The sequence below is a fragment of the Pandoraea sp. LA3 genome (assembly GCF_022696215.1).
In the GTDB taxonomy this organism is placed as follows: domain Bacteria; phylum Pseudomonadota; class Gammaproteobacteria; order Burkholderiales; family Burkholderiaceae; genus Pandoraea; species Pandoraea capi.
Genome location: NZ_PTPY01000035.1, coordinates 172434 through 402464, shown reverse-complemented (window position 1 = coordinate 402464; position 230031 = coordinate 172434). Strand labels below are relative to the sequence as shown.

At 63.1% G+C, this 230031-nt stretch carries 204 protein-coding genes, 4 tRNA genes and 2 pseudogenes (2 of these 210 running past the window's edge); 72 read left to right on the top strand and 138 right to left on the bottom strand.

The genetic code is table 11. The features are described 5' to 3' along the window. The 4 genes in view from mnmH to C5N93_RS17155 are tightly spaced (at most 24 nt apart) and all read right to left on the bottom strand, a layout consistent with a single transcriptional unit that may run on beyond the window. Window positions 1-331, bottom strand: partial view of a tRNA 2-selenouridine(34) synthase MnmH gene (gene mnmH / locus C5N93_RS17170; protein ID WP_242560236.1) — the 5' end (the start) only. Its footprint begins 773 nt before the window's first position; 331 of the gene's 1104 nt are visible here — the first part of the coding sequence; the start codon lies at window positions 329-331; its stop codon lies beyond the left edge, outside the window. Then, window positions 328-1032, bottom strand: coding sequence for a hypothetical protein (locus C5N93_RS17165; protein ID WP_242560235.1), 705 nt, complete (start codon window positions 1030-1032; stop codon window positions 328-330). The genes mnmH and C5N93_RS17165 overlap by 4 nt, the downstream gene beginning before the upstream one ends. Window positions 1033-1056: 24 nt before the next feature. After that, window positions 1057-2559: a glycosyltransferase gene (locus C5N93_RS17160; protein WP_242560234.1), complete on the bottom strand. Its 1503-nt coding sequence runs from the start codon at window positions 2557-2559 to the stop codon at window positions 1057-1059. 20 nt (window positions 2560-2579) lie between these two features. Further along, the gene (locus tag C5N93_RS17155) at window positions 2580-3161 is read right to left on the bottom strand and encodes a cytochrome b (protein ID WP_150723010.1); all 582 of its coding nucleotides are present in this window, start codon (window positions 3159-3161) and stop codon (window positions 2580-2582) included. A gap of 339 nt (window positions 3162-3500) precedes the next feature. On the opposite strand from C5N93_RS17155, the gene C5N93_RS17150 reads away from it, so the two are divergent. Continuing rightward, complete coding sequence (locus C5N93_RS17150) at window positions 3501-4325, top strand: isocitrate lyase/phosphoenolpyruvate mutase family protein (protein WP_242560232.1); 825 nt, start codon at window positions 3501-3503, stop codon at window positions 4323-4325. 141 nt (window positions 4326-4466) lie between these two features. Further along, window positions 4467-5276 carry a class II aldolase/adducin family protein gene (locus tag C5N93_RS17145; protein WP_242560231.1) on the top strand — a complete coding sequence of 270 codons (810 nt, stop codon included), beginning with the start codon at window positions 4467-4469 and terminating at the stop codon, window positions 5274-5276. On the opposite strand, the gene C5N93_RS17140 is transcribed toward C5N93_RS17145, so the two are convergent. Continuing rightward, window positions 5277-6206: a LysR substrate-binding domain-containing protein gene (locus tag C5N93_RS17140; protein ID WP_242560230.1), complete on the bottom strand. Its 930-nt coding sequence runs from the start codon at window positions 6204-6206 to the stop codon at window positions 5277-5279. 151 nt (window positions 6207-6357) lie between these two features. Then, window positions 6358-7746, bottom strand: coding sequence for an MFS transporter (locus C5N93_RS17135; protein WP_150722924.1), 1389 nt, complete (start codon window positions 7744-7746; stop codon window positions 6358-6360). A gap of 556 nt (window positions 7747-8302) precedes the next feature. Here C5N93_RS17135 and C5N93_RS28465 point away from each other — a divergent pair. The 6 genes from C5N93_RS28465 to C5N93_RS17105 all read left to right on the top strand — a co-directional run bounded on the left by C5N93_RS28465 (window position 8303) and on the right by C5N93_RS17105 (window position 14504). Beyond that, window positions 8303-10111, top strand: coding sequence for a CPBP family glutamic-type intramembrane protease (locus tag C5N93_RS28465; RefSeq protein ID WP_242560229.1), 1809 nt, complete (start codon window positions 8303-8305; stop codon window positions 10109-10111). Between the two features lie 113 nt (window positions 10112-10224). Next, entirely contained in the window at window positions 10225-10896 is a 672-nt protein-coding gene (locus tag C5N93_RS17125; RefSeq protein ID WP_150722922.1) for a DUF1345 domain-containing protein, read from the top strand. A 273-nt stretch (window positions 10897-11169) separates the two neighbouring features. Then, the gene (locus C5N93_RS17120) at window positions 11170-12633 is read left to right on the top strand and encodes a cytochrome ubiquinol oxidase subunit I (protein WP_277990337.1); all 1464 of its coding nucleotides are present in this window, start codon (window positions 11170-11172) and stop codon (window positions 12631-12633) included. A gap of 102 nt (window positions 12634-12735) precedes the next feature. Then, window positions 12736-13734: a cytochrome d ubiquinol oxidase subunit II gene (gene cydB, locus C5N93_RS17115; RefSeq protein WP_150722920.1), complete on the top strand. Its 999-nt coding sequence runs from the start codon at window positions 12736-12738 to the stop codon at window positions 13732-13734. Next, entirely contained in the window at window positions 13718-13921 is a 204-nt protein-coding gene (locus C5N93_RS17110) for a hypothetical protein (RefSeq protein WP_242560228.1), read from the top strand. The genes cydB and C5N93_RS17110 overlap by 17 nt, the downstream gene beginning before the upstream one ends. A 10-nt stretch (window positions 13922-13931) precedes the next feature. After that, window positions 13932-14504: a YbhB/YbcL family Raf kinase inhibitor-like protein gene (locus C5N93_RS17105; RefSeq protein ID WP_150722918.1), complete on the top strand. Its 573-nt coding sequence runs from the start codon at window positions 13932-13934 to the stop codon at window positions 14502-14504. Window positions 14505-14708: 204 nt separating this feature from the next. On the opposite strand, the gene folE is transcribed toward C5N93_RS17105, so the two are convergent. The 6 genes from folE to C5N93_RS17075 all read right to left on the bottom strand — a co-directional run bounded on the left by folE (window position 14709) and on the right by C5N93_RS17075 (window position 18732). Continuing rightward, window positions 14709-15275, bottom strand: a complete 567-nt coding sequence (gene folE / locus C5N93_RS17100; RefSeq protein WP_150722917.1) for a GTP cyclohydrolase I FolE — start codon at window positions 15273-15275, stop codon at window positions 14709-14711. 199 nt (window positions 15276-15474) lie between these two features. Then, on the bottom strand, window positions 15475-15753 hold the full coding sequence (locus tag C5N93_RS17095) for a hypothetical protein (protein ID WP_242560227.1): 279 nt from the start codon (window positions 15751-15753) through the stop codon (window positions 15475-15477). Between the two features lie 115 nt (window positions 15754-15868). Next, window positions 15869-16015 carry a hypothetical protein gene (locus C5N93_RS17090; protein WP_242560226.1) on the bottom strand — a complete coding sequence of 49 codons (147 nt, stop codon included), beginning with the start codon at window positions 16013-16015 and terminating at the stop codon, window positions 15869-15871. A gap of 170 nt (window positions 16016-16185) precedes the next feature. After that, window positions 16186-16422: a hypothetical protein gene (locus C5N93_RS17085; RefSeq protein ID WP_242560225.1), complete on the bottom strand. Its 237-nt coding sequence runs from the start codon at window positions 16420-16422 to the stop codon at window positions 16186-16188. A gap of 160 nt (window positions 16423-16582) precedes the next feature. Beyond that, window positions 16583-17290: a response regulator transcription factor gene (locus C5N93_RS17080; RefSeq protein WP_242560224.1), complete on the bottom strand. Its 708-nt coding sequence runs from the start codon at window positions 17288-17290 to the stop codon at window positions 16583-16585. Window positions 17291-17394: 104 nt separating this feature from the next. Continuing rightward, a complete protein-coding gene (locus tag C5N93_RS17075; RefSeq protein ID WP_242560223.1) occupies window positions 17395-18732 on the bottom strand; it encodes a HAMP domain-containing sensor histidine kinase in 1338 nt (445 codons plus the stop codon). A gap of 269 nt (window positions 18733-19001) precedes the next feature. On the opposite strand from C5N93_RS17075, the gene C5N93_RS17070 reads away from it, so the two are divergent. Genes C5N93_RS17070 through C5N93_RS17055 form a run of 4 tightly spaced genes read left to right on the top strand, consistent with a single transcriptional unit; the run spans window position 19002 to window position 23740 of the window. Next, window positions 19002-19976 (top strand): HlyD family efflux transporter periplasmic adaptor subunit, encoded by a 975-nt coding sequence (locus C5N93_RS17070; RefSeq protein WP_242560222.1) that lies wholly within the window; start codon window positions 19002-19004, stop codon window positions 19974-19976. After that, window positions 19973-21007, top strand: coding sequence for an ABC transporter ATP-binding protein (locus C5N93_RS17065; protein WP_242560221.1), 1035 nt, complete (start codon window positions 19973-19975; stop codon window positions 21005-21007). Before C5N93_RS17070 ends, C5N93_RS17065 begins: the two co-directional genes overlap by 4 nt. Further along, entirely contained in the window at window positions 21004-22146 is a 1143-nt protein-coding gene (locus tag C5N93_RS17060) for an ABC transporter permease (protein ID WP_242560220.1), read from the top strand. Before C5N93_RS17065 ends, C5N93_RS17060 begins: the two co-directional genes overlap by 4 nt. Before the next feature lie 7 nt (window positions 22147-22153). Next, window positions 22154-23740 carry an efflux transporter outer membrane subunit gene (locus tag C5N93_RS17055; protein ID WP_347403311.1) on the top strand — a complete coding sequence of 529 codons (1587 nt, stop codon included), beginning with the start codon at window positions 22154-22156 and terminating at the stop codon, window positions 23738-23740. Here the strand turns inward: C5N93_RS17055 and C5N93_RS17050 are convergent. Beyond that, window positions 23712-24683 carry a LysR family transcriptional regulator gene (locus C5N93_RS17050; protein WP_242560219.1) on the bottom strand — a complete coding sequence of 324 codons (972 nt, stop codon included), beginning with the start codon at window positions 24681-24683 and terminating at the stop codon, window positions 23712-23714. The genes C5N93_RS17055 and C5N93_RS17050 overlap by 29 nt on opposite strands. A 146-nt stretch (window positions 24684-24829) precedes the next feature. On the opposite strand from C5N93_RS17050, the gene C5N93_RS17045 reads away from it, so the two are divergent. Then, entirely contained in the window at window positions 24830-25249 is a 420-nt protein-coding gene (locus C5N93_RS17045) for a VOC family protein (RefSeq protein ID WP_150722913.1), read from the top strand. A gap of 140 nt (window positions 25250-25389) precedes the next feature. After that, on the top strand, window positions 25390-26094 hold the full coding sequence (locus C5N93_RS17040) for a fumarylacetoacetate hydrolase family protein (protein ID WP_242560218.1): 705 nt from the start codon (window positions 25390-25392) through the stop codon (window positions 26092-26094). 892 nt (window positions 26095-26986) lie between these two features. Here C5N93_RS17040 and glpK read toward each other — a convergent pair. The 5 genes from glpK to C5N93_RS17015 all read right to left on the bottom strand — a co-directional run bounded on the left by glpK (window position 26987) and on the right by C5N93_RS17015 (window position 32150). Beyond that, the gene (gene glpK, locus C5N93_RS17035) at window positions 26987-28489 is read right to left on the bottom strand and encodes a glycerol kinase GlpK (RefSeq protein WP_242560217.1); all 1503 of its coding nucleotides are present in this window, start codon (window positions 28487-28489) and stop codon (window positions 26987-26989) included. A gap of 93 nt (window positions 28490-28582) precedes the next feature. Then, window positions 28583-30121, bottom strand: a complete 1539-nt coding sequence (gene glpD, locus C5N93_RS17030) for a glycerol-3-phosphate dehydrogenase (RefSeq protein WP_242560438.1) — start codon at window positions 30119-30121, stop codon at window positions 28583-28585. A gap of 273 nt (window positions 30122-30394) precedes the next feature. Continuing rightward, a complete protein-coding gene (locus C5N93_RS17025) occupies window positions 30395-31246 on the bottom strand; it encodes a DeoR family transcriptional regulator (protein WP_242560216.1) in 852 nt (283 codons plus the stop codon). Between the two features lie 187 nt (window positions 31247-31433). After that, window positions 31434-31940: a hypothetical protein gene (locus C5N93_RS17020; RefSeq protein WP_242560215.1), complete on the bottom strand. Its 507-nt coding sequence runs from the start codon at window positions 31938-31940 to the stop codon at window positions 31434-31436. A gap of 63 nt (window positions 31941-32003) precedes the next feature. Continuing rightward, complete coding sequence (locus C5N93_RS17015) at window positions 32004-32150, bottom strand: hypothetical protein (protein ID WP_174981405.1); 147 nt, start codon at window positions 32148-32150, stop codon at window positions 32004-32006. A gap of 355 nt (window positions 32151-32505) precedes the next feature. Between C5N93_RS17015 and C5N93_RS17010 the strand changes: the two genes are divergently transcribed. Further along, window positions 32506-33657, top strand: coding sequence for a glycerate kinase (locus C5N93_RS17010; RefSeq protein WP_242560214.1), 1152 nt, complete (start codon window positions 32506-32508; stop codon window positions 33655-33657). A gap of 31 nt (window positions 33658-33688) precedes the next feature. On the opposite strand, the gene C5N93_RS17005 is transcribed toward C5N93_RS17010, so the two are convergent. Beyond that, window positions 33689-34432 (bottom strand): LysR substrate-binding domain-containing protein, encoded by a 744-nt coding sequence (locus tag C5N93_RS17005; RefSeq protein ID WP_242560213.1) that lies wholly within the window; start codon window positions 34430-34432, stop codon window positions 33689-33691. On the opposite strand from C5N93_RS17005, the pseudogene C5N93_RS17000 reads away from it, so the two are divergent. Beyond that, a pseudogene (locus tag C5N93_RS17000) lies at window positions 34413-35261 on the top strand (MFS transporter); the annotation flags it as partial. The gene C5N93_RS17005 and the pseudogene C5N93_RS17000 sit on opposite strands and share 20 nt — an antisense overlap. Before the next feature lie 45 nt (window positions 35262-35306). Here C5N93_RS17000 and C5N93_RS16995 read toward each other — a convergent pair. The 5 genes from C5N93_RS16995 to prpB form a co-directional block, all read right to left on the bottom strand. Then, entirely contained in the window at window positions 35307-36782 is a 1476-nt protein-coding gene (locus C5N93_RS16995) for a bifunctional 2-methylcitrate dehydratase/aconitate hydratase (protein ID WP_242560211.1), read from the bottom strand. Window positions 36783-36815: 33 nt separating this feature from the next. After that, window positions 36816-38012: a 2-methylaconitate cis-trans isomerase PrpF gene (gene prpF, locus C5N93_RS16990; protein ID WP_242560210.1), complete on the bottom strand. Its 1197-nt coding sequence runs from the start codon at window positions 38010-38012 to the stop codon at window positions 36816-36818. Between the two features lie 11 nt (window positions 38013-38023). Continuing rightward, the gene (acnD, locus tag C5N93_RS16985) at window positions 38024-40621 is read right to left on the bottom strand and encodes a Fe/S-dependent 2-methylisocitrate dehydratase AcnD (protein WP_242560209.1); all 2598 of its coding nucleotides are present in this window, start codon (window positions 40619-40621) and stop codon (window positions 38024-38026) included. 123 nt (window positions 40622-40744) lie between these two features. Then, window positions 40745-41896 carry a 2-methylcitrate synthase gene (gene prpC, locus C5N93_RS16980; protein ID WP_150722903.1) on the bottom strand — a complete coding sequence of 384 codons (1152 nt, stop codon included), beginning with the start codon at window positions 41894-41896 and terminating at the stop codon, window positions 40745-40747. 27 nt (window positions 41897-41923) lie between these two features. Further along, window positions 41924-42814: a methylisocitrate lyase gene (prpB, locus tag C5N93_RS16975; protein WP_039397405.1), complete on the bottom strand. Its 891-nt coding sequence runs from the start codon at window positions 42812-42814 to the stop codon at window positions 41924-41926. Between the two features lie 401 nt (window positions 42815-43215). Here prpB and prpR point away from each other — a divergent pair, with 401 nt between their 5' ends. Next, entirely contained in the window at window positions 43216-45228 is a 2013-nt protein-coding gene (prpR, locus tag C5N93_RS16970) for a propionate catabolism operon regulatory protein PrpR (RefSeq protein ID WP_242560437.1), read from the top strand. Between the two features lie 42 nt (window positions 45229-45270). On the opposite strand, the gene C5N93_RS16965 is transcribed toward prpR, so the two are convergent. The 4 genes from C5N93_RS16965 to C5N93_RS16950 all read right to left on the bottom strand — a co-directional run bounded on the left by C5N93_RS16965 (window position 45271) and on the right by C5N93_RS16950 (window position 48839). After that, a complete protein-coding gene (locus C5N93_RS16965; RefSeq protein ID WP_170836322.1) occupies window positions 45271-45432 on the bottom strand; it encodes a hypothetical protein in 162 nt (53 codons plus the stop codon). A gap of 192 nt (window positions 45433-45624) precedes the next feature. Continuing rightward, window positions 45625-46428: a MetQ/NlpA family ABC transporter substrate-binding protein gene (locus tag C5N93_RS16960; RefSeq protein WP_150722901.1), complete on the bottom strand. Its 804-nt coding sequence runs from the start codon at window positions 46426-46428 to the stop codon at window positions 45625-45627. A 428-nt stretch (window positions 46429-46856) separates the two neighbouring features. After that, window positions 46857-47471, bottom strand: coding sequence for a hypothetical protein (locus C5N93_RS16955; protein WP_242560208.1), 615 nt, complete (start codon window positions 47469-47471; stop codon window positions 46857-46859). A gap of 420 nt (window positions 47472-47891) precedes the next feature. After that, entirely contained in the window at window positions 47892-48839 is a 948-nt protein-coding gene (locus C5N93_RS16950; protein WP_242560207.1) for a GlxA family transcriptional regulator, read from the bottom strand. A gap of 296 nt (window positions 48840-49135) precedes the next feature. On the opposite strand from C5N93_RS16950, the gene C5N93_RS16945 reads away from it, so the two are divergent. Together C5N93_RS16945 and C5N93_RS16940 are read left to right on the top strand one after the other, a co-directional pair. Further along, on the top strand, window positions 49136-49960 hold the full coding sequence (locus C5N93_RS16945) for an SDR family oxidoreductase (protein WP_242560206.1): 825 nt from the start codon (window positions 49136-49138) through the stop codon (window positions 49958-49960). A gap of 223 nt (window positions 49961-50183) precedes the next feature. Continuing rightward, entirely contained in the window at window positions 50184-51596 is a 1413-nt protein-coding gene (locus C5N93_RS16940) for a DEAD/DEAH box helicase (RefSeq protein ID WP_242560205.1), read from the top strand. An 88-nt stretch (window positions 51597-51684) separates the two neighbouring features. Here the strand turns inward: C5N93_RS16940 and C5N93_RS16935 are convergent, their stop codons facing one another. After that, window positions 51685-52275 carry a hypothetical protein gene (locus C5N93_RS16935; protein WP_242560204.1) on the bottom strand — a complete coding sequence of 197 codons (591 nt, stop codon included), beginning with the start codon at window positions 52273-52275 and terminating at the stop codon, window positions 51685-51687. Window positions 52276-52455: 180 nt separating this feature from the next. Beyond that, window positions 52456-53412 (bottom strand): LysR family transcriptional regulator, encoded by a 957-nt coding sequence (locus tag C5N93_RS16930; RefSeq protein WP_242560436.1) that lies wholly within the window; start codon window positions 53410-53412, stop codon window positions 52456-52458. Window positions 53413-53797: 385 nt separating this feature from the next. Here C5N93_RS16930 and C5N93_RS16925 point away from each other — a divergent pair, with 385 nt between their 5' ends. From C5N93_RS16925 to C5N93_RS16910, 4 genes are read left to right on the top strand one after another with little or no spacing between them, the layout of a single operon-like run. Beyond that, window positions 53798-55123 (top strand): MFS transporter, encoded by a 1326-nt coding sequence (locus tag C5N93_RS16925; RefSeq protein WP_150722897.1) that lies wholly within the window; start codon window positions 53798-53800, stop codon window positions 55121-55123. Further along, window positions 55120-55917 (top strand): SDR family oxidoreductase, encoded by a 798-nt coding sequence (locus tag C5N93_RS16920; RefSeq protein ID WP_242560203.1) that lies wholly within the window; start codon window positions 55120-55122, stop codon window positions 55915-55917. Before C5N93_RS16925 ends, C5N93_RS16920 begins: the two co-directional genes overlap by 4 nt. Before the next feature lie 39 nt (window positions 55918-55956). Beyond that, on the top strand, window positions 55957-57699 hold the full coding sequence (gene ilvD, locus C5N93_RS16915; protein ID WP_242560202.1) for a dihydroxy-acid dehydratase: 1743 nt from the start codon (window positions 55957-55959) through the stop codon (window positions 57697-57699). Then, complete coding sequence (locus tag C5N93_RS16910; protein WP_150722894.1) at window positions 57699-58589, top strand: NAD(P)-dependent oxidoreductase; 891 nt, start codon at window positions 57699-57701, stop codon at window positions 58587-58589. The genes ilvD and C5N93_RS16910 overlap by 1 nt, the downstream gene beginning before the upstream one ends. A gap of 128 nt (window positions 58590-58717) precedes the next feature. Here the strand turns inward: C5N93_RS16910 and C5N93_RS16905 are convergent, their stop codons facing one another. From C5N93_RS16905 to C5N93_RS16895, 3 genes are all read right to left on the bottom strand, one after another. Then, complete coding sequence (locus tag C5N93_RS16905) at window positions 58718-60331, bottom strand: ABC transporter substrate-binding protein (RefSeq protein ID WP_242560201.1); 1614 nt, start codon at window positions 60329-60331, stop codon at window positions 58718-58720. A 170-nt stretch (window positions 60332-60501) separates the two neighbouring features. Next, on the bottom strand, window positions 60502-61413 hold the full coding sequence (locus C5N93_RS16900; protein ID WP_242560200.1) for a hypothetical protein: 912 nt from the start codon (window positions 61411-61413) through the stop codon (window positions 60502-60504). A gap of 321 nt (window positions 61414-61734) precedes the next feature. Beyond that, the gene (locus C5N93_RS16895; protein ID WP_150722892.1) at window positions 61735-62649 is read right to left on the bottom strand and encodes an IclR family transcriptional regulator; all 915 of its coding nucleotides are present in this window, start codon (window positions 62647-62649) and stop codon (window positions 61735-61737) included. A gap of 376 nt (window positions 62650-63025) precedes the next feature. Here C5N93_RS16895 and C5N93_RS16890 point away from each other — a divergent pair, with 376 nt between their 5' ends. After that, window positions 63026-65404: a cytochrome P450/oxidoreductase gene (locus C5N93_RS16890; protein ID WP_242560199.1), complete on the top strand. Its 2379-nt coding sequence runs from the start codon at window positions 63026-63028 to the stop codon at window positions 65402-65404. Between the two features lie 116 nt (window positions 65405-65520). On the opposite strand, the gene C5N93_RS16885 is transcribed toward C5N93_RS16890, so the two are convergent. Together C5N93_RS16885 and C5N93_RS16880 are read right to left on the bottom strand one after the other, a co-directional pair. After that, complete coding sequence (locus C5N93_RS16885; protein WP_242560198.1) at window positions 65521-66735, bottom strand: multidrug effflux MFS transporter; 1215 nt, start codon at window positions 66733-66735, stop codon at window positions 65521-65523. A 202-nt stretch (window positions 66736-66937) separates the two neighbouring features. Beyond that, window positions 66938-68293: an MFS transporter gene (locus C5N93_RS16880; RefSeq protein ID WP_242560197.1), complete on the bottom strand. Its 1356-nt coding sequence runs from the start codon at window positions 68291-68293 to the stop codon at window positions 66938-66940. A gap of 666 nt (window positions 68294-68959) precedes the next feature. Between C5N93_RS16880 and C5N93_RS16875 the strand changes: the two genes are divergently transcribed. Further along, complete coding sequence (locus C5N93_RS16875) at window positions 68960-69637, top strand: hypothetical protein (protein ID WP_242560196.1); 678 nt, start codon at window positions 68960-68962, stop codon at window positions 69635-69637. A 39-nt stretch (window positions 69638-69676) separates the two neighbouring features. Here the strand turns inward: C5N93_RS16875 and C5N93_RS16870 are convergent, their stop codons facing one another. Then, window positions 69677-69943: a hypothetical protein gene (locus tag C5N93_RS16870; RefSeq protein WP_069344216.1), complete on the bottom strand. Its 267-nt coding sequence runs from the start codon at window positions 69941-69943 to the stop codon at window positions 69677-69679. 227 nt (window positions 69944-70170) lie between these two features. Then, window positions 70171-71733, bottom strand: a complete 1563-nt coding sequence (locus C5N93_RS16865) for an EAL domain-containing protein (RefSeq protein WP_242560195.1) — start codon at window positions 71731-71733, stop codon at window positions 70171-70173. Window positions 71734-71929: 196 nt separating this feature from the next. Between C5N93_RS16865 and C5N93_RS16860 the strand changes: the two genes are divergently transcribed. Next, a complete protein-coding gene (locus tag C5N93_RS16860; RefSeq protein ID WP_242560194.1) occupies window positions 71930-72247 on the top strand; it encodes a hypothetical protein in 318 nt (105 codons plus the stop codon). Here the strand turns inward: C5N93_RS16860 and C5N93_RS16855 are convergent. Then, window positions 72241-73167 carry a LysR family transcriptional regulator gene (locus tag C5N93_RS16855; protein WP_242560193.1) on the bottom strand — a complete coding sequence of 309 codons (927 nt, stop codon included), beginning with the start codon at window positions 73165-73167 and terminating at the stop codon, window positions 72241-72243. The two genes, C5N93_RS16860 and C5N93_RS16855, sit on opposite strands and share 7 nt — an antisense overlap. A gap of 208 nt (window positions 73168-73375) precedes the next feature. Here C5N93_RS16855 and C5N93_RS16850 point away from each other — a divergent pair, with 208 nt between their 5' ends. Then, a complete protein-coding gene (locus tag C5N93_RS16850; protein ID WP_242560192.1) occupies window positions 73376-74872 on the top strand; it encodes an acetyl-CoA hydrolase/transferase family protein in 1497 nt (498 codons plus the stop codon). Window positions 74873-75189: 317 nt separating this feature from the next. Here the strand turns inward: C5N93_RS16850 and C5N93_RS16845 are convergent, their stop codons facing one another. The 5 genes from C5N93_RS16845 to C5N93_RS16825 form a co-directional block, all read right to left on the bottom strand. Then, window positions 75190-76776, bottom strand: coding sequence for a methyl-accepting chemotaxis protein (locus C5N93_RS16845; protein ID WP_277990335.1), 1587 nt, complete (start codon window positions 76774-76776; stop codon window positions 75190-75192). Between the two features lie 232 nt (window positions 76777-77008). Beyond that, complete coding sequence (locus C5N93_RS16840) at window positions 77009-77365, bottom strand: GFA family protein (protein ID WP_242560191.1); 357 nt, start codon at window positions 77363-77365, stop codon at window positions 77009-77011. 262 nt (window positions 77366-77627) lie between these two features. Then, window positions 77628-79511, bottom strand: a complete 1884-nt coding sequence (locus tag C5N93_RS16835) for a methyl-accepting chemotaxis protein (RefSeq protein WP_242560190.1) — start codon at window positions 79509-79511, stop codon at window positions 77628-77630. 275 nt (window positions 79512-79786) lie between these two features. Beyond that, window positions 79787-80503, bottom strand: a complete 717-nt coding sequence (locus tag C5N93_RS16830; protein WP_242560189.1) for a GntR family transcriptional regulator — start codon at window positions 80501-80503, stop codon at window positions 79787-79789. Between the two features lie 19 nt (window positions 80504-80522). Beyond that, window positions 80523-81479 (bottom strand): asparaginase, encoded by a 957-nt coding sequence (locus C5N93_RS16825; protein ID WP_242560188.1) that lies wholly within the window; start codon window positions 81477-81479, stop codon window positions 80523-80525. Between C5N93_RS16825 and C5N93_RS16820 the strand changes: the two genes are divergently transcribed. Continuing rightward, window positions 81478-81621 (top strand): hypothetical protein, encoded by a 144-nt coding sequence (locus C5N93_RS16820; protein ID WP_242560187.1) that lies wholly within the window; start codon window positions 81478-81480, stop codon window positions 81619-81621. The two genes, C5N93_RS16825 and C5N93_RS16820, sit on opposite strands and share 2 nt — an antisense overlap. A gap of 106 nt (window positions 81622-81727) precedes the next feature. Continuing rightward, entirely contained in the window at window positions 81728-83083 is a 1356-nt protein-coding gene (locus C5N93_RS16815) for an MFS transporter (protein WP_242560186.1), read from the top strand. Window positions 83084-83160: 77 nt separating this feature from the next. Here C5N93_RS16815 and C5N93_RS16810 read toward each other — a convergent pair whose 3' ends face one another. Further along, window positions 83161-84051 carry a LysR family transcriptional regulator gene (locus C5N93_RS16810; RefSeq protein ID WP_242560185.1) on the bottom strand — a complete coding sequence of 297 codons (891 nt, stop codon included), beginning with the start codon at window positions 84049-84051 and terminating at the stop codon, window positions 83161-83163. 183 nt (window positions 84052-84234) lie between these two features. On the opposite strand from C5N93_RS16810, the gene C5N93_RS16805 reads away from it, so the two are divergent. After that, entirely contained in the window at window positions 84235-85332 is a 1098-nt protein-coding gene (locus C5N93_RS16805; protein ID WP_242560184.1) for an agmatine deiminase family protein, read from the top strand. A 21-nt stretch (window positions 85333-85353) separates the two neighbouring features. Here the strand turns inward: C5N93_RS16805 and C5N93_RS16800 are convergent, their stop codons facing one another. From C5N93_RS16800 to C5N93_RS16775, 6 genes are all read right to left on the bottom strand, one after another. Continuing rightward, window positions 85354-85695: a hypothetical protein gene (locus tag C5N93_RS16800; RefSeq protein WP_242560183.1), complete on the bottom strand. Its 342-nt coding sequence runs from the start codon at window positions 85693-85695 to the stop codon at window positions 85354-85356. A 16-nt stretch (window positions 85696-85711) separates the two neighbouring features. After that, window positions 85712-85787: transfer RNA gene (locus C5N93_RS16795), tRNA-Ile, on the bottom strand. 28 nt (window positions 85788-85815) lie between these two features. Beyond that, complete coding sequence (gene rpoD, locus C5N93_RS16790) at window positions 85816-88455, bottom strand: RNA polymerase sigma factor RpoD (protein WP_242560182.1); 2640 nt, start codon at window positions 88453-88455, stop codon at window positions 85816-85818. A gap of 63 nt (window positions 88456-88518) precedes the next feature. Then, a complete protein-coding gene (gene dnaG, locus C5N93_RS16785) occupies window positions 88519-90402 on the bottom strand; it encodes a DNA primase (protein ID WP_242560181.1) in 1884 nt (627 codons plus the stop codon). 69 nt (window positions 90403-90471) lie between these two features. Continuing rightward, the gene (locus C5N93_RS16780) at window positions 90472-90918 is read right to left on the bottom strand and encodes a GatB/YqeY domain-containing protein (protein ID WP_069344186.1); all 447 of its coding nucleotides are present in this window, start codon (window positions 90916-90918) and stop codon (window positions 90472-90474) included. A 450-nt stretch (window positions 90919-91368) separates the two neighbouring features. Then, entirely contained in the window at window positions 91369-92616 is a 1248-nt protein-coding gene (locus C5N93_RS16775; RefSeq protein ID WP_242560180.1) for an NAD(P)/FAD-dependent oxidoreductase, read from the bottom strand. Window positions 92617-92706: 90 nt separating this feature from the next. On the opposite strand from C5N93_RS16775, the gene tsaD reads away from it, so the two are divergent. After that, on the top strand, window positions 92707-93738 hold the full coding sequence (gene tsaD, locus C5N93_RS16770; protein WP_242560179.1) for a tRNA (adenosine(37)-N6)-threonylcarbamoyltransferase complex transferase subunit TsaD: 1032 nt from the start codon (window positions 92707-92709) through the stop codon (window positions 93736-93738). Between the two features lie 94 nt (window positions 93739-93832). Here the strand turns inward: tsaD and folE2 are convergent, their stop codons facing one another. The 4 genes from folE2 to C5N93_RS16750 all read right to left on the bottom strand — a co-directional run bounded on the left by folE2 (window position 93833) and on the right by C5N93_RS16750 (window position 98292). Continuing rightward, window positions 93833-94642: a GTP cyclohydrolase FolE2 gene (gene folE2 / locus C5N93_RS16765; RefSeq protein WP_242560178.1), complete on the bottom strand. Its 810-nt coding sequence runs from the start codon at window positions 94640-94642 to the stop codon at window positions 93833-93835. Between the two features lie 199 nt (window positions 94643-94841). Beyond that, entirely contained in the window at window positions 94842-96758 is a 1917-nt protein-coding gene (gene dxs / locus C5N93_RS16760; protein ID WP_242560177.1) for a 1-deoxy-D-xylulose-5-phosphate synthase, read from the bottom strand. Window positions 96759-97001: 243 nt separating this feature from the next. Then, a complete protein-coding gene (locus C5N93_RS16755; RefSeq protein WP_242560176.1) occupies window positions 97002-97898 on the bottom strand; it encodes a farnesyl diphosphate synthase in 897 nt (298 codons plus the stop codon). 124 nt (window positions 97899-98022) lie between these two features. Further along, a complete protein-coding gene (locus C5N93_RS16750) occupies window positions 98023-98292 on the bottom strand; it encodes an exodeoxyribonuclease VII small subunit (RefSeq protein ID WP_069344181.1) in 270 nt (89 codons plus the stop codon). A gap of 228 nt (window positions 98293-98520) precedes the next feature. Here C5N93_RS16750 and C5N93_RS16745 point away from each other — a divergent pair, with 228 nt between their 5' ends. From C5N93_RS16745 to C5N93_RS16735, 3 genes are all read left to right on the top strand, one after another. Further along, window positions 98521-99636 (top strand): aromatic ring-hydroxylating dioxygenase subunit alpha, encoded by a 1116-nt coding sequence (locus tag C5N93_RS16745; protein ID WP_242560175.1) that lies wholly within the window; start codon window positions 98521-98523, stop codon window positions 99634-99636. A 315-nt stretch (window positions 99637-99951) separates the two neighbouring features. After that, the gene (locus C5N93_RS16740; protein ID WP_069344179.1) at window positions 99952-100806 is read left to right on the top strand and encodes a DMT family transporter; all 855 of its coding nucleotides are present in this window, start codon (window positions 99952-99954) and stop codon (window positions 100804-100806) included. A gap of 43 nt (window positions 100807-100849) precedes the next feature. Beyond that, complete coding sequence (locus C5N93_RS16735; protein WP_242560174.1) at window positions 100850-101734, top strand: sulfurtransferase; 885 nt, start codon at window positions 100850-100852, stop codon at window positions 101732-101734. 313 nt (window positions 101735-102047) lie between these two features. On the opposite strand, the gene C5N93_RS16730 is transcribed toward C5N93_RS16735, so the two are convergent. The 4 genes from C5N93_RS16730 to polA all read right to left on the bottom strand — a co-directional run bounded on the left by C5N93_RS16730 (window position 102048) and on the right by polA (window position 108583). Beyond that, on the bottom strand, window positions 102048-102890 hold the full coding sequence (locus C5N93_RS16730; protein ID WP_150723227.1) for a ZIP family metal transporter: 843 nt from the start codon (window positions 102888-102890) through the stop codon (window positions 102048-102050). A gap of 130 nt (window positions 102891-103020) precedes the next feature. Next, a complete protein-coding gene (locus tag C5N93_RS16725) occupies window positions 103021-103896 on the bottom strand; it encodes a dienelactone hydrolase family protein (protein ID WP_069344176.1) in 876 nt (291 codons plus the stop codon). Between the two features lie 365 nt (window positions 103897-104261). Beyond that, window positions 104262-105638: an NAD(P)/FAD-dependent oxidoreductase gene (locus tag C5N93_RS16720; protein WP_242560435.1), complete on the bottom strand. Its 1377-nt coding sequence runs from the start codon at window positions 105636-105638 to the stop codon at window positions 104262-104264. A 206-nt stretch (window positions 105639-105844) separates the two neighbouring features. Beyond that, window positions 105845-108583 (bottom strand): DNA polymerase I, encoded by a 2739-nt coding sequence (polA, locus tag C5N93_RS16715; protein ID WP_242560172.1) that lies wholly within the window; start codon window positions 108581-108583, stop codon window positions 105845-105847. Here polA and C5N93_RS16710 point away from each other — a divergent pair, their 5' ends adjacent. Continuing rightward, a complete protein-coding gene (locus C5N93_RS16710) occupies window positions 108584-109318 on the top strand; it encodes a TIGR00730 family Rossman fold protein (RefSeq protein WP_046292526.1) in 735 nt (244 codons plus the stop codon). A gap of 131 nt (window positions 109319-109449) precedes the next feature. On the opposite strand, the gene C5N93_RS16705 is transcribed toward C5N93_RS16710, so the two are convergent. Continuing rightward, window positions 109450-110685, bottom strand: a complete 1236-nt coding sequence (locus tag C5N93_RS16705; protein ID WP_242560171.1) for a YeeE/YedE family protein — start codon at window positions 110683-110685, stop codon at window positions 109450-109452. Between the two features lie 358 nt (window positions 110686-111043). Here C5N93_RS16705 and C5N93_RS16700 point away from each other — a divergent pair, with 358 nt between their 5' ends. The 3 genes from C5N93_RS16700 (at window position 111044) to C5N93_RS16690 (ending at window position 113381) form a co-directional block, all read left to right on the top strand. Then, window positions 111044-111412, top strand: a complete 369-nt coding sequence (locus C5N93_RS16700) for a hypothetical protein (protein ID WP_242560170.1) — start codon at window positions 111044-111046, stop codon at window positions 111410-111412. 153 nt (window positions 111413-111565) lie between these two features. Continuing rightward, window positions 111566-112537, top strand: a complete 972-nt coding sequence (locus tag C5N93_RS16695; protein WP_242560169.1) for a homoserine kinase — start codon at window positions 111566-111568, stop codon at window positions 112535-112537. A gap of 31 nt (window positions 112538-112568) precedes the next feature. Next, a complete protein-coding gene (locus tag C5N93_RS16690; RefSeq protein ID WP_242560168.1) occupies window positions 112569-113381 on the top strand; it encodes a BPSS1780 family membrane protein in 813 nt (270 codons plus the stop codon). Window positions 113382-113510: 129 nt separating this feature from the next. Here C5N93_RS16690 and C5N93_RS16685 read toward each other — a convergent pair whose 3' ends face one another. After that, window positions 113511-115829 carry a UvrD-helicase domain-containing protein gene (locus C5N93_RS16685; protein WP_150723220.1) on the bottom strand — a complete coding sequence of 773 codons (2319 nt, stop codon included), beginning with the start codon at window positions 115827-115829 and terminating at the stop codon, window positions 113511-113513. A gap of 111 nt (window positions 115830-115940) precedes the next feature. Here C5N93_RS16685 and C5N93_RS16680 point away from each other — a divergent pair, with 111 nt between their 5' ends. Beyond that, the gene (locus tag C5N93_RS16680; protein ID WP_242560167.1) at window positions 115941-118802 is read left to right on the top strand and encodes a valine--tRNA ligase; all 2862 of its coding nucleotides are present in this window, start codon (window positions 115941-115943) and stop codon (window positions 118800-118802) included. 29 nt (window positions 118803-118831) lie between these two features. Beyond that, window positions 118832-119719 carry a UTP--glucose-1-phosphate uridylyltransferase GalU gene (gene galU / locus C5N93_RS16675; RefSeq protein ID WP_242560166.1) on the top strand — a complete coding sequence of 296 codons (888 nt, stop codon included), beginning with the start codon at window positions 118832-118834 and terminating at the stop codon, window positions 119717-119719. A gap of 127 nt (window positions 119720-119846) precedes the next feature. On the opposite strand, the gene C5N93_RS16670 is transcribed toward galU, so the two are convergent. Both C5N93_RS16670 and C5N93_RS16665 read right to left on the bottom strand, forming a co-directional pair. Beyond that, window positions 119847-120074 carry a sulfurtransferase TusA family protein gene (locus C5N93_RS16670; protein ID WP_069344249.1) on the bottom strand — a complete coding sequence of 76 codons (228 nt, stop codon included), beginning with the start codon at window positions 120072-120074 and terminating at the stop codon, window positions 119847-119849. A 120-nt stretch (window positions 120075-120194) separates the two neighbouring features. Continuing rightward, the gene (locus C5N93_RS16665; RefSeq protein ID WP_069344167.1) at window positions 120195-120725 is read right to left on the bottom strand and encodes an NUDIX domain-containing protein; all 531 of its coding nucleotides are present in this window, start codon (window positions 120723-120725) and stop codon (window positions 120195-120197) included. Window positions 120726-120961: 236 nt separating this feature from the next. Between C5N93_RS16665 and C5N93_RS16660 the strand changes: the two genes are divergently transcribed. Beyond that, on the top strand, window positions 120962-122269 hold the full coding sequence (locus tag C5N93_RS16660; RefSeq protein ID WP_242560434.1) for a chloride channel protein: 1308 nt from the start codon (window positions 120962-120964) through the stop codon (window positions 122267-122269). 58 nt (window positions 122270-122327) lie between these two features. Here the strand turns inward: C5N93_RS16660 and C5N93_RS16655 are convergent, their stop codons facing one another. The 5 genes from C5N93_RS16655 to alaS all read right to left on the bottom strand — a co-directional run bounded on the left by C5N93_RS16655 (window position 122328) and on the right by alaS (window position 129142). Further along, window positions 122328-123449, bottom strand: a complete 1122-nt coding sequence (locus tag C5N93_RS16655; RefSeq protein WP_277990334.1) for a low specificity L-threonine aldolase — start codon at window positions 123447-123449, stop codon at window positions 122328-122330. A 109-nt stretch (window positions 123450-123558) separates the two neighbouring features. Next, window positions 123559-123747, bottom strand: a complete 189-nt coding sequence (locus tag C5N93_RS16650; protein WP_069344166.1) for a 4-oxalocrotonate tautomerase — start codon at window positions 123745-123747, stop codon at window positions 123559-123561. 145 nt (window positions 123748-123892) lie between these two features. Further along, the gene (locus C5N93_RS16645) at window positions 123893-124663 is read right to left on the bottom strand and encodes a class II aldolase/adducin family protein (protein ID WP_242560165.1); all 771 of its coding nucleotides are present in this window, start codon (window positions 124661-124663) and stop codon (window positions 123893-123895) included. 150 nt (window positions 124664-124813) lie between these two features. Then, window positions 124814-126061: a YbfB/YjiJ family MFS transporter gene (locus tag C5N93_RS16640; RefSeq protein WP_242560164.1), complete on the bottom strand. Its 1248-nt coding sequence runs from the start codon at window positions 126059-126061 to the stop codon at window positions 124814-124816. Between the two features lie 456 nt (window positions 126062-126517). Continuing rightward, window positions 126518-129142 carry an alanine--tRNA ligase gene (alaS, locus tag C5N93_RS16635; protein ID WP_242560163.1) on the bottom strand — a complete coding sequence of 875 codons (2625 nt, stop codon included), beginning with the start codon at window positions 129140-129142 and terminating at the stop codon, window positions 126518-126520. 243 nt (window positions 129143-129385) lie between these two features. Between alaS and C5N93_RS16630 the strand changes: the two genes are divergently transcribed. Then, window positions 129386-130609: a CaiB/BaiF CoA-transferase family protein gene (locus tag C5N93_RS16630; protein ID WP_242560162.1), complete on the top strand. Its 1224-nt coding sequence runs from the start codon at window positions 129386-129388 to the stop codon at window positions 130607-130609. A 217-nt stretch (window positions 130610-130826) separates the two neighbouring features. Here the strand turns inward: C5N93_RS16630 and C5N93_RS16625 are convergent, their stop codons facing one another. The 14 genes from C5N93_RS16625 to C5N93_RS16560 all read right to left on the bottom strand — a co-directional run bounded on the left by C5N93_RS16625 (window position 130827) and on the right by C5N93_RS16560 (window position 146255). Beyond that, window positions 130827-131690: an isocitrate lyase/phosphoenolpyruvate mutase family protein gene (locus C5N93_RS16625; RefSeq protein ID WP_242560161.1), complete on the bottom strand. Its 864-nt coding sequence runs from the start codon at window positions 131688-131690 to the stop codon at window positions 130827-130829. Further along, a complete protein-coding gene (locus C5N93_RS16620) occupies window positions 131687-133156 on the bottom strand; it encodes an FAD-dependent oxidoreductase (RefSeq protein ID WP_242560160.1) in 1470 nt (489 codons plus the stop codon). Before C5N93_RS16620 ends, C5N93_RS16625 begins: the two co-directional genes overlap by 4 nt. Further along, window positions 133153-133770 carry an isochorismatase family cysteine hydrolase gene (locus tag C5N93_RS16615; protein WP_242560159.1) on the bottom strand — a complete coding sequence of 206 codons (618 nt, stop codon included), beginning with the start codon at window positions 133768-133770 and terminating at the stop codon, window positions 133153-133155. The genes C5N93_RS16620 and C5N93_RS16615 overlap by 4 nt, the downstream gene beginning before the upstream one ends. A gap of 22 nt (window positions 133771-133792) precedes the next feature. Next, the gene (locus C5N93_RS16610) at window positions 133793-135862 is read right to left on the bottom strand and encodes a hydantoinase/oxoprolinase family protein (protein ID WP_242560158.1); all 2070 of its coding nucleotides are present in this window, start codon (window positions 135860-135862) and stop codon (window positions 133793-133795) included. Beyond that, complete coding sequence (locus C5N93_RS16605) at window positions 135859-137562, bottom strand: hydantoinase B/oxoprolinase family protein (RefSeq protein WP_242560157.1); 1704 nt, start codon at window positions 137560-137562, stop codon at window positions 135859-135861. The genes C5N93_RS16610 and C5N93_RS16605 overlap by 4 nt, the downstream gene beginning before the upstream one ends. Further along, window positions 137556-138104, bottom strand: a complete 549-nt coding sequence (locus tag C5N93_RS16600; RefSeq protein WP_242560156.1) for a 3-isopropylmalate dehydratase — start codon at window positions 138102-138104, stop codon at window positions 137556-137558. The genes C5N93_RS16605 and C5N93_RS16600 overlap by 7 nt, the downstream gene beginning before the upstream one ends. Window positions 138105-138126: 22 nt before the next feature. Next, window positions 138127-139389: a 3-isopropylmalate dehydratase large subunit gene (locus tag C5N93_RS16595; RefSeq protein WP_242560155.1), complete on the bottom strand. Its 1263-nt coding sequence runs from the start codon at window positions 139387-139389 to the stop codon at window positions 138127-138129. A 10-nt stretch (window positions 139390-139399) separates the two neighbouring features. Further along, the gene (locus C5N93_RS16590) at window positions 139400-140110 is read right to left on the bottom strand and encodes an ABC transporter ATP-binding protein (protein WP_242560154.1); all 711 of its coding nucleotides are present in this window, start codon (window positions 140108-140110) and stop codon (window positions 139400-139402) included. Beyond that, on the bottom strand, window positions 140107-140892 hold the full coding sequence (locus C5N93_RS16585; protein WP_242560153.1) for an ABC transporter ATP-binding protein: 786 nt from the start codon (window positions 140890-140892) through the stop codon (window positions 140107-140109). Before C5N93_RS16585 ends, C5N93_RS16590 begins: the two co-directional genes overlap by 4 nt. Next, window positions 140885-141946: a branched-chain amino acid ABC transporter permease gene (locus C5N93_RS16580; protein WP_242560152.1), complete on the bottom strand. Its 1062-nt coding sequence runs from the start codon at window positions 141944-141946 to the stop codon at window positions 140885-140887. Before C5N93_RS16580 ends, C5N93_RS16585 begins: the two co-directional genes overlap by 8 nt. A gap of 21 nt (window positions 141947-141967) precedes the next feature. Beyond that, on the bottom strand, window positions 141968-142840 hold the full coding sequence (locus tag C5N93_RS16575) for a branched-chain amino acid ABC transporter permease (RefSeq protein ID WP_069344154.1): 873 nt from the start codon (window positions 142838-142840) through the stop codon (window positions 141968-141970). Window positions 142841-142844: 4 nt separating this feature from the next. Beyond that, window positions 142845-144056 (bottom strand): ABC transporter substrate-binding protein, encoded by a 1212-nt coding sequence (locus C5N93_RS16570; RefSeq protein ID WP_069344153.1) that lies wholly within the window; start codon window positions 144054-144056, stop codon window positions 142845-142847. Window positions 144057-144076: 20 nt separating this feature from the next. Continuing rightward, window positions 144077-144877 carry a GntR family transcriptional regulator gene (locus tag C5N93_RS16565; RefSeq protein ID WP_242560151.1) on the bottom strand — a complete coding sequence of 267 codons (801 nt, stop codon included), beginning with the start codon at window positions 144875-144877 and terminating at the stop codon, window positions 144077-144079. Between the two features lie 211 nt (window positions 144878-145088). Next, window positions 145089-146255, bottom strand: coding sequence for a porin (locus C5N93_RS16560; protein ID WP_242560150.1), 1167 nt, complete (start codon window positions 146253-146255; stop codon window positions 145089-145091). 695 nt (window positions 146256-146950) lie between these two features. Between C5N93_RS16560 and C5N93_RS16555 the strand changes: the two genes are divergently transcribed. After that, a tRNA-Arg gene (locus tag C5N93_RS16555) sits at window positions 146951-147025 on the top strand. A 164-nt stretch (window positions 147026-147189) separates the two neighbouring features. Beyond that, window positions 147190-148395: an integrase arm-type DNA-binding domain-containing protein gene (locus tag C5N93_RS16550; protein ID WP_242560149.1), complete on the top strand. Its 1206-nt coding sequence runs from the start codon at window positions 147190-147192 to the stop codon at window positions 148393-148395. 13 nt (window positions 148396-148408) lie between these two features. On the opposite strand, the gene C5N93_RS16545 is transcribed toward C5N93_RS16550, so the two are convergent. The 3 genes from C5N93_RS16545 to C5N93_RS16535 all read right to left on the bottom strand — a co-directional run bounded on the left by C5N93_RS16545 (window position 148409) and on the right by C5N93_RS16535 (window position 148957). Beyond that, window positions 148409-148496, bottom strand: a tRNA-Leu gene (locus C5N93_RS16545). A gap of 84 nt (window positions 148497-148580) precedes the next feature. After that, a tRNA-Arg gene (locus C5N93_RS16540) sits at window positions 148581-148655 on the bottom strand. 107 nt (window positions 148656-148762) lie between these two features. Beyond that, window positions 148763-148957: a hypothetical protein gene (locus C5N93_RS16535; protein ID WP_242560148.1), complete on the bottom strand. Its 195-nt coding sequence runs from the start codon at window positions 148955-148957 to the stop codon at window positions 148763-148765. 957 nt (window positions 148958-149914) lie between these two features. Here C5N93_RS16535 and C5N93_RS16530 point away from each other — a divergent pair. Further along, on the top strand, window positions 149915-150229 hold the full coding sequence (locus C5N93_RS16530) for a hypothetical protein (RefSeq protein ID WP_242560147.1): 315 nt from the start codon (window positions 149915-149917) through the stop codon (window positions 150227-150229). A 368-nt stretch (window positions 150230-150597) separates the two neighbouring features. Here the strand turns inward: C5N93_RS16530 and C5N93_RS16525 are convergent, their stop codons facing one another. The 32 genes and pseudogenes from C5N93_RS16525 to C5N93_RS16370 form a co-directional block, all read right to left on the bottom strand. Next, window positions 150598-151395 (bottom strand): hypothetical protein, encoded by a 798-nt coding sequence (locus C5N93_RS16525; RefSeq protein WP_242560146.1) that lies wholly within the window; start codon window positions 151393-151395, stop codon window positions 150598-150600. An 11-nt stretch (window positions 151396-151406) separates the two neighbouring features. Further along, window positions 151407-151898: a DUF2514 family protein gene (locus C5N93_RS16520; RefSeq protein ID WP_242560145.1), complete on the bottom strand. Its 492-nt coding sequence runs from the start codon at window positions 151896-151898 to the stop codon at window positions 151407-151409. Further along, window positions 151895-152383, bottom strand: coding sequence for a hypothetical protein (locus tag C5N93_RS16515; protein ID WP_242560144.1), 489 nt, complete (start codon window positions 152381-152383; stop codon window positions 151895-151897). Before C5N93_RS16515 ends, C5N93_RS16520 begins: the two co-directional genes overlap by 4 nt. Next, window positions 152370-152645 carry a hypothetical protein gene (locus tag C5N93_RS16510; protein ID WP_242560143.1) on the bottom strand — a complete coding sequence of 92 codons (276 nt, stop codon included), beginning with the start codon at window positions 152643-152645 and terminating at the stop codon, window positions 152370-152372. Before C5N93_RS16510 ends, C5N93_RS16515 begins: the two co-directional genes overlap by 14 nt. A 3-nt stretch (window positions 152646-152648) precedes the next feature. After that, window positions 152649-152951 carry a hypothetical protein gene (locus C5N93_RS16505; protein WP_242560142.1) on the bottom strand — a complete coding sequence of 101 codons (303 nt, stop codon included), beginning with the start codon at window positions 152949-152951 and terminating at the stop codon, window positions 152649-152651. Then, window positions 152951-155791: a transglycosylase SLT domain-containing protein gene (locus C5N93_RS16500; protein ID WP_242560433.1), complete on the bottom strand. Its 2841-nt coding sequence runs from the start codon at window positions 155789-155791 to the stop codon at window positions 152951-152953. Before C5N93_RS16500 ends, C5N93_RS16505 begins: the two co-directional genes overlap by 1 nt. Further along, window positions 155788-157329 (bottom strand): hypothetical protein, encoded by a 1542-nt coding sequence (locus C5N93_RS16495; protein ID WP_242560141.1) that lies wholly within the window; start codon window positions 157327-157329, stop codon window positions 155788-155790. The genes C5N93_RS16500 and C5N93_RS16495 overlap by 4 nt, the downstream gene beginning before the upstream one ends. Window positions 157330-157336: 7 nt before the next feature. Then, complete coding sequence (locus C5N93_RS16490) at window positions 157337-157621, bottom strand: hypothetical protein (protein ID WP_242560140.1); 285 nt, start codon at window positions 157619-157621, stop codon at window positions 157337-157339. Next, entirely contained in the window at window positions 157618-158046 is a 429-nt protein-coding gene (locus C5N93_RS16485) for a hypothetical protein (protein WP_242560139.1), read from the bottom strand. Before C5N93_RS16485 ends, C5N93_RS16490 begins: the two co-directional genes overlap by 4 nt. A gap of 7 nt (window positions 158047-158053) precedes the next feature. After that, window positions 158054-159046 carry a hypothetical protein gene (locus tag C5N93_RS16480; protein ID WP_242560138.1) on the bottom strand — a complete coding sequence of 331 codons (993 nt, stop codon included), beginning with the start codon at window positions 159044-159046 and terminating at the stop codon, window positions 158054-158056. A gap of 128 nt (window positions 159047-159174) precedes the next feature. Beyond that, window positions 159175-159489 carry a hypothetical protein gene (locus tag C5N93_RS16475; RefSeq protein ID WP_242560137.1) on the bottom strand — a complete coding sequence of 105 codons (315 nt, stop codon included), beginning with the start codon at window positions 159487-159489 and terminating at the stop codon, window positions 159175-159177. Next, complete coding sequence (locus tag C5N93_RS16470) at window positions 159479-159895, bottom strand: hypothetical protein (RefSeq protein WP_242560136.1); 417 nt, start codon at window positions 159893-159895, stop codon at window positions 159479-159481. The genes C5N93_RS16475 and C5N93_RS16470 overlap by 11 nt, the downstream gene beginning before the upstream one ends. Next, complete coding sequence (locus tag C5N93_RS16465; RefSeq protein WP_242560135.1) at window positions 159877-160194, bottom strand: hypothetical protein; 318 nt, start codon at window positions 160192-160194, stop codon at window positions 159877-159879. The genes C5N93_RS16470 and C5N93_RS16465 overlap by 19 nt, the downstream gene beginning before the upstream one ends. After that, window positions 160194-161657, bottom strand: coding sequence for a hypothetical protein (locus tag C5N93_RS16460; RefSeq protein ID WP_242560134.1), 1464 nt, complete (start codon window positions 161655-161657; stop codon window positions 160194-160196). The genes C5N93_RS16465 and C5N93_RS16460 overlap by 1 nt, the downstream gene beginning before the upstream one ends. A gap of 2 nt (window positions 161658-161659) precedes the next feature. After that, window positions 161660-162256, bottom strand: a complete 597-nt coding sequence (locus C5N93_RS16455) for a hypothetical protein (protein ID WP_242560133.1) — start codon at window positions 162254-162256, stop codon at window positions 161660-161662. 1 nt (window position 162257) lies between these two features. Beyond that, window positions 162258-162662: a hypothetical protein gene (locus C5N93_RS16450; RefSeq protein WP_242560132.1), complete on the bottom strand. Its 405-nt coding sequence runs from the start codon at window positions 162660-162662 to the stop codon at window positions 162258-162260. Then, complete coding sequence (locus C5N93_RS16445; protein ID WP_242560131.1) at window positions 162662-162952, bottom strand: hypothetical protein; 291 nt, start codon at window positions 162950-162952, stop codon at window positions 162662-162664. The genes C5N93_RS16450 and C5N93_RS16445 overlap by 1 nt, the downstream gene beginning before the upstream one ends. Next, on the bottom strand, window positions 162949-163239 hold the full coding sequence (locus C5N93_RS16440; RefSeq protein WP_242560130.1) for a hypothetical protein: 291 nt from the start codon (window positions 163237-163239) through the stop codon (window positions 162949-162951). The genes C5N93_RS16445 and C5N93_RS16440 overlap by 4 nt, the downstream gene beginning before the upstream one ends. Continuing rightward, window positions 163239-163433 carry a hypothetical protein gene (locus tag C5N93_RS16435; protein WP_242560129.1) on the bottom strand — a complete coding sequence of 65 codons (195 nt, stop codon included), beginning with the start codon at window positions 163431-163433 and terminating at the stop codon, window positions 163239-163241. Before C5N93_RS16435 ends, C5N93_RS16440 begins: the two co-directional genes overlap by 1 nt. 40 nt (window positions 163434-163473) lie before the next feature. Beyond that, window positions 163474-164351 (bottom strand): annotated as a pseudogene (locus C5N93_RS16430) (DUF5309 family protein). Window positions 164352-164441: 90 nt separating this feature from the next. Continuing rightward, complete coding sequence (locus C5N93_RS16425) at window positions 164442-165383, bottom strand: response regulator receiver protein (protein WP_242560128.1); 942 nt, start codon at window positions 165381-165383, stop codon at window positions 164442-164444. 11 nt (window positions 165384-165394) lie between these two features. Beyond that, entirely contained in the window at window positions 165395-167803 is a 2409-nt protein-coding gene (locus C5N93_RS16420; RefSeq protein ID WP_242560127.1) for a plasmid partitioning protein ParF, read from the bottom strand. Next, window positions 167800-169065 (bottom strand): PBSX family phage terminase large subunit, encoded by a 1266-nt coding sequence (locus C5N93_RS16415; RefSeq protein WP_242560126.1) that lies wholly within the window; start codon window positions 169063-169065, stop codon window positions 167800-167802. Before C5N93_RS16415 ends, C5N93_RS16420 begins: the two co-directional genes overlap by 4 nt. Before the next feature lie 38 nt (window positions 169066-169103). After that, on the bottom strand, window positions 169104-169385 hold the full coding sequence (locus tag C5N93_RS16410) for a hypothetical protein (protein WP_242560125.1): 282 nt from the start codon (window positions 169383-169385) through the stop codon (window positions 169104-169106). After that, window positions 169369-169659 (bottom strand): hypothetical protein, encoded by a 291-nt coding sequence (locus C5N93_RS16405; protein WP_242560124.1) that lies wholly within the window; start codon window positions 169657-169659, stop codon window positions 169369-169371. The genes C5N93_RS16410 and C5N93_RS16405 overlap by 17 nt, the downstream gene beginning before the upstream one ends. Beyond that, window positions 169656-170045: a terminase small subunit gene (locus C5N93_RS16400; RefSeq protein ID WP_242560123.1), complete on the bottom strand. Its 390-nt coding sequence runs from the start codon at window positions 170043-170045 to the stop codon at window positions 169656-169658. Before C5N93_RS16400 ends, C5N93_RS16405 begins: the two co-directional genes overlap by 4 nt. A 178-nt stretch (window positions 170046-170223) precedes the next feature. After that, a complete protein-coding gene (locus C5N93_RS16395) occupies window positions 170224-170649 on the bottom strand; it encodes a helix-turn-helix domain-containing protein (RefSeq protein ID WP_242560122.1) in 426 nt (141 codons plus the stop codon). Between the two features lie 20 nt (window positions 170650-170669). Next, window positions 170670-171071, bottom strand: coding sequence for a hypothetical protein (locus tag C5N93_RS16390; RefSeq protein WP_242560121.1), 402 nt, complete (start codon window positions 171069-171071; stop codon window positions 170670-170672). Next, window positions 171068-172870: a toprim domain-containing protein gene (locus tag C5N93_RS16385; protein WP_242560120.1), complete on the bottom strand. Its 1803-nt coding sequence runs from the start codon at window positions 172868-172870 to the stop codon at window positions 171068-171070. Before C5N93_RS16385 ends, C5N93_RS16390 begins: the two co-directional genes overlap by 4 nt. After that, window positions 172867-173943, bottom strand: coding sequence for a DUF1376 domain-containing protein (locus C5N93_RS16380; protein ID WP_242560119.1), 1077 nt, complete (start codon window positions 173941-173943; stop codon window positions 172867-172869). Before C5N93_RS16380 ends, C5N93_RS16385 begins: the two co-directional genes overlap by 4 nt. A gap of 6 nt (window positions 173944-173949) precedes the next feature. Continuing rightward, window positions 173950-174210 (bottom strand): hypothetical protein, encoded by a 261-nt coding sequence (locus C5N93_RS16375; RefSeq protein ID WP_242560118.1) that lies wholly within the window; start codon window positions 174208-174210, stop codon window positions 173950-173952. A gap of 210 nt (window positions 174211-174420) precedes the next feature. After that, complete coding sequence (locus C5N93_RS16370; RefSeq protein ID WP_242560117.1) at window positions 174421-174711, bottom strand: hypothetical protein; 291 nt, start codon at window positions 174709-174711, stop codon at window positions 174421-174423. A gap of 844 nt (window positions 174712-175555) precedes the next feature. Here C5N93_RS16370 and C5N93_RS16365 point away from each other — a divergent pair. Beyond that, complete coding sequence (locus C5N93_RS16365) at window positions 175556-175963, top strand: helix-turn-helix transcriptional regulator (RefSeq protein ID WP_242560116.1); 408 nt, start codon at window positions 175556-175558, stop codon at window positions 175961-175963. Window positions 175964-176091: 128 nt separating this feature from the next. Here the strand turns inward: C5N93_RS16365 and C5N93_RS16360 are convergent, their stop codons facing one another. The 4 genes from C5N93_RS16360 to C5N93_RS16345 all read right to left on the bottom strand — a co-directional run bounded on the left by C5N93_RS16360 (window position 176092) and on the right by C5N93_RS16345 (window position 178601). Beyond that, window positions 176092-176958: a hypothetical protein gene (locus tag C5N93_RS16360; protein ID WP_242560115.1), complete on the bottom strand. Its 867-nt coding sequence runs from the start codon at window positions 176956-176958 to the stop codon at window positions 176092-176094. 106 nt (window positions 176959-177064) lie between these two features. Continuing rightward, window positions 177065-177445: a hypothetical protein gene (locus tag C5N93_RS16355; RefSeq protein WP_242560114.1), complete on the bottom strand. Its 381-nt coding sequence runs from the start codon at window positions 177443-177445 to the stop codon at window positions 177065-177067. Then, window positions 177442-177795, bottom strand: coding sequence for a hypothetical protein (locus C5N93_RS16350; RefSeq protein WP_242560113.1), 354 nt, complete (start codon window positions 177793-177795; stop codon window positions 177442-177444). The genes C5N93_RS16355 and C5N93_RS16350 overlap by 4 nt, the downstream gene beginning before the upstream one ends. A gap of 290 nt (window positions 177796-178085) precedes the next feature. Continuing rightward, on the bottom strand, window positions 178086-178601 hold the full coding sequence (locus C5N93_RS16345) for an Arc family DNA-binding protein (protein ID WP_242560112.1): 516 nt from the start codon (window positions 178599-178601) through the stop codon (window positions 178086-178088). A 103-nt stretch (window positions 178602-178704) separates the two neighbouring features. Between C5N93_RS16345 and C5N93_RS16340 the strand changes: the two genes are divergently transcribed. Together C5N93_RS16340 and C5N93_RS16335 are read left to right on the top strand one after the other, a co-directional pair. Further along, window positions 178705-178872, top strand: a complete 168-nt coding sequence (locus tag C5N93_RS16340; RefSeq protein WP_242560111.1) for an Arc family DNA-binding protein — start codon at window positions 178705-178707, stop codon at window positions 178870-178872. A 71-nt stretch (window positions 178873-178943) separates the two neighbouring features. Beyond that, complete coding sequence (locus tag C5N93_RS16335; RefSeq protein ID WP_242560110.1) at window positions 178944-179636, top strand: phage antirepressor N-terminal domain-containing protein; 693 nt, start codon at window positions 178944-178946, stop codon at window positions 179634-179636. On the opposite strand, the gene C5N93_RS16330 is transcribed toward C5N93_RS16335, so the two are convergent. Together C5N93_RS16330 and C5N93_RS16325 are read right to left on the bottom strand one after the other, a co-directional pair. After that, a complete protein-coding gene (locus C5N93_RS16330) occupies window positions 179633-180340 on the bottom strand; it encodes a hypothetical protein (RefSeq protein WP_242560109.1) in 708 nt (235 codons plus the stop codon). The genes C5N93_RS16335 and C5N93_RS16330 overlap by 4 nt on opposite strands. A gap of 168 nt (window positions 180341-180508) precedes the next feature. After that, window positions 180509-180757 (bottom strand): hypothetical protein, encoded by a 249-nt coding sequence (locus C5N93_RS16325; protein ID WP_242560108.1) that lies wholly within the window; start codon window positions 180755-180757, stop codon window positions 180509-180511. A gap of 83 nt (window positions 180758-180840) precedes the next feature. On the opposite strand from C5N93_RS16325, the gene C5N93_RS16320 reads away from it, so the two are divergent. The 4 genes from C5N93_RS16320 to C5N93_RS16305 all read left to right on the top strand — a co-directional run bounded on the left by C5N93_RS16320 (window position 180841) and on the right by C5N93_RS16305 (window position 185820). Beyond that, on the top strand, window positions 180841-181242 hold the full coding sequence (locus tag C5N93_RS16320) for a DUF4258 domain-containing protein (RefSeq protein ID WP_347403310.1): 402 nt from the start codon (window positions 180841-180843) through the stop codon (window positions 181240-181242). Window positions 181243-181254: 12 nt separating this feature from the next. After that, complete coding sequence (locus tag C5N93_RS16315; RefSeq protein WP_242560107.1) at window positions 181255-181692, top strand: transcriptional regulator; 438 nt, start codon at window positions 181255-181257, stop codon at window positions 181690-181692. 1891 nt (window positions 181693-183583) lie between these two features. After that, entirely contained in the window at window positions 183584-184450 is an 867-nt protein-coding gene (locus C5N93_RS16310; protein ID WP_069344150.1) for a CsgG/HfaB family protein, read from the top strand. A gap of 365 nt (window positions 184451-184815) precedes the next feature. Further along, complete coding sequence (locus C5N93_RS16305) at window positions 184816-185820, top strand: hypothetical protein (RefSeq protein ID WP_242560106.1); 1005 nt, start codon at window positions 184816-184818, stop codon at window positions 185818-185820. Between the two features lie 149 nt (window positions 185821-185969). Here the strand turns inward: C5N93_RS16305 and C5N93_RS16300 are convergent, their stop codons facing one another. From C5N93_RS16300 to C5N93_RS16275, 6 genes are all read right to left on the bottom strand, one after another. Continuing rightward, the gene (locus C5N93_RS16300; RefSeq protein ID WP_150723210.1) at window positions 185970-186443 is read right to left on the bottom strand and encodes a WbuC family cupin fold metalloprotein; all 474 of its coding nucleotides are present in this window, start codon (window positions 186441-186443) and stop codon (window positions 185970-185972) included. A gap of 152 nt (window positions 186444-186595) precedes the next feature. Further along, window positions 186596-186808 carry a 30S ribosomal protein S21 gene (gene rpsU, locus C5N93_RS16295; protein WP_010806331.1) on the bottom strand — a complete coding sequence of 71 codons (213 nt, stop codon included), beginning with the start codon at window positions 186806-186808 and terminating at the stop codon, window positions 186596-186598. Window positions 186809-187296: 488 nt separating this feature from the next. After that, on the bottom strand, window positions 187297-188481 hold the full coding sequence (locus C5N93_RS16290; RefSeq protein ID WP_242560105.1) for a porin: 1185 nt from the start codon (window positions 188479-188481) through the stop codon (window positions 187297-187299). Window positions 188482-188969: 488 nt separating this feature from the next. Continuing rightward, window positions 188970-189623 carry a hypothetical protein gene (locus C5N93_RS16285; protein WP_242560104.1) on the bottom strand — a complete coding sequence of 218 codons (654 nt, stop codon included), beginning with the start codon at window positions 189621-189623 and terminating at the stop codon, window positions 188970-188972. Window positions 189624-189755: 132 nt separating this feature from the next. Further along, window positions 189756-190856, bottom strand: coding sequence for a mechanosensitive ion channel family protein (locus C5N93_RS16280; RefSeq protein ID WP_242560103.1), 1101 nt, complete (start codon window positions 190854-190856; stop codon window positions 189756-189758). 307 nt (window positions 190857-191163) lie between these two features. After that, complete coding sequence (locus tag C5N93_RS16275) at window positions 191164-191619, bottom strand: lipocalin-like domain-containing protein (RefSeq protein WP_242560431.1); 456 nt, start codon at window positions 191617-191619, stop codon at window positions 191164-191166. 247 nt (window positions 191620-191866) lie between these two features. Here C5N93_RS16275 and C5N93_RS16270 point away from each other — a divergent pair, with 247 nt between their 5' ends. After that, window positions 191867-192739: a LysR substrate-binding domain-containing protein gene (locus C5N93_RS16270; protein WP_242560102.1), complete on the top strand. Its 873-nt coding sequence runs from the start codon at window positions 191867-191869 to the stop codon at window positions 192737-192739. 5 nt (window positions 192740-192744) lie between these two features. Here the strand turns inward: C5N93_RS16270 and C5N93_RS16265 are convergent, their stop codons facing one another. After that, window positions 192745-193398, bottom strand: coding sequence for an arylsulfatase (locus C5N93_RS16265; protein WP_242560101.1), 654 nt, complete (start codon window positions 193396-193398; stop codon window positions 192745-192747). A 179-nt stretch (window positions 193399-193577) separates the two neighbouring features. After that, a complete protein-coding gene (locus C5N93_RS16260; protein WP_242560100.1) occupies window positions 193578-194450 on the bottom strand; it encodes a LysR family transcriptional regulator in 873 nt (290 codons plus the stop codon). A 124-nt stretch (window positions 194451-194574) separates the two neighbouring features. Between C5N93_RS16260 and C5N93_RS16255 the strand changes: the two genes are divergently transcribed. Further along, window positions 194575-195462, top strand: coding sequence for an NAD(P)-dependent oxidoreductase (locus tag C5N93_RS16255; RefSeq protein WP_242560099.1), 888 nt, complete (start codon window positions 194575-194577; stop codon window positions 195460-195462). 95 nt (window positions 195463-195557) lie between these two features. Continuing rightward, window positions 195558-196757, top strand: coding sequence for an enolase C-terminal domain-like protein (locus C5N93_RS16250; RefSeq protein WP_242560098.1), 1200 nt, complete (start codon window positions 195558-195560; stop codon window positions 196755-196757). Between the two features lie 64 nt (window positions 196758-196821). Here C5N93_RS16250 and C5N93_RS16245 read toward each other — a convergent pair whose 3' ends face one another. Both C5N93_RS16245 and C5N93_RS16240 read right to left on the bottom strand, forming a co-directional pair. Continuing rightward, window positions 196822-197289, bottom strand: coding sequence for an NUDIX hydrolase (locus C5N93_RS16245; protein WP_242560097.1), 468 nt, complete (start codon window positions 197287-197289; stop codon window positions 196822-196824). Window positions 197290-197410: 121 nt separating this feature from the next. Next, window positions 197411-198376, bottom strand: coding sequence for a LysR substrate-binding domain-containing protein (locus C5N93_RS16240; RefSeq protein ID WP_242560096.1), 966 nt, complete (start codon window positions 198374-198376; stop codon window positions 197411-197413). A 136-nt stretch (window positions 198377-198512) separates the two neighbouring features. On the opposite strand from C5N93_RS16240, the gene C5N93_RS16235 reads away from it, so the two are divergent. The 10 genes from C5N93_RS16235 to C5N93_RS16190 all read left to right on the top strand — a co-directional run bounded on the left by C5N93_RS16235 (window position 198513) and on the right by C5N93_RS16190 (window position 209200). After that, window positions 198513-200072, top strand: coding sequence for a sugar ABC transporter ATP-binding protein (locus C5N93_RS16235; RefSeq protein WP_242560095.1), 1560 nt, complete (start codon window positions 198513-198515; stop codon window positions 200070-200072). After that, window positions 200059-201009: an ABC transporter permease gene (locus C5N93_RS16230; protein ID WP_242560094.1), complete on the top strand. Its 951-nt coding sequence runs from the start codon at window positions 200059-200061 to the stop codon at window positions 201007-201009. The genes C5N93_RS16235 and C5N93_RS16230 overlap by 14 nt, the downstream gene beginning before the upstream one ends. Before the next feature lie 11 nt (window positions 201010-201020). After that, window positions 201021-202046 (top strand): ABC transporter permease, encoded by a 1026-nt coding sequence (locus tag C5N93_RS16225; RefSeq protein WP_242560093.1) that lies wholly within the window; start codon window positions 201021-201023, stop codon window positions 202044-202046. 57 nt (window positions 202047-202103) lie between these two features. Further along, window positions 202104-203060 carry a TMAO reductase system protein TorT gene (locus tag C5N93_RS16220; RefSeq protein ID WP_242560092.1) on the top strand — a complete coding sequence of 319 codons (957 nt, stop codon included), beginning with the start codon at window positions 202104-202106 and terminating at the stop codon, window positions 203058-203060. Between the two features lie 103 nt (window positions 203061-203163). Beyond that, a complete protein-coding gene (locus tag C5N93_RS16215) occupies window positions 203164-204039 on the top strand; it encodes a polysaccharide deacetylase family protein (protein ID WP_242560091.1) in 876 nt (291 codons plus the stop codon). A 48-nt stretch (window positions 204040-204087) separates the two neighbouring features. Then, window positions 204088-204903, top strand: coding sequence for an aspartate dehydrogenase (locus C5N93_RS16210; protein WP_242560090.1), 816 nt, complete (start codon window positions 204088-204090; stop codon window positions 204901-204903). A 43-nt stretch (window positions 204904-204946) separates the two neighbouring features. Continuing rightward, window positions 204947-205732: an SDR family oxidoreductase gene (locus tag C5N93_RS16205; RefSeq protein ID WP_242560089.1), complete on the top strand. Its 786-nt coding sequence runs from the start codon at window positions 204947-204949 to the stop codon at window positions 205730-205732. Between the two features lie 25 nt (window positions 205733-205757). After that, window positions 205758-206453 carry an RraA family protein gene (locus tag C5N93_RS16200; protein ID WP_242560088.1) on the top strand — a complete coding sequence of 232 codons (696 nt, stop codon included), beginning with the start codon at window positions 205758-205760 and terminating at the stop codon, window positions 206451-206453. Continuing rightward, the gene (locus C5N93_RS16195; protein ID WP_242560087.1) at window positions 206446-207945 is read left to right on the top strand and encodes an amidase; all 1500 of its coding nucleotides are present in this window, start codon (window positions 206446-206448) and stop codon (window positions 207943-207945) included. The genes C5N93_RS16200 and C5N93_RS16195 overlap by 8 nt, the downstream gene beginning before the upstream one ends. A gap of 112 nt (window positions 207946-208057) precedes the next feature. Then, window positions 208058-209200, top strand: a complete 1143-nt coding sequence (locus tag C5N93_RS16190) for a porin (protein ID WP_242560086.1) — start codon at window positions 208058-208060, stop codon at window positions 209198-209200. A 69-nt stretch (window positions 209201-209269) separates the two neighbouring features. Here the strand turns inward: C5N93_RS16190 and C5N93_RS16185 are convergent, their stop codons facing one another. Next, window positions 209270-210172 (bottom strand): LysR family transcriptional regulator, encoded by a 903-nt coding sequence (locus C5N93_RS16185; protein ID WP_242560085.1) that lies wholly within the window; start codon window positions 210170-210172, stop codon window positions 209270-209272. Between the two features lie 127 nt (window positions 210173-210299). Between C5N93_RS16185 and C5N93_RS16180 the strand changes: the two genes are divergently transcribed. The 3 genes from C5N93_RS16180 to C5N93_RS16170 are packed head-to-tail and all read left to right on the top strand — an operon-like array spanning window position 210300 to window position 212931. Next, on the top strand, window positions 210300-211583 hold the full coding sequence (locus C5N93_RS16180; RefSeq protein WP_242560084.1) for a CoA transferase: 1284 nt from the start codon (window positions 210300-210302) through the stop codon (window positions 211581-211583). Continuing rightward, window positions 211584-212012 carry a PaaI family thioesterase gene (locus tag C5N93_RS16175; protein ID WP_242560083.1) on the top strand — a complete coding sequence of 143 codons (429 nt, stop codon included), beginning with the start codon at window positions 211584-211586 and terminating at the stop codon, window positions 212010-212012. A 52-nt stretch (window positions 212013-212064) separates the two neighbouring features. Beyond that, window positions 212065-212931 carry a CoA ester lyase gene (locus tag C5N93_RS16170; protein WP_242560082.1) on the top strand — a complete coding sequence of 289 codons (867 nt, stop codon included), beginning with the start codon at window positions 212065-212067 and terminating at the stop codon, window positions 212929-212931. 9 nt (window positions 212932-212940) lie between these two features. On the opposite strand, the gene C5N93_RS16165 is transcribed toward C5N93_RS16170, so the two are convergent. The 3 genes from C5N93_RS16165 to C5N93_RS16155 form a co-directional block, all read right to left on the bottom strand. After that, complete coding sequence (locus tag C5N93_RS16165) at window positions 212941-213645, bottom strand: haloacid dehalogenase type II (RefSeq protein ID WP_069344136.1); 705 nt, start codon at window positions 213643-213645, stop codon at window positions 212941-212943. Window positions 213646-213770: 125 nt separating this feature from the next. After that, window positions 213771-215435, bottom strand: coding sequence for an MFS transporter (locus tag C5N93_RS16160; protein ID WP_242560430.1), 1665 nt, complete (start codon window positions 215433-215435; stop codon window positions 213771-213773). Between the two features lie 326 nt (window positions 215436-215761). After that, a complete protein-coding gene (locus C5N93_RS16155; RefSeq protein WP_242560081.1) occupies window positions 215762-217183 on the bottom strand; it encodes an MFS transporter in 1422 nt (473 codons plus the stop codon). Window positions 217184-217431: 248 nt separating this feature from the next. Between C5N93_RS16155 and C5N93_RS16150 the strand changes: the two genes are divergently transcribed. Continuing rightward, window positions 217432-218286, top strand: a complete 855-nt coding sequence (locus C5N93_RS16150; RefSeq protein WP_242560080.1) for a LysR family transcriptional regulator — start codon at window positions 217432-217434, stop codon at window positions 218284-218286. Window positions 218287-218312: 26 nt separating this feature from the next. Here the strand turns inward: C5N93_RS16150 and C5N93_RS16145 are convergent, their stop codons facing one another. Next, window positions 218313-218969: a GntR family transcriptional regulator gene (locus tag C5N93_RS16145; RefSeq protein WP_242560079.1), complete on the bottom strand. Its 657-nt coding sequence runs from the start codon at window positions 218967-218969 to the stop codon at window positions 218313-218315. 32 nt (window positions 218970-219001) lie between these two features. On the opposite strand from C5N93_RS16145, the gene C5N93_RS16140 reads away from it, so the two are divergent. Next, window positions 219002-220159, top strand: a complete 1158-nt coding sequence (locus C5N93_RS16140; protein WP_242560078.1) for a pyridoxal phosphate-dependent aminotransferase — start codon at window positions 219002-219004, stop codon at window positions 220157-220159. A gap of 65 nt (window positions 220160-220224) precedes the next feature. Here the strand turns inward: C5N93_RS16140 and C5N93_RS16135 are convergent, their stop codons facing one another. After that, a complete protein-coding gene (locus C5N93_RS16135) occupies window positions 220225-221106 on the bottom strand; it encodes a LysR family transcriptional regulator (protein WP_242560077.1) in 882 nt (293 codons plus the stop codon). Window positions 221107-221243: 137 nt separating this feature from the next. On the opposite strand from C5N93_RS16135, the gene C5N93_RS16130 reads away from it, so the two are divergent. Continuing rightward, window positions 221244-222431, top strand: a complete 1188-nt coding sequence (locus C5N93_RS16130; protein ID WP_242560076.1) for an MFS transporter — start codon at window positions 221244-221246, stop codon at window positions 222429-222431. A 994-nt stretch (window positions 222432-223425) separates the two neighbouring features. After that, window positions 223426-230031: the 5' portion of a DUF4347 domain-containing protein gene (locus C5N93_RS16125; protein WP_242560075.1), read on the top strand. Its footprint extends 2052 nt past the window's final position; 6606 of the gene's 8658 nt are visible here — the first part of the coding sequence; its start codon is at window positions 223426-223428; its stop codon lies beyond the right edge, outside the window.

The following is a 230031-nucleotide window of genomic DNA, read 5'->3' as shown; positions in this document are numbered from 1 at the left end:
CGATCATGTTCATCATCAGCGTCATCGACGCCGAGCGCATGCCCCCGCGCCAGCAATACACGAGCGGACGCCAGTTGCGCGGCCGGTCAGCAAACACCGTATCGAGATGATGCGCAATGTTGCGCGCGACCATGGCCGCGCCTTCACGCGAAGCGTCGAACGGCGAGACCTGCTTGTACATCGTGCCGACGACAATGCGTTCTTCGTTGCTGAGCACCGGGGCGTTGATGGCGCCGGGGATGTGATCGTCGGCGAATTCGAGCGGCGTACGAACGTCAATGATTTCGTCGAAGTCGCCAACGCTGGCGAGCGGCACGCGCAGATGATTCATCGTGCCTGCTTTGCCGAAGGTACGGCGGTTTGTTTGCTCGATGGCTCGGCGGCTTGTTCGGCGGCTTGTGCGGCCAACGGCCCGCAGTGGCTGCCATACGGCGTGCGGGAGGTGGGCTGGCTGCGCGCATCGTCGGCGAGACCGGCCCGCACCCTGGCGGCACGGTCGATGACGCGCGTCGCGGCTTCCGCGTCACCCGCCCCGCCTAGCGCCAGCGCGTAGTCGTCGAGCAACTCGGCGTAGGCGAACGGCACCTTGCGCGCCGCCTCCAGACGGTCGAGCGTACCGAGTGCACGACCGAAGTATTTGACCGAGACGTCGAACTGACGCTGCACCAATGCCAGCCGCGCCAGTTCGACGAGCGCCGGGTAGCGATAGCGCGCCGTCAGGATGTCGAGATCGTAGGCCTGACTCAACTCGCGCTCGGCTTCGGCGTAATAGCAGGTCACGCCGAGCGCCCGCCCGTAGTCGAAATGCACCGCCGCGCGTTGCGACGCCGGCCAGCCGGACTGGTCCGCGACCAGCACCGCCTGCCCGAAGGCGCGTCGCGCAGTATCCCAGTCGCCACGCACTTCGGCAGCGCCGCCCTGCGCGGCGTAGTCAGGGCCTGCCGGCTTCGGCGCCGGTGAAGTGCACCCTACGGCACCCAGAACGGCGCCAAGCGCACACACCATCGCCAACCACGTCAAGGATCGAATCATCGGGGAGAGAAAACTGCCGGGAAATCACCTGTCGCGGGGCACCTCCGCCCCGCGCTCGCCCGACAGGATACCGCGTCGCACCTGAACTCCCCAACGCTGACGTCCCGTGAGGAAGTGGCCCCAGCCCATCGCCGCCCCCGTGTGACGCATCAACTGGAACGAAAACGGCTCCAGCACGGCAGCCACGAAGGCCAGCCCGAGGCTCGTGCCGGTGCTGTGCCCGGTCCAGCGGCGATAGGCATGCACCGACCACAGATGAAAGCCAAGATCGATGACGATCTTGCCGAGAATGATCCCGGAGACCGGCAGCACGACCCCGTAATGCCCTTCGCAGACGAACGTCACCAGCAGCGCGAAGGCCGTCAGCCCGTAGATCGGCTGAAGCGTGTCGAACGCCTTGACCGGCAGCATCCAGCGACCGAGGTTGCCGTAGCGGCCGTTGCCGACCATGTCGCGATACCAGTATTGCGTCTGGAGGAAGCCCGCGAACCAGCGACGACGCTGACGCAGGAAGCTCGTCAGAGTGCCCGGGGCATCGGTAATCGCCTGTGCACCGCCCACGACACGCACTTCCCAATGCAGCGCATGCGCCACCGAGTAGCGGCGCAGACGATGGATCAGTTCGTAATCCTCGACCAGACAGGCCGGATCGAAGCCGCCCACGGCCAGCACCGCTTCGCGCCGGAAGCACGCGAACGCGCCGGAGATCAGCAACAGGCCGTCGGCGCGCATCCACGCAAAGCGCGAGATGAAGTTGCGGATGTACTCGTACGTCTGGAAGAACTGCAACACGCGCGCGCTCATGGTGTCGCCGCACACCGGCGTGAGCACCCCCGTGGCCGCCACGAGACGCGGGCGACGGGCAAACGCATCGTGCATGGCCGCACATGCGCCGGCGTCGAGCAGCGTATCGGCGTCGACCGTCATGACGATGTCGGTGTCCATACCGACGAGCGCGGCATTGAGCGCTTTCGCCTTGCCGCCGTGCGGCACGCGCAGCCAGCGCAGGTTCGGATAACGCGTGCTCGGTGCACTCAACCCGCCCACACCCGGATCGACGAGACCATAGTCGCCCGTGAGCAAGGCGACGGTGCCGTCGTGCGAACCGTCGTCGGCAATCACGATGGCGTCGGGGACATGGCGGCCCGCCATGAGCGCGCGCAACGTCACCGGCAGCGCCGCCGCTTCGTTGTGCGCCGCCACGACCACGCCGAGGGTGAGGCGCACCGCGGCCGCATCGGCAGCGTTGCCCCAGGTCTCGTCCGGGTCCGGGCGCATCAGGCGCCACGCCTGCCAGAAGACGAAGGCCAGCAGCACGGTGTCGTAGACGACATACGCCACGCCCGTGCCCCACGCGAACACGCCCTTGAGGAAGAACGCCTGCGCAAACAACAGGCACCACAGCACGGCAACGCCGGTGTGCACGAGCCAGCTCGCGAGCGGCGTCGGCGGCAGGGTGAAGCGCGGCGAGTGTTGTTCGCGCAACGCTTCCAGTCGGGAAACGCCCGTCTCGATAGTCGGTGTCATGTTTAGGCTCTGCTCCGTGCTCACGGCAGCATCCGGCCGATCACCGGGTGACGGTCGATCCATTGATGCTTGAGCGCACCGCCGATGTGCAGCGCCAGCAACGCATAGAGGGTGTAGGCGCAATACGTATGAACGTCGCCCAGCACGCCGTGCCAGTAGTCCTTGCTCGCGTCGCTCATGGCCATCAGGAAACCCATGCGCGGGAACGGTACCGAGCCGAACAGCACCAGCGGGTGCGTCGATGCGGCCACCCATGCCGAGTCATGTGCCCAGCCCGAGAGCGGCATCGCGAAGATCAGCACGTACAGCAGCCAATGCACCAGATGCGCTGCGGCACGCTCCCACGAAGCGAAAACGTGCGACAGCTCGGGCGGACGATGCGTAACGCGCCACAGAATGCGCAGAATCGCGAGACCGAGCACCGTGATACCGATGGACTTGTGCAGATCGATCCAGAAACGCACGTCGATCTTTTCGAGCGTGGCGTCGGACAGCAAGGCAATCGTCTGACCGATCGCGACGTTGCCGAGCATCAGCAGCGCGACCGCCCAATGCAGCAGCATGGCGACACGGGTGTACTTGGGATCTTCGTACAGGGCCACGCGGGGTTTGCCGGCAGACGCCGATGAGACTGAAGGAGGCTGAGAATTCACGTTGGACGTCCTGAAAATACGCTGGAAGATGATGGCATAACGCCGGTTGAAGCGCGCTTATTCCCGCGTTGCCGCAAAAAAGTTGTTACCAGGGATTACCGGCGCGGCACGGGACACCGCGTTCCCCCTTCTGTCGCCACGCTCGACAAAACCGTTCGTCGGTCGCCATTCGCCGGCATGCCTGCACGCGCATGGGGAATCTGCCTTGCGAGCGCGTCGCAAAACCGCGATGATCGGGAAATTCCGCGCGCAGCGCATCGCGAACTGCGCCCCCTCAGGAGACATGCCATGCCACGCAGCATCGCCGAAAAACGCGCCGCGTTTCGAGAGCTTCACCTCGCCGGTTGTTTCGTCATCCCCAATCCGTGGGACGCCGGTAGCGCCAAATACCTCGAACATGCCGGCTTTCAGGCGATCGCCTCCACCAGTTCCGGTTTCGCCTGGTCTACCGGGCACCCCGACAACGGCGTGACGCGCGACGGCGTTCTTGCGCATTTGCGCACCCTCGTCGAGGCCACCGACCTGCCGGTGAACGCCGACTTCGAAAGCGGCTTCGGCAGCACGCCCGACGACGTGGCGCAGAGCGTGAAGCTGGCGGTCGCCACCGGCGTGGCCGGTCTGTCCATCGAGGACTCGACGGGCAACGACAACGAACCGCTCTTCCCGCTCGACGAAGCCGTCGCGCGCATGAGGGCGGCGCGCCGCGCCATCGACGAGACCGGCGGCGATACGCTGCTCGTGGGCCGCGCGGAGAATTTCTTCGCCGGTGTGCCCGATCTCGACGACACGATCAAACGATTGCAAGCTTACGCCGAAGCGGGCGCCGACTGCCTCTACGCGCCGGGCATCCAGTCTGCCGAGCAGATCCGCGCCGTGGTGGCGGCCGTCGCACCGAAGCCCGTCAACGTGCTCGTCGGCGCCACGTCGCCCTTCACCCTGCAAACGCTGGCGAGTCTCGGGGTGCGCCGCGTGAGCGTCGGCGGTGCGCTCGCCCGCTCCGCATGGGGCGGCTTCATGCATGCGGCGCAGGCGCTGGCCGAAGGTCGATTCGACGGCTTCGACGGCGCCGCCAGCGGTGCAACGCTCAATGGTCTGTTCCGCAAGGGGGAATGAACGACCGGGGGCGATGGCAGTGATAGGTCCCTGACCAGTGACTTTTCGTCGATAGACGTTGCCGCACCCGTGCGGGGACAATTCCGGGAAAGCCGATGCCCGCACGGCGGGCACGGCGTCCCCATTCGACGGAGCGCCCCCATGAATTCCCCGCACGACGCCTTTGCCGCCTTTGCGATCCCCACGCCGCTGGGCGCACCGCTGCCCAAGCCGCAAGTATTCGATAACCTGGAAGACGAACGTGCCGACCGGAAACTGCGGCTTGCCGTGGCCTTTCGTATCTTCGCGCGCTTCGGGCTGGCCGAAGGCATCGCCGGGCATATCACCGTGCGCGACCCCGAGTTTCACGACCGTTTCTGGGTCAATCGCTACGCCCAGCACTTCTCGTCGATCCATCCCGACGATCTGATTCTGGTGGACGAAGCCGGCGGCCTGCATCACGGCGACGGTCCGGTCAATGCCGCCGCGATGGCCATCCATGCCGGCATTCACGCCACCCTGCCTCACGTGACGGCCGCCGCCCACACGCACACGACCCACGGCCGCGCCTTCTCCGCACGCAAGCGCCATCTCGCGCCGATCAATCAGGAAGCGTGCCTGTTCTTCGAAGACCACGTGTTGTTCCGTGGCGACGTGCTCGTTCTCGGTGCAGACGAAGGTCGTCGTATTGCCCAGACGATGGGGCATCAGCGTGCCGCCGTGCTGTTGAATCACGGGTTGCTCACCGTCGGCTCGTCCGTCGATGCCGCGGCCTACCGCTTTCTCGCGATGGAGCGATGCGCGCAGGTGCAGTTGCTGGCCGAAGCCGCCGGACCGCTCGAAGTGCTCTCCGACGCCGAAGCCCGCGAGGTCTTCCGTCTGCTCGGATCGGACTATGTGGCGTGGCTCGGCTATCAGGGCCTCTACGAGCAAGTGCTGCGCGAATGCCCTGACCTCCGGTCGGCCCGGTAATCAGGTCCGTTCGCTGACGCGTTCGCCGAGATACCCGTCGACAGCGCGGCGTAACCAGGCGTCGAACTGACGCAACGGTGTCCAGTCGCGACGCTGCGCCGGGTACGAGAAGTAGATGGTCTGGGGATTCGCGAGCGTATGCGCGTGGGCCTGCATCAAGGCGCCACTCGCGAGTTCGCGCTCGATGAGCACACGCGGCAGCAACGCCACGCCGAGTCCGGCGACTGCCGCGTTGATCGCCATGATGAACATGTCGTAACGCTGCGCACCGCGTTGGGGCCGGATCTCCGACGCGTGCGTCGCACCTTGCGACGCGAACCAGTCGTCCCACACGCGCGGGAGATCGCGCGGGCAGATCCACGACTGCCCGGCGACTTCGTCGAGCGTCAATGACGTGCGCCCCGCCAGCAGTCGAGGCGCGGCCACGAGCAAGAGCGAATCGTCGGTGACAAGCGCCGTGCCGGGCATGCCGGGCCATAGCCGCGTGCTGAAGTAGATCGCCGCATCGAATGCGGAATCGTCGAAGAACACGGGCTGATCGCGCCCGAGAATATGCAGACGCACGTCACGCGTGGTGGCATAGAAGTCTTCGAGCCGGGGAATGAGCCACTGCGCGGCGAACGTCACACCGACGGCAATTTCCAGCTCGGATTCACGGCCCTGCTGCACGACGTCGAGCGTGTCGCGGCGAATCTGATCGAGATGCACGCGAATGCGTTTCGCGTATTCGGCGCCAGCGGGCGTAAGCACGAGCCGCTGCCGGACACGCTCGAACAACGCGACCCCCAGGTGCTTTTCCAACTCCCCGACCCGCTTGCAGACGGCGCCGTGTGTGAGCGCGAGTTCTTGCGCGGCTGCCGCGAAATTCTGATGACGGGCACTGGCCTCGAAGGCCTGCAACGCCGAGAGACTGGGGACGCCCAGACGCATGGTGGCTCCTGCGGGAAAACGATGTTGCCCGACAGTCTATGCGATGCGTCTCGCACAAACCAAGGCCCGTCGTGCCTTCGCATCGACGGGCCTGAGATCCTGCATGCGAGCGCCAGCCCGCGACAATCGACGAACGACGCCTACTCCACGCTTATTCCACGTGCGCGACACCACCGGCGAGCACCGGCGCACCCGCCACTTCCTTGGGCAAGGCCCACGACATCCAGTGCGTGCGCAGCGCAACCACCAGCACGAAGGCGAGCGCCGCCAATGCGCCAAACGTGGCGAACCCCATCTGATAGCTGCCCGTCGACTCCTTGGCGATGCCCATGATCACGGGCAGATAGAAGCCGCCGATACCACCGGCTGCACCGATGATGCCCGACATCAGGCCCGTCTTGCCTTGCCAGCGTTGCGGCACGAGTTGGAACGTCGCCCCGTTGCCCAGACCGAAGCACAGGTAGATCAGCACGAGCAGCGCGATACCGGCGCCTTGCGGCGGCATCCATGCCGCGAAGACGAAGTCGATGACCGAGATGGCGGCGAGCAGCAACACGAGCGCGCGCACGCCGGAGATGCGGTCGGCCACCAGACCGCCGATGGGACGCACCAGCGCACCGAGGAACGCGAGCAGCGACATGAACAGACCGGCTTCGAGACGCGGCATGCCGTACAGCGAGATCAGCAGCGTGGTCACATACGACGACATGCCGACGAAGCCGCCGAACGTGATGCTGTAGACCAGCATGATGACCCACGTGTCACGCTCACCGAGCACACCGCGATAGTGACGCGGCAGCACGGCGATGGCGAGCAGTGCACCGAGCACCGGCAGCAGCAGCACGCCCGCCTTGCCTTCGCCGAAAGCGCCCGCATGCACGCACAACACCAGCGCGACGAGCCCGAACACCGTGATGAAGAAGCTCGAGAACGCACGCGGTGCGCTACCCGACTTCACGCCCTGATCCTTGGCCCAGAACACCAGCGCCAGCCCGGCGAGTGCGAGCAGCGGCAGCGCGGCACCGGCGGCGCGCGCCCAGCCGAAGTGTTCGGCCAGTCCCGGGAACATGAAACCGTCGAGCACGGCACCGACGTTACCCGCTGCGGCAAGGCCAAGCACAAGACCCTGCACCTTCGGCGGATAGTTGCTGCCCGCCATCGGCAAGGCCACGGCGAAGCTCGCACCGCCCACGCCGAGGAACACCCCCAGCACGAGCAGCAACGTGTACGACGGCGTGCCCGGCATCAGCAGCAGCACGACCGACGGAATGGCCGACAGTACGAGCCCCATCAATGCGATCTTGCGGCCGTCGTAGGCCTGATAGAGATTGCCCAGCGTGACGCGCAGGATCGCGGCGCCCAGCACCGGCACGGCCACGAGGAAGCCGGTCTGTGCGGGCGTCATCGCAATGTCCTTGCCGATGAACGGGGCCAGCGGTCCGAGCATCACCCAGACGGTGAAACCGGTGTCGAAGTAGAGAAAACACGCAACCAGCGCGCGCCAGTTGCCACTTTTCAACGATTGCGTGAGCGTGCTCATGGATACCCTCGTGTGCGGATGCCAAAAAAAAGCGTCCCGAAGCCGTCGGCCTGTGAACAGACCTGTAGCTTCGGGACGCCGTTGCCCCGAAATCCCCGCGCTTGCGGGGTCATGCATGCGGTGCAGAAAATTCGCTTGTCTTCGCTTACATTACTCAGCCGCCGTTGGCCTTATGCAAGGATTAGCAATTGGCGTGCCAAGTGGGTGTCATGTACGGAACAAAACACGGCAGATGTCCATTTCACGGGGCTTTTGCGGGAGTACGGCGCGCGGGAAATGCCGCGATGAGGGGCAAGCGGCGCGAGCGCTGGCCGCCCTCTCCATGACATCGCAACGGGCACAATGCCGCATCGCGATGCGGCGGCGCACCATTAACGTGCGCCGCACGCCGCATGACGGCAAGCAACAACGCGTCGCGATTTCCGAAGACTTGCTCCAGATGGCGCATCGTTTCCCGATAGCCGGCCCCGCTTCAGTTCAGGCATGCTGGGGTCGTTATGCCCTTCAGACAGACTGCGAGCGCAGTCGACGACAACGATATCCCGGGAAATCTCGCGTGTACCGCATCCTGCTCCAGCTCTCGATGGCCGTGCTCGGCCTTCTGCCCGTCTTTTCCACCGCCGCCCCGCCCAAGGGGACCTCGCTGCTGACGCAAGACGCGCTGTCGCAGCAAGTCGATGACGCGTCGCTCGCCAAGTATCGCGAGATCGTCGCGACGTTCGACGCGGCCGTGCGCGAGCACCCCGCCGATCCGAAACTGGCGCTCGCGCGTTGCCAGTTCATGCAGAACTATTCGTGGTCGGAGGATCTGCGCTGGGCCGGGCAAGCGCAAACGGACTTCTCCGCCTGCCGGCAAACGCTCACCGACAAGTTCGCCAACGTTCCGGAGGTCGCGCTATATCTACTGCAAAGCACGTACGGTAAAGCGCTCATCGAGCAAGGCTCGCCTCTGCTGGCGGCGTCGGCCAAGTGGTCGCCGCAGGACCGCGCCCGTTTGCATGCTGCGCTCGCCAATGCTTACGAGGCGACGCAAGACAAGCGCAACGCAGGCCAGCAAGCGGTGGAAGCCGCCATGCTGGCCCCCGATACCCCGGTGCTGTTGCTGGCCGTTCGCTATCTCGTGTCGAACGGAGAGAAGACGCAAGCGAAGCGTCTGTTGATGGCGGCCCCGGCGCCCAAGGTCCCCTGGCTCGCCAACGCCCGCATCAACACCGCGCATGACGTCTTGCCGGGCACCACGGCGCGCGACCTCCTGCTGCAAATGCAGCAGGCCGGTTTGAAGATCGATCCGTACACCAGCGCACGCGCCTGGCTTCAGGCCGGCGACCCCGCCCACGCACAACGTGCGCTCGCCGATACGCCGCCCAGCGCGTCGGAGTTGACGCAGAACCGCGCGCTACGTCTGTCGGTGGCGCTCGCCGCCGGCGACGGCAAAGCTGCGGCGGCGGCTATCGAATCGTCGCTCGAACACGACAAAGGCAACCGCTGGCCGCTCTCCCAGTCGTACGCCGTGCTGCTGACGATCGACCCGGCGGCGGCCCTGCATCCTGCCTTTGCGGGATTGGCGCTGACGTTGCTCGCCATCGGTCTGTGCATCGCGCTGGTGCCCGGCCTGCTGATGTTTCCGGTGCACTATGTCGGAACCGTGCGCGCCCGCAAAGGCCGTCCGACCCCGGCGATCTTCGACGGCATCGGCCTGCGGCATGCCTGGTATGGACTCGCCGTGTTCTGTCTCGCCAGTTGGGTGATCCCGGTGTTCATGCTCGGACAGGTGGCATCGGCCTATCCGGTCGCGGCGACGGGAGCGGCGCTGTTGCAGCCGAAGCTGGCCATCGCTCACTTCGTCACGCTTGGCGTCGTTTCGCTCGCACTCGCCCATACCGTCTGGAAGTTCGGCTGGCGCCAGTGGCCCGGCTACGGCACGTGGAAGGTTCGCTGGTTCATCTGGCCCGCCATTCTGCTCATGATCGCGGCGTTCAGCGCCTGGATGATGGCAAGGCATGGCGTGCCGGGGGCGGCGGACAAGCCGGTCTGGAATGAAATCATCGTGCTCAGCGCGCGGCAGGCCGGCGGCGCCGGACTCGCTTACCTGCTGATCGCCGTTGCCGTGCCGATCGTCGAAGAGTTCGTTTTCCGGGGCTGTCTGCTCGGCGGCCTGACCCGCCATATGAGTTTCGCGGCGGCCAACGTCTGGCAGGCCGTGATCTTCGCGTCCGTGCACTTCGATGCGAAACACTTCGTGTTCTTCGTCCTGTTCGGCCTCACGACCGGCTGGCTCGCGAAGAAGACACACGGACTGGCCGTACCCATCGCCATTCACGCCATCAACAACGCCATCTTCGTCTCGATGGTCCTGTCACGCTGAAACGCCGAACCTGATGACGCCCCGCTCACAGGCGACACCGTCACGAACCGGGGCATGGCACCGTTGAGGGATAATCGATCCACCCGTTGCCACGCCCCGCCCGGACATCGCTCATGAACGCCAAGCTTTTCCCGCATCTGGTCCGCTTCCACCCGCGGCTGCTCATCGCCATCGTGATTGGCGTCGTTGCAGGCCTGTTCGTGCAGGTCGTCGTCAAGGGAGAGTTCAGCACCGTCACCCGCGTGCTGATCGGCTGGAACGCCGGGGCGTGGTCGTATCTGGCGATGATCTGGTTCATGATGGTCACCGCCCCGAAACGCAGCATCGAGCGCTTCGCCGAGCAGGAGGACCAGAGCGCCGTCATCGTGCTGAGTGTCGTCAGTCTGTCGGCGATCGCCAGCGTGGCCGCCATCGTTCATATTCTCGCGAGCGCGAAGGCCGGGGGTGCATCGCACGCCTCTGAGCATGTTCTGTTTGCTGCCGCCACCCTCATCGCCGGCTGGTTTCTCGTCCCGACGATCTACACGCTGCATTACGCGCGACTGTACTTCACCGATACCGAGTCGCCGTATGCGCTCGCCTGGCCGGACCGGGATTGCGATCCGGACTACTGGGACTTCCTGTACTTCTCGTTCACCATCGCGGTCGCGTCGCAAACCGCCGACATCGCGCTCAAGTCGCGCCGCATGCGACGGGCCGCCCTCGCACAGGCCATCCTTTCGTTCTTCTTCAATCTGGCGGTGCTCGGTCTGTCGATCAACATCGGCGCCGGATTGCTCAGTTGAGCCGTGCGACGCACCAACGCGAGGGCCGACGCTGCGTCGTCACGTTTGACGACATGTGACATGACGCCGCACCACCCACAGACATAAATCCCAATAAAAACATACAAATAGCGAAGATTCGGTCGATGGCAGATCCCGCGTCAATGCGCCACATGTGACGACTTGTCACGCGTGCTGCGACGCAGCAACGCCTAATATGCATGCAAACAAGTGGTGAAATCATAAGATTATCACCATACAAGACAGGGTTTAATTGCATACATAGAGCGCAACATGACTGCCGTTCCGGATGCCCTCGACCTCGCACGCCTGCAATTCGCGTTCACGGTCTCGTTTCACATCATTTTCCCCGCCGTCTCCATCGGTCTGGCGAGTTTCATCGCCGTACTCGAAGGGCTCTGGCTCAAGACACGTCAGCAGCACTATCTCGATCTGTGCCGCTTCTGGTCGAAGGCGTTCGCCGTGTGCTTCGGCATGGGCGTGGTCTCCGGCGTGGTGATGGCCTATCAGTTCGGCACGAACTGGTCGGGCTTCTCCAGCTTCGCCGGCGCGGTCACGGGACCGCTGCTCACTTATGAAGTGATGACCGCGTTCTTCCTCGAAGCCGGGTTCCTCGGCATCATGCTGTTCGGCTGGCATCGCGTGAGTCCGCGCGCACACTTCGCCGCCACGCTCTGCGTGGCCATCGGCACGCTGATCTCGACGTTCTGGATTCTCGCGTCGAACAGCTGGATGCAGACGCCGCAGGGATACGAGATCGTCGACGGACGCGTGGTCGTACTGTCGTGGTGGGACGTGATCTTCAACCCCTCTTTCCCGTATCGACTCGCGCATATGAGCATTGCCGCGTTCGTGGTGGCTGCGCTCGTCGTGGCGGGCACCGGCGCGTGGCACCTGCTGCGCGGGCGTCGCGACCCGGCCGTCAAGACGATGTTCTCGATGGCGATGTGGCTGCTGCTCATCTTCGCGCCGCTGCAAGCTTTCGTCGGCGATCTGCACGGACTCAATACCCGAGAGCATCAACCGGCGAAGATCGCCGCCATCGAAGGCCTCTGGGAGACAAAGACCGGCGGCACGCCGCTCAACCTGTTCGGCTGGCCCGACATGAAGGCCGAGACCACGCGTTACGCGATCGAAGTGCCGCATCTGGGCAGCCTGATCCTCACGCATAGCTGGGACGGCGAGATTCGCGGCCTGAAGGAATTCCCGAAAGACGAGCGCCCCAACGTGCCGCTGGTGTTCTGGAGCTTCCGCATCATGGTCGGTCTGGGTCTGGCAATGATCGGCGCGGCGCTCACGGCGCTGTGGCTGCGCCGTCGCGGCACGCTCTACGCCTCGCGCAACTTCGCCCGCGTGATGCTGCTGCTCTCGCCGACCGGCTTCATTGCGCTGCTCGCCGGATGGGTCACGACCGAAGCGGGACGTCAGCCCTGGGTCGTGTACGGCGTGATGCGCACGGCGAACGCCATGTCGCCGGTGAGCGCCCAGCAGGTACAGGTGTCGCTGCTGGTGCTCGTGCTCGCCTACTTCCTCGTGTTCGGCACGGGCGTGTATTACCTGCTGAAAATTCTGCGCAGCGGGCCGGTCGGGGCTGACGTGACGCCGCCCCCGAACCGCGCGCCGGGCACCCCGGCAGGCGCATCGCATACCGATGACGTCCACCACGGGCCGCAGGCGATTCCGGCCATGTCGGGGCTGTCAGGACGCATCGACACCGACAGCGCGCACGCGACCTGATCGTCGTCGGTCGCAACGACACGCGCTCATACCGACACGCCCCGACACACTTCGAACCGCATCGGCACGCTTCGACACTTACCGGACATAGCGAGACTTCTCATGGATCTGACCCTGGCGTGGGCCGCCATCATCGCGCTCGGCCTTTTTCTCTACGTGGTGCTCGACGGTTTCGACCTCGGCATCGGCATCCTCTTCCCGTTCTTCCCCGACGCGCGTGAGCGCGACACGATGATGAACTCCGTCGCCCCCGTCTGGGATGGCAACGAGACGTGGCTCGTGCTCGGCGGCGCCGGTCTGCTCGCGGCGTTCCCGATGGTCTACTCGGTACTGCTCTCCGCGCTGTATCTGCCGCTCGTGCTCATGCTCGTGTGTCTGATCTTCCGCGGCGTGGCCTTCGAGATTCGCGGCAAGTCGCGTCGCACGCGGCAGTGGTGGGATCTCGCGTTCATCGGCGGATCGGCCGGGGCGACGTTCTTCCAGGGCGTGGCCCTCGGCGCCTACCTGTCGGGCATTCCCGTCGAGCACGGACAGTTTGCCGGCGATGCCTTCGCGTGGGTCACGGCGTTCAATCTGTTCACCGGTCTCGGATTGCTCGTCACGTATGCCCTGCTCGGCGCGTGCTGGCTGATCGGCAAGACCGAGGGCGATCTGCAACGTCGTCTGCGCGTGCTCGCGTGGCCGTTGACGATCGCCCTCGTCGCCACCATGGCCATCGTCTCGTTGTGGACGCCGCTGCGCTTGCCGCTCGTAGCAGAACGCTGGTTCGACGGCCAATGGTTCTGGCGCTGCCTGCCGGTGCCGTTCGTGGTCGCGGGGGCCACGCTGGCCATGCGTCGCGTGCTGCAACGCGCGCACGACGCCACGCCGTTCTGGCTCGCGATCGGTCTCGTGTTTCTCGGCTACAGCGGTCTGCTCATCAGCGCGTACCCGTACGCGATTCTGCCGGGCATCACGCTGTGGGACGCCGCCGCGCCGCACTCCAGTCTCTCGTTCACGATGTGGGGCGCGGCCTTCATCATTCCTGTGATCCTCGCCTACACGATGCTGGCGTACTGGGTCTTTCGCGGCAAGGTGGCACACGATGCGCACTATCACTGATCTCGTACGTCCCGGCGTGCGCCGTCAGCGCGAGCGCGACGGCACCCACACCCCTGACATGGCTCGCCCGGCATGGCAACTCATGTGGATTCGCTGGGGATGGTTCGTGGCGCTCTGGTGCGCGGGTGTGGCGGGCACGGCCCTGCTTGCACTACCATTCAAACTCATCATTGCAACTGCCAAATAGGAGGCAGCTTATGAATCGGCTTTCATCCCCGAACGTGACGCGCATTGCAGGGGCCGCGGCCATGGCCGTCACCCTGCTTGCCGGATTCGCCGGCACGGCACGTGCGGAAGGCATGAGCGTTTCATCCAGTGCATTCACCGACAGCGCCCTGCTGCCTGCGATTCACGCTGGCCTCGACGCCTGCGGCGGCGAGAACAAGAGCCCGCCGCTCGAATGGAAAAACCTGCCGCAGGGTACGCGCAGCGTGGTCATCAAGATGACCGATCCGGATGGCGCAAAGGGTGGCGGTGTCGTTCACTGGATTGCCTACAACATCCCTGCATCGATGACGTCGCTGCCCGCCGGCGCGGGCGAGAAAACCGGCCCGAACATCACGGTCGGCAAGAACATCACCGGTTCCGAGGCCTATCGCGGCGCCTGCCCGCCGGTCGGCGACACGCCGCATCACTACATCATCACGGTGACGGCGACCGATATCGCCCCGGGCGATCTGCCTGCTGGACTCGACGCCAACGGCCTCGCAGCCAGGCTCGCCGGTCATACGCTGAACGGCTCGACGATCGTGGCGCGCTACGGTCGCTGAGGTCGCTGATGGCGCTGTCGTCGCTGACGGCGTGACGTCGACGGGGAAACCTTGCCGGTCGCGCCCTCCACGCGAACGCGACGCATCAAAAGAAAACGCCAGCGGCATCCACCGCTGGCGTTTCTCGTTTCAGACCGTCGCGAATTAAACGTGTAGGTCGAACGCGTCAATCGAACGCGTAGAACGGCGCGAACCGCCGCGCGATCACTTGTCCCGGGCGAGGGCGAGGAATTCCGTGCGCAACGCCAGATTCGGCTGCAACTCGCCGAGCATCGACGACGTCACCGTTTCCTCACCGGCCGTGCGAATGCCACGGCTTTCCATGCACATGTGACGGCATGACACCACCACGCCGACCGCCTTCGGTTGCAGGTGCGTCATCAGCGCTTCGGCGACTTGCGTCGTCAACCGCTCCTGCACTTGCAGACGACGTGCGAAGCAATCGACCAGACGCGTGAGCTTCGACAGGCCGACGATCTTGCCGTTGGGCAGATAGCCGATCGTCGCCTTGCCGAAGAACGGTGCGAGGTGATGCTCGCAATGGCTGTAGACGGGAATACCGCGCACCACGATCAATTCGTTGTATTGCTCGGCGCCGTCTTCGAAGACCTTGAGCACCTCGGCCGGGTCCTGGTCATAGCCCGCCGTCCATTGACGCCATGCCTTCTGCACACGTGCCGGCGTTTCGTGCAGGCCGGGGCGGTTCGGATCTTCGCCGATGTGTTTGAGGAATCGCTTCCAGTCGTTTTCGTCGAACGTGTCGTGAGACATATCAATCAAGCTCCGTTGCATTGGATCCGGGGCGCTGCGCCAACACCGCTCGCGCCTCCCCGCGCCGCCGGACATGTGCGCACAATAACAGAGAGTCTCATCGCACGCATGAAGCCTTCTTGATCTTGTCTGGTCCATGATGAGGGCCGCGCCGTGATCCGGACACCACGGCTGCATCATGCCTGCGGCCTCACGCGGATCAGTCGCAGACACGGTAATGACGCCAGTGCCAGCCGTAGTAGCCGTTGTCAGGCTCGCGGCGGGCGATCCAGTGACACACGATCGGACGCGGCGCGACGACCACGACAGGCGGAGCCACAACGGCCGGAGGCGGGGCAACGACCACCGGCGTCGGCGCCACCACCACCGGGGCAGGCGCGGGTGTCACCACCACCTGCGCCGCAGCCGGCTGTGCGGGGGACATCAGGATAAATGCGGCGCACAGCGTGGTCGCGAACAAAAAAGAAGATTTCAACATAGTCGCGTATTCAAAGAGAGCGATGGCGGGAAAGCCTTAAAAAGCGAAATGAGTGAGTGAACGCACAACGAAGAAGGCAAAGGCAATGTGGTCGCAAACCGTTGCGACAAATGGTTTAGCGCCAATAGCCGTGATGCCAGTAGCCCCACGAGTCGTAGTGGGCAGGCACCCACTGCGCTGGGGCGGCCGGGGCGACGACACAACCGGTCAGACTTGCGGCGATTCCGAGCAGCAGCGCGATGAGAGAGAGTCGTTTCAACATGTTGGCGATCGGCCGACGGGGCATACCCCGGGGCAAGTCCTGTAGCAAATGAAGGGAAAAACATGAAGCGGGCGGCGTGAGTGCGGCCCAGAAGCGCAAGACGCCGCTAACGGCTTATCGAACGCGGCAAGACGGGAAAGCCCGCCGGCGTCTTACGATCCGCAGTCGTGTCAGGGCGGATGTAGCCGCAACGCGACCTCGTCATCGAAATCCGCAGCGCACAGCGACTGGCGATACGTTTCCAGCACCTTGCCGTCGAGCAGATCGATCACGTCATCATCGTCGTTGCGATGCTTGGCGACGGGTAGATGACTGCCCCGGCAGGCGGACAGCGCGAACGCGGCGATTCCGGCAGCCAGCAGACATCTCAGCCTGCGGTCGCCACGCCAACGGTCCTGTTTTGCCATGATGCCTCACTCGATATGTGCTTCGGTGGGACATATCGTAGAAGCGAAGAATGAGCGGGAAATGAGCGTGAGAATGCGTCGTATCAACACGACGCACAGCGCGCACGATGCGACGGCCGGATCGTAGCTTCGATGGCGGATCGACAGTAAGTATCCCTCGTCAGTCGGCGTTCTCGCCGCGCTGACCGGCGTCGCCCGCCTGCCCCACATTACCGAGCATCACCGTCCAGCCGAGGCCGCGCACGTTGCGAATCACCGATGCGCCGACCTTCTTGCGCACCGAGTGGATCAACGCGTCGACCGCGTTGCTTTCGACTTCCTTGCCCCAGCCGTACAAGCGGTCTTCGAGTTGCTCACGCGAGAGGATCGTGCCGGGCCGCTCGAGAAACGCCAGCATCAGCGAAAACTCCCGTGCGGACAGCACCGTGGTCACACCGTTGCACGTGAGCGTGCGTTTATCCAGATCGAGATTCAACGCGTCGTCGCCAAGCCGCGAAGACGCGTAGCCCGCTTTGCGGCGAATCACCGCGCGCATGCGCGCGAGCAACTCGGGAACCGCGAACGGTTTGAGCAGGTAGTCGTCCGCCCCAAGATCGAGGCCTGCCACACGCGACTCGAGATCGTCCTGCGCGGTCAGAATCAATACCGGCACTGCGACGCCTGCCGCCCGTACGGACCTGAGCAGATCCATGCCGCCCATGCCCGGCAAGCCCAGATCGAGCAGCACGACCATGTAATCGGCGTCAGCGACGGCATGTCTGCCGGCCACGCCATCGCGCACCCAATCGACGCTGTGCCCCGCGTCCTTCAAGGCGCGCAGCAGACTTTGGCCGATCTGGACATCGTCTTCGATGAGCAGCACTCTCATGTCTTTGACCTCATGAAACCGTGACGTCTTGTTTGCCTTATGAACGCTTGACCGCTTGACCGCTTGACCACCGTACGGCATCCGTGCGTCAGCCGGATCGTGCGTCATGCCCCAGCGGTGCGCTCGACCGGCAGGCTGACCGTCGCCACGATGCCGGATTGTCCGTCGCGGCGGTTGCGCAGGGTGACAGTGCCCTCGTAACGCATAACGATCGCCTTGACGATCGCCAGCCCGAGCCCGCTGCCCTCGCCGTCTGCGTTCACGCGAAAGAAGCGATCGAACACGCGCGGCAATACGCTTTCGTCGATTCCCGGGCCGCTGTCCATCACCACGATGTCCACACTCAGGCCGCGCACGCGAGTGGAGATGTCGACGCGCCCGCCGTTGGGCGTATATCGCACCGCATTGCAGACGAGATTGCGCACGACGGTATCGACGTCGAGCGCGACCGCCTGTACGCGAGCGTCGTCCATTTCGTCCGCGCCGATATCGATGCCACGCTGTATCGCTGTGGGCAGCACGTCGGCGACGGCCGTCACGACCGCCGCGCCCACGTCCACGCTCGTCATCGCACGCGTCATGGACTTGCCCACGGGCGGCGCGTCGGCGCGGGCGAGTCTCAGCAACTGCGTGATGAGGTTGCTGCTGCGCGAAATGCCGCCCTGCAACTCCCGGAAACGTTCGAGGCTGCCCGGTGCAATTTCGCCTTGCAGATTGTCAGCTTGCAGTTGTAGCGCGGTGAGCGGAGTGCGCAATTCGTGGGCGGCGTCGGCAATGAACTGACGCTCCGTCTCAATCGAATGAGCTAGCCGCTCGATCATCATGTTGATCGAACGAACGAACGGCAGCAGTTCGTTCGGCACGCCGGTGAGCGGCAAAGGTTGCAGATGGTTCACGTCGACGGCACGCGCGCGCGCGCCGAGCTGGTTCAGTCGTCGTAACGACCGACTCACGACGAGCAGCACGGCGACCCACACCAGCGGAATGAACAGCACGATCGGCCAAAGCGTGCGCGTTGCCGCGCGCTTTTCGATGGAGTCCCGCACCGAGATACGTTGCGCGATCTGAACGAGCTGATCGGGACGCCGCCGGGTATAGAGCCGCCACTTCTCGCCGTTGATCTCTCGCGTGGTGAAGCCAAGCGTTGCATCGCGCGGCAGCGTTATCGTCGGGTCACTGGCGAACGCCGGCGCGTCCTCACCGTTTTGCCAGACCGCGATCACGAGATCGTGCGTGTCCGGTCTGGTGAGCAGATGGAACGACAGCGAGCCGTCGCTGAAGTCGACACGCACCCGCGTCGCCAGCCATTCCATGCGCCGGTCGAGCAACGCCGACGTCCCCGTCACGGAGAAATGGTAGGAGCTGACACCCTGTATCACGGCGAAAAGGCTGACCACCACGCCGATGGCGATCACGAGCTGGTTGCGAAGCGATTTGAGCATGAATGAACTTGCGAGATGCCAATGCCGTGGGCTTTCCGGGGTCCCCCCGCTGACGTCGTAGCGGCATGAGCGGCCGGTCGGCGCGGTGCCGCAAGACGGCGGCGCCAACGCATGATGATAGTAACGAAGAATGAGCGAAGAATGAGCGCATAAAAAATTGAAAATCACTTGAGAATCAAGAGATTAGTGAGTGCCCTCAGTCCCGATTGCCTCCCGCTGCGCTTTTGCGCTAAGGTGGCGACGGACACCCGCAACGCACGAGGCGCGCCATGTCGGCACCCCGACGCATGTGCACCAACGCGATGACTCTTGCTGCCGTGGCGACATTCGCCCTGCTGGCAGGCTGCGGCGACGGCGGCCCCAAGCCGTGGCAGGGCTACGTCGAGGGCGAGTTCGTCTATGTCGCCTCCTCGCAGGCCGGCACCTTGCAGACGCTTTCCGTCGCGCGCGGCCAACAGGTCAAGACCGGGGATGCCCTTTTCGATCTCGAAGCCACCTTCGAGATCGCCGCACAGGCCCACGCCCGCGAGACGCTCGCGAGTGCCGAAGCCCAACTGCGCGATCTCGGCACCGGCAAGCGCCCCGACGAGATTGCCGTCTCGGCCGCGCAACTTCAGCAGGCGATTGCCGAGCGCGACAAGGCCGTCACCCAGTTCGACCGCGATCAGGCGCAATACGCCGCCGGTGGCATCTCGCGCGAGCAGCTCGACGCCAGCCGTGCCGGTGCCCGCAGCACCACAGCACGCGTTCAGGAGTTGCAAAGCAGTCTGGCCGTCGCCCGGCTGCCCGGACGCGAGGCGCAACGTCAGTCGCAGGCCGCGCAGGTCGACGTGGCGCGGGCATCGCTGGCGCAAGCCGACTGGCAGCTCGCGCAGAAGCACGCGGTAGCCAACGCGCCGGGGCGCGTGTACGACACGATGTATCGCGTGGGCGAGTGGGTCGCGGCAGGCAGTCCCGTCGTGCGGCTTCTGCCGCCCGCCAACATCAAGGTCCGGTTCTTCGTGCCGCAAGCCGCGCTCGGCGACCTGCATGCCGGTCAGACGGTGCATATCGCTTGCGACGGCTGCGGCGCGGGTGTCGACGCCCGTATCACCTACGTCGCCAATCAGGCGGAATACACGCCGCCCGTCATCTACAGCAACGACACGCGCGACAAGCTCGTCTACATGATCGAGGCGCATCCGGCGCCGGCCGACGCGATCAAGCTCAACCCCGGGCAGCCGGTGCAGGTGAGTCGTCAATGACCGGCCTCGCTGCCTCGACGCGCGACGGGACACCGACGTCCGGCGAAGGCGCCGACGGCGCGCGCAACGGGCATGACATCCACGATAACCACGACAGCCCCAACGAACTCGCCATCGACGTGCGTGGACTGAACAAGCACTTCGGTGACAAGCACGTCGTGAAGGACCTGTCGATGCAGGTCCGGCGCGGCGAGATCTTCGGCTTTCTCGGACCGAACGGCAGCGGCAAGACCACCTGCATTCGCATGATGTGCGGCCTGCTCACGCCCGACTCCGGCAGCGGCACGTGTCTGGGCTTCGACATCGTGCGCGAGAGTGCGCAGATCAAGCGGCACGTCGGCTACATGACGCAGCGCTTCTCCTATTGGGAAGACCTGACGATTCGCGAGAATCTCGATTTCGTCGCCCGCGTGTACGGCATGCCGAACCGCAAGGACACCGTCGAGCAGGCCATCGAACGGCTCGGCCTCAAAGCGCGCGCCAATCAACTCACGGGCTCGCTCTCGGGCGGATGGAAACAGCGGCTGGCGCTGGCGGCGTGCATGCTGCACGAGCCGCAGGTCCTGCTGCTCGACGAGCCGACCGCCGGGGTGGACCCGACCGCCCGTCGCGACTTCTGGGAGGAACTGCACGAGTTGGCCGCACGCGGCATTTCGGTACTGGTCAGCACCCATTACATGGACGAAGCCGAGCGCTGCCACAAGCTCGCCTACATCTCGTACGGCGAATTGCTGGCACAGGGCTCGGCGGCGGAAGTCATCGAAAGCCAGCACCTGTCGACGTGGACCGTGCATGGCGACGATCTCGTCGATCTCGCCCGGGAACTGCGCGAGCAACCCGTCGTGGCGCAAACGGTCGCGTTCGGCAGCGCCCTGCACGTGAGCGGCACGGATGCCGACGCGCTGGGCAAACTGCTTCGCGATCTGGCCGACACGCGCGGCCTTCGCGTAACGCCCATCGACACGAGTCTGGAAGACGTGTTCATCTATCTGATGAGCCACGCCAGGGACAACTTCGGAGACGGGACGTGAGCGCGCCGCTCGGGTTCTCCATCGCCCGCTGGTGGAGCATCGTCTGCAAGGAATTCCTGCAACTGCGGCGCGACCGGGTGACGTTCGCCATGATCGTCGCCGTGCCGCTCGTGCAACTGACGCTCTTCGGCTTCGCCATCAACACCGATCCGAAGCACATGCCCACGGCCGTGCTGATGCATGACGACAGCGAGTTCACCCGCAGCTTCGTCGCCGCGATGGAGCACTCCGAATACTTCCGCCTCACAGAAACGCTGTCGAGCGAAGAGGCGGGCCGCGCTGCGCTGGCACAGGGCCGCGTGCAGTTCGTGCTCAATATCCCGACCGATTTCACACGACGGTTGTTGCGTGGCGAGCGCCCCGCCCTGCTCGTCGAAGCCGATGCCACCGATCCGATGGCGATGGCCTCCGCGCTCGGTGCACTGCCCGCCATCGTACAGTCCGTCGCGCAGAAGGACCTGACCGGACCACTGGCCGGGCTGGCAGGCGGGCAGAGTGCGTTCGACGTGCAGGTGCACCGTCTGTACAACGCCGAGGGCATCACGCAGTACAACATCATTCCCGGCCTGATGGGCGTGATCCTCACCATGACGCTCGCGATGATGACCGGGCTGGCGATCGTGCGCGAACGTGAGCGCGGCACCATGGAGAATCTGCTCGCGACACCGGTGCTGCCCATCGAAGTGATGACGGGCAAGATCGTGCCGTACATCGCCATCGGTCTGATTCAGGCGAGCATCATCCTGATCGCGGCGCGCTTCGTGTTTCACGTGCCGTTCGAGGGCAGCGTGATCGCCATCTACCTGTCGGCGCTCGTCTTCATCGCCGCCAACCTGACGGTCGGTATCGCGCTCTCGTCGTTCGCGCAGAACCAGTTGCAGGCGATGCAGCTCACCGTGTTCTACTTTCTGCCGAACATGCTGCTGTCCGGCTTCATGTTCCCGTTTCGCGGCATGCCTGCGTGGGCGCAGGCGATCGGCAACGTGCTGCCGCTGACGTATTTCAACCGGCTCATTCGCGGCATTCTGCTCAAGGGCAACGGATGGGCGGACGCCTGGCACGATCTATGGCCGCTGCTCGTTTTCTGCGCCGTGCTCATGACGGTGGCCGTCAGATTCTATAAACGCACGCTCGACTGAACCGCCTATGCGAGCCGCCCGCCACGTGCTTTCTCGCCTCAGTTCCTGCCCCTCGGCGCTCGCCATGATGGGCGGGCTGATCGTGGCGTGCGCGCTTGCCGGTGTGCTGTCGGGCTGCGCCGTCGGCCCCGATTTCCGCACGCCAGACACCCCGGCCGTCGCGCGATACACCACCGGGGCGCAGCCCGAAACGACATCGGGTACGCCGGACCTTATGGCACCGCAAGGCCAGCGTCAGACGCTCACGACCAATGCCGACGTGCCCTCTGCCTGGTGGACGCGCTTCGGCTCGACCGAACTGAACGCGCTCGTCGCGCAGGCGCTCAGTGACAGTCCGACACTGCGACAGGCCGAAGCCAAGCTGCGGCAGGCGCAGGAGGACTATCGCGCGCAGGCGGGCGCGCGGCTCTTGCCATCGGCCGATCTGAAATTCTCGGGCACGCGCGAGCAGGTCGACCTCGCGTCGTTCGGCATAACTAGCGTGCCGAGCCCCGGGCCGTTCACGCTGTACAACGCCAGCGTGGACGTGTCGTACACGCTCGACGTCTTCGGCGGCAATCGCCGTGCGCTCGAAGGGCTGGCCGCGCAAATCGACTATCAGCGCTTCGAACTCGACGCGGCACGGCTCTCGCTCGCCGGCAATGTCGTCACCGCCGCGCTGCGTCAGGCCAGCGCTCGCGCGCAACTCGCCGCGCTCGAAGGCATGCTCGTTGCGCAACGCCAGCAGCTCGACATTACGCGCTCGCGTGAGCGCGTCGGAGGCGTGGCGACGCTCGACGTCCAGAATCAGGCTGCGCTGGTCGCGCAAACGGAAGCGCAATTACCGGGGCTTCGTTTGCAGATATCGCAATACGATCATCAGTTGGCACGCTGGGTCGGTCAGGCGCCCGGCGCCTTCACATCGCCCGCCATCGACATCACCTCACTGCAATTGCCGCAGACGGTACCGGTCTCGCTACCGTCGACGCTGGCTCAACGGCGGCCCGACATCCGGGCCGCGCAGGCACTGCTGCATAAAGCGAGTGCCGATGTCGGCGTGGCGACGGCGAACCTGTATCCGCAATTCACCCTGACGGGTAGCTTCGGCACCCAGCGCATGCGCACGGCCGATCTGGGCGATGGCATCAACATCTGGAACCTCGGCATGAACCTGCTGCAACCGCTCTTTCGCGGCGGCGAGCTACGTGCCCAGCGACGCTCGGCCATCGCCGCGTACGACGCCGCACTCGCTTCGTATCGGGACACGGTGCTGCTGGGTCTCGCGCAAGTGGCGGACGCGATGCGCGCCCTCGAAGCCGACGCGGACAAGCTCACCGCACAGGCCGACGCCGCGCAGCGCGCCGAGAACGCCTACCGAATCTCAAGCGAGCGTTACCGTGTCGGGGGCATCAGCCATCTGGCATTGCTGGACGCCCAGCGTCAGGCGCTCGATGCGCTCCGAGCGCGGCTGGACACGCAAGGCGCGCGGCTGGTGGACACCGCTGCGCTGTGGCAAGCGCTGGGAGGCGCGACGATGGCGTCGTCGCCAGGGAACGGCGATGTCACACCCGGCGCCGCCGACGACGTCAGCCCTGCGAATCCGCCTCGTCGCTAAGACATTTCATCAGCGTACCCACGGGCGCTCGCTTGAGCGCCGACTGACGCACCAGCACCCCAAGCTCGCGCGTGAGCGGCGCGCCTGACAGCGGCAGCACCTGCACGCCCGATGCCGCTTTAGCGGCTTTGGCGACATTGTCGGGCTCGTTGGCACCTCGGCCCCGCAGCGCGCCACGAACGGGCGCACCCGGCGCCTTCGCATCGACCGGCAGACCGATGAGCGTGGCCGGCACGATGGACCATCCGAGTCCCGCGCGCACCATGCGCAGAATCACTTCGGGCTCATCGAGCTCCACGCCTTCACGCACCCACAACCGGTGACGTCGCAAGTACCGGTCGACGAGATCGCCGCCGTAGGAACGCCGGTTGTAGCGCACGAACGGCAGCGCCAACGCCCAGTCGGCGACGTCTCCGCGCGTGCCCTTCGGCGCAATCGCAACGTACGGCTCGTGCATGAGCGTGAGCCACTTCATGTCGGCCGGCACCCCGATGCGCGGACGGATCATCACCGCCAGATCGAGCTCCTTGGCGTCGAGTTGCGCGAGCAGTTGCACCGACATGCCGGGCACGATGTTCAGATGCGGCATGGCGCCAAGCGCGGTCCAGCGCTGTACCGCACCGGGCAAGAGACCGAGCTGCACCGTGAGGATCGCACCGACGTGGATGGGCGCGAGCGCCGCCAGCCCGCCCTGCGCCCCGGCGTCTCCACGCATCGCCTGATAGCCCGCAATCACGCCTTGCGCCTGCGCCAGCAGACGCCGTCCGTCGTCAGAGAGCGACACGGCGCGCCCGGTGCGCTCGAACAGTTGCACGCCAAGGTCGTCTTCGAGACGCTGGATCTGGGCGCTCACGGCCGATTGCGTCAGCCCGAGACGCGTACCGGCCGCCGAGAACGACGCGGTTTCGGCAGCCGTGACGAAGGTTTTCAGGTAGCGGATCATGGATCGAAAATTTCTATGCTGAGCGGTCGAATTATTCGTTTCTGATTATTTTTATCGATGGATAGAATTTACAGCAAATCGACGCATCCATCGCGACACGCGCTGTGCACGACGTCGTTCAACCCCACATTGCACCGGAGTCCCCTATGGCCACGCCGCTTTTCCACCTCGCCTTTCCCGTCCACGATCTCGCTGCGGCCCGCCAGTTCTACGGTGACGTGATGGGCTGTGCCGAGGGCCGGAGCTCGGATCACTGGATCGACTTCGACTTCTTCGGCCATCAACTGGTCGCGCACCTGTCGCCGGACGACGCCGGCAAGCGCATCACCAACCCGGTCGACGGCGACGACGTCCCCGTCCCGCATTTCGGCGTTATCCTTGACATGCCTGCATGGCACGCGCTCGCCGACCGGCTGCGCGCGGCGGGCACGCGCTTCGTGATCGAGCCGCACATCCGTTTCGCCGGACAGGTCGGCGAACAGGCGACGCTGTTCTTCTACGACCCGTCGGGTAACGCGCTGGAGTTCAAGGCGTTCGCCGACATGTCGCAGGTGTTCGCCAAGTAACCGCGAGTCAGCGGCCAGGCCGTGGACCGGCGCGTCGGTCAGGCCATCCGAATTCCCGATGTCGTCACCGGGCTTGTCCCGGACGACGTCGGTTTGTGTTTGTTGTTGGTATTCGTCTCACATCGTTCGAGAGTCTTCTCATGAGCCAATTCGTTATTTCGGCCCCGCCCCAGGCGTCGGTCTCTGTGGCCGGCAGCGACGCCCGCTTCCCCGTGCGCCGCGTGTTTTGCGTCGGCCGTAACTACGCCGCACACGCCCGCGAGATGGGCAGCAACCCGGACCGTGAACCGCCGTTCTTCTTCATGAAGCCGGCCGACGCCGTCGTGCCCGCCGAGGGCACGCTGCCCTATCCGCCGCTCACGAGCGAGCTGCATCACGAGATCGAACTCGTTGTCGCCATCGGCGCCGAGGGCGAGAACGTGGATGCCGGCGATGCGCTGTCGCTGGTGTGGGGTTATGGCGTGGGCGTGGATCTGACGCGCCGTGACCTGCAACAGCAGGCCAAAGACACGCGTCGGCCGTGGGACTGGGGCAAGGCGTTCGACGCCTCGGCACCGTGCGGCCCGCTGCACGCCGTGGCCGACGTCGGTCATCCTAACGAGGGCCGCGTGTGGCTCGACGTAAACGGTGAGAACCGTCAGACCGGCGACCTCAACGAACTGATCTGGTCGGTGCCCGACCTGATCGCCGAGATCTCGCGCAGCGTGAAGCTCGCAGCCGGCGATCTGATCTTCACCGGCACGCCCGCCGGCGTCGGTCCGCTCGAACCGGGCGACAAGGTGAGCGCCGGCGTCGCCGGCGTGGGCGAGATCGCCTTCACCGTCGGCCAGAAACCGGCCGCCTGAGCGAGCCCCGTCAGGGGTTGCCTGACGTGACGGCAAGGATATCCACAGCAACTGTTGATAACCCTTTGCATAAGTCCCCTGCCGGCGGCGCAATCGCCCGCCGGCATTGACTGTCAAGTGCATTGCCTAATTTGCCGTCACGCGCGTCTTCACTCGCTTCTTCATGCGTCGCCTCACCATCGCTCATTGACGCAACGCCGTCGTCTCCCCGTGCACCGCTGCCCCGCGTGAAACATTTGCCGCGCGCGTGCCTTCCGGTCGTTCAATCCTGAAACGTTTTTCGCTGCACGGCGCAAATTTCGCCACCGTGCTCGTCGAACTTCTCTGACGATTCAATGGGTTGCGAGCATTGGCATGCTTCTCGCATTAATGAGGGGGCAAGCCGTCCGCCCCCGGGGAAGTCTCTTCGCCAGGCCGACCGCCTCGGGAATCACGCCATGCACGCCACATGGCCCCGGCACGCCCGATGCCTATCCCTCGCCGGGAGCGCCCCGGGTGCGGACGGATTTGCACCAGAGACCGACGGCGCGTGAAGCGTCAGATGTCAAAGACGCCGCGCCGGCCGGTCGGATCGGACAAGGGAATCGAATCAGGGAGAGGATCATGCAAATGCGCCGCACCGGGCCTTGCGCCCTAAGTCCCTGCGTCAGATCGCTCGCACCGGCGAGCCCGGCCAAGTCGGCCCGTCGTCATCCGCGCGAGCGGTGTGCAAGCTGGCGACACCGTCGGCACGAAGCCGCTGGTGATCGCCGTCATGTCGCGCCCGGTCGGGCGCTGCGCTGAAGCCACACTTCGGCGAGGCGACGCCGTCCGGTGACTTCAGCGCGTGACTGTCGCCGGCATGGCACGCGACAGCCGGTCGGCACGCTTTCTGCCAGCTATCAGATATCCATCAGCTATCTTCGGCCCACGCCTTCGCCGCGCGCACCGCACGTTGCCAACTGCCGACCGCACGCTCGACTTCCTGCCCGGACAGCTTGCGCGAGAAGCGCTGCTGCAACTGCCACTGGCGCTGCAACGTGTCGATGTCGGGCCAGTAGCCCACAGCCAGTCCCGCGAGATAGGCGGCACCGGCGGCCGTCGTCTCGATCACCTTCGGACGCACGACATCTGCCCCCAGCAAATCGGCCTGCCACTGCATGAGCAGATCGTTGGCTGCTGCGCCGCCGTCCACTCGCAATTCCGACACATGCAGACCGGCATCGGCTTCCATGGCGCGCAGCACGTCGAGTGTCTGGAAAGCGATGCTGTCGAGCGCGGCGCGGGCCACATGGGCCGCCGTGGTGCCGCGCGTGGCGCCGAACAGTGTGCCGCGCGCGTGCGGCTGCCAGTGGGGTGCGCCGAGTCCGGCAAACGCGGGCACGAGCACGACGCCGTCGGCATCGGGCACGCTCGTCGCCAGCGCTTCGACATCGCGCGAGTGACGAATGATGCCCAGTCCGTCGCGTAACCATTGCACGACCGCACCGCCGATGAAGATGCTGCCTTCGAGCGCGTAATCCACCCGGTTGCCGATCTTCCACGCGACCGTGGTGAGCAGGTTATGGCTCGACGCCTGCGGCTTGTCACCGGTGTTCATGACCATGAAACAGCCCGTGCCGTAGGTATTCTTCACCATGCCGGGCGAGAGGCACATCTGGCCGAACAACGCGGCCTGCTGATCACCCGCAATGCCGGCGATCGGCACCGGCGCAGAGAACAGCGGCGTGGCCGTATGCCCGTAGACTTCACTCGACGAGCGCACCTCCGGCAGCATGCTGCGCGGCACGTCGAGCAGCGCGAGGAGTTCGTCGTCCCATTCGAGCGAATGGATGTTGAAGAGCATGGTGCGCGAGGCGTTCGACACATCCGTCACATGCAGCTTGCCGCCCGTGAGATGCCACACCAGCCAGCTATCGACCGTACCGAAGGCGAGATGCCCCGCCTCGGCCGCCTCGCGCGCGCCGTCGATATGATCGAGAATCCAGCGGATCTTGCTGCCCGAGAAGTAGGAGTCGATGCGCAGACCGGTGCGGCTCGCGACCAGCGCTTCGTTGCCTTGCGCACGAAGCTGCTCGCAGAAGTCCGCCATACGACGGTCTTGCCACACGATGGCGTTGTACACCGGCTCGCCCGTGCGGCGATCCCAGACGATCGTGGTCTCGCGTTGATTCGTAATGCCGATGGCCGCGATGTCGTTGCCGCCGACGCCAGCGTGCGTCAACGCCTCGGCAGCGACACCGGCCTGCGTTGACCAGATCTCGCGCGGGTCGTGCTCGACCCAGCCGGGATGCGGATAGATCTGACGAAATTCCTTCTGGGCGGTCGCCACCACATGACCGTCGCGATCGAACAGTAGCGCTCGCGAACTCGTGGTGCCCTGATCGAACGCGAGGATGTACGCGCCTCCTGACATTGTCTTCGTCTCCTTGATGCGATGGCGGCCGCACTGGACGGCGGCCGCTCTTTGCTTTGTGTGGCGCTCAGGTCACCACTTGGGCCACCGCGCTCAGGCGGCCATGGCCAGATGCTGCTCGAACCATTGGGCCACGCTGGCCTCGCCTTCCTTACCGACGTGCAAGCCGAGTTTGGTCCGGCGCCACAACACGTCCTGCGCGGTGCGCGCCCATTCGTATTGCACCAGATAGCGCAGTTCGGCCTCGTACAGATCGCCGCAGATGCGCTGCCCCAGACCGTCGAGCGAATTCGCATCGCCCACGAGCACGTGCGTGCGTGTGCCATACGTGTGAGCGTAACGTTGTGCGAGCGACGCCGGCAGCCACGGCATCTGTGCACGCAGCGACGTCTCGAACACGCCGGCGTCCGGTTCGGCCATGTCGCCGCCCGGCAGCGATGCGCCGGCCGTCCAGTCGCCGTGCGTGAAGCCCAGCGCGCCATGAAGATGCGACATCGCCTCTTCCGCGAGACGACGATAGGTCGTGATCTTGCCGCCGAACACCGACAGCAGTGGTGCGCGCGTGCCGGGGGCATCGAGTTCGAGCTTGTAATCGCGCGTCACCGCCGACGGATTGGCGACGTCCTCCTCCATCAGCGGACGCACGCCCGCATACGTCCACACGACATCGGCCGGCGTAATCGCCTTCGTGAAGTACTCGCTGGCCGACTTGCAGAGGTAGTCGATCTCGTCGTCGTTGATCGCCACCGTTGCGGGGTCACCGAGATATTCGAGATCGGTCGTGCCGATGAGTGTGAAATCTCGCTCGTACGGAATCGCGAAAATGATGCGCTTGTCGGGATTCTGGAAGATGTACGCGTGGTCGTGATCGAACAGCTTGCGCGTCACGATGTGGCTGCCCTTGACGTTGCGGATACGATGCGTCGCCTCCTGACGCAGCACGTCGCCCAGCAGGTGACCGACCCACGGTCCGGCCGCGTTGACGATGGCGCGCGCACGCACGGTCTGACGCTCGCCCGCCGTCGTTTCGAGTTGCGCCGTCCAGGAGTGTTCGCCGCGCTCGGCGCCGGTCAGACGCGTGCGCGTGAGCACCGTTGCACCTCGCTCGGCGGCGTCCTGCGCGTTGAGCACCACGAGGCGTGCGTCCTGCACCCAGCCGTCGGAGTACACGAACCCGCGCGTCAGATCGCGACGCAGCGGCACGCCTGCCGGATGCTGACGCAGATCGATGCCGCGCGAACCGGGGAGAATCTCGCGTCGCGCGAGGTGATCGTAGAGGAACAGGCCCGCGCGAATCATCCAGGCCGGGCGCAGATTCGGCATGTGCGGCATGACGAAACGCAGCGGCCACATGATGTGGGGCGCGGCGCGCAGCAGCACTTCGCGCTCCTGCAACGCTTTGCGCACCAGCCCGAACTCGTAGTACTCGAGATAGCGCAGGCCCCCGTGGATCAGCTTGGTACTGGCCGACGACGTATGCGACGCCAGATCGTCCTGCTCGACGAGCAACACGCGCAGGCCGCGACCGGCGGCGTCGCGGGCGATGCCGGTACCGTTGATGCCGCCCCCCACGACCAGCAGGTCATACGGGGCAGCAGGCGCAGCGGCTGCGGAAGATGTCGTGGAGGCCAGTCCGTTCACGGCTGGGGATTGCGCGGGTGTCTGCACGTCGTCACTCCCAATATCGGGGGCAAATCAGGGAAAAGGTCGAACGGGTTCACGAAAGCTCGGAATGTTCGAAATGTTCGGAATGTTCGGAATTTTCGTGAACGCTCTGAAAATGTTCGTTTTCGAACATCAACATTCGAATTCTAACAGATCACGCCATATGAGTTTCGAATTCGCACATTTCAACGTCCCGATGTGGGAGTTCGCACATTCGTCATCGCACGCGTCCGGGCGGCGTCAGTCCGCCACGTGGACCAGCGTTCCGGCCTCGGCAATCACCGCCTCCATGCCTGCCGGGACCGGGCGGTCGGTGAACAACGCATCGACTTGCGAAAGATGGCCGAGCCGCACGAGCGCCGGACGTCCGAACTTGCTGTGATCGGCGGCGAGAAACACCGTCCGGGACTGCGCGATGATCGCTTCGGCCACCCGCACTTCGCGGTAGTCGAAATCGCGCAACGTCCCGTCGGCGTCGATGGCGGAGATGCCCACGATGCCGAAGTCGACCTTGAACTGACGAATGAAATCGAGCGTGGCCTCGCCCGTCACGCCCTGATCGCGTGCGCGCACCACGCCGCCGGTGATGATGACCTCGGCGTCGGCGTAGTTGCTCATCATCGCCGCCACGTGCAGGTTGTTGGTGATGACACGCAGACCACGATGGCGCGACAGCGCCCGCGCCACGGCTTCCGTGGTGGTGCCCAGATTGATGAAGAGTGACGCGTGATCGGGAATTTGCTCGGCGAGACGCACCGCGATGCGACGCTTTTCGTCGGCCAGTTGCGTCTGACGGGCGTCGTACGCGTCGTTCTCCGCGCCCCCGGGCAGGCCGACGCCCCCGTGGTAGCGCCGCACCCACTTGCGTTCGGCCAGGAAATTGATGTCGCGGCGGATGGTTTGGGGCGTGACGTCGAAGCGCGCCGCCAGTTCGTCGACGGTCAGGAAGCCATCGCGGCGAACCGCGTCGAAAAGCGATTGCTGGCGCGGGTTGAGCGACGCCTGTGTCGCGTCACCCGTCGCAGCAGGGCCATCGGGGATGTCGAGGGCATCGACAGGGTCGGCGGATTCGACAGATTCGGTAGAGGACATCGGCACGCACGCAGGTAATAGCCTTCGCGCCGCCCGACCGGCCGCGCGTTCGCCGTCATGATACTCCGCCGTTGTATGACGTCGCGGTGACAACAGCATGACAGCCGGGCCGACGCCGCCACCGCCCGATGACGCGACGGCGTCTGCGCGAGCCTGAATTAGTCCCTGCGAAGACGCCGGGAAGCCCTCAGAGGCACTGACGCACGGCGTCGGCCAGCGATTGCGGGCCCGTCGAGCCGAGGTAGAGCGACCCTTCGCTGCCCGGCTTGCGCGGGGCGAGGTCGAGAATGGCGAGAATGCCGTCGTCCTGAGACGAGAGTTCGAGCGTCTGTCCCACACCCGCCTTGACCCGCTGCAAACGGGCGTAAGGCAGTTGCTTCTTCCAGAGACGCGCGGTGCAGGCGCTCACGCGCGGGAAGGTCTTCTTCGACGATCCCTGCCAGACGGCGCCATTGGCGCGCGCATCGCTGATCGTGTCGCGATAGGCCGGCAACGTCTCGACTTTTACGTTTTCCGGTGCGACGTCGGCGACGCTGCCCACCGGCGGATCGTCAGGCTTGGCCGCGACCGGCGCGGTCTGCGCGCACCCGGCGAGCAGCACCGCCAGCGCCAGACTTGCGAGGCTCGCCGCCCGCACGACACCGCGCTGCGCAGCGCGCACCGTGCCGAAATTCGTGTTGATGCCCCGGTTCATGGCCCCGCTCCACACTTGCAAATCGTTGCCGCACGCGTCGCGTCAACTGGCAGCCGCCGGCTGTCACGGCAGGCCGGGCGATATCTTGACGTCATGCAGGATCTGGTCGAGGCGCGCCATCTCCGGCAGCCACGGGATGTCTTGATGCATCCGTGCCGGGCCGCCACGCGCGCCGTCTTGTTCGTTGATGTTGACCGGCTTGTTGTTCACTCACGCGCACGCCCGTTTCACGCGCCAGTTTCGCAAACGAATCTGCGAAACCTGCGGCCTGTCGGGTGACGCATTGCCGATTGGCGCTCATCTTACTCGTGTTATTCATAGCATGGCAATTCGCGCAATGCGCGCCGGCCCGAATCGCGTATATTGGCGGTTTCTGTCACACTGCGTCGCACCGCTTCGCGTCCCATCCAGCAGCGAAGCCAGCGTGCGACCCCGCCCGCCGGACTACGGACTCACCGTCCTGCCGGTACGCCATAAGCGATAACAACAAGCGGGCCGCGTCTTCACCTGCGGCGCACGTGAATCCTGCCAACCCGAATCACTTTTTGCGACTGTCCCGATTTCCATGTCCAGCAATGCGCAAGCCCCGATCATCGTTATTGCCCCCGATTCGTTCAAAGGTTCGCTGAGCGCGCCTGAAGTGGCGCAAGCCATCGCGTCCGGCATTGCCCGCGTGCTGCCGCAGGCCGATCTGCGTCTGCGCCCGATGGCCGACGGCGGCGAAGGCACGCTCGACGCCCTGCTCTCCGCCGGCGGACGTCGCGTGCCGTTGTCGGTGCGCGGCGCGGGCAACGCCTCGGTCACGGCCGAGTACGGCGTCATGCCCGACGGCACCGGCGTGCTGGAGAGTGCCAACGTCGTGAGCATCACCGACCCGGTCGGCATGCAGACACCCGTGGCCGAGCGCTCGACGATCGGTCTCGGCGAGTTGCTGCGCGCCCTGCTCGACACCGGCGCACGACGCGTGCTCATCGGTCTGGGCGGCAGCAGCACGAACGATGGCGGCGCCGGTCTGCTCGTCGGCCTCGGTGCGCGCCTGCTCAACGAAGCTGGCGAAGAGGTCCCGCCGGTGCCGGCCGCGCTGCATCGTGTGGCCTCGATCGATCTGAACGGACTCGACGCTCGCCTGAAAGACTGCGAACTGGTGGCGATGTCCGACGTCAACAATCCGCTGAACGGCACGCAAGGCGCGACGGCCATCTTCGGGCCGCAGAAGGGCGTGAGCGAAGCGCAGGTCGAACCGCTCGACCGCGCCATCGCCCACTTCGCCGGTCATGCGCATCGTGCGTTCAACGCCAGTGAAGCGGCCAGCCGTGCAGGCGCGGGCGCCGCAGGCGGTCTGGGTTTCGCCCTGCACCTGCTGGGCGCGCAATTCCGCTCCGGCGCGGAAGTGGTCGCGGAACGCGTCGGTCTGCCGCAAGCGGTGGAAGGCGCTGACTGGCTCATCACCGGCGAGGGCCGCAGCGACGGTCAAACGCTGTCGGGCAAGACCCCGATGATCGCCGCGCAGGTCGCCATCAAGGCGGGCGCGACGGCGTCGCTGCTCTCGGGCGCCATCGACCGCAGCGCGCTCGACAATCTCTCGCGCGTCTTCTCCGGCTGCTTCTCGCTGACGTTCGGACCGACCACGCTCGAGAAAGCCATCGCAGACGCCGCCGGCCTGCTGGCGGACAGCGCCGAACAGATGGCTCGCCTGCGTTATACGCACAAGGGCTGAGCGACGCACGTCGCGCCGCGCCCCTGGAGAGTCAGCCGAGTCCGGCGATCCTCTCCCGCAGGCGCGGTGCGGCGAAGTCGAGAAAGACACGTAACTTCAGGGGCAGCGGCGTCTGCCCCTTGTGCACGAGATTGACGGGAAGCGGCATGGCTTCGAAGTCTTTCAGCACGACGCGCAGGGCGTCGTCGCCGAGCGCCTGCGCGACCTGATACGACAACACGCGCACGAACCCCACGCCGAGCACGGCTGCCGAGATCGCAGCTTCGGCAGTATTCACCGCCAACCGGGAGCGAATCGGCACCGACTGCCCCGTTCTGCCCTCACCGAACTCCCACGCGCGACGCGACGCCAGCACTTCGAACGTAATGCAAGCGTGCCCCTCTAGGTCCCGGGGTCGCTGCGGTACGCCATGCGCCGCGAGATAACCGGGACTCGCGCAGATCACCCGGCGCACCGCGCCGATGCTCGTCGCCACCAGTGAACTGTCCGGCAAATCGCCGATGCGCAACGCGACATCCGCGTGTTCGTCCATCAGATGCACGACACGATCGGTCAGCATCAGACGCACGTCGATCTCCGGATACTGCGCGAGAAATTCCGCGACCACGGGCAGCACATGCAGACGACCGAACACGACCGGCGCCGTGAGTACCAGTTCACCCTTCGGTGTGACGTACTCGCCCGTCGCCGTCCGCTCGGCCTCGCCAATGTCTTCGAGAATCCGGCGGCACGCCGCCACGTAGGCGCTGCCCGCGGTGCCGTTCGCGGCCGACATGTCACGCCCGGAGCAACGCGGCCGATCCGTCGGCACAGTGGTGAGCGGCATCATGGTCGGCATTCTGCTCGGACGCACGATTGCCGGCGTCGTCGGCGAGACCTTCGGCTGGCGTGCCGTCTACGGCATGGAGGCAGCCTTCATGATCCCGGTGTGGTTCGCGGCGGCCGTGCTGTTGCCGAAAGGACGTCCGAGCACCGACCTCTCGTATGCCCGGCTGCTGGCCTCGCTGTGGCCGCTCGCCCGCGATCATCGCCCGCTTCGGGAGTCGATGATGATTCAGGCGCTGTTGTGGGCCTGCTTCAATGCGTTCTGGGTGAACCTCGCCGCGCTTCTCGCGAACGGGCCGTGGCATCTCGGCAGCGCGTGGGCGGGAGGCTTCGGCATCATCGGTGCGGCGGGTGCGTTCGCGGCGTCGCTTGGCGGACGCGCCACCGACAAGCTCGGCCCGCGCGGCATCGTCGGTGCGAGCATCGGCATCGTCACGCTGTCCTATCTGGTGCTCGGCGACGCAAACGTGTCGCTCGCGTTGCTCGTGATCGGTGTGATCGTGCTCGATATCGGCGTGCAGGCGGGCCTCGTCGCCAACCAGACGCGTGCGTTCGCCGTCGACCCGAAAGCGCAGGGACGCATCAACAGTCTCTACATGACGGCGACGTTCTTCGGCGGCGCGGTGGGCGCGACCGTCAGCGGCTGGCTGATGGCGCGCTTCGGATGGACGGGCGTCGTCGCACTGGGTGTCGTGCTGGGTGGAATCGCGTTGGCGCTGCACTGGGTGGGTGGACTGCGCCGCCCGGTGGTCGCGGGCGACAACGCATCCGCGATGTAATCGATCGGCATCCGGTGCCGCGCCTCGCGCCGGATGCCGTCGGCATCACACCATCAAATCCACGAACTGATGCACCGGCATCGTCTCCAGTCGTTGCCGGTCGAGCGCCACGTCGAGAATGCGGGTCTGCGCGCGGGCGGCGAAGCGGCGCGCCAGGTTCGTTCTGAACTTCTCCACGAGCAACGGCATGCCTTCGTCGCGACGCCGCTTGTGGCCGATCGGGTATTCGACGAGCACTTCGTCGAGCACGGTGCCGTCGTTCAGCGTGACGCTCAGCCCGTTGGCGATCGAGCGCTTGTCCGGATCGTGATAATCGCGCGTGAACTGCGGGTCTTCCTCGCAGACGATCTTCGCGCGCAACGCGTCGATACGCGGGTCGGCCGCGACATCGTCTTCGTAATCGGCCGCCGTCAAGCGTCCGAACAGCAGTGGCACGGCGACCATGTACTGAATGCAGTGATCGCGATCGGCCGGGTTGGCGAGCGGCCCCTGCTTGTCGATGATGCGAATCGCCGCCGCATGCGTGCGAATCTTCACCGAGCGGATGTCCTCGGCGCCGCACCCCATCGACGTCAGTTGCCGGTGCAGCATCATGGCGGCCTCGGCGGCCGTCTGCGCATGAAACTCGGCGGGGAACGAAATCTTGAACAGCACGTTCTCCATCACGTACGACCCATAAGGCCGCTGAAAGGCGAACGGCTTGCCTTTGAACAGCACGTCGTAAAAGCCCCACGTCTTCGCCGTCAGCACGGACGGATACCCCATCTCCCCCGTGCGCGCCATGAGGGCGAGACGCACCGCGCGGCTCGTCGCATCACCGGCGGCCCACGACTTGCGACTGCCGGTGTTCGGCGCATGACGATACGTGCGCAGACTCTGTCCATCGACGAACGCCAGCGAAAGCGCGTTGATCAACTCGTCGCGCGAGAGGCCCAGCATCTCGCCGACCACCGCCGTCGATGCGACCTTGACCAGCACCACGTGATCGAGCCCGACCTGATTGAACGAGTTCTCCAGCGCGAGGCATCCCTGAATCTCGTGCGCCTTGATCATCGCTGCGAGCACGTGACGCATCTTGAGCGGCGGCTGCCCCTGCGCCACCGCTGTGCGCGAGAGCCAGTCGGCCGTCATCAGGATGCCGCCGAGATTGTCGGACGGATGCCCCCACTCGGCGGCGAGCCACGTGTCGTTGAAGTCCAGCCAGCGGATCATCGCGCCCAGACTGAACGCGGCCTGCACCGGATCGAGCTGATACGGCGTGCCGGGCACCTTCGCCCCGTTCGGAACGACGGTGCCCGGCACGATGGGGCCCAGCAGTTTGGTGCACGCAGGATAAGAGAGCGCTTCGAAACCGCACCCGAGCGTGTCGATCAGGCAGTAACGCGCGGTATCGAAGGCGAGATCGCTGCGGATCTCGTAGGTCAGGACGTAGTCGACAATGTCGGTCAGCACGTTGTCGGGCGAGGGGCGCACGTTCGAAATGGGTGAATTTTTCGGAACGCTCGATTCATTTGCAGACATCGACTACCTCCTGTGACGGGGATCAGCGCCTCGTCAGAACGCGTCTCCCGGAATGCGGACCCAGCCTTCCATCAGCACACGGGCACTGCGGCTCATGATGGCCTTCGTGACCGTCCACTCGCCGCCCGCCTCGTTGGCCTCGGCACCCACGCGCAACGTGCCCGACGGGTGGCCGAAGCGCACGGCATTGCGTGCGCCGCCCCCGGCGGCCAGATTCACGAGCGTGCCCGGAATGGACGCGGCCGCGCCGATACACACCGCCGCCGTGCCCATCATCGCATGATGGAGCTTGCCCATCGACAGCGCGCGAACCAGCAGGTCCACGTCACCGGCATTCACGACCTTGCCGCTCGACGCCGTATAGCCCGCAGGCTTCGCCACGAACGCGACCTTCGGTGTGTGCTGGCGCGTTGCCGCCTCCGACACGTCCTTGATCAGCCCCATGCGAATGGCGCCGTGAGCGCGAATCGTCTCGAACATGGCGAGCGCTTTCGGATCGCTGTTGATGGCGTCCTGCAACTCGGTACCCTTGTAGCCGATGTCTTCGGCGTTCAGGAAGATCGTCGGAATGCCCGCATTGATGAGCGTCGCCTTGAACGTGCCCACGCCGGGGACTTCGAGGTCGTCGATCAGATGCCCGGTCGGGAACATCGCGCCGCCCCCGCCGTCACCCTCTTCCTCGGCGGCCGGATCGAGGAATTCGAGTTGCACTTCGGCGGCCGGGAACGTCACGCCGTCGAGTTCGAAGTCGCCCGTCTCCTGCACCGCACCGTTCGTCATCGGCACATGCGCGACGATGGTCTTGCCGATGTTGGCCTGCCAGATGCGCACGACGGCCACGCCATCGCGCGGCACCCGTGCCGGATCCACCAGCCCGCCGCTGATCGCGAACGGGCCGACGGCCGCCGACAGATTGCCGCAGTTGCCGCTCCAGTCGACGAACTTCTGATCGATCGAGACCTGCCCGAACAGATAGTCCACATCGTGGTCCGGCCGTTCGCTCTTCGCGATGATGACCGTCTTGCTGGTGCTCGACGTGGCCCCGCCCATGCCGTCGATCTGCTTGCCGTACGGGTCGGGGCTGCCGATCACACGCATGAGCAACGCGTCGCGCGCGGCGCCCGGCGTCTGCGCGGCGGCGGGCAGGTCCTGCAAGCGGAAGAACACGCCCTTGCTCGTGCCGCCACGCATATACGTGGCGGGAATGCGGATTTGTGGCTGATGTGCCATCACGTCTCCCCTCAGGCCGCGGCCTGCGACGATTCCAGAAAGTCTTGCGCGAAGCGCTGAAGCACCCCGCCCGCCTCGTAGATCGACACCTCTTCGGCCGTATCGAGACGGCAGGTGACCGGCACGTCGATACGCTCGCCGTTCTTGCGATGGATCACCAGCGTCAGATCGGCGCGCGGCGTGCGCTCGCCAACGACGTCGAACGTCTCACTGCCGTCGATGCCGAGCGTCTTGCGGTTCGTACCCGGCTTGAATTCGAGCGGCAACACGCCCATGCCGACCAGATTGGTCCGGTGGATACGCTCGAAGCCTTCGGCAACGATGGCTTCGGTACCGGCCAGACGCACGCCCTTGGCCGCCCAGTCGCGCGACGACCCCTGACCGTAGTCGGCCCCGGCAATCACGATGAGCGGCTGCTTGCGCGCCATGTACGTCTCGATCGCTTCCCACATGCGCGTGACCTTGCCTTCCGGTTCGATGCGCGCGAGCGAGCCCGCCTTCACCTGACCGTCGACCACGACCATCTCGTTCTTGAGCGTCGGGTTCGCGAACGTGGCGCGTTGCGCCGTGAGGTGATCGCCGCGGTGCGTGGCGTACGAGTTGAAGTCTTCTTCCGGCAGGCCCATCTTCGCCAGATACTCGCCTGCGGCGCTGTCGGCCATGATGGCGTTCGACGGCGAGAGGTGATCGGTCGTGATGTTGTCGCCCAGCACGGCCAGCGCGCGCATGCCGCGCAGCGTGCGCTCCCCGGCGAGTGCGCCTTCCCAGTAAGGCGGACGGCGGATGTACGTGCTCATCTCGCGCCAGTCGTACAGCGGCTCGGCCGATTCGCACTGCGCCACGGACGCCGCAAACATCGGCTCGTACACGCGACGGAACTGCTCCGGCTTCACGCTGTTCGCGATGATCGCATCGATCTCTTCGTCGCTCGGCCACAGATCGGCGAGCTTCACCGGCTTGCCGTCGGCATCGACACCCAGCACGTCCTTCTCGATATCGAAGCGGATCGTACCCGCAATGGCGTAAGCCACGACGAGCGGCGGCGAGGCGAGGAATGCCTGCTTCGCATACGGATGGATACGGCCGTCGAAATTGCGGTTGCCCGAGAGCACGGCGGTGGCATACAGATCGCGCTCGACGATTTCCTGCTGAATCACCGGATCGAGCGCGCCCGACATGCCGTTGCACGACGTGCAGGCATATGCGACCACGCCGAAACCGAGCGCCTCCAGCTCCGGCAGCAAACCGGCGGCTTCCAGATACAGCGTGACGGCCTTCGAGCCCGGGGCGAGCGAACTCTTGACCCACGGCTTGCGCACGAGGCCGGCGCGATTCGCGTTGCGCGCGAAGAGTCCTGCCGCAATCATGTTGCGCGGGTTATTGGTGTTCGTGCAGCTCGTAATGGCGGCAATGATGACTGCGCCGTCGGGCATCAGCCCCGGCTCGTTCTCGACCTTGCCGCTGATGCCGCGTGCCGCGAGTTCGCTCGTCGGCACGCGCTTGTGCGGATTCGACGGTCCCGCGATGTTGCGCACCACGCTCGACAGATCGAACGTGAGCACGCGCTCGTACTGGGCGTTCGTCAGGCTGTCGGCCCACAGGCCGGTCTGCTTCGCGTAGGTCTCGACCAGCGCGACGAGCGCGTCGTCGCGACCGGTGAGTTTCAGGTATTTGATGGTTTGGGCGTCGATGTAGAACATCGCCGCCGTCGCGCCGAACTCGGGCGCCATGTTCGAGATCGTCGCGCGGTCGCCCAGCGTGAGATTCGACGCGCCTTCGCCGTAGAACTCCAGATAGGCGGACACGACCTTTTCCTTGCGCAGGAACTCGGTGAGCGCCAGCACGATATCGGTCGCGGTAATGCCCGGCTGCGGCTTGCCCGTCAGTTCGACACCGACGATATCCGGCAGACGCATCCACGACGCGCGGCCGAGCATCACGCTCTCCGCTTCCAGCCCGCCCACGCCGATGGCGATCACGCCCAGCGCATCGACCATCGGGGTATGCGAGTCGGTGCCCACGAGCGTGTCGGGATACGCCACACCATCCGCCACCTGAATCACCGGGCTCATGCGCTCGAGGTTGATCTGGTGGAGGATGCCGTTGCCCGGCGGGATCACGTCGACGTTGCGAAACGCCTTCTTCGTCCAGTTGATGAAGTCGAAGCGGTCTTCGTTACGACGATCTTCGATCGCGCGGTTCTTCGCGAACGCGTCCGGATCGAAACCGCCGCATTCGACTGCCAGCGAGTGGTCGACCACGAGTTGCGTCGGCACCACCGGATTGACCAGTGCGGGGTCGCCGCCTTGCGCCGCAATGGCGTCGCGCAGCCCGGCGAGGTCGACGAGCGCGGTCTGCCCCAGAATGTCGTGACACACGACGCGTGCCGGGAACCACGGAAAATCGAGGTCGCGGCGTCGCTCGATCAGTTGTCGGAGCGAGTCGGTGAGCGCCGCCGGTTCGCAGCGGCGCACGAGGTTTTCGGCCAGCACGCGCGACGTGTACGGCAGGGAGTCGTACGCGCCGGGCGCAATGGCCTCGACAGCTGCTCGGGCGTCGAAATAGTCGAGCGACGTCCCCGGCAGGGATTTACGGTAGGCGGTGTTCATGTCGCGGTGTTATGGATTTGACGCGTATGGGGGACGGTAGGAACGGCAGACGCTGGATCGAGACGCCCCGGTGCCGATCGGCCCACAGAGAGCCCATCGGTGCCGAGGGTCGAGCGTCGGTACTCAGCGCTTCTCGATCGGCACGAACGTCTGGTCTTCCGGTCCCGTGTAGTTGGCGCTCGGACGAATGATCTTGTTGTCGATGCGTTGCTCGATGATGTGCGCGCTCCAGCCGGACGTGCGCGCGATCACGAACAGCGGCGTGAACATCGCGGTCGGCACGCCCATCATGTGATAGCTCACGGCGCTGAACCAGTCGAGGTTCGGGAACATCTTCTTGACGTCCCACATCACCGACTCGAGACGCTCGGCAATGTCGTACATCGCCGTGTTCTGCTGTTCCTTCGACAACTCGTGGGCGACTTCCTTGATGACCTTGTTGCGCGGATCGCTCACGGTGTAGACCGGGTGGCCGAAGCCGATGATCACTTCCTTGTTCTCGACGCGCTGACGGATGTCGGCCTCGGCTTCGTCCGGCGAGTTGTAGCGTTTCTGCACTTCGAAGGCGACTTCGTTCGCGCCGCCGTGCTTCGGACCGCGCAGCGCGCCGATGGCGCCGGTGATGGCCGAATGGATGTCCGAGCCCGTACCGGCGATCACGCGCGCGGTGAACGTCGACGCGTTGAATTCGTGCTCTGCGTAGAGAATCAGCGAGGTGTGCATCGCACGCACCCACAGGTCCGACGGCTTCTCGCCGTGCAGCAGATGCAGGAAGTGGCCGCCGATGCTGTCGTCGTCCGTCTCCACGTCGATACGCACGCCGTTCTGGCTGTAGTGATACCAGTACAGCAGCATCGAGCCGAGGCTCGCCATCAGACGATCGGCGATATCGCGCGCGCCGGGAATGTTGTGGTCGTCCTTCTCCGGCAGCACGGTGCCGAGCACCGACACGCCCGTGCGCATCACGTCCATCGGGTGAGCGGCGGCGGGCACGGCTTCGAGGGCGTCCTTGACGGCGGCGGGCAGACCGCGCAGCGACTTGAGCTTGGCCTTGTAGCCACGCAGCTCGGCCACCGTCGGCAGCTTGCCGTAGACCAGCAGATAGGCGATCTCTTCGAATTCCGAGGTTTGCGCCAGATCCAGAATGTCGTAGCCGCGATAGTGCAGATCGTTGCCCGAACGGCCCACGGTACACAGCGCGGTATTGCCTGCGGTCACACCCGACAGGGCGACGGATTTCTTCGGCTTGAAGCCGGTGGCAGTCGTCTCGCTCATGCTCATTCCTCCAGGATCAGGGGTTCGTTATTTCTGTTGGGCGAACAGCGCGTCAAGCTTCTGTTCGTAGGCGTGGTAGCCGATGCTCTCATAGAGTTCGGCACGGGTTTGCATCGTGTCGAGCACGGCCTTTTGCGTGCCGTCGCGACGAATGGTGTGATAGACGTTTTCCGCCGCCTTGTTCATCGCGCGAAACGCCGAGAGCGGATACAGCACCAGACCGACCTGCGCGCTCTTGAGCTCTTCCACGGTGAAAAGCGGCGTCGAGCCGAACTCGGTGATGTTCGCGAGCACGGGCACCTTCACGGCGTCGGAGAACTGGCGATACATCGGCAGTTCGGTCATCGCTTCGGGGAAGATCATGTCGGCGCCCGCTTCGACGCATGCGCAGGCACGGTCGATCGCGGCTTGCAGCCCTTCGACGGCGAGCGCGTCGGTGCGCGCCATGATCACGAAGTTCTCGTCGGTGCGCGCGTCCACGGCCGCCTTGATGCGGTCGACCATCTCCTGCTGCGTCACGATGGCTTTGCCCGGACGATGGCCGCAGCGCTTCGCGCCGACCTGATCTTCGATGTGCATCGCGCCCGCGCCGAACTTGATCAGCGATTGCACCGTGCGCGCGATGTTGAAGGCCGACGGACCGAAACCGGTGTCGACATCCACCAGCAACGGCAGGTCGCACACGTCGGTAATACGGCGCACGTCGGTGAGCACGTCGTCGAGCGTCGAGATGCCCAGATCGGGCAGGCCGAGCGAGCCGGCGGCGACACCGCCGCCCGAGAGATAGATCGCCTTGAAACCGGCCGCCTTGGCGAGCAAGGCGTGGTTGGCGTTGATCGCGCCGACAACCTGCAACGGTTGCTCGGTCTTGACGGCCTCGCGGAAGGCGGCGCCGGCCGAACGAATGGTTTGCGTCACTTGAGTCCCTCGGTCGTGTCTTGCACGATGCGCGGCATGACGTCGCAGCATCGCACGTGGGTTGAGTAGCGATTACGTCATAGCAACGGACGTGCCAGCCTGCGCCACGGCTGTGAACATGCGATGGCTCCGCAGGCGTAACGCCTTCATTTGTCGACGGAAATTCTTCGCCGGCATGACGTTTACGTCAAGGTAAATATGCCTCGATTGGCGGGCATCCCGTCTCAGAACGTTTCATTTTGAAACGAAAAATGAAACACATCGTCGCAACATGCTACGATGTGACGCCATCAATCTCTGCCACCTCGCACCCCGCCATGCCGAATTCGATCCCTCCGGACCTGCCTTCCCGTCTGCCGGTCGGCGCGTCGGGCGCCCTGAGCGCGGCGCGCGCAGGATCGATGCCCGCCATGCGAAAGCCGGTGATCTGGGCGGTCGGCATCAGCAAGCTCGGCGAGTTGTATCGCGACATCGTGCCGGACTACGCCGCGCAAGCCGAAGTGCATATCGTCGACAAGGGTTACGAGGCGGTCATCGAGGCACTGGAGCGGCTGCCCGCCGGGAGTGTCGACGGCATCGTCGCGGCAGGATCGAACGGTGACTTCCTGCGCGAGCGCCTGGCACTGCCCGTCGTGCTCGTGAAGGTCACCGGCTCGGACGTCATGCATGCGCTGGCCCGCGCGCGACGCGCGCTGCCGTCGACGTCGCCCGACTCGCGCATCGCGCTGGTGTCCTACGCGCGTCCGGCCGCCGAGTTCGAACGCTTCAAGAGCGCCTTTCATATCGACATCGCCCAGCACACTTACGTCGATGCGCAGAATGCCGAAGACCTCGTGCACCGCCTGCGCGACGAGGGCATGCAGGTCATCGTCGGCCCGGGGCTGGTCACGCAACTGACCGAGCGCGCCGGGCTGACCGGCATCTTTCTCTACTCGCAGGATTCGGTGCGCGCCGCGTTCGATACGGCGCTGGAAGTCGCGCGCCTCGGGCGCATCGAAGCGCAACGGCGCGAGCGTCTCGACACGGTGCTGCGACACTTGCACGAAGGCGTGGCCGCCGTCGACCTGAACGGACGCATCGAAGCGATCAACGCGTCGATGGCCGGCATGCTCCGCGTGACGGTGGCCGACGCGGTCGGGCGCCCGCTCGACGCCATCGCCCCCGCGCTCGACATCGCCCGCACGCTGGAGAGCGCGAGCGCCGAACTCGAAGCCATCGTGTCGATGGCGGGCAAGACGTGGGTCGTCAACCGCATTCCGCTGCTCGATCAGGGCACGCTCACGGGGGCGCTGCTTACCTGTCAGGATTCGCAGTCGTTTGCCCGGGTGGACCGGTCGCTGCGTTCGCGTCATCGCCCACGACACCTCGTGGCACGCTACCGTCTCGAGGATCTGATCGGCGACTCCGCCGCCATGACACAGGCCCGCGCACTGGCGCGCCGATATGCGCAGACCGACTCCACCGTGCTCGTGCACGGCGAGAGCGGCACGGGCAAGGAACTGCTGGCGCAAGGCATCCACAACGCGAGCCGCCGGCGCGACTATCCGTTCGTTGCCATCAACTGCGCGGCGTTTCCTGAAACGCTGCTCGAGAGCGAGTTGTTCGGTTATGAGGACGGTGCGTTCACGGGCGCGCGGCGCGGCGGGAAGGCGGGTCTGTTCGAGACCGCGCACAACGGCACCCTCTTTCTCGACGAGATCGGCGAGATGCCGATGCCGCTGCAAACGCGTCTGCTGCGTGTCTTGCAGGAGCGCGAAGTGCTTCGTCTGGGCGCCAACGAGCCGATCCCGTGCGACGTGCGCGTGATTGCGGCGACGCACCGCGATCTGCGCCAGCAAGTCGCCGCCGGTGAATTCCGCGAAGACCTCTACTACCGGCTGAACATTCTGCGCATGGTACTGCCGCCGCTGCGCGAACGTATGGACGACCTGCCCCGTCTCACGCCGCTCTTTCTGGAGCGCGCCCTCGCCCGCGCCGGCGCGCGCATGAGTGTCGACGCGTTACAGGCTTCTCTGCTGCCGCTGCTCGCGACCTATCGCTGGCCGGGAAACGTGCGGGAACTGGAAAACCTGCTGGAACGGATCGCGGTGGTTTGCGCCGACGTGGTCGACGCGCGGGAGGTCAGCCGGGCGCGTCTGATGGAAATCGCGCCCGAGCTTGGTGCACGCACAACGGGACCGTCCCCCGATGTTTCAGGAACGAAAGCCGAACGGCAGATCGCAGCGCTCACCGGGCAGGACACGTACGCCACTCACACCCCCGCCTCGCTGACCGGACGCGAGCGCCGCGCCGCCGAGGAGCTTGCGCGCATCCACTCGACGCTCGCCGCGTGCGGCGGCGACCGCAATGCCGCGTGCGAAGCGCTCGGCATCAGCCGCTCGACGCTCTGGCGCAAACTTCGCGACGAGGCATGACGGGCGCGGGCGTGCCCCGGGTCTTGAGACGCCGGATGCCGCTCAGTGCTGATGACGGATGCGCTCCCACATCTCATGCCAGTCCAGACGCTTGTGCTCGGACGGCTCGTCGTGATGCGTCACCCAGAAGTGATCCACGAGCATGCCGATGGCGAAGCCGACGAGCAGCGCCACCAGCATCATCGAAATGTTGATCATGGACATGGCGGCCTCCCGTCGATAGGAATCACACTTTCATTCTAGTCAAACGCTTTCGTGCCAGCGCCGCAAAGTGCGATGACGCGAGACACGCAATGTCCGCGCGACAGACGGGCATAAAAAAACCGGGGTCGAAACCCCGGTTGCTCGTATGCGGCGTTCGATGCGCGTGTTGCGCACCGATTCGTTCGCTCACGCTTACCACGTTGCAATCAGCGCGCCCTTGAACTGGCTGTCGATGAATTGCTTCACTTCGTCCGAGTGATAGGCATCGACCAGTTGCTTGACCCACGGCTTGTTCAGGTCTTGCGTTCGCACGGCGATCAGGTTGGCGTACGGGCCCTTCAGGTCTTCGATGGCGATGGCGTCACGCTTGGGCACCAGACCGGCCTGCGCGGCGAAGTTCGTGTTGATCGATGCGGCATCCAGATCCGGCAAGGCGCGCGGGAGTTGTGCCGCTTCCAGTTCGCGAATCTTCAGCTTCTTCGGGTTCTCGGCGATGTCCAGCGGCGTGGCGTTCTTGCCTTCCAGACCGGCGCGCAGCTTGATCAGCCCTTCCTTTTGCAGCAGGAGCAGCGCGCGATTGCCGTTCGACGGATCGTTCTGGATACCGACCTGGGCGCCGTTGGGCAGATCCTTCAGCGACTTGTACTTCTTCGAATAAAAGCCCAGCGGCGAGACGTAGGTCAGGCCGGCCGTGGTGATCTTGTAGCCGCGATCCTTGACCTGGCTGTCGAGGAACGGCTTGTGCTGGAAGCCGTTGGCGTCCAGATCGCCGGCGTCGAGCGCGGCGTTCGGCTGTGCATAGTCACTGAACTCGACGATCTTGATGAACAGGCCGCGCTTTTCGGCAACCTTCTTCACGACTTCGAAGATCTGGGCGTCCGAGCCGGCCATCGTGCCGACTTTCAGGGGCTTGTCGGCCGTCTGGGCCGAAGCGCCGAGGGATGCGAGCGCAAACGTTGCGCCGAGGAACGCGTTGATCAGTTGACGGGACAGCATGTGCGATTTCTCCTTTTTGCTTATAGGAACCGACGCCTGTTGGGCATCTTTGCGAGTCACGGCGGACCTGATGGGCCCGCTACGGTCGCGCGCGGCGGACAGTCCTTTCGCGCGACCCGGAAACCGGATGCTGCCACAAATGCGGGTTTACACGAAATACATAATCGGCATTTCGATATCCCCTTTTTCGTTTCGATAGTCTGCGCACATCATAAAAAAACGCCCCTTCGGATCACCGAAGGGGCGCTTCGCCGGGAGAACAGCCTGATCACGGGCCGGGGGGGTGGCACGGCCAACGGCAACGCCGTCAGCCGGTCGCGTCAGGAACCGACGAACAACCTGCGAGACTCGTTACACCATCGAGATACCGAGGGCCAGCGCCTGCACGCGCTGTGCCGAACGCGTGCAGGCTCCTCCCCGCGACTGGCTCAGGGACATGGCTCCTCGCCTGCCTGGCCGTTCATTGCACATCCGCCGCCGCCGCCAAAACCGCTCGGCCCGCCGAATGCTGCCAATCCGTTACCGCCGGCCGAGCCACCGATGCCGCGCCCGCCCGGGCCACTTGCACCGACGCCTCCGCCACCGCTGGCGCCAGTCCCACCGCCGCCGCCGGTGCCACCACCACCGCCGCCGCCACCACCACCGCCACCGCCGCCACCACCACCACCACCACCACCACCACCACCACCACCACCGCCGCCACCGCCACCACCGCCACCGCCGCCACCACCGCCACCGCCACCACCGCCACCGCCACCACCACCACCACCACCACCACCACCACCACCACCGGGACCGCCGCCGTGCCCGCCGCAGCCGCAGCCGCCTGCGCCACCGATACCGATGCCTACGCCGCCGCCCGGGCCGCTCGGGCCGCCGAATGCGCCTAACCCGCCCAGGCCGCCGGCACCGCCGAAGCCGATGCCGCCGCCACCGCCGCGTCCACCCCCGCCGCCACCGGCAGCGTACGACGCATTGATCGAAATGCCGCACAGCATCGCCACTGCGGCCGCCCCTACCAAAGTCGCCTTGAACCCGTTCATGGTCCCCTCCCCGCGCACGCGCACACACTCACTTCGGAACACGCCGCACCCCGCCATAAGGTGCAGCGTTACGACGAGAGCGCATCAGCGGAAAACGCGGGCAATAGAGAGCCCGCCCGTGCAACGATGCACAGGAGTCCCTTGCCAAGAGCCTGCGGAAGATCCGGGTTGGCGCTTCGCCATACACGATTCACATACGCGAATTCCGTGCCAGACGATATAACCCATTGATTAAAAAAGAATTAATAACTCAATTTGCGAGACATCGAGGGACACCCTGTCGAAAACGTATCGTTCATGAAACGCTGACAAAGCCACAGGGCGCAAAAAGCCACTCGACCGCATGGACGAATTCGTCATGAACGCGGGCGGAACGGGGGATGAAACAGGTATGAGCCGCGTGCGGGCAGGTCGAACGTTTCAGGCGCGCATGCGTTCGCGCGCCTCACGCAACAACGCTTGCGGCGGCTTGCCCAGCGTGCGCACGAACGCGCGCCGCATCCGTTCTTCGTCACCGAATCCGGTCACGTTCGCAACACGCGCAATCGACGCCTCCCCGGCTTCGAGCAGCGCTTGCGCCGCCTCGAGACGCAGCTTCTCGATGGCCTTTGCCGGCGTGAGTCCGGTCTGCAACGTGAATTCACGGCTGAAATGCCGCGCGCTCCAATGCACCTGCGCCGCAAGCTGCTCGACCGACAACGGTTCGCGCAAGTGCTCTCGGGCATAAGCGAGCGCGGCACGTACCCGATCGGACGTGGGTTCCAGCGCCGAAAGTGTGGAGAACTGCGACTGTCCGCCGGTGCGGCGGTAGTGCACTACGAGTAGCCGCGACGTTTCACGCGCGATCTCGCTGCCGTAATCCGCCTCGACCAGCGCGAGCGCCAGATCGATACCGGCGGTCATCCCGGCCGACGTCCAGACCGCCCCATCGTTGACGTAGATGCGATCGTCCTCGACGAGCACGTCCGGGTGTTGCTGTTGCAGCGCGCTCGCCTGACCCCAGTGCGTCGTCGCACGGCGGCCTTCGAGCAGACCGGCATCCGCAAGCACGAAGGCCCCCGAACAAATGCTCCCGATGCGCCGCACCTTCGGCGCGAGCCGCTTCAGCGCCTCGACCAGCTCCGGCTCCGTCGGCACGACGTATGTCGCGCCGGCCACCAGCACGGTGTCGTAGTGGCTGCGCCCGATGGCCTCCGTTGCCACCGAAATGCCCGCCGAATCCCGGATCAGCCCGCCCTCGACCGAGACGGTCGACACCTCGTAGAGCGGCACGTCGCGCCCGAAATTCGCGATCTCGAAGACCGACATGGCCGCCAGCGAAATCATCTGGAAACCGGGGTACACCACCAGCGCAATACGTTTCGTCATGACTGAAAAAGGCGCGAAAGGCCACGGCAAAGAGATCGCCAGAGACGGGACACCCACCCGGGCACGGGCGGCCACGACCGCGCGGCGGCCGATGCGTCGATTGTAGTGGGCCGGTGGCGGCCACGTCGGACAAGTTTGTCTGAAAAGGAGGTTTTCTAGTCATTTCAGACAAACACCGTGCGCACCACACTAGAAGCCATCGACGCAGTGACACGCCAGACAGGCCGACAACCCCGCTTGCCGTCCGGCGACGCTATCGACGTCCGAAGACCCTACGCACAGGAACTGGAACCATCATGAGCCAAACGTCCCAAACCTCCCCGGGCACCGCCCTGATCACCGGCGCTTCGTCGGGTATCGGCGCCATCTATGCCGACCGCCTCGCCCGACGTGGGCACGATCTGATTCTCGTCGCTCGCAACACGGCGCGTCTGCGCGACGTCGCCGAGCGCATCCACGCGCAAACCGGTCGTCAGGTCGACATTCTGAGCGCCGACCTGTCCACCCGCGAAGGCCAGGACATTGTCGCCACGCGATTGCGCGAGGATGCCACCATCGACACGCTCGTCAACAACGCGGGCTTCGGCGCGGTCGCGCCGCTGCTGCAAGCGGATGTCGAGCACATGACCGACATGATCGAAGTGAACATCACCGCGCTCACACGGCTGACGTACGCCGCCGTGCCCGGCTTCGTGGCCCGCAAACGCGGCACCGTCATCAACATCGCCTCCATCGTCGCCATCGCGCCGGAGTTGCTCAACGACGTGTACGGCGGCTCGAAAGCGTTCGTGCTGGCGTTCTCGCAATCGTTGCAGCATCAGCTCGCCGACACGGGCGTGCGCGTGCAAGCCGTGCTGCCGGGCGCCACGGTGACGGAGTTCTGGGATGTCGCGGGCAAGTCGCACAGCGAGTTGCCGCAGGAATGGCTGATGACGTCGGCCGATCTGGTCGACGCAGCGCTGTCTGGCCTCGATCAGGGTGAGAGCGTCACGATCCCGCCGTTGCAGGATGGCGCCGAGTGGACATCGTTCGACACGGCACGTCGCCAGATGTCGGGCGGTCTGAGCAACCGCACACCGGGCCAACGCTACGGCGTGAACGTTGCCGCCCGCGCGGCCTGACGGTGACGCCATCCATGCGCACCGCCGAAGGTCGGCACAGGCGCATGGACGGTCGTTAGCCGTGGGCAACGATGGGTGCGCAAGCGGCAAAGCCCTCAATTGCCGACCGGGCGCCTCGTGGGCAAGCAACTGCCAGTCACGCGCACCCGCGCGGGCGGACCTGCACGGCGATGGACGCAGTAACCGCTAGAATTACGGTTTTTGCATCCATCGCCCTCTGCTCATGTCCTTTGCCTCGCTCGGCCTGATCGATCCGTTATTGCGGAATTTGCAGGATCTCAATTACCGGACACCGACCCCGGTGCAGGCCGCTGCAATTCCGGCAGTGCTCAGCGGCAAGGACGTCATGGCCGAAGCCCAGACCGGCACCGGCAAGACCGCAGGCTTCGCGCTGCCGCTGTTGCAGCGTCTGGTGCAGGAAGGCTCTGCCGTATCCAGTAACCGCGCGCGCGTGCTGGTCCTCGTGCCCACGCGCGAGCTGGCCGAACAGGTCCTGCAAAGTTTCCTCACGTACGGCAAAGGGCTTGATCTGCGTTTTCTCGCCGCTTACGGCGGGGTGAGCATCAATCCGCAGATGATGAAGCTGCGCAAGGGCGTGGATGTGCTCGTCGCCACGCCGGGCCGCCTGCTGGACCTCAACCGGCAGAACGCCGTGCAGTTCGATCAGGTACAGACCCTCGTGCTCGACGAAGCCGATCGCATGCTGGACCTGGGCTTCGCACGTGAGCTCAATGCCGTGGTCGACGCCCTGCCCGCCAGACGGCAGACGCTGCTGTTCTCCGCCACGTTCACCGATGACATCCGCGCCATGACGCAGCGCGTGCTGCGCCAGCCGGTCAATGTCAGCGTCAGCACGCCAAATGCCACCGCCAGCCGCATCAAGCAGTGGGTCGTGACCGTGGACAAGCGCAACAAGCCCGATCTGTTCATGCACCTGATCGCGGAAAACCAGTGGACGCACGCGCTGGTGTTTGTCAAAACCCGCAACGGCGTCGACTATCTGGCAGCCATGTTGCAGGACGCAGGCTATTCGGTCGACACCATTCACGGCGACAAACCGCAACCGGCACGCCTGCGGGCGCTGGAGCGTTTCAAGACGGGTGAGGTTCACATGCTGGTCGCGACCGATGTGGCCGCGCGCGGGCTGGATATCGACGATTTGCCGCTCGTCATCAACGTCGATCTTCCGATCGTGGCGCAGGACTATGTGCACCGTATCGGCCGCACCGGACGCGCCGGCGCCAGCGGCGTGGCGGTGTCCCTCGTGTGTGCCGACGAAGCGCCGCAACTCGCCGCCATCGAGGCGCTGATCCGACAAACGCTGCGTCGCGAGGAGGTGCCCGGCTTCGAAGCGGAACATCGCGTGCCGCAGACCGACGCAAGCGGTCAGATTCTGAAGAAACCCAAAAAGCCGAAGAAACCGAAATTCCCGCCAGGTCCGACGATCGGCGGCAACGCTGGCAAGATCGCTGGCAAGGACAAGGTTAAGGTCAAGGCCACGAGCGGCTCGTCGAGCGGAAATCCGTTCGGCGCAAAAAAGACGCGTCCCGCGTCAGGAGGCAAGCCCACGTCGGGCGCACGCAAGTCCACCGGCAAATCTGTCGGCGTGAACGGTCGCAGCAAGCGCAAGCCCTGATTCGAGGGGATGAGGGCCGCCGCCCGGGCGGCCCCGAAAACTATTCCTTGTGCGCCCTCTCATGTGACAGGCGCACACCTAGGCCCGATCAGTTGCGATAGTCCAGTTCACGCGCCAGCGTCGCGCAGCGCTGCTCTCGCGGCAGCGCGCTGGTCGACGGCAGGTTACGACGGCGCTCGAAGGCGTTTAACCACTCGTCGCTGCCCAGATCCGGGCCGTGCCCCTGTGCATCGCCAACCGCAGCGTAGTGCTTTTCCAGATAGGAAAACCACTCGGCGGTGCAAGGACGACGCGAGGGATTATTCAGCGCCGAAGGCACCGCATCCCGAACAACGGGCTGCGGTCCCGAAGGCAAGGTCGTGGGTTTGGGGACGTCAGACGGGACAGGCTGAATCGACGGCTGCGGCGCCGGGCGCACCGGCTGAATGACCGGCTGCGGCGCGGGACCCGGTACCGGCAGAATTGTCGGCTGCGATGTCGGCGGCACCGGCTGGATCGCCGGCTGCGGGGTCGGCCCCGGCACAGGCAGGATCGTGGGATTCGCTGGCGACGTCACAGGTTGCGTGACCGGCGTCGGCTTGCCCATGGGGGCCGTGCATCCGGTTGCGACGACCACGGTCGCCGCCAGTGCACAAGCGCTCAAGACACGCAGCGAGACAGGTGGGGTGCGGAATTTCATAGTTTGCCTCCGGGACAAATCCGTTCATGGATGCGCCAGTCTAGGCATGCACGGATGGGCAATTTCCCGCTTTCCCAAAACGCTCAAATACACCACCTCCTCGACGTCAGCCACAGTCACCCCCGTCATGCATTCGTCGCATTCGTCGCATTCGTCGTGCAATGGCCTCGTCACGACGCATCAGTTCGCGTCGATCAACTCCGCCGACGATTCCCGCAGGCAAGCGGCGAACAGTTGTGCGGCGGGCGTCGTCGTGTCCTCGCGCCAGTACAGAATCGCTTCGCCCAGCGGTGCCAGCGGCGGCAACGGCAACACCCGCATCGTACCGCGCTGCACATAACGCCGCGCCAGCGAGAGCGGCAGGATCGAGACGAACTCGCCGCCACGCAGCAACGACAGGTTCAGCGCCAGTGAACTCGACTCGATGACCGGACGCTGCAACGTCACCCCATGCTCGGCCAGAATCTCGGCCATCGTCGTGAACGCCGGCGAGCCGCGCATCGGCGTGATCCAGCGCACCGTCTGCAAGTCGTCCCACGAGACAGCGGCGTCCGGACCACCCAACGGATGCCGTGTCCCGACGACGAAGACGAACGGCTCGTGATGCAGCGATTCGTGGCGCATCTCCGGCATATGGCCAGCCACACGATTGCGTCCGAGCGCCAGATCGAGATTGCCTTCGTCCATCATCTTCAGCAGCCGGTCCAGCGTCGCTTCGACGAAGGAGAACGAAGCGTTCGGCGCGCGTCGCGTGAATAGCTCCACCGCGTGCGCGATCAGCGGCTGAGGAATCGTCACCACCGCACCGAAGCGCACATGCCCCGCCGTCCCGGCGGTCAAGGCACTCACATCCCGGCGGGCAAGTTCGATCTGCCGCAGGATCTCGCGCCCGCGCTCGACGAGCACCCGCCCGATCCCCGTCAGCTCGACCGCATTCCCCACCCGGCGAACGACCGGCGCGCCGAGCGCCTCCTCGATTTCCGCAATCTGCTTGGAGATGGCCGGCTGCGTGACGTGAAACGCCGCCGCCACGCGCGTGACCTGACGCAGTTCGCCCAGCGTCACCAGAATGCGCAGGTGGCCCAGCTTCAGGCCACTGCGGAAGAAACGCTCGATCGAGTTGTCGGTCGTGGTCATGGCGCTCAGAACGGTAAAGACAATGGCGGGGACGGTCGAACCGTCGAACATCCGAACGACCGGAAATGCCGGTTACCCGGCAGCGGATCATCGACATCATAACCAAATGGTAATGCCGAATGCGCAAAGTGTGATTTGCCGAGGCAACCGCCCTCGCTTTACCCTTCGATCGAGCAGCGCTAGCGTTTGGCGGGATTTTCGTTTCGATTTCCAACCCCATCCGAGCCCGTTGGCCCGGATTTCCGGGATCCCGATCCGGCACCGCAAGGCGGTCGACGTATAACCGAACGCCGAACGCGGGGCCAGTCGCGCGAACCCCATCCGACGCTACGCGCTGCCAGATAACTCGACGTGCCGCATGGCACGCACCTCGGAGACAACACCCATGAGCACGTCCCTTTCGGGCGGCGCGCAGCCGCATGCCGCCCCGATCACGCTAGATCCCGTGCAGCGCGACGCGCTGTACCGCAAGCTGACCTGGCACATCATCCCGTTCCTTTTCCTGGCGTTCATCGTCGCGTACATCGACCGCGTGAACGTGAGCTTCGCCAAGCTGGAGATGCTCTCCGACCTCTCGCTGTCCGAGACGGTCTACGGCGCGGGTGCGGGCGTGTTCTTCCTCGGCTACTTCCTCTTCGAGGTACCGAGCAACCTGATCCTGCATCGCGTGGGCGCCCGCATGTGGATCGCGCGCATCATGGTCACGTGGTCGATCATTTCCTGCCTCACGATGTTCACGCAGGGACCGACGTCCTTCTACGTGCTGCGCTTCCTGCTCGGCGTCGCCGAAGCGGGTTTCTTCCCCGGTATCGTGCTGTATCTGTCGTCTTGGTTCCCGTCGAACAAGCGCTCGCAGATCATCGCGCTGTTCATGGTCGCGATTCCGGTTTCGGGCGCCATCGGCGGTCCGCTCTCGGGCTGGATCATGCTGCACTTCGGCGGCATGCACGGCTATTCGGGATGGCAATGGCTGTTCCTGATCGAAGGCATCGCCTCGTTGCTCGTGGGCATCGCAGCGTTCTTCGTGTTGCAGGACAAGATCGAGACGGTGAAGTGGCTGAGCGCCGAAGAAAAGCGTCTGCTCGCCCAGGACCTCGCCGCCGATGGCAGCACGCGGGCTCAGCACAGCGTGCGTGAGGTGTTCGGCAGCCCCAAGGTGTGGCTGCTCGGCCTGCTGTACTTCTGCATCGCGATGGGCAATTACGGCCTCGTGTTCTGGCTGCCGACGATGATTCGCGCCGCCGGTGTCGCAAACCTCGGCAACATCGGCCTGCTCTCGGCGGTGCCGTCGCTCGTGAGCGCCGTCGCGATGATTCTGATCGCGCGCCACGCCGACCGTCACAACGAACGCCGCATGCACGTGGCCGTGTGCTGCCTGCTCGGCGCGGCCGGCATGCTCGCTTCCGTGCTGCTCGCGCAGCATCTGTGGTGGTCCATGGCGGCCCTGATCGTCGCGGCCATCGGCATCAACTCGATCGCACCGGTCTTCTGGGGCATTCCCACGGCCATGATGGGCGGCGCCGGCGCGGCTGCCGCCATCGCGCTGATCAACTCGACCGGCAACCTCGCGGGCTTCGTCAGCCCGTACGTCATCGGCTTTCTCAAGGACAGCACGGGCCAGTTGCTGCCGGGCATGATCGTGCTGGCATGTGCGCTGGTCGGCGGTGCGTGCCTCGTGATGTCGCTCAAGCCCCAACGGAGTCATGCATGAGTTTTCCCGTCTGTCTCGTGACCGGTGCCGCCACGGGCATCGGTGCGGCCACCGCCCTGCGCTTTGCACAGGACGGCTGGGCCGTGGCCATCAACAATTTCGACGACAGCACGCGTGCCGCAGCCGAAGCGGTTGCCGCGCAGTGTCGCGATGCCGGCGCGCAAACGCTCGTCGTCGATGCCGATGTCGGTGACGACGCCGCGTGTCGCCGCATGGCGGATGCCGTGGGCGCACGCTGGGGACGGCTCGATGCGCTCGTCAACAGCGCGGGCACCACGCGCGTCATCCCCCACGGCGATCTGGACGCCATCGATGCCGCCGAATTCGAGCGCATCTATCGTGTGAACCTCATCGGCATGTTCCAGATGACGCGCGCGGCCGCCCCGCTGCTGCGCGAGCGCCCTGCGAACCGATCGGCAGCGTCATATGGGTCGTATGCGTCGGTCGTCAATATCTCGTCGCTCGCGTCGCTCAACGGCACCGGGTCGTCGATCGCTTATGCGGCGTCCAAGGGCGCCGTCAACGCGCTGACGCTGTCGCTCGCGCGCAACCTTGCGCCGCAGGTGCGCGTGAATGCCATCGCGCCCGGCATGGTCGACGACGGCCTGCTGCGGCGCGTGCTCGGCGACGAAGCTTATGGGCGCGTCGTCGAAGGCATGCGGGAGAATTCGCCGCTCGGACGCGTCTCGCAGCCCGCCGAGATCGCCGAACTCGCGTGGTTCCTCGCCGCACGCGCCCCGGCGATGACCGGTCAGGTGCTGGCCATCGAGAACGGACTGCTGCTCAACACCTGAGTCCGCGAGTCCGTACAAGAACATCAAAGGAAGTCCCCCATGACTGATCTGCACAAACACCGCTCCCGCACGGTCACCGAAGGCATCACTCGCACGCCGCACCGCGCCTTCCTGCGCGCCACCGGCCTCGACGACGCCGCCATCGACAAACCGTTCGTCGCCATCGTCGACACGTTCGGCGAGAACACGCCCTGCTCCATGTCGCTCAACCAGATATCGGACAACGTCCGGCTGGGTGTCGCGGCCGGCGGCGGCGTGCCGATTCGCGGCTCGGCGATCTCGGTCTCGGACGGCACGTCGATGAACCACTCGGGCATGCGCTTCTCGCTGGTCTCGCGCGAGACGATCGCCGACAGCGTCGAGCTATTTGTGCGCGCCCATTGCTATGACGCCCTCGTCGGTGTGGCCGGTTGCGACAAGACGCTGCCCGGCATTCTGATGGGCATGGTGCGAGTGAACGTTCCCGGCGTCTTCCTGTTCGGCGGTGCGATGCTGCCGGGCGTGGCCCCGGACGGCTCGCAGGCCACGATCCTCACCGCCATCGAAGCGGTCGGCACGGCGCAACGCGGCGACATGTCCGCCGAGACGCTGCGCGGCATTGAAAAGCGCTGCACGCCCACGGCGGGCTCGTGTCCTGGCCAGTTCACGGCGAACACGATGGCGATGGTCGCAGAAGTGCTCGGCCTCGCGCCGCTGGGCTCGGCCATGGTGCCGGCGGTGTACAGCGAACGGATCGCGATTGCGCGTCGGGCGGGCGAGAACGTGATGCGCGCCCTGCGCAACGGCGGTCCGCTGCCGCGGGATCTCGTCACGCGCAAGAGTCTGGAGAACGCCTGCGCCGCGGTGGCCGCTACCGGTGGCTCGACCAACGCCATGCTGCACATCCCGGCGATTGCGCACGAGGCGGGCATCGAGTTCACGCTCGACGACGTCTCCGAAGTGCTCGCCCGCACGCCGCTCATCGGCGACATGCAACCGGGCGGACGTTATCTTGCCGTCGATCTGCACCATGTCGGCGGTGTACCGGCCGTCCTCAACGCGCTGCTGGCGGGCGGCCACATCCACGGCGACACGCTCACGCAGACCGGCGAGACGCTGGAAACGGCGTTGCGCGCCTTCCCCGGTCCGGACGGCCGTGTCGTCAAGCCGCACACCGAACCGCTCTCGCCCAACGCGGGGCTGGTCGTGCTGCGCGGCAACCTCGCGCCGGACGGCGCAGCGCTCAAGACCGCAGGTCTCAAACAACTGAAGTTCACGGGCAAGGCCCGCGTGTTCGAGACCGAGGAAGACTGCATGGCCGTGGTGTCGGCACAGACCTACCGTGAAGGCGACGTGCTCGTGATTCGCAATGAGGGTCCCAAAGGCGGCCCGGGCATGCGCGAAATGCTGAGCGTGACTGCGGCCATCTACGGGCAGGGCATGGGCGAGAAGGTGGCGTTACTCACGGACGGTCGCTTCTCAGGCGCGACGCGCGGCATGTGCATCGGTTACGTCGGCCCCGAAGCCGCGGCCGGCGGACCGATTCGCTTGATTCGAGACGGCGATACCATCCACATCGACGCAATCAAGGGTAAGCTCGACGTCGAACTCTCCGACGAGGAACTCGCCGCGCGGGCCGTCGAGGCCAAACCGTTCGTGCGCGGCCGTCTGGGCGGCGTACTGGAAAAGTACGAAGCGCTCGTGCGGCCGGCCAAGCTGGGCGCGGTCACGCATTCGGGGGCCGTGCCATGGCCCTACGAAGCCTCCATCGGGGAGACGCCAACCCACGAGGACCCGAATTGATGACTACCCCACGCGTAGGCTTTTGCGGCATCGGCCGCATGGGCGAACCGATGACGCGGCGCCTGCTGGCCGCCGGCCACGATGTCGCCGTCTGGAACCGTTCCACCGCGAAACTCGCCGCGCTGCTCGATGCCGGCGCCATCGCCTGCGTGACCCCGCAGGCGCTTGGCGAATGCGTCGATATCGCGTTGCTGTGTCTGGGCGACGGCAAGGCCGTCGAAGATGTCGTGTTCGGTGAGCACGGACTCGTGCACGCCGCCACGCCGCCGCGCTTCATCGTCGATCATTCGACGCTCTCCCCCGCCCTCACGCGCAACCTGGCCAGGCGCTGGCACGAGAGCACCGGCAGCGTCTGGATCGACGCCCCGGTATCGGGCGGCACGGGCGGCGCCGAAGCGGGCACGCTGGCGATCATGGCGGGCGGCCCCGCCGACGCCATCGAAGCCGTCACACCGGTGCTGCGCGCGTTCTCGTCGCGAGTCACGCGCATGGGCGACATCGGCGCCGGCCAGACGACGAAGCTCGCCAATCAGGCCATCGTCGCGACGACGCTCGCCGGACTGGCCGAGGCCTTCGTGCTGGCCAAGCGCAGCGGCATCGACACGGCGGCCGTGCCGTCGGCACTGCAAGGCGGCTGGGCCGACTCCGTGCTGATGCAGACGCTATGGCCGCGCATGGTTACGCCGCCCGACTTCGCCACGGGCACCGTGCGCGTGATCCTCAAGGACCTCGATGCGATTGCCGAACTGGCGCATACGAGCGCCACGGTGCAGCGTGTGCTGCCCGAAGTGCGCCGTCTGCTGAAGGACGCCGCCGATCGCGGCATGGCGGACTGGGATCTGTCGCAAGTCTTCCGTATCGGCGAAGCCGAGAGCGCACCGGACGCCTGACGTTCCACACATCCGGTCGCCAGCAAAAAAGCCATGCCCCGCAAAGGGCATGGCTTTTTTTCGCTCAGGACACGAGCGGCCGAGGCTTCGCTGCCGGCGTGAGCGCCGGCTCGCCCCTGACCGGTGCCTTACTTGATCTTCACGGCCGAGAAGTCCTGACGGCCGAACGGGCTCACCCGATAGCCCGACACATCCGCGCGCGTGATCACCGACGCGACCGGGTGTGCGAGCGGAATCCACAACGCATCGTCCTTGATGGTCTTCTGCGCGGCCTGATACTTCGCGGTGCGCGCGGCGATGTCGTGCGTGCGCTTGCCGTCACTGATCAGCTTGTCGAGACTGGCGTCGCAAAAGCGCGCGAAGTTCGTGCCCGACGTCACCGCCGCGCAGCTGAATTGCGGCGTGAGGAAGTTGTCCGGATCGCCGTTGTCGCCCGACCAGCCCATGAACAGCAGGTCATGCTCACCCGCCTTGCCGCGACGGATCAGCTCGCCCCATTCCACCGTCTTGATCTGTGCCTTCACGCCGATCTTTGCCAGATCGCTTTGCAGCATTTCGGCGCCCACACGCGGGTTCGGGTTGAGCAGACTGCCTGCAGGACGCGTCCAGATCGTCGTCTCGAAGCCTTGCGGGAAACCCGCGTCGGCGAGCAGCTTCTTCGCCTTCGCGATGTCGTGCGGATAGTCGGCGACGTTCTTCGCATAGCTCCACGTGTTCGGCGGGTACACGTTGACGGCCGGCGTAGCCGTGCCCTCGAACACTTGCTTGACGTAGCTCGGCTTGTCGAACGCGAGGTTCAGCGCCTGACGCACACGCACGTCGCTCAAAGGCTTGTGCTGCGTGTTGATGGCGACGAACGCCGTCATGAACGCGGGCGTCTCGACCACCTTGAGCGCCTTGTCGCTACGCGCGGCCTGCACGTCAAGCGGCTTGGGCGAGAGCGCGATCTGGCATTCGCCGACCTTGACCTTCTGCGCGCGCACGGCGGCGTCCGGCACGATCGTGTAGATGAGACGCTCGGACGCCGGTGCGCCGCCGAAGTACGCCTTGTTCGCGTCGAAGCGGACCACGCTGTCCTTCTGATAGCTGCGGAAGACGAACGGCCCGGTGCCGATCGGACGCGCATTGAGTTCGTCCGTCTTGTTCGCGGCGACGAGCTTGTCGGCGTACTCCGCCGAATAGATCGACGCGAAGCCCATCGACAGCATCGAGAGGAATACGGCGTCCGGCTCGGAGAGCGTGAAGCGTACCGTGTTGTCGTCGACCTTCTGCACCGACTTGATCAGCTTGCCCAGCGAGAGCGACTGCGCATGCGGGAAACCCGACGGCGTGAGCTTGTGCCACGGCGCGTTGTCGTCGAGCATGCGATCGAAGGTGAAGACCACGTCGTCGGCGTTGAACGCGCGCGTGGGCTTGAAGAGGTCATTGCTGTGGAAACTCACGTTCGGGCGCAGCGTGAACGTGTAGGTCAGACCATCGGGACTGACTTCCCACTTCGTCGCCAGACTCGGCACGACCTTCGCCTGCGCGGCATCGAATTCGACCAGACGGTTGAACACCGGATCGGCAGACGCATTGGTCGTGGTGAGCGAGTTGTAACGCACGACGTCGAAGCCTTCCGGACTGGCTTCCGTACAGACGGTGAGCGGCTTGGCTTGCGCCGCGAGCGGCAGGGCAAGCGCAGTGAGAACGGTGGCGACGGCAGCGAGCGTGGGACGCGAGGCGAGCGAGCGAGGGTGCATGAGCTTCTTCTCCAGGAAGTCGATGACGGATTGCGGATAGCGAGACGATCGTCAGGCGAATGGCGAAACGACCGGTCAAACAGCCGGCCAGAATATCGCAAATTCAGGACCCCTGCCTTTGCGCCGCAGCATATCGATATATGCGCGGCCATAAATACGGAAAGCGAACGTCAGTTCTGCCAACCGAATGCCCGCATCCGATGCACGATGCTGTCGCGCGCGGCCACCACCGTCAGTCGCGAACTGACCGACATGTCGTAGAGATAGCGTGTGCTGCCGGCGTACGGCACGCTCACGTAAGGATGCGCCAGCAGCGGAATGTCGGCGCCGGACGCCAACGCCTCGCCCTCCCCCGCCAGGCGCGCCAGACAGGCGCGATGCGCGGCGTCGCGCGCCACCGCAAAGGGATCGAGCGCGGCGGCCGACGCACCCGCCTGCGCGATCACGGAGACAGCGGGAGCACCATCCTCGCCCCCCACGGGCGTCGGCGCGTGAGCGGCCAGCGCCACCGGCCCCTGTCCCATCGCCACAAAGAGCCACAGCCCGGCGTGCGCCATATCGATCCAGACCTTGCCGTGAGGACCGTCGCATTCCAGCGACGACACCCCGGGTGTCGCGACCGGCACCGGCGCCTGCGCCGGCGTGCACCGGAACCAGCGGCCGAAGATCCAGCGAAGGGCAATGCGCTCAGATAAGAAGCGGTGGCGCATCTGCGTGCGCGGCAGACGACGCGCGAGCGAGTGCTCGGCCGCCGATAGCCACGTCGCGCCATCGTCCGGCCCGCCCGCTGCCGCCCCCGTCGCCCCGAAGGGACGCCCCGCGAGCAGAAAACGCCACAACCATAGCTCGTCGCTGCCGCATTGCGGCGAGGAAGCAGCCGAAGCGGCCGCTGTGCGCGCCTGCGCGCCGGTGTCCCCCGCACGCCCGAGCGCCTCGACATCGCTGCTCGCCAGCGCACGCTTTTGCGCGCCACCCGTGAGCTTCCGGTCGCCCTGTCCGAACTGCCCGAGCGGCACGTAAGTCATGGAAGGTGTTGGAATCGATGCGACGCGCGGTGTCGATTCGACCGTTCGTTTCAACATCAACAATTACGACCTCCACAGACGTGATTCCCGATGACTCACCCCGCTTTGCGCAGGGCTATCGGAAATCACTCATTTGGTAATGAGAATCATTATCAAATGATAGCACAAGCGTCTACGCGAAAGGAGTGACAAATGCTTGGGAATGCACCCGATTTGGCAGGTCGGACGCCGCGCCGCAGCAGGAGATGCGGCCGCTTGCGCGACCGCCATCGTCTGGAGCGTCTCGGCACGTCGACTTCATCCGCCCTTCGGAACGGATACGCGGATGAGAGGCGTGAGAGCGATACGTGGGGAACCCGGGAACGGGAAAGCCAGCGATCAGGCGCTGGCAGGCAGTGGCGGCCGGTAGCCCAGTGCGTGACTCGCCGCCAGCGCCTCGCGACGCACGGCCTGACCGATGGGACTGTCGATGCGGGGATCGAAGCCACCCGTCGCGCCGAGTGCCGTGATCACACCCACGAGCCGCCCGTCGTAATTGAAGACCGGCGCGGCAATCGCGCTGATGCCCGTGAGATTCGTGTCGCGCACGCTCGCCCCCTGCACCGCACGCACCGACGCCCGCAACGTGCCGATCGGATCGTTGGCATCGAGTTGTGCGCGATGTTCCGGGGTGGCATGTGCCCACTCGCTCTGCGCCATCGCCAGCACCTGCGGGTCGTCGAGCAGCCCCAGAAAGACCCGACCGGCGGCGGACCAGAGCACCGACATCACCGAACCGATTCGCACGTTGATCGTGACCGGCAGACCCGGCTCCTCGAAGCGGACGATGGTCGGCCCCTTGTTGCCCATGACGGCGATGAAACAGGTGACGTCGAACGCCTCGCGCAGACGCACGAGCGCCGGTTCGGCGGCCCGCACCGGATCGGCCTGCCGCATGGCTGCCACGCCGATGAGCATGGCTTCGAGTCCGAGGAAATATTGCTGCGAGTCGGCGTCCTGCGCGACGAGCCCTTCTTCCACGAGACTCATCAGATAGCGGTGAACCTTGGCGGGACTCTGCTGCACATGCAGGGCAAGCGCGGTGAGGCTCGCCCGGCCGCCCAGGCGAGCCAGCCCCTTGAGCACGACCATGCCGGTCTCGGCCGACTGCACGCGCTGTCGGCGCCCGCGCTCACGCGGCGCGTCGATGGCATCCTGCGCGGCGGCATCAGTGCCATCCGTTGCGTGTGTCGTGCGGGAAAGCGCGGCCGCGCTTCGCGGGCGGCCTGCTGTGGGTCGTTTGCTTGTCGTCATCGGCGAGATTTTAAGATGCAAATCATCGTTGCCTCGTATCGACCAGTCTAGAGGTTAACCCCAGTCCACTAATTTACGCTATGCGTATTATATTTACGCTTAACAGATTCAGAGAATGTGTCAGCGTGCCGGGATTCCATGCGCATGCGGAGTATCACATCGAACCGAGGAGACAACCCTGCCGATTTTGGGTACCTGTGCCGGTCATCGCCCGATGCACACTGCCCGGATGGCAACGCTCCTCTACACTGGATCTATTGTGTGTGTCCGGTGGTGTCCTGCAAGACTCGCCGACGCACGATAGCCTGACAAAGCCTTGATAAAGTCCCGACAAAGCCCGGACGACAGGCAATAGAGAGCCTCAGAGAGCGAGCGGATGAGCCAGACGACTTCCCCCACCCCGAATGCCACGACCGGCGCGCCTGCCGGCGCGAGCGGTTGCCCCTTCCATCAAACGACGGCACCGACGGCGCAGACAGCACCGAATGGCTGCCCGGTGAGCGCCCGCGCGGCTGACTTCGATCCGTTCGAGGACGGCTATCAGCAAGACCCGCCGGAATACGTGCGCTGGGCGCGTGAGCAGGAGCCGGTGTTCTACAGCCCGAAGCTGGGTTACTGGGTCGTTACGCGCTATGACGACATCAAGGCGATCTTCCGCGACAACCTGACCTTCAGCCCATCGATCGCGCTGGAGAAGATCACGCCGACCGGGCCGGAAGCCAACGCCGTGCTCGCCTCGTACGGCTTCGCGCTGAACCGCACGCTGGTCAACGAAGACGAGCCCGCGCACATGCCGCGCCGCCGCGTGCTGATGGAGCCGTTCACGCCGGAGCATCTCAAGCATCACGAACCGCTGGTGCGTCAGCTCGCGCGTGAGTACGTCGACCGCTTCGTCAACGACGGCCGCGCCGATCTCGTCGATCAGATGCTGTGGGAAGTGCCTCTCACGGTGGCGCTGCACTTCCTCGGCGTGCCCGAAGAAGACATGGACAAGCTGCGCGAGTACTCGATTGCGCACACCGTGAACACGTGGGGACGTCCGAAGCCCGAGGAGCAGGTCGCCGTGGCGCACGCCGTGGGCAACTTCTGGCAACTGGCGGGCAAGATTCTCGACAAGATGCGTCAGAACCCGGACGGCCCGGGCTGGATGCAATACGGGATTCGCAAGCAGAAGGAACACCCGGAAGTCGTGACCGATTCGTACCTCCATTCGATGATGATGGCGGGGATCGTGGCCGCCCACGAAACGACGGCCAACGCGACCGCCAACGCGATGAAGCTGCTGCTCTCGCATCCGGACGTGTGGCGTGAAATCTGCGAAGACCCCTCGCTGATTCCGAACGCGGTGGAAGAATGTCTGCGCCATAACGGCTCGGTCGCCGCGTGGCGGCGCCTGGCGACGAAGGACGTCAACATCGGCGGCATCGACATCGCGGCCGGGTCGAAGCTGCTGATCGTCACGTCGTCCGCCAACCATGACGAAGGGCATTTCGCCGATGCCGACCTGTTCGATATCCGCCGGGAGAACGCCAGCGATCAACTGACCTTCGGTTACGGCTCGCATCAGTGCATGGGCAAGAACCTCGCCCGCATGGAGATGCAGATCTTCCTCGAAGAATTCACTCGCCGTCTGCCGCACATGAAGCTCGCGCAGCAGACGTTCACGTATGTGCCGAACACGTCGTTCCGTGGCCCCGAGCACGTCTTCGTCGAGTGGGATCCGGCGCGTAATCCGGAGCGTGACGATCCTGCCGTGCTCACGCGTCAGTCGCCGGTGCGTATCGGCGAGCCGTCGGGACACAGCGTCACGCGTCCGGTCGTGGTCGAAGCCGTGACGCCAGTCGCCGAGGGCATCGTCAAGCTGCGTCTCGTCGCGCCGGACGGCCGTGCCATGCCCCGCTGGGCGCCGGGCTCGCACATCGATATCGAATGCGGCGAGACAGGCTTGTCGCGCCAGTATTCGCTTTGCGGCGATCCGGCAGACGCCGGTGCGCTGGAGATTGCCGTACTGCACGAGCCGGAAGGCCGTGGCGGTTCGAACTGGGTGCACACGCAGGTGAGCGTGGGCGACCGGTTGCGCATCCGTGGCCCGCGCAATCACTTCCGTCTGGACGAGACGACGCCTCGCGCGATCTTCGTGGCCGGTGGCATCGGCGTGACGCCGATTGCCGCGATGGCGCGTCGCGCCAGGGCGCTGGGCATCGATTACGAGATTCACTACAGCGGTCGCAGCCGTCGCACGATGGCGCTGCTCGACGAGCTTCAGGCGCTGCACGGCGATCGCCTGCATCTGTGGGTCAAGGACGAAGGACAACGCGCCGACTACGCGAGCCTGCTCGCCACGCCGCAGAACGGCACGCAAGTCTACGCCTGCGGTCCGGTGCGCATGCTCGATGCGCTCGCACAGTGCAGCGCGCACTGGCCGGACGACACGCTGCGGGTCGAACACTTCCAGTCGCAACTCGGCACGCTCGATCCCGAAAAGGAACAGGCGTTCGAGGTCACGCTGAAGGACTCGGGCATTACCGTCATGGTGCCGGCCGATCAGACCTTGCTCACCGCCTTGCGCGCCGCGAACATCGACGTGCAGAGCGATTGCGAAGAAGGGCTGTGCGGCTCGTGCGAAGTGCAGGTGCTGGAGGGCGACGTGGATCACCGCGACGTGGTGCTCACACGCGCCGAGCGCGATGCCAACACGAAGATGATGTCCTGCTGCTCGCGTGCCTGCGGCAAGAAACTGGTGCTGGCGCTGTAAGGGCCACACCTAAAGCAGGCTGCACGGAAATACGAAGGGGCGCCACGGCGCCCCTTCGCTTATGCTTCGCCGGCTTACGTCGCTGGCGTGTCGAGGAAATCGAGCGTGTCGCGCGCTCAGTGAGCACCGTGCGGCTGGCGCAGCATCGTCGACAGCGCAATCAGCGCCAGCAGGGCGAAGCCGCACATGACGCTCACCAGCGGGCGCGGCGAGCCGTCGTTGAGCAGACCGAGCAGGCCACCCGCCGCAAAGCCGAACCCGTACTGCACACTGCCGACGAGCGCCGCCGCCGCCCCGGCCCGCGTCGGGTGATTCGCGAGCGCGCCCGCCACTGAGTTCGCCGTGATGATGCCGCGCAGCGACATGAACAGGAACAGCATCACGACCATCAACGGCAACAGCACGAGCCCCAGCCAGACGGCCGCGCACAGCGCCGACGTGACGACCGCACAGCCGATGATGCCCACACGCATCAACCGGTACGCACCGAGTTGCCCGACGCGGCGCGAGTTGAACATCGTCATCGCCGCCATGCCCACGATATTGATGCCGAACAGCACGCCGAAGAACTGCGGCGACACGTGGAAATACTCCATGTACACCAGCGGCGTGCCCGTAATGTAGGTGAACGACGCGCCGAACACCGCACCGCCCGCCACCATGTAGCCGACGAAATGGGCGTCGCGCAGCAAATGCCAGTAGGACATCAGAATCGCGCGCGGCCCTCCCGACTGGCGGACATTCACGTCGCCCGTCTCCGGCAGACGCCACAGCGCCAGCAACGCGCCGACACCGAAGACCGCGAGAATGCCGAAGATCACGCGCCATGTCGTGAAGCGCAGCATCTGCCCGCCAACCAGCGGCGCGACGATCGGCGCGACGCTCATCACGAGCAACATGATCGAGAAGGCACGCGCGCTGTTGCGCGGCCCGTAGACGTCACGCACGATGGCCTGCGCGATCACCGGCATGGCACACCCGCCCAGCGCCTGCACGAAGCGCCACATCATCATGTGATCGATGCTGTCGGCGAACGCACAGCCGATGCTGCCGAAGATGTACAGCGCAATGCCGGCGGCCATGGGCTTGCGGCGTCCGAAGCGATCGGCAAGCGGCCCCCAGACCAACTGGCCGAAGGCAAAACCCAGGAAGAAGTACGACAGCGTGAGCTGCGTGGCCGCCGCGCTCGCGCCCAGCTCGTGCCGCATCGTCGGCAGCCCAGGCAGGTACATATCCGTGGACGCGGGCGCAATCATCATGAACAAACCGAGAATGCCCAACAGCACACGCTCGGAAGGCAAGGCGGGAGAGAGTTCGGACGTCGAGGTCATTTATCGTTCTGATTTTTTGTGCGAATCCCGTCGGCGCCGCGAGAGATTTCGCGAAAACGACGACGCCCGCCATGATAACGCCGGCGGGCGTCGACCTTTCATACTCGATGGTTATCGCAAACCTAACCGATGCTTATGCCGTGACATGGGATCGGTCGCCCGCGTGACCGTGTCACCGCGTCGATCGTCCGCCATCGAAGGCTCAGCTCGCCGTTGCCGCGCGCAGATTGCCGCCGTCGCTGCGTTGCGTACGAGCGATGGCAAGCACACCGATCAGCGAGACACAGGCCGGCACGGCCGCCGCGAGGAACAGCGACGACGACGACCATTGCAGATGCATCAGCGCACCGCCGAGCACCGGGCCCAGCACCGATCCGATACGGCCGATGCCGAGGCTCCAGCCAATGCCCGTGGAACGCAGGGACGTCGGATAGTAGGTGGCCGCCAGCGCGTTGAGCGCCGGCTGACCGCCGATGATCGAGAAGCCCGCGAAGAAGATCGCGATGAAGACCGCCACCATCGACACCATCACCACCGGATTGCCGATCGCGGCCGTCGCGGCAATCGCGATCAGGAACGTGACGGCCAGCACACTCGTGAAGCCCACGCGGTCGATCACACGGCCCAACAGCAGCGTGCCGATCACGCCGCCCGCCCACAGGGCAGTCCCCGCCATCACGGCGACCTGCGTCGAATAGCCGGCGTCGCGAATCACCGTCGGCAGCCAGTTCGACAGGAAGTACATGTCGAGCAGGTTGGCGAAGTTGATGACCCACAGCAGGATCGTCACGCGGGCGCGACCGTCCTTGAACAGTTCGATGAACGGCACGCCCTGGGCCTTTTGTTCGTTGAGCACGAAGTGCGCGTCGGCCGGCACATTTGCCGTCGGCGCGACGCGCAACAGTTGCTTGCGGATACGCACACGGTCGCTCTTCCTGAACATCAGGAACTGGATCGATTCGGGCAGCGAGATCCACATCAGCACGCCCAGCACCAGCGGAATCGCGCCACCGATGTAGAACACCGCGCGCCAGCCGAGGCTCGGAATGATCGCCGCCGTAATCAGGCCGCCGACCACACCGCCCAGCGTAAAGCCGCACGACACGATCATCATCAGCGAGACGCGGATGCGGCGCGGGCTGTACTCACCAGCCAGCGCCATCGCGTTGGGCATGATGCAACCGAGCCCCAGACCGGCGACAAAGCGCCAGACGACCAGTTCGGTGATCGTGTTGGCGAATCCCGTGACGATCATGCACACCGAGAAGAACAGCGTCGCGCCGATCAGCACCGGACGACGCCCCAATTTGTCGGCCAACGCCGAAAACGTGAGCGAGCCGACGAGCATGCCGAACAGCCCCGCGCCGAACACCGGCGAAAGCGTTTCCTTGGCAATGCCCCACTCGCGAATCACCACCGGGGCCACGTAACCCATGGCCTGCACGTCGAAACCGTCGACCACCAGACACATCGCGCACAACGCGATCACCCACCACTGATAAGCGCCCAGCCGACTGTCGTCGATCAATGCGCCCACATTCACTTCTGCTGCTTTCATGCTGTCTCCAAACGTTCTCGCAACTTCGTGGTATTGCGTCCCGGTCGAGGCGCCGGCTTTCTGACTGCTGATGACTGACGCTGCCTCGCGGGCACCGCGCCGCCCCGTTCGGGCAGCGTGGCATTTCGTGCCGAGGATCGAAGGACGAACGGTGCCATCCACTCGCGCACGCAAATTACGCTTTGCGGAAGTTTATCTCTCCCAACGTAAATCAATGCTTGGTGTTAACACTTAGAGGCGACCCGAATTCTCGTCGGATGCCAAGGTCGGGGCAGAGGAAAGCGTCGCGGGCCGATGCCGGATGCTTCGCCTTGGCGAACGGCACGCGTTTTTGTGGTTTTTCTCCATACCAACGATGGGAGAACGCCCGCCCGATGTACGCAAAGGCTATACGGGGCGTGGAAATGGGCGGTCAGCGCGGGAAAAAGCGGCGAATTGTCGCAGATGTGGTTTTTCTACAGATTTTTTTGCCAAAGGTTTACCCGTCTAGGGATTTCCCTGATATAGTTGCACCTGTCTCCTCCACCTCCTCCTGGTGGATTTCACGGCCAGCAACGCGCTGGCCGTTTTTTTTGCCTGTCGATATCGTGAGGGCGGATTCGTAGGGGACGAGGCGGATGGGCTAACGGAACGTAATGCGATCGCGCGGGCAGCGATGCAGCGCGCATGAATTCCTGCGCTACACTCGACGCCATGAAAATCGCGCCGCTCGCCACCCTGCTTTGTGTTTTGCCGCTCGCCGGCTGCTATGTCGTGCAGTATCCGGGCGGCGCCTTGACGCTGTCGCCTACGCCCACTGCGCCGCAAGCCATGCGTGCCGCCCCGGGGTCGATCGGTAGCACCGACGTGACGACGGCGCCGATCCCGACGCCTAACGTTGCCGCCGCTCCAGTGCGCGCAACGCCGCCACCGCAGTATCCGAACGGCTCGCCCGTCCCGCCCGACTTCCAGCCGGGCAACGGCTCACCGGTGCCGCCGGACTATCGGCCGCAAGCTCAGCCTGCCGCCAATCCGCGCTACCCGAACTATCCGAACGGATCGCCGGTGCCACCGGACTACGTCCCGCCACCGTCGTCGAGAGCCGCACCGGGTGCCGCCGCAAGTCCGGCCGCTTATGTGGCAGACCCCGCTTACGCGACCTATCCCGCGTATTCGTCTTTTCCCGTTTATTCCGCCTATCCGGCGTACGCGACATACCCCGTGGCCTACCCGGCTTATCCGGCGTACGCGCCGGTCTACCCGGCGTTCGCCCCGTCGCCCTGGCTCAGCAACGTGTCGTTTTCCGTGTCGTGGGGGCGCGGTTGGGGAGGATGGGGAGGCCGTTGCTGCCACCGCTGGCGCTGAACCATCGTAGACGGTTCAGGCAACGTGGCCCGCGCAATCTCAGTGCGACGTCTGACGTTCCTTCGCGACGCGATCCTCGATGCGGCACTCGATACGTTTTCGAATCTGCGCTGCGGCATCGGACGCGCAATCGGCGTCGATGCTCGAAAATTCGCATCGACCGATGTAATCCCCGTCGCAATAGGCGTCGACAGCGCCATCGAAGCGCTTGTCGGCGCGCGGGGTAATGGCGCCTGCCAGGTCGAATGGCCGCCCTGGCGGCGTATGACTGACATAATGCCAGTTGAATTTGAACGAATCTGTCATAAGTCCCCTTCTTTCAAACGGCAGCTGCGGACCGGTTCGCCAACGCTGCTTTTTTGGGAAATCGTAACATGTTCATGAATTTCGACTAGCAGTCGAAAAAAAAAGCGGCCCGCCAGAGCGGCGAGCCGGACAGTCCGTGGAGGTCGGGGGCACATCAGGACCACGGTGATTTCACTGTAGTCCCGAATCGTTGTCGTTATTCTCGGTAATTTGCCTAATCTGTTGCTTCAGGCCTGCACTGCCATCCCCCGCTCCGGCATCAGATCGTCGGCGGTGACCGCCTTGCCGAACAGCCATCCCTGACCGATCGCGTCCGGGTGAATCGCCAGCATGTAGTCGGCCTGCGCTTGCGTTTCCAACCCTTCCACGATGACGTCCACGCCGAGCAGCGTGGCCATCTTGCAGATCTGATCGACGATGGCGCTGCCCACGGTGTCCTTGCCGATCGCCTGCGTGAACATGCGGTCGATCTTCAGTGCATCGACGTTCAGCGTCGACAGATACGCGAGGTTGGAAAAGCCGGTGCCGAAGTCGTCGATGTGAATCTGATAGCCATCGATGCGCAGCCGGTCCAGCGCTTCGCGCAGTTTCGTCATGCTGTCGGTCGAGCGCTCCGTCACTTCCAGCGCAATCTGCGCGCGCGGCACACGCAGCGATGCCGCCATGTGATTCAGATACGTGTGAAAAGTCTGGTCGACGACATCCGTCGCCGCGAGATTGATGCTCAGGTGGAACTCCGGATCCGCCAGCATACGCCCGTGCATCTCGATCAGCGCCTTGCGCGCCACCTGCCGCGTGATCAGCCCGATCACCCCCTGTCGCTCGGCAATCGGGATAAAGATGTCCGGCGAAATCGGGTTGCCCGCACTGTCGTTAAGGCGTGCCAGTGCTTCCACACCGACCATCTTGCCGTCACGCAAACGCACCAGTGGCTGGTAGACGAGGTGGATGCCGCCCGACTCGGCGGCCTGCTGTGTCACCCAGTCGATGGACATACGGTAGCGCCGGCGCGAACGCCATGACATGCCCACCGCGCCACCGGCTACCGCCCCCGTAAGCAGCGCAAGCAGCAGCCCCCAGGGGTTGGCCACCAGTCGCGACGACGTGTAGACAGCCGACACACAGACGTCCACGCTGCTGGAACACATCGAATACTGACGCAGCGAACCGATGTCGAGCCAGCGTGAGGTCTGCCCGAGGGTGATGCGCTGCTGGTCCTCGAACTTGCCCGCGCGCCAGAACTGGAAGCGCATATCCCCCGTCGACGCCACCGACGCGAACCCCGGCGCCGGGGTGCCGAGCCGTGTCGGCAATATCGGCGGGCTGAACACCACCACGTCGCCCAGACCAATCGCATTGACCTGCACGCCCGGCGTGACAATGCCGGTCAGCGTGTGCCAGAGCTTCACGCCCGTGCGCGTCTCATGACTCGGCGGGGGCAGTTCGGGCGCGGGGTCCAACCTGCCGACCACGGCGGAACACAACAGACGCGAGTTATGAACGCGACCGATGTCATGGAAATAAGGGCTGCGCATGGCGACACGTCGCAGCGAGAGGATGTCGGCGTCGGTACAGGGCAGCGCGCCACTGTACATCGCGTCCTGCAACGCGTTGCGACTGGAAATCGACGCATCGCCCATGAACCCCATGATGTCCTGCGCATAGTTTCGCAGGCGAAAATCGTCGACACGGGTCTGCGCGACCTGACCCATCAACAGCATGACCAGCATGCCCGCCAGGGCCCCGACAAGCACCGGCAACCAGCGGGTCAGCCTTCTGAGCGTTTGCATGGAGAGTGGCGTCCACGATAGTGCCCCTTGCCGGGGCTTGTCCGCAGTGTAGCGCACTGCCCGGGCGATACATCGGATTGCCAGACAATCGCCTGCTGCACCGCGCGCCAAGGGGATTTTCGAGTGGGACGATAGGGGGTCGGCACTCGGTTACCTTGCCGACTCCCGCATTCTCGATACGACATCGGACCTCGCCATGACACTCAAATTTCGCAATCCGGCGAACGCTGACGTCATCGAGATATCGTATCTGTCCTGCATCGCGGCCTTCTTCCTCGGCCCGCTCTACCTGCTGGCGTATGGCTTCACGTGGCACGCGCTGCTGTGGACGCTGCTCGCTATCGGCCCTGCGCTGCTCTGGAAGGAGTCGCTACTGGCGCTTTCACTGCCCGCGACGTGCCTGCTTTATGCGGTCATGATCCATCCGCTGCTCATCGGCCGGTTGCGTGCGAACGGCTGGGAGCCGACCGGCGACGATGCCCTGCCGGGCCCGCGTCAACGCGGCTATCACTGACTCGCGTCGCGCACGCCCGCATTCCCGGCGGCGTCCGCAGGCATCATCGCAATGAAGCGATCGAGCGCCGCCGAACCGTGGTCGGTGCGATACGCCAGACTGATGGGCGCTAACGGCACCTCTCCCGCCGGCGCTTCGATCGGCCAGAACCCCATGCCGGGCGTGCGGATCTGACTCACCGACGCCGGGACCAGCGACACGCCGAAACCCGCCGCCACCATCGGCACTATGGACGTGATCTGCGGCGCCTCCTGCCCGAGCTTCGGACGAAACCCCGCTGCCTCGCATGCCGCAATCGTACGGTCATACAACGCCGGACTGATGTCGCGCGGCAGTAGGATGAACTCGTCCTGCGCGAGTGCGGCGAGCGGCACTCGCTCACGCGCGCTCATCGGATGCCCCAACGGCAACGCCAGCACCATCGGCTCGTCGACCACGCGCACACTCACAATGCCGTCCGGCACCTCGAACGGCGTGCGGATAAACGCGGCATCGACGGCGTCGTCCAGTAGCGCGCTCAGCAAACTCGCGGTGTTGCTCTGCTGCGGATGCAGTTGCACCTCGGGATAACGCGCCCGGAAGTCGCGAATCCATGCCGGAATACGCGGCTCGAAATACGTCGCACCGGCAAAGCCGATACGAATCTGCCCCGCTTCGCCGCGCGAAATCTGCTGCATGCGCCGTTTGGTCCGCGCCACGCGCTCGAGAATTTGCTGTGCCTCCGGCAGAAATGCCTCACCCAGCTCCGTGAGCACGACATCGCGCGGCAAGCGCACGAACAACGGGCCGCCCAGCTCCGCTTCCAACTGCCGGATCTGCAAGCTCAGCGGAGGCTGCTGAATCCCGACGCGCGCCGCCGCCCGCGTGAAATGACGCTCCTGCGCGACAGCAATGAAATATTGCAGATGCCGCAATTCCATAACCACTCCCCGGTCAGCCCGATGCCGTCGGGCTTTTCCCTATCAATACTTTAAAAGTATGAAATTTGCTTGTTCAATATATTGGAAATGTGACCGATGGGTCAATACACTTCGAGTCAAGCGCAAACCGGCTCCCCCAAAGCGGTCGCGCCGAGAATTCAAGAGATTCGAAAAAGAGACTTAGAGAAGAGACACGAGGAGCCTCACGATGTTTGAAGATCGCATCCGCCTGGCGTCGCTACGCGACCGGGTGATGAGCGCAGACGACGCTGCCAAGCTCGTTGGCGACGGCATGGTGGTCGGCATGAGCGGATTTACCCGCGCCGGCGACGCCAAGGACATGCCGATCGCTCTGGCCCGACGGGCGAAAGCCAACCCGATGAAAATCACCCTGATCACCGGGGCATCGCTGGGGCACGACTCGGACAAGACCCTCACGGAAGCGGGCGTACTCGCCAAACGTCTGCCGTTCCAGGTCGACACCACGTTGCGCAGCGCGATCAATCGCGGCGAAGTGATGTTCGTCGACCAGCATCTTTCCGAGACCGTCGAATTCCTGCGCACCGGCCAGTTCGGCAAGCTGGATGTCGCGGTGATCGAGGCGGTCGCCATTACGGAAGACGGCGGACTCGTGCCGAGTTCGTCGGTCGGCAACTCGGCGAGCTTCGCGATCCTCGCCGAGAAGGTGATCGTGGAGATCAACCTCGCGCAGCCGCTCGCGTTCGAGGGCATGCACGACATCTGGATTCCGGGTCAGCGCCCGCACCGTGCGCCGCTGCCCATCGTCGACGTGCGTGACCGCGTTGGCACGCACGTGGTGAAGATTGCGCCGGAGAAGATCGCGGCCATCGTCATCACCGATACGCCGGACAGCGCCTCCAATGCGCTGCCGCCCGACGCCGACACGCAACGCATCGCCGGCCATCTCATCGAATTCTTCCAGCACGAAGTCTCGCGCGGACGTCTGCCCCGCACGCTGCCCGCGATCCAGTCGGGCATCGGCACGATCGCCAACGCGGTGCTCACCGGCTTCATCGATTCGCCGTTCGAAGACCTGACGATGTACTCGGAAGTGCTTCAGGACTCGACGTTCGATCTGATGGACGCCGGCAAGATGGTGTTCGCCTCGGGCTCGTCGATCACGGTGTCGCAGGCGGTGCAGGACCGTGTGTTCAAGCATCTGGAGCGTTACCGCGACAAGCTGGTGCTGCGCCCGCAGGAGGTCAGCAACCATCCGGAGGTCATCCGTCGTCTGGGCCTGATCGCCCTGAACACCGCGCTCGAAGTGGATATCTACGGCAACGTGAATTCGACGCATGTCGGCGGCACGCACATGATGAACGGCATCGGCGGCTCCGGCGACTTCGCCCGCAATGCCCGCATGGCCATCTTCGCGACGAAGTCCATCGCCAAGGAGGGCAAGATTTCGAGCATCGTGCCGATGGTGCCGCACGTGGACCATAACGAGCACGACGTCGACATCATCGTGACCGAACAAGGGCTGGCCGATCTGCGCACGCTGGCGCCGCGCGAGCGTGTGAATCTTGTCATCGACAACTGCGCGCATCCGAGCTACCGCGACGTGCTGCGCGAGTATTACCGCGACGCGCAGCGCTACGGCGGCCAGACGCCTCACGCGCTGGAGCACGCCTTCGATCTGCACGTCAACCTGCGCGAGCGTGGCTCGATGCTGGCGGGCAAGTGATGGGAATAACGGGATCGACGGAAGCGATCGAGACCGTCGGATGAAGCCAGCGGCCGACACAGCCGGGTGACATCTCCGACATCGGTGCCGGACGCCATCGCCGGGGGGCGGGCGGCCGGACACCGGTTGGCCGGCATCGGCGCAGTCCACAAGACGCGCCGGTGCCGAGAAGAACGTGAGACGCATGCGGTCTCATGGGCCGGACGCTGGTGAGAGCGCTCCGGCATTCACGGCTCGCCGGCACCCGCGGGCGAGCCGTTTTTTACGGTCCGGCAACACGTCTCAACGACACCCGCCACCGCACGGACCCGCAGCCGTCACGCGATCATGCGCGGCGCCTGACCGGTCGCCCCGTCGATCCGGAAGATCGACACCAACTCGCGAAGGCCGCTCGATTGGGCCGCCATCGACTGAGCCGCCGCCGAGGCTTCTTCCACCAACGCCGCATTCTGCTGCGTGACGGTATCCATCTGCATCACCGCCTGATTGACCTGCTCGATGCCCGTGCGCTGCTCGGTCGACGCCGCCGCGATTTCCGCCATCAGATCGGTGACCCGTTTGACGGCGTGGACCACTTCGTCCATCGTGCCGCCGGCTTCGGCCACCAGCTTCGTGCCGTCGCTGACTTGCCGCGTCGAGGCATCGATCAACTCCTTGATCTCCTTCGCGGCATTGGCACTGCGCTGCGCGAGCGTTCGCACTTCGCCAGCGACGACAGCGAAACCACGTCCCTGCTCCCCTGCGCGCGCCGCCTCGACCGCCGCGTTGAGCGCCAGGATGTTGGTCTGGAAGGCAATGCCTTCGATCACGCTCGTGATGTCGGCCACGCGCGCGGAGCCGTCCGAGATCCCCCGCATCGTCTCGACGACCTGACGCACCACTTCGCCGCCGCGCTGTGCGATTTGCGACGCATTCGAGGCCAGCACATTGCCCTGCTCGGCGTTGTCCGCGTTCTGCTTGACGGTAGTCGTGAGCTCTTCCATGCTCGCGGCCGTTTCCTCCAGCGAAGCGGCCTGCTGTTCGGTGCGTGACGACAGATCGGTGTTGCCCGCCGCGATCTGTGCCGAGCCGGTCGCGATGCTTTCACTGGTATTGCGCACCTGCCCCACGACCTGCGCGAGCCGGGTGTTCATGTCGCGCAGCGAGCCGAGCAATTGGGCAAGTTCGTCCTGTCCCTGCACGTCGATACGCGAGCTGAGATCGCCGCGCGCCACCGTCTGCGCAATTTCCACACAGCGACCGATAGGCACCGTGATCGAGCGCGTAATGAGCCAGGCGATGAGCGTCGCCACGGCCAGCGCCAGCAGAATCAGGACGATGGTGGCGGTGAACGCCGCGTGATAGCTGCTGGCGGCAGCGTCAGTCGCCCGCGCGGCGCCTGCACGATTGACTTCCACATGGGCTCTCAGCTTCTCGGCGAGGACCGCGAACGGCTTGGTGGCCTCGGCCATGGCGACGGAACGAGCCAGCACCTTCGAGTCGCTATCGCCCTTTTCCAGTTCGGCAACGCGATTGTCGACGGCCAGATAGGTGGTCCAGGCGTCACGCACGGCCTCATAGGCCACACGATCTTCGTCCGACGCGATCATGCCCTTGTAGGCGTCCAGCGTCTTGTTCATGCTGTCGATGGCCGCCTGACGTTTGGCCGTCTCGTCCGAGCGCGTCGTCTCGTCGGTGGACAACAGCAGCGCGAGCGTAGCGCGACGTGTGGCGTTGGCCGCCGCCTGCGCCGTGCCGAGCGTCTGCACGCTGGGCAGCCAGTTATCGGCGAGGTCGCGCGTACCGCCGTAAATGCGCGACGCCTGGAAGACAGCCATGCCGCCCACGATGCACAACAGAACCAACGTGATGGCGAACCCGACGCTCAACCGTGTGCCGATTTTGAGACTACCCAAGAACTTCATGCCCGCTCCATATGCGACAAAACGATAACAATCGCATGCCATAACGGGTGAGCATTCGACAATCTTGAGCCAATAACCCCTTGATTCTCACGCAATGACTTTCGAAACATTTCAAAAATCCGAAAATCAATTGCATATCGATCGTTTTACGATGCCTGTTTCTCCTGGCAAACTATCGCTCAATAAATATCCATCAACATATATTTAATAATCTATCGATTGAAATACCGGATTACCGGCTCGCGCCATCGATGGGTGTCGGATGCACCGTATCGAGATCGATGTCATCGATGCAGCGCACATTGATCGCTGCCATCTTCGCGCCATCGGGCATCTGACCGAACGCAAACGCTTCGACACCGCAATTCGGACAGAACTGGTGACGAATCACATGCTTGTTGAAAAGGTATTCCCGCGCTTTCCCATCGCCTGCCGTTTGAGAGAATTCCGAGGCAGGTGTAAATGCGAGAATCAATCCGCGCTTTTTGCAGATGGAACAATTGCACGTAATTGTTTTGGACAAATCAATATTTGCAGTGAAGCGCAAATCACCGCAATGACATCCGCCCGAATATTGCTGATTCGCCATGACGTCTCTCCTCCAGATGATGGAATGATCGCCAGCGGAAAACGACGTCGCAATGCGGGCGATCCCGACGTGGACGACACGTCGGCTTTGCCGCGTTCATGCGAGAGGGGGAAAAGCGCCGCCGGCGTGCGGTCTATTGTGCGACAGAATCCGGCGGGCGGGCAGCGACCGGCGCCAGCGCCGGTCGTGTCGAAGGAGGGGGTGAGTCTGCGAAGTTGACTCAGCGCGTCAAGACGCTCAGTGACTCAGCGCGCCAGGGCGCTCAGGCCGCGAGTGCCGGCTCGTCGCGACGTGGAGGGCGGCCGCCGTGCTGCGTGTGCATGACCGTCACACCATGACGGCTGTGCTCGCGCAACTGGAATAGCGCCACCGTCTCGGCCAGATTGCGCGCCTGCTCGCTGAGCATGGCAGAGGCGGCGGCCGATTCTTCCACCAGGGCGGCGTTCTGCTGCGTCGACTGATCCATCTCGGCCACGCTGCGGTCGATCTGGCTGATGCCGGTGCTCTGCTCCATCATGGCCGTATGAATCTCGCTGATCAGACGCCGCACGCGTGCGATGCCGTCGACGATTTCCCCCATCGTGTCGCCCGCCGCCTGCACGCGTTGCGTGCCGCTCTTGACGTTCTGCACCGAGGCTTCGATAAGCGTCTTGATTTCCTGCGCGGCGGCGGCACTACGCTGCGCCAGCGTGCGCACTTCCCCGGCCACGACCGCGAAGCCACGTCCCTGTTCGCCCGCACGCGCGGCTTCCACCGCCGCATTGAGCGCGAGGATGTTCGTCTGGAACGCAATGCCGTCGATCACGCCGATGATTTCGGTAATGCGCTCCGACGACTTCGCAATCTGGCTCATCGTCGTGACGGCCCCCGTGACGACGTCGCCGCCACGCGCTGCGGCGTCGCTCGCGTCGTTGGCCAGACGCGTGGCATGCTCGGCCGCCTCGGCCGTCTGCTTGACGCTCGCCGTCAGTTCGGTGAGCGCCGCCGACGTCTCCTGCAACGTGCCGGCCGATGCCTCGGTGCGTTGCGACAGATCGCGGTTGCCCATCTCGATCTCGCTCGTCGCCGAGGTCATGCCGTGAACGCCCGAGCGCACGTCGACCATGACCGTGCTGATCTTGTCGACGAACGCGTTGAACGACTTCGATATCTGCGCGACTTCGTCGTGCCCGATGACATCGAGGCGGCGCGTCAGATCGCCGCCGCCCGAGCCGATGGTGTCCATGGCATCGCGCACTTGCGACAGACGGCGGAAAGCCTGTGACGTGAAGAAGCTCGCGATGCCGATGGCGCACAGCGTGAGCACGATCAGCGAGATGAGCGTGCCGCTCAGCACGCGCGACAGCCCGGTGGTGGCTTCCGCCTTGTCGAGGGCGACGACGAACAGCCAGTCGGTGCCTGGCACCGGCTGCGCCTTGACCAGCTTTGCCGCACCGCCGAGTTCGACTTCCGTGGGGTTGGCGGCGTGCTCCATCTTGCCCAGCGCGTCGGGCGTGAGCGCGGCGGCGAGATCGCTCGACTGCTTGAGCATGAGCTTTTCGTCCGGATGCGCGATCACGAGACCGTCGCGCGAGACCACGAAGGCGAGGCTCGACGGCGTGGGGTGAACGGCCTTGACGACGTCCTGCACAGCGTCGAGCGGCACCGCGCCGCTCACCGCACCGAGCGTCTGACCGTCACGCAGAATCGGCGCAGCGAACGACACATAGAGCTTGCCCGAGGCAATGTCGGCGTAAGGCTTGACGACCGTGAGCTTGCCGGCAGACGTGGCGCCCTTGTACCAGGGGCGTGCGGTCGGGTCGTAATCGGGCGGCGTGGGGCCGCTGGAGAAATACGACTTGTCGCTCCAGCCAATGCTGGAGATCGGGAAGCCGTTGGTCGCGCCAAGCAGCTTCGTGAGGGCCACGCCCTGCTCGCCCTTTTCGACGGCGGCGGCGGTGCCCACGACCGACTGGCCCTTGGCGGCGGCCCAGCGTTCCACGGCCAGCGTGTTGCCACTGGCGACGGCGTCGAGCGTGTCTGAGATGGTCGACATCATGCTGTTGCGCACGATGACGTAAGTGGTAATGCCGGAGAGGATCAGTGCACCAATGACGGTGGCACACGCGATCAGAATGATGCGTGTTCTAAGCGAAGATACTGTCATGCTGTCGAGGCAGGCCTGCGGCTAGGGGGATCGAAAGACAGAAGACCGGCACCCAGGCTACCGGCTCCACGAGGTGGGAGAATCCACCTAAGACGTTACGGCAGGCAGGGAGAAAACTTTAGGTGTTAACCCGAAATGGCATCCAGACGCGCCATCCGAAATCGCTACGGACAGCAAAACATATGGTGTGCAAATGGATATGCCGGGGCGGTAGGGGAATGCGGTGCTGAGTAGTCCACCGGCACAGCGCAATGCCATGCCGGTAGACATCTCCGTCAGTCGTTCGCCGCCGCTTCGGCTTCGGTCTGCTCGATGGCCTGAACGATGATGCGCAGCGTTGCGTCGAGATGCGCCTGCGTGTGCTTGCGGGCTGCTGCAACGTCGCGCGTGCGGTACTCGTCGAGCATGGTCTCGTGCTCACGATTGCTCACGTCCACGTGCACGGGCCGCATGTAGAGCGACAAGGCGATGTAAGGCCCGGACGCATCGCGCAACGTCTTGATCAGATGGGCGAGACGGGAGTTGTCCTGCGACGCCCACAGCGCCGCGTGAAACGCCTGATTCAGTTCGGTCCACTTCACGACGTCCGTCGTCGCCAGCATCTCGGCATGTAGCGCCTGCGCGTGCGCGATATCTTCCTCGCGCATCGTCGCCATCGCCTGCTCGGCCATCATCGGCTCCAGCGTCATGCGCAAGCGGTAGATCTCGTTGACGTCGTCGATCGTGAGACCCCGCACCACAGCGCCACGATGCACGTCGAAAAACACCAGCCCTTCGGAGACCAGCGTGCGCAAGGCTTCGCGCACGGGCGTCGTCGACATGTCGAGACGGCGCGCAAGATCGTCCTGACGCAACCGGTCCCCCGCCTTCAGACGACCTTGCAGAATCTCGGTGCGCAAGGTCTCGATGGCATATTGATACGCGGTGAGCCGGCGACGGCCCGAAGTGACGGACGAACCGACGGCGCCGGATGCGGAGGACGTGCTTTTCAAAGGAAGGCCGTGTGAGGATTTATCGACGCGTGAGTTTACTCCAATTTGCCAATGCCTCTCCGAGGTCACCAGCCGCCGTGCCCGAGGCCAGAAGCGCCGTCACCAGCAGTCGCGTCTTCAGCGGCGACAGCCAGCCCGACAGATGGGCGCCGCGTCGCGCGAGATCGATTTCCGAACCGACGTAGCCGTACGTTTGCGACGCCGTCGAGCCGCTTGCCGCACGACTGGCGATCACCACCGGCACCCGCGACGTCAGCGTGCCGATGCGCTGTGCGAAGCCGAACGAGACGTGCCCTGCCCCCTGTGCGGCAACCACGAGCGCCTCGTAACCGCCCTCGACCGCCATCTCCGCCAGTTCACCGTCATCGCCGAGGACCGCCGTCACCAGCGCGACTTTCGGCCACGCCCGCACGGGTCGGGGCAACGGCTGCGCTTGCATGGCAGCGCCATGAAAATACGTGGGACGCCCTTCGACGAGGCGCGCCGCGACACCGCCGTCGAGCGACGCGAATGCCTGCACCGCCAGTGCGTCGCTCTTGCTGACCCAGCGTGCGTAATGCACCGTGTCGTTCATCACCACGAGTACGCCGCGACCGGCACTGTCCGGATGACAGGCCGTACGCACCGCCGCCAGCAAGTTGGCAGGACCGTCGGCACCGGCAGCCTGCGGCGCGCGCATCGCCCCGGTCACGATCAGCGGTGCCGGTGACTTCCAGAACAGATTCAGCAGAAAGGCCGTCTCTTCCAGCGTGTCTGTGCCCTGCGTGAGCACGACACCGCTCGCCCCCGCCTCGATCTCCTGCTCGGCCCACGCGAGCGCCGCCATCAGATCGTCGTAGCCCAGCGAGGCACTCGGCAACTGACGCAACGATGTCGTGCGGATGACCGCCACCTCGGCGAGGCCCGGTACGGAGCGGGCGAGTTGCGTGGCGTCGAGCGTCGGGACGACACCACCGGCCGCATCGGAGGGCGTCATGCTGATCGTGCCGCCGAGCGAGGCGACGGCGATCGTCGGAAGCGAAGCAGGGATTGAAGGCATGGCAGGCGTGGTGGGCGTGGTGGGCGTGGAAGACGAGTCGATCATGGCAGAGGGATCAGGTGAGTGGAGACGATTTTAATTTCGGTTGCTATGCATTGTGCATTATATATAATCGACAATCGTTTGCGAAGGGCATGATGCGCTTCGCGGCGCTCCCCCAGAGAAAACCCATATCAGGAGATGTCATGCAACCAACCACTGTGGGCCATCCGGCCGCCGGGGCGACCCGATACCGGTTCGCGGTATTCGCACTCATTGTCGTGATCGCCCTCGTGAACTACATCGACCGGGGCGCGATTTCGTACTCGGCCGCCCAGATCACGGCGGAATACGGCTTCGACCGGGCGGGATGGGGGGCCGTGCTCGGCTATTTCGGCTACGGCTATATGTTCGGCGCACTGTTCGGCGGTGCGCTGGCCGACCGGCTCGGCGCAAAGAAGGTATGGGTGATCGCCGGTATTGCGTGGTCGGCCTTTGCCATCGCGATGATCTGGGCGGGCGACATCGGCGTGGCGGTCTTCGGCGGCTCGGCGCTCACGGGCTTCGCCACGATTCGTGTGCTGTTCGGCTTCGCCGAGGGACCGGCCTACTCCATCATCAACAAGACGATGTCGGCCTGGGCGTCACCGTCCGAACGCGGTTTCGCCGTGTCGATCGGGCTGCTGAGCACGCCACTGGGCGCACTGCTCACGGCCCCGGTAGCAGTCGGTCTGCTGCTGCTCACCGATAGCTGGCGCACGATGTATGTGGTGCTCGGCGTAGCCGGCTTCGTGCTGATCGCGCTGTTTGCCCGCGTCTACACGAATCGTCCGGAAGACAATCCCCGCGTGAATGCGGCCGAGGTCGCGCTGATTCAGGCGGGACGCCCGGCGCAGCCGTCGTCGTCCGCCGCTGCGGCCAGCGAAATGCCGTGGTGGAGCTTCTTCAGGAGCAAGACGCTGGTGTTCAACTCGATCGGTTATTTCGCGTTCATCTACGTCAACTTCATGTTGCTGACCTGGACACCGAAGTACCTCGCGGACGAGTTCCATTTCACGCTGTCGTCACTGTGGTACATCGGCATGATTCCGTGGACGGGGGCGTGCGTGACGGTGCTGCTCGGCGGGCGCATCTCCGACTGGCTGTACCGCAAGACCGGCAAGCTGGTGATCGCACGCAGCTGGTTCGCCGCCGCGTCGCTGACGTGCACGACGCTGTGTTTCCTGCTGGTGTCGCAAGCGCAGAGCGTGTGGGCCGTGATCGCCCTGATGACGCTGGGCAATGCGCTCAATGCGCTGCCGAACTCAGTGTACTGGGCCGTCGTGATCGACACGGCGCCGTCGCGGGTAGGCACGTTCAGCGGCCTGATGCACTTCATCGCGAACATTGCGTCCGTGCTCGCACCGACCCTGGCGGGCATTCTGTCGGCGAAGTACGGCTACTCGTCGATGTTCATCGCCACGGCGGTCGCGACGGCCATCGGCGTCTTCGCGATGTTGCAGGTGAAACCTGGCGTCGGACCGAAGCTCGGACGCCCGGATGGTAAGACAGTGGCGGTCTGACAGCTATCGTGGGGCGCAAGCCCCAGGCAATGCCGGTGGCAGGATCGAATGCCGCCGGCATTTCACCCATGAATACGCTAGACGCCTCGCGCTTCGAGCATCAACCAGTCGAAGACTTCCTTGACCGCCAGCGAGCGCGGTTCTCCGGCGACGCGGGAGATCCACCACGTGCGGCCTTCGATGCTCGGATAACCGTCAAGTCCGCACAGGCGTCCTTGTCGCAACGCCTCATCGGCCAGCAATCGTGAAATGCATGCGATGCCCCGGCCTCGCAGCGCGGCGTCGAGCAGCAGGCGCTCGTCGTCGTAGATCGTATGCTTGCGAAACGACGCCAGCCGGTCCCGAAACAGCGATGCCGTATCGTCGCGGGTGAAGCTCTCTTCGAGACAGAGCAACGATGTCGCCTGCGCATGCGCTGACAGCGGCACGCGCGTCAGGCGATCCGCCAGCCTCGCCTCGGCCACGATCACCCACTCGTCATGCAGCCATGGCGTCTGCGTCAACCCGGTTTGCTGAAGCGGACGGTCGCTGATGGCGATATCGATGTCCATCTCGTCGATGAAACGCGCCGATTCGTCCGTCGACAGCATCGGGCATAGCGACGGAATACGCGCCAGCAGATCGTCGAGACGCGGGCTCAGCCAGCCGTGCAACACCTGCGCCGGCCCCACGATGACCACCAGTCCGGGGTCCAGATACGTGGCAATGCGCCCCAGCCCGCTGCGTAACGTATCGACCGAGCGCTGCACGCTGCGCTGTAACACCTCCCCCGCCACCGTCAGTTCGACACCGCGCCCCACACGCCGGAACAGCGGCTGCCCGATCTCCTCCTCCAGTTGCTGCACCTGATGACTGATCGCCGACTGGCTGACGTGCAATTCGTCCGCCGCACGCGAGAAATTGCCGTGGCGCGCCGCGGCTTCGAAGCCCATGAGCAACTTCAGGGAGGGAATTCGCTGACGATGCATCGCACGCCCCGAGATATGAGAAAAGTTGATCGATAATAGCAAAACATCTCGTTTTTATTTATCGATGATGTGCCTCAAACTGCGTGAACTGCCTGACCCGCCGACGCACAAGCGGTCACTTCATGGCGTCATCGTGCACAACATCATCAAGAGAATCAGGGCATGCCGACACGGCGAGGGTTTATGAAGACGGGACTGACGATATCCGGGGCGACGATGCTCGCGAGCGCTTTGGGTAGCGGGTTGACGGGTACTGCGTTCGCCGCCGGGACATCGTCGTCCGAATGGACCATGCCGGACGAAGGCGAGCGTCATGCTGCGACGTGGATGGCATTTGGTCCGAGCGAAGACGTATGGGGGCGTCGCCTTCAGCGCGCGGCGCAGGAAGGGCTTGCGCGCATCGCACAGGCGATCGGCAGTTTCGAGCCCGTCAACATGCTGGTTCGGGAAGATGACTATGACGTCGCGCACCGCATGTGCGGCAACAAGGTGAACCTGATCGTCCAGCCCATCGACGATCTCTGGATGCGCGACACCGGCCCCGTCTTCGTACGCACTCGTCGAGGTGAACTGGCCGGGATCGACTTCAACTTCAACGGCTGGGGCGGCAAGCAGACGTGCGAGGACGATGCAGAAGTCGCCAGGTTCGTTACGGGGAAAGCCGACGTGCGCCGACTGACGACGCGTCTGGTGATCGAAGGCGGCGGTATCGAGGTGGATGGAGACGGCACGGCCATCATCACGGAGAGTTGCGTGCTGAACCGCAATCGCAATCCGGGACTCAGCAAGACAGCTTGCGAAGCCGAGTTGATGCGCTTGCTCGGGCTGCGCAAGATCATCTGGTTGCCGGGGATCGCCGGGAAGGACATCACCGACGGTCACACCGACTTCTATGCGAGATTCATCCGTCCGGGCGTGGTGATCGCGCATCTGGATAATGACACGTCGTCTTACGATCATGCCGTCACGAAGCGCCATCTCGACATCCTGCGTCACGCGACCGATGCCGCCGGACGCCCACTGCAAGTGGTCGTTCTGCCCGGCCCCGACAGCGTGCGCAGCACGTATGAATCGGACGAATTCGCCGCCGGGTACGTCAACTTTTACGTGTGCAACGGTGCCGTCATCGCCCCGCAATTCGGCGATCGCGAGACGGATAACCGCACGCGGGACATACTGCGGGACCAGTTTCCCAAACGGGAAATCGTCCAGCTCAATATCGACGGCATCGCAGGCGGTGGCGGCGGGATTCACTGCACCACGCAGCAGCAGCCGGCTTGAGGGGCGTGACCGGGCGAGTGGTTACTCGCTCATCAAGCGAAGGCACTCGCTCTGACTAGTCGATCCAGTCAATCCGTTCACCAGCAACGGCAATTTACGCGACATGCTCAGCATCACTATCTTTCCGGTGCTGGCTGGTACCGCGCGAACCGAATCGCCGACGGCGATACGCCCCACACCTTTGTCCTGCCCAGGCTGTCGCGCGAGCTCGAATGCCGCATATCGCCCGGAAGCAAAACGCGCAACGAACCGCCCGCGCGACTCATCAAGGGCTTCGATCACGCCGTCTACTACTTCCATCGTCTTTTGCTCCATGTCATTCACATTAGTTCGGACAACAAAAAAGGGCCAGCAGATGTTCATCTGCTGGCCCTATTCCTGGTAGGCCGTGCTGGGTTCGAACCAGCGACCAAGGGATTATGAGTCCCCTGCTCTAACCGCTGAGCTAACGGCCCTTAACTACCGGCGCTCGCTCAGCAGCAATCAATTGCCTTCGAGGAACGACTTGAGCTTGTCGGAACGGCTCGGGTGACGCAGCTTGCGCAACGCCTTGGCTTCGATCTGACGAATACGCTCACGCGTCACGTCGAACTGCTTGCCCACTTCCTCGAGCGTGTGGTCCGTGCTCATCTCGATACCGAAACGCATACGCAGCACCTTGGCTTCACGCGGCGTCAGCGAATCGAGCACGTCCTTCACGACGTCGCGCATACTACCATGCAATGCGGCGTCCGCAGGCGCTACCGTACCGGTATCTTCAATGAAATCGCCCAAATGCGAATCGTCGTCGTCACCGATCGGCGTTTCCATGGAGATCGGTTCCTTCGCGATCTTCATGATCTTGCGGATCTTGTCCTCGGGCATTTCCATCTTCTCGGCCAGCGTCGCCGGATCCGGTTCGACACCGGTTTCCTGCAGAATCTGACGCGAGATCCGGTTCATCTTGTTGATCGTTTCGATCATGTGTACCGGAATACGGATGGTACGTGCCTGGTCCGCGATCGAACGCGTGATGGCCTGACGAATCCACCACGTCGCGTACGTCGAGAACTTGTAACCACGACGGTATTCGAACTTGTCCACCGCCTTCATCAGGCCGATGTTGCCTTCCTGAATCAGATCCAGGAATTGCAGACCACGGTTCGTGTACTTCTTCGCAATCGAAATCACCAGACGCAAGTTCGCCTCGGTCATCTCGCGCTTGGCCTTGCGGGCACGGCGCTCGCCTTCCGACATCTTGCGATTGACGTCCTTCAACTCGGTCAGCGGCAACACCACACGCGCTTGCAGGTCGATCAGCTTCTGTTGCAGTTCCTGCACGGCCGGGACGTTACGCTCGACCACCGAGCTGTAAGCCTTGTTATCGGCCACGACGGTGTAAATCCAGTCGAGATTGGTTTCGTTGCCCGGGAAACGCGACACGAAATCGGCGCGCGGCATGCCGCACTTGTCGACCACGATGTTCAGGATGGCGCGCTCGATGTTGCGCACTTCGTCCACCTGCGAACGCAGCGTGTCGCACAGACGCTCGACCGTACGCGCCGTGAAGCGGATCGTCATCAGCTCGGTCTGGATCGCTTCGCCAGCCTTCACATACGGCTTGGACTGGTAGCCTTCCTTCTCGAACGCACGACGCATCTTGCCGAACCAGTCGGCGATCACGGCGAACTTGGCGAGCGAATCACGCTTGAGCTGCTCGACCTGCGCTGCCGAAGCACCGCCGCCGCTGCCGCTATCTTCCTCGTCGTCGCCTTCTTCCTCTTCCTCTTCTTCCTCGTCTTCGTCCGCATCGGCGTCGAAGTCTTCGTCATCGGAGGCAGCGGCCGCCGCGTTGGCTTCCGCATTCGGATCGATCAGGCCGTCGACCACTTCGTCGATGCGCATTTCTTCGCGCTCGACCTTCTCGGCCATCGCCAGGATCTCGGCGATCGTCGTCGGGCATGCGGAGATGGCCTGCACCATGTGCTTCAGGCCTTCTTCGATGCGCTTCGCGATCTCGATTTCACCTTCGCGCGTCAGCAGCTCGACCGTACCCATTTCGCGCATGTACATACGCACCGGATCGGTCGTGCGGCCAAACTCGGAATCGACGGTCGAAAGCGCAGCTTCCGCCTGCTCCTCGACTTCGTCGTCCGTCGCAGCGTTCGGCGCGTTGTCGTTGAGCAGCAGCGTCTCGGCATCAGGCGCCTGCTCGTAGACGGCAACGCCCATGTCGTTAAACGTTGCGATCACGCCTTCCAGCGCGTCGCCTTCCACCACATCGTCAGGGAGGTGGTCGTTGATCTCTGCAAAGGTCAGGAAGCCTCGTTCCTTGCCCAGCTTGATCAGTGTCCGCAGCTTGCCACGACGTTCCTCAAGTTCCTCGGCCGTACCGGGCTGGTGCGAGGAAAATGCGTCCTTGAGCAGTGCTTTCTCTTTTGCCCGGCGATCACGCGCCTTCTGCTTTTCCACTTTGGTCTGATCTTCGTTCACGGGTTGATCATTAGTATTCGCTGCAACGTTTTGCTCCACCGGGGTCGCGGTCTTCGCGGCTCTGCCACGTGCTTTTGGGACGACCGACCCAACTGCTGTCGGCGTAACCTCCACCACTGCCTCCGGTTTGCTGGAAGCCCCGGTCTTGCGTGGGGCTTTCGTCGCAGGTGTACTGCGGCCCGCCAGGCTCGAAGCCTTGGCGGTAGTTGCGCTCTTCGCGCTTTTTTCAGCGGGTTGTCGGGCCTGCGGTTTCCCGCTTGCCGTCGCCTTCGTGGCCGTTGCCGCCCCGGTCGCTTTGACCTTCGCGGGCGGCTCGGACTTCACCGTCGGCCTGGCTGCCTTCGCAGCCCCCACCGTCGTGGCGGTCGCACTCTTGCGCTTGGTGACATCGGTCACCTTCGCAGCCGTCTTGCCGGTCGCCTTCGTGGCACCGGCGGCTGCCTTGGTTTGCGTAGTACGTTTCGCCGAACTTGCCTGGCTGGCTGTTTTCTTCGTCGCTTGCGACACCGCACCGGCTTTTCCTCCAACGCCAGCTTTCGCAGATCGAGACGCCCCCTTTCCACCAGATGCCGCCGCCGCGCTGGTCGCGCGCTTTGCCGTCGGTGAAGGGATAACCGTCTTTTTTCCGCTGGTCGTTGTCATCTTTGCCATAGCGATCTCGCTTGCCAGAAAACAGCCCACTGAAAACTTTCCATTATAGCACGCGGGCTTACCTCAACTTCGCGCGCCCCCTGTGCCGGCCGTAGCCAGCATCCGCTTCAGTTCGTCACGCTCGCGCGATAGCGCCTGCGCGTGACGCAATTCATCGGACGTCAGCGACGTCCGCTTGAAAATCGTCTCCAGTTCTTCGCACAACCGGTCGTACTGCAAGCGCCGGATCGCACTACGTAACTCGGTGAGTCGCAAGGCGATTTGCTCTTCACGGCGCTCGACCTGTGCTTCGTCCGCCGGGTCGAACAGCATCAGATCGCGCGCATTTTCCTCAAACGAGAGGATTTCGCGAATGATGTCGTCGAAACTCGCCCAGTTTGGCGAAATTCGCAGCCGATCCGACATGTAACGAAAGTCGGCCTGTGCGCCCATTTCACGGCAAAGTGTCAGCACTTCCGAGAAAATCTCGCCGTGGTGACCCTTCTCCCGCAAAATCTTGGTCTCTTCCTCGGTCAATTCGTTTCCGAGCGCGGGGAACATCAACAAATTCTGCAAAGCCCGGTGTTCGGTGCCCACCACACGACGTTTCTCGCGCTTGGCGGGCGCCTTGTCCCATGCGTTCTGACGGCGCGCGGCGCCAATGTGCAATTCGCACAACTCGGCCACTTCTTCCACCGAACTTCCCACACGCTCGGCCAGTGCGTGGATGATCTGGCCGCGCAGCGCATTCGCCGGCATCTGCTGCAAAAGCGGCTTCGCCTCGAACAACGCCCTCGCCCGGCCTTCCGGCTGGTGCATCTCCTTGCCTGCCGTCACTTCGCCAATCAGGAACTGCGACATCGGCATGGCGTGTGACACCTCGTCGGCAAACGCCTGCGTGCCGTGTTCGCGCACATAACTGTCCGGGTCGTGCTCGCTCGGCAGAAACAGGAACTTGAAACTCCGGTTGTCGTCGGCATGCGGCAAACAGGCTTCGAGCGCACGACGCGCCGCGCGTCGGCCTGCCGCATCGCCGTCGAAGCTGAACACCACCGTTTCCGTCTGGCGCAGCAGTTTCTGCACGTGCATCGGCGTACAGGCCGTGCCCAGCGTAGCGACCGCCTGCGGAAAGCCCAACTGCGCGAGCGCCACGACGTCCATATACCCTTCGACGACCAGCACGTAGCCCGCATCCCGAATACCGAGACGCGCCTCGAACAGCCCATAAAGCTCGCTGCCCTTGCTGAAGAGCGGCGTTTCGGGAGAGTTCAGATACTTGGGCTCGCCTTTGTCCAGCACGCGTCCGCCGAAAGCGATCACCTGCCCCTTCGTATTACGGATCGGGAACATGATCCGGTCGCGGAAGCGGTCATAGCGTCGCTTCGTGCTGCCCGCCTCGCCTTTCTCGCTCTCGATGACGAGACCGGCGTCGAGCAACTGATCGTCCCGGTAGTTCTCGAACGCGGCTTCGAGGTTCTGCCACGCGTCGGGGGCATAGCCCAGCCCGAAATGCGCGGCGATTTCGCCCGTCAGCCCGCGTCGCTTCAAATAGTCGATGGCCACGGGCGCACCGCGCAATTGCTTGCGGTAGTAGTCGCACGCACGCGTCATCACGTCGACCAGCCCGAGGGTTTGCGCACGTTGCGCGGCAGGTGCCGGCGCGCCCGGCATCGGCGCCTCACGCGGCACATCCAGCCCGACATTACGGGCCAACTCCTCGACAGCTTCGACAAATCCGAGTCCGGCATGCTCCATCAGGAAGCTGATCGCGCTGCCGTGCGCGCCACAGCCGAAGCAGTGATAGAACTGCTTGGTGGGACTTACCGTAAATGAGGGCGACTTTTCGTTATGAAAGGGGCACAGCCCCATGAAGTTCGCCCCACCCTTTTTCAACTGAACGTAACGGCCCACCACCTCGACAATATCGACGCGGTTGAGCAAATCCTGCAAAAACGACTGGGGAATCACTGGATCGGTGCCATCGCAACGCAGTGCCGGGCCGTCGCATGCGCAACGGCACCGTACCGCACCACTGGATTACGCAGCCAACGCCGCCTTCACTTGCGCCGACACGACCGTCATGTCGGCACGCCCTGCCAGCAGGCCTTTGAGCACGCCCATCACCTTGCCCATGTCCTGCGGACCGGCTGCGCCCGTTTGCGCCACTGCCGCCTTGACCGCTTGCGCGACTTCGTCTGCCGAGAGCTGCTGCGGCATATAGACCATGAGAACTTCGAGTTCAGCGGCCTCCTTGTCGGCCAGATCGGTGCGCCCGGCTGCCTGGAACTGGCTGATGGAATCCTTGCGCTGTTTGATCAGCTTGTCGACGATGGCGATCGTGGCCGTATCGTCGAGCGTGATGCGCTCGTCGACTTCCTTTTGTTTGATTGCCGCGAGCAGCAGACGGATGGTCCCCAGTTTATCGGCGGCCTTGGCACGCATGGCCGTCTTCATGTCTTCGTTGATGCGTTCTTTCAGACTCATGAGCAGGGATTCCGGAATTCGATTACGTTTCAGTGTAGTGCATGCCGTCCCAAAGAAAAGGACGGCGACGGTGGGCTTCGATCCGCCCCGCACCGCAGCCGGTAGGCTGGCGCAGGATTACAGGGGCACAAAGCACAAAAACCCGCTTGGGGTAACGATCACACATGCGATCACAAGCGGGCTCGCCGGAGACTCGGATCGTCACGACACAAGCCCTCTCGTACGCTCGTCATCGATGACGTGTCGGACGCAATATCGCAAACAATCCCTCGGAGGCGTCTCAAACGAGTCTTCGAACACCTGCCGAAACGACCGATACTGCTGAAATGGCGCCGTCTCCACGAAGGAGAGAGCGTAGCACGGCGCACTAGTGGCCGTCTACGACAGTGCGTCGCCTTACCGGCACTCGGTCCCTCCGGATCTCGCTCAGACGTAGCGCCCTGCCGCCCCTCAGACGACGCTGTCGCCAGCCTTGGCCGACTGGATACTTTCGGACATCCCCCGCGCGCACGCCACGGCTGAGGCCCACGCCCACTGGAAGTTATAGCCGCCAAGCCATCCCGTGACGTCGACGACTTCACCCACGAAGTGCAGTCCAGGCTGCGCACGCGCCTCCAGCGTGGCCGACGACAACGCCCGCGTATCGACGCCACCGCGCGTCACTTCCGCCTTGCGCCATCCCTCCGAGCCGCAGGGCTTGAGCGTCCACCCCGAGAATGCTTGCGCCAGAGCGCGCAGCGCCTTGTCCGGCAACTCCTGCACACGGGCCTGCGGCGACAGACCGCTGTTCGCCACCCAGGCGTCTGCCAGACGTGCCGGCACCCACTGCGCCAACAGATTGCTCAATTGACGTTTGGACATCGCCTTCGCCTCGAACAGCGCCGTCTCGATATCGGACGAAGGCGCGAGATCCAGCGTGATCGGCTGGCCCGGCGTCCAGAAGCTGGAAATCTGAAGAATCGCGGGCCCGGACAGCCCGCGGTGCGTGAACAACAGATCCTCAAGAAAGTTGCCCGCGTCCTTCCCCTTGCCAGTGCTGACGTCGACTTCCAGCGACAGCCCCGACAAGCCCGCGAACGGCGCCCACGTGGATGCATCGAACATGAGCGGCACGAGCGCCGGGCGCGGCTCGACGAGATCCAGCCCGAACTGGCGCGCGATCCGGTAGCCCCAGTCCGTCGCCCCGATTTTCGGAATCGACAGACCACCCGTCGCCACGACGAGCCGTTTGGCCGCGATATGCCCGGCATCTGTCGTCAGATGGTAGGGGTGCGCACCGCCGGCGGTCGTATGCGCCACCGTGTGCACGGCGCACGGCATGCGCCAGTGCACATGCCCCGCAGCGCACTCTTTTCGCAGCATTTCGATGATGTCTTCGGCGCTTTCGTCGCAGAAGAGCTGCCCGCGATGCTTTTCGTGCCACGCGATACGGTGACGCTTGAGCAGGTCCAGAAAGTCGCGCGGCGTGTAGCGCGCGAGCGCCGACCGGCAAAAACGCGGATTCTCCGACAGATAATTCGCCGGTCCGGCATTGATATTGGTGAAATTGCAGCGGCCGCCGCCCGAAATGCGGATTTTCTCCGCGAGACGCGTCGCATGATCGATCAGCACCACGCGCAAGCCCAATTGCCCGGCCACAGCCGCGCACATCAGACCGGCCGCGCCGGCACCCACGATCGCTACATCGAACTTTTCCATGGCGCGCATTGTAACCGGCAGCCGATGGGGTCGACTGGTATACTTCCCGGTTCTCCATCGACATTGACGCCGCGCGCATCTCCTCCCGCCATGCTGGTTCTAGGCATTGAAAGCTCCTGCGACGAAACCGGACTCGCCCTCTATGACACCGAGGCGGGCCTGCTCTCGCACGCACTGCACTCGCAGATTGCGATGCATCGCGAATACGGCGGCGTCGTACCGGAACTGGCATCGCGCGATCACATTCGTCGCGCTCTGCCGCTGGCCGAGGAAGTGCTGGCACAGGCCGGCAAGCCGCTCAGCGCGGTTGATGCGATTGCCTACACCCAGGGCCCCGGACTGGCCGGCGCGCTGCTGGTCGGCGCGAGCGTCGCCAATGCGCTGGCTTTCGCGCTGGATCGTCCGGTCGTCGGCGTGCATCACCTTGAAGGCCACCTGCTGTCCCCGCTGCTCGCGCCGGACGCGCCCGACTTCCCGTTCGTCGCCCTGCTGGTCTCCGGCGGTCACACGCAGTTGATGGAAGTGCGCGCCTTCGGTCGGTACGCGATGCTCGGCGAAACGCTGGACGACGCGGCAGGCGAAGCCTTCGACAAGACAGCCAAGCTGCTGGGCCTCGGCTATCCGGGCGGCCCTGCCGTCTCTCGTCTGGCCGAGTTCGGCACGCCGGGACGCTACGATCTGCCGCGCCCGATGAAGCACTCGGGCAATCTCGACTTCAGCTTCAGCGGCCTGAAAACCGCAGTGCTCACGCAAGTGCGCAATCTTGGCGGCAATGTCTGTGAGCAGGCAAAAGCGGATCTTGCACGCGGGTTCGTCGACGCCATCGTCGAGGTGCTCGTCGCCAAATCGATGGCCGCGCTCAAGCAAACCGGCATGAAGACGCTGGTCGTCGCGGGCGGTGTCGGTGCGAACGCCCAATTGCGCGCGGGGCTGAACGAGGCCGCACGCCGTCGCGGTTATCGCGTGCATTACCCCGATCTCGCGTTCTGCACGGACAACGGTGCGATGATCGCGTTTGCGGGCGCCATGCGTCTCAAGCACTGGCCCGACGAGGCCGACAGCGAATACGCGTACACCGTGCGCCCGCGCTGGGATCTGGCCGATATCGTACGAAGCGCCTGATCGATCGTTGCCACGCTCAGGCAGATTCCCATGAAAAAACCGCTCTGAGGAGCGGTTTTTTGTCGCTGCCGACATCACTGACGGCATCCATCGATCATGCGGCAATACGCTTGTCGCGCTCGATCACGGCATAGGCGCTGTGATTGTGGATCGATTCGAAGTTTTCGGCCTGAAGCACGTAAGCGGCGATACGCGGCTCGTCATTCAGACGCGTTGCCACGTCACGCACCAGATCTTCCACGAACTTCGGATTCTCATAGGCGCGCTCGGTCACATACTTTTCGTCCGGACGCTTGAGCAGCCCCCACAGTTCGCACGACGCCTCTTCCTCAGCCATGCGCACCAGTGCCTCGACAGCGATATCGCCCACGATTTCGGCGTCGATGGTGATATGCGAGCGCTGATTGTGCGCGCCATACTGCGAAATCTTCTTCGAGCACGGGCACAGGCTCGTGACCGGCACGAGCACCTTGAGCCACACACGCGTCTCGCCGTTGCGAACGTCGCCCGTGAGCGTCACCTCGTAATCCATCAGGCTCTGCACGCCGGAGACCGGCGCCGTCTTGTTGATGAAGTACGGGAACGTCACCTCGATACGGCCGGCTTCGGCTTCAAGCTTCTCCAGCATGCCATCGAGCATCGCGCGAAAGCCCGCGACATCCAGCGGCTCACGATTCGCTTCGAGCAACGCCACGAACCGCGACATGTGCGTGCCTTTCTGATCGGCCGGCAAATGCACGTCGAGATTAAACAGGCCGACAGTGGCTTGCACGTCGCCGTCGGCCAGACGCACCGACAACGGATGACGCACACCGCGCACACCAACGCGCTGAATCGGGATCTGCCGGGTATCGACGCTGCTCTGCACGTCCGGCATAACGAAAGCGGGGTTCATCTGGTTCATCAGGTTTCCTTCTTTGCCGGCAAGCCGACTGGGGGGAGGCAATGGGCAAAACGTACCCGTCGCACGGCTCACGAGCCTCTGGCGAGTGCCAACGGGAATGTGCCGGAGGCCCCGGCACAGAATGAAGAATGCGCTATGCAAAACGAAACGATCCGGCGCGCAAGCCGGATCGTTCTGATACTCAGGACACCGACGTCGCTCAGGCGACGAGCTTCGTCGTCACCTTTTCGGTGGCCTGCGAGGCATCCGCCGGCTGAACATCGAAGCGCTCGCAGATCGACTTGGTGATGCCTGCGGCGTCGAGACCCAGCCCCGACAGAAGCTGTGCCGGATCGCCATGATCGATGAAAAGATCGGGCAGACCCAATTGTAGTATGGGTCGATGGCCGCCGCTGGCCAGCAGGGATTCAGCCACAGCCGAACCGGCGCCGCCCATGATGCTGCCCTCTTCGACCGTCACCAGGTAATCGTGCGTCTGCGCCAGGCGGGCAATCAGTTCGTCGTCGATCGGCTTGACGAAGCGCATGTCGGCCACGGTGGCGTCGAGCTTTTGCGCCGCGGCCAGCGACGGCGCGACCATGCTGCCGAACGCGAGAATCGCGATGCGACGGCCGGCTTCCGCCTGGCTTTCGCGACGCACGATACCCTTGCCGATCGGCAGCGCCGTCATCGTCTGCTCGATCACTGCACCCGTGCCAGCGCCACGCGGATAACGCACCGCCGACGGACCGTCGATCTGCACGCCGGTGTACAGCATCTGACGGCACTCGTTCTCGTCGGACGGCGTCATCACGACCATGTTCGGAATACAGCGCACGAACGGAATATCGTAGGCGCCCGCGTGCGTGGCACCGTCGGCACCGACGAGGCCCGAACGATCCAGCGCAAACACGACCGGCAGATTCTGCAACGCCACATCGTGAATCAACTGGTCGTAGCCACGTTGCAGAAACGTCGAATAGATGGCGACGACGGGCTTGAGACCTTCCGTCGCCATACCACCCGCGAACGTGACCGCGTGCTGTTCGGCGATGCCTACGTCGTAATAACGATCCGGGAAACGCTTTTCGAATTCGACGAGGCCGGAGCCTTCGCGCATGGCCGGGGTGATGCCCACGATGCGCTTGTCCAAGGCTGCCATGTCGCACAACCAGTCGCTGAACACCTGCGTGTACGTCTTCTTGCTGCTCGTGCTCGGCTTGATGCCTTCGGCCGGATTGAACTTGCCCGGGCCGTGGTACAGCACCGGATCCGCCTCGGCGAGCTTGTAGCCGTAACCCTTGCGCGTGACGACGTGCAGGAATTGCGGGCCCTTCAGATTCTTGATGTTCTCGAGCGTCGGGATCAGCGAATCGAGGTCATGACCGTCGATCGGGCCGATGTAGTTGAAGCCGAACTCTTCGAACATCGTGGCCGGAACGACCATTCCCTTGGCGTGCTCCTCGAACTTGCGCGCCAGTTCCAGCACCGGCGGCGCCACGCTCAGCACCTTCTCCACGCCCTTCTTCGCCGCAGCGTAGAAGCGGCCCGACATCAGGCGGGCGAGATAGCGATTGAGCGCGCCGACCGGCGGCGAGATCGACATATCGTTGTCGTTCAGGATGACGAGCAGCGGCGCATCTTCATGCACGCCGGCATTGTTCATCGCCTCGAACGCCATACCGGCGGTCATCGAGCCGTCGCCGATCACCGCGATGCCGAAACGGTTCTCACCCTTCGTGCGTGCGCCGAGCGCCATGCCGAGCGCCGCCGAAATCGACGTGCTCGAGTGCGCCGTGCCAAACGTGTCGTAAGGCGATTCGTCGCGCTTCGGGAAGCCCGAGATACCGCCGAATTGACGTAGCGAGCCCATTTGCTCGCGACGACCCGTCAGGATCTTGTGCGGATAGCTCTGATGGCCGACGTCCCAGACGATGCGATCTTCCGGCGTGTTGAAGACGTAGTGCAACGCGATCGTCAGCTCGACCGTCCCGAGATTGGACGACAGGTGGCCGCCCGTGCGCGACACGCTTTCGAGCACGAAAGCACGCAACTCCTCGGCCAGCGGCGCGAGTTGGCGACGCTCCAGACGCCGAAGATCGGCCGGGTCATCGATAGTATTTAGAAGTTCGTACATCGTCGTTCCATATATAGGCGTTCTTTATCGGGCAGCACCCCCTGTGCGCTGTTCCCGATCTCCTGCCGGTGCGTTCTGTGGGGAGATCGCGCCGACCCTCCTTGCCCCTTGCTTATCGCTACTGCTACCGCCCCGTCAACGCGTGACTGACGTGCTGCCGGGGCCGTTCAGAAAACCATGTGTGGCTTGGCAACGCTGGCCTGCATTTCACCATTTCCACGGCGAACTACCAGCCTACGTCCATCAATTGATCCGATCGACCACGTAATCGGCCAGCGCACGCAGACGATCTGCGTTGCCGAGCGAGGTGCTCGCGGCATGCGCATCGGCGCGCAGCTTCTCAGCATAATCGCGCGCACCGTCCAGCCCCATGAGCGACACATACGTCGGCTTGTCGTTCGCGGCGTCCTTGCCTGCCGTCTTCCCCAGCGTGGCCGAATCGGCCGTCGCATCGAGAATGTCGTCCACGACCTGGAAGGCCAGACCGACAGCCGCAGCATACGCGTCGAGCGCGACGGTCTCGTCGTCCGACAGCGCACGGCCACAGATCGCGCCCATGCGCAGCGACGCACGCAGCAACGCGCCCGTCTTCAGACGGTGCATGTTTTCCAGCTGCGACTGCGTGAGCTTGATGCCTACGCTCTCCAGATCGATCGCCTGACCGCCGGCCATGCCGAGCGCGCCGGAGGCCAGCGCCAGTTCGCGCACCAGCGCGAGCGATTGCGCGGCGCTCAGGTCACCGGTCGCCTCACCCAACAGGGCGAACGCCTGCGTTTGCAAACCATCGCCGGCGAGCAGCCCGGTCGCTTCGTCGTATTGCACGTGAACCGTCGGCTTGCCGCGGCGCAGATCGTCGTCGTCCATGCACGGCAGATCGTCGTGCACCAGCGAATAGGCATGAATCATTTCGACGGCGCATGCTGCACGGTCCAGCGCCGCCTCGCTCGCCTGCGTGACCTCACCCGCGGCAAAGCACAGCAGCGGACGCACGCGCTTGCCGCCACCGAGCACGGCGTAACGCATCGATTCGTTGAGTCGCGCCGAGCCGCCGTCTGCGGCTTGCGGCAGCGCTGCATCGAGCGCCTGTTCCACACGGGCCTGCACTGCCTGCATCCAGGCCTTGATATTCTGATCCGCCATCGTCTTCATCCTGCACGTACCCCTTGGGCCGTGCGTGTTATTGAAGCGCCCCGGTGTCGCGGGAACGCCTTGGGTCGTGGGTCGCCTTGCCGTGTTGCTGTATCGCCGAATTCGGACGCGCCGCCTAGAACTCGTCGCGTGTCGCTTCGAGCGGCTTGAGCGTCTCGCCTTCGAGCACCTTAACCTGCTGCTCCACCTTCTCGAGCAGGCCCTGGCAGTATTTCACCAGGACGGCGCCGCGCCGGTAGGCGCCAAGCGAATCTTCCAGCCCCAGCTCCCCGCCCTCCATGCGCCCGACGAGCGTTTCCAGCTCGGCGAGTGCAGCCTCATAGGTCTCGGGCAGGTCTTGCGGCACGTCGGGTGCCGCGTCTTGCGACTTTGCAGTCTTGGCCATAAACGCAAAATTCGGGTCGAATGTTCCATTTTACGGCAAAAGCGCACTAGCTCGCAGAGCGTAAATTGCCTCAAATCGGGCCGCGTCGACAATTTTCGGACATTATTTAACGTAAATCATGGACTTAGCAGCCCCCGGGTGTCTAGACCGGGTATAATCGTCGGTTCCCCTAAATCGATTTTTCGATGGTTGGGTTGTTCACTGCTTTCAAGCTAGACGGGAGTGGGAATGTCCAATCTAAGCAGCGCTTTGCAACTGAAACCGGCCTCGAGCCAACTGCCGGTCTACACGTATTTCGACGAGGCGCTCCTCGCCCGCGAGCGTGAAGTCCTTTTCAAACATGGCCCGCGTTACGTGGGTCACGAGCTAATGGTCCCGGAAGCCGGCGATTACTTCGCCCTGCCGGCCGAGCAGGAAGGTCGCATGCTGGTCCGCAATGGCGCGGGCGAGCACAGCGGCATCGAACTGCTCTCGAACGTCTGCCGTCATCGTCAGGCGGTCATGCTCAATGGGCGTGGGAACACGCCCAATATCGTATGTCCGCTCCACCGCTGGACGTACGACACGAAGGGCGAACTGCTCGGCGCGCCGCACTTCCCGGAAAAACCGTGCCTGAACCTCGGCAAATTCCCGCTGCAACGCTGGAATGGGCTGCTGTTCGAAGCCGAAGGCCGCGACGTGCAGAAAGATCTCGCACGTCTTGGCGTGAAGCACCACCTCGACTTCTCGAACTTCATGTTCGATCACGTCGAAGTGCACGAATGTAACTACAACTGGAAGACGTTCATCGAGGTCTACCTCGAGGACTACCACGTCGTGCCGTTCCATCCGGGTCTGGGCAGCTTCGTCTCGTGCGAAGACCTCAGCTGGGAATTCGGCGACTGGTACAGCGTCCAGACCGTCGGCGTACACGAAGGTCTCGCCAAGCCGGGCAGCCCGATCTATCGCCAGTGGCACGACGTGCTGCTGCGCTACCGCGAAGGTGTCCCGCCGGACTTCGGTGCGATATGGATGGTGTACTACCCGCATCTGATGATCGAGTGGTATCCGCACGTGCTGGTCGTATCGTGGCTGATTCCGCGTGGCCCGCAGAAGACGACGAATATCGTCGAGTTCTATTACCCCGAGGAAATTGCCCTCTTCGAGCGCGAATTCATCGAGGCTGAACGTGCCGCCTACATGGAAACCGCCCGCGAAGACGACGAGATCGCCGAGCGCATGGACGCCGGTCGCCGTGCTCTGTTCAATCGCGGCGTCTCCGAAGTCGGCCCCTACCAGAGCCCGATGGAAGACGGCATGCAGCACTTCCACGAATTCCTGCGTCGCCAGATGGGCGATTTCTGAGGGGCGGATCATCGGCGGTCTCACCCGATGAGAAGCCGGCAGCATTCGGTTGAGGACAGCGGCGGCACTTTTTGCACTGCGCTGTGGTGGCTGCGAGACTGAATTAAATATTTGCCGAAAATTCGCGAAACGGCGGGCCAAGCGCCCGCCGTTTTCGTTAGAATCGTCTCCATGCTTTCGATATGACCGCGCATAAGACCTCGATGCCGTGTGGTCACCGGCGTTCGGCACAAAATACCGAAATACGCGCGTTCGTCACATCGTCGGCTAACCGCTCCTCTTGCCCCCTCTCGCCGTCACTGGCCACAATTCGCCATGCAATCGCTCTGGATGTTGGTCTCCGCCTTCATGTTCACGTTGATGGGGCTCTTCATCAAGCTGGCGGCAAACGAATACAACACCGGCGAAATCGTCCTTTACCGTAGTCTTATTGGCGTGATCGTGCTGCTGGCGATTGCGCGCATGCGTGGACAGACGATTCGCACGCGTCACATTGGCTCGCACATCAAGCGCAGCACCGCCGGCGTGGTTTCTCTCGGCCTCTGGTTCTATTCGCTCACGCAACTGCCGCTATCGACGGCCATGACGCTTAACTACATGTCACCGATCTGGATCTCCCTGATCGTCATGGGTACGGCGGCCATTCGTGGCAGCTTGCGCACCGACTTCCGTCTGGTTGCGGCGATTTTCGCGGGATTTGTCGGCGTTGCCTTGCTGCTGCAGCCCACGATCGACAGCCAGGCATGGGGCGGCGGGGTCGCAGGCGTGGTGTCCGGCGTGTTCTCGGCCATCGCCTACATGCAGGTCAAGGAACTTGGCGCGGCCGGCGAACCCGACTGGCGCATCGTCTTCTATTTCTCGGCTGGCGGGGTCTTGCTGGGGCTCGGATGGGTCGCCATCGACGGCATGCACGCGCTGACCTGGCGCGGGGCCGGCTTGATGCTTGGTGTGGGTATCGCAGCGCTCATCGCCCAGACCGCGCTCACTCGGGCGTTCAGTTTGGGCAATACCCTCGTCACCGCGAATCTCCAGTACTCGGGCGTAATCTTCGCTACACTGATCAGCATGCTTGTCTGGGGCGACTGGCCCGCGATGGCCGGCTGGATCGGCATGTTGCTCATCGTTGCGAGCGGCATGACCGCACTTCGCCGACCGTCACCCTCCGCCTGATCGCCGTAGCACGATTCCCCCCACGCCCGTCTGCGGAGACGTCATGATTCACACGCACTTCACCACGCTCATCAGTCCGCAAAATCTCGACGCGCTGATGCAAACCGCCGCCGGTGGCGGTGCCCCGGTGGTCATCTTCGATTGCCGGTTCGATCTTGCCAATCCGGCAGCCGGCGAAGCGGCCTACGTGAACGGCCACCTCTTCGGCGCGTTCTATGCGCATCTCGAACGAGACCTTTCCGGCAAGACAACCGGCAAGAATGGCCGCCACCCGCTGCCCGATCGCGACACGCTGGTGCGCCACCTCGCGGCATGTGGCCTGTCGAAGGGACAGCAGGTTGTCGCTTACGATGCGCAAGGCGGAATGTATGCCGCGCGTCTGTGGTGGCTGCTTCGCTGGCTGGGTCACGGGTCGGTCGCGGTCCTCGACGGCGGTCTGCAAGCCTGGGAAGCGGCTGGCTATAAACTCGACGCCGCACCGCCGGAAGGACCGCCCCCGGGGGATTTCGCACCGGGTGAACCGCTGGCGACGACCGCCGATGCGGCCGCAATCGAGCGCAACCTTACGTCGCATGAACGCCTCGTCATCGACGCGCGTGCGCCGGACCGCTATCGCGGTGAGAACGAAACGCTCGACCCGATCGGGGGCCATATTCCGGGTGCCGCCAACCGGTTCTTCAAGGACAACCTCGGGCCGGACGGCCGCTTCAAACCGGCCGCCACGCTGCGCGAAGAATTCGTCCAGGTGATCGGCCATGATCGCTTGCCCGAGCGCGTCATTGCTCAATGCGGCTCCGGCGTGACGGCGTGTCACAACTTGCTTGCCATGGAAGTCGCCGGCCTGCATGGCGCCAGCCTCTACCCGGGATCGTGGAGCGAATGGTGCGCTGACAAGCGCCGCCCCGTGGCGACGGGCGCACAGCCGTAAGCAATCTGCCGGGGGATATCGGGACGGCGATCCCTGCCGCACCAACGAGCCACGTACCGGCCACCGACGCCGCACAAAAAAAGCCGCTTCGACATCCATCGAAGCGGCTTTTTTGCGAACCGTGTGCCATGTCCTCATGGGTGACGCGAAAGCGGCCCCTCGACACGCGGCCCGCCAGCGACCGTTCACCACCGCTGATACCGCCGATACCGCTAACGGTCGATCCCGCCGGTCGTCAGCCGTGAGAGCTGACGACCATCAGCAGGCAGCACACGAGTCCAAGCCGACATGGCAGGCGCACTCCTGCACCCGGTCAATTCGGCCTTGCAATCTCTGACGATGTCGCCCCACGCCCAGACATCGCAAGCGCGCTCCCGCCCTTGTCGTGATCGTGCCCATGGTCATGCTCATGATCGTGACCATTGAGCCACACGACCAGCGCCAGCCCCACGGCAATCAGCAGGATCTGCGGCAGCGCATCGCGTGGGGACGTCCGACGCTGCATCTGCGGCATCAGGTCCGACACGGCAATGTAGATGAAGCTACTCGCGGCCAGCGCCAGCAAATAGGGAATCAGGCTTTGCAGACGGTCGAGCATGAAATAACCGAGCACACCGCCCAGCAACGCCGTCAGGCTCGAAGCCAGCGTGAGCACCAGCGCCTTGCGACGTTTGAATCCCGCATTGAGCAGCACCATGAAGTCACCGAGCTTGTGTGCGACTTCGTGCACCGTGATCGATACCGTTGCCGCTACGCCCAAACGCGGGTCCGTCAGAAACGCCGCCGCGATCACCACGCCATCGGCAAAATTGTGAATCGCGCTGCCGACCAGAATCATCCAGCCGCCCTTGCCCGCCTCGTGTGCATCATGGCCGTGCTCGTGATGATGCCCGTCGCCTTCGTGATGATGGCTGTGCCGAAGCAACGCCAGCTTTTCCAGCAGGAAGAACCCCAGCAATCCGCCCAACAACCAGCGAGTGATGACGTGTGCATCGACATGCGCCTCCAGACTCTCCGGCAGCAAGTGCAGTAACGCCGTGCCGAGCAGCACGCCCGCCGAGAAGCTGACCATCTTGTCGATGAGCTTCGAGAGCAGACCAAGCGACAACGACGCCGCCCCGAACAGGCTCAGCACGCCGGAAGCCAGCGTGGCGATAACGATGAAAAGAAAGATGGCGTCGATGGTGATTCTCCCGCAGGCAAGCCGGCGATTTAACCAGCTTTTACCGCGTCAGGCAAACCGCCGGCCCACGCGATGCAACGGCACACATGCCCCATGCACGCCATCAGGCAACGCCGTGCTTGCGGAACCACGCCTGCGCAAGCGCCCAGCCTTCCTTCGCATCGGCTTCGACGTAGCTCGCGCGGTAGTCTGCGAAGAACGCGTGGCCCGAATTCGGGAAGACTTTCAACTCGGAACCCTTCGACGCCGCGTTGCCCTTGGCCAGCGCCTCGCGCGCCTGTTCAACGCTCGCCACCGGAATGCCCGTGTCCTTACCGCCATACAGCCCGAGCAGAGGACCATGCAGCTTGCCAGCGATGTCGATCGGGTTGTATGGGAAGTTCTCGCTCTTGTCGCCGACGATGCGCCCATACCAGGCCACCGCCGCCTTGACATTCGGATTGTGTGCGTCGTACAGCCATGCCACCCGCCCGCCCCAGCAGAAGCCGGTAATGCCCAGACGCTTCTCGTCACCGCCGTTCGCCACCGCCCATTTGACCGTTGCGTCGATGTCGCTCAGCACCTGCTTGTCCGGCGTCTTCGCGACGATCTGCGACTGAATCTCGGCAATCGTACCCAGCGACTGCGGATCGCCCGCGCGCGCGAACAGCTCCGGCGCGACAGCGAGATAGCCGAGCTTGGCAAAACGACGGCAGATGTCGGCAATGTGCTGATGCACCCCGAAAATCTCGGAGACCACGACGATCGTCGGCAGATGCGTCTTCCCGGCCGGCTTCGCGTAGTACACCGGCATTTTGATACCCGGCACGTCGAGCATGTGCTCGCCGGCGTCCAGCCCCTGGGTATCGGTAGTGATCGTTTCGGCTGCCACCGGCAGCACGGCCAGCGCGAATGCCGAGCCGACGGCGGTCTTCAGAAAATCACGACGGTTACGCGGCGCCACTTCGGGCACGAGACTATCCAGATCCGCTTGCGACATGTCGCACTCCAGGAGAAAGCGTCAATGAAAGAATGGTCAGGAATTCTGCCAACGGGGAAAGCGTGATGAGCCGCCGGCCTGAAGCCGGACGTTCGGATATTACTAGAGAGGCCAGCGGCTTGCACTCAGACAGCGGCGCATCGGCGCTCGGAACTGTCTGAAAAGGCGTGAAGACCCGCGGACAAGGAATGAAGACAGGGGAAATTTACCCTCGATCGATCCGCAACGACGAGGCGTGACCGCCACCGGGAGCTGTCACACCCTCAAAGCCACAAGGGCCGCACAGGCAGAACACCTGAGCGGCCCTTGTGCCGAAAAATTTCGCCCGACGCTAGCAAGCCCGGGCGCGTTCGGCGATACGTGCGTCAGTGCAGCTTCACACGCGGCACCGTGGAGCGACGCAGCCGGTTCGCCACCGTGTCAAGCATCATGCGCCAGACGCCGTGCAGCGCCGCCACGTGCATCCGATAGAGCGACGTGTACATCACGCGCGCGAACAGCCCTTCGATGAACATGCTGCCGCCGATCAGCCCGCCCATCAGATTGCCCACGGCGCTGAACTTGCCCAGCGAGACGAGCGACCCGAAATCGCGATACGTGAACGTCGGCAGGCTTTGCCCTTTCAGGCGCGCCTCGATGGCCTTCACCAGAAAGCTCGCCTGCTGGTGCGCCGCCTGTGCACGCGGCGGCACGAAGCCATGCTCCGGCCATTCGCAGCTTGCGCAGTCGCCGAACGCGAAGATGTCCGGATCGGTCTTGCTTTGCAGCGTGGGCAGCACTTCGATCTGATTCAGACGGTTGACGGCGAGCCCCAGCGTGCCCAATACCGACGGCGCAGTAATGCCGGCCGACCATACCGTGATGTCGGCGGGCAACACCTTGCCGCTCGTGGTCGTCACCTCGTTGGGACGCACCTCCGCCACCGAATCGCCGCACAGAATGTCGACATCGAGCTTCGTGAGCAACCCGGCAACTGCGCCCGACACCCGCTCCGGCAACGCCTTCAGAATGCGCGGACTCGACTCGATGATGGTGATGCGCACGTCCTTGCGCGGATCGAGCTTCAGACCGTACGAGCGCAATACTTCCGCCGTATTGCGCAACTCCGCCGACAACTCGACGCCGGTCGCCCCGGCCCCCACGATCACCAGATTCACCTTGGGACGTTGCGCCGCAGGCGGCGACAGCAGCGCACCGCCGGGCTGAACTCCGGGTGACGCCGAAGCGGCCGCAGCCGCGACCGGTGTCTCAGCGGCGTTCTGTGCGCGAACGCAGGCGGCCATCAGGCGACGCCGGAACCGTTCGGCCTGCTCGACCGTATCGAGGGCAATGGTGTTTTCCTGCGCGCCGGCCACGCCAAAGAAATTGGTGGTGCTGCCGATGGCGAGCACCAGCGTGTCGTACGGTAGCGTACGCTCGGGCAACAGATCGCCCTCGCCTTCGTCAGCCGCAGCGGGCACCGCAGCGAGGCGGATCGTCTTGGCTTGCCGATCCAGCCCGATCATCTCGCCCGTCGCGAACTCGAAGTGGTGCCAGTTCGCTTGCGCGACATAGGAGAGCTGATGCGTCGCCGTATCCATGACACCCGCCGCCACCTCATGCAGCAGCGGTTTCCAGATGTGCGACAAAGAACGGTCGACCAACGTTACCTGAACGTCTTTGCCACGCCCGTACTTGTCGCCCAACCGGGTGACGAGTTCGAGACCGCCGGCGCCGCCGCCGACCACAACGATACGATGCACACTCACGATAACTCCCCGTGCTTGGAAAACCGTCCGACCGGTCGGCTTCAGCGCGACCAGCGATAGCGTTCACCATACCGCAGAGTGCGGACATAGGGTATACCCGCCACCCTATTTCCGCTATTGCGTGAACGGAATCGCGGCACCCCCCAAAGCGTGCTGGGATCTGCATCCATCAACGCACTTTGGGCATTTCGCCCGCATTTTTAGTGCGCTTGTTCCCAATTTTCGCCGACACCGACTTCTGCGATGAGCGGCACCTTCAGCTTTGCCACCCCGCACATCAACTCCGGCAGACGCTTGCGAACCTCGGCCAACTCGTGATCCGGTACTTCGAGCACCAGTTCGTCGTGCACCTGCATGATCTGACGTGTCTGCAAACCACTATCGTCCAGCCAGCGCTGCACCGCAATCATGGAAAGCTTGATGAGGTCGGCTGCCGTGCCCTGCATCGGCGCATTGATGGCGGCACGCTCGGCGGCCTGGCGACGCGGGCCATTGCCACCGTTGATGTCCGGCAGCCACAGACGGCGGCCGAACACCGTCTCGACGTAACCACGTGCCTTGGCGCTCTTGCGCGTCTCGTCCATGTATCGCGCCACGCCCGGATAGCGCATGAAGTAGCGATCGATGTATTGCTTGGCGGCGTCGCGTTCGATCCCGAGGTTCGCGGCAAGCCCGAAGGCGCTCATGCCGTAGATCAGACCGAAGTTGATGACCTTGGCGTAGCGGCGCTGCTCGGAAGAGACTTCCAGCGGCGTGACCGCGAAAATCTCCGCGGCCGTCGCACGGTGAATGTCCTCGCCGTTCGCGAACGCCCGCAGCAGGCTTTCGTCGCCCGAGATGTGGGCCATGATGCGCAACTCGATCTGCGAGTAGTCCGCAGACACGAGCTGGCTGCCCGGCGGCGCCACGAACGCTTCGCGAATACGACGGCCTTCGGCCGTGCGCACGGGGATGTTCTGCAAGTTCGGATCGTTCGACGCGAGACGCCCGGTGATGGCTACCGCCTGCGCGTAGTTCGTATGCACGCGCCCCGTCGACGGATTGACCATCTTCGGCAACTTGTCGGTGTACGTCGACTTCAGCTTCGCGAGGCCGCGATACTCCAGAAGTACCTTCGGCAGCGGATAGTCCTCGGCAAGCTTTTGCAGCACTTCCTCGTCGGTCGACGGCGCGCCGCTTGCCGTCTTCTTGACGACCGGCAGTTGCAGTTGCGTGAAGAAGATGTCGCCGATCTGCTTGGGAGAATTCAGATTGAACTGCTGTCCGGCCAACGCGTAGGCATCGGTCTCGAGCGTGATCAGCTTACGGCCGATCTCATCGCTTTGCGCGGCCAGACGCGCCGTGTCGACCAGTACGCCGTTACGCTCCATGCGCTGAAGCACACGCGCCGTCGGCATTTCGATATCGCGATAGACGAATTCGAGCGTGGCTTCGCGCGCCACGTCCGGATACAGCGCACGATGCAGGCGCAACGTGATGTCGGCATCTTCCGCCGCATATTCGGTCGCGCGATCGACACTCACCTCATCGAAGCCGATCTGCTTCGCACCCTTGCCGCATACGTCTTCGTACTTGACGGTGGTGACGCCCAGATGCCGCGACGCCAGACTGTCCATGTCGTGACTGCGATGCGATTCGAGGACATACGACTGGAGCAGCGTGTCGTGGGCGATGCCGCGCAGCGTGATGCCGTAGTTCTCCAGCACGTGCGCGTCATATTTCAGGTTCTGTCCGACCTTCTTGTGCTCAGGGCTTTCGAGCCAGTGCTTCAGGCGCGCGAGCACTTCGTCACGCGGCAACTGCTCGACCTCGCCGGGGGCACGATGGGCAACCGGAATGTAGGCCGCGCGACCCGGCTCGCACGAGAACGACAAGCCCACGAGCTGCGCCTGCATCGCGTCGAGCGAGGTCGTCTCGGTGTCGAACGCCGTGAGTTCAGCCGCTTCGATGATCTTCATCCACGCATCGAACTGCTCCCACGTCAGCACCGCCTCGTACTGACGCTCGATAGTGTCAGCGGTCGGCACGGGCGCCGGTTCGCCGGCTTGTGTCGCCACGGTGGCTTCGGCTTCGCGCAGCAACGTCTTGAAGCCATGGCGCGAGAAGAAGTCGCGCAGAACTTCGGCGTCTTCCGGCTGCGTCTGGAGGCTGGCTTCGATGGATGTGACTTGCGGCGCGAGATCGCAATCGAGCGCCACCGTCACGAGCTTGCGGCCCATCGGCAGCCAGTCGAGCGCACGGCGCAGGTTCTCGCCGACAGCCCCCTTCACGTCCGCGGCATTCGCGACGAGATTGTCAAGATCGCCATATTGCGTGAGCCATTTGACGGCCGTCTTCGGGCCGCACTTCTCGACGCCGGGCACGTTGTCGACCGTATCGCCCACGAGCGTGAGGTAATCGACGATGCGCTCGGGCGGCACACCGAATTTCGCGGTGACGGCGGCGGCATCCAGCGTTTCGTTCGTCATCGTATTGACGAGCGTCACGCGGTCGTTCACGAGTTGTGCGAGATCCTTGTCGCCGGTCGAGACGACCACGCGCATGCCCAGCTCGGCAGCGCGTTTCGCGAGCGTGCCGATGACGTCGTCTGCTTCCACGCCATCGATCATCAGCAGCGGCCAGCCCATCGCACGCACGGCTTCGTGAATCGGTTCGATCTGCGCGCGAAGGTCTTCCGGCATCGACGGACGATTCGCTTTGTACTCGGGATACCAGTCGTCGCGAAACGTCTTGCCCTTTGCATCGAAAACGCAAGCGCTGTACTCTGCATGAACGTCTTTACGCATGCGGCGCAGCATATTGACGATGCCGTGCAGCGCGCCCGTAGGTTCGCCGCCAGGGCCGCGCAAATCCGGCAGGGCGTGATAGGCTCGATAAAGATAACTCGAACCATCGACCAATAAGAGCGTCTTACCTTCCAGACTTTGCTGTTCCGACATATGACCAAGAGAAGAAAAGAGATACCGAGTCTGCGCATGTTGGCAGACCATGAACGCGCCACCGCCAAGAAGGCGCGGGCGTCGTGGCAGATGTTCACGATTATGGCAGAGTTCATCGAGGCGACCGAGTACCTGTCCGAGATCCGGCCGGCCGTGAGCATCTATGGAAGCGCGCGCATCAAACCCAAATCGCCGTTCTACAAACTGACGATGACCATCGCGCGCAAGTTCTCGGATAACGGCTTCGCCGTCATCTCGGGCGGCGGTCCGGGCATCATGGAAGCGGCCAACAAGGGCGCGCATGGCGGCGCGTCCCCCACCGTCGGCCTGAACATCGAGCTGCCGCACGAGCAGAAGGGCAATCAATGGCAGGACATTTCGCTGCGATTCCGTCACTTCTTCACGCGCAAAGTCACGTTCGTGAAGAACTCGGACGCCTTCGTCATCATGCCCGGCGGTTTCGGCACGCTCGACGAATTATCTGAAGTCCTGACACTCATCCAGACGCAGAAATCACGTCACGTACCGGTGATTCTCGTGGGTTCGGAGTTCTGGAAGGGATTGCTCGACTGGGTGCGTTCGTCGATGCTGCCGATGGGCCTCATCAGCGAGAAGGACCTCGATCTCGTGCAGGTGATCGACGATCCGGACGAGATCCTCAAAGCAGTGTTCGCGTTCTACGACGGCCACATCGAGCCCGAGACGGAAACCAGCGAGAAGATGTTCTATCTGTAATCGCACGGATCGCGCCCCTGCGGGCATCCATCCGCCAATGCAAAACGGCGCTGCGAGGCAATCGCAAGCGCCGTTTTTTATGGGCAGACGGTAGCGGTAGCAGCCTGCCGGTCAGTGACTCGCCTGCGGCATCAGCAGCCGCTCTCGCGCGGCGTGGTCTCGACTTCCAGGCCGAACAACGGACGCAGGCGCGTGCCGAACACGTTGCCGAAGAATGCCGCCACCAGCCAGAGCCAACCGTGCAGGCTGCCCGAGATGATGCCGCTGAAGTACGCTCCGATATTGCAGCCGTACGCCAGTCGTGCGCCGTAGCCGAGCAGCAAACCGCCCACGACGGCAGCGATCAGCGAGCGCACGGGAATCTTCCACACGGGCGCGAACTTGCCGGCGAGCGAGGCTGCCACGAGCGCGCCGAGGATGATGCCAAGATCCATCACCGTCGTCACATCTTGCGTGACCGGCGCGTTAAGGACATTGGCCTGTTTGGCCCAGTACGGCCACGACGCGACGTCCACGCCGAGCGCCATGAACGCCTTGGCGCCCCACAGCGCGAACGCCGATGTCACGCCCCACGGGCGACCGGCCAACGCGAGCGTCGCATAGTTGAGCAGCACCAGTGCCAGCGCACCCCAGAGCAACGGCCACGGACCGCGCAGCAGTGCGGGCGTGCCCTTCGCGCTGCGCGTCATCGGCACACCGACCACGCGCCCGTGCCGACGCTTCTCGGCCCACAGCGTGAACCCGGCGATCGCCGCGAACAACACAAGGTTGGCGATCAACGCGGGCCACAGGCCCCACGCCTTCACCAGCGAAACCGGCTTGATGTGCGGCAGCGATTCCCACCACGGCAGATGCGCCGTCGCCACGACCGAGCCGACAATGAATGCCGCGAGCGTGACGATCATGCGCGTGTTGCCGCCGCCAGCGGTGTACAGCGTGCCGGAGGCACAGCCGCCGCCGAGCTGCATGCCGATACCGAAGATGAACGCACCGAACGCGACGGACACACCGACCGGCGAGACCAGCCCGACGACCTTGTTACCGAACAACGTGCCTTCGGCCAGCGCCGGGAAGAACAACGCAACGCCCACGGCCAGCATCACCATCTGTGCGCGCAACCCGGCGCCGCGACGATCTGCGATGAACACGCGCCACGCCGAGGTAAAGCCGAACGCCGCGTGATAAAGCGCTACACCAAGCAACGCGCCGACACCCGCCAGCGCAGCCTGCTTCGGCCCCACCGTCGCTTGCAGGTAGGCGATACCGATGACGATGAGCACCAGCGCCACGGTCAGGGGCCGGGCATTGTAGGAAGACGGGGAAGGCGGCGCGGTTTTAAGGGCGGCCGGGGCGGCGGAAGACGACATGACTTTCAGACTCCAGAATGCAGATGGGTGGCACCTGGCCACCCATTGAGACAACGTGGCAGAGTGCCAGAGGGCAGCATCGATGAAAACGACTGTTTCGTGATTTTCTTATAACCAAAAGAAATAATAAGACTGCAACCCGCCACACCGGGCACCGACATTTCGGAATGAAGCGCTGTCACGAAACGTTCACAGCGGACCGACAACCGCCCCGCAGGCAAGGAACCACGCTGCATTCAACGCGATTCCACAATGCGAAGTGGAGCACGTTTGATAGAATGGACACATTGGAACCCACTGCGACGCCACGGTTTGCGCCTGTGCGTCGCAGATGCGTTCCCGCCCTCGGAGAATAATGATGAAAACGCGCTTTTCCCGTGCCCTGCCCCTGCTGATCGGTACCGGCCTGCTGCTCGCCGGCCAGGCGTTTGCCCAGGACGGCAAGGAAACCGCCGCCCAGGCCGCCAAACGCGAAGCCGACGCCCGCGCCGCCGCGACCAGCACACAGTCGGTGGACGTCAATCAGGAACGCAAGCCGAGCTATTACGTCAATGACCAGGGCACCACCGTGACCGAGTACCGCGATCGCGGCAAGCCCACGGAGATCGATGTGCACTCCCGCTTCGGCACCAACTACCAGTTGACGACCCCGCCGGACAACGCGCCGCGCGCCCGTGACAACACGTCGCAAAACGATCGTCTGCCGTCCGTCGGATTGAAGTTCTGACGACTCTGGTAATCTGACCCATTCGCGCGCCCTCGAAGTCGTACTGGCGGTATCAGCGGTATTGCGGCGCGCCAGCTTCCTGTTTGTCTCAAACCAGCGGCCCGCTGCACGCGCACGGGCCGTTTGTCTGAGTCTTATCCACTCAACGCACGCATGGCCGTTTTTACTTCCGTCTCGCCCGAGCAGCTTCAGCAGTGGCTGCAACGCTACGATTTGGGGAAAGTTCTCGACTTCCGGGGCATCAGCTCGGGCATCGAGAACACCAATTATTTCCTGACGACCGAGCGCGGCGAGTTCGTGCTGACGCTGTTCGAAAAGCTCACCGCCACGCAATTGCCGTTCTATCTGCAATTGATGGGGCATCTCGCGCATCACAGCGTACCGGTGCCGGACCCGATTCCGGATCGCTCCGGCGAGATTCTGGGCGAACTCAACGGCAAGCCTGCCACCATCGTCACCAAACTATCGGGGCGCTCGGAGCTGGCCCCCACGGCCGAACATTGCGCGCACGTCGGCGCCATGCTCGCGCGCATGCATCTGGCGGGCCGCGACTTCACGCTCGAACAGGCCAATCTGCGCAGCCTGCCGTGGTGGCGCGACGCCACGCCGGAGGTGCTGCCGTTCCTGAGCGACGCTGAGCGCGCCCTGCTGGAAAGCGAGATGGCGCATCAGGAAGCGTTTTTTGCGTCGAGCGATTACCGGGCGATGCAAGCCGGCCCATGCCATTGCGATCTGTTCCGCGACAACGTGCTGTTCGACACGGCGGCAGACGGTTCACCGCAGTTGGGCGGCTTCTTCGACTTCTACTTTGCCGGTTGCGACAAGTGGCTGTTCGATCTCGCCGTGACGGTCAACGACTGGTGCTGCGACCTGACGACCGGCACGCTGGACGACGCCCGGGTGCACGCGATGCTGCGCGCTTACGAAACCGTGCGTCCGCTCACGGACATCGAGGCGTCTCACTGGCGCGACATGCTGCGTGCAGGCGCGCTGCGGTTCTGGGTGTCGCGCCTGTATGATTTCCATTTGCCGCGGGCGGCGGAAATGCTCAAGCCGCACGATCCGGGGCATTTCGAACGAATCCTGCGCAAACGCATCGAAGCCGTTTCCATTCCCTGGCTGTAACCCGACGCCCAATCGGAGTCATTCGAACCCTATGCAATTGCTTGAAGTTCCGCCGAAGAGTGGTTATGTGTGGCTGCGCCAGGGTATCTGGCTATTCCGCAAGAACCCGCTCGCCATCATGAGCCTGCTGTTCGCCTACCTGTTCGGCACGTTAGTGATCTCCTTCGTGCCGGTCATCGGCGGACTCATCTCGCTGGTGCTCGTCCCGGGCCTGTCCGTGGGCTTCATGGCCGCGTGTCGCGACATCATCAAGAACAAGCAGGTGTTGCCGCAGGTCCTGCTCGACGGGTTTCGCGGCCACGGCAAGGAAATCGCGCGCCGACTGCTGATTCTCGGCGGTTACTACATGGCGGCGACGGTCGTCGCGTACCTGATTTCGTCGCTCTTCAACGGCAGCGATCTGATCAACAAGTTGCTGTTCGACGGCAACATGAATCGCGACGACGTCATGAACAGTACTGCGGGCATGGTCGCCGCCATGGCGTTCGCCGTCGCCTACATTCCGGTCGCCATGCTGTTCTGGTTCGCCCCGGTGCTCGTGGCGTGGCACGACATTACGCCGGTCAAGGCCATCTTTTTCAGCTGGACGGCCTGCACGCGCAACTTCCGCGCGTTCGTGGTCTACGGCCTGTGCGTGATGCTGCTCGCGATGGTGTCGTCCATGATTCTGATGGTCATCATGGCGGTGCTAGGCGTTTTTCAATACGCGATGCTCGTGATCTGGCCGCTCTCCCTGCTGTTCGCCGCCATCGTGTACTGCTCGTTCTATGCGAGCTATCGCGGTTGCTTCGGGGTGCAGGAGATCGGCGCCATCGATCCGAATGTGGCGCCGCCCGAGGCGTAAGCCTTCGACTTCGAGCGCGCAGCAAAAACAAAGGGCACCCGAGGGTGCCCTTTTTCATGCCTGGCGCTGGCCAGATGCCGGCGGCATGCCCATTCTGGCCGCCAGCGAACCCGCGCCCTGCGGCTGTCGTCACTCGATAGGCTGAAGCTTGGCGACGGCCAGCGCCAGCCACTTCTCGCCGTGACGGCCGAACTTCACGTGCGCGCGGGCCTCGTCGCCCGCCCCTTCCAGTCCTATGATCTTGCCTTCGCCGAACTTGGTGTGGAACACGCCCTGTCCGAGTTTGAAGCCCGTCTCCGACGCCCGCGAACGGTCCGCCAGCGCCTTCTCCGACTTCGTGGCGGCCCACTCGTCTTTCGGTGCGCTCGTTTGCGGTCGCGCAAACCAGTCACGCCCCCACGCCGGGTCAGCCTGCCCCAGCCGTGCGCCGGGCTGGGCACGCGGCGTCAGGAATTTCAGCACTTCCTCGGGAATTTCATCGAAGAACCGCGAGCGCACGTTGTAGCGCGTCTGGCCGTGCAGCATTCGGCTCTGCGTGAACGACAGATACAGCCGCTCCTTCGCTCGCGTAATGGCCACGTACATCAGGCGTCGCTCCTCTTCGAGGCCGTCGAGTTCCATCGCACTGTTTTCATGCGGGAACAGCCCTTCCTCCAGACCGGTGACGAACACTGCCGTGAATTCGAGACCCTTGGCCGCGTGCACCGTCATCAGTTGCACGGCGTCCTGCCCTGCCTCGGCCTGATTGTCCCCGGCTTCGAGCGACGCATGCGACAGGAAACCCGCCAGCGGCGTCATCTCGACCGGCGTATCGGCATCCACCACGCCATCGGGCGATGCCAGCACGTCCGGCGCGCCCGGCAACGCAGGGCGCATGGCGATCAGACGCGCCGGGGCGTCCAGCCCGTAGCCCTCCTCCGCGATGAACGCCGTGGCCGCATGCACCAGTTCCTGCAAGTTCTCGATCCGATCCTGACCTTCCTTCTCGGTCTGGTAATGCGTGATCAGGCCGCTCGCGTCGATGACGTGGGTCACCACTTCCGGCAGCGTCAGGCGCTCGGTGTCGTGACGCATCTGCTCGATCATCCGGACGAAGGCCAGCAGGTTGGTACCCGCCTTGCCCGTCATGTAAGGCACCGCAGCGTACATCGAACAGTTGTACAGGCGTGCGGCGTCGGCCAGTTGCTCCAGCGAGCGGGCGCCGATCCCCCGCGTGGGGAAATTGACGACCCGCACGAACGCGGTGTCGTCGTTCGGATTCTCGATCAGGCGCAGGTAAGCCAGCGCATGCTTGACTTCCTGACGCTCGAAGAAGCGCAGACCGCCGTACACGCGATAGGCGATGCCCGCACCGACGAGCGCATGCTCCATCACGCGCGACTGGGCGTTACTGCGATAGAGGATCGCCACGTCCTGACGTGACAGCCCTTGCGCGACCAGCGCCTTGATTTCCTCGACGAGCCAACTCGCCTCCTGCAAATCGGTCGCCGCCTCGTACACCCGAATCGGCTCGCCGTGCCCGGCGTCCGTGCGCAGGTTCTTGCCCAGCCGTCGGGCGTTGTTGGAAATCAACGCATTGGCGGCGTCGAGGATATTGCCGTGCGAACGGTAGTTCTGCTCCAGCTTGATCAAATGACGAACGCGGAATTCACGCTCGAAGTCAGCCATATTGCCGACGTTAGCACCACGAAACGCGTAGATACTCTGATCATCATCACCGACGGCGAACACGGCGGCGTTCGTCCCGGCGAGCATCTTGAGCCATGCGTACTGGAGCTTGTTGGTGTCCTGGAACTCGTCGACGAGGATGTGACGGAAGCGCGACTGGTAGTGCACACGCAGCGGTTCGTTATGCTTGAGCAGTTCGAAGCAGCGCAGCAACAGTTCGGCGAAATCGACCACGCCCTCGCGCTGGCACTGTTCCTGATAGCTCGCATAAAGCTCGACGAACTTCTGGTTGAAGGCGTCGTTGGCCTCGACCTCGTGCGGCCGCAGGCCCTGCTCCTTGGCGTTATTGATGAAATACTGGAGATTCTTGGGCGGAAATTTCTCATCGTCGACATTCGCCGCCTTCATCATTCGCTTGATGGCGGACAACTGATCGGACTGATCCAGAATCTGAAAGCTCTGCGGCAGCCCGGCGTCGCGAAAATGCGCGCGCAGCATGCGGTTGCACAGCCCGTGGAAGGTGCCGATCCACATGGCGCGCGTGCTGATCGGCAGCATCGCGCTCAGGCGGGCCTGCATTTCCTTGGCCGCCTTGTTGGTAAAGGTCACCGCCAGAATGCCCGCCGGGCCGACGTGCGCTTGCTGGATCAGCCAGGCGATACGGGTCGTGAGCACGCGCGTCTTGCCGGAACCCGCGCCCGCGAGAATGAGGGCAGGCTCGTCGGGAAGCGTGACGGCGGCCAGTTGTTCGGGGTTCAGATTGGCGAGCAGATCGGGCATGTCGGGTACGAATTTCGAGTGAAGCCCGATTATAAATCCTGCCGCGACACGGAAATGGCACCGAATCTTTTATAATTCAGGGTTTCACGCATTACACGGTCCATTCAATCCATGAGCGACAGCGACAATACGCTTGCCAAGAGCTTCGAGCCGCAGGACGTCGAAGCCCACTGGGGCCCCGAATGGGAACGCCGCGGCTATGCCCGGCCGACTTTCGACGACGCCCGTGAAGATTTCAGCATCCAGTTGCCGCCGCCGAACGTTACCGGCACGCTGCACATGGGTCACGCGTTCAACCAGACGATCATGGATGGTCTGACGCGCTACCACCGCATGAAGGGCGCGAACACCCTCTGGGTGCCGGGCACCGACCACGCCGGTATCGCCACGCAGATCGTCGTCGAGCGTCAACTGGACGCCAAGAAGGTCTCGCGTCACGATCTCGGCCGCGAGAAGTTCGTCGAGCGCGTCTGGGAGTGGAAGGAGCAATCGGGCAGCACGATCACCGGCCAGATTCGCCGCCTCGGGGCTTCCATCGATTGGAGCCGCGAGTACTTCACGATGGACGAGAAGATGTCCAGCGCAGTGCGCGACGTGTTCGTCACGCTCTATGAGCAGGGCCTGATCTATCGCGGCAAGCGTCTCGTGAACTGGGAATCGACGCTGCTCACCGCGGTGTCCGATCTGGAAGTCGTCAGCGAGGAAGAAGAAGGCTCGCTGTGGCACATCCGCTACCCGCTCGCCGACGGTTCGGGCACGCTCACGGTTGCGACCACGCGCCCGGAGACGATGCTGGGCGACACCGCGCTGATGGTGCATCCGGAAGACGAGCGCTACAGGCATCTGATCGGCAAGACGGCGCGTTTGCCGCTGTGCGATCGTGAAATCCCGATCATTGCGGACGATTACGTCGACCGCGAGTTCGGCACGGGCGTCGTGAAGGTCACGCCCGCACACGATTTCAACGACTACGCCGTCGGTCAGCGTCACAACCTGCCGCAGATCAACATTCTCACGCTCGACGCGAAGATCAACGACAACGCCCCGGAAAAGTACCGCGGCCTCGATCGTTTCGACGCGCGCAAGCAAATCGTCGCCGATCTGGATGCCCTCGGCCTGCTCGAATCGGTCAAGGCGCACAAGCTGATGGTGCCGCGCAGCGACCGCACCGGTACGGTTATCGAGCCGATGCTCACCGACCAGTGGTTCGTGGCGATGACAAAGCCCGCGCCCGAAGGCACGTTCCATCCGGGCAAGTCGATCACCGAAACTGCGCTCGACGTGGTGCGTAGCGGCGAGATCAAGTTCGTCCCGGAAAACTGGACGACGACGTACAACCAGTGGCTCGAGAACATTCAGGACTGGTGTATCTCCCGTCAGCTCTGGTGGGGCCATCAGATCCCGGCGTGGTACGACGAAAACGGCAACGTGTTCGTGGCCCACACGGAAGAGGAGGCCGTCGAGAAGGCCCGTGCCGCCGGCTCGACCGGCGCGCTCAAGCGCGACGAAGACGTGCTCGACACGTGGTTCTCGTCGGCACTGGTGCCGTTCTCGTCGCTGGGCTGGCCGCAAGAGACGCCGGAACTGAAGCATTTCCTGCCGTCGTCGGTACTGGTCACGGGCTTCGACATCATCTTCTTCTGGGTGGCGCGCATGGTCATGATGACCACGCACTTCACCGGCCAGGTGCCGTTCAAGACCGTGTATGTGCACGGGCTGGTGCGCGACGCCGAAGGTCAGAAGATGTCCAAGTCGAAGGGCAACACGCTCGATCCGATCGACATCGTCGACGGTGTGTCGCTCGACACCCTGCTCGCCAAGCGCACCACGGGGTTGATGAACCCGAAGCAGGCCGCCACCATCGAGAAGAAGACCCGCAAGGAATTCCCGGAGGGCATCGCGCCGTTCGGCACCGATGCGCTGCGCTTCACGTTCGCGTCGATGGCCACACTCGGGCGCAACATCAATTTCGATCTGGCGCGCTGCGAAGGCTATCGCAACTTCTGCAACAAGCTGTGGAACGCCACGCGCTTCGTGCTGATGAACTGCGAAGGGCAAGATTGCGGGATGGCGCCGTGCGTGGGCGATTGCGGCCCCGAAGGTCAGCTCGACTTCTCGCGCGCCGATCGCTGGATCGTCTCGCTGCTCCAGCGCGTGGAAGCCGACGTGGCCAAGGGCTTCGCCGACTACCGTTTCGACAACATCGCCAGCACGATCTACAAGTTCGTGTGGGACGAGTACTGCGACTGGTACGTCGAACTGGCCAAGTGGCAGATCCAGAACGGCACGCCGGCGCAACAGCGCGCCACGCGCCGCACGCTGCTGCGCGTGCTGGAAACGGTGCTGCGTCTGGCACACCCGATCATTCCGTTCATCACCGAAGCGCTGTGGCAGAAGGTGGCGCCGCTCGCCGGTCGCTATCCGGCCGACAAGGCGGCGGGCGAAGCCAGTATCATGGTGCAGCCGTATCCGGTCGCCGACATGAGCAAGATCGACGAAGGCGACGAAGCCTGGATGCAGCAGTTGAAGGCCGCCGTCGACGCCTGCCGCAATCTTCGCGGCGAAATGAACCTGTCGCCGGCCCAGCGCGTGCCGCTGCTGGTGGCCGGTGACGTGCCGTTCCTGACGTCGATCGCCCCGTATCTGCAAACGCTGGCGAAGCTCTCCGAAGTCCAGGTGCTCGCCGATGAAGCCACGCTCGACGCACAGGCAGCGGGCGCACCGCTCGCCGTGGTGGGCGCGAACAAGCTGGCATTGAAGGTGGAAATCGACGTGGCAGCCGAGCGCGAACGCCTCGGCAAGGAAGTGAAGCGCCTCGAAGGCGAGATCGCGAAATGCCACGGCAAGCTTTCCAACGAGAGCTTCGTGGCACGCGCGCCCGCCAATGTGGTGGAACTTGAGAAGCAACGATTGGTCGACTTTGAAGCGGTTCTCGGCAAATTGCAGGCACAGCTTGCCCGCCTGCCCGCCTGAGACGCTAAAAATTCATCAGGGAGATACCAATGAAAGCCGTTGTGACCAAAGCCGTGTTCCCCGTCGCGGGCCTCGGCACCCGGTTTCTGCCTGCGACCAAGGCGAGCCCGAAAGAAATGCTGCCGGTCGTGGACAAGCCGCTGATTCAGTACGCAGTGGAAGAGGCCGCCGCCGCCGGCATCACGGAGATGATCTTCGTTACGGGCCGCAACAAGCGCGCCATCGAAGATCACTTCGACACGGCCTTCGAACTCGAAGCGGAACTCGAGGCGAAGAACAAGCAGGCATTGCTCGACGTGGTGCATTCGATCAAGCCCCCGCACATCGATTGCTTCTATGTGCGCCAGCCGAAAGCGCTCGGTCTCGGCCACGCCGTGCTGTGCGCCGAGAAGCTCGTCGGCGATGAACCGTTCGCGGTCATCCTCGCGGACGACCTGCTAGACGGTCAGCCGCCCGTGCTCAAGCAGATGGTCGATCTGTACAACCAGTACCACAGCTCGATCATTGGCGTGGAAGAGATCCCCATCGAGCAAAGTCGCTCCTACGGGATCGTTGCCGGCAAGACCTGGGGCGAGACCGAGATCGTCAAGCTCGAACACATCGTCGAGAAGCCGGATCCGAAGGACGCACCGTCGAATCTGGGTGTCGTCGGTCGTTACGTGCTGCGCCCGCGCATTTTCGACTGCATTCGCGAGATCGATCCGGGTTCGGGCGGTGAAATTCAGCTCACCGACGCCATCCAGAAGCTCATGAAGGACGAAGCGGTGCTGGCCTATCGCTACAACGGCAAGCGCTTCGACTGCGGCAGCAAGCTGGGCTATCTGAAGGCAACGGTGGAATTTGCGCTGCGTCACCCGGAATTGAAAGACGCCTTCCGCAAGTATCTGCAAGACGACGTGCACGGCGGTCTGCTTTAAGCCTCCATCGCCACGCGTGCAATAAAAAACCGACGGTATATCCGTCGGTTTTTTTATGTTGGCCGAATCGCGATGCGAGGATGTCGATCACGGCGTTCGGCGCGGATGCCGAAATGTAGCCGCGCGATCAGCGGCGGCGCATCCAGAAGTGGAACGTCTTGCCCTCTTCGCGCGATTCGAGCAGTTCGTTGCCGGTCTGCTTGGCAAACGCACTGAAGTCGCGTCCGGAGCCCGGATCGGTGGCGATGATATGCAGCACTTCTCCGCTCTGCATTTCGGCCAGCGCCTTCTTCGCACGCAGAATCGGCAGCGGACAATTCAGGCCGCTCGCGTCAACTTCTTTCTGAAATTCCATGCTCATGTCCCTCTCTTCGGTCTCGTTCGAATCATTTGCCGGGTTCGCCGTGCAAACCGCGATTCTACCGTAGTCGTCGTGCGAGTCCGCACGCGCGCTGCGAATCCCACGTATCGAGCATCACTCTGCGATCGACAGGCGCGCGGAATCGACGTATTCGATGGGCAAATTGCGTCGACGTAGCCATTCGGCCACCGCGTGCCCGGTGCCGGCTCGCCACGGACGCACCTGATGCGGCGCCACCAGCCGAAATTCCGCAAGTTCCTCCGAGAGGCGAATATCGCCGTCGCACACAGCGTGATAGGCGATGATCAGCTCGTTCTTGCGCATGAACTCGTAGACGCCGAGCAGCGAAATCGCATCGGCTTCCAGGTTCGTTTCTTCCTTGATCTCACGGCGAATACCGTCTTCCGGCGTTTCGTCACGCTCGAGAAAACCGGTAATGAGTGCGAACATACCCTCGGTCCATGCCGCGTTGCGCGCCAGCAGGATTTGTCCGCGATATTCGACGAGTCCCGCCACCACCGGCAACGGATTATCCCAGTGGACGAAACCGCATGCGTTGTCAGGGCAGGCACGGCGAATACGCCCGGCCACGTCACGTGAATCAAGGGCCGAGGCACAGCGGGGACAAAAGATGAGTTCGTTCATGATCGTTCTTCAGCGAATTCGAATATCTTAAATGAACTCATGACGCGCTGCACATTCGGTGAATTCCGAGACGTCTTCGGACCAAGCCCACAAATGTCGGGGCGTATAATCGGCGAACGTCTTTCAATTTTCGCCCACGGCCCGTGTCCGATATTCCGCCGAACGCCTCCTCTTCCGACGCTACTCCGGACTCCCCGTCTTCGCCGTCTTCGTCAGCCCCCGCGCCTGCGGCCTCGCTGTCGACCCGACTGACCCAACGCGGTGTGCGACGCTCCCGCCGGCTCTGGCACAACTACGGCGTATTCTGGCTCGGCGCGGTCCTCGTCGGACTCGTCTCCGTGGCGTACGCCAAACTGGTGGATTTCGGCTTCGAGCTCTTCCAGCGCATGCTCGCGCATGGCTTCTGGCTGCCGCTGATCGTCACACCGCTTGGCGCCGCGCTGGCAATCTGGCTCACGCAAACGTTCTTCAGGGGCGCTGAGGGCAGCGGAATTCCGCAGGTGATTGCCACGCTTCAGGACTCGCGATTGTCGAAGTCGCTGCTGACGCTGCGCATCATGTTCGGCAAGATTGCGGTCTCGTTTCTCGGCATCCTTTGCGGCTTCACCATCGGACGCGAAGGTCCGACGGTACAGATCGGCGCCTCGCTCATGTACGCCATGCGTCGCGGCTATCGACGCAGCAGCGTTCACATCGAACGCCAACTGACGCTCGCCGGGGCGGCCGCCGGTCTGGCAGCGGCGTTCAATACACCGCTCGCGGGTGTCGTTTTTGCCATCGAGGAACTGAGCCGCAGTTTCGTTGCACGCAACAGCGGCACGCTCATCACGGCAATCATCTTCTCCGGCGTCGTGGCGCTCGGCCTGCAAGGCAACTATCTGTACTTCGGCCAGATCAAGGCGATCAGCGACTTTCAGTGGACGCTGATCCCCGTGCTCATCGTGGCGAGTCTGCTCACCGGCGTAGCTGGAGGTGTATTCGGCTGGCTGATGCTCAACGTGCCTCGCTGGATGCCCGGAGCACTGGTCGACATGCGCCGCGCGCACCCGGTGCGTTTCGCATTGGTTTGCGGACTTGCCATCGCGGTGATCGGCGTTACCTCGGGCGGCACGACATTCGGCAGCGGTTATGCCGAAGCCCGTGGTCTGCTGGAATCGCACACCGCGCTCTCGCCGTTATACGCCGTGCTGAAATTCGCCGCGCTGTGCGTGTCGTACCTGTCGGGGATTCCGGGCGGCATTTTCGCGCCGTCGCTGGCGATCGGTGCAGGCCTGGGCAACGTCATGGCGCACATGACGTCGGTGGTGCCGCTACCAGCCATGGCTGCGCTGTGCATGGTCGGCTATCTGGCCGCCGTCACGCAGTCGCCGATTACGTCGTTCGTGATCGTCATGGAGATGATCGACGGCCATCAGATGGTGATTCCGCTCATGGCCGTTGCGCTACTGTCGACGCAAGTCTCGCGGACCATTGCCCCGTCGTTCTACCACACGCTGGCGCACCGCTTTCTGACGCCGACCGTACCGGCGCCGCGACAGGCCTGAGCGGGCATCACCGCCGGCGTGCCATCCGATGTCGGCAGCCGGAAGTGAGAGTGACGCTTTACCCCTTCGTGCTCAATGCGCGAATATCCGCGGCCAGACGCTCGACCGTGTCGACACGCGTATCCCATGCGCACATGAAGCGGCAGCCGCCGGCGCCGATGAACGTGTAAAAGCGCCAGCCCTTGGCCCGCAGCGCCTCGATCACATGCGCCGGGAGTTCGGCGAACACGCCGTTAGCCTGCGTCTCGAACATGATCGACACGCCGGGGATATCGCGAATACGGCTCGCGAGCAACTGTGCCATATCGTTCGCGTGGCGCGCATGGCGCAGCCACGTATCGTTCTCCAGCATGCCGAGCCACGGTGCGGAAATGAAGCGCATCTTCGACGCCAACTGGCCCGCCTGCTTCACACGGTAAGCAAAATCCTCGGCCAGCGCCCGGTTGAAGAAGACCACAGCCTCGCCTACCGGCAGCCCGTTCTTCGTGCCGCCGAAGCACAGCACGTCGACCCCGGCGCGCCAGGTAACGTCGCCCGGATGACAGCCCAGGGTCGCCACCGCGTTGGCAAAACGCGCGCCATCCATGTGCACGCGCAGATTGCGACGCTTCGCCACCGCCGAAATCGCCTTGATCTCATCGACGCTGTAGACCGTACCGACTTCGGTCGCCTGCGTGAGCGTGACGACCTTCGGTTTCGGAAAGTGGATGTCGGAACGGCGATTGATGACGGACTCGACGGCGTCCGGCGTAAGCTTGCCGTTGTTCTCCCGCCCGCGTGCGGTCAGCAGCTTCGCGCCGTTGGAGAAGAACTCCGGACCACCGCATTCGTCTGTTTCGACGTGCGCCAGTTCGTGGCAAATGACGGAGTGATACGACTGCGACAACGACGCCAGTGCGAGCGAATTTGCCGCCGTGCCGTTGAAAACGAAGAAGACCTCGCAGTCCGTGTCGAACAGTTGGCGAATGCCGTCGCACACGCGCTGCGTCCAGGTATCGTCGCCGTAAGAGACCTCGTGACCGCTGGCGTTCGCTTCGACCAGATATCGCATGGCCTCCGGGCATATCCCGGCGTAATTGTCCGAGGCGAAGTGCTGAGGCGTTTGCGACGCGCCGTCATCGGGTGCGGTGACGGCTGCGGCGTTGATGTTCGGTACGGACGGGAACGGGGCTTGCGACATGACGACCTCTTCAAAACGACGGGGCACTCCACACGAGCCCCCGCCTCAGACTTTCCGGCAACCCGTGCCGGCCTAACCGAATTCAGCGGACGGTAGACGACCGCCCCGCTCAGCGCGGATCCGACCAGAGCGTGCCGCCCGTGGACCAGTTCTCCGGCTTGACGTCGGTAATGATGATGTCGACGGACTCCGGCGTGCAACCGATCGTCTCGACCGCCGCTTGCGTGACAGCTTTGACGAATGCGCGTTTTTGCTCGACGGTACGCCCCTCGAACATCTCGACGTGAAACGTTGGCATTGCGATCTATCTCCTTATATCGTTTTTGGAATCGGGCTTCGGCCACGCCGCGCTCTGCGCGTCCTGCACTCCCTGCGCGCCCTCCCTTCGATGTGAGTCGCAGCGGTGCCGCACGTTTCGGATATCCGCCCCGGCAGCGGATGCGTCAATCGCGAAACGAGGCATCTATTCTATCGAGTTTGCGCAGCAGTGCGGGCCACTCCAGCACGCCCTCGATCGCACCACCGTCTTCCAGTTGAATCGCCGTCTTGTCCTGTACCGCAGGGCTGGGCAGGTTCGGCGCAGCGCCGCCGGCGAGCGCCTGTAACTGGATCTCGCACGCCTTGATGAGCGTTGCCATCAGCACGAACGCTTCGGCCACGGTGCGACCGAGCGTCAGGGTGCCATGATTGCGCAGCAACATGGCCGGGTGCGGACCCAGCGAGGTCGTGAGCCGCTCGCCCTCGGACGGCGAGAACGCCAGCCCTTCGTAATCGTGATAGCCGATGCGCTCGTGAAAACGCAGCGCATGTTGCGAGATCGGCAGCAGACCATGCGGCTGGATCGACACGGCAATGCCCGCCGTATTGTGCAGATGCATGACGCACACCGCATCCGGGCGGGCGGCGTGCACTGCCCCGTGCAGCGCGAAGCCAGTCACGTTGACCGGGTGCTCGCTCTCCCCCACGATCTCGCCGTTCATGGTGATCTTCACGAGATTCGACGCACTCACCTCATCGAACGCGAGCCCAAACGGGTTGATGAGAAAGTGCCCGGGCTCGCCGGGCACCATCGCCGAAATGTGGGTGTAAATCAGGTCGTCCCAGCCGTTCAGTGCAACTAGGCGATAGCAGGCGGCGAGATCGACGCGCATCCGGCGTTCCTCGTCGCTCATCACGGTGGCGGCCTTTCGGCCGGCCTTCAGGGTAAAAGACATACGCAATTCTCTGGAAAGGTCCATGAGCCGATATCACGAACACGGCTTGCGAGCGATGTCAGGGCGATGGGTCCGGCCCGCTCACCCGCGCGTCTCGCGCGTTGCCGGTTCGACGCAGATCCCGACGCAGCTCGCCCGCGCCGGCTCGATTCAGGGCGCGCGTTCGAGCGACCGACGCCAGTCCCACACGAAGCCGACCGCGCCGAGCACCAGCACGCCGCTGGCGCACAGCAGCGCCGTTGTGAAACCGCCTGTCGCGGCCACGAGCGGCGCGGCGACCAGCGGACCGACGATCTGCCCGATACCGTAGGATGCCGTCACGAGTCCGATCAGGCCATTGGCATTGTCCCCACGCAAACGACGGCACTCCCGAACCGCATACACGGTAATCGCCGTGAACGGCAGTCCCACGAGCACGCTGCCAACGGCGAAGCCCGCGACATTCGGAAACACGATTCCGATACCGACACCCAGCCCCTGCATGACGTAACACACCGCCAGCAACAGACGGTTATCCCATGTGAGCGGCGCGCGTGCTCCGATGATGGCACCCGGAATCACCATGAGCCCGAGCAGCGGAAAGAACAGATCGGGCCACGGCGAGCCCGGCAACGCCTGACGCGCGATCACAGGCAGAAAGGTCGCGGTGATGATGTAACCGAACCCGGCGAAGCTGTACAGGATCGTGACGGGAATCACGCTCTCGCCACTGCCGTGATTGATGGCGGGCGCAGGCGCTGATTTTCCGGCGTCGGCCGACTTGGCCGCATCCGACACATTCGGCGCATCGGCAACGAACGTCCGCCAGATGAGCGCGAGCAACAGCAGCGCGAGAGCACCACAGAGCAACCAGCCGCCGCGCGCAGGCCACCCAAGCGCTTCGTTCAGGCTTGCGAGCAGGCCCGTCACCACGATGCCGGCACCCGGGCCCGCGAACATCACGCCGCCCAGACTCGGCATGCGCAATTCCGCCAGCTTGCGAAAACCCCAGCCCGCCGAGAACACCATTGCCCATGCGCTCATCACGCCCGCCAGCGTACGCACGACCGCCCATACGGCAAACGATTCGAGCAGCCCCATCGCCAGCGTCAGCGCGACGGTCGCGGCCAGCGCGAAACGGATGATGAGCGTCGGCGTGAAATGCAACCACATGCACGAAAGGGCACCGACGAAATACCCGGCATAGTTGAGCGACGCGAGCCAGCTACCGTGCTGAATGTCGGTGAGGTGCTCGTGCAGCATGAGCGGCAACATCGGCGTGAAGGCGAAGCGGCCAATGCCCATGGCCACCGACAACGCCAGCATGCACGACAAGGCAATGCGCCACGCCGCCCGCTCTGGTGTGGGCTGGGGCAACGTCGAGGAAACCGGATCGGAACTGGCGAGTGTGGCTGACATGGCGATGGCTGGCCCGCAGGCGAATGAGAACAAACGAGAGCGAACGTCTGCCGCGCGAATGCTTCGTTGGATGTTTTCTGCATTTCTTCGTACGCGCGCAACGTATTGAATACTTTACATGCAAACCATTGCCGGATGCGCAGGTTCCCCTGCGCACCGCAGGGCATTGCCACGCGCTGCACGCAACATTGATGCCCGGCACGCGCACATCATTTCCGGAAACGAAACTGTACTGCCCGCCTGTCAGGCCACCTGACGCCGACGCGGCCATCGTAGCGCGTCAACATCTCGCGGCAGACCGGAAGCGAGACACGACTTGCGGGCACAAAACGCAAAACGCGCACCGAAGTGCGCGTTTTGCCTGTTCCTGCCCGATCGGTCCGGTGGGGCGACCTAACGTTTCACGGCCGCCTCATCGAATCACGATCGAGGCACGATCGAATCACCAACGAACGATCACAACTTGCCGGCCACCCAGCCCTGCACGCCGGCGAGCGCCTGCGGCAGTTGCGACGGATCGGTACCGCCCGCCTGCGCCATGTCCGGACGACCGCCGCCCTTGCCGCCGACTTGCTGGGCAACGAAGTTGACCAGTTCGCCTGCCTTGACCTTGGACGTCGCATCGGCCGTCACACCCGCGATCAGCGTGACCTTGCCGCCTTCGACCGCCGCCAGCACGATCGCCGCGCTCTTAAGCTTGTCCTTGAGCTTGTCCATCGTCTCGCGGAGCGTCTTGGCGTCGGCGCCTTCGAGTTGCGCGGCCAGCACCTTCAGACCGCTCACGTCGACGGCCTTCTCGACCAGTTCGTCGCCCTGGCTCGATGCCAGCTTCGACTTGAGCGCCGCCAGTTCCTTCTCCAGCGACTTCACCTGCTCCTGCACCTGCGCGATACGCGGGCTCAGTTCGGCCGGTTGCGTCTTGAGTGCCGCGGCAGCTTCGTTGACCTGATCGTCGAGCTTCTGGACGAAGCGCACCGAGTTGTCGCCGGTGATTGCTTCCACGCGACGGATACCGGCGGCCACGCCACCTTCCATCACGATCTTGAACAGACCAATGTCGCCCGTGCGCGTGACGTGCGTACCGCCGCACAGTTCGCGCGACGAACCGATGTCGAGCACGCGGACTTCATCGCCGTACTTCTCACCGAACAGGGCCATGGCACCGCCCTTCACGGCGTCGTCGAACGACATCAGCGCAGCTTGGGTCGGCGCGTTGGCCAGCACTTCGGCGTTCACGATATCTTCCACGCGACGAATCTCGTCGGCACTCATCGCGGCGTTGTGTGCGAAGTCGAAACGCGTCTTGTCGGCGTCGACCAGCGAGCCCTTCTGCTGCACGTGAGCACCGAGCACTTCGCGCAAGGCCTTGTGCATCAGGTGAGTGGCCGAGTGGTTACGCACGGTACGTGCGCGACGCACGGCATCGACCTGCGCCGTCACCGCCTCGCCCACCTTCAGTTCGCCCGATTCCAGCGTGCCGTAGTGACCGAAGACGTCGGCCTGAATCTTCTGCGTATCCGACACGCCGAAACGCGCGCCGCCCGCAACGATCAGCCCCTGATCGCCAACCTGACCGCCCGACTCGGCGTAGAACGGCGTGGTGTCGAGCACCACGATGCCCTGCTGGCCGGCGGACAGCTTGCCCACGCTCGTGCCATCGACGTAGAGCGCCGTGACCTTCGCGCCTTCGAGCGCCAGCTTGTCGTAGCCTTCGAAGCGCGTCTTGTCGCCGGTGTATTCGAGGGCCGTCGCCATCTTGAACTTGCCGGCTGCACGGGCCTGCTCGCGCTGACGCGCCATCGCGGCGTCAAAGCCGGCTTCGTCGACCGTGATGCTGCGTTCGCGGCAAACGTCTGCCGTCAGATCGAGCGGGAAACCATACGTATCGTGCAGCTTGAACGCGAGTTCGCCGTCGAGCGTGGTCACGCCGCGCTTGGCCAGATCGGCCAGTGCGCCTTCGAGAATTTCCATGCCGTTCTCGATGGTCTCGCCGAAGCGCTCTTCTTCCTGCTTGAGCACGTCCGTCACGCGCTGCTGCGCCTGCGCCAGTTCCGGATAGGCCACGCCCATCTCGGCCACCAGATCCGGTACGAGCTTGTAGAAGAACGGCTTCTTGCAGCCGAGCTTGTAACCGTGACGGATCGCGCGGCGGATGATACGGCGCAGCACGTAACCGCGGCCTTCATTGCCCGGAATCACGCCGTCGACGATCAGGAACGAGCACGCACGGATGTGATCGGCAATCACCTTGAGCGAGTTCGCGGCGAGATCGGTCACGCCCGTCTCACGGCCGGCGGCCTTGATCAGGTGCTGGAACAGGTCGATCTCGTAGTTGCTGTGAACGTGTTGCAGCACGGCCGCAATACGCTCCAGTCCCATGCCGGTATCAACGCACGGCTTGGGCAGCGGCGTCATATTGCCCTGCTCGTCGCGGTTGAACTGCATGAACACGAGGTTCCAGATTTCGATGTAGCGGTCGCCGTCTTCTTCAGGCGATCCCGGCGGTCCACCCCACACGTCAGCGCCGTGGTCGAAGAAGATTTCCGAGCACGGGCCGCACGGGCCGGTGTCAGCCATCTGCCAGAAGTTGTCCGAGGCGTAGCGCGCACCCTTGTTGTCGCCGATACGGATGATGCGCTCGGTCGGCACGCCGACTTCCTTCGCCCAGATGTCGTAGGCCTCGTCGTCTTCCTGATAGACGGTGACCCAGAGCTTGTCCTTCGGCAGCTTGTAGACGGTCGTCAGCAGTTCCCACGCGTACTGAATGGCTTCGCGCTTGAAGTAGTCGCCGAACGAGAAGTTGCCCAGCATTTCGAAGAACGTGTGGTGACGGGCCGTGTAGCCGACGTTCTCGAGGTCGTTGTGCTTGCCGCCGGCGCGCACGCTGCGCTGTGCCGTGGTCGCGCGCGTGTACGGGCGCGATTCCAGTCCAAGGAAGACGTCCTTGAACTGCACCATGCCGGAGTTCGTGAACAGCAGCGTGGGGTCATTGGACGGCACGAGGCTCGACGAGCGCACGATGGTGTGCCCCTTCGACTCGAAGAAGTTTAGGAATTTTTCCCGAATGTCTGCGACTTTCATAGGGTGCGTGGGAGCGTGGGGACCGGGCGAGCTAAGCCTGGCGGGGTATTTTGCAAACTTTTGATTATACGGGAAATCGATCTTTCCACGGCATTGTGCCGCCAACCGCAGTGCGAAACGGTGCTGGTCATGCGCGAACCGACGGACGTAGACTCTCGCCCACAAGTTCCGCAATGCAAAACGATGTTCCGCATTTAGCGTGAACCGTCCGTCAAACGACAAGAATCAAGGAGAGAGCGAACGATGGGTGCGCTGAGTCATATCCGGGTACTGGACCTCTCAAGGGTGCTGGCCGGACCGTGGGCGACGCAGAATCTGGCCGATCTGGGCGCAGACGTCATCAAGGTCGAGCGCCCCGGCGCCGGCGACGATACCCGTCGCTGGGGCCCGCCCTACCAACGCGACGCCGAAGGTCGCGACACGTCAGAGGCCGCGTACTACCTCGCGGCCAACCGCAACAAGCGCTCCCTTACGCTGGACATTTCCCGCCCCGAAGGTCAGGCCATCGTGCGTTCGCTCGCGGCGCAAAGCGACGTCGTCGTCGAGAACTACAAGGTCGGTCAACTGGCGAAGTACGGTCTCGATTACGCATCGCTCAAGGCCGTCAAACCCGATCTCGTCTACTGCTCCGTCACTGGCTTCGGCCAGACTGGCCCGCACGCGTCGCGCGCCGGTTACGACTTCATCGTGCAGGGCATTGGCGGCTTCATGAGCATTACCGGCGAGCGCGACGGGCTGCCCGGTGGCGGCCCGCAGAAAGCCGGGGTCGCTATCGCCGACCTCATGACCGGCATGTACGCCACCATCGCCATCATGGCCGCCCTCACCCATCGCGACCGCACGGGCGTGGGCCAGTACATCGACATGGCGTTGCTCGATACGCAGGTCGCGATGCTTGCGAACATGAACACCAACTATCTCGCCAGCGAGAAGGCGCCGGTGCGCTGGGGAAATGCGCATCCGAACATCGTTCCGTATCAGACGTTCCAGACGGGCGATGACGGCTGGATCATCGTCGCCGTGGGCAACGACGGGCAGTTCCGCAAATTTGTGGAAGCGGGCGGCGAGCCAGCGCTGGCCGACGACGAACGCTTCGCTACCAACCCGTCGCGCGTGCGCCATCGCGAGGTGCTCGTGCCGATCCTTGCGCAAATGGTGCGCAAGTTCGGCAAGGACGAATGGGTCGACAGGCTGGAAGTCGCAGGCGTGCCGTGCGGGCCGATCAACACGCTGCCGGAAGTCTTCGCACACCCGCAAGTGCTCGCGCGCGAGATGGCGATCGAGTTGCCGCATCCGTCCGGGGGTGTCGCACGTCTGGTGGCCAGTCCCATGAAGATGAGCGAGACACCGCCGGTGGCCCACAGCGCGCCGCCGACGCTCGGTCAGCACAGCGACGACATTCTGCGCGAGCGCCTGGGGCTGGACGACGCGCAGATCGCCGGGCTGCGCGACAGCGGCATCGTCTGACACAGTCTGACGCGCAAGACGTACCGACGGAAAAAGGGGGCCTGCCGCAATCGATTCGCGGCAGGTCCCCTCTCCTCACAAACCGGCGTCACCCACGTTCCACGCCGATCCTGTCGTAACGCGCCCCCGTATCCGTCGCTTTGGGCAACGCCTCCTGGCCACCTCCCGGCGATCCCGTCATCAGACGACGGGTCGCACGGCTCATACCTACGCCGAACTACTCGTAACGCCGCCCTTGCGCCAGCAACTCCGCTGTGCCGATCACGTCGTTCAATCCATCGAAGTCGAGCATGCGATCGCGCCACGCCGCTGTCGTGCCTTGCGCATGCAGATTGGCGTAGTAGCCCTGCAAGGTGTGGGCGACCGCACGCGCCGTCCCGCCGGGGAAGATGACGATGCGAAAGCCGACGTCAGCCAGTGCCTGCGCGCTCTGTACGGGCGTCTTCCCTCCCTCCACCATGTTCGCCAGCAACGGCACCCGGGCAGCGAAGCGCTCGCACGCGGCGGCCATCTGCTCCGTGGTGCGCAAGGCTTCGATGAAGAGCGCGTCTGCACCCGCTTCCAGATACTGCTCCGCGCGATCGAGCGCGGCGTCGAGCCCTTCGACGGCCACCGCGTCGGTACGCGCGAGGATGAGCGTGCTTCTGTCATGACGCGCGTCGACCGCTGCCCGCACCTTACCTGCCATCTCCTGCGCGCTCACCACGCTCTTGCCGTCGAGATGCCCGCAACGTTTCGGAAACGTCTGATCCTCAAGCTGGATCATCGCTGCGCCCGCGCGCTCGAAACCACGCACGGTACGCCCGACGTTGAGCGCATTACCGAACCCGGTATCCGCGTCGACGATGACGGGCACGTCGACTCGCTCGGCAATACGCGCGAGCGTGTCTTCCACCTCGGTGTATGTCGTCAGACCGATGTCGGAGCGGCCCAGTCGCGTGTAGGCGATCGACGCGCCCGAGAGGTACAGCGCCTCGAAGCCCGACTGCGCGGCAATCAGCGCGGACAGTGCATCGTAGACACCGGGCGCCAGCAGCACGCCGTGATCCAGCCGTTGTTTGAGAGACGACGATGTCGTCATGCGGAAATCTCCTGTTGTGGGAACGCGTCGCCTAGCGTGTCGACGATGGTGTTTGCCGCGAGGTAACCGCCCGCGACCGCCGAGAGCAGGCCGTTGCCGGACAAGTAACCCCAGACAGCATTGCCCGACACCCCGCGAGCGGCGCCGCCAGCGGCGAGCAGGTTCGGAAACGGTGAACCGTCCGCGCGCAGCACACGGCAGCGCGCATCGATATCCAGCCCGCCTTGTGTGTGGAACAACGCGCCGGTGACTTTCACTGCGTAATACGGAGCGGCAAGCGCGCGCGTGAAGTGGCGGCCGTCTGCGGGCGTGCCGCCTGGCGTCACGCTGCGCAGCGTCTCGCGCAGCACGTCGGCATCGCACCCGATGGTGGACGCCAGCGCCTCGGCGTCGGCGCAAGTGCGTAACGCACCCGCTGCTTCCGCCTCCTGAAAATCGGGGAAGGTGCGCGCCAGTGCCAGCGTCTGCGCATCGAAAACATTCCATGCGACACCGTCGGGCTGTGCCAGCACATGCACCGCCGCTTCGGAATAGCCATGCGTCTCGTCGTGAAAGCGCTTGCCCAGCCGGTTGATCTGCACCCCGCCATCCATGATGACGGCCCACGAAATCAGCACGCCGTGCGGGCTCGCCCACGAGCCATGCCCCTGATAGCCCCCGAGATCGGCCGATGCCGCGCCAAGCTCGCGTCCCCAGAGCAACGCACTCCCGTCGTTACCTTCGTGACCGCCGTAGACAGCTTCGGCCATCTCCGGCAGCCACGCGCGCCGCAGTTCGGCGTTGCCGCCGAAACCGTTGCAGGCGAGCAGCAGCATGTCGCAGCCCAGGTACTCCATCGCGCCGTCGGGCCTGACACCCCCCACTGCCTGCACGCGCCCCGCGTCGTCGAGCCACAGTTCACGCACGAGCGTGCGCGTGAGAATCGCCGCGTCGGTCGCCTGCACGGCACGTTCGAGCGCGGCCATCAATGCCGCCCCGGTACGCTCGGGCAAACTGTGCATGCGTCGCACGCTGTGCCCTGGATACAGAAAGCCGTCAAGGATCTCGAAGTGCAATCCGTGGCGCGCGAGCATGTCCATCGCTGCGCCCGATGCACTGGCGTACGCGTCAACCAGATGCGACGCCGCCGTCCCCCCGGCCTTGCCCTGGATATCCTCTGCGAACCGCGCCGGACTGTCGCCGATCCCCGCAGCACGCTGGACCTGCGAGCCGACGGCGGGGATGAAGCCGGACGACAAGGCCGTGGAGCCGCTCGGCACGCCGTCGCGCTCAAGCAGCACGCAATCGATGCCCACGTCCTGCAACACCAGCGCGGCACTCAGACCACAAGCCCCCGCCCCGACAATGACCACGCTCACTTGCGGCAGATCGTCGATCGGGGGGCGGCCATAACGCACAACGGGCACGACGGGAACGACCGGTGCGCTCGATGCACTCGATGCGCTTGATGTCTCCGGCGCACTCATACCGCGATCCGTCCGGCAAACGCCTCGCACGTCACGATCTCGCCGACGGTGCGCAAGTCCGCCAGTGCTGCGTCGTGCGCGGCGGGCGTGGGGGCCGCACAGCCGTCGGCGAGCACGAGCACGCGGTAGTCACGCATGTGTGCGTCGCGCGCGGTACTCGCCACGCCGCCATTCGTCACGATGCCGCACACCGCGACCGTCTCGATCCCCGCGCGGCGCAATACCCAATCGAGTTGCGTGTTGAAGAACGCCGAGTACGCGACCTTCCACACCGACACATCCACATGCTCGGCGAGCGATGCCACCGTGGCGTGACCGGGCGAGCCCGCCACGAAGTCGCCACGTCGCAGGAACGGGCGTAGCTGTTTCAGATGGGGCGAGATCATCGGTTCGCCCTGTGAATCGGGCCAAAGCGTGAACTGGCTCGCCGCCACGTAGCCGCCCGCCGCCTTGAGCGAACGCGCCAGCGGCGCGATACGTGCGGGCAACGCCTGCGCCTGCGGTGTGGCCGCGCCGCCTCGGTCGTACGCCCCACCAGGGGTAACGAAGTCGTTTTGCAGGTCGACGATGACGAGCGCGGTGCGCGCTGCGTCCAGCCTGGGTGTCTCACTCATGACATCACTCCTGTCGGTGCACTCATGCGTCGCGCGTAATGAGCAGGTTGCCCAGCGCATCGACGCGTCCAGTGAAGCCCGGCTCCAGCCAGATCGTCGTATCGGACTGTTCGAGGATCGCCGGACCGACGACCGTCGCGCCGACCGGCAGATCCAGACGCGGGTAGCGCGCGGCATCCCACCATTGCCCCGCGTGATAGACCCGTTGCGTGCCGGGCGACGACGGCATCTCACGCGCCTGCGGCGCCAGCACCCCGAGGTCGAACTTCGGGCGTACGCCGATGCGGGCGTAGCGCAGATTCATGATGCGCACGGCAATGCCGTCGAGCGTGCGGCCGAACGCCTCGCGATACGCCGCCTCGAACGCCCGCGCGATGCCCTCGCGGCTCAGGGCGTCGCGCGCCACCGGTACACGCACCGTGTGGCTCTGCCCCACGTAGAGCATGTCCAGCTCGATGACCTCGCGCACGGCATCGAAACGCACGCCGGCGGAATCCAGACGCTGCTGGCACGCCACCTGCAAGCCATCGACACGTGCCACCAGGTCGTCGGTGTCGAGCGCGGCGAGCGGCTGGTTGAGCGTCTGCACGCTGTCATGGCGCATGTCGGCAATCACGCAGCCCAGCGCCGAGGTCACCCCCGGATAGCGCGGCACGATGCCGGTCGTGGTGCCGACTTCGCGCATCATCGCGCACACATGCAACGCGCCGCCGCCACCGAACGGCATGTAGGCGAACTGACGCGGATCGTGCCCGCGCTCGATGGACACCACGCGAATCGCGCCTGCCATCTTGGCGTTGGCAACCGTGAGAATGGCTTCAGCGGCAGCGTAGACGTCCAGCCCGAGGGGCTGTGCCACATGCTTGTCGATGGCCTGCGCGGCCAGTTCGCTGTCGAGTTTGCCGAGCAGACCGCCGCCCAGCGGGCGATCGGCCGCAATACGACCGAGCAGCACGTTGGCGTCGGTCACGCTCGGACGCGTGTTGCCGCGTCCATAACAGGCAGGCCCCGGAATGCTGCCCGCCGACTCCGGGCCGACCTGAAGCAGACCACCCGCATCCACCGACGCGATCGAACCGCCGCCCGCACCGATCGTCTCGATCTGAATCATCGGCGAGCGCACCACTATGCCGAACTCGATGGACGTTTGCGCCGAGAGCGATGCTTCGCCGCCCGCTACCAGCGACACGTCGAACGACGTACCGCCCATGTCGCCCGTCACCACGTTGGGGAATCCCGCCGCGCGAGCGATGGCCGCGCAGGCGATGACACCTGCCGCCGGGCCGGAGAGCGCCGTGCGCACCGGCACGTCGCTTGCCGTCTCACGCGACATGATGCCGCCGTTGCTCTGCACGACCAGCAGTTCGCCGTCGAAGCCCTGCGCCTGCAAATCGCTCGCCAGACGTGTGAGATAACTGCCCACCACCGGTTGCAGCGACGCGTTGAGGGTCGCCGTCGAGCAACGCTCGAACTCGCGGATCTCGGGCAACACTTCGGTCGCCGCCGTCACGTTCCCGTTGGGCCACAGCGCGCGCACGGCCGCCACGGCGAGACGCTCGTTTTCCGGGTTGGCGTAAGCGTTGACGAAAAACACGCAAACGGCCTCGCATCCCGCTTCAAGCAACGCGCGTGCCGCGGCTTCGACCTGCGCGATATCGACGGCCGTATGGATCGTGCCGTCAGCGAGCACGCGTTCGTCCACTTCGAGACGTAGATCGCGCGGCACGATGGGCGCGAAGTTGCCGCGTAGGCCCCACGTGGCCGGGCGGTCGCGCCGACGCATTTCCAGCACGTCGCGAAACCCCGTCGTCGTGATGATGCCGGTACGCGCGACTTTACGTTCGAGCAGTGCGTTGGTGCCAACGGTCGTGCCATGCACGATGGTCGCGATGGCGGCGGCCCCGCCGCGCCCTTCGGACTCGACCCGTTCGATGCCGTTCATGAAGCCCCGGGCCTCTTCGCCACGCGTGGAGGGCACCTTCACGATGCGGGCGACACCCGCAGCCTCGTCGAGCACGAACAGATCGGTGAAGGTCCCGCCGACGTCGACGCCGACGACCAGCGAGGGGTTCGTGTTGGGTGCTACGCTCATGCCTGTTGCTCCTTCGTTGCCGTGGCGGCGGGACACTGCCCGCTCGCGCCCGGCGTCGTCACATATCCCATGGCGCGATCATGGGCGCGCGCCTGTTCGTCTCGCCGGGCCGGGTCGCCGTATCCGCCACCGCCCGGCGTCTCCAGCCGCACTCGCTCGCCCCGAGCGAGCTTGATGCCCAGCATCTTCGAACGCATCGGAGGCGTGTGCCATTGCTTGCCGTTCTGATACTGGAAGACGTTCGGCACCGAGGCTTCGCCACCGGCAATGCCTTGCGGGGCCGAGCGCCCGCGTTCACCGAACACGAACGCCTCGGCACTGTCTTCGAGCAGTTCGATTTCGTAGATGGCCCCGAGTCCGCCACGGTGCTCACCGTCACCCGCCGAGTCCGGCCGTAACGCCCATTGCGTGAAGCGCACGGGGTACGCGGCTTCGAGAATTTCGACCGGCGGAATGGTGGCCGTCGAAATCGGCGCATTGCCGTGCGAGAGACCGTCGCCGTCGATATGTCCGCCGTGCCCGCCGCCGAAGAAGCTGAACATCACCCAGCGCTGGCCCTTGCGAGCCGGATCGGTGCGATACCCGGCAATCGACAGCGCATTGATCGTGCCGTACGCCTGCGCCATCGCGCGCTCGGGAGCGGCTTGTGCCATGGCGCAGAAGATCACGTCGATCATGCGCAGAATGGTTTCCGTGTAGCCCCCCACCGGGCGCGGACGCTGCGCCGAAATCAGCAACCCGTCGGGCAGCTCGAAACGTACGGCATCGAGCACGCCCGCATTGGCAGGCACGTCCGGGAACAAGTGTTTGAGCGCGACGTAACACGCGGCGATCGCCGTCGCGCGCGAGATATTTACGGGCCCCATGCACGCGGGCGACGTGCCGGTGAAATCGAGCGTCAGCGTGTCGCCCTCCACCCGCATGCGCAGCGCAATGGTCAGCGCTTCGTCACGTACGCCATCGTTGTCGAGCGTGTCGCTGTAGCGATACTCACCGTCAGGCAACGCCGCCACGTGAGCGCGCATGAGCTTGACGGCACGCTCGCGCAGTTGCCCCAGTGCCTCATGCACGGTAACGTCGCCGTACTCGTCGAGCAGATCGGCCAGACGCCGGCCGCCCAGCTCCAACGCGGCGAGCTGTCCGTTCAGATCGCCCCACAGGCTGTCCGGCAAGCGCGTGTTCGCCTTGAGGATGGCGAGCACGTCGGCATCGAGTTCGCCACGGCGCACGATACGCACCGGCGGAATCTGGACCGCTTCCTGCCAGCATTCGGTCGCCGCCGGGTTGTAATTCCCGGGCACCGCGCCGCCGACATCGTGCCAGTGCGCGGCCGACGCCAGAAAGCAGAACAGCTTGCCGTCGCGAAACACCGGTCGCACGAGCTTGAAGTCGTTGGCGTGCGTGCCGCCGTCGTACGGGTCGTTGAAGAGCCAGACATCGCCTTCGACCATGCCGCCACGCTCGGCGGCCGTGCGCGCGGCCGCTTGGACGGCAAACGCCATGGCGCCGACGAACACCGGCAGGCCCGACTTGCCTTGCACGAGCGTCGCGCCGGTCGCCGCATCGTAGATACCGTGGCAGGCGTCGTGCGCCTCGGCAATGATCGGGTTGAAGGCACTTCGGTAAAGCGTCGCGTCCATTTCGTCGGCGATCTGCTCCAGCCGGCCCTTGAGGACCGCCAGGGTGACGGGATCTAGCATGAAGAAACTCCGTTAGGTGTCGCGTGAGATGTCGAACTGCGCTGCTTGAGGAGATTGAGCAGACCGCCCGCATCGACCATGTCGAGCAGGAAGCCCGGCACGCTCTCGCAGGCCAGACGGCTGCCGTCGGCGCGTTCGATAACGCCTTCGCGCGGCGCGAGCCGCAGCGTTTCGCCCTCGGCAATGCCCGGCGCGTCGGCGCAGGTAAGCAGCAACAGCCCCACGTTGAAGGCGTTGCGGAAATACAGTCCGTTGAACGACGGCGCAATGACGGCGCGCACGCCCAGGTGCACGAGCGCCGCAGCGGCCTGCTCGCGAGACGACCCGATGCCGAAGTTCGGCCCGGCCACGAGCACATCGCCCGCACGCACCGTCGAGGCGAATTCGGGACGCACACGATGCAGGCAATGGCGCGCGATTTCGTCGATACCGAACTTCATGTACGCGCCCGGCGCGAGCGCGTCGGTATCGATGTCGGCGCCCACGACCCAGGCGCGGTGCCCGGGTGCAGACGATTCAAGGGAAGACGTTGGCAATGTCATGAGAGGCGTTGTCAGTACGGGATCAGACGAGGACATCGCGCGGATCGGCAATGCGGCCCGTGAGCGCGGCAGCCGCCACGGCGTACGGCGAACCGAGATAGACCTGCGCGGTCTCTGCGCCCATGCGCCCCTTGAAATTGCGCGCGGTGCTCGACATCACGGTCGCCCCTTCCGGGATCGAGCCGCCATAGCCGGCACACGCGCCACAGGTATTCGCGAGCACCTGTGCGCCCGCCGCGACCAGCACGTCCATCACGCCCTCACGCGCGGCTTGCGCCTGATCGCGCGCCGATGCCGGCGCAACGACGAAGCGCATGCCGTCGGCCACGCGCCGGTCCTTGAGCACGCGTGCTGCCGCGCGCAGGTCTTCGAGCTTGGCCCCCGTGCAGGCGCCGAGATAGGCGACGTCGACCGCAACGTCGGCGAAGGCGCCAATGTCCGACGTGTTCGACGGGCTATGCGGCGCGGCGACTTGCGGGGCGAGCGTGCCGGCGTCGAAGGTGTGCACTTCGGCCGGTGCGTCGGCGTCGCTCTGCCAGCGATCGACGTCGATCGGCTCCGTGACGCCGACCGAACGCAGGTAGTCGAGCGTGGTTGCGTCCGGCGAGACGAGCCCGACTTGCGAGCCCAGTTCGGCACTCATGTTCGACAGCGTCATGCGCTCCTGCATGGAAAGCACTCGCACAGCCTCGCCGCAGAACTCGATGGCCTGATAGCGTCCACCGTTCATGCCGAAGCGGCCGATCATGTGCAGGATCATGTCCTTGGCGGTCACGCCGTCCGTGAGGCGTCCGTCCCAGCGCATCTGGATGGTCAAGGGCACCTTGACCCAGATCTCGCCCGAGACCGCTACGCCGAGCATTTCCGTGCTGCCGATGCCGAACATGTACGCGCCGAACGCGCCGCCGGTCGGCGAATGCGAATCGCCACCCACACAGAACATGCCCGGGCGCAGATGCCCGTGCTCCGGCACCACCACATGGCAAATGCCGACCGAGTCATAGACGTTGGGCAGCGCCTGCGCTTGCGCCCAGTCGCGGGCAATACGCACGATGCGACGCGACTCGTCGTCCGATTCGGGCACGTAGTGATCGATGACCAGCACGACCTTCGACTTGTCCCACAGCGTGGCGCCGAGCGATTCGAGCATCGGTTGCAGACGGCGCGGACCGCTGGAATCGTGAAACATTGCGAGATCGACCTTGCAGGTCACGATCTCGCCGACCGCCACTTCGGCGCGCCCGCATGCGGCGGCCAGCAGCTTTTGCGTCAGAGTTTGAGCCACGGTAAGTCCCTTACATTCCGAGATAGGCACGGCGCAGCTCGCGGCTCGCGAGCAGTTCCGCGCAGGTGCCGCTGTGGCGGATCGAGCCGTTTTCGAGCACGTAGCCGCGCTGACCGGTTTCGAGCGACTGGCCCACGTTTTGCTCGACGAGCAGAATCGACAGGCCATCGCGCTGAAGTCGCGCAATCAGCGAGAACAGCTCTTCGACCATGAGCGGCGAGAGACCGAGCGACGGCTCGTCGAGAATCAGCAGACGGGGCTCGGCCATCAGGCCACGCGCGATGGCGAGCATCTGCTGTTCGCCGCCGGACATCGTGCCGGCAGACTGCGCGATGCGCTCACGCAGGCGCGGGAACAGATCGAGCATGCGCTCCAGACTGCGCTCGCGTTGCGCGCGGCCCCGGGCGAAAGCACCGAGCGACAGGTTTTCCAGCACGCTCAGGTTCGGGAAAACGCGGCGGCCTTCGGGTACCTGAATCAGCCCGGCCTTGACCACTTCCCGGTAATGCCGTCCGGTGAGGTCGTGACCGTCGAAACGCACCTTGCCTGCCCAGACAGGATTGATGCCGGAGAGTGTGTTGTTCAACGTGGACTTGCCCGCGCCGTTGCTGCCGAGCATCACCACGATCTCGCCTTCGTCGACGCTCAGATCGACACCGCGGAGCACCTCCACGCGGCCATAGCCGGTGCGCAGGCCTTCGACTTCGAGCAGATGACTCATCGTGCCCCTCCCTGCTCAGGCGCTTGCGTCGCCTCAGTGGATTGCGCCGCCAGACGCGCCGCCGTGCCATGTCCCAGATAGGCTTCCACGACGGCGGGATCCGACGTCACTTCGCGAGGCGTGCCCGCCGCGATCAACTTCCCTTGTGCCAGCACCCAGACGTGTTCGGCCAGGCTCATCACGGCGCGCATCACGTGTTCGATCATCAGCACGGTGACGCCGCTCGCGGCGATCTCGCGCACCACGGGAATCATCTCGTCGATCTCGCTCGGATTGAGTCCGGCCAGCACTTCATCGAGCAGCAACAATCGCGGACGTGTCGCCAACGCGCGTGCGAGTTCCAGGCGCTTGCGTCCGCACACGGTCAGATCGGCCGCAGGCTTGTCGAGCTGCGCCTGCAAGTTGGTGCGCAGGGCGATCTCCTCTGCCTGACGCAACGCCTGGCGCCGACCGAGTTCATGCAGATGCGCGCCGACGGCGATGTTCTCCCGTACGGTCTGCGCGCCGAACGGCTGCACGATCTGGAACGTACGCGCGAGGCCCTGACGTGCTGTCACAAAGGGCGCCTGCCCCGTGATGTCGCGCCCCTGAAACTCGACGCGACCGGCCGTCGGCACGAGAAACCCGGAGAGCAGACCGAACAGCGTCGTCTTGCCTGCGCCGTTCGGTCCGACAAGCGCTGTGAGCGTACCCGGCCTGATGCTGAGGCTGACGTCCTGCACGGCTTTCAGGCCGCCAAAGGTGATGGATAGACCATCGGCTTTCAACAAGGCGTCAGACACCGGCCTTCTCCTCGCCGGCATTCGCGGCATTTGCAACATTGGCGGTATGGGGGGCGTTGGCGTCCGTGGCACGAAACGTGGCGCTTGCGCCAGTCCCGGCGCGGTCCATGCCCAGCATGCGGCGCCCCGATGCGCCAGCGCCCGTCATGCCCCGCGGCAGGAACATCACGATCAGCGTGAGCACCACGCCATAGATCACCATCGACAGGCCGGGCAATTCGCCGAACAGGTTGCGGGTGAATTCACCCAGCGTGTAGAGCGCTGCCGCGCCGAGCACCGGTCCCCACAGCGTGCCCAGCCCGCCGACGATGGCGCCAACGAGCGCTTCGACCGAAATCGTCGAGCCGAACGCAATGCCGGCATCGATGTACTGGAACATCTGCACGTAGCACACGCCGGCCGCGCTCATGAAGGCACCCGACAGAGCGATCGCACCGAGCTTCACGCGCAGCGGATTCACACCGACGGCACGCGCCGCGTTCTCGTTATCGCGCACGGCCTGCAACCACGCCCCGAAGCGCGAGTGCCGCAGCCACGCCGTGACCAGCAAAGCCCCCATCACGAATGCGAGCAGCACGAACGCATAGCCGCGCGGCGACGCGAACTGCAAATTGCTCACGCTCTGGCGCAGCGGCACCATCAGCCCGACCCCGGCGCCGGTGAAGGGCAGCGACACCGCGAGAATGCGGAACACTTCCGCGAAGGCCAGCGTCACCAGCGCAAAGTACGAGCCCTTGAGGCCGTAGCGGAACGTCACTGCGCCGATGATCACCGCCACAAGCGTGCCCATCGCCAGCGCGAACGGCATGGCCACCCATGGGTTCCATCCCCACTGCAATTGCGCAATCGCCTGTGCGTAAGCCCCCACGCCGAAGAACAGCGCGTGGCCGAACGACAGTTGCCCGCCGAAGCCGCCCAGCATGTTCCACGACTGCGAGAGCAGCACGGTGTAGAGCGTCATCATCAGGAACGACAGCCACACGCCCGATTGCAGCGTGACGAGTAACGCCGCGACAACGACACCGAACAACACAATCCACCGAAGATCTCTCATCGTTTGCTCCTGCTCATCCTTTCAGGCACGTGCACCGAACAGCCCCTGCGGACGCAGCAGCACGACGATGATGAAAATGGCGAAGATGCCGATCTGTCCCAGTGAATCGCCCAGCCAGAGGCCGCAAAGCGACTCCACCACGCCGATCAGCAGTCCGCCGACGAGCGCGCCGGCGAAGCTGCCCATGCCGCCCAGCACCACGATCGTGAACGCGACGAGCACGAAGCCCCCACCCACTTGCGGGTTGACGTAGTAGGTCGGCAACAGAAAGCAGGCGGCAGCGCCCACGCATGCCATACCGATGCCGAACGAGATCGCGTAGACCCGTTCGACGTCGATGCCCATGAGCTTCGCGCCGTGCTTTTCCTTCGCGACAGCCCGAATCGCGCGGCCGAGGTCGGTCGAGCGCACGATCCAGAACAGAATCGCCGCTGCCGCCAGCGCGCCGCCGAAGGCGATCAGCTTCGGCACGGCGAGCATGACCGGGCCGATGTCGACGGTCGCAAGGGTGTACGGCGTGTCGATGGTGTGCGTGTCGGACTTGAACCACACGAGCGCGAGGTTCTCCAGCACGATGGCCAGCCCCAACGTGACGAGCAGAATGTTTTCGTCCTTGCCGTGGCTCGCACGCTCGATCACCACGCGTTGCAATGCATAGCCAAGGGCGAACATGCCCAGCGTGACGAACGGCAACGCCACATAGGGATCGATGCCGAGCTTCTCCCTGAGCAGCCACACGGCGTACAGCGCCACCATCAACGCCGCGCCGTGCGCGAAGTTGATGATGTGCAGCACACCGTAGACGAGCGTGAGACCGAGCGCGATGAGAGCATAGACCGCGCCCGTCGTCAGCCCGTTGAGCAGGGCCGACAGCAGAATGACCGGGTCGAGCATCACATCAGGCCTTGAGCGGGAAGACCGGCGCGACCTGACGGTAGCTGTCCGGCAGAATCACCTTGATGTCGCCACCGGAGACCTGCGTGAGCAGCGGCTGCGCGCCCGTGTTCTGGCCGTTCACGAACTTCGTGGGGCCGTACGGCATCAGGTGATCCTTGAAGGTGCTGGACGTCAGCGCCGCCGTAATCGCGGCACGATCGACCGACTTCGCGCGTTCGATGGCGTCGGCCAGCAGCATCATGGCGGTGTACGTCATGAAGACTTCGTAGCTGAAGAACGCGCCCTTCGCTTCCGTGCGCTTCTTGAGCGACGCCACGCGCGGGTCTTTCGGATTGAACCAATGGTTGCAGTCGATGATGCCGTCAGCGATATCCGGAAATTCCTTGAGGAATTTGTAGCTCGACGCCGCGCCGCCAAGCACCGAGTAGATCGCTTTCGGGCGGACCTTCTGTTGCTTCATCGCGCGCAGCAGCAAGGCGTACTCGTTGTAGTAGTTCGCCGGGATCACGATGTCCGGGTTCACCGAGCGCATGCGCAGCACGATGTTGTTGAAGTCGCGCGTCGGATTGGCGTGCTTGATGACCTCCTTGACCTCGAAGCCGCGTGCCGGCAATTCCTTTTGCAGCAAGGCCGCCGTGCCGGTGCCGAAGAGCGATTCCTCGTGCACGATCATCACGGTCTTCGCGGGTTTGCCTGCGGCGTCGTTCAGAGCGGCGAGGTCGTCGACCGCTCGCATCGAGCACATGCGGTAGCCCGGGCCGAAACGGAAGGTGTTCGTCAGACCGCGCTCGACGATCTGGTCGGCCACACCGACGTCCACCACATGCGGCAGGCCGTACTTCGCGGCGGTCTGCGTCGTCGCGAGACAGATAGCCGATGCGTAGGCGCCGACAATCGCCGACACGCCCGCCTCGTTCATCTTCTCCACCTCTGCCGAGCCCGCTTCGGGGCGCGACTGGGCGTCGCCGAGCACGGCTTCGATGGGCGCCCCGCCGAGCGACTTGATGCCGCCGGCGGCGTTGATGTCATCGATGGCGAGCAACGCGCCTAGCCGGCATTGCTGGCCCGAATACGCGAGTGCGCCGGTAACCGGATGCAGCACGCCGATCTTGACGGGCTTGCCCGCAGCGCGAGCGCTCCAGGGTGCGGTGGTGGCTGCGGCAAGCGCAGCGAGTGCGGTGGACTGACGCAGGAACGTGCGACGCGAACTCATTGACGATTCTCCGGACTTGATCAGTGGAATTGGGCAGATAGTTCTTCGCTCACCCAGACCTTGGCGTCGATATCGCCAACGCGCGAGAGCTGGAGCTGGTACTGATAACGATCGGGGCGATACAGGCCTTGCAGCAGTTGCACCGGACGCTCGGCGACATCGCGCACGAGACGTGTGACGGCAAGCAACGCGGAACCGACGGCGATGTCGAGATGGCGCGCCACGACGGCATCGGCCAGGCGCGCGGAAATGGTTTGCGTGGCGGCCCCGAGTTCGACGCCGGCCTCTTCGAGCAGCATGAGCATCGGCTTGCGCTCAAGGGCTTCGCGTCGAATCTTCGCGATGCTCTCCGGCACGTGCGTCGTGATGTACGAGAGCGGCCCGGACTGCGTGCTACGCACACGAATGCTCTTGTAGACCGGCGCGCCGGGTTCGAGCGCCAGGGCTTCGGCCACCGCTTCGCTCGCGCCGACCACCGACGATTCGAGCACGGCTACGCTCGTGCGCAGCCCCATGTTCACGATGTTTTCCAGCAGGCCGGTGAGGTGCGCCTTTTCACGCGAGATGCCGGGCGTCTTGCCACCGCCGGTGCGTTGCCCGGCGTGCAATGGCCACGTCCCGAGGCCGGGACGGCGCACCACCAGTCCGTCGGCCACGAGCATTTCCATCGCCTTGCGGATCGTGATGCGCGCAACACTGAACTGGTCGGCAAGCAGGTGTTCACCGGGAACGCCGTCGCGATCGAAGCGTCCCTCCTGCAATTGCTCACGCAGTACGAGATAGATCTGGTGGTACTTCGGCAGCGGTAGTGGGGTATCCATGCGGCGATTCTGGAAGTGTCATAATGTCCGGTCAATAGAACAAATGGGCCGCAAAATGTCCTATCGGGAAAACACCTAAGCAACTGCTGAATTGTGAAGTTGCGGCTGGTAAACCCAGATACGGCAAGGGGTTCCACGATGCGGCGCAGCATTTTCCGATGCTGCGCCGCATGCGTTTGGATAGAACATTTCGATGGCGAATGCGCCCGGATCAGAAGCGATGACGCAGGCCGACGTAGTAGCTCATCTGGTTATCGAAGCCGTTGAGTTTCACGCCGTTGCCGCCGGTCCAGTTGGTCGTGGTCGTACCGAAGAGCCCGGACCAGCCACCGTCGACGCGCTCGTAGGCGGTCGCGAAATACACGTCGGTGCGTTTGGACAGGAAGTAGTCGACGACACCGTAGACGGTTTGCCGTTTGCCGCTGAAGTTCACGGCGGTCGTGTTGTCCTGCATGTACGCCAGAATGAACTGCCACGTGGGGTTGAGCAGATAGCTCACGCCCAGCGTGAAGAACTGATCGCGGCGCGCAGCGGAGAAGACCGAGCCGATCGCCGCGACAGTCGTGGGTGTAGCGGCGGTGCTCATGTTGGTGATCGATGCCGGATCGACGCCGCCATTGGTCACATCGAAGCCCGGATCGCGCTGGCTTTGCAGATAGTCAGCGTGGAATTTCCACTGCCCGTAGCCCACTTTCGCGCCCAGCGACCATGTCTTGGCGGTACGGCTTTGCGAGTCGTGCGTCTGCTGCAACTGTCCGGTGAAGACGTTGCCGCCCTGCTCCCAGGAGACCCCGCCAGAGGCTGATGAGCGCGCCGACGCCTGCCCGGCAATCCCACCGAACGCGTATTGCAGGTTCACGCCGAACGGGCCGAACTTCTTTGTCCAGGTGAGCGCGTTGTTGTAGCGCTGGCCGGTGAGGAAGACGAGCCATGAGTTCGTGGGCGGCGCGCCGATGAAAATCGGATCGACCATCGAGATGGCCACGACGGCGCCGGTGTATTGACGACCGAGGGCAACCTCGCCCCAGACGCCTTGCAGCGCGACGAACGCCTGACGTCCGAACAACTGACCTTGCTGATCGAAGGTGCCGGCTTGTGAGTTGAATCCGTTCTCCAGCACGAAGCGGGCTTTCGTTCCTCCGCCGAGGTCTTCGATGCCTTGCAGACCGAAGCGGCTGGCGGAGAGGAAGCCTTCGCCGGCCTGGTTGAGGGAAACGACTCGCCCGCCGGTGGGGCTCGAATGGTTCTGCGACACGACGGCCGCTTCGATCACACCGTAGAGCGTGACACTCGATTGGGCGAAGGCGGGTGCAGTGGCACTACCGAGTGATACGGCAGCGCAGGCGAGAGGCAGGATTTTGCGTGTGATGTGACTCATGAGGCTTGGCGTCTTTCTTTTGTTGAAGAAAACAGGGGCCCCACGACGCCGTGGTGTGATCGACTCGCGGGAGCCGATCAAACGCAAGGGCGCACGATCGCACGCCGTGCGCGATAAAGCGCACGCCGGACGTTAGGGGCGAAATGGAATCGAATGGAATCGAAGCGGGTTCGAAACAGCTTTGAAGCAGGTTCGAACCCAGAGAGCCGTGCGCGCACTCACGCAGTGAGTCGCCATGTCTGGCGCACGGTCTCGGGGGGCGGCTTACTCGCGCAGAACGCGATACGTCGCGCGCCGGTGGGCGGACGTCTTCATGAGCGGATCGGGTCGAGTCATCATGGCCCTGACTCTAGGAGCGACAATTTGTAGCGTCAATGGAACAAACGACGCAAGGGGTTGTTCTATCGGGAAATTCCCGAGGACGTTGTCGCGGTGGGCCTTCGCCCGAACCGTTTTTGCTATACTCTTGCCCTCGCGTCGAACTTGGGTGCGCCAACGCGTTCCTACCTGCGCAATCGATGCCACTGTCGCCCGACTTGCTGTAGCAAAACTGTAGCAATGGCGATGTGAAATAGCAGGTTATAAGGTGTTCCGAAGTGATACGTTAGGGGTATCACAATCGCCCGGAAAGCCTCATAAACAAAGCGGCACCTTTGATTGCAGAGGGTGTCGCGCCACTGGAAAGCATCCAGTCTCTCCCTGTAGTTCAATGGATAGAACAAGTGCCTCCTAAGCGCTAGATGCAGGTTCGATTCCTGCCGGGGGGACCAATGATGCAACCAACGTTGCCCAAGAATTACTAAAAAGCCCCGCACAGCCTTGCCTGTCGGGGCTTTTTGCTGCCATCATTGCCCAACAACTCCCAGCAGCGCACAGGATTTTTTGGGGTATCAGTGGGGAGATCGAGTGATACCCCCATGATTGATACCCCCAAATGCCCAAAGTCATCGCTCCGCTCACCGACCTACAGGTTAAGAAAGCAAAACCGACTGAAAAGCCCTATCGCCTCGCCGACGGCAAAGGACTCTATCTGCAAGTGATGCCGAACGGGTCTAAATACTGGCGGATGAAATACCGGTTCGACGACAAAGAGAAGGTCGCGTCATTCGGCATTTATCCGGAGACATCGTTAGCGGATGCACGCGAGGCATGCTTAGCAGCTAGACGAAAGATCTCGGCTGGAACAGACCCGTCGAAGCAAAAGAAGGAAGTTCGGCGAGCCCGCGCTATTGCTGCGACATCAACATTCGAAGCCGTAGCACGGGAGTGGTATGAGAACCAACAACCCGGTTGGACTGCCGTGTACGCCGGCAAAGTACTGAAATCGCTGGAGATCGACGTATTCCCGCGTATCGGCCAACAGGCGATCTCAACAATTGAGGCGCCGGACATGCTCGAAATCGTGCGATCAATCGAGGCGCGAGGCGTTCGAGAAACCGCGATTAGAGTGCTTCAGCGTTCGCGTGCGGTATTCCAGTACGGGATTATGACTGGCCGCTGCTCTAGGAACCCGGCCGCCGATATAGATCCAGCGACGATCCTAAAAAGAAGTCCGGGCGTAAAGCACATGGCCAGAGTGAATGCTACAGAGATTCCCCAACTTCTGCGTGATATTGATCTGTACCAGGGTGACGTCGTAACCAAGCTCGCGCTCAATTTCATGGCCCTCACATTTGCCCGCACGAAGGAAATGATCCGGGCCGAATGGTCAGAATTCTCCAGCGAAGGAGGCGCCGAGTGGCGTGTCCCGGCCGAGCGGATGAAAATGCGCGAGCCGCACATCGTTCCGCTATCTCGACAAGCAATCGCGATTCTCGAAGAACTGAGGGCAATCAATGGCCACAGAGCCCACGTCTTTTACAGCGTTCAGGGTGGCGGCCCCATTTCAAACAACACCATGCTGTTCGCCCTCTATCGAATGGGCTACAAAGGAAAAATGACAGGCCACGGATTTCGCGGGCTGGCTGCCACGGCACTGCGCGAAAACGGATTTTCGAGAGATGTTGTTGACCGGCAACTCGCCCATGCGGAGAGAAATCAAGTCACAGCAGCTTACGTACACGCGGAATACTTGAAAGAGCGGCGCGAAATGATGCAGTGGTGGGCCGATCATTTACATCGGTCTCGGCTCATGGCATGACGCATTTATTTAGTGTCCGAGGCCGGGCTCGAACCGGCACGCACCAATGAAGGCGCAGCAGATTTTAAGTCTGCGGTGTCTACCAATTTCACCACTCAGACTTGATGGGCATCCCGCGAATCGAACGCGGCACCCATAAGTTATGAGTTCGTGACTCTAACCAGGCATGAGCTAGAGGCCCGTTGAAGAGACTGCTGGAGTCGAACCTGCGGCCTACAGCTTAGAAGGCTGTTGCTCTATCCATCTAAGCTAACGTCCCTTCTTGGCGGAGGCGGTGGGGGCACCATATCGGTCGCAAACCGTTGCCAGTTATGGATTCGCATTCTGAATTATAGTGCGACCCACAACCTTACCCACAACCCATTTCTCAGTTGAATCGTACGGGCGGTTGCGCCGGAGGGGCGATGAAGTTCGCGCCGTCAAAAGCATACCCGGGGGAGACGGCCGAGCCATCTGGCAGTTCGACCGCGTCGTCAGGAATCGCGTCACATTTCGTCTCGCCGTCCCAAAGCACGACGTTCACCACGGCTCCATTCTCGATGATTGCGTATTTTTTCATCATGAATATTCCCACACGAAAACGACGCCTGGCGCGCCGGCGCCCCCCACGCGGGGAGTCCCCGCGCCGCCCAAACATCCACCGCCCCCAGCCCCAAAGCCACTCCCCGGCAAGCCGTTACCGTTGACACCACATCGGCCACCTTTGCCGAGCATGGAGCTTCCTCCATTACCCATCATGAAGAGGAATCCACCGGAACTGATGGTATTGATCCCGCTTTCACCATTGGTGGTAAGAAGCCCGGAGCCGGTTGGTGTTCCGCCGCTCCCTCCTTGAGCAACAACGCTACTGCCAGCGGTGCCTACGCCGCCCCCGATGCCCCCTGATGCCGACAGGCTACCGAAAGAGCAATTACCTCCATTCCCACCGGCGCTGTTTGGGACTACCGCACCTGGCGCGCCGATAACAACGCTTGCGCCATTGAACCCGCTCGTCAGCCGCGCCTTGATATAGGCCCCAGCGCCACCGCCGGCCCCTCCATTAACGTTTGAGCCTCCCGGGTCGGAAATGCTGCCGCCGGCGCCCCCAGGCGCCTGAATCTCGCTGATGACACTGTTTGTCCCCGGAGTTGGCGTGTAGGTGCCGCTCGAGGTGAATATCTGTACGCCGAGTAACCGCCCCGACTGACTGGGAATTGGAGCATATGCTGGTGGCGCACCCACGCCGGAGGCCGTGAGCACATAGCCGGAGGTTGCCGGAGCAAGCGCAGTGATTGAGCCAGACCCTGCGCCGATAAGCAGCCCGTTCTGGGTAAACGTCGTCGTACCGGTGCCCCCCTGGGATACGGTCAACGCTGTGCTCAGTCCGGTGAGCGACGTAATATCGGCGTTCGCGCCGGACTTCGCGGCCGAAATGTTCCCGCGGGCAGATGTGGCGGACTGGACATCCGAGAGATTATTCGCCTTCAGTAGCGATACACCTACCTGAGCAGCCGCCTGAGCGGCGCTATTCGCGGCCGCTGTGGCACTGCCAGCGGAATTCACCTCAGACGTGTGCGCAGCCGTCGCAGATGTAGCGGCAGCGGTCGACGAAGTTGATGCAGCCGAAGCGCTTGAAGAAGCCGCGGTTGCGGCATTGCCAGCGGCGGTCGCCGAGCTTTGCGCTGCTGAAGCTGATGCCACAGCGGATGCGGCTGCTGTTCCCGCCGTCGACGCCGAAGTGGATGCTTCAGAAGCGCTCGATGCCGCATTAGATGCGCTCGTGGCCGCGCTTGACGCCGCTTGCTCAGCAGCGATCCGATCGGCATGTGTTTCGGCGATAGACGTCGAAATATAACTGCCGAAGATCAACTGAAATTGACCGGTGTCATCGGTCAGGACAAGGGAGATTTCCATCTGGTCAGCTCATCGGAGATTGCGCGATACGCAGGAACATTGGAGGACCTAGCACGATGTCCCCTGTAGGGGTAACGAGGCGGCAATCGATGCGAGCTTTACATGCAGCCCATGCACTTGTCGATGGAGCTGAGATCGTCACGAGGCCCTTACTCGCATCGATCCACGTCACCGTGAGTGGCGAGATAAGTTCGGCAGCAGCGTCATACAAGTTGGCAGTGAGTGACCAATTCGTGAAATCGCCGGGCGCCCCATCGATATTCATGACCCCGGCCAGCTGAAGAGGTGCGCCAATGTAGACCGTAAGCATCAGGCAACCCCCGTATATTCGATAAAGCAGAGCGCATAAAAAGGCGGCCGAATATCAATAGCCGCCCCATTCCCACTGCTCTGAAGGGTTATGCCGGACACGGCGTTGTTCATCGAAATATTGCTTCCCGATCCGACAATCGAAATGTCCGTGCCGACTTTGTTAGTGTTGACCTGAATTGGTCCGCCGTAGTCCGAGTCGGACCAACCGCTCCCGCCAGGAGCATTAGCACCCGCTGCGCCACGAAGGAAGCCGTGCACATGACCGGGGTCTTGAATCGCGTGGTTATGTCCGCCATCGACGAGAGGATGCTTATGGCCAGGATCGTTGACCACGTGACTGTGCTGAGGCATTTGCGCCATGGAAAGCGTGATGTTGGCATTGCCCCCCGTGGCATTGGGCGCGTACGTCGACCCAGCACCGACAATGAATCGATCGGTGAGATTGGCCGTTCCATTTGTGCCATCGCAAAGATGCCAGCCGTCACCCCAGACGGAAGCAATGTTCGCAACCGCTCCGTGATACATGCGAACCTCTCCGACCTTAAAAATCTGATCGCCCCGCACCACGTCTTTGCTGGTGGGGGAGAGTATGCCGGCTGCGATGTTCGTGATCTTCTGACCATTCATGTCGACAGCGGCCGTCGGCTTCCACCCCGATCCCACTGCGATTTGCTTGATAAAAGCAAACGCCGCCTGAAAATAATCATTGGCATAGGGGCCTACCGGCTCGCTGCCGGCGGGCGAGTTTGATGCGGGTGTGGTCGATAGTTCGTCGATGCTTGTGGGTACCGGCATGATGGGTCCTTTTATTTCTCAAGAGAATGACTCAGCGCGTCGTAGCTGCGCTCGCAGGCAAGTCCTGCGATGTGGGCAGCGTCAGCGAATTCCGCAAGTCGTCCCGCAGCGTCGTCAACCCTGCCGAGCAACCCTGTGAGCAGATCAAGGGCGTCCGTTCCGCCGACGGTTGGCGTGCTTCCGCCGGCAGCGGTGGAACTGCGTACGGAGGCGGTGAAGGCTGCGAATTGTTTGCGCAGGCGCTCAGAAGAAGCATCAGAGGCACGAGCGGCAGCAACGGCAGTGTCAGCAGTTTTTTTCGCATCGATCGATATCCCGGTCAGCGTTTGATTCGTCTGGCGATAGAGGTTGTTGGCGTCGGACAAGTCTTTGATTTGCTTCGCCAGGCTGGCAATCACGGTTGACTGGTCAGCGTCGTGATGGCCCTTCCAGTAACCGGCGCCGAGCGACAGTGCGATGGCCAGGAGAAATGCGCCCCACAGGCGCGGATCGAGAAGTGTCATAGCGCACCTACGGCTTTCTTGTGGTTGATCCCCCACTCAGCCGGACGCGGCTTGCCGGGATTCCATACGCGCAAGTAAAGCGCCCACGAACCCTCAACGTCATCGATGGCCGGGAGCGACTTCGGATCGGTGAATAGCAGGAGCCGTGCACAGCCAGCGGCCAGCACATCGTCCGTCTCGATGGCCTTGTAGATGGCCACGGGATCGTGCGCGACCTTACGTGCGGCGCACAGATTGCTCAGATAGCCGCTGGTGCCTTTGAACAGGTACAGCCCCCAGATTCCCCCGCGCGTCGCCTGCGTGCCCTGCTCGCACTGCCAGAGACCGCGCGCCGGGCCGGTAGGCTGCTGTCGGCGGAACGTCAGATGCGATTCCTGAAGACCGATCGACAGCAGCATGACGCGCGCTTGCGGGGTATCCATTTTTGTGGACAGCAGCGATAGAGCGGGGCTGATCGCATTGGTCAGTGCTTCACCGGGCGTCATGTCCGAGCCTCCCGAAATAACGGCGCTTGATCTGGATTTGCCAGAAACCCCACATCGCGGCTACCGCGACGGCGACATTCAACGTCACCTCGGGCGCGCTATGACAGGCGACCGGCGAGCCGATGTTGCCGATAGCGGCAAAATTCACCAGCGAAAGCACGAAAGCGCCGCCGCTGCGAGTCGGGACTCGGTGGGTTAGGACGGCCCAAAGCGATAGGGCGAAAATCACGGCGTTTGCCGAGAAATTGAGGATGGCGAGCATGCTTTAGCTCCCGAGAATTTTCTGACGAGCGGCATCCAGCCACTTCGGGATCTGCTGGATAAGACTGCTCACGCCAGATAGTCCGAAGACCGACGCTGCCGCGATCGCAGCCATGTGTGTAACGCTGCCCGGTGTGATCGCGTAGTACTCCGCCGCCGCTCCTCCTGCAAGGCAGCCGATACCCACGCTCGCACCGAACGAGAGCCCGCGCTGCCACCAATTCCCCGGGATGAATTTGAGAGATACCGCTGCCCCGAAGGCGGCGGCTCCCCCAATCTTCACCAGCAATGCCGTCTGGTCATCCATCACTTTTTATTTCCTTGTCGAGATGCTTCATATGCTTGCACCGCGCGCATACCTGCGCGGCCGGCACCAGTTGCCTTTTCCTTGATCGTGTCGATGAACACCTGCTTTGCCTGGGGCTGGCCCTTGAATTCCTCGAGTGCGTTGGCGAGCTTTTTCGGGTTGAGCAGCAGGTCGATTGCGGCTTTTTCGGATCGCGCCATCGCCTTGCTCGCTGCGGCTCGCACGAGATATCCGGCAGCGGCCGAGACGATGTTTCCTGAACCCGCCGCCATACCTAGTGCCGTATCCGTCCCACGAGATTCGGCAAGACGCGCAAGCAATCCTCCGCCGAGCTGCATGTTCGCGGCCGTCTGGCTGCCAGCCGCACCGAGCGGCACGTTCGCCGTCGAAGCGCGCTGTAGGTCTTCGAGGAGGCTGTTCTTGTACGCTTCGGCGCCGCCCGACAGCGGTTCGCGCCCAAGTGCGGATTTCGCAGCCTGGTACGTCATCTGCGCCTCACCACTCGCGTTGTTGGCGAGAAGGCCGAGCTTGTCGAGCGCCTCGCGCAGCGCTTGCCGCGACGTCAGGTCAACGCCCGTAGTAGCCTGCTGCGTGAGATAGTCTGCATACGCCGGTGACTGCGTGCGCAAGTAGTTAGAGAACTGGCCAGCGGCGTCGCGCGATTCCTGGTTGATGAGCGAATCCGCCGATGAGCGCAGACGATCATTCAGTGCGGTGCGCAAATATTCCTGCCCCTCTCCGGACAGGCCCGTCATGTTGGTAGGCGTCGTGCGGGCCTGGGCGCTGAGTGTGCGCAACTGATCGAGCATTTCCGGCGTGACCTTGTCAGCCTGCCGAATGCCGGGTTTCAACTGCTCGCCGGTAACGCTGTCGATCGTCTGACGAAGGCGCGCGGCGCTCACGTCACCCGTGACGGGATCGACGGCGCTATTCAGGCGCTTTTGCAGGGCCATCTGTGCGTCAATCGGCGCGGAGTCTGCCTGAAATTTTGCTCGCGCCGCGGCATATTCGCCGCCGGTGGCGTCATCCATGATGCTCACAAGATCGTCACGCACAGCCATCAACGGGCGCGCCTTGGCATTCTCTCCAAGTTGCATTGCGCGGCCGATCTGGTCGTCCAGCACGCCCTTCGCATAGAGCAGCCCGCGCCCGGTAACGAGCTGCGTCTCGACGCCCTTGGCGCCCCCCAGATTCGCCAGCGCACGGTTCTGCGTGGTCGCGAAGATCGAACCTTCGCCGAGGTTGTCGCTCGCCTTCTGGGCCGCATCGATGGCGCTGCGGAATGCAGGCTTTTCGAGGAGTGCGGCGAATTTCGGCGTCGTGACCGGCAACGTAATATTCGCCGTGCGGAACATATCGTCGGCAACATTCCCGCGCGCGGCGCGCAAGGCGTCAAGAGTCGCGGGCGTGCCCGCCACGTCGTCAATGCCTTGAGCGAGCGCCTGCTGCAATGGGCGTTGCTGAACTGCGAACACATCGCTGCCTGCGTTATCGGCGGAGCCCTGCGCCACCTTCATCGCACGGATGTAGGCAGGTGACTGCATGATCTGCGCTTGTTCCGCCGTGAGCGGTGGCAATTCGGACTGACCGGTGGCCAGACGCTGGGCCTGCGCGCGCGTGAAATCGTCGACCTCTTGACCAAGGTTCGGCCCGACGGTCTCCCGGCCGGCGGCGAAACGCGCGGCGTTGTTCTCTGCCATCCGTGCTGGGAAGGCGACTTGTCCCGCCTCCGTGTTCTGCATGGCCCGTTGCAGGCGAATGATCGCCGGGTTATTTGCTGCCTCGGCGGCCGTCGGGAGGCTGCCCGGAATCAGTTCGTCGGAATTCGCGCGGAGTGAGGCAATCGTCGAATCGAGATCGTCGCCAAGCTGGCCAGCGATTCGGCCCGCGGCTGACTGCTCGCCGCCACGCACCGCAGACCACGCTCGCGACGCCAGCGGACGCGCAGCATTAATGCCGGCGCCCAGCAGCTGGCCTGCGCCGTATCCGAGTGCGCCGAGTCCGGCGCCTTCCACAGCGCCAGGCAGTATGCCCGTGTCGTTCAATGCCCCTTGGCTCGCCCCATAAGCGCCGCCGGCCGCGATCTGAGGAATCAGTTCTGGGCCAGCGAATAGCATCGGCACGACAGCGCCGCCGATATTGCCGGCGGTTCGCCAACCCGAATTGCCGATCTGGTTGTCACCCTGCTGCGTGAGGTTCTTTGCGCCGGATTGCGCGTCATTGACGAGCCAATCCCCGACGCCATTGGCGCCAACGGCTTGCAGGCCACGCCCGATGAGCGCCTGGCCGCCCAACATCGTCTTTCCAAACCCTTCGCCGATGCCGCCAGCGGTCGCCACCAACGGATTCGACGAAGTTTGCTGTTGAATCGCGGCGGGCATCGGGTTATCTGTCACGCCAGGCACAACGGCTCGTTGCTGCGCGCCTTGAGCGACGATGTTTTGAAACTTTCCGAGGTACTTCAACGCATCGTCCGGCAAGTCGGCGAGGCTTCCGCCGCCCGCTATCCACTTGTCCGCTGCACCGGGTCCCATCTGATACGCCACGGCCGCGAGCGACGGGTCGCCATACCGTTGGCGCAGCATGGCGTAGTACTGCCGCCCGAGACGCGCATCGTCCTGCGGAGTGCCATTTGACGGTGTCAGCCCAAAACCCGGGTCTCGCGCGGTCGATGCAAGCACCTGCATACTGCCGCGCGCGCCAGACGTAGGATTGACAATGCCGGGCGTCGAGTCGGCCGCGCCGCTCGATTCGATCTGATTGATGGCACCCTCGGGCGACGAAAACGACGCTTTCAGGGCAAGCAGATCGGCGTTGCTCAAGTTCGAAAGATCGCTCATCGAATGAGCCCCCGGCGCTTGAGTTCGGCGTTGACGTCGCCCAACGAGTAACGCCCGATTTGTTGCTGGGTGTTCTGTCCTTGCGGTGCCCCCTGACCGGTCTGCGGCTGCTGAAGTGTGGCCTGCGCGAACGTCGTGCCGGCCGGGAATTGAACGCCGTTGATCGTCGCGTCGCGGCTTAGCGGCCCGAGGCTGCCTCGGTTGGCAGCCGAGTAATCCGCCTTTGCAGCCTGGTACTCTGCGACACCCTTTTGAACGCGCCCGACGGCCTGCAAGTAGGCAAGCCACGTGTTCGGCGCCGCATTGTCCGCCGGTACGCCATTGCGTACCAACGCGATATCCTTATCCGACGCGGATCCCGGCGGCAGTTCACCCAGAATTGACTTGTTCACGAACTGGGAAAGCTGCCCGCGCAATTGCTGCCCGGCGTCCTTGTTCCCCGTGATGCGCGTGAGCATGTCATTGAAATTAGCTGCGGCCCCGCTCGCAAACTCGGGCGCACCAGCGAGCTGATTCGCCAGATATGTGGTGTTCTGGTAGGTGGTGCGCGCGTCGGCCGCTGCCGCAGCGGCATCGTTCACCGTCTTCTGTTGCGCCTCCGACAATGGACCGACGCCTACGGCGCTCTTAAGCACCGGCTGCCCGATCATGTTGCCGTCGTTGCCATATTGGAGCGTGTATGTGTTGCCGGCACCGTCCTGTGTCTCGATCGTGCGCGCGACCTGCGGCGTACCTTGAACAATTGGCGCGCCGGCCTTCGATATGACCGAGTTCCCCGGAGGAACGACTACCGGAGCGTTGACGGCGTTGTATTGCTCCACGCCGAGCTTGCCAGCCGCGATCTTGTTGTCGAATGCTTTCTGCTGCGCGTCTTGCAGCAGTTTCTGCTGTGCGAGCGCATTGCCAAATTGCTGCTGCATCGCACCGGCGTAAGTATTGAGGCCAGACAGACCGCCGGCACCGATGAGTTGCGAGAGATTTCGGCGCCCGTCGTTTCCGGCGAGCATCGTAAGTCCGGTGGCGAGCAATGCTTGGCTCGTGGCCGGATTCAAATTCCCGAGCTTGTCGCCCAGGTTGCTGACCGATGCGCCGAGCGCGCCGAGCAGCGATTTCGATGCTTCCGGCGTCTGCACTGCATCTTGCGCAGCAGGCATCAGAGCCCCGAGTAGGCCGCCATCGGACGGCGTCGATCCCGTCGGCGACTGTGCACCACGGTCGTCCGCCTGAATGGCTTGAGTCGGATCGGCGGGAAGGTTCGTGCCTTGCACAGTTTGTTGCGGCAGCGCGGGCAACGACTGGGGATCAACACGCGCAGATTGTGGCGCGGCCGGGGGTGAGGGCGCCGCGGCAGCTGGCGCGGGTGCGCCTTGCTGCGATGCGAGCAGAGCAAGCAGTCCCTGATTCTTCGGTGAAGAGATAGCATCCGCGAGCGGAACCTGTGCCGTTTGATTGCCAGAGCCAGAAAGTAGGTCGAGCAGAGATTGCTGCGTAGGTGCATTCGCCGCGCCACTCAGCATGCGGAGGGTTTGAATATCCATGTGCGCCTCAGAGGATCGACGAGAGGGCACCGAGTAGGCCACCGCCCACGGCGCCGATCGCAGTCCCTAAACCGGGGACGATCGAACCGATAGCTGCGCCCGTGCTCGCCCCCTTTACTGCCGATCCGGCGGTGTTACCGAACTGCCCCGGCAGAAGCCCTTGAATTGCGGACCCGCCAAGATTGCCCGCGATACCGATCGGCGACGTGGCCCCGCCCAAACGCGCCCCGATATTCGCCGCATTGTTCAGTTGTCCGGTCAGGGACGGTTGGCCATTGCTCAATGCGCTCATCGACCGCCCCCTAATTTCATCGATTGGAGGAACGCGAGCAGTTGCGGATTCCCCGCGGTCGCGCCGGATGCAGCCCCGATGGGTGCCCCGAAGGACACTGCCGGAAGTGCGCCGCCGCTGCGGCCTCCCATGCTCGGCGCGCCTTGTCCGCTCGAGCCAAACTGACCGAGCGACATGCCGGCCGCCAATGCAGCCTTGCCGAGTGCGGGGGAGCCTGTGGGCGATGAAAAAAGCCCAGTCGAGTCGATTTGCGGCTGGGGCGATACCATGCCGCTCTGAATGCCTGACAGTCCCGCGAGCGATGGCGGCGTGAATGTGTTGCCGTCGGGCATCTTGAACATGCCGGTCATATTTCCGAGCGAGTTCGATTGCGCCGCGAGCGTCTGGCCGGCGTTGGCCAAAGTCCCATTATCGAAAGTGCTCATTCGATCCTCACTTGAGCAGCGAATAAGCGCCGAGTCCGGCCGTGCCAGCGCCGAGCAGTGACGCGAGAAGGCCACCTGAGCCGCCGCTCTGACTGGTGACCGACGTGCCGGTACCGTTGCCAAGCGCACCACTCAGGGAACTTGAAAGCGTGCTGAGCTGTGCATATGGCGCGTTCACCTTGTTCCACCACTGCTGATAGGCGGCGTCGAGCTGGCTTTGGCTGTTCGCTTGCTGTGCCGCCCCACCGGCATACTGGTTGCCATAGAGGTTCGACGAAGCGTTATTTGCGTTCGAAGCGCCCGTTAGCGCCGCCTGCTGCGCGTTGAGCCAGTTGTAGTAATTCGAACTGTTCTGTGCGTTGTTCGCCTGATTCGCCGCCGTTCCGACAGACTGATTCGCGAGGTTCACCTGGTTCTGCTGCGCGGCGTTCTGGCTGGCGACGTTCGCGGCGGTGTTGTAGGCCGAGTTGTACATGCCAGACGTGTTGTTCGACAGCGCCGTCGCAAGGTTCTGCTCGTTTTGCCCAGTCGCCTGTGCTTGCGCGCTCCCGCCAAATGCACCGGCGTTGCGGAACTGGGCCAGCGTGGTCGGTGCGGTGGTGTTTTGATATGCATCCGTGATCTGCTTGTTGGATGCCGCGACCGTCGACGCCAAATAGGGATTGTTCGCCGGATCGGCATAGGAGTTTGCCGCCGTCGATGCCGTCACGTTGCCGGCATACGGATTCGACGTTTGATAGGCAGAACCGCCGGCGAGTTGCTGAGCGATATTGCTGGCGGCCGACGCGGTACCTGCCTGATTGGCTGCGGCACCTGTGAGTCCTGAGATGGCACCCGTCTGCGTGCCGTTCATCCCAGCGACGACTTGACCGTCGTATTGGGGAACGGGCTGATTGGACAGGTCGGCACCACGCTGAAGCAACTGCTGAGCGTAAGGCTGCGCCCAGTCCGGCAACTCCGTTTTCGTCGTTGTGGTGCCTCCGCTGCTGGGAGAGGACATGCGGCACTCCTGAAAGCAAAAACGGCGCACCGTTGTGGGTGCGCCGTCCGAGGATTGGGCTGAAGATGCCCAAGTCTGTCAGGTGTGCTGTCGTGCTTCCATGCTGCCCGCCTATTGAGGCGGGTTTTTCACGCGCTCCAGTATGTGATCGCCGCAATTAGGGCAACGAACGCTAGTGCTTGCCAGCCGCCGAGTCCAACCAGGAGCGAAATGGCCGCAGCAAGCGCACAAATCACGCCAACTGCGGCGGCAGTCTTTTTCGTCACGCTCCACGTCGTGCGGCCAGCAGAAACCGCACCATCGGCGACGAGCTTCGGATCTCGCAAATACCAGACGAGCATTGCGACCAGAATCGCGACGATGAGGACGAAGGCAATCGGGAGGTTGTCCATAATTTCCTCAATTTGAGGGATTTGGCAGGAATTTTCCGAATTATAGGTCAACGTCGCATTCGTAGACCACGTTCCTGACTCTAAACCCATGTTTCGGCGCGACTTTTCCCCAGGCTGGGCGGCTTGAGCCGAAAGTCAGTTTGCGGGCAGGCGGGTTTGCTCCCTTGGCGATCGTCATCAGGTCGCCGCGAAACACCGTCATCGGGTCATGGCCGGGGCGTGCGTACAGAAGCCAGATGTGTAAGTCGGTACCGAGCAGGCGCAGCACCATCCAACCGATACGCTCGTCGTCGACGGACAACAGGAACAGAACGGCCTCACCGGCCTTGCACATCGCATAGGCGTCTTCCGGAATGAAGCCGTCCGGAGACTCGACGCTGGCGACCTCGCAGCGGATTTCAGGCCAGATCCGTGGTAGATCGGCGGGTGCGACGGCGGTTAGCTTCCGGTCAGGCATCGACATTCCTTCCACGTCCCCGGAGTGCCGGCCGTCACGCAGATCCATCCGGTGACGACATACTTCGCACCGCTCGCGCCCAGCTCCACCGGCGCATCGTTCTTGATGAAATCGCCTTGAGCATATGCAGCCGTGGTGCCGGAAGCAGGCGGGGCGCCGGCCTTGTTATTCGTAGCAGACGCTTGACCGGTGCCCAATTCATTGATTTGTTGGATGACCGGCCGCATGGCGTCGCCCAGCGCCTTGATAAGCGTCGCGATATTTTGGGGCGTGCCGAGGTTCCATTTTGGTAATTGCATTACAGGCTCCCCGCGGGCGTAATACGCGGCACTGCGCCGAGAATCTCGTGATCGCCGGTGAAATTCAGCGTGATCTGTGCATAGCGGCAGTCAAAGTCGCACGCGAGCTCACCGTCATACAGTTCGCCGATGGTCTGCGGCGTCGAGTTCTCGCCGAGCATGCGCACAGACTGCGCACTACCGGTGCAAGTCGCTGGCGCCCTGACGAATCGCGGCACTACGCCCTGAACACTCATGTTTTGCAAGTCGTCCCCAAACCAACCACTCGTGATGGAGCTGCTTTGCGAGACACCAGAGAGGGACTGTAATTTATGGCTGGTGTCGACGAGCGCCGGGATCTCTGAAGCCTGGCTCCAATACGAGGAGTTGTAGGGCACGTTTGGCAGTGTGTCCCACGTCGTGAGGCCGGGAAGTGATCCCATGTCATCCCAGGTGATCTGCCCCGAGATGTAGATAACAGACGCCTCGATTTTCGCATCGGATCGGCCAAACTTCCCGCGACGGTAGTTATAGACGAGACATTTGTCCGGCTTGCCGTCGCTCGATTGCGTCGAGCAGAAGTACCAGTAGATCAGAGAGTTTTCCTTGTCGTGCCGGCTCTCGATCCGGTCGCGATACAGCTTCGACCAGTTGGCGTAGAGCCAGTCTTTCACATCGTCCCCAATGGGATCGACGGTCGCGCCGTCATAGGAATAGATCTGAGCGTCGCTGCCAATGAAAATATGGCGCGTTCCGATGGCTACGACGGCCTCCTGACAGGGTGCGCCGACGACTTGTGATATCTGGTTGAACGCCCATATCGTTGGTGGCCCCTGGAACGTGCCATAGAACATCGAGTCAGCCTTGTAGGCCACGATGTTTGTACCCAGCGCGCGGCCGGCCGTGATGCCTCCCGGCGTATCGATGATGATGCCGTTTGCGGCTTGAGTGGCTTGCGACGGCACCCAGTCGTCCTGGTTATAGAGGGCGCAGCAGGCCCAGCCGTGCGGGCGATGACCATTGACCGAGTCTGTCGTATCGAACGCGAACACGAAACCCTGCGTGACTTCAATGATACGCGCCACCGGCGCGCTGGCGATGCTGCTGAAGTTGCCCGTCAGAATGGACTGTTGGATCTTGTCGGTGCCGTTCGTCGCAAGTGTCGCGTTTCCGAATTGGCAAAAGCGCCACCGGTTCGCGCCACCGGTGTATGTCATGCCGGAAACGTCCGTTTGCGTCGAGCCGACGACCTCGATGAGCTTGTCCGAAGTCCCGACGATCGTTCGGTATGTGCCGAGGAGAAGTTCGCACGTTGCGGCTCCGGTAACCTCGGATTGGAACGCGTCGACGGCGAGGGGTGTGGGTGTGGGGGCGCCGCGCATGCCTCGCAAAGTCGGGATCATATTGGCGCATTCCAATACCGCACCCGGTGTCGTCGGGTCAGCTGATGGAGTGAATCCGGTGAATGGGATGGTGCCGGCCATGCTCACGCTCTACGCATCGTGAGAGGCTGTTCGGGAACCTTCGCGGCGTTGTCGTCGTCGATCAACTCGCCGATCGCCGCGTCGCGCTTCTGGCCCCAGAGCGTGGCTCGCGCATCATCGCGCGTATATACCGCCGCCTCATGAAGTGCACCATAGAGGTATGCGTCTGGGGCATCCTCAAGCAGCCAGTTCGATTCGTTGGAATCCGACAATGGCTCGATGAGCGTGTAATAGTCGAGCCGCAAGACTTGTCCCAGTTGCGGCACGCTGAGCGTCATGCTGTTGCCCTGAATCTGGTAGCCGAAGCCGATATCCCGCTGCTGGCCGTTGGCATATGCCGAATCGAAGTCGCTCGGGAATGGGGAAAGCGTGTTGCCTCCGTAATAGGCTCGAATGATTCGGCGCCAGTCGGAGGGCAGTCCAATGCGCGGCGCCGTCGGAGTTATCTGAAACGTCGCGCGCGCATTACGCGTGTAAATCGTCCGATCGAAATGTGCCTCCGCCAGCATGATGAAGTCGGGGAACAAATCGCTGAGATCCGCGCGCTTTAGCCAGCGCTTCATGCTGGCCTGCAAATCGGTGTAGGACGTGATTGCCATCTCAGGCGCTTGCCTTCACTGCCGAGACGACGCCAGCCGAGACAATGGCCGTCGCGGGGCTGTTGAGGCCCGCATTTCCGCTCGACGTTGCGCCCGACGAGTTTTGCAGCACGATCGCCCCCCCGTTTGCGACGATGGCATCGCTTGCGGCCAGAGCAGCGACGCCATTCACCGCGGTGACGCTGCGCGTAACGGTGCCAGCGGAGTTCTGAACGGTCACGGGACCGTTGACGGCTACCGGCACGCCGGCGCCGCTGCCGGTACGCACTTTCGCCCATCCCGTCGTCAGCTTCACATACACATCGCTCGTCTGGTCGTCGACAGCGGTTTGACCCGGTGCGCCGACGTCAGCGGTCAGCGCCGCCACAGCCGCGAGAGGCACATGCTTTTGCAGTAGGAATGCCATCACACTCTCCCGGGGTGAACGCGAAATAAGCTGAATTGCGGGTCATTCAGGATCGCCTTCATATGCTTCTGATCCGACCAAAACTCAGGCCACGAGACGCCGGTCTGAAAGCAATACGCCTCGATGATGATCCCCGGGATATTGGCCACGTGGCGCATGTCCTTGTCGCCGAATTGCTGGGTAGCGCGCAATTCTGCGTTGTGGTCGAGAAGACCATCGAACCGCTCGGTGTGAGCGATGACGGTCTGATCCCGATCGGGATCGGCGATGAACTGAGTGGTCGACGTCATACCAGTGCGCGGAATTTGGCCAGCACCGAGGCGATCTCGGACTTGCCCATGTGCTCGACGTATTCGAGTTCTTCAAGCAGTTTGCGCATCAGCGACTCGTGGTCCGGCAACGCTGCCGGACCATCCTGATTTTGCGCGCTGACGCCGCCCACGTCCGCCTCTGTCGCGATGGTGGCACCGGCGGCATCAGACGGGCCCGTCAGCACGGCATTGGTAACGCCGAAACCCTCGACGGGAACGGGCGTGCCGGCGGCGATAACTGTCAGCGGCTGATCTTGAGTTTCCATCAGTGATTCCCCAGTTTGCGCGAGCCGCTGTTGCCGGCGTTGCTGTTGGACAGCCCTTTCACAGACAAGGACTTGCCGCTGCCGCCTGAACTTTTCATGGACGGAACTTTCGGCGCGGAGCTGGATTGATTGCCCTTTGCCGCCGTCGATACGGCTGTCTTGGCTTGGGGCAGCGCGAATTTCTTGCCTTTCATATGACCTCGCGATGGAGAGGCCGAAGCCTCCCCGGCAGGATTACGACAGGTCGCGAATCTGACCGCTCGATGCTTCGTTGCGGGCTTCTAGCGTGCCTTCCCAGGTGATCTGGAAGTTGCGCGCGTCGCCGACTTTCGCCAGCTCCTCCTTGTTGAACGGCCGCAGCGTTGCGAGGGCCCACATCGACGTATCGATCGCATACACTGCGTTGTCCGTGACTGCGGACATCACTCGGTTCGGGATCACCGACACATTGCCGAAGTCGCTCGCATACACGGCGTAGGCAGTTTGCAGCATGGCCGACTTGCCATTTCCGTCCACTGACTGCATGCGCGTCGCATTACCCGAAAAACCAGATTGAACCTGCTTGTCGGTCGGACATGGATCTGCGACACATTGCCGCCGGCCTCGAAACATTTGCGCAGGATGTCCTTGAGCAGCGGTTCGGCGTATGCTCGGTTCGTACCGGCGACGGGCGCCGTATTGGTCGACGGCACCGGCGCGGCCGATCCCGTGCCGCCGTTGAAGTTCGTCGCGCACCAGCCCTTCACGCCGCGCATCGTTCGGGCCACCGAGGTCGAACCGACGACGGAGGTGCCGTTGATCAGCGCGGATGCCTCGATATCCTTTTTCAGTTCGACAGCCTTCTTGGCAGACAGACGGGCGATCTCTTTCGGCCCAGCCTTACGCACGGCCTCCTGCGTATTGGACACGTTGAACGTGTCCTGAACGATCTGGCAGCGGTTGCCGATGCGCACCGTAGGAGTCTGGGCGTTGTAGGTGGCGTCAGCACCTTCGACTGCGGCGTTCGATCCGCTCGGCGCGCGCAGCGAATCAGTCTGCCACTCGTGATAGACGCCGTCGGCGTCGGTCTTGGCGATGGCCGAAGTGAACGGCGTGTCACTCGGCGAAGTCATGAAGACCTTATCGATCAGGTCTTCACGATTGCCGACAGTGGTGTAAGTCGTAACGGTATTTGCGGGCATGTTTCTGGCTCCAGCGCCGCATTACTCAAAGAATGCGGCAAGCGTATCGGTTGTCGGATTCGATTTGTGCGCCTTGTTCGCATTGGCTCGGGCCACTTGACCGCGAGGCGTCACATCGGCTCCTCCGGGGCGCGCGACTCGCGGGGGCACTTTCGGGCCGTTGCGTGCCGCGTTCTGGCGGGCGATTGCCTGGTCGTAAAGCATCGCCTTCCGCGCGATCATGAGTACCGCAGACGAATCAATGCTCTTTTGCATCTCTTCAGGGATGCCGCACTTCGTCAGATACTCGCCAATCGCGTCCGCGCCAGCCTTAGCTTTTGCCGGGTCCTGCCACTCGGGAATAGCCTCGCGCATTTCCTTGACGGCCTGCTTGAGACGTTCCTGCCGGATTGCCGTTTGCTCCTGGCTATTGCGATCATCCAGCATCGCCTTCGCATTCATGGCTTGGCGCAGTTCGGCCTCATGTTGCTCCCAGGCATGTCGAGCGCGGAGATACACTTCCGGCCCCTGTGTCATCAGAGCATCCCAGTTCGGCTGCTGCGCGGCCATGATGGCCTGCGACTGATGGATGTAATACTCCAACACCTGGCCCAGTTGACGCTCCCGCTCGGGGATCTGGGCGATCTTGGCTTCCGCGTCCTTGCGGATGGCGGCGGCCTCTTCGAATTTCTTCTCGGCGCCGTGATACTTCGACGCCTCGGCGATCAGTTCCGACTGCGTTTTCTGAATGGTCTTGCCGCCACCGACGGGGATCTCGAAAACAGGGTCGTCTGCATCACCTTGACCGTCATCGTCCAACTCGTCGCCACCGAGATCAAGTTCCTCCCCCTCGATGGGCGGGTTTTGTTGATCGTCGTGGCCGTGATGCGCAGCACCCTGATTCCCGGAATCATCACTGTCAGCCTGCGCGAGTTCAAATGCACCCGCCAGATCCACCTGTTCACCGCCGTTTTGTCCGTCCATGTCGCTCTCCGTTACTGGGTCAATGCTTGTTGTGCTGCCGCAAATTCACGATCGATCGTCCCCGATTCGTCGTTGGCCTGATCCTGCTGGATGGCGTTGTTCATAGCCAATTCCGTTTCCGGGGTGGTGATCTTGGCAGCGAACGCAGCCTTTTCTCGATCAACTGCCAGTTGTGCATAGAACTTCTCGCGCTCCCATGCGAGATCCTGTGCCGCCTTATCTCGCTCGCGCTTATCGAGCAAAACCTCATGCTGAGCATCGGCCTGCGCTTGCGCTTGGATCTTGTCGGCGTTGGTTTGACGCTCAAGTTGCGCCTTTTCGCGCTCAACCTCGATCTGCCCTTGCACCAGAGCCATTTGCGGGTCAGGCTGGGGGGGAGCGGGAGGCGGCGCGACAGGCTTCGAGAAGAACTGCGCCGGCGTGCCGAGTTGCAGCGCCTTCACGAGCTCCGTCGCGGTGTTGTAGATGTTCTCGGGCGTCGCGATGCTCTGAATCGTCGGATTCGCACTCTGCGCCATTTGCGTTTGCACGGTGAGCATCTGCGTCAACTGATTCACGCGGCGGCCCGTGTCACCGGTGCCGGTGCCGACGTTCACGCGCATGCTGTATTGGTTCTTCCAGACACGCGGATCGACGTCGACCCAGCTCCCCTGCAACTGGAACACCATGTTCGTGTCCTGATAGTTGGCGAGGAGCTTCTGGATCAGGCGGAACAGTTCCTTCATGCCCTCGGCACAGATGCGGGCAATGAGTTTCACGCGCAGGTCTGCGCGCTGCGTGATGTTCTCGATACCGGTGGCTGTGTGATTGAGCGTGTCCGAGTCGAGGCCCTGGCTGTACTTCGTAATGCCGGTGCGCTCCTGCGACATGGTGTCGACGTATTGCAGCAACTGGTTCGCGCCAGCCATGTCGGCCATGCCTTGCGTCAGGGGGAAAACGGCATCACGCGTCTTCATTCGCACAATGCCGCCGGGGCGATTCGTGGTGAGGTCGTCGTAGTTCACCTGGCCTTCAATCGCACCGATGCGCCCGTTCACCTGCAAATTCATGTTGTCGACCATGCTACGCAACATGCCGGTTTTCAGATGCTGCACGGGCATCCCGAGATCAGCCAGCGAGCGACCATAGAACAACCCAGGAATCGGAACGGGGCAGATCGTCGAGTAAGGGGCACCGTCGACAACCTCGTTATCGAGAATTCGACTACCGGACTTCGTAATCTTGCGCCACTCGGAAATGCCGTCGCCGTCACAGTCGATAGGCAAATAGCACTCATACAGAGCGATTTCGCGCTGCGTCGGATCGCCCTGACCGTCGTCGAGCCACTCCACGAAAGTGTCTTGCAGCGAGTCTCGGGCCAGCGCAAGAGCCGACATTTCGACACAGTCGGCGTCCGGGTCGCTGTCCAAATCGTCGATGTTCTTGTACCCTTCCGCGCGCAACTGGGATACCGTCTTGATGATTCGCTCGGCGCAGAATCCATCGCCGACGCGTTTCGACTTGCGCGAGATGATGAAATTCTCGTTCATCACGGTGCCGAAAGCCGGAAAGCCGCTCTTCTTCGAACGGACCAGAATCACATCATGAAGCTTGGGCAACGACTCGACATCGATCGGTTGAGGTGCTTGGGGCTGTGGGGGTGCCGGCGCACCGGGCGGAGGGGGAGGCATGCCCTGCATCTGGGCTGCCGCCGGCATTGATTGGAACTGCTCGAATGCCTGCTGCTGGGCCTTGAACTGCTCTATAGCCGCGCGCTCGGCATTCGGGTCAATGTAGGTCGTAGATTCGGCGATCGAAACTTCCGGATCGTCAGAGACGACAGCAAGCTGTCCGTCGGTGATGCCGGTGTATGTTTCTCGCGTAATATCGGTCTCGCGCTCCCACCACGCCTTCACGATGCCCACCTTGAGCAGCGCTGCCGATTTGAACCAATCGAGACAGATATCGAAGCCAGGATTTAGGTCCCGCACGACGTGATTACAGACGGCCGTCATCTGCTCGGCACCCGCTTCGTCACCTGGCTTACGAGGGCAGAAGCGCACAGGTTCGTCGGAGCCGAAGAATATCTCCATGAGCTGCGGCATCAGCCATTCGATCTGATCACTCACGACCGTATCGACGACTTCAGACCGATCCTCGATGTCGGGCGGAGCAAGGTCGCCGATAGGCTGCCCGAGGTAGTACTCCATTGCTTTTGCCTGCTCAAGAGCGATGCTCGATCCGACCCAATCGACGGCGCTATTGATCTGCTGGTCAAGAATCGACGAAATCTCATCATCTGACAGATTTACCGGCTTCTCCGGTTGCGTCGTGACCGATTCAACGATCTGCACAGGCACGCCGGCCATCGGCACCGGCGAAGGGCTTGCGTCCGGCATGATCGAATTGGCAATCTCATCCAGCAGCTGTTCTTGGTTCATCGTCCCACCGTCAGGCGTCGGTATTTGAGTTCGCCGCCCCATTGGGTGCGGTTGTTGTGCATGCGCGGTGCGTGCACGGCGAAGTAACGGCCACCGTCACAGGCGTGCGAATGCTCGTCATGCTTGGGGTGACCAGCTTTCGTGCGCTGATAGCGTTTCATATGCTCGATCAGGCCGTCAGTTTTCGTGCCGTCGTCATAAGTCCGTGGGCCGCACCGCGTTTTGTCCATGTAGACGCGCGGCATGATTTCGCGTACTGCGCGAATGCCCGATTCGATGGGGATGTTGTCGACGATTTCGACTGTCCATCCGAGGCCTTCCATCTTGCTTTTCATGCTCACGCCATCAGCGGCAAGCGTTTCGTGCTCGGCGTCGTGTGGCATGGCCACGGTGGCCCCTTCGTAACCTGCCTTCTTGAATTCATCACTGAACCATTGCAGGCGCTTCTGACGGTTTTCGAAGAAGTCAATGACGCGGTATTCGCCGGCCACCTGCTGCACAACCCATGCGGACGTGTGGTCGTTGAAACCCAAGTCCATGATGATGTAGGTATTGAGCTCGGGATTCGCGACGAGGTTGAGCAAGCGTCCCTCGCTCTCCATCGCTGACATCTCGCGGAAGTAGATGGCGCCGGGCACCGCCGGTAATGGCATGCCGAGCCAGACGTGGCGATGCATGTCCGGATCCTTGCCGAGCATGTCCTGCTCTTCAAGCCGCAACTCGTCAGGGAACCACGGGTTCTGATCGAAATTGACCATCAGGCTCGCGCAATTCGGCAAGCCTTCCTCGACGATCTTTTTGTAGAGGAAGTCGCTATCGAGCTCGGGGTTCCAGCTCATCCATATCTGTGAACCCTTGGCGCGAATCGACGGCGTGAGCTTCTGGAAGCTGTTTTCGGTGATGGTATGGGCCTCTTCGACCCAAGCGATATCGATCTCGGCAAGAGACTTGACGTTATCGGCCGTGTAGTCATTGAGCCCCTTGAATATGAAGGCGCCCCCCGTCGCAGGCCGGATCTCGTCGGCCATGACGCGAAAACTGCGATCGAGGCCCATCTTCTTGATCTCCGACGCGAACGTCGCATACACGGACTCTTTGATCGAGTCCTGCACCTCACGCGTACACAAGACGCGCAGCGGACGCTTGAGCGCTTTCGTGAGGATCGCCCGCGCAAAATTCACCGTCTTGCCGCTGCCACGCCCACCGCGCACGCTGATGTATCGCCATTGCTCCTCGAAGAGCACCTTCGACCATTTCGGCATTTGCGAGTGGATCGTGACAACGTTGCCCAAACTGTTCCTCAGAAATCATGCCAACGTCTGTCGGCGGTCATGTAAGCAGGCTTATCGGCTTCCTCGACCGGCACGCCAGACCAAATCGTGTCGATCAAGCCATTCGGAGCGCCGGGGAAGCGCGCGCGAATGATCGTATCGCCGCGCTCTTGCACATAGCGACGAAACTCGCCCCAATTGGCGGGTTTGTTTGCACTCGGCGGGGAGGATGGAATAGCGGGCGCTTGCTCTGCTCGGCGAGGACGACCGACAGGACGCGCAGGGGTATTGGGATCACGCTTTCTGGCCATGCTTGCTCCGTGCTGTTTGCAGTTGGGTTTCAGCCATCTTTCCGGTCTGGACGATGGTTTCGAGACGATCACGAAAATCGCGAATCGCCTTGAGTTGCTGCCAGGCGCCGCTGTCGGACGCCTCCTGCGCGCTCCGCGATTCCGCCCAACGCTTCACCGCCGCCGACTCGATATCGGCGAAGACACTCGCGACAACTTCGTCGTGAATCAAGGCGGCCACACGGGCCCCTTGAAGTGCCTCCTGTCGGCGTTTCGAAATATCGTCGTCGTTCACTTTGCCTCCACAAATGTCACCTCAACCTTGACGCCCTGCGGAGCGTCAGGATCCTTGTCTACGTATATGCCCGCCGCTTTGCCGCGCGATATTTCGGCTGTTACAGCCGGCCCATACTTGCCGTCGCGTTCTGCCAGGTCGCGCAGGCGTTTCAAGTCGTCGAGGTGCTGCTCAAGCGTCATCTGGGCTCGCTCGCGTACCGGCGCGCGCAGAGCCTCAAGCCTTGCGGCGATCTTGGGGTTATCGAGCAGTTCCTTTGCGGTGCGGTTGACGGTCGCGGCGCTCATCTTCGCAGCGTTGTAGGCACGTCGATAAGCCTCGCTGGCATTGCCGGTTTCGATGTACGCAAGGCAGAACGCCTCTTGCTTTTGTGTCAGGTCTGCCACTTGTCTGCTCTCACAATGGAAAACGAGTGCACGGAGCCCGCGAAAATTCGCCCTGCGCGCTTCAGCACGACGAACCGAGCCGGGCGCTCGATGAATCGGTCGTAGATCAACTCACCGGAGGCGAGCAACACGCGAACATGCTTGCCGCGCGGGCACGACGTATGAGGCGTTTTCCTGCTCATCGCGCTATCGCGTCCACTTGGCTGTCGAAACCGGCCCGCACGAACGTGCAAAGGCGCTGATAGTCGGCGACGATCTCTGCCAACACGGGATTGTCGTGGTGCACGCCTTGCGCCACCGTAGTCAGGAATTTCAGCTTGCGTTCGACGGTTACTACCTCTCCACCATCCGGCAGGTCTTCATGGTCTCGCCCGAGATACTTCCGGTATTGCTCGGGCGTACAGAAATAGCGGTGATATGAATACGAACCGCTGCGCTCGCGCGTGAGCACGCCACGGCGTACAAGCTTAGGAATGCATTTCTGCACGATGTGACGATCGATCCCAAGCTTTCGAGCGATGACGCCACTCCCGAGATGGGCCTCGGAGTCGTGGAGCAAAGTCAGCACGCGGTATGGAATGGATTCGCGGTTGATGTTGGCCATTGTGATCTCAGCGGGAGAAACTAAAATGGACACGGATCAAGTGACGCGTGCGTTGGCGGACCGATGCGCGCTATCGCAGCCTCCTGCGCCAATCGAGCCCACTCTGCACGTTCTTCATCAGTTGGCATGCGGGAAGGGAGATACCAGGCTTCGTCATATCGCTCCAGATACCAACCGCGCACCACTAGCCACGCGTCCAGGGCCGGGTGCACCGCGTGTGTGCATACCTCGATCTCGCAGAAATAATCGAAGAACGGCAAGCCGTCGGGCATGCAAAAGCCCTCGCGCGCAGCAATCATCTCTTGCATCTGCGCATCACCGCCCGCACCACGAAGCGGGAATGCAGTGACGATGAGCCCCGGGAAGGTCGCGAGTAACTCCCTAAGAAGGCGCCCCAAGTCCACAATCGTTCGTGAAGTCATATATCCTCCGCAGTTGCCTTCGCTTGCCCCGCCGGGCGCGAGTAGCTCAAATAGGTAAATGGTCGACGCCGTGGATCGGTTGCGAACTGTTGCGCCTCGCGACAAAAGAAGAGGTTGAGCTCGTGATGCTGCGAGTCGCCGTTTCGTTGCTTCCAAAGGGTGAGCACGGCATCCGGCTTTTCGGTACTCGTATCGTCGGCATCCTTTTGCGCCGACCAGACAGAGAACACGTTGTCGGCCGCGTCCGTGATCTTTCCGCTACCGGAAACGTCCATCTTTCCGGGCGCGCGCTTTTCGTCTTGCCCCTTGCGCGGATGCGCCACGAGGTGAACGTGGACGCCCATTTGGCGGGCGAAGGCAGTGATCTTGCGCATCGCCTCCTTCTGCGCGCTCATGGCGCCGTGACCGTCTTCCGGGACGTCGGTCATCATGAGGCTGTCGATGACGAAATGCCGGATGCCGTAGCGCTTGAATCCGTATGAAAAAACAGAAATAAGGCGATCAATGGAAGCCGTCCCCAGCAGGTCAAACAACCACATGCGCTCACGCAACCATTCCGACATGTGGTCGAGATATTCGACAGTCGGACGATCCACGCCGCCAAGTTGCTTCGCCGTACGCCTGCCTTGCATCGCGGGCTTCATTTCTCCCGAAAACACGCACGCGCGCTCGCCCTGGAACATCAATCCGATCAGCACTTGATTGAGCAGGAGTGATTTCCCGTGGCCGTTGTAGCCGGTCCAGACAGTGACCTCGGCTGGCCGGAACTCGAACCAGAATTCGCTCTGACCATTGAATGAGAGATAGGGCGCGTGCTCGTCACCGTGCGCTGGATAGAAGGAAGCTTTCACCTCTGGCCAAAAGCGATCCATCGACTTCAGTTCGTCGGGATCAAATGTGCGGCCAGACTCGAGGGACTGCTGGAAATCCTCGGCAAGCGCGCCGCCCAACAGAAATTCATTCGCGTCCTTGGACTCGCCGAACGTCACGATGCGACACCGCTCTAGACCGAGGCGATTCGCAACCTCGCGAGCACCTTTCTGCCCAGGCTCGTCCGCGTCATAGCAAAGGAATATTTCGCTGAATCGCTCAAGGCGCTCCCAATCGGAGTCGATCCATTGATGATTGCCAGCACCGGCGTTCACCGAAAGCGCTGGGATACCCACCTGATGGAGCGACATCGCGTCGATCTCGCCTTCGGCAATCGCGATTGCTCGGCATTTCGGGTCGATCAGATGCCATCCGAACAAGCATGGTTCGGCTCCTCCCTCCTGGCGCATGTCTTTTTTGTCGGCGATATTTCTGGCTTTCGCATTGATCAGCTCGCCATCGCGCATGTACGGGAAAATCGCGAACGTCTTCTCGCCGCGCACTTGCTCGGCAATTTTGAAGTCTGCAATCGTCGTGGCACTCAAGCCACGAGCGCTAAGCCAATCGCCCACAAGCGATGTGGGCTTGTGGCACTGCGGCTTCGCAGGGCGCTTGTAGCTCGGCATCGGCCGTTGCGGCATGTCATCGCGAATGCCTAGAAATCGCTTCGCCTCGCGCATCGCCTCAGCAATCGAAAGGGCTCGACACTCCATCCACAAGTCGAGAAGATCTCCGCCGACACCGGCGTTGAAATCACGCCACACGCCGCGCTTCGCCCCGGAAATGCACACTGACAGGCTTCCGCCAGCCTCGCCACCCGTGCTGCCTGCCTTCCACTCCTTCCCGGCTCTCTTGCCCTGCGGCAGAAGGTGTTCGACGATCTGCGTGGCACTCTCGGCCATCGCCTGGGCGAGTTCCTTCGCGTTCATACCGCCCCCTCCGGCCACGGTTCGACGTAGACACCCGGCAGCTTTTGCATAGGCCGACGGTCGCGCCAGAGGTGCGCGCTGCGCTGCGTGCAACCGGCGTTCCCAGCCTCCCACTCGTAGGTGAATCCTGCCGATTCCCACCACTGCGGGCCGTTGCTTTCCGATCCGCCGTGCTCGGCGGGTGCGTATTCTGCGTAATGGCGATCAGGCCCGAAAAACGTCGCAGCCTGCTTCACGAAGCGCGTGCCTACGTTGCCGGACGTCTGCATCTCGGTCGCATACGCTTGTGTCGCCTCGAGCAAACGAGCCGACTCGATGCCTTCGCGGATTCGCGCCCGCCAAGCCTTGAGTGCGGACGATTTCGAGTTGCCACCCACTCGCTTCGGATATGCACGCCATGCCTCCTCGAAATCGGGATCGGCATCTTCCTTCGATTTTTTGCGAGCGCCCTCGGCGTCAGCCGAGAGTGTTTTAAGGTTTACTAATCCCTGTCCCTGTCCCTGTCTATTGCGATCCTCAGAGGAATCGGGGGGCGATCCTGCTGCGATCTCCGGACGATCCGTCTGCGATCCCGACACAATCATCGCGACCTGTTTTTTCCGCAGCGTTTTCGATTGGGGGGCGATAGCAAAAAGCAACTCAGCCGCCTCCACGACACGATCACGGATCTCGTTCGTGTCGATGGGCACGCCCCACCGCTTGGCATTGCCCACAGCGCCAGAGAGGCTGTTGAGCAGCTTTTCTATCCATGCTTCGAGGGCCTTTTCGGCAACGACCGGATGGTAGAGACGGCCATCTGCGCATTTGACCCAGCCGCGGAGTGCATGGTCTTTCACACGTTTCCAGACTTTCGACTGCGACAGATGATCGAGCATGCGATCGTTGTCGGGCAGGCTCGCCGCTGGCACCTGGTGCCAACTCTCGAGCCAGAGCGCAACGGAAGCAGCCCGCTCGTCGCCGCTACCCAATATCCATGTTTCGGACGTGAGCAGGCGCTTGACGTCAAACGGCATGAACCCAAATTCCTTCAGGTTGCAATCCGGCGGCGTCATGGGGAGGTGAATGTCCGTCACGCTGGCTCACTCCGTGTAGCGCTGGCCGGAGACGCGCGCGCCGCTATCGCGGAACTCGATGAAATTCGCCGCGCGGATGAGGGCTACGCCGAGCGATAAGGATTCGTCGGCGGTCAAAGGGTGTACGCAGGGAATGCCCTCTCCAAGATTCGCCGTAAGCACGACGTGCCGATCATCCTCCCCATTAGCGCCAATGTTCTCTACGCGCACCTGTTGGTCACCAACGTCCTCGGCCCATTCGGTATATTTCGTGTATCGATTCGTCATGCTGTCCTCGCTCTCTCGTCGGTGAAAAGGGTCGGGGCGTGCCACGTGGACGAGGAACACATGGCGCGGCTGTACATCCGCTGCCCCGTTGGAAGAGGGTCGGTCAATGCCGGGAGAGGTCGAACGCGTCATACAGCTTCGCGACGATGAGCGGCGGCAAGATGCCGCGGCAGTAGCCGGCCATGAGAAAGCGCTTAAGGGCGGTCTTCATCAGAGCAACCCCAAAGCGGCTTCCATGCGACGAACCTGGTCAGCGCTTCGCTGATGGATCTCGAAGCGAATCCGGCGCCAGCACAGGGATCGGAGAACGCGGTTGGGCGTGCTGGTCATCAAGGCGCCGAGCAGCTTGATGCGCCGCTCACGAGCCTCATCGGTGGCTCGTGCCAGATCAGGTACTCGTCGGCGGTCTTCGACGGGCCGACAAAGTACGGAGAAGGGATATTCGGGGTCGAAAACCGCCCCGCGGCGGCCGATTTGGCGCAGCGAAGTATCGATAGCCATGGTGTCCCCGCTCAGGCAGTCGGTTGCTTATAGCCGAGGGGATCCGCGAAGTACCGGTGACACTCCTCGTTGCTGTAGACCGTGCACCGGGGCGTCAGCCGAATCGCCTTAGGTGCCCGACCTTCTGCGGACATGGCGCGCCAAGTCTCGCGACATACGGGGAGGAAGGGTTTGATTTGTGACCAGCGGGAAAAGCCGGTACGAGGGAGATTTAGGGTGATATCACCCTGTTTTGCCGTGTCGCCCTTCATAGGTTCCACCTAAAAACGACGACCGCCGATAGCCCAAAATCGACCAAAATCGCACACCCACGGCCAAAACGGCTAGAAGGACGCGAAAAAGTCGGTTAGGATACCCGTTAGGTATCCCTTAACGGTCGGCGCCAACCTACCGATGGGGATTCCTACCAGCTGCTAACGCGGTCTGGGTTGTAGGGGCGGCGTGTCTTCTTTCCACGGACTCCACACCGCCCCACTCTGGGGCCACGATCGCTTGACGGTGATCGTGGCTTCGCTTTTTGCGGCCCAACTTCTGCCGCCACGTAAAATTCTATTTAGCTCATCTAGGCACACGCCACATTTATTTTGCGTTGCCGCGCGGCCTTGGGTGAATACTACACACCTTTTTACGAATGACCGAACCGAGGAACGGGATAAGCACAATAAACGACGCGCTCTCGAAGAACAGCTTTCCTCCCGTGGTCCCGGAAATCGTCGCCGTGAACACTTCCATATTCATGCGACCGATGATCAGTCAACTGATCCACAGTAATCCCTAACGACGTTCAGATACGCTAAAATCTGTATACCATTGTCTACTGACAATTTTAGCCAATCGTCTACTAATGTCAACTACCGATATCGATTCATTCGGCTCTCGCGTTCGCCACATTCGATCGGTGCGCGGTTGGTCTCAGGCTCACCTTGCCGATCTCTTGGGCATGGCGAAAGCACAACTCAGCCGCTACGAAGTCGGTCGAAGTGCCCCCCGCGCAGAAGTTGTCGTACGAATTGCATCCGTCTTGGGTGTCTCCGCCAAATGGCTCGAGACGGGGGATGTCGCCATTAACGAAGACGATTTTTCGGATCTGCCTCCCGGTCAGACCGAAGTGCGGACGAATCTCACTGATGCACAAATGAAACTTCTAATGGAGCGGGCTGAACAAAACGGTCGCACCCTGAGCGAAGAACTCGAATGGATCACGCGCCAAGTTCTGGAACAGCTTGGCTACCTTGAACGCAAAAACGAGTGATGCCCAGGAGCGCTTCGTCTATGACAAGATCGCACAACGACATTGAACATCTTCAACCCACCCTCATGGCAAGCAAGAAGCCCTTAGGGTGAAGTGCGCCACACCTTAAGGGTAGGCAGCGCTCTCAACTACTCCACGGTTTTCGTACGGTCTGGTGTGCGATCGATCGGACAAGCGACTTTCTCAATCGCACGTGCAGCGAAATCCGACAGGGTGGGATTTTTACTTTTAATCCAACCCAGGATCACGTTTTGAGGGGTCCAGGTATCGCGATCCGCCTGATCAAAATTCTCCCCCCAGTATTTCGTCCGCACCTGAAGTGCGAGCGATAACAAGTCGCTATTATCAGAAGTCACCCCATTGGTCGCTACAGACGAAGTGAAGCGGGGCGAAGCTTCGTTCTCGTTGCGTCTACGCAAAGTCTCTCTATTTACGATTTCGCACTTTTGAGATCGAAACCACTCGTACTCCGCAGAGCGCGTGTTGTCGTCGTTGTGCCAAACGAGCCGATAAGCATCGAAATTCGCCCTGCATAAATACAGTTCCTGGGCCCAATTCGGTGGTGATGTGTAGGCTACCGAATGAAGAGTGCCATCATGAGTCAGTTGAAAGTAGAAGTCATACGCAGGATCACCCGGCCGGGCTTGCCGAAATTTACCGGCGTCCAACACATGCAGTTGGAGACCTTCTGGAACATATGCGATGACATCTAGCAATTGCTGAGTCAGTTCCCTTGCTGCCCTTTCATGCCAATTCCTGCAGCCTCCACTCGGAGAGAAATCATCGAAGAGGGCGTATTTAAATGTCGTAAGAACAAAACGCTCTTCGCAGTGCACCATGATGGACTTATGGGACCAGTCGGCGAAAGCGGATTCATAAATTTCCGGGCTGCGCAGAATCAGCGATGCCAGATATGCAGTCCACTTATCGTTCACCGCAGCTTCAATCTTTTCGATTGGAAAATTCGCGGCTCGAAGCTCGTCCAATAGATGCAAGTTCTCTCGCAATTCCGTTCCCCATCGTCATTTGTCGCTGGTACAGGGTTTGGCGTTTCAAATTCAAGCACCTGTACCAAATCGGCTTACTAGAATAAATCCGGCGTCACTCCACTTGACGCGCCAACCAAGGCTCACGCTCGCCAAGAATCTCGGCGCCTAGCTTCGCGTCTTCAAACATATGCTCGGCCACCTCGTGCAGATGGGCACCCACAATCTCCAGAGCATTGAGCAGGCCGAGGTGTGCGGGTGCACCCAACGGTTCGACACCGGACATCAATGGCTCAGAGATACTATTGTGCACAAGACGGGCAATAGTTGTCACGGCGGCCGACGCTCGTCGAATATCGGCAACGTGCCCGGAGTGAATCACATAACGTTCCGGCTCTCCTTCCGTCCACCAGTCTTTGACGAGCGCTCCGCGAAACGACGGCTTCAGGTACTCGTCTTCTTTTTCCTTCGAAGGTTTCGTCTTCGGCGCGCTCATTGCTCATCTCCCGCTGCAACAACTTGGTCCATCAGGACATCCGCGACATCCTCAATTCTCCGAATGAGAGAGTCCGAGGCGTACCGCGCCAGATTGACGAGTGACTCCACCGTTGTAGGCAAGAGGGGAGCACCGTCGGCATCACTAGCGTCGCTTCCCGCAAGTGAAGTTTCGGTGATGTTGTTGCTCGTGATTGTGAGGACTGTTGATACCCCCGAAGCGACTGTTCTGACGTCTTCGAGTAGATCGGTGATTCGCTCCAGGCAAACTACGCCGGAGGGAATAGACTGCATCTTCTGGGCCGGGAACAGCCTGAAATCTGCATCAAGGGAGTTTTGATTAGCGCGCATACAGCCTCCTACGTTAGGTAGAAAGCTCGCCACTCTTTTCCAGGAGGGTGGGCGAGCACATGACAGGGCTGGAAAACCGGAACGTAGGCACCGGCGTGCGCAAGCGCACCCCCACCATGGCTCGCCCATTGATAGGACGTGCAAAGGCAACGGACGTAAAAAAACCGCTCAACGGCGGCTGTCCGCCCACGTTATCCCGGTTTCCAGGCCGGACCGCTGTTGTTTCAGCGGTGTTTAAAGGTTAGTGACAAAAGTGGCATACGTCAAGAGGGCTTGCTCGGGAGATGAAATTACTTCGGATCACATACAGGTTTTGCGAAGGGCTTCACAACGGTAAGGTCCAATCGTGCAAGGTAGCTCGACATTGCCTCTTTGTGCATTGACGCCGCCGCAATCATTTCCGGATCAACGGCCGGTACTTTTGCGAGATATCGAAGAAGCTCGCCAAGCCTTTCGTTCGTGGAAACGAGCAACTCTTGGACTGCAACGTTTCGGTACCGCTCAGCAGCAACGGCCGTCTCGGATGACTTGCGAATCGCTTGCGACTGAATCCCGAGCACCACTAACCGGAGGGCTGCCTCCTCAAGAGACTCGTCGGTGCCTGCCGTAGCAGCTTCGATGATTTGCTGCAAGCCCTTGGGAATCTTAGGGGGCGGACCAACACTTCTTTCGAGTCGATCGACGATCTCCTGATTGAGACTGCGACCCGCCGCCTCAGCCTGCAAACCTAGTTCCCGGCGCAATTCCGAGCTCATTCGAAGCGGATAAGCACGGGCCTGTTTGGCACTCGATTTTTCGGTTTCCATAGCACCTCTTGACTAAATCTATCTGATGTGACGATACTACCCATATGATTCAAAATAGATTCTACTATGATTCTTTTTGTGGATAACAAGAAAGGGAAATCTTATGGAGGCGCTGCAACCGAGTTCGTACCCGCTGAGAATGCCGGCGGACCTGCGGAATTTTCTGCAGGAGAAGGCCGACCGGCTTGACCGGTCGCTGCATTGGGTGATCGTCAATACGCTGAACGACGCAAGGAAGAAGGAGTCGCGCACGAAAGCGGAAGAACGATAGAAAAAGCCCCGACCGAATATCTGGGGAGATGGGCGGTCAGGGCTCGGTGTTCAACCTTGGAGAATGAACGCATGTATCCTAGCACGCGGGCGTTGACGCCCCAAATTAAAGTGCCGTTTCACGGCGCAGAGTTGTTGCTTGTCGAACACGGCGGGCAGCCGTACACCCCGATGAAGCCCATCGTCGAGGGAATGGGGCTGGATTGGGCAAGTCAGTTCACCAAATTGCGCGCCAATGAGCGCCGGTGGGGTGTTGTGATCATCACAATCCCTTCGAACGCAGGTGCCCAGCAATACCTGTGCATCCCTCTTCGGAAAATATTCGGGTGGCTTACCGGCATCCATCCGGGAAAGGTGAAGGACGAGATCCGTGAGCGTGTGATCCAGTATCAGAACGAATGCGACGATGTGCTCTGGAAGTACTGGACTGAGGGGACCGCAGTGAATCCGCGCACCGGCAATGCGAGAAGCACGTCGGCCGATCGAGCCGACGCCTTGCGCTATGCAACCGAACTGGTGATCGACCGACATGTACCATTCAGCGCGGCCTATCGCGTATTGAGGTTCTATGTCGGCACACCGAGTTTTCGCTTGATGACGTGCGATCAGGTCATCAGAGCGACCGAATTTGCCAAGAGGCTTTTGGCGCATCTTGACACGCGCGCCGACTGGATCATCATCGAGAAGCATAGAAGCGAGCTTGCCGGGGCGCCCGAACAGTTTAGCCTGGACCTGCATCCTCGTCTTGGGCCAACCCGAAACTAACCGCGTAGCAATATCGATCCGACTCTCGAGTAGAGGTGCGCCTGCCAAGGACGCGCCTCTCCGCATATTCGATGGAATTTGGAAAACGCCCGACGGCGTCGCAGAAGACCCTGCGCAGGGTGAAAATCTTCTGACAGTATTTCGATACCGTCAAACATCGATGGCTGCCTCCCCTCCAGCGCCATCGCCCTGCGCAATCTCGTATCCAGCGTCCGAGGGTGAATCGCAAGGTAGCTTGCGAGCTCAACCTTACCGCCATGAAAGTTCTGGAACGTGCGTAGGTAGGCTACTGCTTCCGAGAAACGTCCGGAAACGGTTTCCTCTTGCTCCCATTCTCGCTGCGCACGCTCGAGAATCTCAGCCGGCTCCGTCGAAACGTCAGCAGTCAGACGCGCTGCCACCGAGTTCACCACAAACTCGCCATCGTCAGTACGTGACTCCTGGTCGAGCCTATAAGCGCCTCGGTCCTTGTAGTTGGCGAAGAAGCCGAAGCGCCGCATCAGGCGAGTCAGAATGCCCTCCTGAAGAGCAGCGTCCTCTGGCGCCACGTCGCCATTTTCGGCGACATAAGCGACAGCCTCTAGGTATGCCTCAGACTCTAGATCTTCGACCTCATACTCGTTCTTGGAGGCGCGGGCAATCCGCCGAAGAGCATCCCGCATAGGAGCAAGCAATCGCGTCAGAAAACTACCGTCTAGGATCATCTATCTATGCGCGCCGAAGGTTAGTTCGGTATGCATATTATTTTGTTTTCGTCTTCTGCCACTACAAATCTCGGTTGTAAGTCCGAATATGGGAAATCTCACAACGCTGTCGAATCTCGACAAAAGTGACTGAAGTTCATAGCGAGGACGTCAAACACTATACGTAGATCAGCATCGACCGTAACGCGGTCCCGTCAAGAGCCGGGACTGCACCTTGAGCGCTTCTATCGCACCTATCTTCGGATCGACCAGCACCTCGTAGGCCGCGACCCCGGCGTGTAGCTCCCTCATCGAATGGGCGACGCGCACGGCGCCGACGCTCGTGCTGGCCGACCGCACCTCAACGGGCAGCAGATCACCGTCAGCCCCTTTGCGAAATGGGATGACGATGAATCGGGTGGTGTGGGGATCTCGCATAGCGACCTCCCTCGTGGTGCCGATGAGGGGGGGGTAGACTAGCACAAATACTGTACAAAAACACAGCGCATCAATTCCAAAAAATGGTGGGTACTGGAATCGCAACCCGTAAAAAGTACGACTTTTTATTGACCTTCGCCCAAGTAAGCCGTAATAATTACGGCATGGCGCAAGACAACCAACCGATACCATTTCGTATGAACGACGCAAATCTTCTTCGGATGATTCGCGAGGCTTCGGCTGATACGTCACGCGTACAATTTAGTAAGCATTCGAAGCAACGAATGCGACAACGTAAGATCACGCCGACTCAAGTCTACGAGTGCTTGAGGAACGGGCAAGTGAGCGAACCCGCACATGAGAACATTCACGGCCACTGGCAATGTACGTTGCAGCGTCGGCATGCTGGTGACGACGTTCGCGTCGCTGCCGCCATAATGCATGACGATCATGGGCGGTGGGTTGTTGTGATAACAGTGTTCTGAGGGGAAAAGACCATGTACCACTACACAGAGACAGGGCTTCAGAACGTGTGGCTGGCCAACGGTTACACTGTTCGAAAGACGCCGTATGGCGAAACCGTATCTATCGACGATGCCGACGGCCTGAGTTTGGCGATCGGCCGTGCGATTGCGAAAAAGCCGCATCTAACTGGCTGCGAGTTTAGATTCCTTCGTAAGGCATTGGGACTGTCGCAGAATCGAGCAGGCGATCTGCTCGGCGCAGCGGTGGAAACTGTTTCGCTTTGGGAACGTAGAGGACGGATCCCTAAGGGGGCAGACCATATGCTGCGCGCGATTTATCTTGAGACGGTGGACGGGAACGTAAAGCTGAAGGAACTCATTGAGCAGTTGATCGACTTGGATCGCAAAAACGATGAAGAGAAACTTGTGTTCCAAGATACCGCCGATGGATGGTTTCCTAAAGCTGCGTAGCTGATCCGTACGCTTTCACGGCACGAAAAGCTCCCAACTCGGGAGCTTTTCTTTTGGCATTCCATTGCTTGGTCGCGAAATGCGAGGGCATTTATGGGTAAGCAAACAGCTTTTCGCTTCATGGTTGACGCGAACGACCGACGGTCTGCCGTTTGGTCTGTCTTCATTAACAAAAACGACGTCTACGTTTCGTGTAGCCTTGCAAAGTCGCAAAAAATAAGCCTACACCAGAGCGGACGAGATCAATGGTCGATTCGGTCAGAAGCAGTCGGCGCCGCTCCATTCGTTCCAAGGTCAGGTCGCCATATTGCAAGGTGGGAAGGGCCACGGTCTAACGCAGGGGATTTCACCCACAGGTTCTTTGTACTGTTTCCCGAGTCCGAACTTCGAGACGATCACGCGAAACCGTCAAAAAAGGTCACACGGCTGTCCGCGCCTAATCGCGGTTCTGCCGTGTCAGTTGACTTCTATATCTCGTCTGAGCCCGCAGGAAAAGATTTTGCGTACAAGGACGGAGCCATCCCGCTATTTATGCATCAATTAGCGAACGATCGCATCTTGGTCCTATTCAGTACAACCATCGAGATTGATCCCATCACGGCAGAGAGAATTCGATTTGTTAGCGCGGAGGCGCACCGGGAGTCCGAACATAGTGGCGTCTCAGGCACACGCCTACTTGGTCGTATCATAAGCCAGTCGGGTGTGTCAGGAATGTTAGAGGTAATTCCACGCCCTCAGATTGTTGTAACAAACTCTAATGGTATGGCAAATGGCTCGCTTAAGTGGGAGAGAGGGGGTAGCGGAAAGCCAGAAGAATCCGAACGGTCCGCTTCGACCCCGTCGGAGGCCGGCGCGGAGGCCCTGCCAAGCTAATTTCCAACTCCTCGCTCACGAACCCTATGAAAAAACATGGACTGTGGGAGACTCGCTGAGTGTTCTTTCCTAGCGGCAACGGTGTGCCGAATGTTCCGAATTTTATTGTCTGCAATACCCCATACCGCTGTGATTCCGCGTCGGCAATGACCGGCCCGCGATTTTCTCAGTCTGATCTCCGGAAAAGGCCGCATTTGTGATCTTTCTCGTTTGACGAGCCTCCTAGCATGTGCACAAACTACCGTGCTCCTGACCGATAGCTGTTCAGCGAGTACCCCGCACGCCGGCGCTTGAACGATGGACGAGGCGAAGTCGTTGCTCGCATGGCCGTCCATGGAGACAATCGTCGTGGAACCGGCGGTGCAGTCGCGTGTAAAGCTCACTAAAGGTGGCGTGTTGCGACAGCACGACATTGTGGCAATGGAATGGAGATTGGGGTATTTTTGGGGGTATAAATTAAAAGAGATACCGATACAACCCCATCATTACTTAATGTTCGATTCCTGCCGGGGGACCAAAAGACGGTATCGCAGACGTCACCTCACTGCATCCCCAAACAAAAAACGCCCCGCACAGCGATCGCTGCCGGGGCTTTTTGTTTGCTGTTTCGTTTCCGTTCGACACGACGCTCGCCTGTCGCCTCATCTCAGCGCCGCCATACGTCCAACCGGCAACCACGTTCCAGTGTCCTGCTTCAAAGTCCATTCGTGAGCGATTAGAAAATCGATTAATGGTTTCTACCTAATCCACACCTAATCCTAGCGAAAGCACGCACCTAATCCATTCGTAATCCCCACTAAATTTGATAGGGTCTACGCAATTTACACCCGTGCTAGCATGCGGCGCGGAATGTTCTTACGGAGCATTTCAGCATAGGAGTCCTACCCTAAATGACTTTCACTCCTGCTTTTTTGGACTCCTGGCATTCGGCGGCGTCACCGACTTGGCCGAAACCCAGGCTTCATGCGGGTGCGGCAGCGTCGCCCTTTCCAGAACAACATTCTAAAGAACTAGGAAAATGGCACACCATCTCGTAAAAATTTCCGGTCTGCTGCTTGCGGCCGGCATCATGGCGGGTTGCTCGACCATGAACCAGGGGAGCAGCAGCGCCAAGACGGCAGCCACCGGTTCGGCCGGCGGCGCAAACTCCGAAAACGCAAACTCCACGCTCGAGAAGTGCGATCGCCCGCTGGGTACGATCGCCGTCATCGAAGACACGTCCGCGCCGTGGTACGGCGTGCTGACCGGCCAGTACAAGCTCGGCTCGACCGTGCCGGTGCTCAAGCTCCTCGTCCAGCAATCGAACTGCTTCGTCGTGGTCGATCGCGGTCGCGGCATGAACACCATCATGGGCGAACGCTCGCTCCAGGAATCCGGCGAACTGCGCGGCAAGTCGAACTTCGGCAAGGGCAAGATGGTCGCCGCCGACTACGCGATCAGCCCGTCGATCACGTTCACGAATAACAACGCCGGCGGTGCCGGCGCCAGCCTCGCCGGCCTCCTGCCGGGCGGCATCGGTTCGGCCATCGGCGCACTCGCCGGCAGCATGAACTCGAAGGAAGCCAGCACCCTGCTGACCGTCATCGACAACCGTTCCAGCGTGCAGATCGCCGCCGCAGAAGGCAGCGCCTCGGCCATGGACTTCGGCGCGCTCGGCCGCATCGTCGGCAGCTCGGCCGGCGGCTCGCTCGGCGGCTACTCGAACACCGCCGAAGGCAAGGTCATCGTGGCGGCGTTCACCGACTCGTACAACAACGTCGTGCGCGCCGTGAAGAACTACAAGCAACAAACCGTCGCCGGCGGCCTCGGCACGGGCGGCCAGTTGACCGTTCAGGACGACGACGCCCCGGCCCCCGCCAAGAAGGTCGTCCGCAAGAAGAAGTAAATCGACGTTACCCGCACTTCCCCCCTCAAACCCGGCTTTTTTGCCGACGCTTGAGGGGCGGATCCAATCTCGGCAGATCGCCCTCCCCCGTCAGACAGCATCGCCTCGCCAGACCTCCCGGGATGACCACCCGACAGCCGGCCTGATCCCCTCGCCCGATCTGCTTCAAATATCAAATATTTTGCCGTCCGGCAAACGAATCGGCCCCGTGGGCAAAGACCCCGGCACAGCCGCACCCCGCGACACCCCTATCATTCACTTCGTGCCTTCCCCCAGCATTCTCCGGCCGTAACGTTGCCGCGCGCCTGTCGTCCGGTGCCGCGATCCCCGACCTTTTCCGTTCCCTTCTCGATGCCAGGATTCGTATGACGAAGCCTTCGCAGCGCGCAGTCCCGACAACCGACGCCAGCGACGCCCCCGCCGCCAAAGACATCGCCCAAGCCTGGGCCCAGATCGGCGCCGCACTCAGCCCTCACCCGGATTGCCCACTGCCGAACTGGGCAGGTGGCGGCGACACGCTGCATCAACATCTGCTCGTCATCGGCACCGGGCACGATACCGAGATGGTCAGCCAACTGCGCTATCTGGAAACCGCCGCCGCCCGGTTCGGCAAGATCGGCTTCGTGGGGCCGCCCGATGCGCGCCGGCTCGTCGAATGGTCGATGGGGGATCGGGTTGTCGTACTCTCGCGCATGCCGCGCGACGTGTCGGACTGGGATCTTCGCTGCCCGCTTGCCACGCTCGCCAGAACGCTCGGGCCACAAGCCGCGCATGCCCACGCGGGACGCCCGTTTCTGCGCGTGGCAAGTACCGCAGCACGCCATTGGCGTGACCGGCTCGCCGCAGCGGCGCAGCATGGTTTCTGTGTGGGTTTTGCCGGACTGGAAGCCTTCGCGGACAACACACGGATGGATTCGATGGGGAACGCCTCGCGACTGATGTTGCTAGCGCCATTGTTGCGCGTGCCCGGCGTATCGTGGATACCGCTGGGGCGGCCCGGAGATGAAGCGTCTGCTGCAATGCCGCCGGAATCCGTCGACTGGATCGACTGGCGCGCCGACTGCGACGACCTCGCCGACGCAGCGTCGCTTATCGACAATCTCGATCTGGTGATCTCGCTGAATGCGGTGCACGCCCATCTGGCCGAAGGCCTGGGCGTCCCCGTCTGGCGTCTGGGTGCTGCCCGGTCGGCTGCGTCGCATCATGATGATCGGCACGGCACCCACTTGGGCAACGACGATCGCTTCTCACCTGACGACCTCCGCCACTACCAATTGCCACCCGCCGCCGACGACTGGCCCGGGGCGGTAGACGCCGCCGCCACAGCGCTGATCGCCATGGCAACGGAGTTTGAAGGCTGGACACGCTGATCGCCCTGTCAACATCTGCACAGCGCCGGCGTTGAAAGGGCGCACGCGTGCCTCTCAGCGGAAGCGGGTCCTAGCAGGGCTTGCAGCCGCACAGGACACGTCCGTGATCGCCGCGTCAACACAGACAGCGCGGCGCGGCGTTGGCAGACTCACGCCGCCCAGCGATCGCCCACTTGCGCCGTTTTGACCCAGGTCATGAACGCCGAGGCCTCGGGCGTATCCGCCGGTGCCGACCAGCTCGCGTAATCCGCCTCGACGAACGGACGATACGGGCCGTGCTTGACCTCGAAGATCACCGCGCCCGGATCGAGCGACAGCACGGTGTGGTGAGTGCCAAGCGGCGTTTCGACCACGCTCGTGTCTTCTCCCAACACCAGGCGCCCCACAACGACACCCGCCGCATCGAACGTCAATACGACGAATCGTCCGCGCAACGCCGTGAGCAACTCCCACGTGTGGTGATGCAGATGCGGACGAATATAGGTCTCAGGTTCCATGGCAATCGCCAGACGCTGAATCGAATCGTCCAGCGATTCGTGCAGGTTCTGGTTCATACGGGCACGGGGCGATTGCGCAGCTTGCCCGGTCAACGCGTCGAGCGCGGCAAAGGTCAACGTTTTCATGGGGTTATTGTGATGTGAGGGGGGATGCGTCAGACAGACGGCAGGCCACGAGTGTAGCAAATCGCCCCGCCCCGTCTGCCCATAAAAAAACCCGCCAGCTGGCGGGTTTTTCGACTTCGCACTGCATTGCGCCAATACGGCGCAACCGGTGCTTAGTACATCTTCTTCTTCAGGGTCTGGCTGCGCAGACGCTTACGCAGACGGGCCACGGCAGCCGCCTTCTTGCGCTTGCGTTCAGCCGTCGGCTTTTCGTAAGCAGCGCGTGCCTTGACTTCCTTGATCAGGCCCGTGCCGTCAATGGCGCGACGGAAACGACGCAGTGCGACTTCAACGGGTTCACCGTCTTTGATAACGATCTTGGTCATGCAATATCTCGAATAGTGATCCGGCCCCATAAGAGCCGTAAATTTGATTTACCGCGCAAAGACACCATTCCCCGCCCTGCCGGAGACATCCCCCAGGCCAGGCGCGACGAACGGACTTGCTACGGACTGCACTACACCACATCCGGCGGGACCGCGACTCACCTCCTCTGCGATCTCCCGATTGGCTTTCGACCCCCAGCCCGCTATCTGCGAACCCAGTATCGCGCCTTCCAGACTGGCTGAACGGTTGATTGATGGCGAAGCGGCGCGCTCATCGTTCGTCAGTGAGCCCCGCTTCCCGCAATGCCCATATTTTGGACAAGGTCGTGATTATACACAGAAAGGACGTCAAATGCACACGATTTGCTGCCCCTCCATGTAAAACGGGCCCTGCCAGCACATGGCAGAGCCCGTTCCGGTCAGAGAGGGCGTCAGGCGCCCTCCCCGCCAATCAAGCCGAAATCGCGAGATTCCGCCTGAAAAGCCGCTTAGAACTTGTGGCGCACGCCAGCGATCACGGCGATCTGCGACTGCGCGCCGGTGCCCGTCGGGCCGCCAACGTTGTCGATCGCGGCAACGACCGCGTCACCCGTAGCGCGCTGGTACACGCCGTTCAGGTACGTTTCGGTGCGCTTGCTGAATGCGTAGGTCGTACCGGCGTTGACCTGGAACCAGCGCGGCTTCGTGCCCTTCGAGATGCCCGACAGTGCCGTTGCACCGCCCACGCTGCCATCGCTGTAGATGAACGCCAGGCCGCCCACCAGATTCGGAGCGATCTGGTACTTGCCGTTCAATTCGAACGTGTTCACGCGGATCGACGACTGGTTGACGTACTTCACCTTGGCATAGCTGTACACGAAGCCGATCGTGGCCGCCTGGATCTGGTACGAGACACCTGCCGCAGCGATGTCGTGCTTGTCCACGGCGCTCGTGTAGAAGATGTCCGTAGCGCTGGAGTAGTCGTTCGACACCGCGCCGGAACCGTTAGCCGTACCCGGGCTCGACAGGTGCATGTAGCCGAGGGCTGCGGTCAGCGGACCATTCGCGTACGAAGCGCCGAGGCTGAAGGCGTTGTTGTGCGAGAAGCCCGTGCCGTTGCCGGTGTTCGGCTCGTTGCTGAAGCCGTACAAGGCGCCGAACGAGAAGCCGCTGTAGTTCGCGCTCGTGTACTTGACCGAGTTGTTCACGCGGAACGAGTTGTACAGGTTGTCGATGTCGCCGATGTGCGCGCCGTATTGCGTGGCCCACTGCTTGGCGGACGTGAGCGGGCTCACGAAGTCCACCACGGAATCGTACTGACGACCGATCGTGACCGTGCCGGCTTGTGCGCTTTGCAGACCCACATATGCCTGACGACCGAACATGCGGCTGTTCTGCAGCATCGTGCCGTTCATCAGGTTAAAACCGTTTTCCAGCACGAAGACAGCCTTCAGACCGCCGCCCAGATCTTCCGAACCCTTCAGGCCCCAACGGTTGCCCTGACCAATGCCGCTCACGGCCTGGAAGTTGTGTGCGCCCTTGGCGTTCAGACCGCTGGCGACGTTATTGACGTAGGCAACGCCGGCATCGATCACGCCGTACAGCGTCACGTTGGTCGTCGAGCTTTGCGCCATTGCCGGCGCAGCAACGGCGAAGCTGGCAGCCGCCAGAGCCGTGAGTTGGAAGCGCTTCATCTTTATCCTCTTTGATAGTGGTCTTATATTTGTGGCCTGCCACGCAGGCGTCTCCTGCCGATATCGGCCGCCTCGTTCCGTGTGACGACGATGCTGCAACCGCATATGCAATGGAGTACTCACCAAATGACGAGCGGTGCTTTCCCTATTAAGGAATAGCACCGCCGGTCACTTGCAAGCGGGTGCATTCTGACACGTTAGCGTCACACTTCGCACGTCAGTGGTGCATTTGCAACACATGAAATATCCGGCATATGCAACGCGCGGCATCGATGATTCGGCGCCCTTGATAACGTCCATCACCGGCTCGCAATATGCGGTGCGACTTCGCATCGATGACCGCGCGCCTGTCTCCATGGCAAATATCAACGACGCAATGAAAAACGGCGCATCGCCGGAGGGCGTGCGCCGTTTCAGGTATCGCAAATGTCGGAAACGTGATCTTCGATCGGTATTACGTGACGGTCAATTCTTGAGCGGCGAGACACTCACGCCGACGTTGCGCGCTGTCGCGAGGTCGCGGCGGCACGTGTCACGGGCTTGCGTGCGCGCGCCGGTGACTTGACCGGCGCGGCGCCGTTGACGGCTTTCGCCGGCACAACAGGTTTCGCTGCCTTCGGTGCCTTCACTGCCTTTGCCGGCATGGCGACCTGGCTATCCTTCTCGCCCTTCCCAGCCTTGGCCACCTTCACGACCTTGGCAGGCTTTGCCGCTTTTTCCGCCTTCGGCGCTTTGGCTGCATCAACCGGCTTGACCGGCTTGACGGTCTTGACGGCCTTGCCCGCCGACTTCTCCGCCTTCACACCTTTCACCGCTTTCGCGCCCTTCGCAGGCTTTTCGTTCTTCACACCGACAGCCCCCGCCGTCGGCTTCGCGGCGGTCTTCGGCGCGGCCTTCGCAGCAGCAGCCAGTTCGAGATCGATGGTGTGCTTGAGACCCGCGATCACCGGCGCGGCGAGATCGTCCGCATAATGATCGAACCAGCGCTTGGCTTGCAGCAGCTTCTTTCCACCGAGACGTCGCTTGTGGTCGTCGTCGCTGGCGATCACCTTGGCGGAGAGCCGCGCACGCCCCTTCGAAAGGCGTTCCAGAACGGTAATGATGGTGAACCCGCGATGCGACGTCTTCTGCTCGGCAGACATACTGGCCTCCTGATGTACCTGCCCCCTGGCAGGCCCGGATTAGGTCGAAGCCACGATCGGAATCCTCGTGGATGCGATCGATCCTACCACGCCGCAATGAACGTGCCAGCACGTGTGCGACGTCCAGCAGACTCAGTGTGTTGCCGACGCCACGTCAGGTAGTTTGGGCGGCTCAGGCGCCTGCGCGAAATACTGAACACTGGCCGGAATCGCAAACCGGATGTCCTGCGCCAGAAACGCGCGCATGAGCGCGAGGTTGATGTCCTGCTGCAAGTCCATATAGAGGTTGTAATCCGGACTGAGCACGAAGTAGACGACCTCGAAGTCGAGCGAACTCGCGCCGAACTGCTTGAAGTGCGCCCGATCGAAGCGCGTTTTGCCCGACGCCTGCACGACCTCCTTCACCAGCGCAGGCACCATCGCGAGCTTGTCGGGCACCGTGTGATAGCTCACGCTGAACGTGAACACGATACGTCGCTCGGACATGCGCTTGTAGTTGTGCAGCGTGTTCTTGAGCAATTCGGTATTGCCGCAGACGATCTCCTCGCCGCTCAGGCTGCGAATACGCGTGGTCTTGAGACCGATGCGCTCGATCGTCCCCGCCACGTCGCCGAAGACGATGAAGTCGCCCACTTCGAAAGGCTTGTCGAGCCCGATCGCCAGCGACGCAAACAGGTCGCTGAGCACGTTCTGCACGGCGAGCGCTACGGCTACGCCGCCGATGCCGAGGCTGGCAACGAATGCCGTGATGTTCACGCCGAAGTTCGCCAGCATCGCAAGCAGCAGTACGGCCCAGGCAAGCACACGCACCGTCCACGCTGTCATGGTGACGATCACCGGGTTATCCGGCTCGGTGGCGCGATGCTGCATACGACGCGTCGACCACGCGCCGACCGCGCGATTCACCCACAACGCAAGTTGCAGGCAAAAGAGCACGGTCCAGCCATGCACGATCGCGGTGTCCCACTTCTCGCCGAGGTCGAGCATCTTCAGGCCGATGAGCAACGCGGCGACGAAGATCACGAAATGGCGCGTCGCCCCGAGCACTTCGGCGAACACGCTTGCGGCCGGCGATTGCAAACGCCTCGACAGCGCCCCGAACCGACCCAGCGCAAACCGCAACACGCCGCTCAGAATGCCGTAGCTCAACAACATGGCGACCGCCGCGAATAACCAGTCGGCCGGTGAAATGCCTTCGAATGCCTTAAGCGATGTGAGGGTACCGATTTGCAAGCGTGTCCTCCCTGCGTGGGCGTGCGTTGGCGTACGTATGCATACGCACGCGCGCGTCGATGAAAACGTCGATGTGATCGACGGAGCAAGGTGCGTGCCGGGTGGAAGATCAGTCGACCGGACGACCGGCATTCAGGTCGTTCTGATACGAGGTAGACACGTTGGTTCCGGGGAATATCCAACGTATGGGAACGCGCACGCCGGTGTGAGAAACACTGGCCGACGTGCGCCTGAAGCGGCACAAGCCCCGAAAAATTTCCTGTTGATGAAAAGAATGGGGGGGCCGATGCCCCGACCATCGCCCCGATCAGTTCAGCCGTTGCCAGATCGAGATCGGAACATCGCCATTGGGACGCGGCACCACGCGATAGCTCAACTCATTGCCCTTGAGCTCGAAGTTGCGCTTCTGTTGCTCCCCCTCCCAATTCGGAAAGGACGCGTTCTGAATGTGAAACGTCAGCGTGCCCTTCGCCGGATCGACGCTGATGATGCCGATGTGGGTACTCGATCCCATCACGGCCGCCTTGTATTCCTCGGGCGTTCCCGTGGCCTTGTCGCCGGAAGCGAACCGGGGACGCTCCGCCTTGAAAATCTGCAACGAGTAATGGCCCTGCGCATCGATCAGCAACAATCCCTTGGGCGCGGCGCCGTAATCCCGACCGCGCGAACCATCAGGATGCTGAACATCGGCCGCGACCAGCGTCCACGTTCCTACGAACGAAGGATCGATGGCAGCGGCGTCCGCGCGCGGGGCGGCCGCCATCAACGTGCAAGCCGATAACGCGGCGACGAACATGCTGCGCTTGAAAATCGTCTGGCTACTCATACCGAAAATTTCTCCATGAACGCGTTCCATGACAGGTCGAAATGGCACGCAAAGAATGGCCTGATCGGTAGAGGCGGAGGTACGTGACGAGCGCCACCGAATCCATGGCCCGCACAAATGATAGCCAGACGAACCGTGCAATGAATGCGATAATTCAGCATCAACCATTCGGAAAAACTGAACGATGCCGTTACCTAATCTCGATATGGACGCGCTCCGGACGTTTCTCGCAACCCAGCAGCTCGGCAGCCTGAATCGCGCCGCCGAGCGGATCGGCCGCTCGCAATCGGCGGTCAGTCAGCAGATGCGCAAGCTGGAGGAACAGGTCGGCCATCCGCTATTTCGCCGACAGGGGCGCGGGCTCGCGCTGACGGACGCCGGCGACATGATCCTTTCCTACGCGCACCGCATTCTCGATCTCAACGACGAGGCCGTGCTGGCCGTGCGCGGCGCGTCCATCGAGGGCGTCGTCCGCTTCGGCCTGCCGGGCGACTTTGCCGAAACGTGGCTTCCGGCAGCGCTCGGACGGTTCAAGAAAACGCATCCGGTAGTGCGAGTGGAAGTTGCCGTCGAGCGAAACGGCGTGCTGCTCGAACGACTGGATCGCGGTGAACTCGATCTCGCGCTCGTCATGGGCAACGAGCACCGACCCGATGCCGAACCGCTGGCGACACTGCCGATGACGTGGATCGGCCCGGCCGACACCGACACGCTCGTCCGCCCCGGCCACGCGCTGGATCTGGCCCTGTACAACCCGCCCTGTTTCTTCCGGCGCGCCGGCATCGAAGCGCTCGATAACGCCAACATTTCGTGGCGACTGGCCTACACGACGGCCAGTCTGCAAAGCCTGTGGTCAGGCGTTGCCGCAGGTCTGGGCATCACCTTGCGAACCGGAGCGGGCATTCCCTCGTCGCTCAGACGGCTCGGTGCGCGGGAAGGCCTTCCCCCGCTACCGTCCGTGAAGCTGTGCCTGCACGGACGACATCAGGACACCTCGCCTGCGCTGGCGCAACTCAAGCAAGTCGTGACTGAGTGCGCTGGCGAGCATTTGTCGTAGCCGGGCTAGCGCGGCGCCGCCGCACCGAGGACGGTACGAAGCGCCGCATGCGCGCTGTCGAGCGGCCGCCGGTCATCGTCGGCAAGATCCAGCGCCGCCGCCATCCAGGGATGGGCGTAGGCCACGACATCCGCACCGGCGTCGAAGGCATCGTTCGCGGCGGCGGCGATGCGCGCATAGCACTCACGTGCCTCGCCGGCGTTGCCGCTGCTGAAAAGCGTCCAGGCGTGCTCGACGAGGACCACGTCGATCGACGTCGTCCTGTCGCTGGCGTACTGCTTGAAAAGCTGCCGGTTCGGTTCGATGGTGGATTCGACCGCACACAACACCACGATTTTTCCACCGATGCGATTCGCCTCGACGGCCAACGCAACGTCGGCTCTCACGATGGGTACCGGTGGGTGCGCGATGCTATCGGCGGCGGCGCCAAGCGTTGCACACGTCAGAATGACGGCATCGGCCTCGGCCGCCAGTGCCAGAAGACGACGGCTCGCTTCGGCCTTCACCTCCTCCGGCATCGTCCCCGCGCGCTGCACCGCCTCGCGAAGCTCCGGCCGAAGTTCATGTCGCAGGTCTTCCTCTGCAACGCCAAGACGTTTGGCCGTGTCCTCGAACAAGCGCTGATTGCTCTGGACCGTATGTAAAAAAGATATGCGCATTGCCTGCTCCCCTTCGTTGTCGGTCCGTCTTGTGCTTGCCGAGCGATGTCGGAAGCCGCGACGGAAATGCTTGCGTCGAGAGGATTGTTTCGGCTCGGCAATGGCCTAACAAGGCAACGTCTTTTACCGGTATGTTTTCTACCCCCCAACACTCGACAACCGGCACCCGGCACCCGGCATTACTTCGCCGCCACGCATTGCCCCACGACTGATGAGAGCACGTCGACGAATTCCGCGCAGACCGCCGTCAGATGGCTGCGCTCGAACAAACGCAGTTCAAGCGCAGGCAGTCTGGGGAGTCCGCCCGCGCTCAACGCTTGAATGCCGCGCGGCACGCGGTGCGCCGTTCGCACCGATACCCCTTGTCCGAAACGCAGGGCAGCCCACACCCCGGGCAGGCTCGGCGTGGTCAGCGCGAGCCGCCATGCGCGTTGCTTGCCGTCGAGCGCGCGCATCGCCGCCTGACGAAACAGGCACGGATGATCGAACAGCACGAGCGGCACCGGCTGGCCGGGATCGGGCCATCGTCGCAGCCGATGACTCGCGTACCAGTACAGCGGCAACGTGGCGAGCAACGTGCCGGTGCGCGACTGCCCTGGCTCGGCGAACGCGATGGCCATGTCGAGCTTGCCCACACGCACCTCTTCTTCGAGCGCGTAATTCCGGCCCGCCCGCACGTCGACATGCACGTCCGGACGAACCCGTGCGAACCGGGCCATGGCAATCGGCAGAATGTCCTCACAGAAATCCTGGGGAAGACCGATACGGATCGATACGGTAGAAGCACTCGCCCCGAGCGCGACCGCCGCTTCGTCATGCAGCTCGATGATGCGGCGTCCGTAATTCAGCAACGTATCGCCCGCTTCCGTGAGGACCAGCCGACGCCCCTGCCGCTCGAACAGCACCTGTCCGGCCTGCTCCTCCAGACGCTTGAGCTGCATGCTCACGGCGGATTGAGACCGTCCAAGCTGCACGGCGGCGCGCGCGAAGCTGCCGAGATCGATCCCGGCCACCATCGTGCGCAATGCATCGACATCAAATCGTGTCGTCATGAATTCATCCGTTTTTGTGAAGTGTCACTTAAGATATTTTCGATATTAATAAGTATAGGATTCGAATATAGTCGACCGCAAAGTTTCCAGCCAATGAACCTGCGCACCGACAAAGGATGCAACCATGACCGACATGGCACCGATTGGATTTATCGGCCTCGGCACGATGGGCGAGCCGATGGCATTGAATCTTCGCCGTTCAGGCGCCCCGCTCGTCGTGTGGAACCGATCGTCTGAGAAGTGCGAGCGTCTGGCCGCCGCAGGCGCAGAGGTCGCGCCGGATGCGAACGCCGTGTTCGCCCGATGCACGACCGTCATGTTGATGCTCATGGACGGCAAGGCCATCGACGCCGTGCTCGCGCGCGGCACGCCGGCATTTGCTGCGCGCGTCGAGGGACACACCGTCGTGAACCTGTCGACCGTCGAGCCGGAGTATTCGCAGGCGTTGGCCGACGACATCCGCGCTGCCGGCGGACGCTTCGTCGAAGCGCCCGTATCTGGCTCGCGCATCCCGGCGGAAAAAGGCGAGCTTGTCGCCATGTTGTCGGGCACGCCCGAAGACGTCGACGCCATCAGCGACCGTCTGGCGCCGATGTGCCGTCAACACTTCACCTGCGGCCCCGTGCCCGGCGCCTTGCGCATGAAGCTGGCGGTCAATACGTTCCTGATTACGATGGTCACCGGTCTGGCCGAGGCGGCACGCTTCGCCGACGGGCACGGCCTGGACATGCGCCGTTTCGCCGAGATCCTCGATGCCGGTCCGATGTGCAGCGCCGTGTCGCGCGTCAAGATCGGCAAGCTGCGAGACAACGATCTGGCGAAACAGGCGAGCATCACCGACGTGTTGAAGAACAGCGATCTGGTGATGAATGCCGCCGGTCTGGCGGGCATCACCATGCCGCTCATGCAGGTCTGCCGTGACCTGTACGCGCAAACCGAGTCGATGGGCTTCGGCGAGCAGGACATGGTGGCTGTCGTCAAAGCCATCGAACGCGCGTCGCACACCGCTTGACGCAATACCGGAACGCATCCGACGAGATCAGGAAAATCCTGTGATCCAGCGATGCTGACGGACAAGAACGCAAACGGGGCGGAGGAGGAGACACGGTGCGAATTATCGAAGTCAGGGAACTGACGATTCCGATATCCCGCTACGCCGACAGCACCATTGCGTCAGGCGGACTGACGACGAGTCTGGTGGCGGTGATCACCGATGTCATACGATCCGGTGCGCCGGTCGTCGGTTACGGCTTCGCTTCCGTCGGACGCTTCGGCCAAGGCGGCCTGATCCGCGAGCGCTTCGCACCACGCCTCATTGCGGCCGACACGCTGTCCGACGAGGCCGGCAACGAGTTGGACCCGCTGCGCGCGTGGTCGGTCATGATGCAGGGAGAAAAGCCAGGCGGGCATGGCGAGCGCTGCGTTGCTGTCGGCACGCTCGACATGGCGATCTGGGATGCTGCGGCCAAGATCGCCGACCAGCCGCTGTATCGGTACGTGTCGGAACGTCTGTCCCCGGCAGGTCTGTCCACGGCGCTTCTGTCCCCTGCACTTCTGTCCCAATACGCACTGCCCCCGCGCGTTTCGGTCTATGCCGGTGGCGGATACCGCTATCCCAAAGACGATCTCCGCCGTCTGTCCGACGAGATTCGCTATTTCACCGACCTCGGTTTCACCCGCGCCAAGATCAAGGTGGGCACCGATCTCGATCAGGATCTGGCGCGCATCGATACCGCCGCCTCAAGGCTCGCAGGCCCATCGCATCTGGCCGTGGACGCGATGAACACCTACGACCTCGCCAACGCACTGCGTGCCGCACGTGCGTTCGCACCGCTTGGGTTAGCGTGGTTCGAGGACATCTGCGATCCGCTGGATTTCGAAACGCTGTCGCGCGTGGCGTCGATCTACGGGCATCCGATCGCCGCCGGCGAGGCGCTGTTCTCGCGCGCCGAGGCCCGGTTACTCGATCTGCATGGAGGCTTGCGGCAAACGCAGGACATCCTCCTGTTCGATCCCACGCATTGCTACGGGCTGACGCATTACTACGAGATGGTGATCGACATGATCGGGCGCGGCTGGCCTCGCACCGCATTCTGGCCGCACGGCGGGCACCTGTTCGGGCTGCATGTCGTGGCGGCTCTGCATCTCGGTGGGGCGGAACTCAATCCATCGGCCTTCGCGCCATTTCAGGCAATGCCTCACGAACTGAGCATCGAAGACGGCATGATCGATTTGCCGCAGGCCCCCGGCATCGGCTTCGAATTACAGGACGATACCCGCCGGGCGTTCCGACAGTTGCTGGACTGACAGACGGGGATATGTCGTGCAGTGGGAAGCGACGCCCGCACATGCCTGTATCGCCGTCGGGTGCCTATTGGCGAGCGTGCAACAACGCGTACGCTTCGTGCACGACATCCATCACGCCGAAGCTCATGACAAGGCCGGCGTTGTCGAGCGCATCCAGATCCCACCATCGCGCTTCGAGAGCGTCGTCGCCGGCCACGGGTTCGCCTGCGACCCAATGGCAGAGTACGGCGATCAGCACGAAGTGATGGCGCAAAACGCCGCCCTCACCCTTATCAAGCACATCGACCGCCGTGAACGTCTTCACTGCGTCGGCGGTGACCGACGTCTCTTCGAATATCTCGCGCGTCGCGGCTGCCATGATCGACTCGCCCCGGTCGATCTTGCCGCCGGGGAAGCCCCAATATCCGGCGTCCGGTTCGTTACGGCGCCTGACCAGCAGCACGCGCCCGTCTTTGAAAACCACACCGATCGTTGCCGCAACGGGGCCCACGTGTTGTGGTTTCGATGCTGCCGAGTCGATTGCCGACGTCATTACCCGCCTCTCTGAACAAAAAATGGGCCGACCACAACGATCATCGCGATCACTGCGATCAAAGGTCACCGCACTGACGTCAAAGCTTACGCGCTCATGCCCGCACGGACAACACAACAGATCAACCCACGAGCCCTTGCGCGGCCAGTACAGGCGCACTCTCGGCCGCAATCCACTCGCGAAACGCTGCAATCGCGGGTTCGTCCGCCCGCTCGCGCCGATAGATCACGTAGTAGTCGCCTGCGCTGGCTACCCGTGCAGGCGAAGCGATGACCAGATCGCCGGACGCTAGCTGATCTTCGACCACGACGTCGGGCACGAGCGCCACGCCACGACCGTCGAGCGCCGCGCGCACCGACATGAAGAAGTGGCCGAAATGCAGATCGCGCGCACCGGGCCGGTAGGCCACGCCCTGCGTGCCGAACCAGTCTTCCCAGGCATGCGCACGGGAATCGGTGTGGATGAGCGGCAGACGCTGTAGTGCGGGCGGATCGAGCATCGTCAGTTTGCCCAGCAACGCAGGTCGGCACACGGGGACCAACACGTCGGCGAAGAGTCGGTCGTTGCTGACGCCTTTCCACTCCACCGTCATGACCAGATCGACACGCGGCGCGCCTTTGCGACGACGTTGCGCCGGCGGTTTTCCCACGCGAATCGCAATGTCGATGCCGTCGCGCTCGAACGACACCGGGGCAATCGACGTATGCAGCCGAACCTCGACGTTTTGATGTAGTTGCGTGAACTTCGCGAGCCGTGGCATCAGCCAGGTCGAAGCCAACGTGGGCAGGATACTGACGACCAGACTGCGCTTGACGTCTCGCGGCGCCAGCTCACGCGAAGCCACCTCAATCGCGTTGAACGACTTCTCCACCGTGCGAAAGAGTCGTTGCCCGGCCTCCGTCAATTCGATTTCACGCGTTAGCCGGTTGAACAGTCTTACGCCGTAATGGGCTTCCAGATTCTTGATATGCCGACTCACGGCGCTTTGCGTCACGCAAAGCTCGTCGGCGGCCACCGTAAAGCTAAGATGCCGGGCGGCGCATTCGAAGGCACGCAACGACAGCAGATTGGGCAGATCTCGTCTCACGATGTCGAAGTATCAGGTCGCGTCATGCATGAGTCTAGCTCATGCGTCGAGGCGATCAAATTGTTTGTAGACGGAAATTTGGCGGCTAACGATGGATCCCGTGCAAAGCGCAATCACGCGCAAGCAGGAGGAGAGGATGACCATCAACGACCGCCCCCGGGCACTGCTCGATGCCCGTGGACTCGCAAAATCGTTCGGTGCGACGCAGGCGCTGCGTCAGGCGAACCTGCGTGTGCAATCGGGCGAAGTGCACGCGCTCATGGGTGAGAACGGCGCGGGCAAGAGCACGCTGGTCAAGATGCTCGTAGGCGCGCTCAAACCCGACGCGGGCGAGATCGTTTTGCAGGGACAGCGATGTGAATTTCACTCGGTGCGCGACGCCATCGCCGCCGGTGTCGTGCCGGTGTATCAGCACGCCACCGTGTTCCCGGAACTGACAGTCGAAGAAAACCTGCGAGCATTCGATATTGCTCGGGCGCAGCCGTTCGGCCGCCGTGCAGCCAGCGCGCACCGCGACGGCCTGCTAACGGTAGCGCACCGGATCGGCCTTCATGTGGACGCCCGTCAACCCGTCGCCAGTTTGTCGATGGCCGAGCGCCAGTTGCTCGAAATCGCGCGTGGCGTAGCCGCGCAATGCCGCGTACTCATTCTTGACGAGCCGACCGCAGCCCTCAACGAGCATGAGACTGAGCGCCTTTTCACCGCGGTGGCATCGCTTAAGGCCGAAGGACTCGGCATCGTCTTCATCAGTCACAAGCTCGGTGAAATTACCCGCATCTGCGATGTCGTAACTGTTCTGCGAGATGGCGCAACCGTGATCGATGCAGCGCCGATCGGCACGTTGTCGCATCGCCAGATCGTCGAAGGCATGGTCGGCCCTGTGGCTGAGCGCGAACCCCGCGAACCGGGATCGGTCGGTGCCCCCCGTCTGATCGTGCGGCAAGCGGCGTGCCAATCGCGATTCTCCGATCTGACACTGAGCGTCGGCGCCGGCGAAGTGGTGGGCGTCGTGGGACTCATGGGTGCCGGCGCCATCGAAGTCGGAGAAGCGCTGGCCGGTGCGCGCCCGCTGTCTGACGGCGACATTTCGGTCGACGGTCATGCGCTGGCCGGTGCGTCGCGCATGCGATTCATGCAGCACGGCGTGGGCTTTGTACCCGCTGACCGCAGCGCCGAGGGCATTCTGCCCGGCCTGAGCTGCGCCACCAACGCTGCGGCCTCGACGTTCGGCGCGATCGCTCGCGCACGCATGTTGACGGCGCGCATGGAGCGGCAGGCGTCGGCGTCGTGGTTCGAAGCGTTGCGTGTCAAACCCGCCGACGCCAGTTTGCCCATCGACGCACTCAGCGGCGGCAATCAGCAAAAGGTCATGCTGATTCGCAATCTGGTGCTTCCCGGCCTGTCGGTCCTCGTGGTGATCGAACCGACTCGTGGTGTCGACGTCCATGCACGCGCCGCGATCCACGACGCGCTGATCGACGCCTCGCGGCGCGGCATCGCCATTGTGATCGCATCGACGGACACCGATGAGGTGGTCACGCTCGCGCATCGCATCGTCGTGATGCGCGCGGGCCGCCCGGCAGGGGAGCTACCGCGCGGCACGCCATTGGAAGACGTCATCGCACGCATTGCCGACACCTCGCCCGTGACCTCGCCCCGTACTACCGAACAGGAGATGAACCATGCAGCGGTTTGAACGCGTGCCGCCGGCACTCTGGGTCGGTCTGGCATTACTGGTGGTCTGCTGGGTCGCGGTGCCTCGCTTCGGCACCGTCAGCAATCTCGCGAACCTCTCGCGCGTGGCGTCGATTCTCCTGCTCGCTGCGTTGGGACAAACGATCGTGATCATCGTGCGCGGCATCGATTTCTCGATCGGATCGGCCGTCGCACTGTTCAGCGTGACCGCGGTCATGACCGGCGCGCAATACGGCACCGGTGGCGCTTTCGCACTCGCAACGCTGGCCGTACTCGGACTCGGCCTCGTCAACGGCCTGTTGATCGGCGTGATGCAGGCCCCGCCTTTTCTGGTCACGCTGGGCTCGATGATCGCCGTGCACGGACTTTGCGGCGCGATGGTAGGTGGCATGCCGCTCGACGCACCGGCAGACATCGACTTCTCCACGCTCGTGCAAACCACATGGCTAGGCATTTCCGCACCGGTATGGCTTGCGCTGGGAAGTTTCGCGGGGGTCAGCGTCATCTTGAGTTTCACCAACTTCGGCCGCGAGTTATTCGCCCTGGGCAGTAACGAAACCGCGGCGAAACTCGCGGGTATTCCGGTACGCCGTCGCGTAGTCGGTGCCTATCTGTTTAACGCCCTGCTGGTCGCGGCGGCGGGTGCGGTACTCACCTCACGGCTCGGCTCGGGTCAGCCGAATCTGTATCCGGGGCTACCGTTCGAAGCGATTGCCGCTTGCGCCGTCGGTGGCGTGCCGCTCGCCGGTGGCAAGGGCGGCGCACTGCACACGCTCATCGGCGTGCTGATCCTGACGATTGTCGTCAATGCGCTCGTGCTACTGAATTTGCCGAGTCTCGTACAGAACATGCTGCTGGGCATCGTGATCGTGGGTGCAGTGCTGGCGCGTCAGACAGGAATGAACGGGCGACGCGTGCGCGTGGCCCGTGCGGGATGAGTGGAGAACCTATGGATAACCAGAAAACCATGAGCAGCATCACCATGAACCGGCGTGCGCATCTGCCTGCCCTGCAACTGCCCGGCACGCTGAGCTTGCGGGAACTGTCCGGCGTAGGCGCGCTGATAGTGCTGTGGGTCGTGTTCGCGGTCATGGCGCCAGGCTTCGCCAGTTGGGTCAACATGGGCAACGTGCTGTCGCAAAGCACCTTCTTGCTCGTGCTCTCGGTGGGCCAGATGCTGGTGATCGTGACACGCGGTTTCGACATCTCCGTCGGCCCCGTCGCCGTCCTCGCTTCCATCGTTGCCGCGCAGACGGCGTTGCGAGTTGGCGATACCGCCGCCATCGGCGTTGCCATCGCCATCGGTCTGGCGTTCGGCGCGATCAACGGCTACCTCGTCGCGTACCGCCGCATCGAGCCCGTGATTGTCACGCTGGGCAGCGCACTCGTCGTGCGCGGCGTTGCCACCGCCGCGTCAGGCGGCGCCGACGCCCTGCTTCTGCCCCCGTCGAGCCACCTGCATTCACTCGCTTACCAGACGTGGCTAGGCGTGCCCGCGTTGACCGTGCTCGCCTTGCCGTTACTGCTGCTCGCCTGGTGGCTCGCCATGCGCACGCCGCTGGGTCGCTGGTTCTGCATGATCGGCAGCAATATGAGCGCCGCCGGGCTGGTCGGTGTGCCGGTGCGCCGGGCAGGCATGGCGGCTTACGCCTTGTGCGGCGCGTTCGCCGGTGCGGCAGGGGTGCTGCTGCTCGCACGCAGCGGCTCCGCCGTGGCGGTGGACGGCAACGGCATGGAAATGCAGTCGATTGCCGCGTGCGTCATCGGCGGTATCTCGCTGATGGGCGGCCGGGCGCGCGTCTGGCAGGTCGCTGTCGGTGTGCTGTTCATTCAAGCCTTGCTCAACGGGCTGAATCTGATAGGCGCATCGCCCTTCATGTCGGAACTGGTGCTCGGACTCATCATCGTCGTATGCGGCGGGATGGATTTCCTGATGCAGCAACTTCGCCGCCTGCAAGGTCATTCGGCGTCGTGACGCCCGTCTCAAACATTCAACCGTAATCTATGCACGATCCTGCCAAGGAGATCCTTCATGAAACTCAAACACTCCATGTTCGCCGCCAGCCTCATGCTGGCCCTGTTCGGCACCGCGCATGCGCAGAAGGCCGTGACGATTGGCTACGCCACGCCCGACCTGTCGTCGTCGTTCTGGGTCTCCATGACTTACGGCGTCGAGGATGAAGCCAGGAAACTCGGTGTGAAACTCGTCAAGCTTAACGCGGGCGGCGACGCCAACGTCAGCACGCAGATTTCGCAAATTCAGGATCTCTCGGAGAGCAAGGTCGACGCGATGGTGGTCGGCGCAACCAACGGCGAAGCCGTACGAGGCGCGGTCGAGCACGCCATCGGGGCAGGTATTCCTGTGGTCGGATTGTCGAGCCTGCCGGCCAGCACGAAACTGGCGTCCACCGTCGGCGCTAACCACTACGAGATGGGCCGCCTGCAAGCCCAGTGTCTGGGCGACGCCATGGCTGGCAAGGGCGAAGTGGCGATGATCTCGCAGCAACAAGGGCAGTCGTGGGCGGACCAGCGTCGTCAGGGGTTTCTCGACACGTTGAAGGCGCGTTACCCCGGCATCAAGGTCGTCGCGGAGTCGCGTAATGCCGTGACCCGCAACGACGCCATCAATCTGGTCGACAACTGGCTGCAACGCTTCCCCGATCTGGGCGGGATCTACAACGCCGTCGACGATTCGGCCGCCGGCGCCCTCATCGCGGTGAAGGGGGCGCAGCGCCGTGGCCAGGTCAAGATCAGTGCGTCGAACCTTAGCCAGACGGCGCAGCAGATGATCAAGAGCGGCGATCTGGTCTGCACGTCCGCACAGCAGATCGTGACGCAAGGGCGCGAAGCCTTGCGGCAGGCCGTAGCGGCTGCCGCCCACAAGCCGGTGCAACGCGACGTGCAAGCCCCCTCGATCCTGATCAGTGCGCAGAATCTCACGACGGTCGACTTGTCGCTGCTCAGCGCACCGGCGTCCTACCGTCCGTGATGATGCGTAATGATGCGCAATGACACGCAACGACCCGTCATGGCGCGAACGCACACGCTGGCGCTTACGACATTCTCATCTCACCGAATTGCAGAGGCTACCGATGCTTCCTTCGCATGATCGCTTTCGCTACTCCGGCATTGTTTCCCGCCCAGATTTCAACTGGCCGCAGAGCCGCCGATTGGCCGTCCACCTGTGCCTGAACCTTGAGCACTTCTCGTACAACACGGGGCTGGGCATCTCGTACTCGCCTGGCCTGCCGCACCCGAACACCTATAACTGGGGCTGGCGCGAATACGGCAACCGGGTCGGCGTGTGGCGCATCATCGAAATGTGTGACGCGCTGGGCATTCCCCTGTCCGTGCTGCTCAATTCCGAGTGCTACGACCATTGCCCGGAGGTCGTTGCAGCGTTGCGCGCACGCGGCGACGAAATACTCGGACACGGCCGTACGAACTCCGAGCATCAGAACGACTTCGACGAAGCCGGAGAGCGCCAGCTCATTCGCGAAGTCACCGAAGCCATCGCGCAACACGAAGGCCGTGCACCGGTCGGCTGGTTGAGCCCCGGCGTCAATCCCAGCAATGTGACCCCTGACCTTCTGCAAGAAGCCGGGTATCGCTATCTGCTCGACTGGCCAATCGACGATCAGCCCGTCTGGATCAACACGCGCGAAGGCCGCATCCTCAGCGTGCCCTACCCGCACGAGGTCAACGATATCCCCGCAATTGCCCTGCATCACAGCAGCGCCGCCGACTTTACCGACATGGTTATCGACAACTTCGACGAGATGCTCTCGCAGAGCGAGCAACAGTCCCTCGTCTTCGGTATCTCAATCCATGCGTTCCTGATCGGGCAACCGTTCCGGCTTCGGCACTTCCGGCGGGCCCTCGAACACATCGTCCGGCATCGCGACCGTATCTGGCTGACGACGACCGGCGCCATTGCCGACCATTTCATCAGTCTCGACATGCCGTGAGGTCGTCGCGACTTGCATTACATCCATACCAACATGAGAGGAGCACATATGCCTAACCTTAACGAGTTACGCGTGGGCATCGCCGGACTCGGCGCTGTCGGCAAAACCTTGGCTGCACGGCTCGACGAAGGGATCTACGGCCTGAAGCTGGCAGCCATCGCGGTACGGGATTCGACCAAAGCGGCCGAGACCCTCCACGCGCTGAAGCATCCGGTGCCCCTGGTCTCGCTCGGCGAACTGGCCGAGCATGCCGATATCGTGATCGAATGTGCCCCCGCGCATCTGGTCGGAGACATCGCCGAGCCGGTGCTGCGCGCCGGTAAAACGCTCATCGTACTGAGTTGCGGCGCCTTGCTCGAACGCATGGATCTGGTCGCCCTCGCGCGTGAGCATGGCGGGCAGATCATCGTGCCCACGGGCGCCCTGCTCGGCCTCGACGCGGTCACTGCCGCAGCCGAAGGCAAGATCCGGTCGGTGCGCATGATCACCCGCAAGCCCGTGCGCGGTCTGGTCGGCGCGCCATTTCTGGTCGATAACAACATCCGGATCGAAGACGTTACCGAGCCCATCCGCATCTTCTCCGGCAATGCACGGGAGGCTGCCAAGGGATTCCCGGCCAATCTGAACGTCGTCGTGGCGTTGGCATTGGCTGGCGTCGGTCCTGACGACACGCATCTGGAGATCTGGGCCGACCCCGCGCTCACCCGCAACACGCACACCATCGAGGTTGACTCCGACTCAGCGTCGTTCTCGATGAGCATTCAGAACATTCCGACCGAGAACCCCAAGACCGGCCGCATCACGGCACAAAGCGTGCTCGCGGCACTGCGCAAGGTCCGCAGCCCGCTGCGCGTGGGCACGTGAGCGCTGGTCAGCCGGTGATCGACATTACGAACAAGGAGCAGGCATGGATTTGGGCATAACAGGCAAGACCGCGCTGGTCATGTCGGGCGGTGGCGGACTGGGCGGTGCCATTGCACTTGCCCTCGCGCGCGAGGGTGCAAAGGTCACGGTGTCGGATCGCAGCGAGGAAGCGCTGGCGCAAACCGTGGAGAAGATCCGCGCAGCAGGCGGGACGGCGAGCGGCTATGTGGCTGATCTGGGACAGATCGATAGTCTGGACAACATGATCGAATCGGTGAAGCGCGATCTGGGCGCCCCCGACATTCTCATCAACAACTCGGGCGGCCCAGCACCCTCCGGCGCGGCCGGTGTGGCCGCGCAAACCTGGCGCTCGCAGTTCGAGGCGATGGTGCTCTCGCTCATGCACCTCACCGACCTCGTTCTGCCCGACATGCGTGCGAAGGGCTGGGGGCGAATTGTGACCAGTACGTCGTCCGGCGTAATCGCGCCGATCGCCAACCTTGGCGTGTCGAACACCCTGCGCGCTGCGCTGCTCGGCTGGTCGAAGACGCTGGCCAACGAAGTCGCGGCGGATGGCGTATGCGTCAACGTGGTGCTGCCCGGACGTATCGGCACCGATCGTATTCGCGCACTCGATGAAGCGCGCGCGACCCGGGAAGCGCGCCCAGTCGATGCGATCGTCAAGCAAAGCATCGCCACCATTCCGGTCGGCCGCTACGGCACGCCGGAAGAATACGCCGACACGGTCGCGTTCCTCGCCAGCGAGCGCGCCTCGTTTATCAATGGATCGATCATTCGCGTCGACGGCGGAATGATTCCCAGCATCTGACAGACGGAAACTCAAGGAGCAAGCAATGAATGACAATCAAAAAATTCGTAGTCCTGAAGAAAAAGAAGAGATTCGCCAGCGCTTTCTGATCGTCGATACGTCGAACGTCGCCGACGTGCTCGACGCCATGGGTCACCTCGATCAGGGCCTGGCAGCGGATTTCGCGCCGTACCCGGCCGACACCGGCAAGCTCGCCGGCTGGGCGTACACGATCCATGGGCACATGATGCCTTACCCGCAGGGCGGAGACGCCGATAAGATGCAGGCCTGTGCCGGCGTGTCGCCCGGCGAGGTCACCGTGTGGAGTGGCGACGGCGAAGGCATCTGCTACTTCGGCGAACTTATCGCCATCGGCATGAAAGAGCGTGGCAGCGTCGGCGCGCTGATCGACGGCGGCATTCGCGACGTGCGCTGGATCGGCGCTCAGGATTACCCGTTGTACGCCCGATATCGCACGCCGGTACAGTCCATCGGGCGATGGAAGGTGGATGGCTGGCAAACCCCCGTCAGCCTGCGTGGCGCCACTTCGCGATGGGTTGAAGTCCGGCCGGGCGACTTCATTCTCGGCGACGAAGACGGCGTCATCGTGGTTCCTTCCACGTTAGTCGACGAAGTGCTGGTCGAAGCCGAACGACTCACGGACAAGGAAAGCCACATTCGCGCCGAATTGCAGCAGGGTCTGAGCCTTGCGGACGCGCTTGCGAAATACGGCCATGTCTGACACTGCCGTCGAAGTCGCGGCCCTGAGTCAGTCGATCGACGGGCTGCGCCACGCCCTGCGGGACGCTCGACTGACGCCGGCCGAAGTCGCCAATGCGTTTGGCGTCAGCGCCCGGCGCGTTGGCGACGCCACGCATTGCTGGGTCGCACAAGGCGGCAGCCCGCCTGCGGGCGCGCTTGCCGGTGACGTCACGAAACCACTCGCGGGCGTGCCGTTCGGGCATAAGGACGTATTCACCGACGGCACGGCCCCGCCGCGTGCCGGATCGCAATTCGACGACTTCTGTACCGATTTGTCTCCGGCTCCGGCGCTCGTGGCGCTGTGGCAAGCCGGTGCAGTGGGGCTGGGCAAGCTGGCCCTCGACGAACTGAGCTACGGCGCCACTGGTCTTCACGCGGCAAACGGGCCGGTACGAAATCCGTGGAACACCGCAATGATCGCCGGCGGGTCGTCGAGCGGCGCAGCGGCGGCTGTCGCGGGGCGCGGCGTTATGTTCGCGCTCGGCGCGGACACGGGCGGGTCGGTGCGAATTCCTGCGGCCCTGTGCGGCGTCGTGGGTCTTAAACCGACGTTTGCGAGCATCGACGCCAGCGGCACCGTGCCGCTATCCCGCTCGCAAGACACTATCGGCGTGATGGCGCGCCTTGCCGACGACTGTGCGCGTGTGTTCTCGGTCATTCGTCGTCCGGTCGGCGCGACGGGAAACGATATCGCTTCGGCCAACGCGGCTACGAAGGCGTTCGTTGCGGCGCTTGCTGCGCTCACCGGCCCCGACAGTCACGACAATCGAACTGCTGCCTGGAATGACAACGAGAGGCACTCGCCCGACAGCGAAGTGCCCCCGTTGCACGGGCGTCGCATCGCGCTCGCGCAGCATCCGTTTTTTGACGTGCATGACGCAGGCCTGTCTGAATGTATGGCCGCAGCGTTGAACGTATTCGAGGCACTCGGTGCCACGCTGCATCCGCTCGCGCTCGACGAGATCGAACATTGCGATGCGTACGCCGCTGCAACCACCTCGTTCGAAGCCCACGCGCTGCACCACGAGCGTTTGCAACACTCACCGGAACGTCTCTCGCCAGCCACCCGCCTGCGGCTGAACTCAGCGGGGCGAGTCGACCCGAGCACCTATGCGCGAGCGATCGAGGCACGCATACCCAGCCTGCAAAGATTCGTCTCGCACGTCTTTGCATCGCACGATCTGTTGATCTGTCCTTCGGTGACCGTGCGGGCACAGCCGATCGCCGCGCTGTCGGATCAGCCTCAGGCTGCCGTGGCGCTCACGACAGCCCTGCTTCGTTCGAACCGCGCCTTCAACTATCTCGGCGTACCGGCGTTGTCTCTACCCATCGGTTTCGACGACACCGGCATGCCCGTGGGACTGCAACTGATCGGTCGCCCCGGATCCGAGTTTGCCTTGTTGCGATATGCCAGTGCCTATCAGCGTGTCACGTCCTGGCACCGGACTGAACCGGGACTGAACGCCAGGTAGCGCGGCAGTCCCGACACATGTAGCAAGTACCCAATAATTCTAATAACGCCGAAGACGATTAGTAGTCCAAATATATCTTTGATGTCACACGTAAGAGTAAAGGGGAAGTGAAATGAAGCGTGCGAAATGGGCATTGGGACTGTTGACGTTGTCGACGGGCCTTTCGTATGGGCAGTCGAATGTGACGCTTTACGGCATTATCGACACCGGGATCAACTACGTGAGCAATAGTGGCGGCAAATCGCAGTGGTCGATGGTCGACGGCACGTTGTCGGGCATCTACGGCAGTCGTTGGGGGCTGACGGGCAGTGACGATCTCGGCGGCGGGCGCTCGGTGGCCTTCAAGCTGGAGAACGGCTTCAACTCGGCGAACGGTCAGCTCTTTCAGGGCGGACGGCAGTTCGGGCGGCAGGCTTATATCGAACTGCGTGACCGCTCGCTCGGCTCGCTCGCGATTGGCCGCCAGTACGACGAGATCGTGGACTTCGTGCAACCGGTCACGTTCAATGGCAACTGGGGGCCGATGTTCGCGCATGCCAGCGACATCGACAACACAAGCGATTCGTACCGTGTGAACAATGCGATCAAATTCACCAGCGTCGACTACGGCGGCCTCTCATTCGGCGCCATGCTCGGGCTATCGAATTCGAATTCGCCCGGCACGGCGACAGTGGGCAACTGGAGCGCCGGCACGCGCTATCGCATCGGCTCACTGTTGATTGCGGCCGGCTATTTGCAAGCGAAACATCCCGCAACGCTGTTCCCCGACGGCAACTTCCAGGCCAACACCAGCGGGGCTGCCATCGGTGCGGCAGGACCATTCAGCTATGTCGGCAATCCGGCATCGTTGCAGGAGTGGGGGCTGGGCGCCACGTGGAATATCGACGCCGTCACACTTGGCGCCAACTACACTCGCACGCTGTTCGGTCAGGCGAACGGTACAACGGCAACGGTGGCGTTCACAAACTACGAAGTCTGGGCGAACTATCACTTCGCGCCCTCCTGGACCGTCGGTGCCGAGTACACCTACACGGCCGGCAGCGTCGGCTACTCGGGGACATCGCCGGGCTATCAGCTCGTCGGCGTCGTGATCGACAAGAAGCTGTCCAAGCGCACCGAGCTGTACGCGATGTCGTCGTTCCAGCGAGCGAACGCCGATGCGGCTCACGCAGACATCTTCGAAGGCGCCATCGCCAGTGCCTCGTCCTCACGCAATCAAGCCGCGCTACGGATAGGCATGGTGCATAAGTTCTGAGGCGCTGGCGCAATTTCCGGTCGATGCCCGTGAGGGCGGGTATCGACCGCATCACTCGCGGGTAGGCGACTAGATCGCCGAGCACGCGCCGACGACCAGATCGCGCATCCACTTGTGCGAAGCGCTGTTGTCGTTGCGGCGATGCCAGTAGATGTCCCACGAGAAAGGTTCCGATGGAAACGGCAACGGCCGGACTGCAATCGTCTCGGACGAGAAGCGTGCCGCCAGCTTGCCGGAGATGACCGCGATCAGATGGCTTTCTTGCAGAATCGGCGGAATCAGCAGCCAGTGCGGGACTTTCGCGACGACTTTTCGTGCAAACCCCTGATCGGCGAGCACATTGTCGATAAAGCGGATGTCCGTCGGGCTCATCGCGACGCGCAGATGTTCGGCTTCCAGAAAGCGCTTCATCGTCAGCTTAGCCTCGGCCAGCGGATGATCCGCGCGCATCACGCACACCATCTGATCCATGAACAGCGGTTGCCGACGGATGTTGGAGGCGTGCTGAAGCTGCATGCTCAGGCCGAAGTCCAGCTCGTCGCTCTCCAGCCCCTTGATGGTGCGCTCCGGCGACATATGCAGGATATCGAGCGTGACCCCGGGTGCCGATTCGGCGATGGCGGCGAGAATCTGAGGCAGCACCAGACATCCCACGAGATCCGACATGCGCGCCGTGAATTCGCGCTGTGTCGTCGCCGGATCGAAGTTCACGTCGCTCGACATCAACCGCTCCGTCTGCCGAAGAATCTGCCGCACCGACTCCCCAAGCTCGATAGCGCGCGGCGTGGGCTCCATCGTGCCGCCGGAGCGAATGAACAGATCGTCGCGGAAGACATGACGAAGCCGTGCCAGTGCATTGCTCATGGCCGGTTGGCTCATCGGAATGCGCAACGCCGCGCGGGTCACATGGCGCTCGCGCATGAGGGCGTCGAAGATCACGAGCAGGTTCAAATCGACAGCGCGCAAATTCATTTCAGATCCTCTCGATCAGGGGTTTTGCTTCATATCCTATATGAATGTTTGGATACTAAAAATCCATTTCATAAATAAATTAGGCCTCGATAGACTGCCCTGAGATTCGTGCAAAAGGAGACTGAAAATGGGCCTGCGTCCGTCCACCGACAACGCCCCGCATGACGATCACGGCCGCGCGACGTATGCGTCGGCACGGCCACTCGATGGCATTCGCATCATCGACCTGACGCGTGTGGTGTCCGGTCCGTTCGCGACCATGCATCTGGGCGATTTGGGCGCCGACGTCATCAAGATCGAAGAACCGGCCCATGGCGACGATAGCCGAGCCTTCGGGCCGCCATTCGTCGAAGGCGAGAGCGCCTATTTCCTGTCGGTCAATCGCAACAAGCGCAGTTGCGCCATCGATCTCAAGCACGAGGCCGGCCGCAAGCTGCTGCTCGATCTCATGGAGACCGCCGATGTCGTCATCGAGAACTTCCGTCCGGGCACGATGCAACGCCTCGGTCTCGATCTCGCGACGCTGCGCCGACGCAACCCGCAACTCATCTACTGCGCCATCTCCGGCTTTGGTTCCCAAGGGCCGGATGCGCAGCGCCCCGGCTACGACCTGATCGTCCAGGGCGAAGCCGGGGTGATGGACATCACCGGTGAGCCCGGTGGCCAGCCGACCAAGGTCGGCACATCCATTGCTGACATGATCGCGGGCCTGTTTGCCGTTCAGGGCATTCTCTCGGCACTTTACGAGCGCGCACAGACCGGCGTGGCACGCTGCGTGGAAATCTCCATGCTCGACGCCCTCGCCTCTTTGCTGACGTTCAACGCCGGCATTTACTTCGCGACGGGGCTGTCTCCCAGCCGCCGGGGCAACGAACATCCGACCATCAGCCCCTACGAGACCTTTCAGGCATCGGACGGCTGGCTCAATCTGGGCGTGGCCAATGACAAGTTCTGGCGTCTGTTCTGCGAAGTCACCGGTGCGAAGGCGCTGTTCGACGACGCGCGTTTCGTCACGGCGCCGCTGCGCGTGAAACATCGTCAGGCGCTCAAGCCGTTGGTGACCGACATTCTCCGTGGCAACACACGAAGCCATTGGGTCGACAAGCTCGGGGCGGCAGGCGTGCCTTGCGGCCTGATCCGCACCGTGGGCGAAGTCTGCGAGGCGCCGCAGCTCACGCAGCGCGGCATGATCGTCTCGATGCCGCATCCCATCGCCGGCGAGGTGAAGAACATTACGTCGCCGGTGCGCCTCGACGACCAGCCGCTGAATCCGGTGCTCGCACCGCCCATGCTCGGGCAGCACACCCGTGAAATTCTCGGCGCGGTGCTCGGGCTGTCTGACGACGCGATCAACGCGTTGCACGCGCAGGGCACGGTGCGCGACCTTCTGACCCCCGCAACTCAGGACTAAATGGACAAGCCAATCGACGAAGCACAGGCACGAGACGCCTTTGAGGCCGCGCTGCGCAGCTATCACCAGGATTTCGACACCTTCTTCCTGCTCAAGCTGTATGGGATGCATGTCACTTACGCCGATCAGACCTGCACCGTCGCCATGACCGTGCGGGACTTCATGTTCAACCCGCAGGGCTCGCTGCACGGCGGTGTGAGCGCGACATTGCTCGACATATCCATGGGACACCTACTCAGGCGAGAGGTCGGCGCGGGCGCCACGCTGGCCATGAACATCCAGTACACGCGCGCGGTTCGCGAAGGGCAGATCACCGCCACCAGCCGTTTCAGCAGCAAGGGACGGCAGATCTGTTTCCTCCAGTCCGACGTCCGCGACGCCGACGGCAAGCTGCTGGCCAGCGCGACGTCGACCTGGAAGGTGCTTTAACGCGCAAATGATGTAGTGATGCCGACGTCAACGTCGAAGGAATGCACTTGCCATGACATCTACCGATTCGCCACGCCCCGCTTCCCTTGGGAATGCCGCGACCCTTGCCACCGCCCAGACGCTTCTGTTTGCGCCCGGCGACCGGCCGGAACGTTTCGAGAAAGCACTGGGGTATGACGCCGACGTCGTCATCATCGACTGGGAAGCCTCGGTCATCGGGGCAAACAAGGCGCAGGCGCGTGAAAACACGGCAGCGTTCATGCGCAACATCGACAGTCGACGCGTTGCCATCCGGCTCAATCCTTCGACCGGCGACGAGTTTGCACACGATCTCGCGGCGCTCACCCGCTTTCACAAGCGTATCGCGGGCGTGTTCCTCACCATGGTCGACAGCGCCGATGACCTGATTGCCGCCGCGAATGCGTTACCGGCGTCGCTGCCTCGGGTCGGCATGATCGAAACGGCGCGCGGCATCCTCAACGTCGAATCGATCATCGACACCGGCAAGCTCTGCCGCGTGGCGTTCGGCAACATGGATTTCCAGACGGCACTGTCGTTGCCCCCGGATCAGGACGTCGGCCTCTTTTATCCAAGCGCACGGATGGTGCTGGCCTCCAGCGCCGCCGGGTTGCCCGCGCCGATTGCCGGCGCCACCGAGAATCTCGCGGATCTGCAAGCCTTCGAGCGGTCAGCCAGGTTCGAACGCAATCTGGGCTTTCTGGGCAAGCTGTGCGTGCATCCAACGCAACTGCCGATTGCACGCACCGTGTTCTCCCCTTCCGCAGACGAAATCGCGTGGGCGCATCGCGTCATCGACGCCACCCAGCGCTCGCATGCCGTCATGATGGATGGTCACATGGTCGATCGCCCGGTCGTAGATCGCGCTAAAGCCATTCTGCGCCGGGCTAGCCACCTATAAACTGCTGTTTCAGACCATCACGTCGGCGAGCGATTTCATGTCGTCGACCCAGATATCCGGCTGATGCGGCGTGCCGCCGAACGGACGCTTGCGACGGTCGATGAAGGCGCTGCGCATGCCCGCCGCCTTCGCCCCCAGACAGTCGAACGCGTGGTTGGCAACGAACAGCACCTCGTCCATACGCACGCCCATGATCTCGGCGGCCTTCGTGTAGGTCGCCACATGCGGCTTGAACGAATTGGCTTCGGCGACCGAGATCACGTTATCGAACGGAATCTGGTGATACTGCTTCGCCGTCTCCAGCATGTCCCGATCCCCGTTGGAGAGCACGACGATCTTGTATTTCGTCTGGAGACGAGCCAGCGCTTCGGGTACATCCGGGAACGGCTTGAGCTTCTCGATGTTGGACACCAGGTACTCGACCTCTTCACGCGTGAAGGAAATCCCCGCACGTTCGAGCGTGTACGACACGGCACGATGACCAATCTCGCGATAGGGCGTGTGCGCCTTGTGCAGCAACGCATCGATCATCGAGTTCTCGAAGTGGGTACGGCGCCACCACGTCACGAACGAGTTCGGGTTACCCGTCCACCCCTTGTCCCGCAGAAACGGCGTCGCAACTTGCGTCAGACCGCCTTGCATATCCACCACCGTGCCGTACTGGTCGAACATCACTACCTTGATGTCCTGCTTCAACTGTTCCACGTCTGCCATGTCATGGCCTCCTGTTGGGTTGGGCGTTGCGAGTTCACCGTGAAGTCGCCACTCAACCAATCTAAACAATCGCAATTTATTTATGAAATGGATTGTTATCATCACACCATTGATATGGTGAATAATTAGTCGTCACCGTACATCTGATCGCGGGTCGGCTCCTTGATGAAGACCAGACCGATGACGCCAGAGATCGCCGCCACGACGACCGGGTACCAAAGACCGAAGTAGATGTCGCCGCGTTGTGCGACGAGTGCGAAGCACACGGTCGGCAAAAGACCGCCGAAATAGCCGTTGCCGATGTGATACGGCAGCGACATCGCCGAGTAGCGAATGCGTGTCGGGAACATTTCGACGAGGATGGCGGCGATCGGGCCCAGCGTCATGGCCCCGTACGCCATCAGCACGATCAGCAGGACCAGAATCATGGGTTCGTTGACGGCCTCGGGGTCCGCATTCGTCGGGTATCCGGCGAGCGAGAGCGCCTGCCCGGTCGCCGCCCGGAACGCTTGCTCGGTGGCTTTGGCCTGCGCGGGCGGCAGCCCGTGCAACGACGGCGCCGCGATTTCCATCGTCCCCACTCTGACGACGGTCTTCGCACCCGCCGGGGCGGAGATCGTCGCGTAACTCGCCGAGTTGGCGGACAACACACGTCTGGCGACGTCACAAGCGTTATCGAACGACGCGGTGCCTGTCGGGTTGAACTGGAACGAGCAGTCCGCCGGATCGCTCACGATGACCACGGGCGACGTCTGCTGGGCGCGAGCAAGCGCGGGGTTGGCGAAGTGCGTGAGTCCCTGGAAGATCGGAAAGAGTGTTGCAGCGGCCAGAAACAGGCCACAGAGGATCACCGGCTTGCGGCCGATGCGATCCGATAGCCTGCCGAAGACGATGTACAGCGGCGAACTGATCACCAGCGCCAGCCCCACGAGCAGATTGGTCGTACCGGTATCGAGCTTGAGCGTCTGCGTGAGAAAGAACATCGCGTAGAACAGCGCGGTAAACCACACGACGGCTTGCCCCGCGAGAAGGCCGAATAGCGCTTGGAGCACCAGTTTGAGATTGCGCCACTCACCGAACGCTTCAGTCAGCGGCGCGCGGGATGTGCGTCCTTCGGCCTTGATTTTCTGGAACGCTGGCGACTCGCGCATCGACACGCGCACATAGACGGAGACAGCCAGCAGCACGCCCGAGAGCAGGAACGGAATGCGCCAGCCCCAGACGTCGAACGACTTTCCCGTCAACGCCCGCACGGCGATGATGACGACCAGCGACAGCAGCAATCCGAGCGTCGACGTCGTCTGAATCCACGCCGTCCAGCCGCCGCGCCTGTCGCTGGGTGCGTGCTCGGCCACGTACGTCGCCGCCGCGCCGTACTCGCCGCCAAGCGCCAGACCTTGCAACATGCGCAGCAGCACCAGAATGACGGGGGCCGCCACGCCCAGCGTCTGATAGCCGGGCAGTACGCCGACCAGCAGCGTGGAACACCCCATGATGACGATCGTGAGCAAGAACGTGTGTTTGCGCCCGACCAGATCGCCCAGCCGCCCGAAGATCAGCGCGCCGATCGGCCGGACGATGAAACCCGCCGCAAACGTCAGCAGCGCAAATACGAAGGCCGCCGTGTGATTCAGGCTACTGAAGAACTGCGTGGCAATGATGGCAGCCAGTGCGCCGTATAAAAAGAAGTCGTACCACTCGAACACCGCGCCCAGAGACGCGGCGAATATGATCTTTCTCTCGTCGGCATCGATCGCGCCCGGCGACGACGAGGCTATCTCGTTGTGCATCATGTCTCATCCATCTCCTCGTTACGCCGACGAGGGTGCCGGCGCTTCATCGGCTCCGACGCATCGACGCGCGTGCGGACGCCTGTCCAACCACGATATGTCGCGCGACTTTATTTTCAAAATCGATAAGATGTATCGAAGTATTCGCTTGACGAATGATCGTTGAATCACGGCATGCGCAAGCCATCGACCGCATGGCGAAGGCCGCATGGCATGGCATGAGATGACGATGACGCGCAGGTGGGTCGCGCGATTGACAGTGACGTACCGCGCCGGTGACCGGCGCGGATCGGATCACGTGGGGCGAGTGATGTCAGTGATGTCGGCTATCGTGGCAGCCGGGTCGACAGGATGCCGCCGACGATCAGAAGCACGACGTTGCAGCTCAGGGCAAGCACGAAGGCGTCGGTATAGGCGGTGAGGTCATGCGCCGCCCCGAGCGCACTGTAAAAGACGCCCCCGATGATCGCGACGCCGAGCGCCGCGCCGATCTGGAATGTCGAGATCACTACGCCCGAAGCCAGACCTGCGTGACGCGGTTCGACGCCGCCGATCACGGCCTTGATGACCGACGGCATGACCAGGCCGTACCCCAGTCCGGCGACGAACAGTCCCGACTCGACCAGCGGCAGCCGGGCGGCCGACACTGCCCAGATCACACTGCCGAAGCCGAGCACCTGCACGCCGAAGCCGAGCGTCAGTGCCCGCGAGCCGAGCCATCGCATGAAGCGCGCCGCCACGAAAGACGCGGCGAAGTAGCCAATGGCGAATGGCAACGTGCGCATGCCGGCATCGAGCGGTGTCAGTTTCAGACCGCCCTGCAAGTAGACCGAGAACGTCAGATAGAACGAGGACAGCATGTAGTAGAGCAATGCCATCGCCACGCCAACGGCCAGCCCCGGCTCGCGAAACAAGGCCAGATCCACGAGTGGCGCACCACCGCGCCGGGCCAATCGATGCTCGTATCGCACGAAGATCAGGAACGCGAACGGCGACGCCACCAGCATGGCGATGATCCACAACGGCCATCCCGCACCGCGTCCTTCGATCAACGGATAAACGAGCAAACCGAGCGCCGCCGACAGACGCATGACGCCACCGATATCCAGACGTTGGGCATGATCCGCGCGCGAGTCGCCGAGGAATCGGAGACTTCCGAAAAACGCCGCCGCGCCGATGGGCACGTTGACGAGAAAGATCGCCTGCCAGGCGAGTCCCAGCGGATGTATCGTCACCAGCACCCCGCCCAGGATCTGACCGGCGATATTCGCCAGTCCGAACACCGCACCGTAAAGTCCCAGCGCGGTGCCCTGTTCGCCCGCCGGAAACAGCACCCGGATGGAAGCCAGCACCTGCGGCGCCATGACGGTCGCTGTCAGTCCCTGAAGCATGCGTCCGGCAATCAGAACGCCCGGCGAACCGGCGACGCCGCACAACACGGAAGCCAGCGTGAACCCGGCCACGCCCGCCATGAACATGCGCTTGCGTCCCAACCAGTCGCCGAGCCGCCCCCCTGTAATGAGAAACACGGCATAGGTGGCGGCGTAGGCCGAGATAACGAACTGCGTGTCGCTCGCCGTCGCCCCCAGATCGCGGCTGATCTCGGGTAACGCGAGATTGACGACATTGAAATCGAGAATCGGAAGAAACGCCCCGGTCAGCAGAACAGGCAATGCGATCCAACGGCTCGGATCGCCGGCCGCCTCGGCGGCATCCGGACCCCTCACGTTTTGCGCGTCAATGCTCATGGCCCCCTCCTGCCCGCGCACGACGAGACGGCAGATCCCGTGCGCCCGGGTGTCCCGCCCGTCGATCCCGGCGGCAGGATTTGCGCCGATACGACCACCCCGGCAACTTCGGTTGGCGTCGCTTCAAGCGGATCTTTCGATGTCATGTCTTTCGTCCACAAAAGAAGGTGGCGAAAGTATGTGGACTGTCAGTGATAACGTACAGATATGAACTAGTATTTCTAAGATAACCAATACGGATGATATGAATGACCACACTCGACATCGAATCGGTTAGCGCGTTTGTGCTGACGGCCGATCTCGGCAGTTTCACCAAAGCCGCGAGAGCGCTTGGGACGTCGCAAGCCGCGATCAGCGTCAAGATCAAGCGTCTGGAGGACCGTCTGGGTTATCGGTTGCTGGAACGCACACCGCGCAAAGTGCAACTGACCTCGCACGGCGCGACGTTTCTGCATCCGGCACGACATTTCGTTTCGGCGCACGAGATGGCAGTCAGAGGATTGTCAGTGGCAACGCAGCGGTTGACGCTCGGCATCAGCGATCAGGTGGCGGGGCCCGGTCTACCGGCCTTGCTGGCAAACCTGAACGTCCATGCCCCGAATCTCGTCGTCGAAGTCCACATCGAAGCGTCACGCAACTTGATGGACGCTTTCGAACGGGGCGCCATGGATGCTGTCATCGTGCGCCGTGAAGACAACCGGCGCGGCGGAGAAAGACTGTTGAAAGAGCGGATGGGCTGGTTCGCCGCAGCGCATTGGTCGCACGATCCGACGCAGCCACTGAGACTGGCGGCCCTCGCGCCGAGCTGCGGTATCCGCAATGTGGCGACGCAAACGCTGGACGCCGCAAAAATCGCGTGGACCGAAGTCTTCCTCGGGGGTGGTCTGGGCGCCATCAGCGCCGCCGTGTCAGCCGGGTTGGCTGTCGCGCCCATGCCTTACAGCGTGGCGCCGGTCGGAGCGCTCGACGTCGGGTCCTCATTGGGGTTGCCGACGCTGCCCGACTCGGAAGTGGTGCTGCACAGTGGCCTGAGCGATCAGACATCCCGTCGTGCGCTCAATACGCTGGCCGCATGGTGGCGCGGCGGGACATCGCCACGATGACGCGGGCTCGTTGCGTGCTAGCCAGATCAACCCGCCCGGGACGCCCGAAGCGCCATCTGCATGACGTCGCCCGCCGACTGAATGTGGGCTTTCGTCAGACGCTTGGCCGTGCGCCGATCACGCACCAGCACAGCCTCCAATATCTCGACGTGCTCCGAGAACGACACATCCTGATAGCGCTCCAGTTGCCACACCAACCGTAGATAGCGATCGGTCTTGCGCCAGATCGCTTCGAGCGTCTCCATCAAGTGGCGTCGGCCACTGGCCTGATAGATCGCCCGGTGAAACGCCCAGTTGTCGATCGACCAGGACTCGACGTCCGGCGCCGTCTCGTCTTCCCGCAGAATCTCACGCGCCGCCGCTTCGTCCTCCGGGCCGAATGCATCGATGGCGGCGTCGAGCGCCAGCAATTCCAGCGCCACCCGCATTTCCGTGAGTTCCGAGGCCTCGAACGTCGTCATCGCCGAAACGAACGCGCCGCGATTCGGCACGATCGTCACGAACCCGCTCGCCTGCAATTGCACGAACGCCTCCCGAACCGGGATGTGGCTGGTGCCGAACTCCTTCGCGATCGCGTCCTGACGGAGTTGGGTCCCGGGCGCCCACCGTCCGTCCGCAATGCGTTCGCGCAACTGATCCGCCAACGATGTTAAAGACAGCTTGCCTTCTACTGATTTCTTCATTTTAATATATTAAATCATTCCAGGAGGTCGACATGACGGTATCACGGTTACAAAAAATACCCGGCATTGGCGTGGATCGAGTCGGCGACGCGGCAGACGCTTTGGGCGATCCGGACATTCTAAGGCTCGAGAATCTCGACACGGATCTTCGACCTCCCGCCGCAGCGCTGGCGCGCACGCACGAAGCGATCGACGACGATGCGGCCAATAGCTATCTCCCCTTCACCGGTCTGCGACCGCTCCGCGAAGCGGCCGCAGAGCGCGTGGGACATTCGGCAGGCACGGCTTACGACCCGGCCACGGAGTGTATCGTCTCGGCCGGCGGCCTCGCGGGCATCCTGAACGTCTTGCTGTCGATCATCGAGCCCGGCGACGAAGTCGTGCTGACCGATCCCACGTACGCGGGGCTGATCAACCGCGTCCATCTCAGTGGGGGTGTACCGAAGTTCGCTCACCTGATACCGAACCCGGACGGCTGGCGCCTCGATCTCGATAGCCTCGCCGCCGCCATCGGGCCGCGCACGAAGGCGCTATTGATCATGTCGCCGTCGATGCCGAGCGGCTATGTGCCCACACAGGACGAGTGGCAGGCCATCGCAGACCATTGCAACGCGCGCGGCATCTGGCTCGTCTACGATGCTGCCATGGAACGCCTGTTGTTCGGCGGGCGCCGCGTCATTCACCCGGCTTCGCTCGCGGGCATGCGAGAGCGCACGATCACGATCGGTGCGGTCTCGAAGGAGTACCGCATGATCGGATGGCGTGTGGGCTGGATCGTCGGCCCCGAGTCGATCATGAACGACGTGCGCCTCGTCAGCTTGTCCAACGTGGTCTGTCAGGTCGGGATTGCGATGGACGGCGCCGCCGCCGCGCTCACCGCTGTGGACGACGGTGTAGATGCCGCCGTTGCCGAGTGGGAGCATCGCAGCGATTTCCTGATGGATGCGCTCTCCGATCTCCCCGTGATTCGTCCGCACGGCGGCTGGTCCATGCTGATCGACACCCGAAGTCTGGGCATCGAACCTGCCGACGCCTCGCGTCAACTGCTCGATCTCGGCAAAGTGGCAGCCACACCGATGACCGGTTGGGGGCCGCAGGCAGATCGCTACCTGCGCTTCGTCTTCGCCAACGAACCCGTGCGTCGTTTGGAGGACATTCGCGAGCGTGTGCGCCGCGCGTGGAAAATCTGAGCAGGGATTTGCACCACGCGTCCCCGGGCGCCGGCATCTCCGGGGAACATCGTCAGCACGCCCGTCTATATCAGGTTGTCCGTCAGGAAATCGACAAAGACCCGCAACTTGGGCGACGGATGTTTGCTGGCAGGCCACAGCACACGCAAGGTCGTGCTGTCGTTATTGAACGCGTCAAGGACGGGGACCAGTGCACCGGTCTCCACCTGATGCCGGATGGCGATATCGGGCAGACATGCGATACCGAGACCGGACACCGCAAAGACGAGTAGCGGTTCCAGCGTGTTGGCGATCATCGAATCCGGCAGATCCGGAAAGCACCTTTCCCCGAGTTCACCCAGCGGCCACACATCGACCTTTCCGCTGCTAGGGTAACGGTAGAGCAGGCATCGGTGATGCGACAAGTCCTCGGGAGACGTCGGCACGCCACGTGCCTTAAGATAATCCGGTGAGCCCACCATGATGCGACGGTATGTGCCCAGCGTGCGCGCGGTGAGTCGGGAATCCTTCGGCACGCCAGTTCGGATGACCGCATCGAAACCCTCCTCGATCACGTCCACCAGACGATCCGTCACATCGATCTCCAGTTCGATGTCCGGGTATTGCCGATTGAACTGCGCGACCTGCGGCATGAACGGCAGGCCGACCGAAGGCAAGCTGACACGCAGCTTGCCGCGCGGCAAACGTTGAGACTGCGCCAGTTCCTCTTGCGCCTGCTCCAGTTCTCCCAGGATGCGCCGACATCGTGCCAGAAAGGTCATGCCTTCGGGCGTCAGCGTGACGGTTCGCGTGGAGCGATGAAATAACCGGGTGCCGAGCTTGTCCTCAAGCCGGGCAATCGCCTTGCTGACGGCCGACGCCGAAATCCCGAGTTGCTGACCTACTGCGGTGAAACTGCGGGACTCGCCGACCCGCACGAAGATATCCAGAGCGCCAAGACTTTCCATATCGCTGCGTCATTGATGACGCGAGTGTCATAAGTATTGTTCACTTTAGCCTGTTTCTCTTCAACGCATGCACCCGCAGTATTGCCGCATCGGGCTCCATCGCGAGCCGTAACACATCACACGAAGGAAACCGCCTGATGAATCTTCCGAGCACATCCGCCCATCGCCCGAACGCCGATCGCTTGCCCCTGGGGGGACTGCTCGCGCTCGCGATGGCAGCCTTCATTACCTTGCTGACGGAGATCGCGCCCGCGGGTCTGCTATCGTCCATTGCCGCAGGTTTGCGTGTCTCCGACGCGTTGGCCGGGCAATTCATCACCGCCTATGCGGTCGGTGCGCTTCTCGCCGCAATCCCGGTCACGATGTTGACGCAAGGCATGCGCCGCCGGCCATTACTGCTCACCGCCCTCCTTGGATTCGCGGCGGTCAATCTGGTCACGGCACTCTCCGGCCACTACTTGCTCTCGCTGGCCGCGCGCTGGCTCGCAGGCGTGTTCGGCGGTGTCGTCTGGTCGCTTCTGGCGGGCTACGCGATTCGTATGTCACCCCGGCACCTGAGCGGACGCGCCATTGCGATCTCGGGCACCGGCGCCATCGTCGCGCTGGTGCTGGGCGTGCCGCTCGGCGCCATGCTCGGGCGTTACCTCGGATGGCAGGGCACCTTCGGTCTGATGTCGGCACTGGCGCTGCTGCTCGCCGTCTGGGTGCTCGCTATCGTGCCCGACTTCCCCGGGCAAAGCCGGGGCGAGCGCCTGTCCCTCATAGGCATATTGCTGCGTCCGGGTATCCGCGGCGTCCTGTTCGTGGTGTTCACGTTCGTGGCCGCTCACAACATCCTCTATATCTATGTCGAGCCACTGCTGCAAGCCTCGGGGCTGAGCGCGGATGTCGAGCGTGTCCTGCTCGTCTTCGGACTCGGGTCCATCGTCGGCCTGTGGTTCGTCGGCGCGCAGGTCGACCGTCAGCTTCGGCGCCTCGCGGTAGCCAGTGTTCTCGTGTTCATTCTGGCCGTGCTGCTGCTGGGCACGTGGCGCGCCAATCCACTGGCGGTGTATCTCAGCGTGGCGATCTGGGGACTTGCTGTCGGCGGCTTTGCCACGATCACCCAGACCGCCCTCTCACGACTGGCCGGCGATTCGATGGATGTCGCGCAGTCCATGTACACGACGGGATGGAATACGGCGGTCGCAGCGGGCGGCGCCATCGGGGGCATGTTGCTGGCGCGGGTCGGTGCCGGCGGCCTCACCTGGGCCTGCCTCGGCATGCTTGCCACCTCGCTCGTGGGCACCCTCCACTTCATGAATCGCGCATTGCGTCGGCAATAACGATGCCATGACATGCCAGGCCCATTCAATCGATTAGCAATTTGCCAGCAATCGATAATGTCGATTTTTTGACAAAAACTGCCAATTAATCTTCATCCACTTTAAATCAAAAAAAGCGCAATTAAGATAATTAACAAAGAGTCGTTATTTAAATCACAAACCCCCAAAACGCACCCTGAACAACAAGATTCTCTTGTTTGTTTTGTTGTGCAATACCGCACCAACACTGGCGATTTCCCCTGTTATTCACTTCAAACATATGTTTGAAATCTGATGCGAAACAGATGCACCCAATTCTCTGGTATAACAAATTACAGGTATCGGGGATTACACCGATGCGTCAGAAAAACGACCTATCAATTATTATAGTTTTTCACCCGGCCATCATAAAAGTCGGATAAGTTAGCGCACACAAAAAGCTGTCGAAGTTAAGAAAGTTTTCGGTCTGTTTTTTCTAGCAAAACATCCATTCCGAAACAAGAAAAAACGCAGTTGAAGCTGCGTTTGCAAAAGGGGTTAGGGCGCGATACGGGGGGAACCGGCCGCGGCCCGACGACATGAAGAAAAAACGCCCGGCTTACGTGGACCACAAGTTCAGCGCGAGCGAACGAATGGGCGTCAGGGCCGAGGCCTGGGGAAACGTAACGTGTTAGTGCTACCCAAAATAACGAGCGGAGAGCACCGCTCGGACAGATGCCGGTCGTCTCGCCGAGCGGCGACACCGTCATCGATACGGCAGACCGGACTGCCGATTCATCGCCTTCAGCGTAACCATTCGACTGGCCGAAGTCTCTGGCAATCGTCGCCGGTTCGTCTGCTATCAGGCATCTCCCGAATTGCCCGGGCCGGCGCGATTTTCGCGCAGCGGCCCGTGCTTGCGCGCGGCTGACGCACGCGCTCGTTCCACACCAAACTCCGGTCGCGCAGTCGCGCTTCCCGATATTGTCCGCGCGTTAGCCTGGGGCAGGCAGGCCGCTGCAAGGAGAGCATTGCCATGAAGATCATCAAACATTGGTTCGCGCGCGAGAAGCAAAGTGCCGATCGTCACGCGCCGCGTGTTGCGGCATCGCCGCTCTTGCTCGCCCTGGAGCCCCGTGTGGTGTACGACGCGTCGGTGGCTGCCGTTGCTGCCCAATCGCATACGCACGACCTCACACATGCCGCCGAGCGACATGGCGCGACTGAGACGCAAGCGGATATGTCGGCACGCACGACAGGCAATGCCACGGTGAATGCCCCGCCCGATCGCAGCGCCTCGCGCGCGTCGCATGGCGGTCATGCCTCGCACTCGTCGAACGCCTCGGGCACGTCGAACACGTCTGGCGATCCGGCGTCTGCCAGCAACGACAGGTCGAACACGCACAACACGGGCACGCCGAACACCACCCAGGAAAAGCTTCACACGAATGCTGCGCTGAACGACACCAGCGACGCCGGACAACTCACACAAACCCAGGTCGTGTTTATCGACCCGAGCGTGGCGAATTACCAGACGCTGATTTCCGGCTTCCCGGCTGGCACGCAGTACGTCGTGCTCAATAGCGGTAGCGACGGCTTCGCCCAGATCGCTCAGTACTTGCAGACGCATCAGGGCATTAGCTCGATCGCGCTGATCTCGCACGGCACCGACGGTGCGATCCAGGCGGGTAACGCGTGGCTGACCGAATCCAATCTGAGCGCCTATAGCGCGGACCTCGCGCAGATCGGTGCAGCGATGAAGCCCGGCGGCGACTTCCTGATCTACGGGTGCGACGTTGCTCAACAAGCCGACGGACAGGCCTTCGTGCAGCAGATCGCGAACCTCACGCACCTGAACGTCGCCGCCTCGACCGATGCGACCGGCACGGCCGCACTGGGCGGCAACTGGACACTCGAATATCAGGCCGGCACCGTGCACTCCACGTTGAACGAATCCGCGAGTGCGTCGGACCAGTTCAACAGCTTGCTCTCCACCACGACCGAAACCTACGACGCGGCGGTCACCAACCCGAGCGGTGGCGCAGGCACGACAAGCCCGGCGACGTCGTACACGCTCGACGGCATCGTCTACACCTTCGACGCCGCCACCGACGCACATGTCTATGACGAAAACGGCCCCTACGGCCCGACCGGCGTCAGTCATTACCAAACGGATGGTGTGCTGGTCATCAACACGACCGGCGCCGCCCCCTTGACGGAAGTCACCATTTCCCTGCAAGACGGCACAGCGTTCTCGCTGAACAGCGTCGAACTCGACACACTGTCCGGGGATCTCTATATTCAGGCGCACTATGCCAACGGCACATCGAGCAGGCTGATACAGATCGCGACGGCAGCCGACGGATTCTTCACCGGCACACTTGATTCGACCATCTTCGGCAATAGTTTCCAGAACATCGTATCGTTCTCCGTCATCGATCAGAACGACGGCGGGGTGTTGGCGCCCTCGTTCAACAATCTTTCCTACTCGAGCGTAGGCCCCACAGTCACCACCAGCGGCGGGAGCGCCAGCTGGAGTTCCGCCGACAACGGCGCAGGCACCGGCGGCTCGCCGACACCCGTCGATCCGGGGTTGACCCTCGCCGACAGCACGTCGAGCACCGCGAAGACCGCTACCGTCCAGATCACCAACTTCCAGCCGGGCGATGTGCTGAACTTCACCGCACAGAACGGCATCGCCAGCACTTACGATACGACCACCGGCACGCTGACGCTCAGCACCGGCGCCGGCACTGCGACCATCGCCCAGTGGCAGGCAGCCCTCGAATCCATAACGTTCTCGAGCTCGCTGACGTCGCCGAATCTGTCCACCACCACGCGCACCGTATCGTTCTCGCTTAATGACGGAACGGCTACCAGCAACGTCGCCACGCGTACCGTCGTGGTCACCTCGACCGACCAGACGCCGGTAGTGACCGAAGGCGGCGCGGCCAGCACCAATTACCTCGCGGGCTCGGCGGCTGCCGCAGTCGACGCGAACATCCACGTCAGCGATGCGGACAATTCCACGCTGGCGACCGGCACCGTCACCATCGCCAGCGGCTTCGTGACCGGCGATTCGCTCGGCTTCACCAACGACAACGCGACGCTGTACGGCGACATTCAGGCAAGCTTCAACCCGAGCACGCACGCGCTGTCGATGTTCTCCGGCAGTGGCACCGCGACGGCTGCGCAATGGCAAGCCGCGCTGGACGCCGTGACATTCTCCGCCACCAGCGGTACGACGGGCGGCACACGCGACATCACTTTCTCGGTGAACGACGGCACCAAGGACAGCGCGGCATTGCATCACAGCGTGGTCGTGACGGTCGGCCCGAAGGTGGTCACCGACGGCGGCTCGGCCTCGTTCGTGACCGGCGACAACGCCCCCTCGACGCCGGTGGTGGTCGACGCCGGCGTCACGATCTCGGACGGCACCAGCACCACGCTCGCGAGCGCCACGGTCCAGATCACCAGCAACTTCCAGGTCAATCACGACCAACTGGTGTTCAGCGGCAACCCGGCGACGATGGGCGACATCACCGCCATCTACAACAGCAGCACCGGCCTGCTCACGCTGACCTCGCAGAGCGGCGCAGCCACGCTCGCGCAATGGCAGGCCGCGCTGCGCGCCGTCACCTTCACCAGCGACCTGGTCGTGCCGTCTAACGCGACGCGCGTGCTCACGTTCCGGATCAACGACGGCACCCTGATCAGCCCGGCGGCGACCCGCAACATCAGCGTGACCGACACCGACCAGACGCCGGTGATCGGCGGCGGCGGCCAAACCGCCAGCTTCGTGGCGGGCGACAACACCAACTCCACGCCGGTGGTGGTCGACAACACCATCACCGTGGCCGATGCCGACGGCGGCCCGCTGCACACGGCCACCGTCACGATCACCGGCAATTACCAGCCCACCGATTTCCTGACGTTCAGCAACGACAACACGGTGCTGTACGGCGACATCCAGGCGAGCATCTCGAACAACGTCCTCACGCTGATCTCGCCCACCGGCACCGCCACGCTCGCGCAATGGCAGGCGGCACTGCGCGCCGTCACGTACACGTCGACCGCCATCACGCCGTCAACCCTGCAACGCACCGTCACGTTCAGCATCAGCGACGGCGTCAAGACCAGCACCACCGTGACGGATCTGGTCAACGTGACCGATACCGACCAGACGCCGCTCATCAGCGGCTCAAGCGGCACCGTCACGCTCACGCAGGGCGACAACACCAGTTCGACACCGGTCACCGTGGACAGTGGCATCGTGGTATCCGATAGCGACAACGGCACGCTCACTTCGGCCACCGTCGCCATCAGCAACTTCCAGGACTCCAGCGACGTGCTGCTGTTCGTCGGCAATCCGACGACGATGGGCAACATCAACGGCTCCTACTCGAACGGCGTGCTGACGCTGACCTCGCAGAACTCCACGGCTACGGTCGCCCAATGGCAGGCTGCGCTACGCTCGATCCAGTTCCAGAACTTCTCATCGGTGCCGGACACCACGCCGCGCGTCATTACTTTCGCGATCAGCGACGGCACCAAGACCAGCACCGCGTGGAGCCGCACCGTGGACGTGGCGCTGACCGACCAGACGCCGCTGCTCGACACCAGCGGCGGCACGACCACCTTCACTTCGGCCGACAACGCGCCGTCCACGCCGGTGGCGATCGACACCGGCCTTATCCTGACCGACAGCGACAGCGCCACGATGGCGTCGGCCACCGTGCAGATCACGGGCAACTACGTGTCCGGCGAAGATGTGCTGTCGCTCGGCGGTTCGTTCGGCGACATCACCGCGAGCTTCGATGCCAGCAGCGGCAAGCTCACGCTGACCTCGGCCGGCGCGTCGACCACTGCGCAGTGGATCGCAGCGCTGCGCTCGGTGACCTACACCGATCTGGCCGCCGTGCCGAACGGCACGACACGCACCATCTCGTTCGCCGTGAACGACGGCACCAAGACGAGCGTCACCGGAACGAAGTCGCTGAGCATCGTCGCGACGCACCAGACACCGGTCCTGACGACCGGGTCGTCGACCAGTCAGGACTTCCTGCCGGGCAATTCGGCGACGACGATCGACGGCAGTCTCGCGTTGACCGACCTGAACATCGGCAGCCCGTCCGCATTGGTCTCGCTGACGATCACGGTGCAGATCACCTCGGGCTTCGAGCTCGGCGACGTGCTGTCCTTCAGCGGCCTGGGACAGATTCCGACCAACGGTATCAGCCCGAGCTACGACGCTTCCACCGGCACCCTGACGATCACCTCCACCGGCGGCACGCTCGCCCAGTGGCAGAGCCTGCTCGACAACCTGCAGTTCCAGACCGGCAGCAGCGCGCCGCTCGGCACTCGCGCGATCTCGATCACGATTAGCGACGGCGTGAAGACCAGCACCCCCGCGGCGTACTCGATCGATGTCATCAGCTCGGCGCCTGCGCTGTCGACCTCCAGCTCCGGCAGCGTCAGCTTCGTGGCCGGCGACAACGTGCCCTCGACGCCCGTCGCCATCGACGCAAACCTGTCGGTCGCCGACCCGCTAGGCAACGTGGTGGACACCGCGATCATCTCGATCTCGGGCAACCTCCATACCGGCGAGGACGTGCTCAACTTCACCAACGACGGCTCGACGATGGGTGACATCAGCGGCGTCTACAACACGCTGACCGGCGTGATGGTGCTGACGTCGTCGAGCGGCACGGCGACCCTCGTGCAATGGCAGTCCGCGCTGCGCTCGGTCGTCTATTCGGATACGGCCATCACGCAGAACACCGCCACACGCACCGTCGACATCACGCTCAGCGCCGGCGCGCAGACCAGCAACACACTGGAGCGCACCATCACGGTGACGAGCACCGACCAGACGCCGCTGATCTCGACCAGCAACAGCGGCAGCGTGTCTTTCGTCGCGGCCGACAACGATATCTCGACGCCAGTCGTCATCGACAACGGCATCACGCTGCTGGATCTCGACAACACCACGCTGGCGTCGGCCACCGTGCAGATCGGCGCGGGCTTCCATTCGGGCGAAGACTTCCTGTCGTTCATCAACGACGGTCACACGATGGGCAACATCACCGCCAGCTTCGACGCCGCCACCGGCACGCTGACGCTGACGTCGGCCACCGGCAGCGCCACGCTCGCGCAGTGGCAGGCCGCGCTGCGCTCGGTGACCTATACCGACACGGCCATCACGCCCAACACGACCACCCGCACCATCAGCTTCTCGGTCAGCGACGGCACCAAGTCCAGCACCGCGTATGCGCGCAACATCACGGTGACCGACACCGACCAGACGCCGATCCTGGGAACCCTCAGCACCGGCTCGGCGCCGTTCACGGCCGGCGACAACGCGATCTCGACGCCCGTGGCGGTCGACCCGAACGCCCTCGTGTCGGACCTCGACAACGGCACACTGGCCTCGGCGACGTTCCTGATCAGCCAGGGCTTCCAGCTCGGCGAAGACGTGCTGTTGTTCGTCAACGACGGTACGATGGGCAACATCACGGCCACCTACGACGCCGTACATGGCCGGCTCACGCTGACCTCGTCCGGCGCCAGCGCCTCGCTCGCGCAGTGGCAGAATGCGCTGCGTGCCGTGACCTATACCGACACGGCTGTCACGCCCGACACGACGACGCGCACCATCAGCTACAGCATCAGCGACGGGACCAAGTCGAGCGCTACGCTCACGCGCAACGTCACGGTCACCGCCAACGATCAGTCGCCTGTCGTGGGCTCCAGCAACACCGGCTCGGCGTCGTTCGTCGCCGCCGACAATGCGCCGTCGACGCCAGTTGTCGTCGACAACGGCATTACCCTGTCGGACCTCGACAACGGCACGTTCGCCTCCGCCACGGTGCAGATCGGCAGTGGCTTCCACGCCGGCGAAGACGTACTCTCCTTCGTCAACGACGGCACGATGGGCAACATCACCGCCAGCTACGACCCCGCCACCGGTACGCTGACGCTGACCTCCGCCAACGCCACTGCCACCATCACCCAGTGGCAAGCCGCGCTGAGTTCGGTCACTTACACCGACACGGCCGTCACGCCCGACTCGGCCACACGCTCGATCAGCTTTTCTGTCAGCGACGGCACGAAGACCAGCGTTGCGTACACGCGCGACGTTACCGTCACGGACACCGACCAGACGCCGATCCTCACGACCAGCAGCACCGGCTCGGTGCCGTTCAGGGCCGGCGACAACGTCGCGTCGACGCCGGTGGCGATCGATAGCGGCATCGTCGTGTCTGATCTCGACAACGGCACGCTGGCCTCGGCCACGTTCCAGATCGGCGCGGGCTTCCATGCGGGCGAAGACATCCTCGGCTTCATCAACGATGGCACGATGGGCAACATTGGCGCCAGCTACGACGCGGCCACCGGCACGCTCACGCTGACGTCGAACGGCGCCAGCGCCACGCTCGCGCAGTGGCAAGCCGCGTTGCGCGCCGTAACCTACACCGACTCGGCCATCACGCCCGATACGGCAACCCGCACCATCAGCTTCGCGATCAACGACGGGACGAAGTCCAGCATCGCATTGAGCCGCGACATCACGGTGGCGGATACCGATCAGACACCGCTCGTTGGTTCCGTCAACTCAGGATCGGCCTCGTTCGTCTCGGCA

Excerpts from the sequence above, each read along its gene's own strand:
- C5N93_RS17165 (WP_242560235.1), bottom strand. The coding sequence starts at position 1,032 with ATGATTCGATCCTTGACGTGGTTGGCGATGGTGTGTGCGCTTGGCGCC.
- C5N93_RS17160 (WP_242560234.1), bottom strand. The coding sequence starts at position 2,559 with ATGACACCGACTATCGAGACGGGCGTTTCCCGACTGGAAGCGTTGCGC.
- C5N93_RS17150 (WP_242560232.1), top strand. The coding sequence starts at position 3,501 with ATGCCACGCAGCATCGCCGAAAAACGCGCCGCGTTTCGAGAGCTTCAC.
- C5N93_RS17145 (WP_242560231.1), top strand. The coding sequence starts at position 4,467 with ATGAATTCCCCGCACGACGCCTTTGCCGCCTTTGCGATCCCCACGCCG.
- C5N93_RS17140 (WP_242560230.1), bottom strand. The coding sequence starts at position 6,206 with ATGCGTCTGGGCGTCCCCAGTCTCTCGGCGTTGCAGGCCTTCGAGGCC.
- C5N93_RS17135 (WP_150722924.1), bottom strand. The coding sequence starts at position 7,746 with ATGAGCACGCTCACGCAATCGTTGAAAAGTGGCAACTGGCGCGCGCTG.
- C5N93_RS17125 (WP_150722922.1), top strand. The coding sequence starts at position 10,225 with ATGAACGCCAAGCTTTTCCCGCATCTGGTCCGCTTCCACCCGCGGCTG.
- C5N93_RS17120 (WP_277990337.1), top strand. The coding sequence starts at position 11,170 with ATGACTGCCGTTCCGGATGCCCTCGACCTCGCACGCCTGCAATTCGCG.
- cydB (WP_150722920.1), top strand. The coding sequence starts at position 12,736 with ATGGATCTGACCCTGGCGTGGGCCGCCATCATCGCGCTCGGCCTTTTT.
- C5N93_RS17110 (WP_242560228.1), top strand. The coding sequence starts at position 13,718 with ATGCGCACTATCACTGATCTCGTACGTCCCGGCGTGCGCCGTCAGCGC.
- C5N93_RS17105 (WP_150722918.1), top strand. The coding sequence starts at position 13,932 with ATGAATCGGCTTTCATCCCCGAACGTGACGCGCATTGCAGGGGCCGCG.
- folE (WP_150722917.1), bottom strand. The coding sequence starts at position 15,275 with ATGTCTCACGACACGTTCGACGAAAACGACTGGAAGCGATTCCTCAAA.
- C5N93_RS17095 (WP_242560227.1), bottom strand. The coding sequence starts at position 15,753 with ATGTTGAAATCTTCTTTTTTGTTCGCGACCACGCTGTGCGCCGCATTT.
- C5N93_RS17090 (WP_242560226.1), bottom strand. The coding sequence starts at position 16,015 with ATGTTGAAACGACTCTCTCTCATCGCGCTGCTGCTCGGAATCGCCGCA.
- C5N93_RS17085 (WP_242560225.1), bottom strand. The coding sequence starts at position 16,422 with ATGGCAAAACAGGACCGTTGGCGTGGCGACCGCAGGCTGAGATGTCTG.
- C5N93_RS17080 (WP_242560224.1), bottom strand. The coding sequence starts at position 17,290 with ATGAGAGTGCTGCTCATCGAAGACGATGTCCAGATCGGCCAAAGTCTG.
- C5N93_RS17075 (WP_242560223.1), bottom strand. The coding sequence starts at position 18,732 with ATGCTCAAATCGCTTCGCAACCAGCTCGTGATCGCCATCGGCGTGGTG.
- C5N93_RS17070 (WP_242560222.1), top strand. The coding sequence starts at position 19,002 with ATGTCGGCACCCCGACGCATGTGCACCAACGCGATGACTCTTGCTGCC.
- C5N93_RS17065 (WP_242560221.1), top strand. The coding sequence starts at position 19,973 with ATGACCGGCCTCGCTGCCTCGACGCGCGACGGGACACCGACGTCCGGC.
- C5N93_RS17055 (WP_347403311.1), top strand. The coding sequence starts at position 22,154 with ATGCGAGCCGCCCGCCACGTGCTTTCTCGCCTCAGTTCCTGCCCCTCG.
- C5N93_RS17050 (WP_242560219.1), bottom strand. The coding sequence starts at position 24,683 with ATGATCCGCTACCTGAAAACCTTCGTCACGGCTGCCGAAACCGCGTCG.
- C5N93_RS17045 (WP_150722913.1), top strand. The coding sequence starts at position 24,830 with ATGGCCACGCCGCTTTTCCACCTCGCCTTTCCCGTCCACGATCTCGCT.
- C5N93_RS17040 (WP_242560218.1), top strand. The coding sequence starts at position 25,390 with ATGAGCCAATTCGTTATTTCGGCCCCGCCCCAGGCGTCGGTCTCTGTG.
- glpK (WP_242560217.1), bottom strand. The coding sequence starts at position 28,489 with ATGTCAGGAGGCGCGTACATCCTCGCGTTCGATCAGGGCACCACGAGT.
- C5N93_RS17025 (WP_242560216.1), bottom strand. The coding sequence starts at position 31,246 with ATGTCCTCTACCGAATCTGTCGAATCCGCCGACCCTGTCGATGCCCTC.
- C5N93_RS17020 (WP_242560215.1), bottom strand. The coding sequence starts at position 31,940 with ATGAACCGGGGCATCAACACGAATTTCGGCACGGTGCGCGCTGCGCAG.
- C5N93_RS17010 (WP_242560214.1), top strand. The coding sequence starts at position 32,506 with ATGTCCAGCAATGCGCAAGCCCCGATCATCGTTATTGCCCCCGATTCG.
- C5N93_RS17005 (WP_242560213.1), bottom strand. The coding sequence starts at position 34,432 with ATGTCGGCCGCGAACGGCACCGCGGGCAGCGCCTACGTGGCGGCGTGC.
- C5N93_RS16995 (WP_242560211.1), bottom strand. The coding sequence starts at position 36,782 with ATGTCTGCAAATGAATCGAGCGTTCCGAAAAATTCACCCATTTCGAAC.
- prpF (WP_242560210.1), bottom strand. The coding sequence starts at position 38,012 with ATGGCACATCAGCCACAAATCCGCATTCCCGCCACGTATATGCGTGGC.
- acnD (WP_242560209.1), bottom strand. The coding sequence starts at position 40,621 with ATGAACACCGCCTACCGTAAATCCCTGCCGGGGACGTCGCTCGACTAT.
- prpC (WP_150722903.1), bottom strand. The coding sequence starts at position 41,896 with ATGAGCGAGACGACTGCCACCGGCTTCAAGCCGAAGAAATCCGTCGCC.
- prpR (WP_242560437.1), top strand. The coding sequence starts at position 43,216 with ATGCCCGCCATGCGAAAGCCGGTGATCTGGGCGGTCGGCATCAGCAAG.
- C5N93_RS16965 (WP_170836322.1), bottom strand. The coding sequence starts at position 45,432 with ATGTCCATGATCAACATTTCGATGATGCTGGTGGCGCTGCTCGTCGGC.
- C5N93_RS16960 (WP_150722901.1), bottom strand. The coding sequence starts at position 46,428 with ATGCTGTCCCGTCAACTGATCAACGCGTTCCTCGGCGCAACGTTTGCG.
- C5N93_RS16955 (WP_242560208.1), bottom strand. The coding sequence starts at position 47,471 with ATGAACGGGTTCAAGGCGACTTTGGTAGGGGCGGCCGCAGTGGCGATG.
- C5N93_RS16950 (WP_242560207.1), bottom strand. The coding sequence starts at position 48,839 with ATGACGAAACGTATTGCGCTGGTGGTGTACCCCGGTTTCCAGATGATT.
- C5N93_RS16945 (WP_242560206.1), top strand. The coding sequence starts at position 49,136 with ATGAGCCAAACGTCCCAAACCTCCCCGGGCACCGCCCTGATCACCGGC.
- C5N93_RS16940 (WP_242560205.1), top strand. The coding sequence starts at position 50,184 with ATGTCCTTTGCCTCGCTCGGCCTGATCGATCCGTTATTGCGGAATTTG.
- C5N93_RS16935 (WP_242560204.1), bottom strand. The coding sequence starts at position 52,275 with ATGAAATTCCGCACCCCACCTGTCTCGCTGCGTGTCTTGAGCGCTTGT.
- C5N93_RS16930 (WP_242560436.1), bottom strand. The coding sequence starts at position 53,412 with ATGACCACGACCGACAACTCGATCGAGCGTTTCTTCCGCAGTGGCCTG.
- C5N93_RS16925 (WP_150722897.1), top strand. The coding sequence starts at position 53,798 with ATGAGCACGTCCCTTTCGGGCGGCGCGCAGCCGCATGCCGCCCCGATC.
- C5N93_RS16920 (WP_242560203.1), top strand. The coding sequence starts at position 55,120 with ATGAGTTTTCCCGTCTGTCTCGTGACCGGTGCCGCCACGGGCATCGGT.
- ilvD (WP_242560202.1), top strand. The coding sequence starts at position 55,957 with ATGACTGATCTGCACAAACACCGCTCCCGCACGGTCACCGAAGGCATC.
- C5N93_RS16910 (WP_150722894.1), top strand. The coding sequence starts at position 57,699 with ATGACTACCCCACGCGTAGGCTTTTGCGGCATCGGCCGCATGGGCGAA.
- C5N93_RS16905 (WP_242560201.1), bottom strand. The coding sequence starts at position 60,331 with ATGCACCCTCGCTCGCTCGCCTCGCGTCCCACGCTCGCTGCCGTCGCC.
- C5N93_RS16900 (WP_242560200.1), bottom strand. The coding sequence starts at position 61,413 with ATGTTGAAACGAACGGTCGAATCGACACCGCGCGTCGCATCGATTCCA.
- C5N93_RS16895 (WP_150722892.1), bottom strand. The coding sequence starts at position 62,649 with ATGACGACAAGCAAACGACCCACAGCAGGCCGCCCGCGAAGCGCGGCC.
- C5N93_RS16890 (WP_242560199.1), top strand. The coding sequence starts at position 63,026 with ATGAGCCAGACGACTTCCCCCACCCCGAATGCCACGACCGGCGCGCCT.
- C5N93_RS16885 (WP_242560198.1), bottom strand. The coding sequence starts at position 66,735 with ATGACCTCGACGTCCGAACTCTCTCCCGCCTTGCCTTCCGAGCGTGTG.
- C5N93_RS16880 (WP_242560197.1), bottom strand. The coding sequence starts at position 68,293 with ATGAAAGCAGCAGAAGTGAATGTGGGCGCATTGATCGACGACAGTCGG.
- C5N93_RS16875 (WP_242560196.1), top strand. The coding sequence starts at position 68,960 with ATGAATTCCTGCGCTACACTCGACGCCATGAAAATCGCGCCGCTCGCC.
- C5N93_RS16870 (WP_069344216.1), bottom strand. The coding sequence starts at position 69,943 with ATGACAGATTCGTTCAAATTCAACTGGCATTATGTCAGTCATACGCCG.
- C5N93_RS16865 (WP_242560195.1), bottom strand. The coding sequence starts at position 71,733 with ATGCAAACGCTCAGAAGGCTGACCCGCTGGTTGCCGGTGCTTGTCGGG.
- C5N93_RS16860 (WP_242560194.1), top strand. The coding sequence starts at position 71,930 with ATGACACTCAAATTTCGCAATCCGGCGAACGCTGACGTCATCGAGATA.
- C5N93_RS16855 (WP_242560193.1), bottom strand. The coding sequence starts at position 73,167 with ATGGAATTGCGGCATCTGCAATATTTCATTGCTGTCGCGCAGGAGCGT.
- C5N93_RS16850 (WP_242560192.1), top strand. The coding sequence starts at position 73,376 with ATGTTTGAAGATCGCATCCGCCTGGCGTCGCTACGCGACCGGGTGATG.
- C5N93_RS16845 (WP_277990335.1), bottom strand. The coding sequence starts at position 76,776 with ATGAAGTTCTTGGGTAGTCTCAAAATCGGCACACGGTTGAGCGTCGGG.
- C5N93_RS16840 (WP_242560191.1), bottom strand. The coding sequence starts at position 77,365 with ATGGCGAATCAGCAATATTCGGGCGGATGTCATTGCGGTGATTTGCGC.
- C5N93_RS16835 (WP_242560190.1), bottom strand. The coding sequence starts at position 79,511 with ATGACAGTATCTTCGCTTAGAACACGCATCATTCTGATCGCGTGTGCC.
- C5N93_RS16820 (WP_242560187.1), top strand. The coding sequence starts at position 81,478 with ATGCTGATCGTGCCGCCGAGCGAGGCGACGGCGATCGTCGGAAGCGAA.
- C5N93_RS16825 (WP_242560188.1), bottom strand. The coding sequence starts at position 81,479 with ATGACGCCCTCCGATGCGGCCGGTGGTGTCGTCCCGACGCTCGACGCC.
- C5N93_RS16815 (WP_242560186.1), top strand. The coding sequence starts at position 81,728 with ATGCAACCAACCACTGTGGGCCATCCGGCCGCCGGGGCGACCCGATAC.
- C5N93_RS16810 (WP_242560185.1), bottom strand. The coding sequence starts at position 84,051 with ATGCATCGTCAGCGAATTCCCTCCCTGAAGTTGCTCATGGGCTTCGAA.
- C5N93_RS16805 (WP_242560184.1), top strand. The coding sequence starts at position 84,235 with ATGAAGACGGGACTGACGATATCCGGGGCGACGATGCTCGCGAGCGCT.
- C5N93_RS16800 (WP_242560183.1), bottom strand. The coding sequence starts at position 85,695 with ATGAACATCTGCTGGCCCTTTTTTGTTGTCCGAACTAATGTGAATGAC.
- rpoD (WP_242560182.1), bottom strand. The coding sequence starts at position 88,455 with ATGGCAAAGATGACAACGACCAGCGGAAAAAAGACGGTTATCCCTTCA.
- C5N93_RS16780 (WP_069344186.1), bottom strand. The coding sequence starts at position 90,918 with ATGAGTCTGAAAGAACGCATCAACGAAGACATGAAGACGGCCATGCGT.
- C5N93_RS16775 (WP_242560180.1), bottom strand. The coding sequence starts at position 92,616 with ATGGAAAAGTTCGATGTAGCGATCGTGGGTGCCGGCGCGGCCGGTCTG.
- tsaD (WP_242560179.1), top strand. The coding sequence starts at position 92,707 with ATGCTGGTTCTAGGCATTGAAAGCTCCTGCGACGAAACCGGACTCGCC.
- folE2 (WP_242560178.1), bottom strand. The coding sequence starts at position 94,642 with ATGAACCAGATGAACCCCGCTTTCGTTATGCCGGACGTGCAGAGCAGC.
- dxs (WP_242560177.1), bottom strand. The coding sequence starts at position 96,758 with ATGTACGAACTTCTAAATACTATCGATGACCCGGCCGATCTTCGGCGT.
- C5N93_RS16755 (WP_242560176.1), bottom strand. The coding sequence starts at position 97,898 with ATGGCGGATCAGAATATCAAGGCCTGGATGCAGGCAGTGCAGGCCCGT.
- C5N93_RS16750 (WP_069344181.1), bottom strand. The coding sequence starts at position 98,292 with ATGGCCAAGACTGCAAAGTCGCAAGACGCGGCACCCGACGTGCCGCAA.
- C5N93_RS16745 (WP_242560175.1), top strand. The coding sequence starts at position 98,521 with ATGTCCAATCTAAGCAGCGCTTTGCAACTGAAACCGGCCTCGAGCCAA.
- C5N93_RS16740 (WP_069344179.1), top strand. The coding sequence starts at position 99,952 with ATGCAATCGCTCTGGATGTTGGTCTCCGCCTTCATGTTCACGTTGATG.
- C5N93_RS16735 (WP_242560174.1), top strand. The coding sequence starts at position 100,850 with ATGATTCACACGCACTTCACCACGCTCATCAGTCCGCAAAATCTCGAC.
- C5N93_RS16725 (WP_069344176.1), bottom strand. The coding sequence starts at position 103,896 with ATGTCGCAAGCGGATCTGGATAGTCTCGTGCCCGAAGTGGCGCCGCGT.
- polA (WP_242560172.1), bottom strand. The coding sequence starts at position 108,583 with ATGTCGGAACAGCAAAGTCTGGAAGGTAAGACGCTCTTATTGGTCGAT.
- C5N93_RS16710 (WP_046292526.1), top strand. The coding sequence starts at position 108,584 with ATGACCAAGAGAAGAAAAGAGATACCGAGTCTGCGCATGTTGGCAGAC.
- C5N93_RS16705 (WP_242560171.1), bottom strand. The coding sequence starts at position 110,685 with ATGTCGTCTTCCGCCGCCCCGGCCGCCCTTAAAACCGCGCCGCCTTCC.
- C5N93_RS16700 (WP_242560170.1), top strand. The coding sequence starts at position 111,044 with ATGAAAACGCGCTTTTCCCGTGCCCTGCCCCTGCTGATCGGTACCGGC.
- C5N93_RS16695 (WP_242560169.1), top strand. The coding sequence starts at position 111,566 with ATGGCCGTTTTTACTTCCGTCTCGCCCGAGCAGCTTCAGCAGTGGCTG.
- C5N93_RS16690 (WP_242560168.1), top strand. The coding sequence starts at position 112,569 with ATGCAATTGCTTGAAGTTCCGCCGAAGAGTGGTTATGTGTGGCTGCGC.
- C5N93_RS16685 (WP_150723220.1), bottom strand. The coding sequence starts at position 115,829 with ATGCCCGATCTGCTCGCCAATCTGAACCCCGAACAACTGGCCGCCGTC.
- C5N93_RS16680 (WP_242560167.1), top strand. The coding sequence starts at position 115,941 with ATGAGCGACAGCGACAATACGCTTGCCAAGAGCTTCGAGCCGCAGGAC.
- galU (WP_242560166.1), top strand. The coding sequence starts at position 118,832 with ATGAAAGCCGTTGTGACCAAAGCCGTGTTCCCCGTCGCGGGCCTCGGC.
- C5N93_RS16670 (WP_069344249.1), bottom strand. The coding sequence starts at position 120,074 with ATGGAATTTCAGAAAGAAGTTGACGCGAGCGGCCTGAATTGTCCGCTG.
- C5N93_RS16665 (WP_069344167.1), bottom strand. The coding sequence starts at position 120,725 with ATGAACGAACTCATCTTTTGTCCCCGCTGTGCCTCGGCCCTTGATTCA.
- C5N93_RS16655 (WP_277990334.1), bottom strand. The coding sequence starts at position 123,449 with ATGTCGCAAGCCCCGTTCCCGTCCGTACCGAACATCAACGCCGCAGCC.
- C5N93_RS16650 (WP_069344166.1), bottom strand. The coding sequence starts at position 123,747 with ATGCCAACGTTTCACGTCGAGATGTTCGAGGGGCGTACCGTCGAGCAA.
- C5N93_RS16645 (WP_242560165.1), bottom strand. The coding sequence starts at position 124,663 with ATGTCTTTTACCCTGAAGGCCGGCCGAAAGGCCGCCACCGTGATGAGC.
- C5N93_RS16640 (WP_242560164.1), bottom strand. The coding sequence starts at position 126,061 with ATGTCAGCCACACTCGCCAGTTCCGATCCGGTTTCCTCGACGTTGCCC.
- alaS (WP_242560163.1), bottom strand. The coding sequence starts at position 129,142 with ATGAAAGTCGCAGACATTCGGGAAAAATTCCTAAACTTCTTCGAGTCG.
- C5N93_RS16630 (WP_242560162.1), top strand. The coding sequence starts at position 129,386 with ATGGGTGCGCTGAGTCATATCCGGGTACTGGACCTCTCAAGGGTGCTG.
- C5N93_RS16625 (WP_242560161.1), bottom strand. The coding sequence starts at position 131,690 with ATGACGACATCGTCGTCTCTCAAACAACGGCTGGATCACGGCGTGCTG.
- C5N93_RS16620 (WP_242560160.1), bottom strand. The coding sequence starts at position 133,156 with ATGAGTGCGCCGGAGACATCAAGCGCATCGAGTGCATCGAGCGCACCG.
- C5N93_RS16615 (WP_242560159.1), bottom strand. The coding sequence starts at position 133,770 with ATGAGTGAGACACCCAGGCTGGACGCAGCGCGCACCGCGCTCGTCATC.
- C5N93_RS16610 (WP_242560158.1), bottom strand. The coding sequence starts at position 135,862 with ATGAGCGTAGCACCCAACACGAACCCCTCGCTGGTCGTCGGCGTCGAC.
- C5N93_RS16605 (WP_242560157.1), bottom strand. The coding sequence starts at position 137,562 with ATGCTAGATCCCGTCACCCTGGCGGTCCTCAAGGGCCGGCTGGAGCAG.
- C5N93_RS16600 (WP_242560156.1), bottom strand. The coding sequence starts at position 138,104 with ATGACATTGCCAACGTCTTCCCTTGAATCGTCTGCACCCGGGCACCGC.
- C5N93_RS16590 (WP_242560154.1), bottom strand. The coding sequence starts at position 140,110 with ATGAGTCATCTGCTCGAAGTCGAAGGCCTGCGCACCGGCTATGGCCGC.
- C5N93_RS16580 (WP_242560152.1), bottom strand. The coding sequence starts at position 141,946 with ATGAGAGATCTTCGGTGGATTGTGTTGTTCGGTGTCGTTGTCGCGGCG.
- C5N93_RS16575 (WP_069344154.1), bottom strand. The coding sequence starts at position 142,840 with ATGCTCGACCCGGTCATTCTGCTGTCGGCCCTGCTCAACGGGCTGACG.
- C5N93_RS16570 (WP_069344153.1), bottom strand. The coding sequence starts at position 144,056 with ATGAGTTCGCGTCGCACGTTCCTGCGTCAGTCCACCGCACTCGCTGCG.
- C5N93_RS16565 (WP_242560151.1), bottom strand. The coding sequence starts at position 144,877 with ATGGATACCCCACTACCGCTGCCGAAGTACCACCAGATCTATCTCGTA.
- C5N93_RS16560 (WP_242560150.1), bottom strand. The coding sequence starts at position 146,255 with ATGAGTCACATCACACGCAAAATCCTGCCTCTCGCCTGCGCTGCCGTA.
- C5N93_RS16550 (WP_242560149.1), top strand. The coding sequence starts at position 147,190 with ATGCCCAAAGTCATCGCTCCGCTCACCGACCTACAGGTTAAGAAAGCA.
- C5N93_RS16535 (WP_242560148.1), bottom strand. The coding sequence starts at position 148,957 with ATGATGAAAAAATACGCAATCATCGAGAATGGAGCCGTGGTGAACGTC.
- C5N93_RS16525 (WP_242560146.1), bottom strand. The coding sequence starts at position 151,395 with ATGCCGGTACCCACAAGCATCGACGAACTATCGACCACACCCGCATCA.
- C5N93_RS16520 (WP_242560145.1), bottom strand. The coding sequence starts at position 151,898 with ATGACACTTCTCGATCCGCGCCTGTGGGGCGCATTTCTCCTGGCCATC.
- C5N93_RS16515 (WP_242560144.1), bottom strand. The coding sequence starts at position 152,383 with ATGACGCCCGGTGAAGCACTGACCAATGCGATCAGCCCCGCTCTATCG.
- C5N93_RS16510 (WP_242560143.1), bottom strand. The coding sequence starts at position 152,645 with ATGCTCGCCATCCTCAATTTCTCGGCAAACGCCGTGATTTTCGCCCTA.
- C5N93_RS16505 (WP_242560142.1), bottom strand. The coding sequence starts at position 152,951 with ATGGATGACCAGACGGCATTGCTGGTGAAGATTGGGGGAGCCGCCGCC.
- C5N93_RS16500 (WP_242560433.1), bottom strand. The coding sequence starts at position 155,791 with ATGAGCGATCTTTCGAACTTGAGCAACGCCGATCTGCTTGCCCTGAAA.
- C5N93_RS16495 (WP_242560141.1), bottom strand. The coding sequence starts at position 157,329 with ATGGATATTCAAACCCTCCGCATGCTGAGTGGCGCGGCGAATGCACCT.
- C5N93_RS16490 (WP_242560140.1), bottom strand. The coding sequence starts at position 157,621 with ATGAGCGCATTGAGCAATGGCCAACCGTCCCTGACCGGACAACTGAAC.
- C5N93_RS16485 (WP_242560139.1), bottom strand. The coding sequence starts at position 158,046 with ATGAGCACTTTCGATAATGGGACTTTGGCCAACGCCGGCCAGACGCTC.
- C5N93_RS16480 (WP_242560138.1), bottom strand. The coding sequence starts at position 159,046 with ATGTCCTCTCCCAGCAGCGGAGGCACCACAACGACGAAAACGGAGTTG.
- C5N93_RS16470 (WP_242560136.1), bottom strand. The coding sequence starts at position 159,895 with ATGCCTGACCGGAAGCTAACCGCCGTCGCACCCGCCGATCTACCACGG.
- C5N93_RS16465 (WP_242560135.1), bottom strand. The coding sequence starts at position 160,194 with ATGCAATTACCAAAATGGAACCTCGGCACGCCCCAAAATATCGCGACG.
- C5N93_RS16460 (WP_242560134.1), bottom strand. The coding sequence starts at position 161,657 with ATGGCCGGCACCATCCCATTCACCGGATTCACTCCATCAGCTGACCCG.
- C5N93_RS16455 (WP_242560133.1), bottom strand. The coding sequence starts at position 162,256 with ATGGCAATCACGTCCTACACCGATTTGCAGGCCAGCATGAAGCGCTGG.
- C5N93_RS16450 (WP_242560132.1), bottom strand. The coding sequence starts at position 162,662 with ATGGCATTCCTACTGCAAAAGCATGTGCCTCTCGCGGCTGTGGCGGCG.
- C5N93_RS16445 (WP_242560131.1), bottom strand. The coding sequence starts at position 162,952 with ATGACGTCGACCACTCAGTTCATCGCCGATCCCGATCGGGATCAGACC.
- C5N93_RS16440 (WP_242560130.1), bottom strand. The coding sequence starts at position 163,239 with ATGGAAACTCAAGATCAGCCGCTGACAGTTATCGCCGCCGGCACGCCC.
- C5N93_RS16435 (WP_242560129.1), bottom strand. The coding sequence starts at position 163,433 with ATGAAAGGCAAGAAATTCGCGCTGCCCCAAGCCAAGACAGCCGTATCG.
- C5N93_RS16425 (WP_242560128.1), bottom strand. The coding sequence starts at position 165,383 with ATGGACGGACAAAACGGCGGTGAACAGGTGGATCTGGCGGGTGCATTT.
- C5N93_RS16420 (WP_242560127.1), bottom strand. The coding sequence starts at position 167,803 with ATGAACCAAGAACAGCTGCTGGATGAGATTGCCAATTCGATCATGCCG.
- C5N93_RS16415 (WP_242560126.1), bottom strand. The coding sequence starts at position 169,065 with ATGCCGAAATGGTCGAAGGTGCTCTTCGAGGAGCAATGGCGATACATC.
- C5N93_RS16410 (WP_242560125.1), bottom strand. The coding sequence starts at position 169,385 with ATGGCCAGAAAGCGTGATCCCAATACCCCTGCGCGTCCTGTCGGTCGT.
- C5N93_RS16395 (WP_242560122.1), bottom strand. The coding sequence starts at position 170,649 with ATGGCCAACATCAACCGCGAATCCATTCCATACCGCGTGCTGACTTTG.
- C5N93_RS16390 (WP_242560121.1), bottom strand. The coding sequence starts at position 171,071 with ATGACTTCACGAACGATTGTGGACTTGGGGCGCCTTCTTAGGGAGTTA.
- C5N93_RS16385 (WP_242560120.1), bottom strand. The coding sequence starts at position 172,870 with ATGAACGCGAAGGAACTCGCCCAGGCGATGGCCGAGAGTGCCACGCAG.
- C5N93_RS16375 (WP_242560118.1), bottom strand. The coding sequence starts at position 174,210 with ATGACGAATCGATACACGAAATATACCGAATGGGCCGAGGACGTTGGT.
- C5N93_RS16370 (WP_242560117.1), bottom strand. The coding sequence starts at position 174,711 with ATGGCTATCGATACTTCGCTGCGCCAAATCGGCCGCCGCGGGGCGGTT.
- C5N93_RS16365 (WP_242560116.1), top strand. The coding sequence starts at position 175,556 with ATGTCAACTACCGATATCGATTCATTCGGCTCTCGCGTTCGCCACATT.
- C5N93_RS16355 (WP_242560114.1), bottom strand. The coding sequence starts at position 177,445 with ATGAGCGCGCCGAAGACGAAACCTTCGAAGGAAAAAGAAGACGAGTAC.
- C5N93_RS16350 (WP_242560113.1), bottom strand. The coding sequence starts at position 177,795 with ATGCGCGCTAATCAAAACTCCCTTGATGCAGATTTCAGGCTGTTCCCG.
- C5N93_RS16345 (WP_242560112.1), bottom strand. The coding sequence starts at position 178,601 with ATGGAAACCGAAAAATCGAGTGCCAAACAGGCCCGTGCTTATCCGCTT.
- C5N93_RS16340 (WP_242560111.1), top strand. The coding sequence starts at position 178,705 with ATGGAGGCGCTGCAACCGAGTTCGTACCCGCTGAGAATGCCGGCGGAC.
- C5N93_RS16335 (WP_242560110.1), top strand. The coding sequence starts at position 178,944 with ATGTATCCTAGCACGCGGGCGTTGACGCCCCAAATTAAAGTGCCGTTT.
- C5N93_RS16330 (WP_242560109.1), bottom strand. The coding sequence starts at position 180,340 with ATGATCCTAGACGGTAGTTTTCTGACGCGATTGCTTGCTCCTATGCGG.
- C5N93_RS16325 (WP_242560108.1), bottom strand. The coding sequence starts at position 180,757 with ATGCGAGATCCCCACACCACCCGATTCATCGTCATCCCATTTCGCAAA.
- C5N93_RS16320 (WP_347403310.1), top strand. The coding sequence starts at position 180,841 with ATGGTGGGTACTGGAATCGCAACCCGTAAAAAGTACGACTTTTTATTG.
- C5N93_RS16315 (WP_242560107.1), top strand. The coding sequence starts at position 181,255 with ATGTACCACTACACAGAGACAGGGCTTCAGAACGTGTGGCTGGCCAAC.
- C5N93_RS16310 (WP_069344150.1), top strand. The coding sequence starts at position 183,584 with ATGGCACACCATCTCGTAAAAATTTCCGGTCTGCTGCTTGCGGCCGGC.
- C5N93_RS16305 (WP_242560106.1), top strand. The coding sequence starts at position 184,816 with ATGACGAAGCCTTCGCAGCGCGCAGTCCCGACAACCGACGCCAGCGAC.
- C5N93_RS16300 (WP_150723210.1), bottom strand. The coding sequence starts at position 186,443 with ATGAAAACGTTGACCTTTGCCGCGCTCGACGCGTTGACCGGGCAAGCT.
- rpsU (WP_010806331.1), bottom strand. The coding sequence starts at position 186,808 with ATGACCAAGATCGTTATCAAAGACGGTGAACCCGTTGAAGTCGCACTG.
- C5N93_RS16290 (WP_242560105.1), bottom strand. The coding sequence starts at position 188,481 with ATGAAGCGCTTCCAACTCACGGCTCTGGCGGCTGCCAGCTTCGCCGTT.
- C5N93_RS16285 (WP_242560104.1), bottom strand. The coding sequence starts at position 189,623 with ATGTCTGCCGAGCAGAAGACGTCGCATCGCGGGTTCACCATCATTACC.
- C5N93_RS16275 (WP_242560431.1), bottom strand. The coding sequence starts at position 191,619 with ATGGCGGCCGCCCCGCGCGCGGACGCCGCTGCCATCGATCCTTCGTTC.
- C5N93_RS16270 (WP_242560102.1), top strand. The coding sequence starts at position 191,867 with ATGCCGTTACCTAATCTCGATATGGACGCGCTCCGGACGTTTCTCGCA.
- C5N93_RS16265 (WP_242560101.1), bottom strand. The coding sequence starts at position 193,398 with ATGCGCATATCTTTTTTACATACGGTCCAGAGCAATCAGCGCTTGTTC.
- C5N93_RS16260 (WP_242560100.1), bottom strand. The coding sequence starts at position 194,450 with ATGACGACACGATTTGATGTCGATGCATTGCGCACGATGGTGGCCGGG.
- C5N93_RS16255 (WP_242560099.1), top strand. The coding sequence starts at position 194,575 with ATGACCGACATGGCACCGATTGGATTTATCGGCCTCGGCACGATGGGC.
- C5N93_RS16245 (WP_242560097.1), bottom strand. The coding sequence starts at position 197,289 with ATGACGTCGGCAATCGACTCGGCAGCATCGAAACCACAACACGTGGGC.
- C5N93_RS16235 (WP_242560095.1), top strand. The coding sequence starts at position 198,513 with ATGACCATCAACGACCGCCCCCGGGCACTGCTCGATGCCCGTGGACTC.
- C5N93_RS16230 (WP_242560094.1), top strand. The coding sequence starts at position 200,059 with ATGCAGCGGTTTGAACGCGTGCCGCCGGCACTCTGGGTCGGTCTGGCA.
- C5N93_RS16225 (WP_242560093.1), top strand. The coding sequence starts at position 201,021 with ATGGATAACCAGAAAACCATGAGCAGCATCACCATGAACCGGCGTGCG.
- C5N93_RS16220 (WP_242560092.1), top strand. The coding sequence starts at position 202,104 with ATGAAACTCAAACACTCCATGTTCGCCGCCAGCCTCATGCTGGCCCTG.
- C5N93_RS16215 (WP_242560091.1), top strand. The coding sequence starts at position 203,164 with ATGCTTCCTTCGCATGATCGCTTTCGCTACTCCGGCATTGTTTCCCGC.
- C5N93_RS16210 (WP_242560090.1), top strand. The coding sequence starts at position 204,088 with ATGCCTAACCTTAACGAGTTACGCGTGGGCATCGCCGGACTCGGCGCT.
- C5N93_RS16205 (WP_242560089.1), top strand. The coding sequence starts at position 204,947 with ATGGATTTGGGCATAACAGGCAAGACCGCGCTGGTCATGTCGGGCGGT.
- C5N93_RS16200 (WP_242560088.1), top strand. The coding sequence starts at position 205,758 with ATGAATGACAATCAAAAAATTCGTAGTCCTGAAGAAAAAGAAGAGATT.
- C5N93_RS16195 (WP_242560087.1), top strand. The coding sequence starts at position 206,446 with ATGTCTGACACTGCCGTCGAAGTCGCGGCCCTGAGTCAGTCGATCGAC.
- C5N93_RS16190 (WP_242560086.1), top strand. The coding sequence starts at position 208,058 with ATGAAGCGTGCGAAATGGGCATTGGGACTGTTGACGTTGTCGACGGGC.
- C5N93_RS16185 (WP_242560085.1), bottom strand. The coding sequence starts at position 210,172 with ATGAATTTGCGCGCTGTCGATTTGAACCTGCTCGTGATCTTCGACGCC.
- C5N93_RS16180 (WP_242560084.1), top strand. The coding sequence starts at position 210,300 with ATGGGCCTGCGTCCGTCCACCGACAACGCCCCGCATGACGATCACGGC.
- C5N93_RS16175 (WP_242560083.1), top strand. The coding sequence starts at position 211,584 with ATGGACAAGCCAATCGACGAAGCACAGGCACGAGACGCCTTTGAGGCC.
- C5N93_RS16170 (WP_242560082.1), top strand. The coding sequence starts at position 212,065 with ATGACATCTACCGATTCGCCACGCCCCGCTTCCCTTGGGAATGCCGCG.
- C5N93_RS16165 (WP_069344136.1), bottom strand. The coding sequence starts at position 213,645 with ATGGCAGACGTGGAACAGTTGAAGCAGGACATCAAGGTAGTGATGTTC.
- C5N93_RS16160 (WP_242560430.1), bottom strand. The coding sequence starts at position 215,435 with ATGCACAACGAGATAGCCTCGTCGTCGCCGGGCGCGATCGATGCCGAC.
- C5N93_RS16155 (WP_242560081.1), bottom strand. The coding sequence starts at position 217,183 with ATGAGCATTGACGCGCAAAACGTGAGGGGTCCGGATGCCGCCGAGGCG.
- C5N93_RS16150 (WP_242560080.1), top strand. The coding sequence starts at position 217,432 with ATGACCACACTCGACATCGAATCGGTTAGCGCGTTTGTGCTGACGGCC.
- C5N93_RS16145 (WP_242560079.1), bottom strand. The coding sequence starts at position 218,969 with ATGAAGAAATCAGTAGAAGGCAAGCTGTCTTTAACATCGTTGGCGGAT.
- C5N93_RS16140 (WP_242560078.1), top strand. The coding sequence starts at position 219,002 with ATGACGGTATCACGGTTACAAAAAATACCCGGCATTGGCGTGGATCGA.
- C5N93_RS16135 (WP_242560077.1), bottom strand. The coding sequence starts at position 221,106 with ATGGAAAGTCTTGGCGCTCTGGATATCTTCGTGCGGGTCGGCGAGTCC.
- C5N93_RS16130 (WP_242560076.1), top strand. The coding sequence starts at position 221,244 with ATGAATCTTCCGAGCACATCCGCCCATCGCCCGAACGCCGATCGCTTG.